This is a genomic window from Micrococcus antarcticus, from assembly GCF_044872765.1.
In the GTDB taxonomy this organism is placed as follows: domain Bacteria; phylum Actinomycetota; class Actinomycetes; order Actinomycetales; family Micrococcaceae; genus Micrococcus.
Genome location: NZ_CP085253.1, coordinates 398,790 through 628,666 on the forward strand (window position 1 = coordinate 398,790; position 229,877 = coordinate 628,666).

Consider the following 229,877-nt stretch of genomic DNA (forward strand, 5'->3'; position numbering starts at 1 on the left):
CCGCGCCGACTTCCGTTCCGGCCTCGTCCGCCCGACGTCGGGCCTGGCCCCGGGCCGCACGCAGGCCAATCTCGTGGTCCTGCCGCGGGACTGGGCCTTCGACATGCTGCTGTTCGCCCAGCGCAACCCCGGCCCCATGCCCCTGCTGGACGTCACCGAGCCGGGAGAGCCGACGACGTCGTGGGCACCCGGCGCGGACCTGCGCACCGACCTGCCGCTCTACCGCGTGTGGCGCGGCGGCGAGCTGGTCGAGGAGGTCTCGGACGCGACCGACCACTGGGGCGAGGACGCCGTCGCCTTCCTCATCGGCTGCAGCTTCGGCTTCGAGGCCGCGCTGCAGCGGGCCGGGGTGCCCGTGCGCAACCTGGACCAGGGGCGCAACGTGGCGATGTACCGCACGGACCGTCCGCTGCGCCCCGCGGGACGGATGCGCGGCGAGCTCGTGGTCTCGATGCGTCCCGTGCCGCCCGAGCTCGTGGCGACGGCCGTCACCGTCAGCGCCGCCGTGCCGTTCGCCCACGGCGCCCCCGTGCACGTCGGCGACCCCTCCCGCCTCGGCGTCGCCGACCTCGCCGCGCCGGACTACGGCGAGGCCACGGACCTCGAGCCGGGCGACGTCCCCGTCTTCTGGCCGTGCGGCGTCACCCCGCAGCGGGCGCTCGAGGTCTCCCGGCCGCCGTGGGCCATCACGCATGCGCCGGGGCACATGTTCATCACCGACGCCGTGGAGGGGGCGGCGCGGGTCTAGACTGACGGCCGCCCCGCCGACGAAAGGACCCCCGTCCATGGACGTTCTCAGCCCCGCCTTCGAGGTCGGCACCCTCGTGGTGCTCGGCCTCATCCTGCTGCTGGACCTGCTCTACGTCGCGCGGCGGCCCCATGAGCCCTCCATGAAGGAGGCGGGCCTGTGGATCGGCTTCTACGTGACGCTCGCCCTCGTCTTCGCGGGCCTGCTCTTCGTCCTGGGCGACGCCCAGCACGGCACGGAGTTCCTTGCCGGCTGGGTCACCGAGTACAGCCTGAGCGTGGACAACCTGTTCGTCTTCCTCATCATCATGGCCAAGTTCCAGGTGCCGCGCCGGTACCAGCAGGAGGTCCTGATGGTGGGCATCATCATCGCCCTCATCGCGCGGGCCGTCTTCATCGCGATCGGCGCGGTGGCCATCGAGCACCTCACGTGGGTGTTCTACATCTTCGGCGCCTTCCTGCTCTGGACCGCATGGCACCAGCTCAAGGACGACGACGACGGCGAGGAGTCCGAGCCCGGGATCGTCGCCCGGCTCACGCGCCGGCTCAACGTGGCCCCGGACTACGACGGGAACAGGCTGCGCACCACCGTGGACGGCAAGCGCATGTTCACCCCCATGGTGGTCGTGTTCATCACCATCGGCCTGACGGACGTCATGTTCGCGGTGGACTCGATCCCGGCGATCTTCGGCCTCACCCAGAACTGGTTCATCGTGCTGACGGCCAACATCTTCGCCCTCATGGGCCTGCGCCAGCTCTACTTCCTGCTCGGCGGGCTCATGGACCGCCTGGTGTTCCTCAAGCACGGACTCGCGTTCATCCTCGCCTTCATCGGCGTGAAGCTCATCCTCCACGCCCTGCACGAGAACGAGCTGCCCTTCCTCAACGGCGGCCAGCCCGTCACCTGGGTGCCGGAGATCTCCACGTTCGTCTCGCTGGCCATCATCCTGGGCACCCTCGTGGTCGCCACCCTCGCCTCCCTGCTGTGGGGCAAGGCGCCCGAGGACGGGGCGGAGCCGGTCTTCCACGGCGCGCACCGCATGCAGGACATCGCGGAGCGGGCGGAGTCGGACGACCGTTGAGCGGGCGGGCGCGCCCTCCGGTAGAGTGGGCCCGTCGTGGGGGAGTATCCACAACGCTGTGAACGTCAGTACGCGCGCCGATCGGTCGAGAATCCCGATGCGGCCCGCCGGGCACAGCGGCCTGGGCGCCGGGAGGAACCGGAGGCGAGGCGGAGAGACTTGCGAGCACTCATCGAGACCCCCTCACGAAAGGTGCTCCCATGGAGATCACCGGTCTGACCTGGGGGCTGACGATCGCACTGATCGTGGGCCTCCTCGCCTTCGACTACTTCGCCCACGTGCGCAAGGCGCACACGCCCACCATCCGCGAGGCCGCGGTCTGGTCCGGCGTCTACATCGGCATCGCCCTGCTCTTCGGCCTCGTCTTCTTCGCGTTCGGGGACACCCAGCACGCGGTGGAGTACTACACCGGCTACATCCTGGAGAAGGCGCTCAGCGTCGACAACCTCTTCGTGTTCCTGGTCATCATGGCCTCGTTCCGGGTCCCGCGCGACTACCAGCAGAAGGTGCTGCTGTTCGGCATCACCTTCGCGCTCATCTCCCGCACGGTCTTCATCCTGTTGGGCGCGGCCGTGATCTCGGTGTGGTCCGACGTGTTCTACCTCTTCGGCATCGTGCTCCTGATCGTGGCCGGCAACCAGCTCAAGGGGGAGCTCGCGGGCGACTCCGCCGAGGACGAGGCGGACAACGTGATGGTCCGCCTGGCCAAGCGCTTCCTCCCCGCCTCGGACTCGTTCGACGGCGACCGGCTGTTCACGGTGGAGAACGGCAAGAAGGTCATGACGCCGATGCTGCTGGTCATGGTGGCCATCGGCGCGACGGACATCCTCTTCGCCTTCGACTCCATCCCCGCCATCTTCGGCGTGACCCAGGAGGCGTACATCGTCTTCACGGCCACCGCGTTCTCCCTCATGGGCCTGCGCCAGCTGTACTTCCTCATCGACGGCCTCCTGGACCGCCTCGTGTACCTCTCGTACGGCCTGTCCGCGATCCTCGCCTTCATCGGCGTGAAGCTGATCCTCCACGCGCTGCACGAGAACAACCTCTCGTTCATCAACGACGGCCAGAACGTGTCGGTCGTGGAGATCCCCACGGTGCTCTCGCTGATCGTCGTCGTCGGCATCCTGGTGCTGACCGTGCTGGTCTCCCTGGCCTCGCCCAAGGGCCAGGCCCTGCGGACGCTGCAGAACGCGGAGAAGTTCTCCCACCGCTTCACCCAGCTCGACCCGCAGGCGCCCCTCGAGGAGCGCCGCGCGGCCGCCGAGAGGATGGACACCTGGACGGCCAAGGCCGAGCAGGTCGACCAGAAGTGGCGGGACAAGCTCCTGGACCACAAGGACCGCTACTCCCAGATCATCCGCACGGCGCACGAGACGCGCCTCTCCGACCCGGACTCGGCGGATCCGCGCGGCGTGTCCGAGGCGATCGTCCGCCAGGCCGGACCCCGCGTCTGAGGCACGCGGCGTCGCCGCACGGGCAGGCCCCCGCCCCGATCACCCGATCGGACCGGGGGCCTCCGTCATCTCCAGGAGACGGGCGAGGACGGCCGCGCCGTCGTCGGCGAGCCCGTCGTGGTGGAACGCGTCGGTCTCCCACACGCGCAGCCCGCGCACCCGTGCGGCCGTCTCGAGGGAGAGGTCGCGGTCCACGTAGACGTCGTGCGTGTAGACGGCCGCGGCCACGGGCACGCGGTTGGCCGCCAGCGCGCCGAGGTCGTAGAGCGCGCCCCAGTCCTCGCGGGCGGCAATGAGCTGCGCGGCCTCGGCCAGCGGGTGCAGGGGCGCCCCGGCCTCGAGCTGCCACGCGAACACGTGCTCGCCCGTGAGCAGGGGGGTGCCCTCCGGGGCGGCGGCGTCCCCGCCGCACGCGCCCGGGTCGAAGTCCGGGTGCTCCTGGAGGACGCGCGCGGCCGACCAGTCCGTCGGCGCGGCGCCCGGCTGGGCGTAGATCGCTTCGTGGAGCAGCGTGTACAGCGGCGTCTGGGCGCGGTCGGCCTGGGCGGCGACGGCGGCCCGGAAGCCCTCGCTCAGCCGCGCCTGGCGAGCACCCTCGTCGAACGCTTCGGTCAGCACGTAGAGCAGGGAGTCGACGCGGGTGTTGCCGCCCAGCAGCATGCCGAGCATCTGGGCTCGGGCCACCGTGAGCGCGGTGCCGTCCGGCAGGCGCTCGGGCGTGCCGGCCGCCTCGCGGGCCCGAAGATGGGCGACGACGCGCTCCCAGGCCACCCACGCGTGCGGGTGGCGGTCGAAGAACTCGCGGTTCCGCTCCCGCATGCGCGCGTAGGTGGCCCGGTACACGCGGTCCGCGGGCCCCGTGAGCGGGGCGAGGCCGCCCGTGACGTGGCAGCGCGCGAGGCCCTCGGGGAACCAGGAGAGGTAGCTCAGCGTGCAGAAGCCCCCGAAGCTCTGGCCGAGCGTGGCCCACGCGTTCGCGCCGAGGGCGAGGCGGACCATCTCGGCGTCCGCGACGATGGAGGGCGCCCGCAGGTGCCCCAGGTACGCGGCCTGGGCCTCGGGGGACATTCCCGCGAGGGAAGCGACGGTGGCCGGGGTGGCGGCCCCCGTCCCGCGCTGGTCCAGCAGGAGCACCCGGAACCGCCCCGCGGCCTCCTTGAGCCAGCCGCCCAGGCGTGGGGGGCGGGCGGCGCCGCTGCCCGGACCGCCCTGCAGGTACAGGAGCCAGGGCAGGTCCGCCGACCCTGCCGCCGGTCCGCGCACCTCGCGCGCGACCACGCGGAGCGTGCCCGCGCCCCCGGGCCCGAGCCCCGTGGCGGACGCGTCCTTCGCCCGCGCCTGCTCGAGGGTGTCGGCGTGGTCGACGGGGACGGTGAACCGGTGGTCCACGATCACCGTGCCGTCGAAGAGCGTCGTCTGCGCGCCGCGCACGTGCTCCGCGGCCTCCCGGGGCGCGAAGCCGCGCGGGTCGCCGGGCGGGAGCCCCGAGGCGGCCCCGCCCCCGGAGACGGGGGAGCCGCCGTCGTGCGTCACAGCCCCCACCCGGACTCGGGCGCGCCCACCGAGACGACGCGGATGACGGGGTGACCGGCCTCGTCCGAGGCGTCGAGGTCGACGACCGCGTTGATGCCGTGGTCGAGGTCGCCGTCGTGGTCCTTGAGGACCTGGCGGACGGCCCACCAGCGGGCGCCGGTGAGCTCGAGCGGTGCGGGCACGGGGGGCGCTGTGGCCACGCGGAACAGCTCGGGGCCGCGCGCGGCGGCCGAGTCGTCGATGTCCTCGTGGTCGTCGAAGTACGCGTCGAGCGCGTCGGCCCAGTCGTCCGCAGAGAGGTCGCCGGAGAGCTCGGCCAGCCGCGCGTCCTGCTCGTCCCCGAACAGGCGCACCCGCTGGAACAGCGCGTTGCGCACCATCACGCGGAACACCGGCATGTTGTCCGTGAGGCGCGGGGGAGCGGGCGGGGCGATGGACTCCATGTCCTTGCGGAGCTCCTCGATGTCCCCGGCCACGAGGTCCTCCCACTCCTCGAGGAGGGAGGAGTCGGTCTGCTTGACCATCTCGTCGAGCCAGTCCAGCAGCACCTGCAGCTCGTCCGTGCGCGACTCCTGCGGCACCGTGTGGCGCAGCGCCTTCACGGCGTCCGTGAGGTAGCGCAGCAGCACGCCCTCGGAGCGGGCGATCCCGTAGAAGCGCACGTAGTCGCCGAAGCCCATGGCGCGCTCGAACATGTCCCGCACCACGGACTTCGGGGCGAGCTCGAACTCGGCGAGCCACGGGGCGTCCTTGCGGTACACCTCGAACTGCTGCTCGAGCAGCTCGGCGAGCGGCTGCGGGTACGTGACCTCCTCGAGGGCGGCCATGCGGTCGTTGTAGTCCATGCCCTCGGCCTTCATGGCGGCCACGGCCTCGCCCTTGGCCTTCTTCGCCTGGGCGGAGAGCACCTGGCGCGGCGGGTCGAGGGTCGCCTCGATCACGGAGACGACGTCGAGCGCGTGGTCCGGCTCGGCCGGGTCCAGGAGCTCGAGGGCGGCCAGGGCGAAGGGGGAGAGCGGCTGGTTGAGGGCGAAGTCCGCCTGCAGGTCCACCGTGAGGTCCACCGTGCGGCCCTCGGCGTCCGGCTCCGGGAGCTTCTCCACGATCCCCGCGGCGAGCAGCTCGCGGAAGATGCCGAGCGCCTGCCGCATCAGCGCCGCCTGGCGGGCCGGCGTCTCGTGCGTGCCGCGCAGCAGGCGCCGCACCGCGATCACGGGGTCCCCGGGCCGGTCCAGGATGTTCAGGAGCATGGAGTGGGTGAGCCGCATGCGGGAGGACAGCGGCTCCGGCTCGGCCGCCACGAGGCGCTCGAAGCTGGCCCGGCCCCACGAGACGAACCCCTGCGGCGGCGACTTCTTCTTCGCGCCCTTGAGGGACTGCTTCATGCGCTTCTCGCGCTCGGCCTCGTCCTTGACGGACGCGAACTTCGCGGCGGCCCTGCGCGCGGACGCGGCGTTCTCGATCACGTGCTCGGGGGCCTGGACCACCACGGTGCCCGAGGTGTCGTAGCCCGCGCGCCCGGCCCGTCCGGCGATCTGGTGGAACTCGCGGGCCTGGAGGAGGCGGGTCCGCTCGCCGTCGAACTTGGACAGCGCGGTGAGGAGCACGGTGCGGATCGGCACGTTGATCCCGACGCCGAGCGTGTCCGTGCCGCAGATGACCTTGAGCAGGCCGTCCTGCGCGAGCTTCTCCACGAGGCGCCGGTACTTCGGGAGCATGCCCGCGTGGTGCACGCCGATGCCCGCCCGCACGAGGCGGTTCAGGGTGTGGCCGAAGCCCGCGGAGAACCGGAAGCCGGCGATCCGCGCCGCGATGGCCTCCTTCTCCTCCTTCGTGGTCACGGAGATCGAGGTCAGCCCCTGGGCCGTCTCCACGGCGTCCAGCTGGGAGAAGTGCACCACGTACACGGGGGCCTGGCGGGTGGAGACGAGCTCCTCCACCTTCTCCTGCAGCGGGACCTCGGACCACTCGAAGCTCAGGGGGATCGGGCGCTCGGCGTGGGCGACGACGGCGGTCTCGCGGCCCGTGCGCTCGGTCAGGTCCGCGGTGAGGCGGCTCGTGTCGCCCAGGGTGGCGGACATGAGGAGGAACCGCGCCTGGGGGAGCTCCAGGAGCGGCAGCTGCCACGCCCAGCCGCGGGAGGGGTCCGCGTAGTAGTGGAACTCGTCCATGACCACGGTGCCGATGTCCATCCCCGAGCCCTCCCGCAGTGCGCGGTTGGCCAGGATCTCGGCGGTGCAGCAGATGATGGGGGCGTCACCGTTCACGGTGGAGTCGCCCGTGACCATGCCGACGTTCTCCGCGCCGAACACGTCCACGAGGGCGAAGAACTTCTCGGAGACGAGCGCCTTGATCGGCGCCGTGTAGTAGGAGACGCGCTCGTGCGCGAGGGCGTCGGCGTGGGCCCCGATGGCCACGAGTGACTTCCCGGAGCCCGTGGGGGTGGCGAGCACCACGTTGTGGCCCTGCACGAGCTCGAGGACGGCCTCCTCCTGCGCCGGGTACAGGGAGATCCCGCGCTCGTCCGTCCACGCGGTGAACGCCTCGAACACCGCGTCGGCGTCCGGGGACGCGTCCAGGGCGTCGAGGCGGGCGAGGAGGGCGGGCGGAGTCGTGGCGGAGGCGGGAGCGGGGGCAGAGGAAGTCATCCCGCCCAGGGTATCGGCGCCGGCCGGGGTCACCAGCCGCGCTCGGCCCACTCCGGCAGGTGCGGCCGCTCGTCGCCGAGCGTGGTCGAGTCGCCGTGGCCGGGGTGGACGTGCGTGTCGTCGTCGTAGACGTCGAAGAGGCGCGCGGTGACGTCGGCGAGCAGGGAGGCGAACCGCTCCGGATCCTTCTCCGTGCTGCCCACGCCGCCGGGGAAGAGGGAGTCTCCGGTGAAGAGCAGGGTCGCCTCGTCGGGGCCGGGCTCGTAGGCCAGGGCGATCGAGCCCGGGGTGTGGCCGCGCAGGGCGATCACGTCGAGCACGAGGCCGTCCACGGCGATCCGGTCGCCCTGGCCGACGGCCCGGTCGATCTGCACGCCGGACTCCTCGGCGATGGCGGCGGCGTCGTCGGCCCCGGCGTAGAGGACCGCCTCCTCGTGGGCCCCGGCGACCTCGGCGAGCGCCCGGACGTGGTCCCAGTGGCGGTGCGTCGTGACGATCGCCGCGAGCCAGGTCTCGCACGGGGTGTCGACGTCGGCCGAGGCCAGCAGCGCCTCGATCGCGTCCGCGTCGTCTGCGGCGTCGATCAGCACCTGTGCTCCCGTCGTCTTGGAGGTCAGGAGGTACACGTCGTTGTCCATCGCGGAGACGGGGCGGACGCGCACGGAGATTCCCGGCAGGTCGTGCAGGACGCGGTTCTTCGAGGTCGCGGGCATGCGGACCAGTGTGGCCGAAAGGCCCCGGAGGCGCCAGGGGCGGACCGGCTCCGCCGCGCGGGGAGTCCCCCTGCCGTGTCCGGTGCCCCGCCTACACTGGCCGGGTGCCGAAGAACACCGCCCCCACCCCGTCCACCGCCGCCCCCGAGTCCGCTTCCGGGCCCGCCGTCGAGCCGGAGCGTGCCGGGCTCGCGTCCGGCCACGGCCGCCTCGCGCAGGCCGGCGCCGAGCGGGACCGCATCGTCGTGAAGGGCGCGCGCGAGCACAACCTGAAGAACGTGGACGTGTCCATCCCGCGGGACGCCATGGTGGTCTTCACGGGCCTGTCCGGCTCGGGCAAGTCCTCCCTCGCGTTCGACACGATCTTCGCCGAGGGCCAGCGGCGCTACGTGGAGTCGCTCTCCTCGTACGCGCGCATGTTCCTGGGCCGCGTGGACAAGCCGGACGTGGACTTCATCGAGGGCCTGTCCCCGGCGGTCTCCATCGACCAGAAGTCCACCAACCGCAACCCGCGCTCCACGGTGGGCACCATCACCGAGATCTACGACTACATGCGTCTGCTCTGGGCCCGCGTCGGCGTGGCCCACTGCCCCGTGTGCGGGGAGCCCGTGAGCCGCCAGACCCCGCAGCAGATCGTGGACCAGCTCGAGGAGCTGCCCGAGCGCACCCGCTTCCAGGTGCTGGCCCCCGTGGTCCGCGGCCGCAAGGGCGAGTTCGTGGACCTCTTCGCCCAGCTGACCACGCAGGGCTTCGCCCGCGCGGTGGTGGACGGGGAGACGGTCCAGCTCTCCGACCCGCCCACGCTGAAGAAGCAGAACAAGCACACCATCGCCGTCGTGGTGGACCGCCTGGCCATGAAGGAGGGCATCCGCCAGCGCCTCACGGACTCCGTGGAGACCGCGCTGAAGATCGCGGACGGCCTCGTGGCGGTCGAGTTCGTGGACGTGGAGGTCGAGGAGCAGAAGGGCAAGAAGAACACGGGGGAGTGGGGCGGCAAGGACGCCGAGGGCAACCCGCGCTTCCGCACGTTCTCGGAGAAGCTCAGCTGCCCCAACGGGCACGAGCAGACCGTGGACGAGATCGAGCCGCGCTCCTTCTCCTTCAACAACCCCTTCGGCGCGTGCCCCGAGTGCACCGGCATCGGCTCGCGCCTGCAGGTGGACCCGGACCTCGTGGTCCCCAACGACGAGCTGTCCATCCGCGAGGGCGCGATCGTCCCGTGGTCGCTCGGCAAGTCCACCTCGGACTACTGGCTGCGCGTGCTCGGCGGGCTGGCCACGGAGATGCGGTTCTCGCTCGACGCCCCGTGGCACGCGCTCACGGCGGAGCAGCAGGACGCGGTGCTCCACGGCAAGGACTTCAAGGTCGAGGTGTCCTTCCGCAACCGCTTCGGCCGCGAGCGCCGCTACACCACGGGCTTCGAGGGCGTCCTCCCGTACGTGATGCGCAAGCACGGGGAGACCGAGTCGGACGGAGCGCGGGAGCGCTACGAGTCCTTCATGCGCGAGATCCCCTGCCCCGTGTGCAAGGGCGCGCGCCTGAACCCCACCGTGCTCAACGTGCTCGTGGGCGGCAAGTCCATCGCCGAGGCGACCGCCCTGCCCATGCGGGACGCCCTCGAGTTCCTCGAGGGGCTCACCCTCACGGACCGCGAGCGGCAGATCGCGGACCAGGTGCTCAAGGAGATCCTCGCCCGCCTCGCGTTCCTCCTCGACGTGGGCCTGGAGTACCTGAACCTCGAGCGCCCCGCGGGCACGCTCTCCGGCGGCGAGGCGCAGCGCATCCGCCTGGCCACCCAGATCGGCTCGGGGCTCGTGGGCGTGCTCTACGTCCTGGACGAGCCCTCCATCGGCCTGCACCAGCGGGACAACCGCCGGCTGATCGACACGCTGCTGCGCCTGCGCGACCTCGGCAACACGCTGATCGTGGTGGAGCACGACGAGGACACGATCGCCGAGGCCGACTGGATCGTGGACATCGGCCCCCGCGCCGGCGAGCGGGGCGGCGAGGTCGTGCACTCCGGCTCCCTCGAGGAGCTCAAAGCGAACACGCACTCCGTGACCGGCGACTACCTCGCGGGCCGGCGCTCGATCGCGGTCCCCGAGCGGCGCCGGCCCCTGGACAGGAACCGCAAGCTGACCGTCAAGGGCGCCCAGGAGAACAACCTGCAGAACGTGTCCGTGGACATCCCGCTGGGCGTGCTCACCGCCGTCACCGGCGTCTCCGGCTCGGGCAAGTCCACGCTCATCAACGAGATCCTCTACAAGGTGCTGGCCAACCGGCTCAACGGCGCCAAGATGGTGCCCGGCCGGCATCGCACGGTGGCGGGCCTCGAGCACCTGGACAAGGTGGTGCACGTGGACCAGAGCCCCATCGGCCGCACGCCGCGCTCCAACCCGGCCACCTACACCGGCGTGTTCGACGCGATCCGCAAGCTCTTCGCGGAGACCCCGGAGGCGAAGGTGCGCGGCTACCAGCAGGGCCGGTTCTCCTTCAACATCAAGGGCGGGCGCTGCGAGGCGTGCGCGGGCGACGGCACGCTGAAGATCGAGATGAACTTCCTGCCGGACGTCTACGTCCCGTGCGAGGTGTGCCACGGCGCCCGGTACAACCGCGAGACCCTCGAGGTGCTCTACAAGGGCAAGAACATCGCCGAGGTCCTGGACATGCCGATCGAGGAGGCCGCGCAGTTCTTCAGCGCGTACACCCGCATCTCGCGCTACCTGGACACCCTCGTGGACGTCGGCCTGGGCTACGTGCGCCTCGGGCAGCCGGCCACCACGCTCTCCGGCGGCGAGGCCCAGCGGGTCAAGCTCGCCGCGGAGCTGCAGAAGCGCTCCAACGGCCGCTCCATCTACGTGCTGGACGAGCCCACCACGGGCCTGCACTTCGAGGACATCCGCAAGCTGCTGCAGGTGCTGCAGTCGCTCGTGGACAAGGGCAACACCGTGCTCACCATCGAGCACAACCTGGACGTCATCAAGTGCGCGGACCACGTGATCGACCTCGGACCCGAGGGCGGGTCCGGGGGCGGCACGATCGTCGCCACGGGCACCCCGGAGGACGTCGCGAAGGTCGCGGAGAGCCACACCGGCCGGTTCCTCGCCGAGCTCCTGGCGTAGCATGACCCGATTCCCGACCACACGCTGAAGGGCGGAGACACCATGGCCACCTCGGAGCCCATCCGCCGGTCCGCGGCGGCGTTCCTGCGTCTGTCGTGCCGGCCGGAGGTGACCGGCCTCGAGAACGTTCCCGCGTCCGGGCCGTTCATCCTCGCCTCCAACCACCTCTCCTTCTTCGACTCCGTGATCCTCCAGGCGCTCGCCCCGCGCCCGGTCGCGTTCTTCGCCAAGGCGGAGTACTTCACGGGCGCCGGGCCCCGAGGCCGCGCCCAGAGGTGGTTCTTCGACGCCGTCGGATCGATCCCCGTGGAGCGCGGGGAGCAGGCGGCCTCCGTCGCGGCCCTGGACCAGCTGGTGGGCCTGATCGAGGCCGGCCAGGGCGTGGGCATCTACCCCGAGGGCACCCGCAGCCGCGACGGGCGCCTCTACCGCGGACGCACGGGCGCGGCATGGCTCGCGCTCACCACGGGCGCCCCCGTGGTCCCGGTCGGCCTGCGCGGCACCGAGGGCCTCCAGCCCCCCGGCACCAACGGGTTCCGCCCGCACCGCTTCACCCTCGCGGCAGGCGAGCCGCTCGACTTCGGGCACCCCGGCCGCCGGCACGCCCTGCCGCAGCGGCGCGAGGCCACCGAGGCGATCATGGCCGCGATCGCCGCGCTCTCCGGCCAGGAGCGCGTGGACACGTACAACGCCGCGCCGTCGTCGGACCAGGGCGCCCGTGGCTGATCCGTCCACCTACCGCCCCGCGCCGGGCGAGATCTCCACGTCCCCGGGCGTGTACCGCTTCCGGGACGCGGACGGCCGCGTCGTCTACGTGGGCAAGGCGAAGAACCTCCGGTCGCGCCTGAGCTCCTACTTCCAGGACCCGGCCCGGCTGGCCACCAAGACCCGCACCATGGTCTTCACCGCGGCCGCCGTGGAGTGGACCGTGGTGGGCTCGGAGCTCGAGGCGCTGCAGCTCGAGTACACCTGGATCAAGCAGTACCGGCCCCGCTTCAACATCATGTACCGGGACGACAAGTCCTACCCCTACCTCGCCGTGACCATGAACGAGCAGTTCCCGCGCGTGCAGGTGATGCGTGGGGACAAGCGGCCCGGCGTGAAGTACTTCGGGCCCTTCCACCCCGCCAAGGCCATCCGCGAGACCGTGGACCTCATGCTGCGCGTCTTTCCCGTGCGCACGTGCTCCGCGGGGGTGTTCCGGCGCGCGCAGGCCCAGGACCGCCCGTGCCTGCTCGGCTACATCGGCAAGTGCTCCGCCCCGTGCGTGGGGCGGATCAGCCCGGCCGAGCACCGCGAGCTCGCACAGGACTTCTGCGACTTCATGGCCGGGGACGCGACCCGCTTCATCCGCGAGCTCGAGGCGGCCATGGGGGACGCCGTCGCGGACCTGCGCTACGAGGACGCCGCCCGCCTGCGCGACGACGTCGCCGCCCTGCGCCGCGTGTTCGAGCGCAACGCCGTGGTGCTCCCGGAGAACACCGAGGCGGACATCTTCGCCCTCCACTCGGACGAGCTGGAGACCGCCGTGCAGGTGTTCCACATCCGCCAGGGCCGCATCCGCGGCCAGCGGGGCTGGGTCATGGACCGCGTGGAGGACGTGGGGGAGGACGTCATGGTGGAGGAGCTGCTCAAGCAGGTCTACGGCGACGCCGCGGACACCGAGCGGATCCCCGCCGAGGTCCTCGTGCCCGTGATGCCGAGCGAGGCGGAGCAGCTGACCGAGTGGCTCTCCGGGCTGCGCGGGGCCCGGGTCTCCATCCGCGTCCCGCAGCGCGGCGCCAAGCAGGACCTCCTGGGCACGGTGCGCCAGAATGCGGAGATGGCCCTCGGCCTCCATAAGTCGCGCCGCACGGGGGACCTCACCGCGCGCTCGGCCGCCCTGACCGAGCTGCAGGAGGCCCTGGAGATCGCCGAACCCCTGCTGCGCATCGAGTGCTACGACATCTCGCACTCGCAGGGCACCGACGTGGTCGGCTCGATGGTGGTCATGGAGGACGGCCTGGCCAAGAAGAAGGACTACCGCCGCTTCAACGTCACCGGTGAGGCAGCGCGGGACGACACCGCGTCCCTGCGGGACGTGCTGCGCCGCCGGTTCTCCCGGCTCGCCGCCGAACGCCGCGAGGGCGTGCCCCTGACGGGGCAGATCGCCGAGGACGGCGAGACCGGGTCGGAGGAGCGCCGGTTCGCGTACCCGCCCTCGCTCGTCGTCGTCGACGGCGGCGCTCCCCAGGTGGCGGCCGCGGCCGAGGTGCTCGCCGAGCTCGGCCTCGAGGACCTCCCCGTGGTCGGCCTCGCCAAACGGCTCGAGGAGGTGTGGCTGCCCGGGGACGAGTTCCCCCTGGTCCTGCCGCGCAGCTCCGAGGGGCTGTTCCTGCTGCAGCGCATCCGCGACGAGTCCCACCGGTTCGCCATCGCCGGCCACCGCTCCCGGCGGACGAAGGGCATGACCGCCTCCGTCCTGGACGAGGTGCCCGGCCTGGGCCCCGCCAAGCGCCAGGCGCTGCTCACCCACTTCGGCTCGACGGAGCGCATGCGGGCGGCCGGCATCGAGGGGCTCACGGAGGTGGCCGGCATCGGACCCCGCCTCGCCGAGGCCGTGCACACGGCGCTGACGGCGTCGGCACCGGCGCCCGCAGACCCCTCTGTCGCGTCCGCCCCGGCGGATACAGTGACCCCATGACCGCTCCGAGTCTGCAGCCCGAGAAGCCCCCGTCCCCCGAGGTCGTCGTCATCACGGGCATGGCCGGCGCCGGCCGCACGACCGCGGCCCACGCCCTCGAGGACCACGGCTGGTACGTGGTCGAGAACATGCCCCCGCAGCTCTTCGTCACCCTCGCGGACCTTGTGGCCCGCTCTCCCGAGGCGTTCGCGCGCGTGGCCATCGTGGTGGACATGCGCTCCCGCACGTACGTGGAGGCGCTGTGGACCGCGCTCCAGCAACTCGAGAACAACGGCGTGGAGTTCCGCATGGTCTACCTCGAGGCGGAGGACGAGGTGCTCGTGCGCCGCTTCGAGGCGGGCCGCCGCCCTCATCCGCTGCAGGGCAACGCCCGGCTCCTCGACGGGATCCAGGCGGAGCGGGAGGTCCTCGCGGACCTGCGCGCCCGCGCCGACGTCGTGGTGGACACCTCGAACCTGAACGTGCACGGGCTGGCCACGGAGATCACCCAGCTCTTCTCCGAGTCCGGCACCATCACCCTACGCCTGAACATCATGAGCTTCGGGTTCAAGTACGGACTCCCCGCGGACGCCAACTTCGTGGCGGACATGCGCTTCATCCCCAACCCGCACTGGGTGCCCGAGCTGCGCCCGTTCACGGGCCGCGAGGAGCAGGTCTCGGACTACGTGCTGCAGCAGCCGGGCGTGCAGGAGTTCCTCTCCGCGTACACGGCGGCCCTCGTCCCCGCCTTCGAGGGGTACCGCCGCGAGAACAAGCACTATGCGACCCTCGCTGTCGGGTGCACCGGCGGCAAGCACCGCTCGGTGGCGGTCGTGGAGGAGCTGGCCCGCCGGCTGGCCCAGCGCCCGCACGTGAGCGTGCACGTGCAGCACCGGGACGTGGGCCGCGAATGACGTCCCCCCTCACGGGCCAGCTGCCCCTGCCCCCCGGATCCGACGGCCGCGGGGGAGTGCGCACCCCGGGCGCCGCCCGCCCCGGCGTGCGGGTCACCGCCCTCGGGGGCGGCCACGGCCTCTACGCCTCCCTCTCCGCGCTGCGGCTCGTGGCCGGCCACCTCACGGCCGTCGTCACGGTGGCCGACGACGGCGGCTCCTCCGGCACGATCCGCAAGGAGATGGCGGTCCTGCCGCCCGGGGACCTCCGCATGGCGCTGGCCGCCCTGTGCGACGACACGGACTGGGGCCGCACGTGGGCGCAGGTGATGCAGCACCGCTTCCGCTCCACCGAGGTGCCCGCCCATGAGGCGACGCTGGACAACCACGCGCTCGGCAACCTGTTGATCGTCGCGCTCTGGGAGCTGCTCGGCGACCCCGTGGACGGGCTGCGCTGGGCCGGCGCGCTCCTGCGCGCCCACGGGGAGGTCCTGCCGATCTCCCGCACGCCCCTGACGATCGAGGGCGACGTGCTCAGCTCCGACGCCGAGGGCCGGCTGCGCACGCGCCGTGTCGAGGGGCAGGTGGCGCTGGCTCGGGCCGCGCTCGAGGGGCGCGTCACGGGCGTACGCCTCAACCCTTCGGACGCCGTGCCCGCCCCCGAGGCGCTGTCCGCCATCGAGCTGGCCGACTGGGTCGTCATCGGCCCCGGATCCCTCTACACGTCCGTCCTGCCGCACCTGCTCATGGCGGACGTGCGGGCGGCCCTGAGCGCCACGCCCGCGCGTCGCCTGTACCTCATGAACCTGCACACCGGGACGCAGGAGACCACGGGCCTCACCCACGCCGACCACCTCGCCGTGCTGCACTCCCACGCCCCCGACCTGCGGCTCGACGTCGTGATCGCGGACGCGGACGCGGTCCAGGACCGCGCCGAGGTCGTGCGGGCCGCCCGCCGCATGGGCGCGCGCGTCGTCTTCAGTAGAGTGGGCAGTGCCCTCGACCCGCAGGTCCACGACCCGCTGCGCCTGGCCGTGGCGATCGACGAGGCCATGACCGACTGATCGCGTCGGCGGCGGCCGCCCATCCGGGCGCAGACCCCAGAAGGAGGCCGAGCGTGGCCCTGACCATGACCCTGAAGGAAGAGCTGGCGCGCGTGCCGGTGGGCTCGACGTCCGAGCGGCGGGCGGAGACCGCCGCCATGCTCCGGTTCGCCGGGGGGCTGCACCTCGTCTCCGGCCGCGTGGTCATCGAGGCCGAGCTGGACCACGGGGCGAGCGCCCGCCGCCTCCGGGCCGCGATCACGGAGCTGTACGGCCACACGACCGAGATCGTGGTGGTCTCGGGCGGGAACCTGCGCCGGGGCCAGCGCTACGTCATCCGCGTGGTGCGGGGCGGCGGGGACCTCGCGCGGCAGTCCGGGCTGCTGGACCTTCGCGGCCGCCCCGTGCGGGGCCTGCCGGCGGTGCTCGTGAACGGCACCCGCGGGGACACCGCCGCCGTGTGGCGCGGCGCCCTGCTCGCCCACGGCTCGCTCACGGAGCCCGGCCGCTCCGCCGCCCTCGAGGTCACCACGCCCGGCCCGGAGGCAGCCCTCGCCCTCGTCGGCGCCGCGCGGCGCCTCGGCGTCGGCGCCAAGGCCCGCGAGGTCCGCCAGGCGGACCGCGTCGTCGTGCGGGACGGCGAGGGGATCGCGACCCTCCTGACGGCGGTGGGCGCGGAGCAGACCGCCACGCTGTGGCAGGAGCGGCGCGAGCGCAAGGAGGTCCGGGCCACGGCCAACCGGCTCGCCAACTTCGACGACGCCAACCTGCGCCGCTCGGCCCAGGCCGCCGTCGCCGCCGGGGCCCGCGTGGAGCGCGCCCTCGAGATCCTCGGCGCAGACGTGCCGGACCACCTGCTCGAGGCCGGACGCCTCCGGATCGCCCACAAGGAGGCCTCCCTCGACGAGCTCGGCCGCCTCGCGGACCCGCCCATGACGAAGGACGCGATCGCCGGTCGCATCCGCCGCCTCCTGGCGATGGCCGACAAGCGGGCCGCGGAGCAGGGACTGCCGGGGGCCTCCCCCACCGGATCCTGAACCCCGGATCCAGCGCACCGATCCCGCGCTCCGGATCCCGAGCGCCGGATCCCGAGTGCCGGGGCGGTGGGCCATGGCGCCGCAGGGCCCCGCGCTACCAGAATGGTGGTGTACGGAATACGCCGCCGAGAGGCGGAGTTCGCACCAGGTGACGGCCACGGGCGCCCCGCCCGCGGTCCCGCCGACGAAGGAGGAAGCATGACGGAGTACGTTCTGCCGGAGCTGGACTACGACTACGCCGCCCTGGAGCCGCACATCTCTGCGCGCATCATGGAGCTGCACCACTCGAAGCACCACGCCACCTACGTGAAGGGCGCCAACACGGCGCTCGAGAAGCTCGCCGCCGCCCGCGACGCCGAGGACTTCTCCGCCGTCAACCAGCTCTCCAAGGACCTGGCGTTCAACCTCGGCGGCCACACGAACCACTCGATCTTCTGGAAGAACCTCTCCCCGGAGGGCGGCGACAAGCCCACGGGCGAGCTCGCCGCCGCGATCGACGATCACTTCGGCTCGTTCGAGAAGTTCCAGGCGCACTTCACCGCCGCCGCCCTCGGCATCCAGGGCTCCGGCTGGGCCGTGCTGGCCTACGAGCCCATCGGCGGCAACCTGGTCATCGAGCAGTTCTACGACCAGCAGAACGGCGTCCCCGTGGCGACCATCCCGCTGTTCCAGCTGGACATGTGGGAGCACGCCTTCTACCTGGACTACCAGAACGTGAAGGCCGACTACGTGAAGGCGGTCTGGAACATCGTGAACTGGGCCGACGTCCAGGACCGCTTCGAGGCGGCCCGCTCCGGCGCCCGCGGCCTCGTCCTCCCGGCCTGACCCGCCCGACCCCGCAGCGCGAAGGGCGGCGCGCATCCTCCTCCACGGAGGCGTGAGCGCCGCCCTTCGGCGTGTGCGGACGCAGGAACCCGAAGATCCCGAACCCCCAGAGCCAGATCGACAAGAGGGAACCCCATGACCAAGATCGCCATCAACGGATACGGCCGCATCGGACGCAACGCTGTCCGCGTGCTCCTCGAACAGGGCCACGACGACCTCGAGCTGGTCGCGGTGAACGACCTCGCGAGCACGGAGGACCTCTTCTGGCTCACCAAGTACGACACCATCCTCGGCCGATTCCCGGGCGAGCTGGAGCTCACCGACAAGGGCTTCCGCATCAACGGCAAGGAGGTGGCCTTCTTCTCCGAGAAGGACCCCTCCGCGCTGCCGTGGGGCGAGCTCGGCGTGGACGTCGTGGTGGAGTGCACGGGCATCTTCACCACGGGCCCGAAGGCCAAGGCCCACCTGGACGCGGGCGCCAAGAAGGTCCTGCTCTCCGCACCCGGCAAGGAGGTCGACGGCACCTTCGTGATGGGCGTCAACGAGGAGGACTACGACTCGGCGTCCATGGACATCGTCTCCAACGCGTCCTGCACCACCAACTGCCTGGCCCCCATGGTCAAGGTGCTCAACGACGAGTTCGGCATCGTCGACGGCATCATGACCACGATCCACGCGTACACGGGCGACCAGAACCTGCACGACAACGTGCACAAGAAGGACCGCCGCCGTGCCCGCGCCGCCGCGCAGAACATGGTCCCCACCTCGACCGGCGCCGCCAAGGCGATCGGCGAGGTCATCCCGGAGCTCAAGGGCAAGCTGGACGGATTCGCGATGCGCGTGCCGACCATCACCGGCTCCGCCACCGACCTCACCGTCGAGCTGACCCGCCACGTGGAGGTCGAGGAGGTCAACGAGGCCTTCCGCAGGGCGGCCGAGTCCGAGCGCCTCAAGGGCCGCCTCGTGTACTCCGAGGACCCGATCGTCTCCTCGGACATCGTGACCTCCCCGGCCGCGTGCACCTTCGACGCTCCCCTGACGAAGTCCATCGGCCAGACCGTGAAGATCATCGGCTGGTACGACAACGAGTACGGCTACACGTGCCAGCTCATGGACATGGCGTCCCACATGGGCCGCCAGCTCTGACCTGCTGAGCACCCCCGACGGCCCGGCCCGGTGGCATACCACCGGGCCGGGCCGTCTGCCTAGATGTGATGTCCAGGGAGGTTGTTGAGCCTGGTGGCAGGCACGGCGCCGATCGCGGAGTGGACGCGATGATGATTGTAGAAGTGCAGCCATCCAGGCAACGCGGCCCTGCGCTCCGTCTCTGAGCTGTAGAACCGGGCGTAGGCCCACCCGTCAGCGAGCGTGCGATGGAACCGCTCAATCTTCCCGTTCGTCTGCGGCCGGTAGGGCCGAGTCCGCTTGGGCTTGATCCCGAGCTCGGTGCAGGCATCACGCCAGGCATGCGAGCGGTAGGCCGAGCCGTTGTCCGAGAGCACCCGCTCCACCTCCACGCCCAGGCGCGCGAAGTGGGCGACCGCGCGGCGCAACACCGCGATGGCCGTCTGGCTGCGTTCATCGGAGTGCATCTCGACATAGGCGAAGCGGGAGTGATCATCGATCACGGTGTGCAGAAAGCCCACCCCGAGCCGGGGCTGGTATCGGGCATCACGGGTTCCTTCACGGTCTGCGGTCGCCGCGCGGTGCTTCAGGCCCTGCTGGCGCCCGACGAATCGGTGTCCGCCCCCGTCGGGGATGCGCCCGAACTTGGTGACGTCGACGTGGATCAGCGAGCCGGGGTGGGGGTGCTCGTAGCGGCGGATCGGCTCGCCGGTGACCCGGTCCAGACGGGCGAGGCGGTTGATCCGGCAGCGCACGAGCACGGCATGGACGGTGGAGGCCGGCATCCTGAGTTCTCCGGCGATCTGTGCCGGCCCCAGGCGTCGGCGCCATCGGGCGGCCACGATCTGTTTCACCACCGCCTGCGGTGTTCTGGTCGGCATCGTGGACGGCCGGCTGGACCGGTCTGCCATCCCTGCAGGTCCCTCGGCCCGGAAGCGTGTGGCCCATTTGCGTGCGGTGGGTGGGGAGACCATGAACATCTTGGCCGCGGTGGCGACCGGCCAGTGTTCCTCGACGATGAGCTTGGCCAGGCGTAGGCGGGCGCGAGGGGTCAGGGCGGCGTTAGCGTGGGACATGAAGGCCTTCTGTTCGCGTGAGCGGTTTCTCGACAACTCCACTCTCGCAACAGGAGGCCTTCGCCTGTCAGCTGTTCACGCAACAACGTCCCTGGACATCACACCTAGACTGACCACGTACGCGCACGACGCACCCCAGGAGGCCCGCATGACCGCCCAGACCCTGACCGACCTGCTCGAGGCCGGCGTCGCCGGACGCACCGTGCTCATCCGCTCGGACCTCAACGTCCCGCTGGACGGACAGACCGTCACCGACGACGGCCGCATCCGCGCCTCCCTCCCGGCCGTCAAGGCCCTCGCCGACGCCGGCGCCCGCGTCGTCGTGATGGCGCACCTCGGCCGCCCCCAGGGGGAGCCGGACCCGAAGTACTCCCTGAAGCCCGTCGCCGCCCGCATGGGCGAGCTGCTCGGCGTCCCCGTCGCGCTGGCCGAGGACGTCACCGGCCCCTCCGCGCGTCAGAAGGCCGCGGGCCTGGAGGACGGCCAGGTCCTCCTGCTCGAGAACGTCCGCTTCGACGCCCGGGAGACCTCCAAGGACGACGCCGAGCGCGCCGAGCTGGCCTCCGAGATGGCGGCCCTCGCGGGCGAGGACGGCGCGTACGTGGGCGACGCCTTCGGCGCGGTGCACCGCAAGCACGCCTCCGTCTTCGACATCGCCTCCCAGCTGCCCGCCCACCAGGGCCCGCTCGTGGCCGCGGAGCTCGAGGTCCTGACGCGCCTCACCGCCGACCCGGAGCGCCCCTACGTCGTGGCGCTCGGCGGCTCCAAGGTCTCGGACAAGCTCGCCGTGATCGAGAACCTGCTGGACACCGCGGACGTCCTGCTCATCGGCGGCGGCATGCTCTTCACCTTCCTCAGGGCCCAGGGCCACGAGGTCGGCGCCTCCCTCCTCGAGGAGGACCAGCTGGAGACCGTCCGCGGATACCTCGAACGCTCGGGCAAGGACGCCGCCGAGATCGTCCTGCCCACCGACATCGTCATGGCCTCCGGCTTCGCGGCCGACGCCGAGCACGAGGTGCTGCCCGCCGACGCCCTCACCACGGGGGCGCACGGCGCCTCCGCCCTGGGGCTGGACATCGGCCCCGCCACCGCGGAGGCGTTCGCGGAGCAGGTCCGCGAGGCGAAGACCGTGTTCTGGAACGGCCCCATGGGCGTGTTCGAGTTCCCCGCCTTCGCCGAGGGCACCCGCGCCGTGGCGCAGGCGCTCACGGACGTGACGCGCGACGGCGGCCTCTCCGTGGTGGGCGGCGGCGACTCCGCCGCGGCCGTGCGTTCCCTCGGCTTCGAGGACGAGGCCTTCGGCCACATCTCCACCGGAGGCGGCGCCTCCCTCGAGTACCTCGAGGGCAAGGAGCTGCCCGGCGTCAGCGCCCTGCAGGGCGGGACGGAGGCCTGAGCATGGCCCCGGCGCGCACCCCGCTGATCGCGGGCAACTGGAAGATGAACATGGACCACCGCGAGGCGGTCACCCTGGTGCAGCGTCTCGCCTGGCTGCTGCAGGACGCCGGCCACGAGCAGGAGCACGTGGAGGCCGCGGTGTTCCCGCCCTTCACCGACCTGCGCGCGGTCCAGACCCTCGTCACGGGGGACCGCATCGAGCTCGCCTATGGCGCGCAGGACCTCTCCCCGGAGGACTCCGGCGCGTACACCGGCGACGTCTCGGGCGCGTTTCTGAACTCGCTCGGCTGCGCCTACGCGATCGTCGGGCACTCCGAGCGCCGCACGATCCACGGCGAGGACGACGCCCTCGTGGCGCGCAAGGCCGCCGCCGCGCTGCGCCACGGGCTCGCCCCCGTGGTCTGCGTGGGCGAGGGCCTCGAGGTCCGGCAGGCCGGCCGTCACGTCGAGCACACCGTGGAGCAGCTGCGCGGCTCCCTCGCGGGGCTCTCCGCCGAGGACGCCGCGCGCATCGTCGTCGCCTACGAGCCCGTGTGGGCCATCGGCACCGGCGAGGTCGCGAGCGCCGGGGACGCCCAGGAGATGTGCGCGGCGCTGCGCGCGGAGGTCGCCCGCATCCACGGCGACGACGTCGCCGCCGGGATGCGCCTGCTCTACGGCGGCTCGGTGAAGTCCTCGAGCGCCCCCGAGCTGCTCGCCCAGCCGGACGTGGACGGCGCCCTCGTGGGCGGCGCCAGCCTCGACGCGGACGAGTTTGCTAGGATCGTCCGGTTCGACGCGGCCGCCTGAGCGGGCGCGCGGACGAGATGACCTTCGGAGCCGGTCCCGGTGCGTGACGCCCGGGGCCGGGCCGTGACCCTAAGGAGCGGACCGTGGACGTCCTGACCCCCATCCTGCAGATCCTCGTCGTGGTGCTCAGCGTGGTGATCGTCCTCCTGGTGCTCCTGCACAAGGGGCGCGGCGGCGGCGTGTCGGACATGTTCGGCGGTGGCGTGACCACGTCGATGAGCTCCTCGGGCTCTGCGCAGCGCCTCCTGACCCGAGTGACGGTGGCATCCGTGATCCTGTGGGGCGCGTCGATCATCGCCATCGGTCTCATCGGCCGCCTCAGCATCGACTCCTGAACCCCGGCCCGGCCACGCCCCGCCGAGACGAGGACCCCGCGATCCGCCATGGATCGCGGGGTCCTGTCGCGTCGGGAGCCTCGCGTGTCCGGGGCCGCCGAGCTCCCCGTCAGCGCTCGCTCGCCTGCACCGCGGAGAGGTCGGCGAGGGGCAGGCCCTCGTGGAGCACGGCGCCGAACACCTCGTCCGGGTCGAGGCGGCGCAGCTCCTCGGCCAGGCAGTCCTGGTCGGAGCGGCGGGGCAGCGCGATGCGCTGCACGGGGCGGCCCTGCTGGTAGAGCCGGGCCACCTGGGACTGCGAGCGTGAGAGGACGACGTCGCCCTCGGGGCGGCGCAGCCGCACGGACCGGATCCCGCGCCCGACCTTGGAGTGTGCGATGGTCACGGGGATCCGCAGGCCCAGCGTGAGCCATGAGGCCAGCAGGAGCGTGCTGGGGGAGTCCGGGGCGCCGTCCACGCTCACGGAGGTCAGGCTCCGCGCGTCGAGGTTGTCCAGGATCCCGGCCACCTGGATGCGCCACAGCGTCAGGCGGGTCCAGGCCAGGTCCGTGTCCCCGTCGCGGTGGCCGGCGCGCAGGTCCCACAGCGCGGACTCGGCGTGGGCGGAGGCGCCCGAGTCGGTGATGCGCCGGTGGGCGAGGCGGCCCAGCGGCGTGGCGGAGGGCACCGCGGGCGGCAGGCCCGGCCACCACGCCACGATCGGGGCGTCGGGCAGCAGGAGCGCCCCCACGAGGGACTCGTCGGCCTGCGCGTTGTCCCCGGTGCACCACAGGATCACGACGTCGGACGCGCCGGCGTCCCCGCCCACGCGGATCTCCGCGTCGAGGCGGGTCGGCGCAGCGGGGTCGCCGAGCGCGAGCACGATGATCCGGCAGGGATGCTCCAGCGAGGCCGCGTTGGCGGCCTCGAGGGCGGACTCGATGCCGGCGTCGTCGGTGCTGATCACGAGGGTGAGCACGCGGCCGAGGGCCACGACTCCGCCCTTCTCCCGCAGGCGGGTGAGGCGCTTGGCCACGTGGGAGGTGGTGGTGTCCTGCATGCTGATCCTCACGGCCGCCTCCATGCTCGTCCGTCGCGGGCCATGAGGGCGTCCGCCGAGGGCGGACCCCACGTCCCGGGCGCGTAGGGCTCGGGCTGCGCGTCGAGGGAGGCCCAGTGCTCCTCGAACGGGTCCACGATGCGCCAGGACTGCTCCACCTCCGCCTGCCGCGGGAACAGCGGAGGCTCGCCCAGCAGGACGTCCAGGATGAGGCGCTCGTAGGCCTCGGGGGAGTCCTCGGTGAACGCGTGGCCGTAGCCGAAGTCCATGGTCACGTCGCGGACCTCGGACTGGGTGCCGGGCACCTTGGAGCCGAAGCGGATGGTCACGCCCTCGTCCGGCTGCACGCGGATGACGATCACGTTCTGCCCGTACTCGTCCCCGGCGTGCACCGGGAACAGCAGGTGCGGGGGCTTCTTGAACACGACGGCGATCTCCGTGACCCGCCGGCCGAGGCGCTTGCCCGCCCGCAGGTAGAACGGCACGCCCTGCCAGCGGCGCGTGTGGATGCCCACCTTGAGGGCCGCGAAGGTCTCCGTGGTCGAGGCCGGGTTGAACCCCTCCTCGTCGAGGAAGCCCGTGACCTTCTCCCCGCCCTGCCAGCCGCTCGTGTACTGGCCGCGGGCGGAGGCCGCCTCGAGCCCGGTGGGCGTGTCCGGCACCTGCACGGCGGCGAGGACCTTCTCCTTCTCCGCGCGCAGGTGGTCGGCGACGAAGGAGATGGGCTCCTCCATCGCGGTGAAGGCGAGCAGCTGGAGCAGGTGGTTCTGGATGACGTCGCGGGCCGCGCCCACGCCGTCGTAATAGCCCGCGCGGCCTCCGATGCCGATGTCCTCGGCCATGGTGATCTGCACGTGGTCCACGTGGTCTGCGTTCCACAGCGGCTCGAAGATCCGGTTGGCGAACCGGAAGGCCAGGATGTTCTGGACCGTCTCCTTGCCGAGGTAGTGGTCGATCCGGAACACGGCGTCGGAGGGGAAGACGCGCTCGATCACGGCGTTGAGCTCCTGCGCGCTGGCCAGGTCATGACCGAACGGCTTCTCGATCACCACACGCCGCCACGGGCCGTCGGCCGGCTGAGAGCGGTCCGCGAGGCCCTGGTCCGCGAGGTGGCGGGAGACGGCCTCGAACCAGTCCGGCGGGATCGAGAGGTAGAACACCGCGTTGCCGGCGGTCCCGCGGGTGGTCTCGAGCTCCGCGAGGATGTCCCGCAGGCGTGCGTAGGCCTCGGCGTCGTCGAACGCGCCCGAGACGAACCGCAGCCCCCCGCGGAACTGGTCCCACACCGTCTCGTCGAACGGGGTGCGGGAGGCCGCCTCGACGGAGGCCCGCACGTAGTCCGCGAACTCGTCGTCGGACCAGTCACGGCGTCCGAACCCCACGAGGGAGAACGAGGGCGGCAGGAGGCCGCGATGGGCGAGGTCGTACATGGCGGGCAGCAGCTTCTTTCGCGCGAGGTCACCCGTCACCCCGAACAGCACGAGCGAGGACGGCCCGGCGATGCGGGTCAGGCGGCGGTCGCGCGGGTCGCGCAGGGGGTTGGACGGGCGGCCGGCGCGCACGGGGAGCTCAGCGGCCACGCGCGGCGTCCCGCAGGGCGGCGATCCCGGCGGCGCGCCGGGGCAGGTGCACCGTGATCACGGGGCGCCCCAGCGCGCGCAGCACGTCGGCGTCGCCGGAGGCCTGCGCGGCGATCAGGCGGCCGAGGGAGAACGCGCGGTCCGGGACCTCCACGTCCGTCCCGGCCGCGCCGGTGACCTGCAGGAACACTCCCGTGGCGGGGCCGCCCTTGTGGTACTGGCCGGTGGAGTGCAGGAACCGCGGGCCCCAGCCGAAGGTCACCGGACGCCCGGCGAGCTCGGCGAGCTCCGAGCGGATCCCGGCGAGCTCGGCGTCCGCGTGGCGCGAGAGGTAGGCCTGCACGGCCAGGTAGCCGCCCGGCGGGATGAGCCCGACGACGGCGCCCAGGGCCGAGCGCAGGTCCGCGGACTCCGTGACGGCGGCGGGGCCCGAGACCTCGACGCCCTGGAGCACGGCACCGGACTCCGCGGGGCCGGTTGGTGCGTCGAGCAGCGCGCGGGCGGCGGCCTTGGCGGCCTCCACGTCCGGCTGGTCGAACGGGTTGATCCCCAGCAGGCGGCCGGCCACGGCGGTGGCCACCTCCCAGGTGAGCATCTGGGCGCCGAGGGAGCCCGAGACGCGCAGGCCGTGGGCCGGGGCGTCGTCCTCGGGGACGTCGGCGCCGGCGATCTGGACCTGGAGGAGGTCACCCGCGGCGGAGACGGTCTCCGGGTCGCCGGGGGCCACGACGACGGGCAGCAGGCCCGTCCCGTCCTTGCCCGTGGACTCGGCGAGGAGCTGCTCGGCCCAGTCCCCGAAGCCGGGGAGGCCGGAGCCGAGGTCGGAGATCACCAGCTTGTCGCGCAGCGGGCTCGTGCCGCCGATCGCGGCGCCGAGCCGCAGCCCGGGGTTCTCGACGTCGTCCGCGGTGAGCAGGCCTGCGACGGACTCCGCCTCGTCGACGAGGGCGGCGACGTCCGCGCCGGCCAGGCCCGCGGGCACGAGGCCGAACGCGGTGAGGGCGGAATAGCGCCCGCCCACGGTCGGGTCGGCCGTGAAGACGGCGCGGTAGTGGGCGGCCTCGGCAGCCTCGTGCAGGGGCGAGCCCGGATCCGTCACCACCACGATCCGCTCGGCGGGGTCGACGCCGGCCTCGCGCAGCGCGCGCTCCACGATGCGCCGCTGGGAGTCGGTCTCGACGGTGGAGCCCGACTTGGAGGAGACCACGAGCACGGTCCGGTCCAGGTCACGGCCGATCACGTCGGCCACCTCGAGGGGGTCGGTGGAGTCCAGCACCTCGAGGGGGACGCCGGCGGCGGCCGCGATGACCTCGGGGGCGAGGGAGGAGCCGCCCATGCCGGCGAGGACCACGCGGGTCAGGCCCGCGCGGCGCAGCTCCGCGGCCAGGGCCTCGACGTCCGCCACCACGGCCCGCGCGTCGGCGAACGGCGAGATCCAGCCCAGGCGGCGCGCGGCCTCGTCCCGGGCCTGCTCGCCCCACAGGGTGGCGTCCTGGGCGCCGAGGCGGGAGGCGACGCGGTCCTCCAGGAGGGCGGGCAGGTGGCGGTCGATCGCCTCGAGGGCGGATCCGGTGGCGGTCAGGCCGAGCGTGCTCATGGTGGTCCTTCCGGGTGCGGTGGAGGTCGGTCGGGCTGTGCTCAGCGGTGGGCGTCGAGGCCGGCGCGCACGGAGTCGAGCAGCTCGGCCCACGCGGACTCGAACTTCTGCAGGCCCTCGGCCTCCAGCTGCTCGACGACCTCGGTGTAGGAGACGCCCGCGGCGCCGATCGCGTCGAGGTCGGCCTCGGCCTGGGCGTCGGCGCGGGTGACGGTGTCACCCGTGACCTCGCCGTGGTCCGCGAAGGCCTCGAGGGTCTTCTCCGGCATGGTGTTCACGGTGCGGGGGGCCACGAGGCCGGCGACGTACAGGGTGTCCGGCAGGGCGGGGTCCTTCATGCCGGTGGACGCCCACAGGGGGCGCTGCACGGGGGCGCCGGCGGCCTCGAGGAGACGCCACCGCTCGGTGTCGAGGGCCTGCGTGAAGGCCCGGTACGCGAGGCGCGCGTTGGCGAGGCCGGCCTTGCCGGTCAGGCCGTCGGCGTCGTCACGGCCGCCCGCGCGCAGGCGCGCGTCCACCTCGGTGTCCACGCGGGAGACGAAGAAGGAGGCCACGGAGTGGATGCGGGAGAGGTCGTGGCCGTTCTCCCGGGCCTGCTCGAGGCCCGACTGCCACGCGTTGAGCACCTCGCGGTAGCGGGGCAGGGAGAAGATGAGCGTCACGTTCACGCTGATGCCCTCGGCGAGCACCGCGGAGATGGCCGGCAGGCCCTCCACCGTGGCGGGGATCTTCACCATGAGGTTCGGGCGGTCCACGACGGCGGCCAGATCGCGGGCCTGCGTGATCGTCCCGTCGGTGTCCCGCGCGAGGCGGGGGTCCACCTCGATGGACACGAAGCCGTCCGCTCCACCCGTCGCCTCGTGCACGGGCGCAAGGACGTCTGCCGCGCGGCGCACGTCCGTCGTCGTCAGCGCCGTGACGGCGTCGTCGACGGTGGCACCGGCCGCGGCGAGCTCGGCCAGCTGCGCCTCGTAGGCGTCCGCGTCCTTCAGGGCAAGGGCGAAGATGGAGGGGTTCGTCGTCACGCCGGTCACGGAGCGGGTCGCGATCAGCTCCTCGAGCGTGCCCGAGTCCAGGCGCGTGCGGGAGAGGTCGTCCAGCCACAGGGACACGCCGGCCTCGGCGAGGGCGGCGGTGCGGGGGTTCTTCTCGGTCATGGGAGGCGCCCTTCGTTCGGTTCAGAGCAGGCCGCGGGCCGTGGCCGCGACGTTCTCGGGGGTGAAGCCGTACTCGGCGAGGAGGAGGGGCCCGTCGGCCGACTCGCCGTAGTGCTCGAGGCTCACGCGGGCCCCGCGGGATCCGGCGGTGACGGTGTGCTCGAACCACGGCTGGGCGATCCCGGCCTCCACGGAGACGCGGACGGGGGCATCCGGGCCGTCGGGGAGGACCTCGGCCCGGTAGTTCTCGTCCTGCTCTGCGAACCACTCGAGGCACGGGGCGGACACCACGCGGGTGGGCACGCCGTCGGCCTGCAGCAGGCCCCGCGCGCCCAGCGCCACCGACACCTCGGAGCCGGTGGCGATCAGCAGGACGCGCGGCGCGGCGGGGGAGCCGTCCGGGCCGGCCGCCTCCGCGAGCACATAGGCCCCGCGGGCGGTGCCGGAGGCCGCGGCGAGCGCGCCCTCCCCACGGTCGAGCACGGGGACGTTCTGCCGGGTGAGCACGAGGCCCGTGGGGCGCGTGCGGCGCTCGAGCACGGTGCGCCACGCCCACGCGGTCTCGTTCGCGTCGGCGGGGCGCACGACGTCGAGGCCCGGGATCGCGCGCAGCGCGGCGAGGTGCTCCACGGGCTGGTGGGTCGGCCCGTCCTCGCCGAGACCGACCGAGTCGTGCGTCCACACGTAGATGCTCGGCACGCCCATGAGGGCCGCGAGGCGGACGGCGGCGCGCTGGTAGTCGGCGAACTGGAGGAACGTGCCGGCGTACGCACGGGTCAGCCCGCCGATCGTGATGCCGTTGACGATCGCGCCCGCCGCGAACTCGCGGATGCCGAAGTGCAGGGTGCGGCCGTACGGGTCGCCCTGCCACGTGCTCGTGGAGCGGCGTGCGGGGACGAAGGAGGGCTCGCCCTTCATGGTGGTGTTGTTCGAGCCGGCGAGGTCGGCGGAGCCGCCCCACAGCTCGGGCATCACGGGGGCGAGGGCGGTCAGGACCTCGCCGGAGGCGGCGCGCGTGGCGATGCCTTTTGCATCGGCGTCCCAGGTGGGGAACGCCTCGGCGAAGCCCTCGGGCAGATCGCCGGCGGTCAGCCGGGCGAAGAGGCGGGCGCGCTCCGGGTTCGCCTCCCGCCACGCGGCGAGGGCCTCCTCCCACTGCGCGCGGTAGGCCTTCGAGCGCTCGCCCACGGCGCGGGCGTGCTCCAGGAGGCCCGGCTCCACCGCGAAGTGCTCCTCGACGTCGAAGCCGAGGTGCGCTTTGAGCTCACGGACCTCGTCCTCGCCGAGCTTCGCGCCGTGGATGCCGCCGGTGTTCTGCTTCGTGGGGGAGGGCCAGCCGATCACGGTGCGCAGCTTGATCAGGGAGGGGCGCCCGGTCTCGGCCTTCGCCGCGGCGAGGGCCTCGTAGAGCCGCTCGACGTCCTCCGTGTACTCGGAGACGTCGTGCCCCTGGGCGCCGTTGGTCCAGTCGACCTCCTGCACGTGCCAGCCGTAGGCCTCGTAGCGGGCGGCGACGTCCTCAGTGAAGGCGATGTCGGTGTCGTCCTCGATGGAGATGCGGTTCGCGTCGTAGACGACCACGAGGTTCCCGAGCTCCTGATGACCGGCGAGCGAGCACGCCTCGGCGGTCACGCCCTCCTGGACGTCGCCGTCCGAGGCGATCACGAAGACGTGGTGGTCGAAGGGCGAGGTCCCGGGGGCGGCGTCGGGGTCCAGCAGGCCGCGCACCCGCCGCTGGTCGTACGCGAAGCCGACCGCGGAGGCCAGGCCCTGGCCGAGCGGGCCCGTCGTCATCTCCACGCCGGGCGTGTGGCGGTACTCCGGGTGGCCGGGGGTCAGGGATCCGCGGGTGCGCAGGGCCTCGAGGTCCTCGACCTCGAGGCCGTACCCGGCGGCGAAGAGCTGCAGGTAGAGGACGAGGGAGGCGTGGCCCGCCGAGAGGATGAACCGGTCTCGGCCGGCCCAGCGGTCGTCGGCCGGGTCCAGGTGCATGACGTTCTGGAAGAGCTGCCACGCCACCGGCGCAAGCGAGATCGCAGTGCCGGGGTGGCCGTGGCCCGCACGCTCCACCGCGTCCACGGCGAGGACCTTGAGCGTGTCCACCATGCGGCGGTCGGCGTCGTCGTACACGAACTCCCGCGCGGGCGGCACGCGGTCCAGGGCGGGGATGGGCCCGGCGGCGGGGGACGGGGCGTCGGTCACGGGACTGCTCCTGGCATGTGGGGGACATCGGGGCGCGCCGTCGGGGTCGCTCCCGAAGGGCGGCGTCCCCGCCAGCCTAGCCCGCGGACCCCCGGCCGGTCCCGGAGTGACGCCCGCCTCCCCGGGCGCGCCGCGGGGCCCGCGGGTAGGATGGAGCAGGGCCCCGTGCAGGGCGTGGAGGTTTCCCCGCGCCCCGCCCCCGGCCTGACCCCGTCCCCTCACCGTGAGAAGCAGATGTCATCCTCCGTGGAGTCGCACTCCCCAGCACCCGCCGCCGACGTCCGGTCGGCCCCCGCGCCCGAGCGGCCGCCGGTCCCCCTGGGCCGGAAGCTGCGCGCCTACCTGGAGCTCACCAAGCCCCAGGTGATCGAGCTCCTGCTGGTGACCACGCTCCCCACCATGATCTTCGCCCAGCGCGGATTCCCGGACCTCACCACCATGATCGCCACCCTCGTGGGCGGTGCCATGGCGGCCGGCGCCTCCGGCGCGTTCAACTGCTACATCGACCGGGACATCGACCGGATCATGAAGCGCACCGAGCGCCGGCCCCTCGTCACGGGCGAGCTCACCCCGCGGGAGGCCCTGGTGTTCTCGTGGACCCTCGCTGTCCTCTCCGTGCTGGTCCTCGGCTTCGGCGCCAACTGGCTCGCGGCGGGCCTGGGCGTGGCCGCCATCTTCTTCTACGTGGTGGTCTACACGCTGATCCTCAAGCGCCGCACGGAGCAGAACATCGTGTGGGGCGGGATCGCCGGCTGCTTCCCCGTGCTGATCGGCTGGGCCGCGGTCCGCGGCACGGTCGAGTGGCCCGCCCTCGTGCTCTTCACCGTCATCTTCCTGTGGACCCCGCCGCACTACTGGCCCCTGTCCATGAAGTACAAGCGGGACTACCAGGAGGCGGACGTCCCCATGCTCGGGGCCGTCGCCTCCGCGCGTCTCGTGTCCAACCAGGTGGTGCTCTACGCGTGGGCCACCGTGGTGTGCTCGCTGCTGCTGGTGCCCATGGGCTGGGCCGGCATCGTGTACACGGCCGTGGCGCTCGGCGTCGGCGGCTGGTTCGTGTGGGAGGCCCACGTCCTCCAGCGCCGCGCGCAGCGCGAGGACTTCGACGACCGCAAGGCCATGAAGGTCTTCCACCTCTCCATCACGTACCTGACGCTGCTGTTCGTGGCTCTGGCCATCGACCCGTTCGTGGGCGTGCCGCTCATGCGCTTCGGCGCCTGAACCGGCCCTCGGCCCCGTCACGACGACGGCCCCGCATCCTCCGGCCGGAGGATGCGGGGCCGTTCTGCGTCTCCGGCGCGGGTTTTCAGTGCCCCGGCGTGACGTGTCCGCTGGTCTGGCGCTGCCACGCCAGGGTGCCGGCGACGACGGCGATCGTGGCGCCGGCCAGGTGGGCCGCCACGACCCCGATGGGCAGCCCCGCGACGTGCTGCCAGTAGCCGAGGATCCCCTGGAGGACGACGGCCGCCAGCAGGAACCAGGCCGAGGACCGCTGGCCCGCGCCGGAGCCGAGCGTGCGGTGGATGAGCACCAGCAGCACCACCGTCGCGATGACCGTGAGGTAGACCGGCACGACGTGCAGGCGGGTGATCATGACGGCGTCGAAGCCGTGCCGGGCCGCCGCCGGGTCGCCGGAGTGCGGACCGGTGCCGGTCACGAGGGTGCCCAGGACGAGGGCGGCCCAGAGGGCGGCGTACGCGACCCGGGCGGCCAGGCGCGTGCCGGGGGTGGTGACGCCGTCCACGAGGGGTGCGCCCGCGCCGTGGCGGTGCGCCTCCCGCACCCGCAGCCACAGCATGGCCGCGAGGGCGATGAGCACCCCGGAGATGACGAAGTGGACGCCCACGATCCGGGGGTCCAGGTGCATCCACACGGTGATGCCCCCGATGACGGCCTGGAGCGCGATGCCCGCCAGGAGCAGGCACGCGAGCAGGAACGACGTGCGGTGCGTGCGGCGGAGGGGCCAGAGCTGCACGATCATGAGCAGGGCGATGACCCCCAGGACGCCCGTGAGGGTCCGGTTGCCGAACTCGATGATGCCGTGGATGCCCATCTCCGGCGTGGTGGTGAGGGATTCGGGCGTGCACGTCGGCCACGTGGGGCAGCCCAGTCCGGAGCCGGTGAGCCGGACGGCCCCGCCCGTCACCACGATGACCATCTGGGAGATGAGGGAGGCGAGGGCGAGGGCCACGGTGGTGGCGGTGATGCGGGAGGGGTCCGCCGCGCCGGCGGCGCGGTGGGAGGAGGATGAAGCGGTCACGAGAACCGGTCCTTTGCGGGGTCGAGGGTGGGTCGGGGGAGCAGGGAGGGCGGTGCCGGGCCGTCAGGGGCGCCAGCGGAACCAGCGCAGGGCGGCCAGCACGGCCGCCGCGGTCCACGCCACGAGGACGACGAGGGGCAGCGGCTCCCACGTGCCGTCGAGCAGGGCGCCGCGCAGGGCCGCGCCGAGGGCGCCCGAGGGCAGGAGCTCGAGCCAGCCCCACCGCGGCGGGAACACGGTGCCGCCGACCGCGCCGAACAGCACCCACAGCAGGTTGGCGGCGGCGAGGGTCGCCTCGGGGCGCGCCGTGCCCGCCAGGAGCAGGCCGAGGGCGGTGAACGCCGCCGCGCCCAGCACGAGGGCGACGGCGGCGGGCAGGATCCCCGCCGGGTCCGGCCGCCAGCCCAGCGCGAGGCCGACGCCGCCGATCACCGCGGTCTGGACCACGAGCAGGACGGCGACGGACGCGGCCTTGCCGGCGACCAGCCCGAGCGTGCCGAGCGGCGTCGTGGCGAGCGCGGCGAGCACGTCGTAGCGGCGCTCGAAGCCCGTGGAGATCGCGGTCGCCGTGAAGGCCGAGCTGATGACGGCCAGCGCGAGGACGCCGGGGACGGCCACGTCCAGGCCGGAGCGGGAGGGCGCGTCCAGCAGACCGGTGGCGTGCACGCCGATCAGCGCGAGCAGCGGCAGGATCAGGGTGACCATCAGCTGCTCGCCGTTGCGCAGGGCCGTGCCGGTCTCGTAGGCGGCCTGGCGCGCCACGCGGGAGCCCAGGGGGGCGGCTCCGGCGTGGGGGGCGGCGGTGGGGGTGCTCATGCGGCGCTCTCCTGGAGGATGTGCTCGAGGCGCAGGCTCGCCCGGTCCCAGCGCGTGGGCAGCAGGCCGTGGGCCCGCCACGTGCCGGCGAGGGCCTCGAGGTCGGCGGGGGTGCGCACGCCCGTGACCCGGACGCTGGGGGAGTCGGGCAGCGGGCGGGCGGTGAAGGGGGCGCGCAGGGCCGCGGACCACGCGCGCACGTCGGCGGGCCGCGCCTGCGCGAACTCCACGTCCACGACGTCGCCGGCCTCCACGCGGGTCAGCTCGGCGAGGGAGCCGGCGCGCACCACGCGTCCGGCCCGGAGGATCGCCACGTCGTCGGCGAGGCGCTCGGCGTCGTCGAGTAGGTGGGTGGTCAGCAGCACCGCGGCGCCGCGCGCGGTCTGCTCGCGGATGACCTCGTGGACGACGGGACGGGTCTCCGGGTCCAGCCCGGCCGTCGGCTCGTCCAGGAAGAGCATGTCCGGGCGGCCGACGAGGGCCGCGGCGAGCGCGACGCGCTGGCGCTGGCCGCCGGAGAGGCGGCGCAGGGAGCGGCCGGCGACCTTCGCGATCAGCAGGCGCTCGAGCAGCTCCTCCGGGTCCTCGGGGCAGCGGTAGAGCGAGGCCACGTGCGTGACGAACCGGCGCGCCGTCACCGAGGGCGGCAGCCCGCCCTCCTGCCACATGACGCCGATGCGGGCGCGCAGGTCCGCGGATGCGCGCCAGGGGTCGCGCCCGAAGACGCGGACCGTGCCGGCGTCCGGACGGTCCGTGCCGTGGCACAGGCCCAGCGTCGTGGACTTGCCCGCGCCGTTGGGGCCGAGCAGGACGGTCACGGCCCCGGCGCGGGCGGTGAGGTCTACCCCGCGCAGCACGGGCGTGCGGGCGCGCCCGCGGCCCAGGCTCCGGTGGGCGTCCCGCAGGCTCAGCGCCGGCACGGGTGCGTCGGTGTGGGCGTTGTCGGGGGAGGTGGGGGGCACCGGTCCAGTCTAGTCGGGCGGGCCGGCGGTGCCCGGTGCCGCGGGCGGGGCGTCCCGGGTGACGCGGGACACCGGTGCCGAGAGCGGACGAAGGGCCCCCTCACTTGAACGGTTCCAGATCATTACGTCATCATGGACTGGTGTATTCCGAACGGCCCGTCCCCGCGCATGACGCCGCGCCCGCCCCGGCACCCGCCGAGGGCACGCGCGAGCGCGTCCTGCAGCTGGTCCTCACGCGCGGGCCGGTGAGCGCGGCCGAGATCGGCCGGGAGCTGGAGCTCACCGCCGCGGCCGTGCGCCGCCACCTCGACGCCCTCGAGGAGGAGTCCCTCGTGGCCGTGAAGCTCGTCAGCGCCGCCCGCGGAGCGGGCCGCCCCTCCCGCCGGTACGTGGTGACGCAGCACGCCCAGCGCCGTCTCGGCGACGACCACCTCTCGGTCGCCGTCGACGCGATCGACCGCCTCGCGGAGCTCGGCGGCGAGGGCGAGGTCCGCCGCCTCGCGCGCGGGGCCTTCCGCGACGTCGAGCGGAGGTTCGACGCCGCCGTCGCCGGCGTGGACCTGCCGCTGGAGGAGCGGACCGCCGTGCTCGCCAGGGTGCTCGACGCCGCCGGATTCGCCGGCACGCTGCGCCACCTGGGCGAGGGGCTGGCCCCCACCCTGCGGGCCGACCAGGTGTGCCAGGGCCACTGCCCCCTGCAGGGCCTGCCGGCCCGCTACCCGGAGTTCTGCGAGGAGGAGGCCGCCCTGTTCGCGCGCCTGCTCGGCGTCGACGTGCGCCGGCTCTCCACCCTCGCCACCGGCGGGCACGTGTGCACCACGCACGTGCCCCTGGGCCGCACGTGAGGCCGCCCGCCGGCCCCGAGAAGACCACCCGACCGTCCGACCACCCCGAACACCGCAACGAGAGAGGCTGAGATGACAGACCAGATCGTCCAGCGGGAGACCACGGAGACCGCCGATCCCGGCGTGATCGCCGAGATCCTCGAGAAGAACCCCGAGTTGAACGCCATCGGCGCCTACCAGTACGGCTGGGCCGACTCCGACGCGGCCGGCGAGAAGGCCGTGCGCGGCCTGAACGAAGACGTCGTGCGCGACATCTCCGCCAAGAAGTCCGAGCCGCAGTGGATGCTCGACCTGCGCCTCAAGGGCCTGAAGTACTTCGAGCGCAAGCCGATGCCCGCGTGGGGCCCGGACCTCACCGGCATCGACTTCGACAACATCAAGTACTTCGTGCGCTCCACCGAGGGCCAGGCGAAGTCCTGGGAGGACCTGCCCGAGGACATCCGCAACACGTACGAGCGCCTCGGCATCCCCGAGGCGGAGCGCGACCGCCTCGTGGCGGGCGTCGCCGCCCAGTACGAGTCCGAGGTCGTCTACCACCAGATCCGCGAGGACCTCGAGGCCCAGGGCGTGCTGTTCCTCGACACCGACACGGCCCTCAAGGAGCACCCGGAGGTGTTCGAGGAGTACTTCGGCACCGTGATCCCGGTGGGCGACAACAAGTTCGCCTCCCTGAACACGTCCGTGTGGTCCGGCGGCTCCTTCGTGTACGTGCCCAAGGGCGTGCACGTGGACATCCCGCTGCAGGCCTACTTCCGCATCAACACGGAGAACATGGGCCAGTTCGAGCGCACGCTGATCATCGCGGACGAGGACTCCTACGTGCACTACATCGAGGGCTGCACCGCCCCGATGTACAAGTCGGACTCCCTGCACTCCGCCGTGGTGGAGATCGTGGTGAAGAAGAACGCCCGCGTGCGCTACACCACCATCCAGAACTGGTCCACCAACGTGTACAACCTGGTGACCAAGCGTGCCGTGGTCGAGGCCGGCGGAACGATGGAGTGGGTCGACGGCAACATCGGCTCGAAGGTCACCATGAAGTACCCCGCGGTGTACCTCACGGGTGAGCACGCCACCGGCGAGACGCTCTCCGTGGCCTTCGCCGGCGCCGACCAGCACCAGGACACGGGCTCGAAGATGGTGCACATGGCCCCCAACACCTCCAGCTCGATCGTCTCGAAGTCGATCGCCCGCAACGGCGGCCGGGCCGCCTACCGCGGGCTCGTGCAGGTGGACGAGGGCGCCAAGGGCGCCGCGAACTCGGTGGTGTGCGACGCGCTGCTCGTGGACACGGTCTCCCGCTCGGACACCTACCCGTACATCGACATCCGCGAGGACGACGTGACCCTCGGCCACGAGGCCACGGTGTCCCGCGTCTCGGAGGAGCAGCTCTTCTACCTCCAGAGCCGCGGCCTCTCCGAGAGCGAGGCCATGGCGATGATCGTGCGCGGCTTCATCGAGCCGATCGCGCGCGAGCTGCCGATGGAGTACGCCCTCGAGCTGAACAAGCTGATCGAACTGCAGATGGAAGGGTCGGTGGGCTGAGTGGCCGAGACCATGGATGTGACCGAGCGCAATCTCATTCCGGGCATGGGGGAGGAGGGCGAGAAGCTCGCCGTCACCCAGGAGGCCCCGAAGGCCGCGGCGCAGCCGCGCCGCACCGGAGGCTCCCGCGCGGACCGCGTGAGCTCGTACGAGCTCGCCGACTTCCCGGTGCTCACCGGGCGCGAGGAGGACTGGCGGTTCACCCCGCTCAAGCGCCTGGGCGGGCTGCACCTGCCCGGCGGCGACGACGCGCGGCTCACCGGCGCGGCACCGACCGTGACCGTGTCCGAGCACGAGGGCGTCTCCGTGGAGACCGTCTCGCGCGAGGACGCGCGCGTCGGCTCCGTGCTGACGCCGGACGACCGCGTCTCCGCCGCGGCGTGGGCCTCGACCTCCGAGGCCGTCGTCGTGACGGTCGCGGCGGGAGCCGAGGTCGCCGAGCCGATCCGGATCGAGGTGACCGGCGCAGGCCCCCAGGCCGCCGCCGCGCACCTGACGGTCATCGTCGAGGAGAACGCCCAGGCCGACGTCGTGATCCGCCACCGCGGCTCCGCCGTGCTGGCCCAGAACGTCGAGTTCGACGTCCGCCGGGACGCCCGCCTCAACGCAGTCTCCCTGCAGGCGTGGGACGAGGGCGCCGTGCACGTGTCGGCGCAGCAGGCCTCCGTGGCCACGGGCGCGCACCTCACGCACGTGACCGTCTCCCACGGCGGCTCGCTGGTGCGCCTCACCCCGACCGCGCGCTTCTCCGCCGAGCGCGGCGAGGCCCGCCTCTACGGCCTCTACTTCGCCGACGCCGGCCAGCACCTCGAGAGCCGCCTGTTCGTGGACCACAACCAGCCGAACTGTGTCTCGGACGTGCTCTACAAGGGCGCGCTGCAGGGCGCCGACGCGCGCACCGTGTGGGTGGGCGACGTGCTGATCCGCAAGGAGGCCGAGGGCACGGACACGTACGAGAAGAACCAGAACCTGCTGCTCACCGACGGCGCCCGCGCCGACTCGGTGCCGAACCTCGAGATCGAGACCGGCGTCATCGAGGGGGCGGGCCATGCGTCCGCCACCGGACGGTTCGACGAGACCCAGCTGTTCTACCTCATGGCCCGCGGCATCCCGGAGTCGGAGGCGCGCCGCCTGATCGTGCGCGGCTTCCTCAACGAGATCATCCAGAAGATCGGCATCGCCGACGTCGAGGACGAGCTCACCACCGTCATGGAGGACGAGCTGCGCATCGCCGCGCTCTGAGCCCACCTCCCGCTCACCCCACCTTTTTCTTCCAAGGAGAACCGCACATGGCAACTCTGCAGATCACCGACCTGCACGTGCAGATCGAGACCGACAACGGCCCCAAGGAGATCCTCAAGGGCCTGAACCTCACCCTGAACACGGGCGAGACGCACGCCATCATGGGCCCCAACGGCTCCGGCAAGTCCACCCTGGCCTCCACCATCGCCGGCCACCCCCGCTACGAGGTGACCTCCGGGTCCATCACCCTGGACGGCGAGGACGTCCTGGAGATGGGCGTGGACGAGCGCGCGCAGGCGGGTCTCTTCCTGGCCATGCAGTACCCCGTGGAGATCCCGGGCGTGACCATGACCAACTTCCTGCGCACCGCCAAGACCGCGCTGGACGGGGAGGCGCCCTCGCTGCGCACGTGGACCAAGGACGTCAAGGGCGCCTTCGAGGCCCTCCAGATGGACCCGGCGTTCATGAACCGCAACGTCAACGAGGGCTTCTCGGGCGGCGAGAAGAAGCGCGCCGAGATCATGCAGCTCGAGCTCTTCAAGCCGAAGTTCGCGATCCTCGACGAGACCGACTCCGGCCTCGACGTGGACGCCCTGCGCATCGTCTCGGAGGGCGTGAACCGCGCCGCCGAGGCGAACGAGATGGGCACGCTGCTCATCACCCACTACACGCGCATCCTGAACTACATCAAGCCCCAGCACGTGCACGTGATGGTGGCCGGCCGCATCGCCGAGTCGGGCGGCCCCGAGCTCGCCGCGCAGCTCGAGGCCGAGGGCTACGCCCGCTTCGAGCAGGCCGCAGAGGTCTCGGCATGACCGAGGCCGCCGCGCAGACGCCCACGGAGGACGTCCGTGAGGCCCTCAAGGACGTCATCGACCCCGAGCTCGGGGTGAACGTGGTGGACCTGGGCCTGCTCTACGGCCTGCACTACGCCGAGGACGGCGCGCTGCTCGTGGACATGACCCTGACCACCGCCGCGTGCCCCCTCACCGAGGAGATCGAGGACCAGGTCTCGCGCGCCATCGGCACCATGGTGGACGAGTGGCGCCTGAACTGGGTCTGGATGCCGCCGTGGGGTCCCGAGCGGATCACCGAGGACGGCAAGGACCAGATGCGGGCCCTCGGCTTCAACATCTGACCCGGCCCCGGTCCCGGAACGACGTCGGGCCCCCACCTCCGCGCGGAGGTGGGGGCCCGACGTCGTTCCGGGGAGACCGCGGGAAGCGCCCTCAGATGTCCAGCGTGCTCGCGGTGAACGTGTTGCACTGCTGGATGTCCGGCTCGGCCTGGCGACCGTTCTGGTAGCCGCGCATGAACCAGCCCATGCGCTGCTCCGAGGTGCCGTGCGTGAAGCTGTGCGGGTCGACGCGGCCGCGGGCCTGCTCCTGGATGTGATCGTCGCCCACGGAGGCCGCGGCGTCGATCGCCTGGCGCAGCTGCGCGTCCGAGATGGGCTGCAGGAACGGCTCCCCGGACTCCGGGTCCGTGGTCACCGTGCCGTGGCCGGCCCACATGCCGGCGAAGCAGTCGGCCTGGAGCTCGGCCTTCACCGAGCCCGAGGTGGCGCCCGTCGTGCCGTCCCGCGAGTACGCCAGGTAGCCGACCACGTTCTGCACGTGGTGGCCGTACTCGTGCGCGACGATGTACTCCTCGGCCAGGGGGCCGCCCTCGGCGCCGAAGTCGCGCTGGAGGGTGCCGAAGAAGGACGTGTCGAAGTACATGGACTCGTCGGAGGGGCAGTAGAACGGGCCGGTGTCCGAGGACGCGGCGCCGCAGCCGGTGTTCACCTGGCCGGAGAACAGGGTGAGCTTCGGCTCGCGCCAGTCGATGTTGGAGTACCGGCCGAGGTACCCGCCCCAGAACTGGTCGGCGGCCTCGGTGGTGGCGATCACGCGGCAGTCCACGTTGCGGTTCGCGTCGTCGCCGGTGCTGCACTCCGACGGGGAGACCGGCTGGTCCGTGCCCCCCGTGGTCTGCTGCTGGTACTGGCCCTGGCCGGAGGTGGCCGAGCCGGTGTCGATGCCGAGCTGGTCGGCCAGCCCGGGCGCGAAGATGGCCAGGAGCAGCGCCAGCAGGCCGCCGCCGCCGCCGATCGCGGCGCCCCGGCCGAGGCCCCCGCCGCCGCCGGAGGCGCGGCCCGCGTCGAGCTGCACGTTGGAGTTGAAGGTCATGAGGCCTGAGTCTAGACGGACTAGACTGGGGCGGCGCGGCCCCGGGCCCCTCGGCCCTTCGCGCGCCCTCGACCGGTCCGCTGCGGCCGCCCCCACACCCCCAGGAGCTCCACCCCCTCATGCTCACCGTCACGGATCTCGAACTGCGCGTCGGCGCCCGCCTGCTCATGGACGAGGTGAACTTCCGCGTGGACAAGGGGGACAAGGTGGGCCTGGTGGGGCGCAACGGCGCCGGCAAGACCACCCTCACGAAGGTGCTCGCCGGCGGCGGACAGCCCGCCGGGGGGACCGTCACCCGCTCGGGTCGGATCGGCTACCTCCCGCAGGACCCCAAGGTGGAGGACATGGACCAGTCCGGCCGCGACCGGATCCTCTCCGCCCGGGACCTGGACCAGACCATCCGCCGCATGCGCGCCGCGGAGGAGGGGATGGCGGCGGACGACGACGCCGAGCGCGAGAGGGCCATGAACCGGTACTCGCGGCTCGAAGCGGAGTTCGCCGCCCGCGGCGGGTACGCGGCCGAGTCCGAGGCCGCCCGGATCACCTCGAATCTGGGCCTGCCGGACCGCGTCCTGGACCAGCCGCTGCACACGCTCTCCGGCGGCCAGCGCCGCCGCGTGGAGCTCGCCCGCATCCTCTTCTCGGACGCGGACATCATGCTCCTCGACGAGCCCACCAACCACCTGGACCATGACTCGATCGTGTGGCTGCGCGAATACCTCAAGACGTACTCCGGCGGCCTGCTGATGATCAGCCATGATGTGGAGCTCATGGAGATGACCGTGAACAAGGTCCTCTACCTCGACGCCAACCGCCAGGTGATCGACGTCTACAACATGTCCTGGAAGAACTACCTGGCCCAGCGCCAGCAGGACGAGTCCCGCCGCCGCCGGGAGTTCGCCAACGCGGAGAAGAAGGCCTCCGCGCTGATCTCCCAGGCGGAGAAGATGCGGGCCAAGGCCACGAAGGCCGTGGCCGCGCAGAACATGATCAAGCGCGCCGAGCGCCTCATGCGGGACGTCGAGGGCGAGCGCGCGCAGGACCGCGTGGCCGCCATCCGCTTCCCCTCGCCGCAGCCCTCGGGCAAGACGCCGCTGCGCGCGGAGAACCTCTCCAAGTCCTACGGATCGCTCGAGATCTTCACGGGCGTGGACCTGGCGATCGACCGCGGCTCCCGCGTGGTGATCCTGGGCTACAACGGCGCGGGCAAGACCACGCTGCTGCGCATGCTGGCCGGTGCCGAGACCCCGGACACGGGCGGCGTGGAGGCCGGGCACGGCCTCAAGCTCGGCTACTTCGCCCAGGAGCACGACACCCTCGACCAGGACGCCTCGGTGCTCGACAACATGCGCCACGCCGCGCCGCAGCTGGGGGACACCCAGGCGCGCACGCTGCTGGGCTCGTTCCTCTTCCAGGGCGACGACGTGGACAAGCCCGCGCGGGTGCTCTCCGGCGGCGAGAAGACCCGCCTGGCCCTGGCCACGCTCGTGGCGTCCTCCGCCAACGTCCTGCTGCTCGACGAGCCCACCAACAACCTCGACCCCGCCAGCCGCGAGGAGATCCTCAACGCGCTGCGCCGGTACGAGGGCGCCGTGGTGCTCGTGACCCACGACGAGGGTGCCGTCCAGGCGCTCGCCCCGGAGCGCGTGGTGCTGCTGCCGGACGGCGTCGAGGACCTCTGGAACGACGACTACCTGGACCTCATCACCCTGGCCTGAGCGGCCGGCCGGGGCCGCTCAGTCGAACAGCGCGTCCTCGGCCTGCTCGTCCGTGAGCCGTCCGTCCCGGCGGCGCCGCACGGGCTGGGGGCGCGGCGGGCGGCGGGCGGCGAACGTGCCGTCGTCGACGGCGTCCTCGAGGGCGTCCGCGCGGTCGTTGCGGGCGCGCATCCACGCCGAGTAGCCCCACACGCCGAAGCCCATGGCCGCGAAGAGGTACCACTGGATGGCGTAGGAGAGGTGCGGGCCCTCGTCGAGCGTGGGCTCCACGAGCCTCTGCGGCGCGGTCTCCGCGGCCGGGTCCTCGCTCACCATGATCCCGTACGCGGTGTCCGCCACGGGCTCGCCGACGACGCGGCCGATCTCCGGCAGGTCGATCGAGGCGACCTGCCCCTCGGGGGCATCGCGGTCCAGGGTGGGCTCGCCGGGCTTGACGCGCACGACGGCGGACACCTCGCCCTCCGGCGGCGCCGGCACCACGTCGGGCCGTCCGGGGGTGTCGCCCACGGGCAGCCAGCCGCGGTCCACCACGACGACGACGCCCTCGTCCGTGCGGAACGGCACCAGCACCTCGTAGCCGGGGCGGCCGGCGCGGGGGCGGTTGCGGGCGATCAGCGTCTCCTCCACCAAGTACTCCCCGCTCAGGGTCACGGGCGTCCACTCGTCCTGGGCGTCGAAGTCCGTGAACATCCGCTCGGCCTCGGCGAACGGCACGGCGTCGTCGTCGTAGTTCTCCAGCACGCGGTTGACCTCGTGCATCTTCTGCACACGCCGGTCCCACTGCCACTGCGCGAGGTAGTGGCACGCGAACGCGAAGAGGACGCACACGAGGAGGCCGAGGATCCAGGGCCCCGTGGCGAGGAAGCCGAAGCGCAGGCGGGGCAGGCGCTCCGTGGCCGTGTCCCCGGGGGGACGGCGGGAGCCGACGCGGGGGCCGGTGGCGGTGCTCATGCGGGGACCTCATCGTCGGGGTGGTCGGGGTGGTCGGGGGCCACGAGGGGCCGGACGCGGCGCAGGAAGCCGCGCGCCTCGAGGAAGTCCCCGAGGTGGGCGCGATGCTCGCGGCAGGCGAGCCACGTCTTGGTCCGCTCGGGAGCGTGCACGCGGGGGTTGTTCCACTCGAGCGCCCACACCGCGTCGGCGCGGCAGCCGCGGCGCGAGCACGGGTGCGGATCGCCGGGCCCGGCGGCCACGCCGGCGGGTCCCCCGACGGGCCCGGGCGTGGCGCCCGGAACGGAGCCCGGCGCGGGGGAGGACCCCGCGGCGAGGGCTCCGAGGAGGTCCATGCCGCCGAGCGGGCCCGCGGTGCTCATGCGCCCGCCTCCTCACCGGTCCGCGGCCCGGGCAGGGCCCGGCGCCGGTCGAGGACGGGGTCCGCCACGACGTCGCCCGTCAGGACCACGGGCTGCGGCGCCGCGGGGCCGGACTCCTCGGGGACGGGGAGGGCGGCGGCGCCCGAGTCCACGCGGCGCAGCGTGCCGGAGCGCTCGGGGCCGGCGTTGTTCACGGAGACCACCGCGATGTAGGGCAGGGCCACGGCGCCCAGGATGAGCGCGAGCTGGAGCCAGCCGTGCGTGAAGAGGGCGGCCACGAAGCACAGCGTGCGGACGCCCATCTGGAGGAGGTAGACGCGCATGCGGTGCGAGCGGTCCTCGCTGCGGGCCGGCGCGGCGGTGGTGACCCCCTGGACCCGGCGGGTGGTCATGGCGTCACCTCCTGCACGGCGTCCGGGGGCGGGTCCCGGCACGACGGCACACGTAGAGTGGTGGTTCACGGCGGCGGGCGGGCGCTTCGCGTCCGCCTCGGACGGCTCTCAGAGCCGACCGCCGGTCGATGTCCTAGGTGAACGATCCTAGTCGCCCCCGCACAGAAGGTGGTCCCCATGGCCGAGCAGTCCCGTCCCTCCGCAGCCGAGCCGGCCGCCCCCGGCGGGCGCAGCGTCCTCGTCACCGGCGGCAACCGCGGGATCGGCCTGGCCATCGCGCAGGCGTTCGCCGCGAACGGCGACCGCGTGGCCATCACGTCCCGCTCGGGCGAGGGCCCCGAGGGCGTCCTGGCGGTGCGGGCCGACGTGACGGACGCCTCGTCCGTGGACGCGGCGTTCCGGCAGGTCGAGGAGGCCCACGGCCCGGTCGAGGTGCTCGTGGCGAACGCCGGCATCACGAACGACCAGCTGCTGCTGCGCATGTCCGAGGAGGACTTCGCCTCGGTGGTGGACACGAACCTCACCGGCTCGTTCCGCGTGGTGCAGCGCGCCACGAAGGGCATGATGCGCCTCAAGCGCGGCCGGATCGTGCTGGTCTCCTCCGTGGTGGGCCTGCTCGGCTCCCCGGGCCAGGTCAACTACGCCGCCTCCAAGTCCGGCCTCGTGGGCATGGCGCGCTCCATCACCCGCGAGCTCGGCGCGCGGGGCGTGACGGCGAACGTGGTGGCCCCCGGCTACATCGACACGGAGATGACGCGTTCGCTGGACGAGGACCTCAAGGCCCAGTACAAGAAGTCCATCCCCGCGGGCCGCTTCGCCGACCCGGACGAGGTCGCCGGCGTCGTCCGGTGGCTCGCCTCGGAGGAGGCCTCCTACATCTCCGGCGCCGTCATCCCCGTGGACGGCGGCCTCGGCATGGGCCACTGACCCGCCCCCTCACCCTTCCCACCCCAGGCAGAAAGGCCCCGAGCATGACTGAGACAGACCTCACCGGACGCGGCGTCGTCGTCACCGGCTCCTCCCGCGGCATCGGCGCGGAGACCGCGCGGCTGCTGGCCGCCCGCGGCGCCGGCGTCGTGGTGAACTACCGCCAGAAGGCCCCGCGCGCGAACAAGGTGGTCGCCGCCATCGAGGAGGCCGGAGGCCGCGCCGTGGCCGTGGGCGGCGACGTCACGAAGGCCGAGGACCGCGCCGCCCTGCTCGACGCCGCCGTCGAGGCGTTCGGCTCGCTGGACGTGCTCGTGCTCAACGCCTCCGGCGGCATGGAGTCCCAGTTCGGCGAGGACTACGCCATGACGCTCAACCGGGACGCGCAGGCCGCCCTCGCGGACGCCGCCCTCGAGCGGATGGGAGAGGGTGGGCAGATCGTGTTCGTCACCTCGCACCAGGCGCACTTCATCGACGAGGTGGACACCATGGAGTCCTACGAGGCCGTGGCCCGCTCCAAGCGCGCCGGAGAGCTCGCGCTGCGCGAGCGCATCCCCGCGTTCGCGGAGAAGGGCGTGGGCTTCGCGGTGGTCTCGGGCGACATGATCGAGGGCACCATCACCGCCACGCTGCTCAACCGCGCGGAGCCGGGCGCCATCGAGTCGCGCCGTGAGGCGGCCGGGAAGCTGTACACGGTGGAGGAGTTCGCGTCCGAGGTGGCCGCCCTGGTGGGGCGCACCGACCTCGAGGTGGGCCACACCGAGCTCGTGGGCGGCGCCCGCGACTTCCTGGCCCGCCACCGGGGCTGAGTCGCCGGCTGCTCGGGCTCAGAGCCCGAGCAGCCAGCGCAGCGGGGTGAACGAGGGCACGTCGAGCACCACGTCGGCGTGCTCGCGCAGCGCCGGCTTGGCGCACAGGGCCACCCCGCACCCCGCGGCCGTCAGCAGGTCGATGTCGTTGGCGCCGTCGCCCACCGCCACGACGGCGGTCTCCGCGACGCCGGCGTCGGCCGCCCACGCGCGCAGCATGGCCGCCTTGGCGGCGCGGTCCACCACAGTCCCGACGACGCGCCCCGTGAGGCGCCCGTCCGCGGCCTCGAGCTCGTTCGCGCAGTAGGCGTGCAGGCCCCACGCGGCCGCGAGCGGGGCGAGCACCGAGGTGAACCCGCCCGAGACGGCGCAGACCCGACCCCCGGCCGCGTGCACGGCGGCGATCAGCTCGAGCGCGCCGTCCGTGGGGCGCACGGCGTCCACGACCTCCTCGACCACGCCCACGGGCAGGCCCGCGAGCGCCTCGACGCGCGCGTGGAGGGACTGGGCGAAGTCGAGCTCGCCGCGCATGGCCCGCTCCGTGACCTCGGCGACCTCCGCCTCGCGCCCGGCGTGCGCCGCGAGCAGCTCGATGACCTCCTGCTGGATCAGCGTGGAGTCGACGTCGGTCACCACGAGCGGGTGCGGGTTCGCCGTCGCGTCCTCGGGCAGCGTCAGCGCGGCCCATCCGGGACCCGGATCGGGAGCCGCGGCCCACGCGTCGCTCAGGAACCGCCAGCCCACGAGGCCGTCCGCGGCGACGCGCTCGGCGCCCTCCGGCACGCCCTCCGGCGTGCCCGCGGGACCAGGGGCGCCGGCGGGCGAGGCGGTCAGGACGAGGCGGCGCACGGAGCTCATGGGCCTCAATCTAGGGGCGCGGACGCAGCGCGCCCCGCGTGTGAACGCCCGGCCCCACTATGGTGGAGGCCATGACCACGCCCCAGCACCTCGAGGACATCTTCACCCCGGACGAGGACGCCGTGCTCCAGCTGCGCGGCGTGCGCGTGCACCGCGGCGGCCGGGACATCGTCGCCGACGTGGACTGGACCGTCCGGGCGGGCGAGCGCTGGGTCGTGATGGGCCCCAACGGCGCGGGCAAGTCGACCCTGCTGCAGATCGCCGCGGCCCGCCTGCACCCCACCGCCGGCGACGTCGCGATCCTCGACGAGGTGCTGGGCGCCGTCGACGTGTTCGAGCTGCGCCCGCGCATCGGGCTCTCCTCCGCCCAGCTGGCGGCCCAGGTGCCGCGCGCGGAGCTCGTGCAGGACGCCGTGGTGACCGCCGCGTACGGCGTGACCGGCACGTGGCGCGAGAGCTACGAGACGCAGGACCGCATGCGGGCCCTCGGGCTCGTGTCCGCGTGGGGGCTCTCCCGCCTGGCGCACCGGCCCTTCGGCTCCCTCTCGGACGGCGAGCGCAAGCGGGTGCTGATCGCCCGCGCGCTCATGACCGACCCCGAGCTGCTGCTCCTGGACGAGCCCGCCGCGGGGCTGGACCTGGCCGGGCGCGAGGAGCTCGTCCGCCAGCTCACCGAGCTCGCGGAGGACGAGGCGGCGCCGGCCACCGTTCTCGTGACACACCATGTGGAGGAGGTCCCTCCGGGCTTCACCCACGCCCTGCTGCTGCGCGAGGGCGGCGTGGTGGCCGCCGGCCCCGTCGCGGAGGTCCTCACGGACGAGCACCTCTCCACCGCGTTCGGCCTCGCGCTCACCGTCACCTCCACGGACGGGCGCTACTCGGCCGTCGGCGCGTGAGCGAGCTGCTCGCCGCCCAGGTCCTCGGGATGGACCTGTGGCAGGTGCTGCTCGTGCTGCTGGCCGGGTTCTGGGCCGGCACCATCAACTCCGTGATCGGCTCGGGCACCCTGGTGACCTTCCCCGTGCTCGTGGCCGTGGGGTACCCGCCCGTCACGGCGCAGATCTCCAACGCCATGGGCCTCGTGGCCGCCGGGTTCTCGGGCGTGTTCGGGTACCGCCGCGAGCTCGCGGAGTCGCGGGCCGTGCTGCCCGTGCTGACCGTGGCCTCCCTGCTGGGCGGCATCCTCGGGGCATCCCTGCTGATCCACCTGCCGCCCGAGGTGTTCGGGTACGCGGCGCCGATCCTCATCGTGGTGGCCCTCGCCTTCGTGATCCTCCAGCCCCGCCTGCAGGCGTGGGTGCGCCGGCGGGCCGCCGCGCGGGCGGGCGGCGAGGTCGCCGAGGCCCCCGCCGTGCCGAGCCGGCCCGTCGGCCCCGCGCTGTGGATCCTCGTCTTCCTGGCCGGTGTGTACGGCGGGTACTTCGTGGCCGCGCAGGGCGTGCTGCTCATGGGCATCCTCGGCGTGTTCCTCTGCGGCGGCACGCTCGTGCACGCGAACGGCATCAAGACGTGGCTCTCCCTCTCCGTGAACCTCATCGCCGCCGTCTCCTACCTGCTGTTCGCCTTCGACCGCATCGACTGGACGGCCGTGCTGCTCATCGCGGCGTCCTCCCTGGTGGGCGGGTCCGTGGGGGCCAGGATCGGGCGGCGCATCTCCCCGACGCTGCTGCGCGGGGTGATCGTGGTGGTGGGCCTGGCCGGACTGACGAGCATGATCCTGCGCCTGGTGAACGGTGGCTGAGCACACCCGGCTTCCGGGCGCGGCCGGCCGGGAGGTGCGGCTGACCCCGGCCGACCTCGCCGACCCCCGCCTGGCCGCGTACACGACCATGACCGACGCCGCCCTGCGCCGCCGCGTGGACGCCGAGCACGGGGTGTTCCTGGCGGAGTCCTCCTCCGTGGTGCGGCGGGCGCTGGCCGCCGGGCACACGCCGCGCTCGTTCCTGCTGGGGGACCGGTACCGCGAGACGTTCGCGGACGCCCTCGCCGCCCACCCGGACGTGCCGGTCTTCACCGGCCCGGACGAGGTCCTCACGGAGCTCACCGGCTTCCACCTGCACCGCGGCGCGCTGGCGGCGATGGACCGGCCGGCCCCGCGCTCCGTGGGCGAGGTGCTCGCGGGCGCGCGGCGCGTCCTCATCGCCGAGGACCTCGTGGACCACACGAACCTGGGCGCGGTGGTGCGCTCGGCGGTGGCCCTGGGGTGGGACGCGCTGCTGCTGACCCCGCAGGCCGCCGACCCGCTCTACCGGCGGGCGATCCGCGTGAGCATGGGGACGGTGTTCCAGCTGCCCTGGGCGCGGCTGGACGGCCCCGTGGCGTCCGCGGTGCCCGTGCTGAAGGAGGCGGGGTTCGCGGTCGCCGCGCTCGAGGTGACCGAGCGGGCTGTGGGCCTGGACAGCCCGGAGCTCGAGGGGACCCGGGGCGCCGAGCGGCTGGCCCTCGTGCTGGGCCAGGAGGGCCCCGGCGTCCGCGAGGAGACGCTCGCCCAGACCGACGCCGACGTCGTGATCCCCATGCCGGCGGGCGTGGACTCGCTGAACGTGGCCGCGGCGGCCGCCGTCGCGCTGTGGGAGCTGCGCCCGCGGTGAGGGCCGGGCGCGACGCGCGGGCCGCGCGATCCACGGTGAGACGCGACGGGGCATGCGGTAGAGTGGGCCGCTGGCCCGCCGACCGGCGGACCCCACCGACCACACCTCTCGCGCCCCTGGTCCCAATCAGGCGGCAGAAACGAAGGATGATCCCCATGAAGACCGCGATCCACCCCGAGTACCGCTACGTCATCTTCAACGACCTCGCCTCCGGTGAGAAGATCCTCACCCGCACCACCGCGAACTCCGAGAAGACCGCGGAGTGGGAGGACGGCAACACCTACCCGGTGATCGACGTCGAGATCTCGGCCGCCTCGCACCCGTTCTACACGGGCAAGCAGCGCATCATGGACACCGCCGGCCGCGTGGAGCGCTTCAACGCCCGCTTCAAGGGCTTCGGCGGCAAGAAGTGATCGCAGCGGCCTGAGCCGCTCTCACCTCGCACCACGACGACGGGCCCCGCGCCTCCGGCACCACGCCGGAGGAGCGGGGCCCCTCGCGTCCCCGGCTCCCGCCCGGCGCGAACGCCCCTGGCCCGTGCCCCGGCGAGATCCTAGGCTGGCGGCATGACCACGAACCAGGACAGCGCCCACCACGGGGAGTACAAGGTGATCGGCGGCAAGCTGGTGGCCGCAGACCTCACCCTCCACGACGGCCGCATCGCCACGGCCAGCATCAACGGCGACTTCTTCCTCGAGCCCGACGAGGCGCTCGAGGACCTCAACGCGGCCGTGGCCGGGCTCTCGGCCGACGTGGAGCACCGCGCCATCCGGGCGGCGGTGGAGCAGGGCCTGCGGCCCGAGGCCGAGCTGTTCGGCGTCGACGCCTTCGCGATCGCCTCCGCGGTGCGCCGCGCCCTCGGCAAGTCGACCACGTGGGAGGACCACCAGTGGGAGATCATCCCGCCGGAGCCGCTGCCGATCGCGCTGACGGTCGCCCTCGACGAGGTCCTCACCCGCCAGGTGGCCGAGGGACGGCGGAACCCGACCATGCGGCTGTGGCAGTGGAATGAGCCCGCCGTCGTGATCGGGGCCTTCCAGTCGCTCGCCAACGAGGTCGACCCGGAGGGCGTGGAGCGGCACGCGATCAACGTGGTGCGGCGGATCTCCGGCGGCGGCGCGATGTTCATGGAGGCGGACAACTGCGTCACGTACTCGCTGCACGTGCCGCAGTCCCTCGTGGACGGCCTCGAGACCGCTGAGACCTACCCGTTCCTCGACGAGTGGACCATGGACGCGCTCGGCCGCCTCGGCGTGGAGGCGTTCTACCAGCCGCTCAACGACATCGCCACGCCCCAGGGAAAGATCGGCGGGGCCGCCCAGAAGCGCGTGGGGGAGTCCGGCCTCCTGCACCACGTCACCATGAGCTACGACATCGACGCGGTCAAGATGCTCGAGGTCCTGCGGATCGGCCGCGAGAAGCTGCGCGGCAAGGGCGTCGCCTCGGCGAAGAAGCGGGTGGACCCGCTGCGCCGTCAGACCGGCGTCCCCCGCGTTGAGATCTGGGAGACCATGATGGCCACCTTCGAGGAGCGGTACGGGGCGCGGCGCGTCGACCTCGACGCCGAGACCCGCGCCGAGGCCGAGGAGCTGGCCCGCACGAAGTTCGCCACGCCGGAGTGGACCGCCCGCGTCCCGTGACCGGGCGGCTCACCCCTGCGCAGCCCGCCTACCCCTCGAGGTCGTGCTGGGCCGCCTGCACCCGCAGGGACCGGCGCAGCGCGTCCGTGTGCTCCACGACGAGGCGGCGCAGGGCGCCCGGGGCGTCCGGGTGGCCGTCGATCCAGCGCTGGGCGGCGGCGAGCGTGGGGTGGCGCTCCTGGTCCTCGGCACCGCCCGGCACCGCGTGCTGGTGCCCCGGGAACAGCCCGCCGATCGCGCGGCTGGCCAGCCCGTTCGACCGGCTCGCCCACACCAGCTCCAGCCGCGGCCAGAACCCGTCCTCGTGGGCGGCGAGCAGCTCCACGGAGCCCGCGGCGAAGCCGGCGGCCGTGGCGGAGAGCAGGTCGTTGGACAGCTCGACGCCGTCGGCGGTGCGCCCGGCCATGACGGCCTCCCACGCCGCGGCCTTCACGCCGGGCTCGGGGCGCGCGGCGAGGGCGAGGCGGTGCCACGTGACCGTCTGCGCGGTGCGCTTCGCCTCGAGCTCGGCGTCCAGGCGGGCCGCATCGGCCTGGCCGGTCGCGGCGAGGGCCTGGAGCACGAGCCAGCGCACCTCGGCGTCCACGGCGAGCCCGGGGGCCGCCGTGCCGGGCGAGACCAGCAGGGCCTCGGCCAGAGAGCCCGCCAGCGCCGCGTCGGCGCGCGCCACAAGCGCCCACGTGCGGGCCGCCGTGCGCTGGCGGTCGGAGCCGGCCTCGAGCGTGCGGGTCTGCTCGGCCAGCTCGGTGCCGAGCCGCGAGCGCAGGGCGGCGCGGTCCTCGGCCCGGGCGAACTGGGACACCGCGGCGGCGGCCTGGGCGAGCACCTGGGTGTGGACGCCGACGGTCTCGATCCCGGCGGAGAGCTGCCCCACCGCGGTCACGAAGCGCTCCACGGGCAGCGCGCCGTCGCGCGTCATCGACCACAGGGCCGCCCACACGGTGGCCTCGGCCAGCGGATCCGCGATCGGGTGAGCGAGCACCGCCTCGAGCGAGGCGTCGTCCACCTCCACGGCCGCGTACGTGAGGTCCTCGTCGTTGGGCAGCACGAGCCGGACGCCCTCCGGCACCTCGAGCCCGGCCAGCGGCACCGCGGCGCCCTCGGCACCGCCCGGCACGTCGACGGTGGCCTGGCCGGTGCGCACGAGCACACCGTCCTCGTCGGGCGTGAACACGCCCACCTTCACCACGTGGGGGCGCAGCACCTGGCGGCCCGTGACGGGATCCCGGCCCTCCTGGTGCAGGAGGACGGCGCCGTCGTCCCCCGCCTCCACCCGCAGGCGCGGCACGCCCGAGGTGTGCAGCCACGCGTCCGCCCACGCGCCCATGTCCCGCCCCGAGGCGGCCTCGAGGGCCGCCATGAAGTCGGCGAGCTCCGCGTTGCCCCACGCGTGGGCGCGGAAGTAGCGGCGTGCGGCGTCGAGGAACGCGTCCCGGCCGACGAACGCCACGAGCTGCTTGAGCACCGAGGCGCCCTTGGCGTACGTGATGCCGTCGAAGTTCTGCCGCGCGGCCTCGAGGTCCACGATGTCCGCGACGATCGGGTGTGTGGTCGGCAGCTGGTCCTGCACGTAGGCCCACGCCTTGCGGCGCGAGGCGAAGGTGACCCACGCGTCGGAGAACTCCGTGGCCTCCGCGGCGCCGAGCGAGCCCATGAAGTCCGCGAACGACTCCTTGAGCCACAGGTCGTCCCACCAGCGCATCGTCACGAGGTCGCCGAACCACATGTGCGCCATCTCGTGGAGGATCACGGTGGCCCTGCCCTCGTACTGCACGGCGGTGGCCCGCGAGGTGAACACGAAGTCCTCCGTGAAGGTCACCAGCCCCGGGTTCTCCATGGCTCCGAGGTTGTACTCGGGCACGAACGCCTGGTCGTACTTGCCCCACTCGTAGGGCACGCCGAAGAGCCCGTGGAAGAAGTCCAGCCCGCGCTTCGTCACCGCGAACACGGCCTCCGGGTCGAACGCGTCGGCCATCGTCTGCCGCGTGAACAGGCGCAGCGGCACGGGCGCGGCACCGGTGGCCGCATCGCCGTCCCAGCGGTCCTCCCAGCTCGCGTAGGGGCCGGCCAGCAGCGTCGTGATGTAGGTGGACTGGGCGAGCGTGGGCTCGAAGTCCACGCGCACGACGCCGTCGCCCGCCTCCGTGCGCGACGCCTCGGGCCGGTTGGAGGCCAGCACCCAGTCGGCCGGGCCGGTGAGGGCGAAGGTGAAGGCGCCCTTGAGGTCCGGCTGCTCGAAGTCCGGGAAGACGCGGCGCGCGTCCGCGGGCTCGTACTGCGTGTAGAGGTACACCTGGCCGTCGGCCGGGTCCGCGAAGCGGTGCAGCCCCTCGCCCGAGCGCGAGTAGCGCGAGGCGCCCTTCAGGACCACGTCGTTCTCGGCCGCCAGGCCGGGCAGCAGGACGCGGGCCTCGCCGACCACCTCGGCGAGGTCCAGGGCTGCGCCGTTGAGCTCCACCGCATCCACCCCGGCGTGGATCCAGTCCAGGTGCGTGCTCGCGCCGGGCTCCGCGCACGCGAAGCGGATCCGCGCCTCCACCGGGTAGGTGTCCTGCTCGAGGTCGCGGGCGGCCGAGAGGTCCACGTGGACGTCGTACGCGCTCACGGTGAGCAGCCGGGAGCGCTCGAAGGCCTCGGCACGGGTCACGTTGGTCTGGTCGAGGTCGGGCGCGGGCACGACGTCGGGCACGGGTGTTCTCCGGTCTGTGGGGTGGGTGCGGGCGGGGGAGCGAGACGGGGGACCGGTGCGGGTCAGCGCGGCGCCGGCACGGACTGGCCCTTCGAGAGCACGGTCAGGCCCGAGTCCGTCACGGTGTAGCCGTTGGCCTCGTCCTCCGCTCGGTCGAAGCCGATGCGCGCGCCGGGCGGGACCACCACGTTCTTGTCGAGGATGGCGTTGCGGACGTGGGCGCCCTCCCCGACGACGACGGAGTCCAGGAGCACGGACTGCTCGACCCACGCCTCGTTCGCGACGCGGACGTCCGTGGACAGCACGGACTGGGCCACCGTGCCGCCCGAGACGACGACGCCCTGCGAGAGGATCGAGTCGTTCGCGCTGCCGGGGCGGCGCGAGGCCGAGCGCACCAGCTTCGCCGGCGGGGAGACGGACTGCCGCGTGTACAGCGGCCACTCGCGGTTGTAGAGGTTGAACTCCGGCCACGGCTGCACGAGGTCCATGTGCGCGTCGTAGTAGGAGTCCAGCGTGCCCACGTCCCGCCAGTAGTGCTTGCCGGGGGTGCCGCCGGGGACCTCGTTGGCGGTGAAGTCGTAGACGCCGGCCTCGCCGCGGTCCACGAAGTAGGGGACGATGTCCCCGCCCATGTCGTTGTTGGAGTGCGGGTTGGCGTCGTCCGCGTTGAGCGCCTCCACGAGGGCGTCCGTGTCGAACACGTAGTTGCCCATGGAGGCCAGGAACTGGGACGGGTCGTCCGGCAGGCCCGGGGTGGTGGCGGGCTTCTCCACGAACGCCTTGATGCGCTCGGGGGAGGACGGGTCGGTCTCGATGACGCCGAACTGGTCCGCGAGGTCCAGCGGCTGGCGCACGGCGGCCACGGTGGCCTTCGCGCCGGAGGCGATGTGCTGGTCCACCATCTGCTGGAAGTCCATGTGGTAGACGTGGTCCGCGCCGATCACCACGACGATGTCCGGGCGCGCGTCCGCGATGAGGTTCATGGACTGGTAGATGGCGTTCGCCGAGCCCGTGAACCAGTCCTTGCCGCGGCGCTGCTGCGCCGGGACGGTGGCCACGTAGTTGTTGAGCATGGTGGACATGCGCCACGTCTCGGAGATGTGCCGGTCCAGCGAGTGCGACTTGTACTGCGTCAGCACCACGATCTCGCGGTAGCGCGAGTTCACCAGGTTGGAGAGCGCGAAGTCGATCAGCCGGTACGTGCCGCCGAAGGGGACGGCCGGCTTGGCCCGGTCGGCGGTGAGGGGCATGAGACGCTTGCCCTCGCCGCCCGCCAGCACCACGGACAGGACCTTCTTCTGCACCATCGGGGACCACTCCTCATTCCGGGGACGCGCCTCGTCGCCGAGCCCGCTCGGGCCCGGCCTCTGTCGGTCCCGTCAGGCTATCCGGCCCGAGGGGCGCTCGACTAGGTTGGAGGCGTGCGCATCGACATCGTGAGCAAAGAGTTCCCCCCGTCCATCTACGGCGGCGCCGGAGTCCACGTCGCGGAGCTGACGCGTGTGCTCGCGTCCCGCGCCGACCTCGTCGTCCACGCCTTCGGGGAGCCCCGCGAGCGGGACTACCACGGCGCCGCCGTGCGCTCCTACCCGAATCCCCAGGGGTTCGAGGCGGAGAACGGCGCCGTCCAGACCCTGGCCACCGACCTCACCATGGTCGGCGCCTTCGAGGGCGCGGACGTGATCCACTCCCACACGTGGTACGCCAACATGGCCGGCCACCTCGGCAAGCTCATGCACGGCGTCCCGCACGTGCTCTCCGCCCACTCCCTCGAGCCCCTGCGCCCGTGGAAGGCCGAGCAGCTCGGCGGCGGCTACGCGATCTCCAGCTGGGCCGAGTCCACCGCGTACCACGGCGCCGACGCCGTCATCGCGGTCTCGGACGGCATGCGCCGGGACATCCTGGCCTGCTACCCGGACGTCGACCCCGCCAAGGTGCACACCGTGCACAACGGGATCGACACCCAGGTGTGGACCCCGCAGACCGGCACCGGCGCCCTCGAGAAGTACGGGATCGACCCGCGCAAGCCCTCGGTCGCGTTCGTCGGGCGCATCACCCGCCAGAAGGGCGTCCCGCACCTGCTGCGCGCGGCTCTGCAGCTGCCCCCGGAGGTCCAGCTCGTGCTGTGCGTCGGCGCCCCGGACACCCCGGAGCTCGCGTCGGAGGTCAACGGCCTCATCGCGCAGCTGCGCGGGCAGCGCGAGGGCGTCGTCGTGATCGAGGGCATGATCCCGCGCCACGAGGTCATGGAGATCCTCACCTCCGCCACCGTGTTCGCCTGCCCCTCCGTCTACGAGCCCCTGGGCATCGTCAACCTGGAGGCCATGGCGTGCGGCACCGCGGTGGTGGCCTCGGCCGTCGGCGGCATCCCGGAGGTCGTGGAGGAGGGCGTCACCGGCTCGCTCGTGTCCTTCGAGCAGGCGGACGATGCCACCGGCGCCCCCGTGGACGAGGAGGGCTTCGCCCGCGACTTCGCCGCCGCCCTCACCCGGGTCCTCGAGGATCCCGAGCAGGCCCGCCGGATGGGCGAGGCCGGGCGGGAGCGCGCCATCGGGCAGTTCTCGTGGGAGACCATCGCGGACCGGACCATGGAGGTCTACCGCTCCGTCCTCGACTGAGGCCGGCCAGCTCCGCGACGGCGCGGACAGGGCTGTGCCGCCCGGCCGAGGCGGAGCGCGCCGCCGTCCCCGAACGCCCGAGGGCCCGGAGACCCCCCTGGGGGATCTCCGGGCCCTCGGTCCGTCCGCGCCGGGCGACCGGCGCGGACGGGTGCGGGTCAGGACCGGCGCAGCCGGGAGGCCTTGGACTTGGCCTCCTTGCGCTGGCGCTCCCGGAGGACCTTCTCGTCCTCGGGGGCGGTGCCGGAGGCGCGCAGCTGCTCGAAGTAGCGGTGGGCCTCCTCCTGGCGCTCGGCCTCGACGTCGGTGGCGACCTCCATGCGCAGGTGCTTCTGCTCGAGGCCGTAGGCCTCCACGAGCTCCAGCGCGAAGGGGCGCAGGCGCTCGGCCAGGCGGTTGACGTAGCCGCGCAGGGCGCGGGCGCGCTGGCTGGAGACGCGGCCATGGGCCACGAACCAGCCCAGGTCGTCCTCGATGAGGCGCAGCGCGAAGAGGTCGCGCAGCCAGGTGAGCACGGTGGCGGTGGCCTCGTCCTCGATCGCGTCCACGGCCCGGGTGAACGCCTCCCACTGGAGGAGCTCGGCGTGGTTGCGCGCCGCCTCGACCAGCTCGTGCTGGCGCGTGTTGAACGCCTCGGCCTGGGCCTGCTGGCCCTTGCCTCGGGCGCCCGAGAGGGTGCCCGCGATGTCCGCCGTCTTGGCGCGCACGCGGTCCTCGAGCAGCTCCCGCTGGACCGCGGGATCCTTGAACCAGTTCGCGGAGCGGCGCTCGGAGCCCGCGTCCGCCACGGTCTGGACCACCTTGGGCAGGCCGGCGCGGTGCAGGGCGTCGGAGGCCTGGAGGACCACGTAGCGGGACACGGCGCCGACCTCGAGGCGGCCGAACTCCTTGGAGTAGTCGGTCAGGAGGCGCTTGCCGACGAGCTGGAGCAGGACGGTGTTGTCGCCCTCGAAGGTGACGTAGACGTCCAGGTCGGCGCGCAGCTGGGTGACGCGGTTCTTGGCCATGAACCCGGTGCCGCCGCAGGCCTCGCGGGCCTCCTGGAGGGTGTCCAGGGCGTTCCAGGTGGTCAGGGGCTTGACGGCGGCCGCGAGGGTCTCCAGCTCCTGGCGGTCCACGTCGGTGTCCGCGCGGCCCGAGAACACGTCGTCGAACTTGACGGCGAGCTCGTTGGAGGAGAACGCGTCCGCGTAGGCGCGGGCCAGGCGGTCGATGAGGCGGCGCTGATGGTTCTGGTAGTCCAGCAGCACCTCCTCGCGCTCCGGGCTGGAGGCGTTGAACTGGCGGCGCTGTTCGCCGTAGGCGATGGCGCCGTGCAGGCCGAGGAAGGAGGCCGTCGTCGCGGCGATGGACAGGGACACGCGGCCCTGCACGAGGGTGCCGAGCATGGTGAAGAAGCGGCGCCCGGGGGAGTCGATCGGCGAGGTGTAGGTGCCGTCCTCGGCGACGTCGCCGTAGCGGTTCAGCAGGTTCGTGCGGGGCACCCGGACGTGGGTGAAGTGCAGGCGGCCGTTGTCGATGCCGTTGAGGCCGCCCTTGAGGCCGTCGTCCTCGCCGCCGACGCCGGGCAGGAACGCCCCGGACTCGTCGCGGATCGGCACGTAGAAGCAGTGCACGCCGTGGTTGATGCCCTGGGTGATGAGCTGGGCGAAGACCGTGGCGGCCTTGCCGTGCAGGGCGGCGTTGCCGAGGTAGTCCTTCCACGCGCCCTTGAACGGCGTGTGGATGACGAACTCCTGGGTGGCCTCGTCGTAGGTGGCCGTGGTGGCGATCGAGGCGACGTCGGAGCCGTGGCCGATCTCCGTCATGGCGAAGGCGCCGGGGATGGACAGGTCCATCGCGCCCGGCAGCCACCGGCGGTGGTGATCGGCGGTGCCGAGGTGGAGGATCGCGGAGCTGAAGAGGCCCCACTGCACGCCGGCCTTGATCTGGAGCGAGGGGTCGGCCACCACGAGGTCGCCGAACGCGGAGATGTTGCCGCCGTGGTTGTCGTTGCCGCCGAACTCGGCCGGGAAGGCGCGGTGGACGGCGCGGCTGTCCACGAGGATGCCGAGCTGGCCGAACACGCGCTGGCGGTGCTCGTCCATGCCCAGCAGCGGGTCGCGGTGCAGGGCCGGGTCCTTGGCGAGTTCGCGGGACTCACGGCGCTCCGCGGCCCAGCGGCCCAGGAGCGCCTCCTGGATCACGGCCGAGTCGAGGGACCCCGGGCGCGGGTGCTCGGGGGCGATCTCGGCGACGTCGTGGGGCAGGTCGGTGGGGGACGGGGGGACGTCGGTGACGGCGTCGAGGCTGTGGTCGCGGGTGGTGGTCATCGGACCGCTCCTTCGTGGGCGTGGATCGGGACGGGGGATGTCGGGGCGCCGAGCAGGCCGTGGAGCAGCCAGCCGGTGATGGAGGCCGCCAGCTCGGCGGCGTCGGGGCGCGCGTCCTCGGGGGAGCGCAGCCAGGTCTCGGCCGTGGCCCGCACCAGTCCGACGGCGGCGCGCGGCCACAGGCCGAGGGGGGTGCCGACGGGCGGGACGCCGTCCGCCCCGAGGTGCTGGGCGAGCCCCTCCGCGAGGAGGGCGTGGACGCGGTCGAAGAAGGCGTCCAGGACGCCCGCCGCGGCGCCGGAGGAGTCCGGGGCGGACACGGCGAAGGCGTAGACGTTCGGGGACGTGGCGGCCACACTGAGGTAGACCTCGACCATCCGATGCAGGGTGGCGGCGGCGTCGGAGTGGTCGACCGCCGCCTCGAGCAGTCGCCGCTCCATGTGGGCGGTCACCCGCTCGGCGACGGCGACGCGCAGGCCGGCGCGGTCGCCGAAGTACCGGTAGTAGACCGACTTGGAGGTGCCGGCGTGCGTGGCGATGTCCTCCATGGAGGCCTCGGGCCCCAGCTCGTGGACCGCGGCCCGCGCGGCGCGGAGCAGCTCGCGGCGGCGGTCCAGCCGGTGCTGGTCCCACCGGGAGCTGCGACCGTCGCGGAGGACGGGGGGAGGCGTGAGTGACTTCACAGGACGGACTGTATCAGGTACCGTTCGTCTCAGTCACCCCGATCCCGGCCGCGCCGCTCCACCATCACCCCAGTTCCATCGACACCACCAGCGCCCGGATCACCCCCCGACCTCTCGCCGCGCACCCCGCGGGTGAGGCCACACCGTCCAGGAGGACCCCGACGTGACCACCCCCCCGAACACCCCCACCGCCCGCCCCGCCGTCGCGGGCGGCACCCTGCGCCCCGCCGTCGTCGTGGGCGGCAACCGCATCCCCTTCGCCCGCGCCAACACGGCCTACGCCACAGCCTCCAACCAGGAGATGCTCACCGCCGCGCTCGACGGCCTCGTGGCCCGCTTCGGCCTGCAGGGCGAGCGCATCGGCCAGGTCTCCGCTGGCGCCGTGCTCAAGCACCCCAAGAACTTCAACCTCACCCGCGAGTCCGTTCTCGGCTCCGCTCTGGCGTCCGACACCCCGGCCGCAGACATCCAGGTCGCCTGCGCCACCGGCATGGAGGCCCTGGGCACCCTCGCCTCCAAGATCCGCCTCGGTCAGATCGAGTCGGCCATCGGCGGCGGCGTGGACTCCATCTCCGACTCGCCCGTGAGCGTCTCCGACGGCGCCCGCCGCGTGCTGATGCAGCTCAACGCCGCGAAGACCCTGAAGGACCGCCTCAAGGCCGTCTCCCAGCTGCGCCCCAACCAGCTCGTCCCCGAGCCGGCCGGCGCCAGCGAGCCCCGCACCGGCATGTCCATGGGCGAGCACCAGGCGCTCACCACCCACCAGTGGGGCATCACCCGCGAGGCGCAGGACGAGCTGGCCGTGGCCAGCCACCGCAACCTCGCCGCCGCGTACGACTCCGGCTTCATGGACGACCTCGTGACCCCGTTCCGCGGCCTGACCCGCGACAACAACCTCCGCCCGGACTCCTCCATGGAGAAGCTGGCCAAGCTCAAGCCCGCCTTCGGCCGCCAGCTCGGCGACGAGGCGACCATGACCGCCGCCAACTCCACGCCCCTCACCGACGGCGCCTCCGCGGTGCTGCTCGCCTCCGAGGACTGGGCCGCCGAGCGCGGCCTGCCCATGCTCGCCGAGTTCGTGGACGCCGAGAACGGTGCCGTGGACTTCGTGGACGGCAAGGAGGGCCTGCTCATGGCCCCCGCGTACGCCGTGCCCCGCCTCCTGGCCCGCCACGGCCTGACCCTGGACGACCTGGACTTCATCGAGATCCACGAGGCCTTCGCCGGCACCGTGCTCGCCACGATGAAGGCCTGGGAGAGCGAGGAGTTCGGGCGCGAGCGCCTCGGCCTCGACGGCGCCTTCGGCACCGTGGACCGCTCCAAGCTCAACGTGCACGGCTCCTCGCTGGCCGCCGGCCACCCGTTCGCCGCCACCGGCGGCCGCATCGTGGCCCTGCTGGCCAAGGCGCTGCACCAGAAGGGCGAGGGCTCCCTCGGCCTCATCTCCGTGTGCGCCGCCGGCGGCCAGGGCATCGTCGCCCTCCTGCGCGGCCGCTGAGCCACCCGGCACCACCCGCAGCACCCGCCCCGCCGTCGGCCCGTCCGACGGCGGGGCGCCGGTCCCCGCCGCACCGACCCCGCCGCACTCCAGCACACCCCTGACCTGAGAGGTCCCCCCGTGAACGACCCGTACGGCTCCTTCGTCTCCTCCGCCCTGGGCAAGCGCGTCACCGGCGCCCTGGGCCTGCCCCAGCCCGTCGAGCTGCGCCGGTACGAGCCCGGCCAGCCGCTGATCACCGGCACCGTCCTGGTGCTCGGCGCCACCCCCGCCGCCGACGCGGCCCGCGGGCTGCTCACCGCCGCCGGCGTCCAGGTCGTCTCCGAGCGCGCCGAGGGCGCCCGCCTGGCCGGTGTCGTCGCGTGCTTCGACGGGGTGCGTGCCCCGTCCGAGCTCTCCGCCGTGGCCCTCGAGCTCGGCCCCGCCCTGCGCCAGCTCGGCTCCAGCGCCCGCGTGGTCACCGTGTTCGAGGATCCGGAGGACCCCTCCGTGGCCGCCGACCCCGCGGCGCGCGCCGCCCGCCAGGGCGTGGTGGGCCTGACCCGCTCGCTCGGCAAGGAGATGCGCCGCGGCGGCACCGCCAACGGCCTCATCCTGGGCTCCGGCGTCCCGCTCACCGCCCCCGGCGCGGCCGGCGCCCTGCGCTTCCTGCTCTCGGGCCGATCCGCGTTCGTCTCCGGCCAGTTCCTGCCCGTCACCACCGCGGACGGCTCGACCCCCGCGGACCTGGCCCGCCCGCTCGAGGGCAAGGTCGCAGTCGTCACCGGTGCCGCCCGCGGCATCGGCGCGGCGATCATCGCCACCCTGGCCCGCGACGGCGCCCGCGTGGTGGGCGTGGACGTGCCCGCCGCCGGGGACGCCCTGGCCGGTGTCGTCAACAAGCTCGGGGGCACCGCCCTCGCGCTGGACATCACCGCCCCCGACGCCGGCGCCCGGATCCTCGAGCACTGCCGCACCCGCCACGGGCGCATGGACATCGTGGTGCACAACGCGGGCATCACGCGGGACAAGCTGCTCGCCAACATGGACGCGGCGCGCTGGGACTCGGTCCTCGCCGTGAACACGTCCTCGCAGCTGGCCATGAACGCGGCCTTCCTCGCCGAGGACGCCCGCGACGTCGTGGGCGAGGGCCTGCGCATCGTCGGCCTGGCTTCCACCTCCGGCATCGCCGGCAACCGCGGCCAGACCAACTACGCGGCGTCCAAGGCGGGCGTCATGGGCCTCACGTCGGCCACCGCGCCGATGCTGGCCGAGCGCGGGGGCACGATCAACGCCGTCGCCCCGGGCTTCATCGAGACCGAGATGACCGCCAAGATCCCGCTCGCGACCCGCGAGCTGGGCCGCCGCCTCAACTCGCTGCAGCAGGGCGGCCGTCCCCAGGACGTCGCCGAGGCCATCGCCTACCTCGTCTCGGACGGGGCCGGCGGCACCAACGGCGCCACCCTGCGGGTGTGCGGCCAGGCGATCATGGGGGCCTGAGCATGGAGACCCGGACGCTCACGCAGGCCCCCGCCCTCGGCTCCCTGTACGCCCGCGCCGCGGCGCAGGCCGCGCAGGACGCCCTCACCCGCCGACGCCGGCCGACGACCCTGCCCGAGCGCCGCATCGAGGTGGAGGGCCTGACGATCGACCCCGCCGTCGTCGGCCGCTGGCGCGAGGTGGTGGGCCCCGCGGACCCGACGCACCTGCCCTCCGTTCTCGTGCACACCCAGGTGTTCGGGACGGCGATGGCGCTCATGGCCGCCCCTGACTTCCCGCTGCCCCTGCCGGGCATGGTCCACCTCTCCAACTCGGTCCAGCACCACCGGCCCGTCCCCGCGGGCGAGCCGCTGACGGTCGCGGCCGAGGCCCTGGGCCTCGTGCCCCACCACGCGGGCACCGCCGTGGACGTCGCGGTGCGCGTGGAGCGCGCGGCGGGCGCCGGCGCGGAGGCCGCGCTGCTGTGGGAGGGCTCCTCCCGGTACCTGGCCAAGGGCGTGTGGCTGACGGGCGAACGCCCCGAGCGGCCCGTGCGCGAGGAGTTCGTCCCCGCGGCCCCCACCGCGCAGTGGACGTTCGGGGCGGGGGCCGGCCGCGCCTACGCGGGCGTCTCGGGGGACTGGAACCCCATCCACCTCTCCGGGCCGAGCGCGACGCTGTTCGGCATGAAGGGTGCGATCGCCCACGGCATGCTCCTCGCCGCGCGCATGCTGGACGGCCGGGAGCCCGCCGAGGCCGGCGTCGGCTGGGACATCGAGTTCGAGGCGCCCGTGGTGCTGCCCGCCCGCGTGGCCGTCCGGTACGAGCGCGACCCCGCGGTCACGCAGGTGACGGGCTGGGACGCCACGCGTGGACGCCGCCACTTCCGGGGCGGGATCCGGCCCCTCACCTGAGGGGAGGACCGACGACGGCGGCCCGGGGGCGTGATGCTCCCGGGCCGCCGTCGTCGTCAAGGCAGCGGGATCAGCCCTCCGCGGCCGCCGCGGCGTCCAGGAGGCCGTCCGCGTACGCGTCCCAGGAGTGGCTCTGCGCGTGGCGCACGGCCGCGGTGGACATCGCGGCCCACGCGCCGCGGTCCCCGAGGATCCCCTCGAGCGCGTCCGCCCACGCCTCCGCGGTGTTCGGGGCCACGAGCCGGCCGGTCCGCCCGTCCTGCACCGCGTGGACGAGCCCGCCCACGCGGTGGGCCAGCACCGGGGTGCCGCACGCCTGCGCCTCGAGGGCCACGAGGCCGTAGGTCTCCGAACGGCTCGGCATCGCGACGACGTCCGCCGCGCGGAGCTGCTCGGCCAGCGCGGGCGCGGGCACCGGATCGGACACGGTGACGAGGTCCGCGACGTCGTGCCGGCGGGCCAGGGCGGCGAGGTCCAGGCCCTCTCCGCCGGAGGCGGCCCCGTTGAGGTGCAGCCGGATCCCGGGATCCGCACCGGCGCCGCCGCGCCGGCCCCGCAGGATGGCGAGGGCCTCGACGAGGATCTGCGGGCCCTTGTGCGCCTGCACGCGCCCCGCGAAGAGCACGCGCAGGGGAGCGGCCGCGTCGGCGCCGGCCGTGGCCCCGGACGACCCGGGCCAGCAGGACGCTCCCTCGGGCGTGAACGTCGCGGTGTCCACGGCGGGGGAGAGGACGCGCGTGCGCCGGCGGTCCACGCCGAGGACCTCACGCAGGTCGGCGGCCTCGGCGGGGGAGTTCACCACGAGGAGGTCGGCCTCCTCCACCACGCGCGCCTCGGCGGCGATCCGTTCGGCGGGCTCCTCGTGGCCCTCGTCCTGCAGCATCTTCACGGCCGCGGTGGTGTGCATGGTCTGCAGGTGAGGGGCATCCATCTCCTGCGCCAGGGCGTGGGCCGTGGGCGCGGAGAGCCAGTAGTGCCCGTGGACGAACCGCACGCGCTCGGCCTCCGCGAGCCCCTCGGCCTCGCGTGCTCCCCGCAGCCAGGCCAGCGCGGCCGCGGTGAACGCGTCCGTGTGCGCGGCGAGCTCTGCCTTGTCCAGGGGTCGGGCGGGGCCGGCGGCCAGCTCGACCACGAGGACGTCCGGTGTCGGTCCGCCCGCGGGCAGACGCGTGATCCGTGCGCCGCCGTCCACCGGCTCCTCCGCGCGGGTGAACAGGAGCATCCGCATCCCCTGCCGCGCGAGCGCGAGGGCGGCCTGCCGCACGTACACGTTCATGCCGCCGGCGTCCCCGCGGCCCGGCTGGGCCAGCGGCGAGGTGTGGTAGGCCACGCCGATCCCCACGGGCACGGAGGCCGTGAGCTCACGGTCCACCGCGTCGAAGAGGCGGGCCACCGACGGCAGGCCGGGCAGGTCCTCCGCGTGGAGCATCGCGCCCTCGGCGTCCCCGAGCGGCACGGTCCAGTTCGGGTACTGGTCCTGCATGGTCCCCGGCTGGTTCTGGATGCGGCGCTCCCCGACGGCGTCCACGAGGGCCACGCTCTGCAGCGCCGACGGCGCCTGGGCGAGCAGCCGGTGCAGGGCGATGACCTGGGCCTGCCGCTCGCCCACGCCCGGGACCTCCTCGAGGAGGCCGCGGTCTCGTGCGGCCCGGAGGAATGCCTCCACCTCGGCGGCCGAGCGCTCCCGCTCCGCGGCCACGTCCCCCGTGAACAGGCCGAGCTCCTCGCGCAGGTCCAGGTGGACGCCCTCGAGGTAGCCGGCGGTCGGGGGGAGGTCGTGGGTGTTCACGGCGGCCAGGCACAGGCGCCGGTAGCGCTCCGGGGGGACCGGCACGCCGTCCTCCTGCTCGAACCAGAGGATGTTCGTGCCGAGCACGCCCGCCTCCGCGAGGCGCTTCTGCACCCACGGCTCGAACGTGCCGAGGTCCTCGCCGATCACCACGGCGCCGGCCCGCTGCGCCTCGAGGGTGAGGACGGCGAGCATGGCCTCGTGGTCGTACTCCACGTACGCGCCCTGCGTGGGGCCGGCGCCCTCCGGCACCCACCACAGGCGGAAGAGGCCGAGCACGTGGTCGATCCGCACGCCGCCGGCGTGGGCCATCACGGTGCGGAGCATGTCCCGGAACGCGGCGTAGCCGGTCTCGGCGAGCCGCCGGGGGTGCCACGGGTGCTGGGACCAGTCCTGGCCCAGCTGGTTGAAGACCTCCGGCGGGGCGCCCACGGACATCCCGGGCACGAGCACGTCCCCGAGCATCCACGCGTCCGCCGAGCCGCGCGTGGCGCCCACGGCCAGGTCCACCATCACGCCCATGCGCATGCCCGCGCCGAGCGCGCGGCGCTGGACGGCGGCCAGCTGCTCGTCCGCGATCCACTGGACCCAGCGGTGCAGGTCCAGCTCGTCCGCGTGCGTGCTGCGGAACGCGGCGGCGCGCTCGCCCTCCGGAGTCCAGTCGGCGTCCTGCGGGTCCGGGCCGGTCACGTCCGAGAGGCGCAGGGCGGACCAGAGGGCGAAGTCGTCCAGCCCCGCCCCCATCCGCGCGCGGAACGCGGCGAACGCCGCCTCCCGCTCGGCGGTGCGGGGCACGGAGTGCACGCGGCGCAGGGCGGGCCACAGGACCTCGGCGACGGCGGAACGATCGATGCGCCCCGTCTCCTCCAGTCGCTCCTGGACCCGACGGCCGGCGGCGCGCAGCTCCTCCTGCTCCGCGGCGGGCAGCCCGGCGAACTCCGGGATGTCCACCACGCGGATCAGCAGCGCGGTGAGGAAGCGGCGGGAGACGGGGGAGTAGGGGGAGTCCGCGGGGGTGGTGCCGGGGTCGACCGCGTGCAGCGGATGCAGGAGCAGGAAGTCGGCGCCGTGCTCGGCGGCCGTCTCCGCCACGGACGCGACGTCCTCGATGTCCCCGATGCCCCACGAGTGCTCCGAGGTCACGGAGTAGCCCTGGGCGGCCACGCCCCAGCCGCGCCGGGCCAGGAAGGGTGCGGCCGTGGTGAGGCGGTCCGGCGCGCAGACGAGGGTGGCCTCGGCGTGGTGGCCGGTGGCGCTGTCGAGCTCGAGGCGATGCCAGCCGAGGGGCAGGTCTGCGGGGACCTCCACGTGGCACCGCACGAGGTCCACGCCGTCCACGCGGCGGGGCTCGCCCAGCGGCCGGGTGACGGCGACGGGCACGGGCGCGCCCGCCTCCGTGACGACTCGGGCGCTCAGCCCCTCGACCACCGAGACGTGGGCGGGCACGGAGAGCCGGTGCCCCGCCCGCGTGACCACGGTGGGAGGCAGGACGTCCCGCCACGGTGCGAGCTCGGCGTCGTCGAGCGCCTCGGTGAGGGCGGCGACGGCGTCCGGGCGGACCGCCACCCCGAGGGCCGCGAGCACCTTCACGAGGGCGTCGTCCGGCACGGTCTGGTCCGAGCCGTCCTGTCCCGTGTATCGCCACTGCACCCCGTGGGCGCGGGCGAGTCGGCGCAGCAGCGTGCGGGCATCGTCGGCCATCGGAACCTCCGTGTCGTCCCTGTCAGGTGAGCGACGACGGCGGCGGGCCGTCGCGCACCTTCACTGTAGGGGGAAGGAGGGACGGGATGGCACGAAGGGCCCCGGTCTGTGACCGGGGCCCTTCGTCCGATGAGCTGTGCGCGAGGGGGGACTTGAACCCCCACGTCCTTTCGAACACAGCGACCTCAACGCTGCGCGTCTACCAATTCCGCCACTCGCGCTCATCCCGATCCGCCGGAGCGGACCGTTTCCTTCGCGTTCGGCCAGTCCCGGTTTTCACCGTTCCTCGCCGAAGCAACCCGAGAAGCGTACCACACCCCCGGAGGTAGGCTCAACTCCATGATCGATTCCCCCGCCGAGAAGCCCACCGCCCCCCGCACCGAGTCCCCCGCGGCCGACGTCGTCGAGATCTGCCGCGGCCTGATCCGCATCGACACCACCAACCGCGGCGGCAACGTGTCCGTGGGCGAGCCGGAGGCCGCCGCCTTCTGCGGGAGGCTCATGGAGCAGGCGGGGATGACCCCGCGGTTCTTCGAGTCCGCACCCGGGCGCGTCTCCGTCGTCGGGCACCTGCCGGGCTGGGACGCAGACGCCCCCGGCCTCGTGCTCCACGGCCACACCGACGTGGTGCCGGCCGAGGCCGCCGAGTGGAGCGTGGATCCCTTCGGCGCGGAGCTGAAGGACGGGATGGTCTGGGGCCGAGGCGCGGTGGACATGAAGGGGATGGACGCGATGATCCTCTCCGTCCTCCTGCACCTCGCCCGCACCGGCCGCCGCCCGCGCCGCCCGCTCACCGTCGCGTTCTTCGCGGACGAGGAGGCCGGCGGCGTGTACGGCGCGACGTGGATGGTGGAGCACCACCCGGAGGTCTTCGCGGGGTGCTCGGACGCGATCAGCGAGGTGGGGGGCTTCTCCACCGAGGTGGCCGGCACCCGCGCCTACCTCGTGCAGACCGCGGAGAAGGGCCTGATGTGGCTCAACCTGCGGTCGGCCGGCGCTCCGGGCCACGGCTCCGCCCCGCACGAGGACAACGCGGTCACCCACCTGGCCGGCGCGCTCGATCGGATCGGCCGCCACGAGTGGCCGCTGACCTACACGAAGACCACCCGTCAGCTGCTGGAGCAGGTGGCCGAGATCATGGGCGTCCCGTTCGACGAGACGGACCCCGCCCCGCAGCTCGAGGCCCTCGGCCAGGCCCGCACGTGGGTCACCGGCACGCTGCGCACCTCGTCCAACCCCACCGGCATGACCGCCGGGTACAAGCACAACGTGATCCCGTCCACGGCGACGGGCACGGTGGACGTGCGCCCCCTGCCGGGGGAGGAGGAGCAGACGCTCACGACCCTCGCCGAGCTCGCCGGACCCCACGTGGAGTTCGAGCCGGAGCACCGGGACATCGGCCTCGAGGTCCCGTTCTCGGGCGACCTCGTGGAGCTCATGGTCGAGGCGCTGCGGCACGAGGACCCCGAGGCCGAGGTGCTGCCCTTCATGCTGGGCGGCGGCACGGACAACAAGTCGCTCTCCCGCCTGGGCATCACCGGCTACGGGTTCTCCCCGCTGCGCCTGCCCCCGGACCTCGCGTTCACCTCGCTCTTCCACGGCATCGACGAGCGCGTGCCGGTGGACGCGCTCGAGTTCGGCTGCCGCGTCCTCGAGCGCATGCTGGAGCCGCGCCCCTGACGGCGCGCCGCCCCGCGGACCGGGCCGCTCAGGCGAGGTCGAGCGTGGAGGCCACCCGGATGACGCGCCGGCGCAGCCAGTAGCGCCGGGCCCCGCCGCGGTAGTGCACCGCTCGCTGCAGCTCCCAGCGGCCGTACTCGGCGTGCTCCACGAGGCGGCGCCGCGCGTCGCCGAGGGACTCCTCGGGGGCCACGGTGAGGACGAGGTACTCCCACTTCTGGCCCTGGGCGACGGAGTCCAGGGTCGAGGACATCAGCTGCTCACGCACCCGGTCATCCTCGCAGACCGCCGCGGCCCCGCCGCGCGGGTGCGCGCACCTCTGGTCGCACCGCCCGTCCTCGGGTTACCGTTCAGCCATGAGCTCTGACGCCCGCCTGGCCCTGGAGGCCCTGACCACCGCCCTGAACGAACACCTCGTGGCCGCCCAGAACAAGCGCGGCGAGGACGACCCCACCGTGGAGGCGGCCTTCTTCGCCGTGGCGGACGCCTTCGAGAACTACGAGGACGCCCTCTACGCGGACACCGAAGAGGTCACCCCGCTGGACCTCTTCGACGACGACGAGGACGACGACCAGGACTGAGTCCTGGCGGCCCCTCACCGCCGCGAACCCCTGCACCGCCCCGGGAGACCTCCCTGGGCGGTGCAGTACAGTGACCCACCGTGACGTGGATCGAAGCAATCATTCTGGGCCTGGTGCAGGGCCTGACGGAGTTCCTGCCCATCTCCTCCTCGGCGCACATCCGCATCGTGGGGGAGTTCCTGCCCTCGGCGTCGGACCCCGGCGCGGCCTTCACCGCCATCACCCAGCTGGGCACCGAGCTGGCCGTGCTGATCTACTTCTGGAAGGACATCGTCCGGATCATCGGACGATGGTCCGGCTCGCTGACCGGCCGCGTGCCCCGCAGCGACCCGGATGCCCGCATGGGCTGGCTCATCATCCTCGGCTCGCTGCCCATCGCGATCCTCGGGCTGCTCCTGGAGAGCTGGATCGACACGGAGTTCCGCTCGCTGTGGATCACCGCCACCATGCTGATCGTGTTCGGCGTGCTGCTGGCGCTGGCCGACCGCCTCGGCCGTCAGTCCACGCCCATCGAGCGGCTCACCGTCAAGGACGGCATCCTCTTCGGCTTCGCCCAGGCGCTCGCCCTCATCCCCGGCGTCTCGCGCTCGGGCGGCACCATCACCGCGGGCCTGGCCATGGGCTACACCCGCGAGGCCGCCACCCGCTACGCGTTCCTGCTGGCCGTCCCGGCCGTGTTCGCCTCCGGCCTCTACAAGCTGTTCTCCGCGCTCACGGAGCCCGGCCAGTCCGGTCCCTACGGCGGCGGGGAGACGCTGGTGGCCACCGTGATCGCGTTCGTGGTGGGCTACTCGGTGATCGCCTGGCTCATGAAGTTCATCTCCACCAACTCGTACATGCCGTTCGTGTGGTACCGCGTGGCCCTCGGCCTCGCCCTCTACGCGATGCTCGGCACCGGGCTGATCTCCGCCTGAGCCGCGCGCCCGCCCCGCGCACCCGCCCGTCATCGCCGTCCCCGAGGAGCACCGTGAAGTCCTGGAGCACCCCCGCGCCGCCCGCCCTGCCCGCCCAGCCGGACCGACTGCGGGTCCTCGACACGGCCACGCAGGGCCTGCGCCACCCCGGCAACGACGCCGGGCACGCCTCCCTGTACGTGTGCGGCATCACCCCCTACGACGCCACGCACCTGGGCCACGCCACCACCTACGTCGCCTTCGACCTGCTGCAGCGGTACTGGCGCGCGTGCGGGATCGAGGTGGCCTACACGCAGAACGTGACCGACGTGGACGATCCGCTCCTCGAGCGCGCCGCCGCCACGGGCGTCGACTGGCGGGACCTCGCCCGTGAGCAGACGGACCTGTTCCGCGCGGACATGGCCGCGCTCAACGTCCTCGCGCCGGACCACTACGTGGGCGCCACCGAGGCGATCGACCTCGTGGTCGACGGCGTGACGGCCCTGCTCGACGCCGGCGTCGCCTACCGCGTTCCCGGGGTCGACGGCGGCCCGGACGGGGACGTGTACTTCGACGTCGAGGCGGCGCAGGCCGCGGGGGGCTGGACGCTGGGCTCCGTGAGCGCGATGACGCGGGCGCAGATGGACGAGGTCTTCCCCGAGCGCGGCGGGGACCCGGCCCGTCCCGGCAAGCGCCATCCCCTCGACCCCCTGCTGTGGCGTGTGCACCGCGCGGGCGAGCCCTCGTGGGAGGCCGGCGCGCTCGGGGCCGGCCGGCCCGGCTGGCACATCGAGTGCTCCGTCATCGCGCGCGCCCACCTGCCCGCCCCGTTCACGGTCCAGGGCGGCGGCTCCGACCTGTGCTTCCCGCACCACGAGTTCTCCGCGGCCCACGCGACGGCGGCGGACGGCCAGCCCCTGGCGCACACCTACGTGCACTCGGGCATGGTGGCCCTCGACGGGCAGAAGATGTCCAAGTCCCTCGGCAACCTCGAGCTCGTCTCTCGACTGCGTGCCAGGGGGGTGGAGCCGGTCGCGATCCGCGCGGCGATCCTCTCGCAGCACTACCGCAGCGACTGGGAGTGGTCCGAGGACCTGCTCTCCGCCGCTCAGGAGCGCGTGGCCGCGTGGCGCGCCGCCCTCGACGGCCCCCACGCCGCGGCCGGGGCGGCGGTGCTGCAGGCCGCCCACGCCGCGCTGTCCGAGGACCTCGACGCGCCCGCCGCGCTCCGCGTGCTCGACGCGTGGGCGGACGGCTCCCTGCCCGGGCTCCGCGACGCCGGCGCCGCAGAGGACGCCCCCGCACCCCTCGACGTCGCCACGGTGGCCGACGCGCTCCTGGGCCTGCGCCTGCGTTGAGCCGCCGCGCTCAGCGGCCGTGCCGGCCGCGCAGGTAGCGCTCGAACTCCCGGGCGATCGCCTCGCCGGAGGCCTCCGGCAGCTCCTGGGCGTCCTGCGCCTGCTCGAGCTGGCGCACGTAGGCGGCGACGTCGGGGTCCTCGGCGGCGAGCTCGTCCACGCCGCGCTGCCACGCGTGGGCGTCGTCCTCCAGCTCGTGGGTGGACACGGTGACGTGGAGCAGGTCCTCGACGGCCTCCACGAGGCCCAGCAGCGTCTTGGGGGAGGGCGCCTGGGCCACGTAGTGCGGCACGGCGCCCCACAGCGCGAGGCTCGGCAACCCGCGGCGGGCCGCCTCGTCGCCGATCACGCCGACGATCCCCGTGGGCCCCTCATAGGTGGGCCGCTCCGCGCCGACGGCCACGCGCACGTCCACGAGCGGAGAGGTCGGGCGCGCCCGGAGCGGGCGCGTGTGGGGCACGTCCGCCAGCAGGGCGCCCAGGGTCACCACGGCGTCCACGCGCTCCCGCGCCGCCCACGCGAACAGCTCGGCCGTGAAGGCCCGCCAGCCCACGTTCGGCTCGACGCCGCTGGCCAGCAGGACGCGCACCCCGTCCGCGGGGGCCTCCTCCTCGGCCACGGGGCGCCCCGCGGCGTCGAGAGCCGCGACGTGCAGCCGGATCGCGGGCCACTCCAGGGTGCCGAGCCCGTCGGCGTCGCGCCGCACGTGGGGACGGGCCACCTGGTAGTCGTAGTACTCGCCCTCGCACACGCGTCCCAGCTCAGCGGCGTCCCACTGCTGCCGCAGCGCCTCCAGCGTGCCCGTCGCCGCCTCCCCGGCGTCGTTCCACCCCTGGAACGCCAGGAGCAGGACGGTGGGGGCGCGGCGCCCGGCCTCGAGCTCCTCCACCGTGGCGGTCAGGTGCGTGCGCAGGGCGCCGAGCGCGTCGTCCGGCTGGTCCTCGGCGGGGGCGGCGGGGGATTCGGTCATGACCGTCACCCTACGCACGGGAGCCGAGGGGGGTCACGGTTCGCCGCGCAGCGGCCCGAGGGGCGGCGCACGGCCCGTGCCCGCGGCCCGTCGACGCCCTCCAATAGGATGGACGCATGCCCGACGCCGCCCCCCTGCCTCCCCGCGAGACGCCCGCCGCCGTGCTGTGGGACATGGACGGCACCCTCGTGGACACCGAGCACCTGTGGAACGCCGCCCAGCGCCGCCTCATGGCGGAGCACGGCGGCACGTGGTCGAACGAGCTCGCCGCCTCCCTCGTGGGCCGGCCCCTGGACGTGGGCGCCCGCCACCTGCAGGAGGCCGGGATCCGCCTCGGGGTCCCCGAGATCATCGAGCGGACCATGGCGGAGGTGGCGCGCGGCGTCGTCGAGCGGGTGCCGTGGCGGCCCGGCGCCCTCGAGCTGCTGCGCGAGCAGGCGGCCGCCGGCGTGCCCGGGGCGCTCGTGACCATGTCCCACGCGCCGCTGGCCCGCGTGCTGGCCGAGCGCGCTCCGGGCGGGGCGCTGGCCGTGGTGGTCGCCGGCGACCAGGTGACGCGGGGCAAGCCCGATCCCGAGGCCTACGCCCTGGCCCTCGCCCGCCTCGGGGAGCTGCGGCCCGGCCTCGTGGCCGCCGACTGCGTGGCGGTGGAGGACTCGCCCGTGGGCGTGGGAGCGGCCATGGCCGCCGGCCTGCCCACGGTGGGCGTGCCCAGCGTGCTCCCGCTGCCCCCCGGCGCCGCGACCGTGCAGTGGGACACCCTGGCCGGGCGGACGCTCGCCGACCTCGCGGCCGTCCGATCCGCGCGTCCAGGCGGAGCCGGATGACCCGCCGGCCCGGCCTGCCCATCGGCCGCGCGGCGGGCGCCCCGGTCTACCTCTCCTGGACGTGGGCCCTCGTGGCCGCGTTCGTGGTCCTCACCTTCGGGCCGCAGATCCAGCGCGCCCTGCCCCACCTCGGGGCGGGCGCCTACGCGGTGGCCCTCGGCTACGCCGTGCTGCTCGCGCTCTCCGTGCTGGCGCACGATATCGCCCACGCCGTCGTCGGGCGGGCCTTCGGGGACCGCGCGGAGGAGATCGTGCTCACGCTGTGGGGCGGGCACACCCAGTTCCGCGGCCCGCAGGCCGGGCCGTGGGGGACGGTGGCCACCGCGATGGCCGGGCCCCTGGCCAACCTGGCGGTGGCCGGCCTTGCGTGGCTCGCCGCACTGACGCTGCCCACGGCCTCCGTGGCCGGGCTCCTCCTGGACATCACCGTGTGGGCCAACCTCTTGCTGGCCGCGTTCAACGCGCTGCCGGGCATGCCCCTGGACGGCGGCCGGCTCGTCGAGTCCGCCGTGTGGGCCTCCACCGGCTCCCGGGACCGCGGCCTCGTGGCGGCGGGCTGGTCCGGGCGCGCGATCGCCGTCCTGCTGGTGGGCGCCGCGCTCGCGGGCCCGCTGCTGCGCGGGCAGCGGTCCGACCTGCTGATGTCCCTCCTGCTCGCGTGGGTGGGCGTGATCCTGTGGCGGGGGGCCGGCGCGTCCGTCGAGCGCGGGCGGTGGGGCGGCCGCCTCGCCGTGCTCACGCTGGCCTCCCTCGAGATCCCCGCGGTGGCCGTCCCCGCCGAGGGCTCGGTGGCGCACGCGCTCCGGCTGGCCGACGGCGGCCGCCGGGCCGCCGTCGCCGTGGACGCCACCGGCACGCCCCGCGGCGTGCTCGACCTGACGGCCGTGGTGCACCGCCCGGCCGACGAGCTCGAGCGCACCCCCGTGAGCGCGGCATGCACCGCGCTCGCACCCGGCGCCGTGGTGCGCCGCGCCGATCTCCCCGCCTCCGGCGCCGACCTCGTGGCCCGCCTCGGCGAGCCCGACCTCCCCGTGCGCGTGCTCACGGACGCCCGCGACGGCGTGGCCTCCGTGCTCCCGCGCGACACCCTCCTGGCCGCCGTCCACGCGACGCGGCACTCCACGGACGACCCCTCTGCGAAGGAGAACCGAGCATGACCGAACCCACCGGCGTGAGCAGTCGACGAGGCCCCCTGCGGGCCGGAGAGCGCGTGCAGATCAAGGACGCCAAGGGCCGCCTGAACACCATCACCCTGCTTCCGGGCGGGGAGTTCCACAGCTACCAGGGCGTGCTGCGGCACGACGAGCTGATCGGCGGCTCCGAGGGCGTGGTGGTGCCGAACTCCGCGGGGCAGGAGTACCAGGTGCTGCGCCCCCTCCTCAACGACTTCGTGCTCTCCATGCCGCGCGGGGCCACCGTGGTCTACCCCAAGGACGCCGGCCAGATCGTGCAGCAGGCGGACATCTTCCCGGGCGCGGTGGTGGTGGAGGCCGGCGTCGGCTCGGGCGCCCTCTCGTGCTCGCTGCTGCGCGCCGTCGGCGACGGCGGCCGGCTCCACTCCTATGAGCGGCGCGAGGAGTTCGCGGACATCGCGCGCGCCAACGTGGAGTCCTTCTTCGGCGCCGAGCATCCCGCGTGGTCGATCCACCTCGGCGACGCCCAGGAGGAGATGCTGCACGTCCACGAGCCCGGCTCGGTGGACCGCGTGGTCCTGGACATGCTCGCCCCGTGGGAGTGCCTCGACGCCGTGGCCACCGTGCTCGCCCCCGGCGGCGTGTGGCTGAACTACGTGGCCACCGCCACCCAGCTCTCCCGCGTGGCCGAGGCCATCCGCGACTCCGGGAAGTTCACCGAGGTGCAGGCCAACGAGACCCTCGTGCGCGGCTGGCACCTGGACGGGCTCGCCGTGCGCCCGGACCACCGCATGGTGGCCCACACGGGCTTCCTCCTCACCGCCCGTCGCCTCGCGACCGGGGAGGAGGCGCTGCTGCTGAAGAAGCGCTCCAAGGTGTCCGAGTTCAAGGCGGTGGACGTCGAGGCGTGGCAGCCCTCGGACGAGTCGCGCTGGACCCCGCAGGCCCTCGGCGAGCGGCCCGTGACGGACAAGAAGGCCCGCAAGGCCGCGAAGGAGGCGCGGCTCATGGCCCGCCGCGCCAAGGAGGCCCAGACCCCGGGCAGCGACCCGGACGCGTTCCCGGACCTGTCCACGGGGCAGGTGGCGCCGCCCGCGTCCACGCCGGCGCCGGACGCGGGAGGGCCGGAGGCGTGAGCGCGCTCTCCGCGGCCGACGACGGCCGCCGCCTCGCGGAGGCCCAGGAGCTGCTGCGCCAGTCCCAGGCCGAGGCGGAGCGCCTGCGGCACCAGCTGGACTCGGCGCAGCGCCACGCCGCGCAGCTGAGCGAGCGCCGCCGCGCCGCCCAGGCGCAGACCGACGCCGCGGCGCGCAACAACCGCCGCATGGTCGAGCTGCTCGAGGCCACGCGTGCGGAGATCACCACGCTCAAGGAGACCCTGGACGCCACGACGCACGCGCCCTTCACGTTCGCGACCCTCGAGGCCGTGCACGCCCCGCGCCCGCCCCACGCCGGCGTGGAGACCGGCGCGATCGTGCGCGGCGGCGCCGACGTGGTGCAGAACGGCCGCCGCCTGCGCGTCGCCGTCTCCCCGCTCCTGGACCCGGAGAGCCTGGCGCCCGGCTCCACCGTGCTGCTCGACGACTCCAGCACCGTGGTGGGCATCGGGCCGACCACGCACGCGGGCCAGCTGCTGCGCGTGAAGGAGGCGCTGCCGGACGGCGGGCTCGTGCTCGCCGGCGCGGCCGACGAGGAGCGCGTCGTCCGGCGCGCCCCCGCGCTCGAGGGCGTCGAGCTGCGCCACGGCGACGCCGTCGCCGTGGACGCCCGCCTCGAGTGGGCCCTGCGCGCGGTGCCGCTCTCCGACGTGGACGAGGTCCTGCTCGAGGAGGTGCCGGACACCTCGTTCGAGGACATCGGCGGCCTGGGCCCGCAGATCGAGCGGATCCGCGAGGCCGTGGAGATCCCGTTCCTGCACCCCGACCTCTACCGCGAGCACGGCCTGCGCGCGCCCAAGGGCATCCTGCTCTACGGCCCGCCCGGCACGGGCAAGACCATGCTGGCCAAGGCGGTCGCGCGCGCCCTCTCGGCACGCTCGGCGGACGGGGAGCGCTCCTACTTCCTCAACATCAAGGGGCCCGAGCTGCTGAACAAGTACGTGGGCGAGACCGAGCGGCAGATCCGCGTGATCTTCGACCGCGCCCGCCAGAAGGCGGCGGCGGGCTTCCCCGTGGTCGTGTTCTTCGACGAGATGGAGTCCCTGTTCCGCACGCGCGGCGCGGGCGTCTCCTCGGACGTGGAGACCACGATCGTCCCCCAGCTGCTCGCCGAGATCGACGGCGTGGAGTCCCTGGACAACGTGATCGTGATCGGCGCGTCCAACCGCGAGGACATGATCGACCCCGCCGTCCTGCGTCCCGGACGCCTCGACGTGAAGATCCGCGTCGACCGCCCGGACGCGCGCGGCGCCGTCGACATCATGGCGCGCCACCTCACGGACGACGTGCCGCTGCACCCGGAGGAGACGGCCGCCGCCGGGGACGCGGAGTCCGCCCGCGAGGAGCTCATCTCCGCCGCCGTCACGGCCCTCTACGAGCGCGGCCCCCGCACCGCGCTGGCCGAGCTCACGGACGCCTCTGGCGCGGTCACCGTGCTGCATCTGGCGGACCTGGTCTCGGGCGCCGTGGTCGCGGACGTGGTGGACCGCGCCAAGCGCCACGCGGTGCGGGACCTGCTGGGCGCGGACCAGGACCCCTCCGCGCGCGGCCTGCGCGCCGCACACCTGCTCGAGGCCGTCGACGGCGTGCTCGAGGACCAGACCGACCTGCTCTCCACGGCCGCGCCCGCCGAGTGGGCGCGCACCTCTGGCTGGCGGGGCCCGGCGCTGACCCGCCTGAGGATGCTGCGGGGGCCCGGGCGTGGGGCCGGCCCGGCGGGGGAGGCCGGGGCGTGAGCGGGCGGCAGGGCCCGGCGGGCCCCTCGACGTCGGCCGCGCCCGCGTTCGCGGGTCAGCGGCGGCTGTTCCCGGCGGACCTGGCGGCGCCCCCGCACCGCCGCGACGCCGCCGGGTGGGGCGTGCACCGCGTGATGGGCACGGAGACCGAGTTCGGCATCCACGCGCCGGCCAACCCCGGTGCGCACCACAGCGTGCTCTCCACCGAGCTGGTCAACGCGTACGCGGACCTGGCGACGCGGACGGGCTCGGCCGTGGCCGGCACAGAGTGGGACTACACGGGCGAATCGCCCCTGGTGGACGCGCGCGGCTGGCGCATGCCCCGCTCCGCCGCCCACCCCTCCCAGCTCACCGACCAGGCGCTCGTGGGCCCGGACGGCGAGCCCGTGCACCTGCTGCTCTCCACCGTGCTCACCAACGGCGCGCGGTGGTACGTGGACCACGCGCACCCCGAGTACTCCTCGCCCGAGACCACCTCGCCGCGCGCCGCCATGGTGTGGGACGCCGCGGGCGACCGGATCGCCCAGGCCGCCGCCGAGCACATCGGCGCCGGGGAGGGCCACCCCGAGGTGCTCGTGTACAAGAACAACGTGGACGGCAAGGGCCGCTCCTACGGCGCCCACGAGAACTACCTCGTGGCCCGGGCCCTGGACTTCGACGAGCTCGCCGCCGTGCTCCTCCCGTTCTTCGCCGCGCGCCAGGTGCTCGTGGGCGCCGGCCGCGTGGGCCTGGGGGAGGCGGGGGAGCAGCCCGGGTTCCAGCTCTCCCAGCGCGCGGACTACTTCGAGGAGCAGGTCGGGCTGGAGACCACCATCCACCGGCCCGTCGTCAACACGCGCGACGAGCCGCACGCCGTCCGAGACGCGTACCGGCGCCTGCACGTGATCATCGGCGACGCGACCCTGAGCCAGCACGCCACGTGGCTGCGGATGGGCATGACCGCCCTCGTGCTCGCGACGGCCGAGGCCGGGACCGCGCCGCGGCTCGTCCTCGACGACCCCGTGGCCGCGCTGCAGACCATCAGCCACGACCCCACGCTGACGGCCACCGTGCCGCTGCGGGAGTGGGCGGGGGACGGGGCCGTCGACGGCGGCGCGTGGGTCCGGCACGCGTGGACCGGCCTGCAGATCCTCGGGGCCTATCACCGCGCCGCGGAGGCGCACTGCGCCCGCTTCGGGGTGGACGACGCCGAGACCGCCGCGGTGCTCACCGCGTGGGGCGAGGACCTGAGCGACGCCGCGGCCGACCCGCTCTCCCTGGCCGACCGTGCCGACTGGGCCGCCAAGCTGCGCCTCCTGGAGGGCATGCGCGCCCGCTCCGGTGCCGACTGGACCGACCCGCGCCTGGCCATGGTGGACCTGCAGTACGCCGACCTGCGCCCCGCCAAGTCCCTGCACCGGCGCCTCGTCGCCGCCGGCGCACTGCGGGAGCTGGCCGACGAGGCCGAGGTGGCGGCCGCCGTCGTCGCCCCGCCGCGGAGCACCCGGGCGTGGACGCGCGGGAACCTGGTGCGCCACCACGCCACGCAGGTGGTCGGGGCGGCATGGGACTCCGTGCTGCTGCGGCCCGCGGAGGAGGGCCGGCTCCACCGCCTGCGCCTCGCGGAGCCGCTCGTGGGCGCCGCGGACGATCTCCCGGGATGGTGGGAGGACGCGGGATCGGGCGCGGCGCGCCTGCCCACCCCGGACGAGCTGGTCACGACGCTGGTGCCGCTCTTCGGGGAGTGAAGGACGCGCGGCCGCCCGTCACCGATTGACCCGACGGGGCGCCGCGAACACGCTGGAGTGCGTCCCGTCCCGTCCCGGGCGGACGGGCGACGGAGGTTCGCCGCCCGCCGCCGCACCGCCCCAGACCACCCGCGCCTCAGGAGGCCCCCATGTTCATCCCCCGCGTCGCCGACGGCGTGCACCTGCTCACCCACGCGAACGTCAACCTCTACCTCCTCGAGGACGAGGACGGGGTCACCGTGGTCGACGCCGGGCTGCCCAGCATGTGGCCCATGCTCCAGGACGCGCTCGAACAGCTCGGGCGCCGACCGGACGAGGTCCGAGCGCTCGTGCTCACCCACGGGCACTTCGACCACGTCGGCTTCGCCCGCCGCGCGCAGCGCGCCTGGGGGCTGCCCGTGCTGGTGCACGAGGGGGACCGGCGCCTGGCCGCCCACCCGTACCGCTACAAGCCCCAGAGCAGCCGCGTCCTCTACCCGCTCCTGCATCCCCGGTCCCTGCCGCTGATCGGCGGCATGGCGCTGGCCGGGGCCCTCCAGGTCCGGGGGGTGAAGGCGACCCGGACCCTCGCGGCCGGCGCCCCGGCCCCCGTGCCCGGGCGGCCGCACGTGATCCACACCCCCGGCCACACGGACGGCCACGTGATCCTGCACCTGCCCGACCGGGACGCCGTCATCAGTGCCGACGCCCTCGTGACACTGGACCCGTACACCGGGCGCACCGGACCGCAGATCGTCGCCTCGGCGGCCACGAAGGACACCGCCCAGGCGATGGCCTCCCTCGACGCGATCGCCTCCACGGGGGCGCACACGGTACTGCCCGGCCACGGCGGCCCGTGGCAGGGCGGGGCGGAGGCGGCCGTCGCCCACGCCCGCCGGGTCGGCGAGCACTGAGCCGCACCCGGCTCAGCCCGCGATCGACTCCCGGACCCGCGCCAGCATCGCGTCGGCGCGCTCGGTGAGCCGGTCCGCCCGGTCGATCTCGGCGCGCAGCTCGTCCGCGAGCGTCTCGTCCTTCAACGGGGACAGGTCCGTCAGCAGGGTGACCACCGCGGCGGTGAGCCCGGCGCGGGCGCACCCCAGCGCGGTGCCGACGTCGGAGAGGACGTGGGGGTTCGCGTCCGCGAGGACGCGCTCGGCGAGGTCGAGCGCGGCCGCGACGGCGTCGACGATGTCCCACGGGGGACGGACGGCCTCGGCGAGCGCGTCCTGGACGGCGGCCGATCGGTGCTCCTTCTGCTCGGGCGTGTCCTGGGGGAGCCCGTAGGCGTCGGCGACGGCCGCGAAGCCGCGCTCGTCCGCGTCCGAGAGGCGCAGGCAGGCGCCGATGACCTTCTCGCCCTCCGCCGCGAGATCCTCCCGCTCGGAGAAGCGGGCGGCCATGCAGATCAGTCCGACGCCCTCGGCGACGGCGAGCGCCCCGGTGGCGCCGCCGCCGGGGGTGGGCTCCCCGGAGGCCAGGCGGGTCAGGTAGTCCTCGATGCTCTCGTGGCGGATCATGCGGACATCCTCCCAGCCCGAGGGCGTTCAGCCCAGGGGTCGCTCCCACCCCTCGAGGGGGCCCGGGCGGACCGTGAAGAGCGGGTGGACGTCGGGGACCGCCACGTCCTCCCAGCGGGCGAGCCACTCGGGGCTGCGGGCGGCGAGCTTGGCCCGCAGGTGCTCCCACTCGTAGTCCCGCTGGCCGGCGGTCACGGGGACGGGCTCCACGGCGTCCGTCCCCGGATGGTCGATCCGGGAGCGGTCGAAGCGGTAGCCGCGCGCGGTGGCCTCGTCCGCGAGGCCGGTGAGATACGCCCCGACGGCGCGGTGCGGGTCGGGATGCGCGCGGAACCGCTCGAGCTGGGGATGGTGCTGGTAGCCCTTCGTCCGTCCGGCCAGCACGGCCTGGGCGAGAAGGGCCTCGCGCCAGCCTCCGGTGAGGCCCTGGCGGTCCAGGTATTTCGGGTGGGGCGTCCACAGTCGCATGGGGACATCCTGGCACCGGCCGCCGTCGCGCCCCACCGCCCCGCGGCGTAGGGTCGAGGGCGACGCCCGATCGCAGGCGCCCCCGCACCGCCGCAGAAGGAGCACCGACCATGGCCCAGGACAAGGCCCAGCACCAGACCGGCCCCCGCCCCGCCGGCGACGACGACGCGGCCGCCTCGGCCGGCCAGGCGCAGGCCCGCCCCGCGTCCCAGGACGCCGGCCTGGACAGCCTCCTCGACGAGATCGACGCCGTCCTCGAGTCCAACGCCGAGGAGTTCGTCAAGGGCTTCGTCCAGAAGGGCGGCCAGTGATCGGCGTCGCTCCCGCGGACGCGGAGCGCTCCCGCCGCATCTTCGGCCTCGAGACCGAGTACGGCGTGCAGCACTGGAACCCCGGCGCCCGGCCCCTGAGCGCGGAGGAGGTGGTCCGCTACCTCTTCCGCCCCGTGGTGGAGTGGGGCCGGTCCTCGAACGTCTTCGTCCGCAACGGCTCCCGCCTCTACCTCGACGTCGGCTCGCACCCCGAGTACGCCACCGCGGAGTGCTCCACGCTCGAGGAGCTGATCGCCTCCGACGCCGCGGGTGACCTGATCCTCCAGGACCTCATCGCCCAGGCTGAAGACCACATGGCCGCGGACGGCATCGGCGGGCGCATCTACCTGTACCGCAACAACGCCGACTCCTCAGGCAGCTCCTACGGCAGCCACGAGAACTACCTGCTCCGCCGGCGCACCGAGTACCGCCGCCTCACCGAGGCGCTCGTGCCCTTCCTCGTCTCCCGCCAGATCCTGGTGGGCGCCGGCCGTGTGGTCCCCGCCGGCACGTGGCCGGAGGGCTCGGGCACGGCGCACTTCGCCTTCTCCCAGCGCGCCGACTTCGTGCAGGACGGGGTCTCCTCCTCCACCACCCGCTCTCGTCCCATCATCAACACCCGGGACGAGCCGCACGCCGACGCCTCCGAGTACCGCCGCCTCCACGTGATCGTGGGGGACACCAGCCTCTCCGAGCACACCCACCTGCTGCGCTTCGGCGCCACGGACCTCCTGCTGCGGATGATCGAGGCCGGCTTCCCGCTGGGGGACAGGGTGGTGGCCCAGCCCACGAGGGCGGTCCGCCAGATCTCACACGACCTCACGGGCACCGCGCGCATCGCTCTGCGCGAGGGCGACGCCTCGGCCCTCGAGCTGCAGGAGCACTACCTCGGGCGCGCCCGGGCGTTCGTGGACCGCGAGGGCGCCCACCACGAGCGGGTGGAGGAGATCCTCGAGCTGTGGGGCGCGGTGCTCGAGGCCGTGCGCAGCCAGGACTTCACCCCCATCGAGGACCGCATCGACTGGGCGATCAAGCGGCGCGTGCTCGAGGACTACCGCGCCCGGCACGACCTCGCGTGGGACTCCCCGCGCGTGGCCCAGCTGGACCTGGCCTTCCACGACATCACGGAGGGCCGCGGCCTGTTCCGCATCCTGCGCGAGCGCGGCACGGTGCGTCGCCTGCTGCCCGAGGACGCCGCGCGCGACGCCGTCGGCGCCGCCCCGCCGACCACGCGTGCCCGCGTGCGCGCGGACTTCATCGCGCGTGCCCGCGAGCGCGGCATGGACTACGCCGTGGACTGGACCACGCTGAAGCTCACCGACCACCCGCTGCACGCCATCTCGGCGAAGGACCCGTTCGAGACCTCCTCGGCCGCGGTCGACCGGCTCTTCGAGCGGGTGGGGGCGGCGGGCTGACCGGATTCCCCAGCCACCGCCGCTAGGGTGGCCCGCATGACCACCCACGAGAACCCCATCCCGGGCGCGTCCCGTCGTCGGCGTCCGCTGACCCTGCTGTCCCTCGGCCTCGCCTCCCTCCTGCTCGCCACAGGGTGTGCCGGCGGGCAGGACGCCGGCGAGGAGCCCGAGCCCTCGGCGCAGTCCTCGCAGAGCACCACGCAGCAGGCAGGCGAGTCCGAGGCGCCGCGCAAGGCCGCCGGCGAGGGCCAGGGCGAGCCCGGCGCGCTCGAGGGCGTGCACGTCACCGAGGCGGAGAACGGCGAGCCCGAGGTGAGGATCGAGACGCCGATCGAGACCGACCAGCCGAGCACGCGGGTCCTCACGGCCGGTGAGGGCGAGCTGGCCCGGTCGGGCGACGTCGTGAAGTTCTCCACGGTGATCGTGGACCCGGCCACGGGCGAGGTGGAGGCCGAGAACTTCTCCTCGGAGCCACAGACCGCGCCGCTGGACGACCGGGTCCAGCAGATGTTCCCCGAGATGTTCGAGCTGTTCGCCACCAACGGCGTGGGCAGCGTCGTCGCGGCCTACTCGCCCGAGCGTCAGGAGCCCACCGGCCCGGCCCCGTCCGCGTCCTCATCCGCGTCTTCCTCCCCGTCCGCCTCGCCCTCCACGACCACGGTGCCCGCCCAGCTGTTCGTCTACAAGATCGACGCGATCGTGCCGCGCACGGCCCAGGGGGCCGAGGTCACGGAGCGCGACGATCGCCTGCCGGAGGTCAGCGTGGGCGAGGACGGCACGCCCACGATCGCCAAGCCCGAGGGCAGCCCTCCGGCGGAGATGGTGGTCCAGCCCCTCATCCAGGGCGAGGGCGCCGAGGTCGGGGAGGACGACACGGTCACCGTGCAGTACAGCGGCGTGACGTGGTCCGACGGGGAGACCTTCGACTCCTCGTGGGAGCGTGGCGAGTCGGCCACGTTCAGCCTCAACGGCGTGATCCCGGGTTGGAAGGAGGGCCTGGCCGGGCAGAAGGTCGGCTCGCGCGTCCTGCTGTCCATCCCTGCGGACAAGGCCTACGGTGAGCAGGGCAGCCCGCCGAAGATCGGCCCGAACGAGCCGCTGCTCTTCGTGGTGGACATCCTCGACGCCCAGGCTCCGGCCGCCCCGCAGAACTGACCCCCCATCCCCGACCCCAAGGAGAACGCCGTGTCCTTCGGCCAGCGTGACTACGACCGCGACCGCCCCGAGATCGAGTTCCCGGGCGACACCCCGCCCACCGAGCTCGTGGTGGAGGACCTCATCCCCGGCTCCGGCCCCGCGGTGGAGCGCGGATCCCGCGTCCAGGTGCACTACGTGGGCGTCTCGTGGTCCACGGGCGAGGAGTTCGACGCCTCGTGGAACCGCGGCACTCCGCTGCCGCTGACCGTGGGCGTCGGCCAGGTCATCGCCGGGTGGGACCAGGGCCTGCTGGGCATGCAGGTGGGCGGTCGCCGTCGCCTCGAGATCCCGCCGCACCTGGCCTACGGGTCCCAGGGGGCCGGGGGCGCCATCGGCCCGGACGAGACCCTCATCTTCGTGTGCGACCTGGTCTCGATCGACTGACCCGACCCTGACGCCGTGGCCGCCTCCCTCGCCCGCCGCTCCACCGCCGAGCCCGCCGAGCGGATCATCTCCCTGCTGTGGCTGCTCCTCCACGAGCCCCGCGGCTACACGCGGGAGCAGATCCGTCGCCTCGTGGTCGGCTACGAGGACCTGGGCGAGGGGGCGTTCGCCAAGCTGTTCCAGCGGGACCGCCGCGTGCTGCGCGCCGTGGGGGTCCCGCTGCTGCGTGCGGCCCGGGCCGACGACGGCGGCGAGGACGCGGAGGAGGGATCGCGGTACCGCGTGGACCGCGAGGCGCTCCTGCTGCGCGACCTCGACCTGACGGTGGACGAGCGCCGGGCGCTCGTGCGGGCCCGCCGGCTGTGGGCGGACTCCCCGCTGCGCGCGGACGTGGTGCGCGCCGTCGGGCTGCTCTTCCATCCGGCCGACCTGGCCGACGACGACGCCCTCGCCGGCTACCACACCGTGATGCCGCGGTCGGATCCGCGGCTCGAGGTGCTCACCGAGGCCGCGGCCGAGCAGAGCACGGTGCGCTTCGCGTACCGCGACGCCGCGGGGGCGCTGCGAGAGCGGACCGTGCGCGTCTGGTTCCTCACCCTCGTGCGGGGGCGCTGGTACGCCACGGGATGGGACCTGGACCGCGGCGCCGAGCGCAGCTTCCGCCTCACCCGCATGGAGACCGATCCGGTGCTCGCCGAGCACGCCCCCGAGGCCCCCGCGCGTCCCGAGGGCTATGACGCCGCCGGCCTGCGCGTGCGCCTGGCCGGGCAGGCCGACGCCGAGCGCGTGCGGGTGTGGCTCGCGCCGGGACGCGGCCAGGCGGTGCGGGCGGCCGGGCGCGCCGTGGACCCGCGGGCGGACGACGGCCCCCCGCCGGCGGAGGGGTGGGAGCTGTGGGAGGCCGCCGGCGGAGCTCGTGAGGACGGGCTCGGTGCCGAGGTGGCCGCCCTCCTGGGGGAGGCTCTCTTCTCCCCGGCCCATGCGGGCCTCGTCCACCGTCTCGCCGAGGACCTCGAGGCCGCCGCCGCCGTGCACGCCCCAGAGCCGGATCCCGCGTGGGAGTCCCTGTCGCTGGCCCCGCCCGTGCGCCGCCGCGCCCGACACTCGAGCGAGGACCTCGTGGGCCGGCTCCTGGACATCGTGGGGCTGGCCAACCGCGCCGGAGGCGTGGAGCGTGCCGAGCTGCTGGACCGCCTCGGCGTCACGTCCCGGGAGCTGGACCGCGACCTCGCGCTCCTCGCGTACTGCGGCATGCCCGAGCGCGAGTTCCCCGGCTTCCAGTTCGACGTGGAGGAGGAGGGCGGCCGGATCCGCGTCCACCAGGCGGCCGAGCTCGCCGCCCCGGTGCGGCTCACCCTGCCGGAGGCGCACACCCTCGTGGCCACCCTCCAGACCGTGGCGGACATGACCGTGCTGCCCGCCGCGGACCGGGAGGCCGCCCGCTCGGCGCAGCGCCGGATCCGCGAACGGCTGATCGCCGCGGGGGAGCCCCTGGCCGAGGACCCGGAGAGCGCCGCCCTCCTCGACGCCCCCATACCGGGCGCGGCGGGCCCGGCCGCCGTCGTCGCGCACTGGGACGTGGCGGTGGACCCGGAGACGGTGCGCACGCTCCTGGACGCGATCGCGGAGCACCGCGTGCTGCGGCTGCGCTACCACGCGGTGCGCTCGGACACCCAGTCCGAGCGGGACGTGGAGCCGCTCGCCGTGGTCCAGGACCGCACCCGGCTCTACCTGCACGCGTGGTGCCGCGAGGCCGGCGACCACCGGGTCTTCCGCGTGGACCGCGTGAGCGAGATCCGGGAGACCGGCGAGAGGTTCCGGCCCCGCCCGCGCCCCGCTGCCTCCCACGCTCCCTCCGACGCCGGCGACGAGGGGCTCGTCGCGGTGGTGCGGTGGTCCCACCGCGTGCGCGACGCCGCGGACGGCTACCACCCCCTCGCGCAGGCCCACCTGCCCGGCGGGGACCGTGTCACCCGGCTCGCGCTGACCGGCGCGGACGTCGCCGCGGCGCTCGTGGCCCGGCACGGCGGCGACGTCGAGGTGCTCGCCCCGGCGGCGCTGCGCGCGGAGGTCGCGGAGCGGGCCGGGAGGGCCGCTCGACGGGCCCGCACCGGGGTAGCCTAGGCGCAGGAACCGATCGAAAGGACCCTCCACCATGGCCGGACTCCAGGGATGGCAGCTCGTCATCATCATCCTGATCGCGCTGCTGCTGTTCGCTGCGCCCAAGCTCCCCACGATGGCCCGCAACCTGGGCCAGTCCATGCGCATCTTCTCCTCCGAGGTGAAGCAGATGCGCACCGAGGGCAAGGAGGAGGAGCCGAGCAACGGCTCCACCGCCGCGGACGCCACGGAGCCGGTCGAGGGCCGCGTCGTGGACCCGGACCCCCGCCCGCGCGACGACCGCTGATCCGCGAGAGGCACCGCATCCATGACCTCCGTCGAGGGTGAGGAACGCGCCGCCGGGCGGCGCCGCACGAAGGCCCGGAAGCAGAAGAACCCCCACGGGGAGATGCCCCTGCGCGAGCACCTCACGGAGCTGCGCAACCGCATCCTGATCTCGGCCGTGGCCATCGCGCTCGGCTCCATCGTGGGATTCCTCCTCTACGAGCCGATCTTCACCGCGCTGGTGGCCCCCGTGGTCGAGGCCGGCAAGGGCCGGCTCTCCGCCGTGACCTTCGACTCCGTGGGTGCGCCGTTCGACATCATGCTCCAGGTGTCGATGTTCATCGGGCTGCTCGTCTCGAGCCCGGTGTGGCTCTACCAGATCTGGGCGTTCGTGATGCCGGGCCTGAAGAAGAACGAGAAGCGCTACGCACTCGGGTTCCTCGGCGCCGCCATCCCGCTGTTCCTCGCCGGCGTCGGCCTGGGCTGGCTCGTGATGCCCCAGGCCGTGCAGTTCTTCATCCAGTTCTCGCCGGCCAACATGCCCAACCTGATCCCCGCCCAGTCGTACATCCCGTTCGTCCTGCGCCTGTTCCTGGCCTTCGGGGCCTCCCTGGTGCTGCCGGTGTTCCTGGTCGGGCTGAACATGATCGGCGTGCTCCCCGGGCGCACCATCGTCCAGCACTGGCGCATCACCGTGTTCGGCGTGGCCCTGGTCGCCGCGCTGGCCGCCCCCGGCAGCGACGCCGTCTCGATGTTCTACCTCGCGGTCCCGCTGGTGCTGCTCTTCGGCGCCTCCATCGTGCTCTGCCTTCTGAACGACCGGCGTCGCGCGCGTCGCGCCGTCCACCGCGAGCAGGACGTCGAGGCGGAGATCGCCGCCGGCCCCCGCTCGCTCGACGAGATCTGACCCCGGCCCCGCAGGGTCGACCGGCGCCCGTCTCCGCCCACGGCGGAGACGGGCGCCGCGCTTCCTCTGCCGCCAGAACCGGCCGCTAGGGTGGCGGTCATGGTCCCCGTCATCCCGAACGAGCCGAGGGGCGATGACGCCCTGCCCCACGACGAGCCGCAGCTCAGCCCGGCCGAGCGCTACGCCCGCGCCCGGGCGTCCCGCACCCACGCCGGATCCCAGCTCGGCCTGTTCGCCGCGGGCCTGGGCTTCCCCCTGGACGACTTCCAGGTGCGTGCGTGCGGCGAGGTGGAGGACGGCCACGGCGTGCTCGTGGCGGCGCCCACCGGAGCGGGCAAGACGGTGGTCGGGGAGTTCGCCGTCCACCTCGCCCTGGCCCGGGGGACCAAGGCGTTCTACACCACGCCCATCAAGGCGCTGAGCAACCAGAAGTACACGGACCTGGTGCGCGCCCACGGCGCCGAGCGAGTGGGCCTGCTCACCGGTGACACCTCCATCAACCCGGACGCGCAGGTCGTGGTGATGACCACGGAGGTGCTGCGCAACATGCTCTACGCGGACTCCGACGCCCTCACCGACCTCGGGTTCGTGGTGATGGACGAGGTGCACTACCTCGCGGACCGCTTCCGCGGCCCCGTGTGGGAGGAGGTGATCATCCACCTGCCCGAGCACGTGCAGCTGATCTCCCTCTCCGCCACCGTGTCCAACGCGGAGGAGTTCGGCGCGTGGCTGGACACCGTGCGCGGCGCCACCACCGTCGTCGTCTCCGAGCACCGCCCCGTGCCCCTGTGGCAGCACGTCATGGCGGGCAGCCACCTCTACGACCTCTTCGCGGAGGACGTCGCGTTCGAGGACACCGCGGACCGGGACGGCGCCGCCCTGCTCAACCCCGAGCTCAAGCGCCTGGCCGTCGAGGCCGAGCGCGGGGCGCAGCGCCCCGACTGGGGCCGGCCCGGCCGCCGCCAGGACAAGGGCGGCCGCGGCGGCGGGCCCAAGGGCCGCACCAGGGGCGGCCGCGGCGGTCGGGACGATCGTCCTGACCGTTCCGGCCGTCCGGCGGCGTCGGGCTGGGACCGGGACCGGGGCGCCGCCGCGCGCACCGGCCACGGCGAGGACGCCCCGCGCCGCCGCAGCATGACCACCTCCCGCCCGGAGATGATCCGCGTGCTGGACCGCGAGGGCCTGCTGCCCTGCATCACCTTCATCTTCTCGCGAGCCGGGTGCGACGGCGCCGTGGAGCAGTGCCTGCGCGCAGGGCTGGACCTCACCACGCCGCGCGAGAAGGCCCTCGTCGCCGAGCGCGTCGAGGAGGTCGCGCGCCTTCTGCCGCCCGAGGACCTCGAGGTGCTCGGCTTCTGGGCGTGGCGCGACAGCCTCTCCCGGGGCTTCGCCGCCCACCACGCCGGCATGCTGCCCCCGTTCAAGGAGGCCGTGGAGGACCTGTTCGCCGGCGGCGCCCTGAAGGCCGTCTTCGCCACGGAGACCCTGGCGCTCGGCATCAACATGCCCGCCCGCTCCGTGGTGATCGAGAAGCTCGTGAAGTTCAACGGCGAGTCCCACGTGGACATCACGGCGGGGGAGTACACCCAGCTCACGGGCCGCGCCGGCCGCCGCGGGATCGACGTGGAGGGCCACGCCGTGGTGATGTGGCGTCCCGGCCTGGACCCGGCCGCCGTCGCCGGCCTGGCCTCGCGCCGCACCTATCCGCTGCGCTCCTCGTTCCGCCCCACCTACAACATGTCGGTGAACCTGCTGTCCCAGGTGGGCGCGGACCGTGCCCGCGGCATCCTCGAGTCCTCGTTCGCACAGTTCCAGGCGGACCGCTCCGTGGTGGGCCTCGCGCGCGAGGTCCGGTCCAAGGAGAGCAGCCTCGAGAAGTACGCCGCGGCCATGGAGTGCCACCTGGGCGACGTCGGCGAGTACCTCGGGCTGCGCAAGGAGCTCGCCTCCGTGCAGAAGTCCGGCTCGCAGGGGCGCCGGCGCGCCCAGATCGCGGCGGTGAAGGAGTCGCTGTCGGACCTCGCGCCGGGCGACGTCATCCAGCTCGACGACGGGCGCCAGCTCGGCCGCGCCGTCGTGGTCCTCCCCGCGGGCAACCCGCAGAACCCGCGCGTGGGCGTCGTGACGGACAAGGCGCAGCTGCGCCGCATCACGGTCGACGACGTCACGGGCCCCGTGGACCCGATCGCGGGAGCCGTCCTGCCGCAGCTGCTGCAGGTGAAGACCCCCGCGCAGCGCAAGGACATCGCCGCCGCGATGCGGGAGGCCGTGCGGATCCACCGCCCGCCCACGGGGGGACGACGCCGCTCCACGGGCTTCCGCCTGCAGGAGGACACCGTGTCCCCCCGCGCCGAGGAGCTGCGCCGCGCCCTCGAGCGCCACCCGTGCCACGGGTGCCAGGACCGGGAGGAGCACCTGCGCTGGGGCGAGCGCTGGTGGGGGATGAAGCGTGAGCTCTCGGTGCTGCGCGAGCGGATCGCGGGTCGCACCAACACGATCGCCCGCACGTTCGATCGCGTGGTGGGCCTGCTGAACTCCTACGGCTACGTCCGCGACAACGTCGCCGACCCGGCCGACGCCCTCACCGACAAGGGCCAGACCCTGCGGCGCATCTACGGCGAGCGCGACCTCTTCGCCTCGCTCGTGCTGCACGACCCGGCCACGGCCTCGCTGACGCCCGAGGAGTGGGCGTGCGTGGCGGCGCTGCTCGTGTACCAGGGCAAGGGCGAGACCCGCGGCGTGGTGCCGATGCCCACGGCGCGGCTGGCCCGCGTGGCGGAGGCCGCGGAGGCGATCGAGGCGGACCTCGCCGCCGCCGAGCAGGCCGCCCGCCTGGACCCGACCCCGCCCACCGATCCCGGGCTCGTGGGGCCGGTGCACCGCTGGGTGCGCGGCAAGTCCCTGCGGGACACCCTGCAGGGCGCGGACCTCGCGGCGGGCGACTTCGTGCGCTGGGCCCGCCAGGTGATCGACGTGCTCGACCAGCTGGCCCAGGTGCCCGGCGACGCGCACCGCTCCCGGGCGTGCCGACGCGCGGCGGGCCTGGTGGCCCGCGGAGTGGTGGCCACCTCCCTTCCCGGCGCCGCCCAGCCCGGGGCGCTAGGGTGAGCCGCGTGAGCGCGCATCTGTTGACGAACGGCATCATCCACTCCGCCTCGGATCCCTACGCCACCGCGGCCCTCGTGGCCGACGGCGTGGTGGCGTGGCTGGGGTCCGACGACTCCGCCGCGCTCGTGGCCGGCCCGGAGGTGCCGCGCCAGGACCTGGACGGGGCGGTCGTGGCCCCCGCCTTCGTGGCCCCGTGGGGCACGGCCGCCGACGCGCGGGACGCCCTGCGCCGCGGCACCGCCGTGGTCACCGTGCTCGAGGGCTGGGACGCGCGGTCGCGGGGCCAGGCCGACGCCGCTCCGCCCGCGCCGTCCTCCCGACCGGCCGCCCGGACCGTGGTCTACCGGGCCCCCGAGACCGTGGACGCCGCGGCCGCGGGCGTGTGGCTGCCCACGGACGACGGGCTCGACGCGTCCTCCCTCGCGGGGCTGGTGGCCGCGTCGACGCAGGCGGGGGAGCAGGCCTACCTCGTGCCGGCCCACCGGGACCACACCGGGGATCCCGACGCCGGCGCCCGCGCCCAGTCCGCCGCCGTCGCCGCCCTGCGCTCCGTCGCGGGGGAGCTCGGCGCCCCGGCGCTGGGGCGCGTCCGCCACCGGCTGGCGGTGACCGGGCCCCTGGACGCCGCGGACCGCGGTTTCCTGGCCGGGATCGGCGTGTCCGTGACGGTCGCCCCGGACGCCGAGGGCGTCCTGCGCGCCCCCGTGGCCTCCCTCCTGGCGGACGCCGTGCCGCTCGCCCTCGCGGCGGGCCCCGACGGCGACCCGTGGGCGGCCGTCCGCGCCGCGCTGACGCACCCGGACGAGGACGAGCGGATCTCCGCACGCTCCGCGTTCACCGCCGCCACCCGCACCGGCCTGCGCGTCCTGCCGGACGTGCCGGCCGCCCGCGTGGAGGCCACCCCGCGCCTCGTGGTCTCCGCCGCGGCCACCTTCGCCGTGTGGGACGCCGACGCCGTGACGGTGCAGTCCCCGGACGGCCGCGTGGCCGCGTGGAGCACCGACACCCGCGCCGGCACGCCCCTGCTGCCCGCCCTGGACGCCGAGACCGCGCTGCCGCGCTGGCGCGCCACGTGGCTGGGCGGCGCGGTGGCCGCCCAGGCGTGAGACCCGCCGCGCGCGCCGCTGGACGGCGCGCGCCCGAGCGGTTCCTATACTCGAACGGATGACCACGGCCCGCCGACCGGCGCACGGCCGAACCGAACGGCCCGAGGAAGGCGTGAGAGACGCATGCGCGTGCTGACCATCATCCCCACCTACAACGAGATCGAGTCGCTGCCGCTGACCCTCGGTCGACTCCGCGAGGCCGTCCCCGAGGTGGACGTGCTCGTGGTGGACGACTCCTCCCCGGACGGCACCGGCGAGTGGGCCGACCGCCGCGCCGCCGAGGACGCGGGGGTCCACGTGCTGCACCGCGCCGAGAAGAACGGCCTGGGCGGGGCGTACATCGCGGGCTTCCGCTGGGGGCTCGAGCGCGGCTACGACGTGCTCGTGGAGATGGACGCCGACGGCTCGCACCAGCCCGAGCAGCTGCCCCGACTCCTGGAGGCCGTCCGCACCGCGGACCTCGTGATCGGCTCCCGCCGCGTGCCCGGCGGCAAGATGGTCAACTGGCCGATGTCCCGCAAGCTCATCTCCTTCGGCGGCTCGCTCTACCCCCGCATCATGCTCGGCCTCAACCTCACGGACATCACCGCGGGCTACCGCGCCTACCGCGCGGACGTGCTGCGCGAGATCGACCTCGACGACGTGCAGTCCAAGGGCTACGGCTTCCAGGTGGACATGACGTTCCGCACCGCCCGCCTGGGCAAGCGGATCGTGGAGGTCCCCATCACCTTCGTCGAGCGCGAGCTCGGCGAGTCCAAGATGAGCGGCGGCATCATCGGCGAGGCCGTGGTCAACGTGACCCGCTGGGGCCTGGCCGCCCGCGCCGAGCAGCTGGGCAAGCTGTTCGGCCGCTGACCGGCGCACCGTCCGCAGACGACGAGGGCCCGACCACGTGGTCGGGCCCTCATGGCGTGCGGGGGAGCGGATCAGGCGTCGACGGCCTCGCCGCGGCTGGCGCGCAGCTTCTTCAGCTGGATCTCGAGGGTCTCCTCGAGCTCAGGGATGGAGCGGCGCTCGAGCAGCATGTCCCAGTGGCTGCGGACCGGCTTGCCCTCGGGCTCCGTCGGCTTCTCGCCGCTGACCAGAACGGCCTCCTTGCCCGTCTTGGACGTCCAGGTGGCAGGCACGTCGGCCTCCACCGCGAAGGTGACGAACACCTGCTCGCCGTCCTCGGTGCGGTACTCCACACGCTGGCGGGCGGCGGGCTCGACGCCGGCCTCCGACTCCAGGGACTGGGCCCCCAGGCGCATGCCGCGCAGGCTGCGATCGCTCACGTTTCCTCCTCGTCAGGCCGCGCGGACTCCGCCCGTCTCGCGGGCGGAGGCGGCTGCGCGCGGCGGTCGTCTCTCCGATGGTGCAACCACCCAGTCTCCCACGGCATTCCCGGGCGGGCGGGCGGGGTCCGCCCGCCCGGGAGGCGGTGGGTGCTCAGCGCGGCGGCTGGGTCGTCCCGGCGGGGGCGGTGCCGGGCACGGGGCCGGGCTCGGTCGGCTCGTCGAGTCCCTGCGGCGTCGCCAGCGCCTCGTCGAGGGAGGTCTGGGGCATGTCGTCGGCCGTGACCGCGCCGCCGGTCATGGCCTCGAGCACGCCGCTCGAGCGCAGTGCCTCCACCGTGGTGGGGCGGGAGCCGCGCAGGGCGCGGCGGGTGCCGAGCGCCGCGTCCTCGCGCCCCGCCGCGGAGTCCGACGCGGGAGAGCCGCCCTCGTCTGCACCGGCCCCGTCCTGCCCGCCGGAGCGCCGCGCGCCGGGGCCGAACGCCTCCCCGAGGCCCTCGAGGGCGCGGGTCAGCTCGGCGGGGACGACGAACATGGTGTTCGCCTGGCCCTCGGCGATCTTCGGCAGCTGCTGGAGGTACTGGTAGGCGAGCACCTCCGAGTCCGCCTGACCGCCGTGGATGGCGTCGAAGACCACCTCGATGGCCTCGGCCTCCGCGTTGGCCCCGAGCACGCGGGCCTGGGCGTCGCCCTCGGCGGCGAGGATCTGCGCCTGGCGCTCGCCCTCGGCCGTGAGGATCTGGGCCTGCTTGGTGCCCTCGGCCGTGAGGATGGCCGCGCGGCGATCCCGTTCGGCGCGCATCTGCTTCTCCATGGAGTCCTGGATGGACAGGGGCGGATCGATCGCCTTGAGCTCCACGCGGGAGACACGCAGACCCCAGCGGGTCGTGGCGTCGTCGAGGACGAGGCGCAGCTGCGAGTTGATCGAGTCGCGCGAGGTGAGCGCCTCCTCGAGGTTCATGCCGCCCACCACGTTGCGCAGCGTCGTGGTGGTCAGCTGCTCGACGGCCTGGATGTAGTTGGCGATCTCGTAGGTGGCGGCCTTCGCGTCGGTGACCTGGAAGTAGACCACCGTGTCGATCGAGACCACGAGGTTGTCCTCGGTGATCACGGGCTGCGGCGGGAAGGAGACCACCTGCTCGCGCATGTCCACCTGGGGGAGCATGCGGTCGATGAACGGGATGATGAGCGTCAGCCCGGCGCCTGCGGTGCGCTGGTACTTGCCGAGCCGCTCGATGTTGGCCGTGCGGGCCTGGGGGATGATCTTGACCGAGCTGGCCAGGATCACCACCACGACGGCCGCAAGCACGACCAGGACGATCAGGATTTCCATGGGGTCTTCCTCTGCGGTGGATGGTCGGGGGTGGTTCGGGAGGGCCGGCCGGGCGGAGCCGTGGCGGTCAGTCTCGGGCGGCGTCCCAGTCGATGCGCGGGACGGGGGCGACGATGAGCGTCGCTCCGTCCACGCGGAGGATCCGCACGTCCGTGCCGGGCTCGGCGTCCGGGGCGCCGGCGTCCACGCGCGCGGACCAGGTGTCGCCGTCCACGCCGATCAGCCCGGACTCGCGCGTGATGGCGGCGTCGGCGGTGAGGCGCCGGCCGGGGAGCGTGTCGAGGTAGGAGGCGGAGGCGGCGTCGTCGCTGTGCAGGCGGCGCAGCGCCGCGGGGCGGACGGCGGTCAGCATCAGGAGGGAGACGACGGCGAACAGCACGATCTGGACCCAGAGATCGGCGCCGGCGAGGGCGGCCACGCCCCCCGCGGCGGCGCCGGCGGCCAGCATGAGGAACAGCAGGTCCAGGGTGAGCACCTCGACGCCCGCCAGGACGAGGGCGAGCACGAGCCACAGCCATCCGGCGTTGGCCTCGATCCACTCCATCCGACACCTCCGTGCTCGGGGGGTGATCGGGCCGTGCCGGCCCGACGCTCTCCGTCGCGCGTGGCCTGCGCCACAGCGTCCCCTGCGCTCCATCCTGCCCGATGGAGGTCCGAATTCCCACCGACGCCGCCGGAGACCGGGGGAGAGTCGCACGGCCGGGCGCGGGAGAGGAGCCCGGGTCGACCGTCCGGTACTGTGACCCGCATGACAGTCGCCGCCCCCGCGCCCCCTCCCTCCCTCCTGCTCGAGCCGCTCACGGTCCGCGGAACGGCGCTGCCGAACCGCGTGGTGATGGGCTCGATGCACCTGGGCCTGGAGGACCGCCACGAGGACCTGCCGCGGCTCGCGGCGTTCTACGCGGAGCGGGCACGCGGCGGCGTCGGGCTCATCGTCACCGGAGGAGTGGCGCCGGTGCCGGAGGGCGCCGTCACGTCCGGAGGCGGGGCCCTCGCCTCCGACGCGGACGCGGCCGCCCACCGCGTCGTCACGGACGCCGTGCACGCCGCGGGCGGGCGGATCCTCGTCCAGCTCCTGCACGCGGGCCGCTACGCCCCGACCTCGGAGCTCGTCTCGGCCTCCGCCACGCGCGCCCCGATCTCCCGGCTGACCGCGCGGGAGATGACCGCGGAGGACATCGCGGAGACGGTCGCCGCGTTCGAGCGCTCCGCCCGCCTGGCGCTGGAGGCCGGCTACGACGGCGTGGAGGTCATGGCCTCCGAGGGCTACCTCCTCAACCAGTTCCTCGCCCCCGCCACGAACCGGCGCGAGGACGAGTACGGGGGATCCGCCCTCAACCGGCGCCGCTTCCCGGCCGCGGTCGTCGCCGCGGTGCGGGCCGGTCTGGGGGAGCGCGGGCTGCTGTCCGTGCGGACTTCGCTCATCGACCTCGTGGCACAGGGCCAGGACCTCGAGGAGGTCCGGGACACCGCTCGCGCATTCGAGGCGGCCGGGGCGGACCTGCTCATGACGGGCATCGGCTGGCACGAGTCGCGCGTGCCCACGATCGTCACCTCCGTGCCGCGCGCCGCGTTCGTCCCGACGACGGCGGCCGTCAGGGACGCCGTCTCCATCCCGGTGATCGCGGCGAACCGGATCACGACGCCGGCCGATGCCGAGCAGATCCTCGCCTCCGGCGCCGCAGACCTCGTCGCCCTCGCCCGCCCGCTGCTGGCCGACCCGGCATGGGTGAGGAGCATCGGCTCGGACGACCCCGCCGACCTCACCCCCTGCATCGCGTGCAACCAGGCGTGCCTGGACCACGTGTTCACGGGGGAGCCCGTCAGCTGCCTCATGAACCCCCGGGCCGGCAGGGAGACCGACCCGCGCTACGCCGTGCCGGTGCCGGTGGAGATCGGGCGGCGCCGCCGCGTCGCCGTGGTCGGCGCGGGGCCGGCGGGGCTGACGGCCGCGCACCGCGCGGCGCAGTTCGGCCATGAGGTCGTCCTTTACGACGCCCATGACGGCGTGGGCGGCCAGTTCCGCCTGGCGCGGCGGATCCCCGGCAAGGAGGAGTTCGCCCCGGCGCTCGAGCACCTCGCGGCACGGGCGCAGCAGGCGGGAGTCGAGATGCGTCTCGGCACACGGGTGAGTGGTACAACGCTCCTGACACCGGAGGGGGCGCCGGCCTTCGACGAGGTCCTGGTGACCACCGGCGTGCGGCCCCGGGAGATCGCTCTCCCGGGAGCGGGGCAGCCCGGTACCCCGTTCGTCCACCGCTACGAGGAGGTCATCGCGGGGCGCGTGGTCTGCGGGCCGCGGGTCGCGGTGATCGGCGCGGGAGGTGTCGGCGTGGACGTGGCCGAGTTCCTCGCCGCCGGGGGAGAACGGGCCGACGGCGAGCCCGAGTCCGTGGACCACTGGCGCGCGCGCTGGGGCGTGGCCGACGCGCCGGGAGTCCGCGGAGGGCTGGTGCGCCCGCGGCCGGAGGCGCCCGCCCGGGAGGTCGTGCTGCTCCAGCGCAGCCCCGGTCCCGTGGGTGCACGGCTGCGGCCGACCACCGGCTGGGTGCATCGCGCGGAGCTGCGCCGCCTCGGCGTCGAGGCGGTCAGCGGGGCGACCTACGAGCGTGTCGACGCGGAGGGGCTGCACGTCACGCTGCCGGCGTCCGAGCCGGGCCCGGGGGCCGAGGGCGTCGGGGGACGCGTGGCCCGCGTCCTGGACGTGACCGACGTCGTGGTGTGCGCGGGGCAGGAGCCCGTGGCCGAGCTGGCCGCCGAGCTCGTCGCCGCCGGCTACCCGGAGGCCGCGGTGCGCGTGGTGGGCGGCGCCCACGACGCGCGGGAGATCGACGCCTACCGCGCGATGGACCACGCCACGCGCGCCGTGCAGGGCTGATGCCGGCGCCTCCCGCGCCTCGACCCTCCGGCCTGGCCTGCCGCGCGGCTCTGAGGTGACGGGCCCGCGGCGGGGGCTCTCGCCTACGATGCCCCTGTGACCACCGCGCCCGCACCCGCCGCCGAGACCCATCCCGCCGACGTCCACAGCACGATCCGCGTGGTCGGCGCGCGGCAGAACAACCTGAAGGACGTCGACGTGGAGATCCCGAAGCGGCGCCTGACCGTGTTCACGGGCGTCTCGGGCTCGGGGAAGTCCTCCCTGGTGTTCGCGACCATCGCGGCCGAGTCCCAGCGCATGATCAACGAGACCTACCCGGCGTTCGTGCAGGGCTTCATGCCCGCACTGCCGCGCCCGGACGTGGACCACATGGAGGGCCTCACCCCGGCGATCATCGTGGACCAGGAGCGCCTGGGCGGGAACGTGCGCTCGACCGTCGGCACCGTGACGGACGCGAACGCCCTGCTGCGCATCCTGTTCTCCAGGATCGCCGAGCCCGCGCTCGACTCGCCCAAGGCCTACTCCTTCAACGTGGCCTCGATCAGCGGCTCCGGCGCCGTCACCCTCACCACGGGCAAGGACAAGGGAAAGAAGGAGCGGCGCTCGTTCCACGTCCAGGGCGGCATGTGTCCCGAGTGCGAGGGCACCGGGGCGAAGCAGGACCTGGACCCGGCCGAGCTGTTCGACGAGGCCAAGTCCCTGAACGAGGGGCCCTTCACCATCCCGGGCTACACGGCGGACGGCTGGGCCGTGAGGAAGTTCCTCGAGTCCGGCTTCTTCGACCCGGACAAGCCGATCAGGGACTACTCCGAGCGGGAGATGCACGACCTCTTGCACAAGGAGCCGGTGAAGATCGACATGTCCGGCATCTCCATGACCTACACGGGCCTCTACGCGAGCATCGAGAGCGCGTTCCTGCAGAAGGACCGCGAGGCCATGCAGCCGCACGTCCGCGCGTTCGTGGACCGCGCGGTGACCACCATTCCCTGCCCGGCCTGTGCGGGCACGCGCCTGAACGAGCAGGCGCGCTCGTCCCGGATCCGCGGCACGTCCATCGCCGACCTCTGCGCGATGCAGATCACCGACCTCGCCGCGTGGTGTGCCGAGCTCGACGACGCGCGGGTGGGCGGCCTGGTCGGGTCGATCCGCCAGCTGCTGGACGGCTTCGTGATGATCGGGCTCGGCTACCTCTCCCTCGACCGCGCCGCCGGCTCGCTGTCCGGGGGAGAGGCGCAGCGGACCAAGATGATCCGCCATCTGGGGTCCTCGCTCACGGACGTCACCTACGTGTTCGACGAGCCCACCACGGGCCTGCACCCGCACGACATCGCCAACATGAACACCCTGCTGCTGCGGCTGCGCGACAAGGGCAACACAGTGCTCGTGGTGGAGCACAAGCCGGAGACCATCGCGATCGCGGACCACGTCGTCGACCTCGGACCCGGCCCGGGCACCGCCGGGGGCGAGGTCACGTTCACCGGGACCGTGGCCGAGCTGACCGCGTCCGACACCCCGACGGGCCGCCACCTCCACGACCGCGCCCGCCTCAAGGAGGAGGCCGAGCTGCGCGCGGGCAACGGCGCGCTGCGGGTGCGCGGGGCCGCGGAGAACAACCTGAGGGACGTCGACGTCGACGTGCCCCTGGGCATGCTCGTGGCCGTCACCGGCGTGGCCGGCTCCGGCAAGTCCTCGCTGATGCGCGAGGCGATGCTCCAGACGCGCCGGGGGAGCGCCGCCGAGGATGTCCACCTTGTGGTCGTCGACCAGGCGCCGATCAAGGGCTCGCGGCGCTCCAATCCCGCGACCTACACGGGCCTGCTCGAGCCGGTGCGCAAGGCGTTCGCCAAGGCCAACGGCGTCAAGCCGGCCCTGTTCAGCCCGAACTCCGCGGGCGCGTGCCCCGAGTGCAAGGGCGCCGGGGTGATCTACGCGGACGCCGCGGCGGCGACGGACACGGCGGCCCCCTGCGACGTGTGCGAGGGGCGGCGATTCATGGACGAGGTGCTGGAGTACATGCTCGGCGGCAGGGACATCGCCGAGGTGCTGCAGATGCCGGTGGAGGAGGCGCGGGAGTTCTTCTCCGCGGGCGAGTCGCGCGTGCCGGCGGCGGCCGCCGCCCTCGAGCGGCTCGTGGACGTCGGCCTGGGCTACGTCCGGCTCGGTCAGCCGCTGACCACCCTGTCCGGGGGCGAGCGTCAGCGTCTCAAGCTGGCCACCCACCTGGGGGAGCGGGCGAAGGCCAAGGACGGCGCGCGGACCGTCGTCGTCCTGGACGAGCCGACCACGGGCCTGCACCTGCAGGACGTCGGGCGGATGCTGGCCATGCTGGACGGGCTGGTGGACGCCGGGGTCTCGGTGATCGCCGTCGAGCATCATCAGGCCGTCATGGCACACGCAGACTGGATCCTGGACGTCGGCCCGGGCGCCGGCGCCGAGGGCGGCACGGTGGTGTTCGAGGGGCGCCCGCACGACCTCGTGGCGGCCGCGCACAGCGGCGAGGGCACGACGACGGGCGAGCACTTGGCCGCATACGTGGCGGACTCCGCATGATGGGCGTGCGCGTTATGTCAACCACACGGGTCGGGAGTCCGACGCAGGGCCGAGGCGAGGTGAGCCCAGGCGTCAGCGCATGCCTGGGTACACGCTCACCCGGTGGCTCGTGAGCGAGAGGTAGAGGGCCCAGGCCCAGCCGATGACGGTCCAGCCCAGCAGCAGGTTCACCCAGAACACGAGCCAGTGGTTGGCACGTCCGCGAGCAGCGGCCACGGCCCACGGGGCCAGGTAGCCGGCGGTGAGGATGGCCAGCACGATGGCCACGGTGGCGACGAACGGGCGGTCACGCTGATCGGTCACGAGAGTCATGCGGGCAGTCTACGGACGCTCCGCGTCCTGGCGAGCGGCGACGCCGGGCGGATGCCACGAATGGCATACGCGGGCGGAGCCCCCGAAGAGCCGATAATGGACATTATGTCATGTAACGCTCCTGGCGGGGTCCCCGGCGTCCATCGCCGCTGTCGGGTTCACGGAGGTCTACCGCATCTTCGCCGAGCGCGGCCTGACCGACCGCGTGACGTGGATCGCCTCGGGCAAGGTCGGCCTCCCCGACAACGCGATCGTGGCGTTCGCCCTCGGCGCGGACATGGTGCACGTCGCCCGCGAGGCGATGCTCGCCGTCGGCTGCATCCAGGCGCAGAAGTGCCACACGGACACGTGCCCCACCGGCGTCGCGACGCAGAACCCGTGGCTCGCCCGCGGCGTGGTGCCCGAGGAGAAGTCCGAGCGCCCGGCTCGCTCCGTGCAGACCCTGCGCCGCAACCTGCTCAAGGCCTCCGAGGCCGCCGGCGTCCCCCACCCGGGCCTCCTCTCCCCCGACGACGTGGTGCAGCACGCACCCCTGCCCGTCACGGACGAGGACGACACGGTCAGCCAGTGAACGCAGGGCGGACATCCTCCTGACACCGCTCGGCGCCGCCCCTGATCCTGTGGCGTCTCGCCGGCAGGGTCCCGACGCGGTGTGAGTTGTCCGCCCCGGATCACGGGTCGGTGGTCCTCGAGGAGGGGGCCACGAGAGCGGCGACGGCGGCGGCCAGCGACCGCGTCTCGTGCCAGAGCCCGTTCCTGAGCCGGGCGTGCACCGCCTGCTGGGTGACCTCCAGTGCGGCGGCCGCCTCCCGCTGGCTCGCGCCGGACTCGACCAGACGCCCGGCCTCCTGTTGGGGCTCGGATCGCCGCTGCTCCAGGACGCCGAGCAGCTGGAGCGCGGCCTCGGCGGCGTCCTGCCGGCGCCGCGCCGAGGCGTCGCCGGCAGCCCCGTCCAGCTCCAGCGCGCACCGGCCCGTCGAGGCCGCCGCGCGGTGCAGGACCCGCTCGAGGACAGCCGCCTCCACCTCCCCGGCGCCCACGCCGCGATCCGGGTCGGGAGCTCCCGTGGAGGCGACGAGCCCGGCGACCCACGCGCCCGTCCGGATCACGGCGAGAACGAGCCCGACGGCCTCCACGGGATCCTCGAGGAGGCCCTCGACGACGCAGGGCAGCACGTCGTCCCGGACGGTGAACCGCGCCGGGCCGCGCTCCCCCGCGTGGTCGAGATTGTCGGCAGCGGCCAGGACGGCACACAGGCGCGACACGTCTCCGCGGTCGCGCGCGGGGTCTGCGGTGCGGAGCAGAACGTGGATCACGACCCCACAGTATCCCTATGACAATCCTGACTCCTTGTTGCACGGCATCCGAGCCGAGCGTCGCGCGCGAGAATGGGTCCATGAGATCCGACCGGCATGCCCCCGCCCCCGCCCGACCGCTTCCCGCCGTGCTCGCCCTGGCCGCGGATGTCCTGCTGGTGAGCGTGTTCGCCGCGCTGGGTCAGGGTCAGCACGACACGGCGGCTGGACTCCCCCGCCTCCTGCAGACAGCCGGCCCGTTCCTGGTCGGCCTGATCGTGATGACGATCCTCACCGGCGGCCACCGCACGTGGGCCCGCACCTGGCCGCACGGCGTGCTGGTGTGGCTGGGAACGGTCGGCATCGGCATGGCGCTGCGGGTGCTGTGGGGCCTCGGTGGCGCCCCGCTGTCCTTCGTGATTGTCACCCTGCTCGTCCTCGGGGTGTTCCTGCTCGGCCGCCGCGCGCTCGCGCGGGTCCTCACCCGCCGCCGCCCCTGAACTGCAGCCGGGCGCCCAACCGGCCCCCAGGCACAGCTCAGCCGTAGGATCGGGGCACGACCCCGCGCTCTCGGCCCCGTCGGGCCGCCCCAAGGAAGGACGCCCCCATGGTCACCGCCATCGTCATGATCACCACCGACAAGTCCCGCATCCCCGAGACCGCCCAGGCGATCGCCGCCCTGGACGGCGTGAGCTCCGTCTACTCCGTGACCGGCGCGTGGGACCTCGTCGCCATGGTCAAGCTGAAACGCTACGAGGACCTCGCGGACGTCATCGCCGATCAGCTCTCCAAGGTCGAGGGGATCACGGACACCGAGACCATGCTCGCGTTCCGGGCGTACTCCTCTGAGGATCTCGAGGAAGGGTGGGCGCTGGGGTTCGACGCCTGAGCGTCACGCCCATCTTCCTCCCGGCGCCGGTCGACGCCGCGTCCGCTGCCCGCAGGGTGGCCGCCCGCGCGGCGATCGCCGGCATGGTCCTGTTCATCACGGAGGAGGGCGCCGACGTCGGGATGTGCTCCCAGGCGCCCGGCGCCACCCTGGCCCAGGGCGACTGAGGCCGTTCAGGACCGCGAGAACTCGATCCAGCGATCCAGTACGTCGGCCGCGGCGCCGGAGTCGAGGGACTCAGCGGCGCGCCGCATGTTGGCCGCGAGGCGGTCCATCAGGGGAGCATCGGCCTCGGGGTCGGCCGCGGTGAGACCGGCGGCGGCATTGAGGAGCACGGCGTCGCGGATCGGCCCCTTCTCCCCAGCGAGGAGCGCGCGGACGAGCGTGGCGTTGTGGGCCCCGTCCTTGCCCGCCAGAGCCTCGACGGACGTCAGCTCGATGCCGAGCTCGCGCGGATCCAGCTCATGAGCGGTGACCTCCCCGCGCACCTCCATCACGGTGGAGGGCCCGGAGGTGGTGATCTTGTCCCTGCCGTCCGAGCCCCGGAAGACGAAGCCCCGCACGCCGCGGTCCGCGAGCACCTGCGCCAGCAGGGGGACCATGACCTCGCTCGAGCAGCCGAGCGCCTGCGCCGTGACCTGGGCCGGATTGCTGAGGGGGCCCAGGAAGTTGAAGACGGTCGGGACGCCCAGCTGCTTGCGGACCGGCGCCACGTGCTTCATGGAGGGGTGGTAGTGCTGGGCGAAGAGGAACGTGATGCCCACGGCCTCCGCGCACTCCTCCGCCTTGGCGCGCGGCATCGACAGGTCCACGCCGAGGGCCTCGATCACGTCCGCGGCACCCGCCGTGGAGGACGCGCCGCGATTCCCGTGCTTGACGATCCGCACGCCGCAGCCGGCGGCGACGAGCGAGGACATCGTGGAGAGGTTCACCGTGCCGAGGCGGTCACCGCCCGTGCCCACGATGTCCAGGGTCTCCCCCTCCACATGGACGGGGCGGGCATGGCGGACCATCACATCGGTGAGCCCGCGGAGCTCAGGCACGGTGACGCCCTTGGCGGCCAGCGCGAGCAGGAAGGCACCCACCTGCCCCTCGCTGGCGTCGCCGGACATCATCTCGCCCATCGCCCAGCCGGCCGCGTGGTCCTCCAGGTCCTGGCCGAGCATGAGCGCGCGGAACACCTCGGGCCACGTGGTCGTTCCGGTCTCCGGAGAAGTCGTCCCAGTCATCACGCGGACGACTCTAACGCCGGCCCGGCGGAGCCGATGCCGCACGCGACACCCGGAGACGCGCCGACCTGGCCCTCCGCAGGGGGCTCCGAACCTGAACGTTTCCTGGCCGCCACCCGCTGACTGGCCCCGAACCGGCCCGCACCCCGTCCGGCGGCGAGGGCGACACGATAGGTTCGGTTTACCCCCTTCACCGCCTTTGGGGCCATAATGACTGGGTGACCACTGCTACCCCCACTCTCCATCAGCCCACCACGGGCCTCCCGAGCCGGCCGAACATGGTCCAGGTCGGGACCATGGTGTGGCTCGCCAGCGAGCTCATGTTCTTCGGTGGGCTCTTCGCCATGTACTTCACCCTGCGCTCCACCTCCCCGGCGCTGTGGGCGGAGAACACCCAGCTCCTGAACGTCCCGCTCGCCGCGGTGAACACGGTGATCCTGGTGCTCTCCTCCGTCACCGCGCAGTTCGGCGTCCTCGCCGCCGAGCGCCTGCAGCCCCGCCGCACGGGCGGCCCCTTCGCTTTCGCGAAGTGGGGCATGGTGGAGTGGTTCATCCTGACGTTCATCATGGGCGCCGTCTTCGTCTCGGTGCAGGCGTACGAGTACGCCACCCTGGTGTCCCACGGGATCTCCATCGCCTCGAGCGCCTACGGCTCGGCCTTCTACATCACCACGGGCTTCCACGCCCTCCACGTGACCGGTGGCCTCGTCGCATTCCTCCTCATCATCGGCCGCGCCTACCTGGCCCGCCGCTTCGGCCATCACGAGGCCACCTCCGCGATCGTGGTGTCCTACTACTGGCACTTCGTGGACGTCGTCTGGATCGCCCTGTTCTTCATCGTCTACTTCCTCAAGTAAGACGCCCCCGTTCTCAAGCACCTGACAAGAGGTACGGGCCGGGGGGCATGAGACCCGGTCCGGAAGACACACGATAGGAAACCCCGTGAAGGCACTTTCGCAGAATCGACGCCACCCCCTGATGGGGCTGGCGCTCCTCCTGCTGGGACTCCTGGTGACCGGCGGACTGTACTCCGTCGCCAGCACCGTGAATCAGGCGCAGGCGGCCACGCAGGTCACCGCGGCCGCCTCGGCTGACGATCTGTCCGAGGGCGAGAAGCTCTTCAACGCGAACTGTGCCTCCTGCCACGGCACCGGCGCCGCGGGCGGCCCCTCCGGCCCGTCGCTCGTCGGCGTCGGCGCCGCCTCCGTCGACTTCCAGGTGGGCACCGGCCGCATGCCGATGCAGATGAACGGCCCCCAGGCCATGGTGAAGCCGAACCAGTTCAACGAGGAGCAGACCGCGCAGCTCGCCGCGTACGTCGCCTCCCTCGGCACCGGCCCGGCCCTGCCCGAGGAGCAGTACCTCGACAAGGACCACGAGGACGTGAACATCGCCAAGGGCGGCGACCTGTTCCGCATCAACTGCGCCATGTGCCACAACGCGGCAGCCGCCGGCGGTGCCCTGACCCGCGGCAAGTACGCCCCGTCCCTCGAGGGCGTCTCCGAGAAGCACATCTACGAGGCCATGGAGACCGGCCCGCAGAACATGCCCGTGTTCTCCGACTCGAACCTGAAGCCCGAGGACAAGCGCGACATCATCGCCTACCTCAAGACCATCGAGAACAACGGCTCCCCCGGCGGCCTGCAGCTCGGCTCGCTCGGCCCGGTCGCCGAGGGCCTGTTCATCTGGACCGCTGGCCTGGCCCTCATCATCGGCTTCATGGTCTGGCTGACCAGCCGGTCCTCCTGATCCCGCCGGCGCCCTGCGCACCGGTCCTCCGTCATCGTCATTCATCACTCGAGTAAAGGAAACAGGCATATGGGCGAGAAAGGCTACGAAGGGACCGAGCGACACTCGAACTCCCTCGAGCACGCCGGGGCGGACGCGTCCCGGTACGCCATCGAGAACCCGGGCCTTCCCCCGCACCGTCCGCGTCTGGCCGATGAGGATCCGAAGGCCGCCAAGCGCGCTGAGCGCCAGGTCTCGATCATGTTCCTCATCTCCATCGTCGGCACGGTGCTGTTCTTCATCGGCTACTTCGGCGTCGGTCAGATCGGCAACAACGAGGCGTTCTCCACGATCTTCCTGCAGAACCTCCTGCTGGGCCTCGGCACCGCACTGGCGATGCTCGGCATCGGCATCGGCATCGTGCACTGGGCGAAGACGCTCATGCCCGACCACGAGACCGTCGAGGAGCGTCACGAGATCCGCACGGAGGCCGACCGCGTCGCCGCCACCGGCATGATCACGGACATCATCGACGAGTCCCAGATCAAGCGTCGTCCGTTGCTGCGCAACACGCTGATCGGTGCGATCCTCCTGGCCCCGCTGCCCTTCATCGCCGTGTTCCGCGACCTGGACAACACGGACAACTTCGCAGACAACGCGGCGGAGAACTTCGGCCCCGAGCGCCTGCGCCACACCATGTGGGCCGAGGGCGTCCGCCTCGTGCGTGACCCCACCGGCTCGCCGATCAAGGCGTCCGACGTCACCCTGGGCTCCGCCATGCACGTGATCCCCGAGGGCCTCAACGAGGTCGAGCACGGGAAGCTGAACGAGAAGGCCAAGGCCGTGGTGCTCGTCATGCGCCTCGACCCCTCGAAGGTGCAGATCTCCCCCGGTCGTGAGGACTGGAACGTGGACGGCATCTTCGCCTACTCCAAGGTCTGCACGCACGTGGGCTGCCCGATCGCCCTCTACGAGCAGCACACCCACCACCTGCTCTGCCCCTGCCACCAGTCGACCTTCGACCTGGCCCAGGAGTGCAAGCCGATCTTCGGCCCTGCCAGCCACGCGCTGCCGCAGCTGCCGATCTCCGTGGACGACGAGGGCTTCCTCGTCGCTCAGAGTGATTTCCATGAGCCCGTCGGGCCTGTCTACTGGGAGCGTGGCTGACACCTATGAGCACCGCAGTGAAAGAGTTCCAGCCGGCCACCTCGACCGGCCGAGTGGCGAACTTCGTGGACACCCGCATGGGCATGTCCCCCATCGTCAAGTTCTTCGGCCGCAAGATCTTCCCCGACCACTGGACGTTCATGTTCGGCGAAGTGGCGCTGTACAGCTTCGTCATCCTGCTGCTGTCCGGCGCGTTCCTGACGTTCTTCTTCGATCCGTCGATGTCGCATGTCACGTACGACGGCGCCTACGCCCCGATGCGCGGCATCGAGATGTCCGCGGCCTACGCCTCGGCCCTCGACATCTCCTTCGACATCCGCGGCGGCCTCTTCATGCGCCAGCTGCACCACTGGGCGGCCCTGCTGTTCGTGGCCTCCATGTCCGTGCACATGCTCCGCATCTTCTTCACCGGCGCGTTCCGTCGCCCGCGTGAGCTGAACTGGGTCGTCGGCTGCTTCCTGCTGATGGCCGGCTGGGCCGCCGGCTTCACCGGCTACTCCCTCCCCGACGACGTGCTCTCCGGCAACGGCCTGCGCATCATCGACGGCATCCTCAAGGCCCTCCCCCTGGTCGGCTCGTACCTCTCCGCCTTCCTCTTCGGCGGAGAGTTCCCGGGCTACTCGGTCATCGGCCGCCTGTACGCGCTGCACATCATGATCGTGCCGGCCGTCATCCTGCTGCTGATCGCCGTCCACCTGTTCATGGTGGTCGTGCACAAGCACACGCAGTACCCCGGCCCCGGCCGCACCGAGAACAACGTCGTCGGCTACCCCGTCGGCCCCGTGTACGCGGCCAAGGCCGGCGGCTTCTTCTTCATCGTGTTCGGCGTGCTGGCCCTCATCGCCGGCACCGTGACGATCAACGCCATCTGGACCTACGGTCCGTACGATCCCTCCCCCGTGTCCGCGGGCACCCAGCCGGACTGGTACATCGGCCCGTTCGACGGTGCCCTGCGCCTGATGCCCGGCATGCTCGGCGACTACTCGTTCCTCTGGAACGTCCCGATGCCGTGGGGCTCCTCCGTGTCCCTCCCGATGGGCGTCCTGGCGCCGCTGATCCCGGTCGGCGTGATCCTCGTGGGCCTCATTCTGTGGCCCTGGATCGAGCGCTGGATCACCCGTGACGACCGCGAGCACCACATCCTGGACCGCCCGCGCAACGCCCCGGCGCGCACCGCGTTCGGCGTCGCCGTCATGACCATGTGGTGCACGATGTGGGCCGCGGCCTCCTCGGACCTCATCGCGACGCACTTCCACCTGTCGCTGAACGACGTCGCGTACTTCCTGCGCGCGCTGTTCTTCCTCGGCCCGGTGGTCGCCTACCTCATCACGCGCCGCGTCTGCCTGTCCCTGCAGCGCAAGGACCGGGAGACCGTCCTGCACGGCCACGAGGCCGGCGTCATCGAGATGTCCCCCGACGGCGGCTTCCACGAGCGTCACCGCCAGCTGACGGACTACGAGATGTACCGCATGGTCGCGTTCGACGAGCACCGCCCGGTCCCGGCCACCCCGGGCCGCAACGGCAAGGTCTCCGGCATGGAGAAGATGCGCTCCGGCCTGAACCGCGCGTTCTACCAGGACCGCGTCGCTCCCGTCTCCCGCGCGGAGCTTGTCGAGGCCCGCCTGCACGGCGGCCACGGCGATGCGGACCAGATCGAGGGCGCCGGGCACGACGGCGGCGCCAACCCGGAGATCAGCCGCTGAGCAGTCTGAGCTGACCCCCTCAGGAGGGGCCCCGCGCACCGATCGGTGTGCGGGGCCCTTCGTCATGCCTTGCACTGCTCGCTGGCGCCTGGCGGACGACGTCAGGCGGCCTGCCGCCGCGTCTGCCCGGCTCGACGAGGGGCGCCCGTCGTGACGGACGACGCGGGCGCAGGACGGATCACCGAGGGCGCATGGATGGGCGACCGCGCCGACGTCGACCCTCGTGCGCTGCGGACGGGCCTGAGAGGCGGCGACGTGGTCGCTCGTTGTCCTGACCGGGGCCGTTGATCAATTCTGAGAAGGGCGGATGGCTGCCGCAGGCGATGTGAGGGCGGCGGTGGTCGTACTGGCGCAGCCGTTCGGGAAGTGCGTCGCGTCGTTCTTGCACGCTGGTGCAGCAGCGGGCGTAGGCCCATCCGTCGGGCATGGTGCGGTGGAAGCGCACTGCCGTCCCGTTGGTCTGCGGACGGTACGGGCGGGTCCGCTCCGGGGTGATCGACAGGGCCCCGCAGGTGCCACGCCACAGGTGCGAGCGGTAAGCGCCGCCGTAGTACGACAGGACGCGTTGGACGGCGATGTCCTCGGCCGCGACGACCGGTCATGCCGAGACGTCAATGCGGCATTGTCGTGCTGACCCCGTGTCTTGGAGCCAGAGCCACGAGGAGCGCCGCCGCGATGAAGACGCCCAGCATCGCTGTTCGCCGCGGCAGAGGCGCGTCGGGTTAGTGTGCGGACCTGACGACCTCGCCCGCCGCGCTTCGCGCCGACGCTGCGCCTGAGTCCTCGAACAACCTGTCCGGTCAGGACAGCTGGCCGCGTGGCCTCACGGCTGGGGGTGGGAGTGCATCAGGAGGACGAACTGCAGGGGAATGCTCCCTGGTGCGACCAGGACGCGAAAAAGCCGCGGGCCGGACCTCCCTGAGGAGATCCGGCCCGCGGCCAGTGCCGGCGTCGGCGAGCTCAGTGGGCGTACTTGCCCTTGGAGAACTCGTAGACCCAGCCGTAGAGGAAGAAGATCGACAGGCCGGCGCCGATGAAGAACACCCACCAGCCGACCGCGAGGCCGGTCACGACGATCGCGCAGGCGATGCCGAGGCCCAGCGGCCACCAGCTCCAGGGGGCGAAGGTGCCGTAGGTGCCGGCGAAGTCGGCGATCTCGCCGTCCTCGTCATCCGCGGGACCCAGGCCGTACTTCCGGTCGGTGGACCGGAGGTACCAGGCGATCATCCAGCTCATCGCGCCGAGGGCGTAGAAGGCGGGGATGCCTGCCCACTCGGTCCACTCGGTCCAGAAGGCGTAGAGGGTGGCGACGGCGATCAGGAATGCGCCGATGATCCAGAAGATGTTCGCGCTGACCTTCACTGGTGTGCCCTCTCTCCGAATGCCGTGTCCGTGTCGTGCTGCGGCGAGTGCGCCGACAGCTCCGGGTGGTGCAGGTCCAGCGCCGGACGCTCCGAGCGGATGCGCGGCAGCGAGTGGAAGTTGTGGCGCGGCGGGGGGCACGAGGTCGCCCACTCGAGCGAGGCGCCGAAGCCCCACGGATCGTCCACGGTGATCTTCTTGCCGAAGCGCGAGGTGATGTACACGTTCCAGAAGAACGGGATCAGCGACGCGCCGAGGACGAAGGAGAAGACGGTCGAGAAGGCGTTCATCGCCTGGAAGCCGTCCTCCACCATGTAGTCCGCGTAGCGGCGGGGCATGCCGGTGACGCCCAGCCAGTGCTGGATGAGGAAGGTGCCGTGGAAGCCCACGAACAGCATCCAGAACTGGATCTTGCCGAGTCGCTCGTTCAGCATCTTGCCGGTGAACTTGGGCCACCAGAAGAAGAAGCCGGCGAACATCGCGAAGACCACGGTTCCGAAGATCACGTAGTGGAAGTGCGCCACCACGAAGTAGGTGTCGGAGACGTGGAAGTCCATCGGCGGGGACGCCAGGATGACGCCCGTCAGACCGCCGAAGAGGAAGGTCACCATGAAGCCGAGGGTCCACAGCATGGGGTTCTCGAAGGTGATGGAACCGCGCCACATGGTGCCGATCCAGTTCACGAACTTCACGCCGGTGGGGACCGCGATGAGCATGGTCATCACCGAGAAGAACGGGAGCAGCACGGAGCCGGTCACGTACATGTGGTGGGCCCACACGGTCACGGAGAGCGCCGCGATGGCCGTCGTCGCGAAGACGAGCGACTTGTAGCCGAAGATCGGCTTGCGGGAGAACACCGGGACGATCTCGGAGACGATGCCGAAGAACGGCAGCGCGATGATGTACACCTCGGGGTGGCCGAAGAACCAGAACAGGTGCTGCCACAGGATGGCACCGCCGTTCTCCGGGTTGAAGATGTGGCCGCCGAAGCGGCGGTCCATGCCCAGCGCGAAGAGCGCCGAGGCCAGCGGCGGGAACGCCATCAGGATCAGGATGCCCGTGATGAGGGTGTTCCAGGTGAAGATCGGCATGCGCCACATCGTCATGCCCGGGGCACGCATCGTCAGGATCGTGGTGATGAAGTTGACGCCGCCCATGATCGTGCCGAAGCCCTGGAGCGCCAGGCCGAAGACCCAGAGGTCGCCGCCCACGCCGGGCGAGAACGTGGTGTCCGAGAGCGGGGCGTACGCGAACCAGCCGAACGAGGCCGCGCCCTGGGGGGTGAGGAAGCCGGCGGTGGCGATGAGCGAGCCGAACAGGAAGAACCAGAAGGCCAGCGCGTTCAGTCGCGGGAAGGCGACGTCAGGGGCGCCGATCTGCAGCGGCACCAGCACGTTCGCGAAGCCCACGAAGAGCGGCGTGGCGAACATGAGCAGCATCAGGGTGCCGTGCATCGTGAACAGCTGGTTGTACTGCTCCTTCGTCTGCAGGATCTGCATGCCCGGCTCGAAGAGCTCGGCGCGGATCATGAGAGCCATGACGCCGCCCACGCAGAAGAAGACGAAGGACGTGATCAGGTACATGTACCCGAGCGTCTTGTGGTCCGTGGTCGTCAGCCAGCTGACGATGATCTTGCCCAGGGAACGGGGCACCACACGAGGCTGCGCCTGCGTGCGCACCTCATCCGTTGCGTACTCGTAAGTGGTCATCAGTGGTTACCTCCACCGCGGGGGGTCTGGAGGTCGACCTCCATCTCCCGGGCGCCGTCAGGGTTGTTGTTCGGGTTGCGGTTGTACTCGTCGCCCACCAGGCCCGGCTCCATCTCGTCGAGCTTCTGCGTGAACTCCGCCTCGTCGACGACCTCCACGTTGAACATCATCTCGGAGTGGAACTCGCCACAGAGCTCGGCACACTTGCCGTCGAAGCGGCCCAGCTCCTGCGGGGTGAGGTACAGGTGGTTGGTCTTGCCGGGGATCATGTCGCGCTTCTGGAGGAACTGCGGGATCCAGAAGGAGTGCGCCACGTCGCGGGACTTCAGCTCGAAGTGCACCGGCACGTCCTTGGGCAGGTAGAGGGTCGGCAGCGTGTCCCGGACGCCCTCCTCGCCGTTGAGCTGGGCCTGCACGCCGGAGTAGTGGGCCTGCTGGCCCTCGTACTCGTAGTTGAAGTCCCAAGACCACTGCTTGCCGTACACGGTGACGGTCAGCGGCGAGTCGTCGATGGGCTCGTCCACGGAGGCCTGGACGCGGTCGCTGAAGCCCCACAGCGTGAAGACCAGCAGGACCGGGATCAGGGTGAACATGGTCTCGATCGGCACGTTGTAGGCCGTCTGCTTCGGGAACCCCTGATCGTTCTTGCGCCGCCGGTAGGCGATCATGCACCAGATCATCGCGCCCCACGCGAGCAGGCCGATGACCAGGGCGGCGATCCAGGAGTTCACCCAGAGATCGATCAGCTCGGCGTTGTGGTTGGTGGTCTCCCGGGTGCCGGGCATCCAGCCCTGCTGGACCTCGGCGGAGCAGCCGGTCAGCACCACCAGTGCGGCGGCACCGACGGCCCCGCTCTTCAGGCGGCGGCGAGTCCGACGTCCGGCGTCATTGTGTGCTCTCACAGACGGCCTTCCTCTTCATCTCGTGTGCGATGAGCGCCCCGTCCCACGGACTCCCGCGAGATTTCGCAGGTTCCCTTCAGGTGGGCCGGGTATGCCCTGATGATTCAGGAGCCAGTCTAAGCCGACCGGGCCCCAATCGCCGCACCGTGACACGGGCGGATTCCGCCGGTCTCCCCCGCGCATCGCCCCTTGGCCGCCTCATCACGACGACGTCGGGCCAGCTCCCCGGGTGGGGAGCCGGCCCGACGTCGTCCACGGGTCAGCGGGGGCCGCGTGCGCGTCCCTGGAGTCGCCCTCGGATCAGTGGAAGGAGTCTCCGCAGGCGCAGGAGCCGCCGGCGTTGGGGTTGTCGATGGTGAAGCCCTGCTTCGAGATGGTGTCCTCGAAGTCGATCGAGGCGCCCATGAGGTAGGGCACGCTCATCTTGTCCACGATGACCTCGACGCCGTCGTAGTCGCGGACGGTGTCGCCCTCGAGCACGCGCTCGTCGAAGTAGAGCTGGTAGATGAGGCCGGAGCAGCCGCCGGGCTGGACGGCCACGCGCAGGCGCAGGTCGGTGCGCCCCTCCTGCTCGAGCAGCGCGCGGACCTTGTTCGCGGCGACCTCGGTGAGCTCGACCTCGTGCGGGGGAAGGCCCGCGGCGTCCTCGGTGGCGCCGATCTCGACGCCGGTCTCCTCTGCGGACAGTGCCATCCTGACCTCCTGGTTGGGGGTGGGGGCGTCGGAGATGCCGACGCCGGTGGGGTCGTCCGGCTCAACAACGCCGGACGGCGGGGCATTCCCGCTGCGGGTTCTCAGCGGGAGAGGCCGGCGAGCCAGAGGGCCTCGGCCACGATCGCGTTGCGGAAGTCCCCGAGGTGCAGGGACTCGTTGGCGGAGTGTGCACGGGAGTCCGGGTCCTCCACGCCGGTGATGAGGATCGTCGCCTCCGGGAAGACCTCCTTGAGGTCGGCGGTGAACGGGATGGACCCGCCGAGGCCGGTCTCCTTGGGCTCCACGCCCCACGCCGCGCCGAGCGCCTCCAGCATGGCGGCCGCGTGGGGCGCGGAGGTGTCGGTGGAGAAGGGCTGGCCGAACTCGCCCGCCTCCACGGTGATCTCCGCGCCGAGCACCGCGGCGGACTGCGCCTCGAGGTGCTCCTTGAGCGCCGCGAAGGACGCCGCAGGGTCCATCCCGGGGCCGAGGCGCAGGGAGAACTTGGCGCGCGCCTGCGGCTGCATCGTGTTCGAGGACTGGGCCACACTCGGGACGTCGATCCCGATGACGCTCAGGGCCGGGGCGTTCCACAGTCGGTCGGCGAGGGCGCCCGTCCCGGCGAGGGTCACGGAGTCCAGGAGCCCGGAGTCGGCGCGGAACACGTCCTCCGGGTACTCGAGGGAGGCCGTGTGGCGCGGCTCGAGGCCGGGCACCGCCACAGCGCCGTGCTCGTCGTGCAGGGTGGCGACGAGGCGGGAGAGCAGGACGACGGCGTCCAGGACCGGGCCGCCGAACATGCCGGAGTGCACGGCGTGGTCGAGCACGCGCACGGTCACGGTTCCGTCGACGAGCCCCCGCAGCGAGGTGGTCACCGCCGGCTCCCCCACGGCCCAGTTGGAGGAGTCCGCCACCACGATCGCGTCGGCGGCGAGGCGGTCGCGGTGCTTCTCCAGGAAGGGGCGGAAGGTGGGAGAGCCGGCCTCCTCCTCCCCCTCGATGAACACGCGCACGCCGACGCCGGCGTCGGGAAGGGCCTCGTCCAGCGCGGCGAGGGCGGCCATGTGGACCATGATCCCCGCCTTGTCGTCGGCCGCGCCGCGGCCGTAGAGGCGCCCGTCCTTCTCCGTCGCCGTGAGCGGCGGGGTGTCCCAGAGCGACTCGTCACCGAGGGGCTGGACGTCGTGGTGGGCGTACAACAACACGGTGGGCTTGTCAGCGGCGGCGGGGCGCTCGCCCAGCACTGCGGGGCCGCCGGGCCGGCCGTCCTCGCGCGTCTCGGTCACGACCTCGACGCCCTGCAGCCCGGCCCCGCGGAGGAGGTCGGCGACCTCCTGGGCGGAGCGTTCGAGGTTCTCGCGGGGAGCGGAGTCCCAGGCGATGCCCGGGACGGCCACGAGGTCCTTCAGCGTCTGGAGGGTCTGCGGGAAGCGGCGGTCCACGGCGGCGCGGACGGCGGTCACGAGCTCGGCGTCGAGGGACTGCGGCACGGAGCCGGCGGAGGCGGCGGGGATCTGTTCGGTCATGCACCCAGCCTAGCGACGGCCCCGCCGCACTAGGGCATGTCTGACAATCGTTTGGACCACGCGAGCACAGCGTTCAACACCACGGCGGCCCGGTAGACGATCGCGTACTTGTCGTACCGGGTCGCCAGGCCCCGCCATTGCTTCAGGTGCGCGTACTGGCGCTCGATCACGTTCCGGCCCTTGTAAGCCTGCGAGTCCAGGCCCACGGGACGGCCACCGGCCGAGCCGCGGCGCCTGCGGTGGCCCTGCTGATCCGCCGGCTCGGGGATCACGGCTTTGATCCGGCGGGCACGCAGGTGGGTGCGGATCGCCCGGGAGGAGTACGCCTTGTCGCCCAGCACCGCCTCGGGGCGGGTCCGGGGCCGCCCTACCGGCCGTGCCACGCGCAGCCGCCCCAGCAGCGGCAGCAGCATCGGGGAGTCCCCGGCTTGGCCGGGGGTGATCAGGCTGACCAGCGGCAGCCCGGTCCCATCGACGAGCTGATGGATCTTCGTGCTCAGCCCTCCCCGGGAGCGCCCGATGCCGTGATCGGCCGGCTCCTCATGCAGATTCCTGTAGTTCGACCCATCCCCCTGTGAGGCGGGTGATGTTCGTCGCGTGCTGATGCGCGCGGGCGATCGTGGAGTCCACCGAGACCGACCAATCGATCAGGCCTTCGGCGTCCGCGGCGGCGGTCAGCCTCGCCAGCACCGCATCCCAGGTGCCCTCTTCAGCTAAGCGCCGGTGCCAGGTCCACACGGTCTGCCAAGGCCCGTAGACCTCGGGCAGATCCCTCCATGCAATCCCGCACCGATATCGGTAGATGATCGCCTCCACCATCGTGCGGGCGTCCGAGAACGGCCTGCCGGCCCTGCCGGTCCGGGTCGGGAGCATCGGGGCGATCAACTCCCATTGGGCATCGGAGAGCATCTGGAAGCGGGACATGCCTTCCAGGGTGTCAGCTGGCCCCCTGGATCCATTCTCAGACACGCCCTAGGCGTCTTCATCCTGATCAGCGGCGGAGCCTTCGGCCTCTGAGCACACCCGTCACCGACCACTCAGGGCCCTCGTCCCCGTCCCATCGGCCCGGTCACTCCTCAGTAACCGGTCCGGTGGGGCGGGGTTTCTGGTTTTAGACGGGGGTGGTGAAGGTGCCGGCGAGGCTCTGCAGCTGGTACATCCACAGCATCCAGAGCCCGGAGACCATCAGAATCCCGACCCCCACCAGCAGGGATCCGCCGATGATGTTGAATACCCGGATGTTGCGGCGGACGTAGGACAGGGCGTTGGTGACCCAGCTGATCCCCGCCGCGGCCAGCAGGAATGGGATGCCCAGTCCCAGGCAGTAGAGGAAGCCCAGCAGGGCCCCGCGCCAGGGATCGCCGGTGGTGGTGCTCAATGCCAGCACGGCGCCGAGTGTCGGGCCGATGCAGGGAGTCCAGCCCAGCCCAAAGACGACCCCGAGCACCGGGGCCCCGGCCAGGCCCGTCCGGGGGGCCAGGGTGGGTTTGATCGTGCGCTGGAAAAAGGGCAACTTGCCAACCATGGCCAGGCCCATAACGATCACCAGGACGCCCAGGACGCGGATCATCGGGTCCTGCCAGCGCACCAGCCAGTGACCGATCGTGCCGAAGGCGGCCCCGTAGAGGGTGAAGACCGCGGCGAAGCCCAGGATGAACAGCCCGACCCCGGTCAGCACCCGGCGGCGGTTGTCCGGATGTGTGGGGTTGGCCAGCCCGGAGACGTAACCGAGGTAGCCGGGCACCAGCGGCAGGATGCACGGGGACAGAAACGAGACGATCCCTGCGATCATCGCCAGCGGTGCGGCAATGAGCAGAGCCCCGGAGTTGACGGTCTCGGCGAAGTAGTTCCCGATGCTCACACCGAGCCCCTTCTCCTGCCGTCCGACAATGGGACGGGCAGGAGCCGGGATGGTTCGGTCAGCGGGACATCAGAGTGGGGCACGGTTGCGCGGACCTCCTGGGATCGGGCCATGGTGCCGGCCGCTTGCCGGGCGGCACCCCGACAAGGGTACACGTTATGCTGTACCGTTCTAGGCATGAGCACCACGACCCTCACTCATGTCTCGACGTTGTCCCGACTGGGCCATGCCCTCTCTGATGACACCCGGACCCGGATCCTGCTGGCCCTGCGTGATGGGCCGGCCCGCCCGTCGGCGCTGGCCGGGGAGCTGGGGGTGTCCAAGCAGGTGATGTCCAACCAGTTGGCCTGCCTGCGCGGCTGCGGGCTGGTGACCACTACCGCCGAGGGCCGCAACGTCTGGTACGCCCTGGCCGACCCCCGGCTGGGCCAGACCCTTGGGGAGCTGCTGGAGTTGACGCTGACCATCGACCCGGATTGCTGCTCCGCTGCGGGATGCACCTGCGCATGAGCACCCTCACGCTGAGCTCCAAGCCCCTCACGGACGACCGCCGTGCGGTCCTGCACCGCCGGATCCGCTGGATCGTGGCCGGAACCATCACCTACAACGTGATCGAGGCGGCCATCGCCCTGGCCGCCGGCACCGTGGCCTCGTCCTCCGCGTTGATCGGCTTCGGCTTGGACTCCATCGTGGAGGTCCTCTCCGCCGCCGCGGTGGCCTGGCAGTTCGCCACCCCGGACCCGCACCGCCGGGAGAAGGTGGCGCTGCGCCTGATCGCCTTCTCCTTCTTCGGCTTGGCCGCCTTCATCACCGTCGACGCCGTGCGCACCCTGTTCGGGGCCGGGCAACCGGAGCATTCCACGGTGGGGATCGTGCTGGCCGCCGTGAGCTTGGCCATCATGCCGTTCCTGTCCTGGTTCGAGCGGCGCACTGGCCGCGAACTCGGGTCCGCCTCCGCGGTGGCCGACTCCAAACAGACCCTGATCTGCACCTACCTCTCGGCGGTCCTGCTGGTGGGCCTGGTCCTCAACAGCACCCTGGGCTGGACCTGGGCCGACCCAGTCGCGGCCCTGGTGATCGCCGCCGTCGCCCTCAAGGAAGGGGTGGAGGCCTGGCGCGGGGATGCCTGCTGCACCCCCGCCTCCGCGCTGATCGCCGGGGACCAGAACGGAAGGACGGCGATGGCTGCGGGGCGGATTGCGCCTGCTGTGCGCATTGAGCATGCCTTCAGTATCGCCGGACAGGATGGTGACGTTCAGCTGATGATTCATCGAGTGGAAGAGACCCTGGTATGAGCGGACACGATCATTCCCATGCTCTTCCGGCGGCGGGCCGGCGGGGCCGGCTGGCCGTGGTCTTCTCCATCACCGCGACGATCATGGTCGCCGAGGTCATCGGCGCGCTGGCTTCGGGCAGTCTGGCCCTGCTGGCCGACGCCGGGCACATGTTTACTGACTCAGCCGGGTTGCTGATCGCCCTGACCGCCACGACCCTGGCGCTGCGCCCGGCCACGGACAAGCGCACCTGGGGGTACAAGCGCGCCGAGATCATCGCCGCGGCCGCGCAGGCCGCGGTGCTGCTGGCCGTGGGCGGCTTCGTAGCCGTGGAGGGCGTACGCCGGCTCATCGAACCCCCCGAGGTCGAATCCACCGCGATGCTCTGGTTCGGGGTGATCGGTTTGGCTGGCAACCTCATCGGTCTGGCGATCCTGGCCTCTTCCCGAGGTGAGAACCTGAACATGAAGGCCGCGTTCCTGGAGGTACTCAACGACGCTCTGGGATCGGTCGCAGTGATCGTTTCGGCGATCGTGATCGCCACCACCGGCTGGAATCGCGCCGATGCGGTGGTGTCCCTGTTGATCGCCGCACTGATCGTGCCCAGAGCCCTGATCCTGCTTCGCGACACCATCGACGTACTCATGGAGACCACCCCCAAGGGCTTGGACCTGGAGGCGGTCCGCATCCGGCTATCGGAGCTGCCGCACGTGCTGGAGGTCCATGACCTGCACGCTTCACGCATCGACTCCGACACCCCCGTGCTCTCCGCGCACGTCACCGTGCACAACGGCTGCCTGACCGCCGCGCACCTGGGCACTGTGCTGACCGACCTGCAACGGTGCGTGGCCCAGGATTTCCAAGTACCCATCGAACACTCCACCTTCCAAATCGAACCGGCCACCCACCCCCACACTGAGACCCTCCACCCCTGACCCACCCCTGCATCCCAGCCCCAGCTCATTCCCACCCCGACGGCACGGTGCCGTCGCCACCGACCGAAACGGATCCCTTCGTGAGCACACCGACCCGCAATCCGACCCCCTCTGATCCGTCAACACCGGGCACCACATCCCGCAAGGCCAAGACCATCGTCTGGGTCGTACTGGCCGCTGTGGTGCTGGCCGGGCTGATCGTCGGAGTGGTGGCCGCCAGCGGCCCCCGCGACGCCGCCCCCCAGGGCTCCGGGCAAACTGCCTCCTCCGGGACCGGGCAGAGCGCCCCCTCGGAGGCCACGCCGGTGATGCGCCCAGACAGCCGGGTACTGTCCAAGGCCCCGAACGAGCAGGCCGTGCTGGTGGAGTTCCTGGACTTCGAGTGCGAGGGCTGCAAGGCCGCCTACCCGGTCGTGGAAGAACTGCGCGCCGAGTACGCCGACACGGTGACCTTTGTGCACCGCTACTTCCCGCTGCCCGGACATCCCAACTCGATGACCGCCGCCGTAGCCGTGGAAGCCGCCGGCCAGCAGGGACAGTACGAGGCGATGTATCAGCAGATGTTCGACACCCAGGAGCAGTGGAGCCATACCACTGAGGACCGGAGCCCGGTGTTCCGCGGTTACGCCGAGGATCTCGGCCTGGACATGGCCGCCTACGATGCCGCGGTGGCTGACCCGGCCACCCGCGACCGCATCGAGGCCGACGTGGCCGACGGGACCGCGCTGGGCGTGCAGGGCACCCCGACCTTCTTCCTGGACGGACAGATGCTCACTCTGAACACCCTCGAGCAGTTCCGCGCCGAGGTCGACGCCGCCGCCACGACGGACTGACCGGGCCCATGAGTGTCCCCGACACCGACACCAATTCACCCGTGACGATCCCCACGACCACCACCGACCGCCCTGCCGGTACCGGGCAGGCCTCCGACGTAGCGGGGATACCGACTGTCGCCCGGCACCGTCCGTTCGGCCTGGTGCTGTTGATCACCGGGGTGGTCGGCTGGGTGGCCTCGGCGATCCTGGTGCTCGAACGCCTGGAGCTGTACGAGGATGCCGGGTACATCACCAGCTGTGACATCAACCCCTGGGTGTCTTGCGGGAAGGTGATGGGGACCTGGCAGTCCGAGCTGTTCGGCTTCCCCAACCCGTTGATCGGCATCGTGGCGTTCGCCGTGGTCATCACCACCGCCATGGTGACCCTCTCCGGGGCGAGCCCCGGGCGCTGGTACTGGGCCGGCCTGCAGGCCGGGGTCACCGCCGGCACGGTGTTCACCATCTGGCTGTGGTCCCAGGCGTTGTTCGAGATCCACATCCTGTGCCTGTACTGCATGATCGTGTGGGCGGCGATGATCCCGCTGTTCATCCTGCTCACCGTGCGCAACCTCGCCCACGGCGTGATCCCCGCGCACGCCGCGGTGGTGCGGTTTTCCGCCGGCTGGGCCGGAACCCTGGTGGCCATCGCCTATGTGGCCGTGGCCGCCTCGGTGTTCTGGACCTTCTTCCCGGCCCTCACCGGTTACTGACACACCAGCCGCACTACGGCCCGCCCACGCGCCCGCAACGAGGAGAAACCACACCATGGCCGAGACCGACGTGCTAGTGATCGGCGCCCGCCAAGCAGGGCTGGCGCTCGGGCACTACCTGAGGCGTGAGGAGCCGAGCTGTCGGCAAAGCCGGACACAGGTTGGGAAACCGAGAAGGGCAGGCAGTAGGTTCCTTGTCCAACAGGCCCTCTACCGCCACGTCGCGACAACCGGGCAGCTCCGTGAGGATGGAGGCAAGGTCCTCGCCCGGAAAGGAAGTACATGATCGGCTGGCTGGAGCGGTGGCAGATTCCCTTGTACCTGGTTGCCCTGGGAGCCGGTGCCGCTTGCGGAAGCGGCATAACCGAACCGACACCGTGTCCACGATCAAGGGCCAAGGCCCCACTCCTACTCCGGCCTCACCTGACCCCGCTCCGGCACCACCACCGCGGCCGAAGTCGCCGACGTTTGATCGCCTCGATGAAGGGAAATTCGCTATGCCGCCGATCGACCAGTGGGTCACGTTCGAACCCCTCACCGGCTCACCCGTCGGCATCGCCGCTCTGCTGTTCGCGGCACTGTATCTGCGAGGAGCGATCTGGATGTGGCGAAACAGGCGCCGTTGGGCGATCGCCCGCACAGCATCGTTCCTGATCGGGTGCGCCCTGATCTTCGCTATCACGATGTTCGGTGTGAACCGTCTCGCGACGGAATCCATCACAGCGCTGGTGTTCCAGCAGATCACCCTGCTGACCGTCGTTCCGCCGCTCCTCATCGCAGGGTCACCCGGGCTGCTGCTCCTGCGCAGCACACCGCACACCGGCCTCGGGCGTCTCGTGCTCCGTGCCGCGCACGGGGGACTGCGCTCACGATTCTGGAGCGCCGCACTGCACCCTGTGGTCGCCATCGTCATTGCGATACTGCTGTACCCGGTCCTCTACCTGACCGACGCGATCAGCGTCATCATGCGCATCCCCTTCGGCCAGGACGCCTTGCTCTTCGTCATCCTCGTCCTCGGCATCGTCTCGGCAACACCGCTATGGTCCTCCGATCCGCTACCGCGCCAACCCTCCTTCGCCGCACGATTCGTCGATATCGCCGTCGAGATCCAGATCCACGCCATTTTCGGCCTGATCCTGCTCCGTACCGCCACACCGCTGTTCAGCGCATACGCCACCCCCACAGGCAGCCATGACCCCGTCATCGACCAGGCGATCGCCGGCACGCTGGTATGGACCTACGCGGAGCTGCCGATGTTCGTAGTGCTCATCGTCTGCCTGTCCCGCTGGCGAGCCCGCGACGTGCGCACCTCGAGACAGCGACAGAAAGCCGAGGACGCCGAACTCGACTCTTACAACGAGTACCTCGCCAGCCTCTCCCGAAGACGGAACGAGAGCTAGGGCATGTCTGACAATCGTTTGGACCACGCGAGCACAGCGTTCAACACCACGGCGGCCCGGTAGACGATCGCGTACTTGTCGTACCGGGTCGCCAGGCCCCGCCATTGCTTCAGGTGCGCGTACTGGCGCTCGATCACGTTCCGGCCCTTGTAAGCCTGCGAGTCCAGGCCCACGGGACGGCCACCGGCCGAGCCGCGGCGCCTGCGGTGGCCCTGCTGATCCGCCGGCTCGGGGATCACGGCTTTGATCCGGCGGGCACGCAGGTGGGTGCGGATCGCCCGGGAGGAGTACGCCTTGTCGCCCAGCACCGCCTCGGGGCGGGTCCGGGGCCGCCCTACCGGCCGTGCCACGCGCAGCCGCCCCAGCAGCGGCAGCAGCATCGGGGAGTCCCCGGCTTGGCCGGGGGTGATCAGGCTGACCAGCGGCAGCCCGGTCCCATCGACGAGCTGATGGATCTTCGTGCTCAGCCCTCCCCGGGAGCGCCCGATGCCGTGATCGGCCGGCTCCTCATGCAGATTCCTGTAGTTCGACCCATCCCCCTGTGAGGCGGGTGATGTTCGTCGCGTGCTGATGCGCGCGGGCGATCGTGGAGTCCACCGAGACCGACCAATCGATCAGGCCTTCGGCGTCCGCGGCGGCGGTCAGCCTCGCCAGCACCGCATCCCAGGTGCCCTCTTCAGCTAAGCGCCGGTGCCAGGTCCACACGGTCTGCCAAGGCCCGTAGACCTCGGGCAGATCCCTCCATGCAATCCCGCACCGATATCGGTAGATGATCGCCTCCACCATCGTGCGGGCGTCCGAGAACGGCCTGCCGGCCCTGCCGGTCCGGGTCGGGAGCATCGGGGCGATCAACTCCCTTGGGCATCGGAGAGCATCTGGAAGCGGGACATGCCTTCCAGGGTGTCAGCTGGCCCCCTGGATCCATTCTCAGACACGCCCTAGACTGGCTCGGTGTTCACTCGCAGGAAGTCCTCCCCGTCCGCCGAGCCCCCGGCCGCCCCGGCCACCCACGGCTCGACCGCCCACACCGGCGCCGACCGCGCGCAGGGCAAGTCCACGCCCACGCCGCGGCGCCGCGACCAGGAGGCCGCTCGCCGCCGCCCCCTCGTCCCAGCGGACCGACAGGCCGCGAAGAAGGCGCAGCGCGACGCGACCCGCCAGGAGCGCATGCGCCAGCGCGTCGCCCTCGAGACCGGGGATGAGCGCGGACTTCCGGCACGGGACCGGGGCCCTCAGAAGCGCTGGGTCCGCGACCTCGTGGACGCCCGCACCGGGGTGGGCGAGTGGCTCATGCCCATCGTCTTCCTCTACCTGCTGCTCATGCTCGTGCCGGGGCAGCAGTTCCAGATCATCCTCATGCTGAGCCTCTACGCGGTGGTGGCCCTCGTGATCGTGGACAGCGTGATCCTCTCCCGACAGGTGAAGCGGGGCCTCACGGCACGCTTCGGCACGCCCGAGCCCGGCACCCGCATGTACGGCGTCATGCGGGGGCTGCAGTTCCGCCGCCTGCGCCTGCCCAAGCCACAGGTCAAGCGCGGTCAGCACCCCGCCTGAGCCACTCCGTCAGCCACGACGACGGCGCCGCGCCCCGCGAGGGGCGCGGCGCCGTCGTCGTCCGGGTCTCGCACAGGCCGGGGCACCCCCGGGCTGCAGCGGTGCCGGCCTCGAGCCGGAGGGATCAGGCGCGCAGCGACCGGCCGAGACCGGCGGTGATCCGACCGGCCCAGAACGGCCCCTCGTAGAGGAACGCGGTGTAGCCCTGCACGAGCTGCGCCCCGGCGTCCAGGCGTTCGAGGACGTCGTCGGCGTCGGTCACGCCGCCCACGCTGATGACCGCCGTCTCCGCGGGCAGGGCTGCGCGCAGGACCCGCAACACCTCGAGGGAGCGCGCCGTGAGCGGGGCCCCGGAGAGTCCGCCCGCCCCGAGCGACTCCACGTGCGCCGCGTCCGCGGTGAGTCCCTCGCGCGTGATCGTGGTGTTGGTGGCGATCACGCCGTCGAGGCCCAGCCGGGCGGCCATGGCGGCCACCTCGCGCACGTCCTCGTCGGCGAGGTCCGGGGCGATCTTCACGGCGAGCGGCACGCGGCGCCCGGCGACGGCGCGGTCCGCCTCGTCCCGCACGGCGGCCAGCAGCGGCTCGAGCGCCGAGATCTCCTGGAGCTGCCGCAGGCCGGGTGTGTTGGGCGAGGAGACGTTCACCGCGAGGTAGTCCGCATGGGGGGCGAGCAGCCGCGTGGAGGCACGGTAGTCCTCAGCGGCGTCCTCGAGCGGCACCACCTTGGACTTGCCGATGTTCACGCCCAGGACGGGGCGCGCCTGGCCGAAGCGGCGCTCCAGCGTGGCCCGCGTGCGCGCGAGGCGGGGCGCGACGGCGGCCGCGCCGTCGTTGTTGAACCCCATGCGGTTCACGAGCGCCCGGTCCTCGGGCAGGCGGAAGAGGCGGGGACGGGGATTGCCCGGCTGCGGCTGCGCCGTGATGGTGCCGACCTCGACGTGGCCGAAGCCGAGGTCCGCGAGGGCCGCCGTGCCCCGCCCCTCCTTGTCGAACCCGGCGGCGAGGCCGAAGGGCGTGGGGAACCGCAGCCCCATGACGGTGCGGGCGAGCAGCGGATCCGGCCGGAACGCGGAGCGGAGGGCGGCCGAAGCACCGGTCCGCTCGGCGGCGCGGATCGCTTGGAAGCCGCGGTGGTGGGCGTCCTCCGCGTCCATGCCGGCGAACACGGCGCGGAAGAACGGCGGGTAGAGGCGCGGCGCGCGGGAGGTCAGGAGGGCGTCGATTCCGGTCTTCGGGTCGGGCAGCTGCATGCCGCCCATGATCGCACGGGCGGCTCCCCCCGGAGCGGCACCGACATCCCCGCCGGCCCCCCCTGCCTAGAGTGGAGCCATGTCCTCCGGCGACCCCGACTCCGCCCCTCCCACGTCGGACGACGTCGCCCTCCCCGCCGCCGGCCCGGACGCGACCCGCCCGGACGCGGCCCTGCTCGAGGATGCCCCGGGCGGCGGATGGGTGCCGGACCTGATGGAGGGCTTCGAACGCCGGACCCTGGGGCTGGAGGTGGACGAACAAGGCCAGAACCTTGTCACAGTGGTCCGCCCGGGGGGCTCTCGGGGGGACGGGCGCCGCGCCGTCCTCGCCGTGCACGGCTGGAGCGACTACTTCTACAACGCCCCGCTGGCCCACGCGTTCGAGGAGGCCGGGTACGCCTTCCACGCGGTGGACCTGCGCCACTACGGCCGATCCCTGCGACCGGGGCAGACCCCCGGCTGGACGGACGACCTCGCCCGCTATGACGCCGACCTCGACGCCGCTCTCGCGGTGCTCGCCGAGGACCACCCGCTGCCGCCCGTGCTCCTGGCCCACTCCACGGGCGGGCTGATCGCCGCGCTCTGGGCGGACCGGCACCCCGGCCGGGCCGCCGCCCTCGTGCTCAACAGCCCGTGGCTCGAGATGCAGGGCAGCACGGGCGTGCGCCTCATGGCCAGGGCGGTGGTGGACCCCGTCTCGGCCCTGCAGCCGTACGCCATGCTCAAGCTCCCCCGAATAGACCACTACTGGCGCACTCTCTCGGACGCGGCGGACGGCGAGTGGGACCTGCATCCGCTCTGGCGGCCCCGGTGGGCCTTCGACGTGCCGGCCGCCTGGCTGGGCGCCGTCCTCGCCGGCCACCGGACGGTGGCCGCAGGGCTCGACGTCCGGGAGCCGGTCCTCGTGCACGTGGCCGGGCGGGGACATCGCGGCACGCGCTACGGGGAGGCCATGCGCTCGGCGGACATCGTGCTCAATCCGGTGAGCATGGCGCGCCGGGCCCTGCGGCTGGGCGACCGGGTCATGGTGCAGCGCCACCCGGACGCGCTGCACGACGTCTTCGCCTCCCCCGCTCCCGTCCGGCGGGCCGCCGCGGCGGAGACCCTGCGCTGGCTGTCGGCCTACGCGCCGCCGCGCGCGTGAGGCCCCGGGCTCAGCCCGCGCCGGGCGCGTCCACCGCGCCGCCGTACCGCCGGTCGCGTCGGGCGTAGGCCTCGACGGCGTCCCACAGGGTGCGCCGGTCGACGTCGGGCCAGAGCACGTCCAGGAAGAGCAGCTCGGCGTAGGCCGACTGCCACAGGAGGTAGTTGGAGAGCCGCTGCTCCCCGGAGGTGCGCAGGAAGAGGTCCACGTCCGGGGTGACGTCGATCCCCCGCTCCCCCGCGCGGTAGGCCCGGTCGAGCCAGCGCGTGATGGTGTCCTCGCGGATGTCGCCGGGGCGCATCCGGCCAGCGGCGACCTCCTCGGCCAGGGCCTGGACGGCGTCGGTGATCTCCGCGCGTGAGCCGTAGTTGACGCACATGTGCAGCGTGGTGCCCGTGTTGTGCCGCGTGAGCTCCTCGGCCTCGCGCAGCTCCTTGATCACGGAGGTCCACAGCCGTGGCGCACGTCCGTTCCACCGGATCCGCACGTTCCATGAGTGCAGCGTGTCCCGCTGCCGACGCAGCACGTCCCGCGAGAACCCCATGAGGAAGCGCACCTCGTCCGGGGAGCGCTTCCAGTTCTCGGTGGAGAACGCATAGGCGGAGACGTGGCCGATCCCGAGGTTCACAGCCCCGGCGACGACGTCGAGCAACGCCGCCTCGCCGGCGCGGTGGCCATCGGTGCGCGGCAGGCCGCGCTGATTGGCCCAGCGACCGTTGCCGTCCATCACGATCGCCACGTGGCGCGGGATGAAGCGCGGGTCGATCCGCGGGGCCGTGGCGCCCGACGGATGCGGCGGGGGCGTGAGGCAGGGGCTGGGCGGGACGGTCATGCGCTCCTCTCGGCGGGAGGCCGGGCGGGACGGGGCGGCGTCGGGCCCGTGATGCCCTGGTCCAGGACGGACAGGGAGACGAGCCGCCGCTCGGCGTGGTACTGCAGGTAAGCGGACACGATACCGGCCGCCTCCCGCTGCGCGGCCTCCCTCGCGGCGTCCACGACGTCCCAGTCCCCCTGCGCGAGCGCGCCGAGCAGGGCCAGCGTCTCCGGAGCCGGGTGGGAGGAGCCGGGAGGCCGGCAGTGCAGGCACACCGCCCCGCCGAGGCCGACGTTCACCGCGGCGTGGGGGCCGGGCCGGCCGCAGCGCGCGCACGCCGAGAACGACGGCGCCCAGCCGGCTTGGGCGAGGGACCGCAGCACGAACGAGTGGAGGATCATCCGCGGGGCGTGGGCCCGGCGTGCCAGCGCCGCCACGGCCCCGTGGAAGAGGCGGTACTGGGCCGCCCGCCCGACGTCGTCGACCGCGGCGACCCGCTGGACCGTCTCAGCGAGCGCGGCGGCGGCGGTGAAGGCGTCGTAGTCCGCGGCGAGCGCGCTGCCGTAGGGGTGGAGCAGCTGCGCCTGTGTGATCGTCTGCAGCTCGCCCCGGCCGCGCGCCACCTGGAGGGTGGAGTGCATGAAGGGCTCCACCACGGAGCCGAAGCGCGACGACGCCTTCCGCACGCCCTTGGCGACGGCGCGCACGATCCCGTGCTCGGGGGTGAGGGCCTCGACGATCCGGTCGGCCTCCCCCAGGTCCCGGGTGCGCAGCACGATGGCCTCGGTGCGATACGAGTTCGCCGCGAAGCCGCCGTGCCGCGCCCCCGAGGAGCGCCGGGTGGAGCCGGTCACCCGACCATCATGCCCGCATGGCGCGGTTGACCGCCGAGACGAGGGCCTTGAGGGAGGCCGTCGTCGTGTTGTGGTCCAGGCCGACGCCCCACAGGACGCGGTCGCCGACCGCCGCCTCGACGTACGCGGCGGCCATGGCGGAACCGCCTTCGGAGAGGGCGTGCTCGGTGTAGTCGAGCACCCGGACGTCCGTGCCGTCCTGGGCGAGGATGGCGAGGAAGGCGTCGATCGGGCCGTTGCCCGTGGCAGTGCGGGTCTCCACCCGGCCGTCGACGGCGAGCTCGACGGTCATGCGGAAGCCGCCGTCCTCGTCCGAGGCGGACTCCACGGAGCCGATCCGGTAGCGGCCCCAGCGGTCCGCGGCGTCCTCGGCGGGCAGGTACTCGTCCTGGAAGACCTTCCAGAGGTCGGCGCCCGAGACCTCGCCGCCCTGGGCGTCGGCGAGCTCCTGGATGACGTGGGAGAACTCGATCTGCGCCCGGCGCGGCAGGTCCAGCTTGTGCTCGGACTTGAGCAGGTAGGCCACGCCGCCCTTGCCGGACTGCGAGTTCACGCGGATCACGGCCTCGTAGGAGCGGCCGATGTCCCGCGGGTCGATCGGCAGGTACGGGACGCCCCACTCGAGCTCGTCCACGTGGGTCCCGGCCTCGGCGGCGCGGCGCTCCATGTCCTCGAAGCCCTTCTTGATGGCGTCCTGGTGGGAGCCGGAGAAGGCGGTGAACACGAGGTCGCCGCCCCAGGGGGCACGCTCGGGGACGGGGAGCTGGTTGCAGTACTCCACGGTGCGGCGGACGTGGTCCATGTCCGAGAAGTCGATCATCGGGTCGATCCCCTGGGAGAAGAGGTTCATGCCCAGGGTCACGAGGTCCACGTTGCCCGTGCGCTCGCCGTTGCCGAAGAGGCAGCCCTCGATCCGGTCCGCGCCGGCCAGGTAGCCCAGCTCGGCGGCGGCGACGCCGGTTCCGCGGTCGTTGTGGGGGTGCAGGGAGAGGATGACGGCGTCCCGGTGCTCGAGATTCCGGTGCATCCACTCGATGGAGTCCGCGTACACGTTGGGGGTGGCCATCTCCACGGTGGCGGGCAGGTTGAGGATCATCTTGCGATCCGTGGACACCTCGAGGACGGTGGCGACCTCGTCCGAGATGCGCCGGGCGAACTCCAGCTCGGTGCCCGTGTACGACTCCGGCGAGTACTCGTAGGTGATCTCGGTGCCGGAGAGCTGCTCCTCGAACTTCTTCACCAGGCGGGCGCCGGAGGTGGCGATGTCCACGATGCCGTCCTCGTCCTGGCGGAAGACGACGCGCCGCTGCAGCACGGAGGTGGAGTTGTAGAGGTGCACGATGGCCCGGTCGGCACCTTCGAGCGACTCGAAGGTGCGCTCGATCAGGTGCTCGCGGGCCTGCGTGAGGACCTGGATGGTGACGTCATCCGGGATGTGGTCGCCCTCGATCAGGCGGCGCACGAAGTCGTAGTCGGTCTGGGACGCGGAGGGGAAGCCGACCTCGATCTCCTTGTAGCCCATCTGCACGAGAAGCTGGAACATCCGCAGCTTGCGGTCCGGGCCCATGGGGTCGATGAGCGCCTGGTTGCCGTCACGCAGGTCCACGGCGCACCAGCGGGGCGCCTCGGTGATGACCTTGTCCGGCCACGTGCGGTCCGGCAGGTGCACCTGGATCTGCTCGTGGTACGGCACGTACTTGCCGTGCTTCATGCCCGAGGGCTGCTGCAGATTGCGCATGGGCGCGTCACCTCTTCCTGTGCGACGGCGGGGATGGAGCCGCCGACGCGTCGACTGTCCGGGCCGGGGTGTCCAGGATGGACCGGGCTTCTCTCCTATTCCATACCCTCCCGACGCGCGGGGCGGTCAGGTGACCCGATGCGTCTCACCTGGTGGGCGCGGAGGATACGACACCGGTTGCAGACCTCCCGCCATTGATGGCGATGCTTCCCACGGTCATGTTGTAGGACCGCGCGACATCGCTCGGGGCCGAGGGGTTCCCGTAGGTCTGCCCATTCACGACGCCCTGGGTGGTCACCGTGACGGTATAGGTCTGCCCGGTTGACGAGGTGGCGCGGAACGTGGCCTTTGTGCCGGCGGTGGAGATCAGGCTCGTCTGGGTGGGCACCGCGTTCGTGCACGCGGTGCCGGAGATCGCGTACGAAGGCGCCGCGGCAACCATGCCCACCGCTGGCGAGGACCAGGCCAGTCCCTTGGTCACGTTGCGACGGGAGACGGGGGCTGCGGACAGGGTGTGGGTGCTCTCAGCAGAAGCCATGGGGTCCTCTGGTCGACGACGCCATCGGGACTGGGCTGAGAGCTCGATGCCCCACGGACCCACGCCACGCACAGGAGCACGACGATGAGAAGGCGGGACGCCTCGGTGGATTGTTGAACAACCACGGTACTGCCAGCGGGTAACCCACCCCCAACGGCAGTCTGTGACTGTCACATGCCCAGACGATGAAGATGCTTGGGATCCCTCTGCCAGTCCTTCGCGACCTTCACCCTCAGGTCCAGATGCACCGGCGTGCCCAGCATCTTCTCGATCCCCTTGCGGGCGTCGGAGCCGATCTGCCGCAGCCGGGAGCCGCCCTTGCCGATGATGATCCCCTTCTGCGAGTCGCGCTCCACGTACACGTTCGCGTAGACGTCCAACAGTGGCCGGTCCGCCGGCCGCCCCTCGCGGGGGTTCATCTCCTCCACCACCACGGCCACCGAGTGCGGCAGTTCGTCCCGGACGTCCTCCAGGGCCGCCTCGCGGATCAGCTCGGCCACCATGATCACCTCGGGCTCGTCCGTCAGCTCGCCGTCGGGGTACAGCGGCGGCCCCTCGGGCAGCAGCTCCGCCAGGACGGTCTCCACGTCCTCCACCTGGCGGCCCGCCACCGCGGAGACCGGCACCACCGCGGCGAAGCCCTTCCCGCCGTTCTCCGGGCCGAGCACCTCGTCGCCCAGCGCGGTGACGGCCAGCAGCTGCTCGGCCACCTGCGCCGGGTCGGCCTTGTCCGTCTTCGTCACGATCGCCACGACGGGGGTGCGGCGCAGGGCGGCCAGCTGCTGGGCGATGAAGCGGTCCCCCGGGCCGATCTTCTCGTCGGCGGGCAGGCAGAAGCCCACCACGTCCACCTCGGAGAGCGTCTCCTGCACCAGGGCGTTGAGCCGCTCGCCCAGCAGGGTCCGAGGGCGGTGCAGGCCGGGGGTGTCCACCAACACGAGCTGGAAGTCCGGCCGGTGCACGATCCCGCGGATGGTGTGCCGCGTCGTCTGCGGCTTGGAGGAGGTGATGGCCACCTTCTCCCCCACGAGCGCGTTGGTGAGCGTGGACTTGCCGGCGTTCGGCCGCCCCACGAGGCAGGCGAAGCCGGAGCGGTGGCCCTCCGGGACGAGCGGGGGCAGCAGGGAGGTCATGGGGATCCTTCGGGTCGGGCCGCGCGGTCGCCCGGCCATGGCGCTCGGCCCCGTCACGCGAGGCCGAGGGGTTCAGTGGGCGGTAGGGTCCACCGCGGTGGAGCCGTGCGGCTCCTCGTCACGGCGACGTACACGCGGGGGGCGGTCCTCGGTCTCGATCACGCGCAGCCGGTCCACGCGGTTGCGGCGCGGCTCGAGCGCGGCGGCGACGATGACGAGACCCTGGACGGTGACCTGGGAGCCGCGGATCGGCACGCGGCCGAGCTCCTTGGCCAGGAGGCCGCCCACGGTGTCGACGTCGTCGTCCTCGTGATCCTCCGGCTCGGGGAGGTCGAACTCCTCGCGGAAGTCCCCGATGCCCATGCGGGCGTCCACCGAGTACACGCCGGGCTCGATCACCTCGACCTCGGGGCGGTCCGGGAGGTCGTCCTCGTCGTAGATCTCGCCGACGATCTCCTCGATGAGGTCCTCCAGGGTCACGAGCCCGGCGGTGCCGCCGTACTCGTCCACCACGATGGCCACATGTGTCGACTCGCGCTGCAGCTCTTGCAGCAGGCCGGCCACCGACTTGGAGTCCGGGACGAAGCGCACGTCCCGCATCCATCTGGTCACGGGATCGCCCGAGGCCGCGCCCTCGTGGTGGAGGGCCCGGGTGACGTCCTTGAGGTAGAGCATGCCCCGCACGTCGTCGGCGTCCTCGCCGATCACCGGCACGCGGGAGCAGCCCGAGCGCAGGAAGAGGTCCATGGACTGGGCGAGGGTGTGGTCGTCGTCGATCGTGACGACGTCGGTGCGCGGCACCATGACGGAGCGGACGATGGTGTCGTTCATGGAGAACACGGACTGGATGAGCTCGGCCTCGGAGTCGGCCAGCACGTCCGCGTCGTGAGCGCGCGCCACGACTTCCCGGAGGTGACGCTCCTCGAAGTCGTCCTCCTCGTTCACCTCGTCGTCCCCCCGGCGGCGGTCCTGGCCGAGCCGCGTGCCGATCGGACCGAGGGCGCGCCGCAGACCCCACACGAGGCCTGCGGTACGGCGGGCGACGGCGGTCTCGTTGCGGGAGCCGATCGGCCGCGGGCTCCACACGCCCAGCAGGGCGGCCGTCGCCACGAGCACGAGGGCGGCCACCCCGACGGCGGCCCACACGCCCTCCAGCACCCACACGGCAGCGGCCGTCAGGCACACGGCGCCGAGCGCCTCGGTGATGAACCGCCACACGCGCAGGGCGCCGAGGTGCGCGTCCCGTTCCGCCGTCACCTCGAGGATGCGGGACCCGGGATGCTCGCGGAGGACCTCCTCGGCCTCGCGGCGCGAGATGTACGTGAGGGCGGAGTCGGCGAGGGCGAGCACCCACGTGAAGGCGATGAAGACGACGAAGAGCGCGGCGAGTGCGACGGGGGTGAACATGGCGGGCGGGATCAGTCCTCGATGGTGGGGGCCGGGGCGGGGCGGCCGAGGAACTCGCTCACGAGCCGGTCCTGGAGCTCGAACATCTCGACGCGGTCCTCCTCGTCCATGTGGTCGTAGCCCAGCAGGTGGAGCATGCCGTGCGTCAGCAGCAGCATCAGCTCGTCGTCGCGGGTGTGCCCGCCGCGCGCGGCCTGCTCGGCTGCCACCTCGGGGCACAGCACGACGTCGCCGAGCACGCCCTCGCTCGGCGCCTCGGGGGCGCCGGGGGTGATCTCGTCCATCGGCAGGCTCATGACGTCCGTGGGCCCGGGCAGGTCCATCCACTCCTCGTGGAGCTGGGCCATCCGGTCCGCGTCCACCACGGTCACGGCGGTCTCGGCCAGCTCGTGGACGTGCAGCCGGGCGTAGACGTGGCGGGCCATGCCCAGCAGGTCCCGCTCCGGGACGTCGATCCCGGACTCGTTGACGATCTCAATGGCCACGGCCGCGGCGTCCCTTCGTCGTGGTCCGCGCGTCGGCGGCTGCCTGGTGGTCGTAGGCGTCCACGATCGCGCTGACGAGGGCGTGGCGCACGACGTCGGAGGAGTCGAACCGGACCATCTCGATCCCGTCCACCCCCTCGAGCACGTCCACGGCCTCGGCCAGGCCGGAGGTGACACCCCGGGGCAGGTCCACCTGGGAGGTGTCCCCCGTGATCACCATCCGGGCGCCGAAGCCCAGGCGGGTGAGGAACATCTTCATCTGCTCGCCCGTGGTGTTCTGCGCCTCGTCGAGGATCACGAACGCGTCGTTCAGGGTGCGGCCGCGCATGTACGCCAGCGGGGCCACCTCGATCACGCCGGACTCCATGAGCCGCGGAATCGACTCCGGCTCGATCATGTCGTGCAGCGCGTCGTAGAGCGGGCGCAGGTAGGGGTCGATCTTCTCGTTGAGTCCGCCCGGCAGGAAGCCGAGCCGCTCCCCGGCCTCGACGGCCGGGCGGGTCAGGATGATCCGCGTGACCTCCTTGGCCTGGAGGGCCTGCACGGCCTTGGCCATGGCCAGGTAGGTCTTGCCGGTGCCGGCCGGGCCGAGCCCGAACACCACGGTGGAGCGGTCGATCGCCTCGACGTAGTCCTGCTGGTGGAGCGTCTTGGCGCGGATCGTGCGGCCGCGGCCGGAGAGGATCGAGTCCAGGTGCAGGGCGCCGGCGCCCACGCGGCCTCCGCGGACGAGGTTCACCACCTGCTCCATCACCTCGGGGGTGACGGCGGCGTCACGGCGTGCGATGGAGCGCAGGTCCTCCACGACGCGGCGCACCGCGGCGACGTCCGGCGCGGGACCGGAGAGGTCGAGCCGCTGGTCCCGCACGGACAGGCCCACCGCCGGGAACACGCCGCCGAGGATGCGCAGCAGAGCGTCCTGGGGACCGAAGGCGCGGACCATGAGGTCGGCGGTCTCGAACTGGACGGACTCCTCTGCGGAGTCCGGGGGGAGGACGGCGGGAACGGTCACGAGGGGCGGATCACCTGTTCGGTCGGGGGCGGGATGCTCGGGTCCAGTCTAGGCGGACGGCCGGGCGCGGGACGGGCCCCTCACCAGCGGCCGAGCCGGTGCTCGAGCACGGCCAGTGCGGCGGGGCCGGCCGTCGAGGCGCGCAGCACGTGGGGTCCGAGCCGCACCGGGTGCGCCCCGGCGTCCCGGCACGCGTCCAGCTCGGCGGGTGAGATCCCGCCCTCCGGACCGACCAGCACGGCGATCTCCTCGGCCCCGGCCCACGCGGCCTCCGGAAGGGCACCCAGCCCGTCCGCGGCGTCCTCGTGGAGCACGAGGAGCACGCGTCCCTCCCGCGCCAGGGACGCCGCGCCCGTGCCGGAGACGGGCTCGCGCACCTCGGGCACCCGCGCCCGGCGGGCCTGCTTGGCCGCGGCGTGGGCGGTGTCGGCCCACTTCTGCCGGGCCTTGGCGGCCTTGGGACCCTTCCACCGCACGATCGAGCGCTCCGCCTCCCACGGGACCACGGCGTGGACCCCGAGCTCCACGGCCGCCTGGACCGCCATGAGGTCGCGGTCACCCTTGGCCAGGGCCTGGACGAGCACGAGGCGAGGCGCGGGATCGGGCTCCTCGTCCACCTCGTCGAGCCGCACGTCGACGGCGTCGGGGGAGGCGGCCAGCACCGTCCCGTGGCCGCGGCGGCCGGAGCCGTCCGCCACGAGCACGGACTCCCCCGGGGCAAGGCGCATCGCGGCGGCGGCGTGCCGGGCCTCGGAGCCCGTGAGGGTCACGGTGGCCCCGGCGGCCGCTCCCTCGAGCGCCCCCGCCGCCAGGTGGAACAGCGGCGCGGTCACAGGTTCTTCAGGTTCTCCCGCAGGCGGGCGAACACGCCCCGCTGCTGCGGGGCGCCGTGGACCACGTCCTCGCCGCGGATCTCGGCCAGGCGCGTGAGGAGCTCGCGCTCCTCGCCGGTGATGTCCGTGGGGGTGGTGACGACCACGTCCACCTTGAGGTCGCCGCGACCGGAGCCGCGCAGCCGGCCCACGCCGAGGCCGTGCAGCGTCTCCACGTGCCCGGACTGGGTGCCCGGCTCCAGGGTCACGCTCTGCTTGCCGTCCAGGGTGTCGAGGGTGATGCTCGTCCCGAGGGCGGCGGCGGCCATCGGGACCGTCACGGTGGTGGCCAGGTGGTCGCCCTCGCGGCGGAAGACGGGGTCCGGGCGCACGGCGATCTCCACGAAGAGGTCGCCGTTCGGGCCGCCGGCGGGGCCGGCCTCTCCGCGGCCGGCGAGGTGGATGCGGGTGCCGTCGTCCACGCCGGCGGGGATGCGCAGGGTGAGGGGGCGCTCCGTGCGCACTCGTCCCTGGCCCGAGCACTCGGTGCAGGGGGTGGGGATCACGGTGCCGAAGCCGCGGCACGCCGGGCACGCCTCGGTGGCCATCACGGTGCCGAGCATCGAGCGCATCGGCCGCTGCACCATGCCGCGGCCGTGGCAGGTCTCGCAGGTCTCGGGGTCGGTGCCGGGCTCGCAGCACGAGCCCTCGCATCGCTCGCAGCGCACGGCCGTGTCCAGGTGGAGGGTCTGCTCGCTGCCGAACACGGCGTCCTTGAGGTCGATCTGCGCGGTGACGAGCGCGTCCTGTCCCCGGCGCGTCCGGCTCGCGGGGCCCCGGCCGGCGCCGCCCGCCGCGGACATGAAGGTCTCGAAGATGTCGGCGAAGCCGCCACCGCCGAAGCCGCCGAAGCCGCCGCCGAACCCGGCGGAGCCGTTCTCGTTGCCGGTGGTGTCGTAGCTGCGGCGCTTGTCCTCGTCCGAGAGGACCTCGTAGGCGTGGGAGATGCGCTTGAACTGCTCCGCGGCCTCCGGGCTGGGGTTCACGTCCGGGTGGTGGGTGCGCGCCAGCTTGCGGTACGCGCGGCGGATCTCCTCGGTGCTGGCGTCGCGGCTGACGCCGAGGGTCTCGTAGTGGTCGGACACGGTGGGGGCACTTCCTTCGCGGGGGTCGAGGTCAGGGGGTGAGGATGCGGGAGAGGTAGCGGGCGATCGCGCGGACGGAGGCCATGGTGCCGGGGTAGTCCATGCGCGTGGGGCCCACCACGCCCACCTTGGCGACGGCGCCCGGCCCATAGGCGGCGGCCACCACGGAGGTGTCCGCGAGCGAGCCGGCGTTCTCGGAGCCGATCCGCACGGACACCCCGTGCGCGTCCTGCTCCATCTCCGTGAGCAGGCGCAGCAGCACCACCTGCTCCTCGAGGGCCTCCAGGATCGGTCCGATCGAGGCGCCGAAGTCCCCCGTGGAGCGGGCCAGGTTGGCGGTGCCCGCCATGACGATCCGGTCCTGTCGGCCCGCCTCCAGGAGGCTGCGGACCGCGCCGACGAGCGCGTCCGCCGTGGGACGCTGCTCCGGCCGCACACCCGTGACGGCCGCGTCCAGCAGGGCGGCGGCCTGCCCGGCCCCTCGGCCGATCATCGCCTGGAGCAGGAGCAGGCGCAGCGCGGCGAGGTCATCCTCCGCCACGAGACGCTCGAGTGGGACCACCCGCTGGTCCACCCGGCCGGTGGAGAGGATGAGCACGGCGAGCACGCGCGTGGGCGTCAGGGAGACGAGCTCGAGGTGGCGCACGGTCGAGCCGTCCTCGTGCGGGAACTGGGCGACGGCCACCTGGTGGGTCAGCTGGGCGAGGAGGCGCACGGTGGCCTCCATCATGTGCTCCGTGTCCTGCTCCGAGTCCAGCAGTGCCTGCACGGCTCGGCGCTCGGCCGGAGAGAGGGGCTTGACCTCGGAGATGCGGTCCACGAACACGCGGTAGCCCTTGTCCGTGGGCACCCGCCCCGCGGAGGTGTGGGGGGCCACGATCAGACCCTCCTCCTCGAGGGCGGCCATGTCGTTGCGCACCGTGGCCGAGGAGACGCCCAGCGCGTGACGCTCGACGATGGCCTTGGAGCCCACGGGCTCGCTGAGGGCCACGTAGTCCTCCACGATGGCCTGGAGCACCTGCAGTCGGCGCGGCTGCTCCGTCATGACGGTCTCCTTCCCTCCGATGTCTGGCACTCGCCACATCCAAGTGCCAATCCTACCGCCCTTGGTACCGTGCCCGACATGGACTGGAGCACGTGGGGCCCCGCGGGCCACGATTCCCTGACCCGACCGCCGGCGCGGCGCACCCCCGAGGTGCCGGCCTCCCCCGGCGTCGTGGTGGAGGACGTCGGCTCGGGGTTCACCGGCGCCGTCGTGCGCACGGAGCGCTCCGGCGGCGTGCACGTGGTGGTCCTGGAGGACCGCCGCGGCGTCCGCCGCTCCTTCCCCCTGGGCGGCGGATTCTGGATCGACGGCGAGCCCGTCACCCTCACCCCCGCGACGACGACGGCGTCGCGCGCGCCCGCCCGGACGGCGTCGGGATCCCGCCGCGTGGAGGGGGTCCGGGCGCGCACCGCCCGCGCGTCGCGGATCTGGGTGGAGGGCGTGCACGACGCCGAGCTCGTCGAGAAGGTCTGGGGCGAGGACCTGCGCCTCGAGGGGATCGTCGTGGAGCCGCTGCACGGCGTGGACGACCTGGCCGGGGCGATCCGTGAGTTCTCCCCCGGCCCCCGGCGCCGCCTGGGCATCCTCGTGGACCACCTCGTGACGGGCTCGAAGGAGGAGCGGATCGCCGCGGAGGCGATGCGAGTGCCCGGGGCGGCCGGCAACGTGCTCATCCTGGGCCACCCCTACGTGGACGTCTGGCAGGTCGTCAAGCCCGCCGTGCTCGGCATCGAGGCCTGGCCCGTGGTCCCGCGCGGCCAGGACTGGAAGACCGGCGTGCTGAAGGGCCTGGGCTGGCCCCACGGCACGAAGGAGGCCACCGGACTGGGCTGGAAGCGGCTGCTCTCCCACGTCACCACGTACGCGGACCTCGAGCCGTCCCTGCTGGGCCGGGTCGAGGAGCTCATCGACTTCCTCACCGCGGAGGACCGTGGCTGAGCACGCCGGGGCGCCGGCTCCGCCTCCCGTCGCCGCGCTACACTGATCGGGCCCCGCGCCCGCCCCGTGCGGCCGGGACCTTGCCGCCCCTCAGGAGGATCCGCCGTGAACACCACCCCGCCGCAGACCGGCCAGCCCCGTGCCGCGGCCTGGGTGGCCTCCGCCGGCACCGAGGGCGGACCCCTCAGCGCGAAGCAGGACCGAGACCGCGCCGCCTTCGGGCACCTGAGCGTGGCGCTGGGATGTCTCGGACCGCTGCTCGTGTGGCTGCGCTACCGTGACCGCGGACCGTTCACCGCGCAGGAGGCCAAGGAGGCGCTGAACTTCTCCGTGCCGCCCACGCTGCTGGTGGTGCTCTTCCTGCTCCTGGGCGCCCTCCCGGTCATCGGGCCGATTCTCGCGATCCTCGGCGCCCTCACCTGGGTGGCCATGTCCTGCTACGGCGTCATGGGGGCCGCGAACGTGTCGAAGGGCCGCCCCTTCCGCTACCCGTTCAACCTGCGCGTCCTGCGCTGAGCCGCACCGCGCTCGGCGTCAGAAGCCGGCCAGGTCCCGGACGATCCGGTCGTTGCGCAGCCGCCCCTCGAGGGTCGGCACGATCCGCCCGGACAGGGCGGCACGGCCGTCCACGAGCCCGTCCGCGATGAGGGCGGCCACGAGGTCCCGCAGCCGGGCGCCGTCGTCGCCGGCCGCGGCGAACCCCTCCTCCACCTCGGCGAGGCCCAGTCCCGTGGACGTGCGGGCGGCGAGCATCACCCGCTCGAGCCGGCGCGCCGGCGCATCGGGGATCTCCCGGCCCACAGCCGGGGTCACGCCCGTGGCCAGGCGCTGCGCGTACGCGGCGGGGTGCTTCGCGTTCCAGAAGCGCACGCCCGCCAGGTGCGAGTGCGCGCCGGGCCCCACGCCCCACCAGTCCTGGTCCTCCCAGTAGGCCACGTTGTGCCGCGCCCGGTGGACGCCCGTCCCCTCCGGGTCCCGCGCCCAGTTGGAGACCTCGTACCAGCGGTAGCCGGCCGTGGCGAGCATCCGGTCGGCCAGGACGTACTTGTCGGCCTGGTCGTCCGGGTCGACGTCGTCCACCTCGCCGCGGGCCACCCGGGCCCCGAACTTCGTGCCCTCCTCCACGATCAGGGAGTACGCGCTCACATGGTCCGGCGCGAGGGCGACGGCCGTCTCGAGCGTGGCGCGCCAGTCCTCGAGCGACTCCCCCGGCGTGCCGTAGATGAGGTCCAGGGAGACCTCGAGGCCGGCCGCGCGGGCCGCGGCGACGGCGGCGGGCACCGACGCGGGACGGTGCGTGCGGTCCAGTGTGGCCAGCACGTGTGGCACGGCCGACTGCATGCCGACCGAGAGCCGGGTGAATCCGCCCGCGGCGAGCGTGGCGGCGTACTCCGGGGTGATCGTGTCCGGATTCGCCTCGGTGGTGACCTCCGCGCCAGGCACGATCCCGAACCGCTCCCGCGCCGCGGCGAGGATCCGCACGAGGTGGGAGGCCGGCAGCAGCGTGGGCGTGCCGCCGCCGAAGAACACGGTGTGCAGCGGGCGGGCGGGCACGCCGGAGGCCTCGAGGGCGCGCTCGGCGAAGGCGAGCTCCGCGATGGCCGTCTCGGCGTAGTCGCCGCGGGCCGCGCCCGGGCCGAGGTCCACGGCCGTGTACGTGTTGAAGTCGCAGTAGCCGCAACGAACGGTGCAGAACGGCACGTGCACGTACAGGCTGAACGTCCGCGGCGCGCCGGCGGCCGCGGCCGCGCGGACCCGCGCGCCGACGTCGGCGGGCAGGGCGCCGTCGTCGGGCACCGGCATGCCCAGGGGAAGGGCGGGCACTTACTTCTTGGCCTGCTCGGCACCGTCCGAGGACAGTGCGGCGATGAAGGCCTCCTGCGGGACCTCGACTCGGCCCACCATCTTCATGCGCTTCTTGCCCTCCTTCTGCTTCTCCAGCAGCTTGCGCTTGCGGGAGATGTCGCCGCCGTAGCACTTGGAGAGCACGTCCTTGCGGATGGCCCGGATGTTCTCGCGCGCGATGATGCGCGCGCCGATCGCCGCCTGGATCGGCACCTCGAACTGCTGACGCGGGATGAGCTCCTTGAGCTTGCCCGTCATCATCACGCCGTACGCGTAGGCGTTGTCCCGGTGGGTGATCGAGGAGAACGCGTCCACCTGCTCGCCCTGCAGGAGGATGTCCACCTTGACGAGGTCGGCGACCTGGTCGCCGTCGGCCTTCCAGTCCAGGGAGGCGTAGCCCTTGGTGCGGGACTTGAGCTGGTCGAAGAAGTCGAACACGATCTCCGCGAGCGGGATCCAGTAGCGGATCTCCACGCGCTCCTCGGAGAGGTAGTCCATGCCCTTGAGATTGCCGCGCTTGGCCTGGCACAGCTCCATGACGGCGCCGATGAACTCGCTCGGCACGATGACCGTCGCCGAGGCCATCGGCTCCCGCACCGCCAGGACCTTGCCCTCGGGGTACTCGGAGGGGTTGGTCACGGTGATGACCTCCTTGTCCTCCTTCGTGACCTCGTAGACCACGTTGGGCGCGGTGGAGATCAGGTCCAGGTTGAACTCGCGCTCGAGGCGCTCCCGGATGATCTCCAGGTGCAGCAGGCCCAGGAAGCCCACGCGGAAGCCGAAGCCCAGCGCCACGGACGTCTCCGGCTCGTAGACGAGCGCGGCGTCGTTGAGCTTGAGCTTGTCGAGGGCGTCGCGCAGCACCGGGTAGTCGGAGCCGTCGATCGGGTAGAGGCCGGAGAACACCATGGGCTTGGGGTCCTCGTAGCCGCCGATCTCCGCGGCGGCGGGCTTGGCGTGATTCGTCACCGTGTCGCCCACCTTCGACTGGCGCACGTCCTTCACGCCCGTGATGAGGTAGCCCACCTCGCCCACGGACAGGCCCTGGGAGGGGTGGGGCTCCGGCGAGGACACGCCGATCTCCAGAAGCTCGTGGGCCGCGCCCGTGGACATCATCCGGATCTTCTCCCGCGGGGAGAGCCGGCCGTCCATGACGCGCACGTAGGTCACGACGCCGCGGTAGGTGTCGTACACGGAGTCGAAGATCATGGCGCGGGCCGGGGCGTCGGCGTCGCCCGTGGGGGCGGGGATCCGCTCGACGACGCGGTCCAGCAGCGCCTCGACGCCCATGCCCGTCTTGCCGGACACCCGCAGCACGTCCTCCGGCTCGCACCCGATCAGGGTGGCGATCTCGGCGGCGTAGCGGTCCGGATCCGCGGCGGGCAGGTCGATCTTGTTGAGCACGGGGATGATCTCGAGCTCGTTCTCCATGGCCAGGTACAGGTTGGCCAGGGTCTGTGCCTCGATGCCCTGCGCGGCGTCCACCAGCAGGATCGCGCCCTCGCACGCGGCGAGCGAGCGGGAGACCTCGTACGTGAAGTCCACGTGCCCGGGCGTGTCGATCATGTTCAGGGCGTAGTCGGTCCCGTCCAGCGCCCACGGCATGCGCACCGCCTGGGACTTGATGGTGATGCCTCGCTCGCGCTCGATGTCCATGCGGTCCAGGTACTGGGCCTTCATGTCACGCGGCTGCACCACGCCCGTGGACTGCAGCATGCGGTCCGCCAGCGTCGACTTCCCGTGGTCGATGTGGGCGATGATGCAGAAGTTGCGGATCACCGAGGGGTCGGTGGCGGCGGGCGCCGGGGGGTGGGACGCCTGGGGCGACACGGGCACATCCTTGGAAGTCTCGGGGACGGGTGGGGTGGAACACTGACCGCCCATTCTTCCATGCCCGCCCGGCCGGATAGATTCGGGCCCATGGCCTTCGACTTCCAGCGCGCCCTCTCCCTCGGCCGGCAGGCCGCCCGCCTCCTGGAGACGCTCAGCTCCTCCTCCGACGCCGGCCCACGCCGCGGCTCGTCCCGCCGCGCCTCCGGCTCGGGGACGGGCGGCGGCGCCGGGCCCGTCTTCGACCTGGGCGTCCCGCCCCGGGATCCGGGGGCCCCGGCCTTCGACCCGACCCGGCGCACCGACGACTGGCCCACTCCCCCGGCCGGCGGTGCGCGCCGGCCGGACCGGCGCCGTGTGGACGAGGTGCTGCGCCGCGCCCGGGACGCGGACCGTGCCGAGGGACCGGCGGCGTCGGGGCGCGCGGCGGGCCGGCCGGACCGGCGGTCCCCCGCCGAGCTGCTCCCCGACTTCACCGGCCGCGCGCGCGTGGAGTACGACCCCGTGCCCGGCCCCGCGGCGGGCCCGGGCGAGGTGGTGTGGACCTGGGTCCCGTTCGAGGAGATGGACGGCCGGGGCAAGGACCGCCCCGTCCTCCTCGTCGGCCGCGACGGCGCGTGCCTGCTCGGCCTCATGCTCACGAGCCGGGACCGCAACAACGCGGACCTGCGCGACGAGGACTACGTGGACGTCGGCGCCGGGCCGTGGGACCGGCGCGGCCGGGCCTCCGAGGCGAAGGTGGACCGCGTGCTGCGCGTGGACCCGGACGCCGTGCGCCGGGAGGGCGGGGTCCTGGACCCCGCGCGGTTCGAGGCCGTGGGCGACGCGCTGCGCCGCCACCAGGGCTGGGAGCGCTGACGCGCCACGCCGAGGCACCCCCCGGCCATGTCCGGGACACGCAGATGATAGGATTGTGGGCATTGTGTCCGCCGGTCGACGGGCACCCCCGGACCGGGATCGCCACGGTGTCCCCACGCCACTGAAGTCCACGGATCCGGGAACCCTCCACGACCCCCCTGTTCACGCGGCGTGCGGACCACCCGTCCCGCGCCGACGACGTAAGGACCAGAGTTGGCCAACATCAAGTCTCAGAAGAAGCGCATCCTCACCAACGAGAAGGCGCGCCAGCGCAACATCGCCGTGAAGTCCGAGCTGCGCACCGCCATCCGCGCCGTGGACAAGGCCGTGGCCGCCGGCGAGGCCGAGGCCGCCGCCGCCGCGCTGCGCACCGCGAACCGCAAGCTGGACAAGGCAGCCTCCAAGGGCGTCATCCACAAGAACCAGGCCGCGAACCGCAAGTCGGGCATCGCGAACCGCGTGAAGGCCCTCTTCGCCTGATCCGCAGCGCCACACCGCCACGGCCCCCGCTCCGAGACCCTCGGACGGGGGCCGTGGTGCGTCCGGGAAGGGTCCGCGGCGTGGTCAGCGACGCACGGCCGTGGCGATCCGGATGACCGCTCGCTCGACCGCGAAGTCGGGGTTGCGGGAGGCGCCCTTGACCTCGGCGTCGGCCTGGGCGATCCACTCGACGGCCTGCGCGATCCCGGCGGGCGTCCAGTGGCGGGCGGCCTGCTGCACGTAGCGCACCTGGAACGGGGCCACCCCCAGGAGGGAGGCGAGCTCGCCCTGCTCCCGGCCGGCGTCGATGATGCGCGCGACCTGGCGGGCCTTCAGCGTGAGCGCCGAGGTGATCATCACGGGGTGCACGCCGGTGGCCAGCGCGTGGCGGACGAGGGACACGGCGCGGGCGGCCTGGCCCTCGAGGGCGGCGTCCGCGACGGCGAAGCTCGTGGCCTCGACGCGGCCGCCGTGGTAGGTGTCCACCATCTCGGCGGTGACCGTGCCGGTGGTGTCGTCGATCAGCTGACGGCACGCGGCGGCGAGCTCCGTGAGTGAGGCGCCGGTGGCGCGCACGAGGGCGCGGGCGGCGTCCTCGTCCACGCGGCGGCGTGCGTCGCGGAACTCCGCCTGGACGAGCACCAGGCGGTCCTCGTCCCGCTTGAGGGGCGCGCAGTCCACCACGGTGCCGGCCTTCGCGACGGCGTCGAGCAGCCGCTTGCCCCGGCTGCCGCCCGTGTGGCGCAGCACGAGGGTGACCTCGTCCGCGCCGGGGCCCTGCTCGACGAGGCGCAGGGCGTCGGCGAGGAAGGCGTCGTTCATGGACTCGAGCCCGTCCACGCGGATGAGGGTGGGCTCGGCGAAGAGCGAGGGGCTGGCGGCCATGGCCAGCTGCCCCGCCTGGTACTCCCCGGCGCGCAGGTCGTGCACCTCGAGGCTCTCGTGCCGGGCACGCAGCGCGGCCGTCACCCGGTCCCTGACCCAGCGGGCCACGTAGTCCTCGGGGCCCTTGAGCAGCATGAGCGGGCCGGGCTCCGTGCGGCGCCAGGCCAGCGGATCCGTGCGCGGGGCGCGGCCGGAGCGGGGGCTGCGGGCGGCGGACATGGGCACCATCCTAGGGTGTGGAGACGGGGACGGCGGGAGGGCGGACGGTGTGCACGGCGATCCCGGGATCCCCGTCCGAGCCCGACTCCAGGGTGAGCGCGAGGGTGCCGTGCCGGTCAGTGCGGGCCACCGGGCCGAGCCGCTCGAGGGCGGCCACGGTGGCGGGGTGGGGGTGTCCGTACGTGTTCTCTGCGCCCACCGAGACGACCTGGAGCCGGGCGCGGACCGCCGCGGGGACGTCCGTGCCGCCGTTGCGCGCACCGTGGTGGGCCACCTTCAGCACGTCCGCGGAGGGCGGCGGGGGTGCGTCCGAGCGCAGTCCGGCCGCCCAGGCGGCGCTCGCCGCCTGCTCCATGTCCCCCGTGACGAGCACGGTCAGCGGGCCCACGGCGCCGCGCACAGTGAGCAGGAGCTGTGCGGAGGCGTCGTTCTCCTCGGGCGCGGCGCGATCGGCGAGGAGGACGCTCCACCGCACCGATCCGTTCTCCCCCTCCTGGCCCGTGTGGAGCGGCGTCGCTCCGGAGGGCGGCGGCATCGCGGGGTCCTCCCCCGTGCTGGCGCGGCTCCTCCCTCGTTCGAGGGGTGTGCCCGCGGCGGGGTCGCCGAGCGGCGAGCTGCCGGCCGAGCGGGTGGCGTAGTGGACCGCGCCAGGGGCGAGCTGCCCCGTGAGCCCGGCCAGCCCTCCGGCATGATCCGCGTGGAGGTGGGTGAGCAGCACCGCGTCCACCCTCTCCACGCGCAGGTCCGCGAGGCATCGTCGGGCGGCGTCGGGATCCGGTCCGACGTCGACGGCGAGGGCAGAGTCCACGCCCGTGCGGAGGACCGTCATGTCCCCCTGCCCCACGTCGCAGAACGCCGCGACCCAGCCCGCGGGGACGTCGCCGGCCGGTCGGGGGGTCAGCACCGCGCCCACGCCGCCCGTGGCCGCGGCGATCAGCGCGGCCGTCAGGACCGCGGCGGCGGACACCCGCCGGACGCGGTCCGGCGCCGAGCGACCCACGCGCCGCACGCGGGGAGGCGACTCCCGTTCCAGCACCAGGACCGCACGGAAGCCCGCGAGCGTGGCGACCGTGAGGAGGGCGCCGAGGGCGAGCCCGAGGCCGCCGCCCGGCCATGGCCGCAGGGCGCCCGGCAGCGTGGCGGCCGTGGTCGCGGTCCAGCCGATGGCCGCGGCCGGCCACTGCGCGATCCAGACGAGGGCGGCCGCGATCGGCGGGGCGGGCAGGACCAGCGCGGCGGCGAGCGTGCCGAGGACGGTCACCGGTGCGACCGCGGGGGCGGCCGCGATGTTGGCGAGCACGGCGTAGGCACTCACCGTGCCGGTCATGGCCAGGAGGATCGGCTGACACGCGAGGTGCGCAGCCACGGTGACGGACAGGGACGCGGAGAGCCAGCGCGCGGCGGAGTCGGGCAGCACGCGCGCCATCCGCGGATGCAGCCACCGGTCCGCGGGGGCGGCGACGAGCACGATCCCCGCCGTCGCGGCCAGGGAGAGGTGGAACGCGACCTCCGTCGCGAGAGTCGGCGCGACCACGAGCAGCCCGGTGCCGCCCACCGCGAGCAGGGAGAACGCCTGCCGGCCGCGGCCGAGGAAGAGGGCCAGCGCCCCCAGCGCGCCCATCACGGCCGCCCGGAGCACGGAGGGCTCCGGTCCGACGACGACCACGAACACCCCGAGCGTGGCCAGCGCCGAGGCCACCACCGCGTGCCGGTGCACGCGCAGCGAGCGCAGGACCACGGCGACCGTGCCCAGGAGCAGCGCGCAGTTCGCCCCTGACAATGTACGCTGGGGGCATGCGAGCACGTGAGTACCTGAGGGTGAGCCGGGACGCGAGCGGCGAGGGCCGGTCGCCGTCCGAGCAGCACGCCGAGAACGCCGCCGCCGTGGCCGACCAGGGCTGGGACCTGCACCCGGAGCCGTACCGCGAGGACCGGGCCGTGAGCGCGAGCCGCTACGCCCGCGGGAAGGCCCGCCCCGCCTTCGAGCAGCTGCGCGCCGATCTGGCCGCCGGCACGTTCGACGCCGATGTGCTCGTGCTCTGGGAGGCGTCCCGCGGCGGCCGCCGCGTCGGAGAGTGGGCCGACCTGGTCGACGCCCTGGAGGCCGCGCGCGTGCTCGTCTACGTGACGAGCGAGGACGCCGCGCACGACCCCGCCAAGCCCGGCGGCCGCCGGGCGCTGCTGTCCGCCGCCGTGGACTCGGAGCACGAGTCGGGGAAGACGAGCGTGCGCATCCGGCGCACCGTGCGCGCCCGGGCCGAGGCCGGCGGCGTGCACGGCAAGAACCTGTGGGGTTACGTGCGCAGGTACGGCCGCAGCTCCTCCGGGCATCCGGTGCTCGAGGCCGTCGAGCCCGACCCGGCGACCGCGCCGATCGTGCGCGACGTCTTCGAGCGCGTGGCCGCCGGCGACGCATCCTGGGCCGTCGCCCGCGACCTGAACCACGCCGGTGTGCCGACCCGCCGCCCGGCGCGCACCGCGGGCCGAGCCCAGATCGGCTGGACTCAGCGCATGGTGGTCCAGCTCGTGCGGACCGAGGCCTACGCCGGGGTTCGCGTACACCGCGACCCGGAGACCGGTGAGGTGCGGCGGACGCCTGCCGTCTGGCCGGCCCTGGTGGACCGTGCCACCTGGGACCGTGCGCAGGATGTGCTGGCCGCGCGTGGTGCCGCTGGACGCCGGGACGCCGACTGGGCGGCGACGCATCTCCTCACGGGGATCCTGCGGTGCGTGTGCGGCGCGCCGATGCGCACCGGACGGCAGAACTCCGGCGGCGGCGCGCGCTACGTGACCTACGCCTGCCCGGCGACGCCCGGCGGCCAGCCCGGGCCGCACACGTCGATGCGCGAGGTCCACGCCGACGCCCTCGTGGTCGAGGCCGTGCTGAACACACTGGCCGACCCCGCTTTCCTCGCCCGGGTCGGCAGCGAGCAGGGCGAGACCGACACCCGCCGCGAAGAGCTGCGCTCCGAGATCGCCGCCGCCGAGACCTACCTCGCCGAGGCGAAGGCGGCCAGCGCCGCCGCCCTCGACCTCTCGATCCTCCTCGAGGCCCGCGACGCCGTGGCGCCGCGGCTGGAGGCCGCGCGCCGCGAGCTCGAGCTGCTGGCCGGCGTCTCCCCCGAGGTCGCCGCCCTGGCCGGGCGCGAGGACCTGGACGACGTCTGGGAGTCGATGGACGTCGCCGCCCAGCGCCGGGTGCTCCGGGCCGTCGTGCGGCCCGTGGTCCTGCCCGCCGTGCCGGGCCGGCGGGGCCTGGCGGCGGCTCGTGACCGCCTGGAACTGGTGTGGCGCTGATCTTTTTTCTGCCCGCTGATCAGGCATTTCTGCCGCATACTGCCTAGTCAGAGCCATTTGGGCTTGTTCAGTGGCTCCCCGGGCAGGTAGAGTAGACGCACCGGGTCAGGGAGGCCCGGACCACCCCGGCGCAGCCCGACCCCGTCGACGCAACCTCACTCGAAGCCACACTCGCAGCAGCCCTCGAAGCACCCCGAACCAGAGACTCGCGCTTCGCCTCCTGTCAAGGAGGAGAACCCCGTGACTGCTGTCACCCTGCATGCCCCCGCCGCCGAGCCGGCGGACCTGATCGACTACCGCGAGGCCGCCCAGCTGCTGAACAAGGCCCCCTCGACCGTCTACCAGTACGTGGCCGACGGCACCCTGGCCGCCTACGACCGGTGCCGCGAGGGGCGCCAGCGCCCGAGCCTCCACTTCTCCCGCGCCGAGGTCGAGGCCTACGTGGCCCTGCGCCGCGGCGAGACCGCCGTCCCGCGCCACCTGGCCGACCTGAGCGAGGCCGACCGCGAGGTCGCCCGTGGCTTCGGCCGCCGCGCCGCCGCCGCCGCCCCGGCCCTCTCCGAGGCCGCCGCGACCGAGGCCGCCGCCGCGTTCGCCGCCGCCCTGAAGGGTGGTGCCCTGTGAGCGCGAACCTCTCCGTCGTCCCCGACGTTCCGGCCGAGGCCCCCGCCAAGGCCCACACCGCCGCGCGCACCGCCGAGCTCGCCGTGATGACTGCCGAGGTGGCCATGGCGGCCGCGACGATCGGCGACCTTGAGCGCGAGGTCGTGCGCCTCTACCTGGAGCGGGCCGACCGGTCCCTGGAGCCGGAGGACACGGCCGCCGCCCTCCTCCACGCAATCAACATGGGTGTGGCCCAGGCCAACCTGACCGCCAAGGACAAGACCGACAAGCTCCCGAAGCTCAGCGCGCTGTCGGCGGTCGCCGTGGCCGAGATGATGGTCGCACTGGACCACGCGGTGCTGGTGGCCGCCACCGAGGCCGAGTCCCGCCGTGGCCGGATGATGCCCGCCATGTACGACTCGGACCCGGCGTCGCCGACCCACGGCACGTACCAGGCGGACGAGGAGCTGCTGCGCGCTCGGGCGCGCCGTTACAACCGGCACATGACGGTCAACCTCTGGCGCGAGGTGCGCACCGCGCTCGTCGACATGGCCCCTGTGGTCACGCTGACCGACGACCGGGACCTGGTGCCGATGCACAACGGCGTGTTCGACTACCGCACCAAGGCCCTTGGCGAGTTCTCCCCCGAGCTGGTGTTCCTGTCCAAGAGCCCGGTGCGCTACGTCGAGAACGCGCCGAACCCGGTGATCGACACCCCCGACGGTGACCAGTGGGACGTGGAGACCTGGATGACCGCCCTCTCCGACGACGAGGGCGTGGCCGAGCTGCTGTGGCAGTGCACCGGCGCGGTGCTCCGCCCGCACGTGCGCTGGAAGAAGTCGGCCTGGTACTACTCCAAGCGCGGCAACAACGGCAAGGGCACGCTGATGGAGCTTCAGCGCGCACTGGTCGGCGAACACCGCGTGGCCGAGCTGTCCCTCAAGGCGATGTCCGACGGGCACAAGCTGGAGAAGCTGATCGGTGCCGCCGCCGTGATGGGCGACGAGAACAACGTTGGCGACCTCGTCGACGACGCGACGACGTTCAAGCTGCTCGTGACCCACGACCCCGTCGAGATCAACCCGAAGCACCGGCCGCCGTACGACTACAGGGCACACGCGTTCCTGATCCAGTGCCTCAATGAGCTGCCGACGTTCAAGGACAAGTCGGACAGCTTCTACCGCAGGCAGCTGTTCATCCCGTTCAAGAAGTGGTTCGGCGACGTCGGGCCGGACGGTCAGGCGCTGGAGCGGACCTACATCAAGACCGACTACGTCCACCGCCAGGACGTCCTGGAGTACGTGGCCCACCGCGTGCTGCACATGGACTACTACACGTTCTCCGAGCCGGCGGTGTGCCGCGAGGTGCTGGAGACCTACAAGATCACGACCGATCCGGTCAGGGATTTCTGGGAGACCATCTCCGGGTCGATCGTCGGCGACGTATGGACGCAGCCGCTGCTGCACGACCTCTGGACCGCCTGGGCGCGCAAGCGCGCGGCGCGCTCCGAGGGCATGAACGCTGCGAAGCTGATCGCCGCGATCGACCGCATCGTGAGCGAGACCGGCGAGTGGCAGGTCCGTACCGGGACGCAGATGCGCGTGAAGGGCGACTGGCTCGTGGAGCCCGAGCCGCTGATCCGGGAGTACGGCCTGGAGGACTGGGTCCGCCACGACCGCCAGGGGCTGCCGATCTGGGACTCCGCCCCGCGCGAGGGCCGGGCCTGTGGCGGCCGCGTGCAGGGTGTCCTGGAGCGGGTCGGCGCGCCGGAGCTGGATCCGGAGGAGGCCGCCGCGGCCCTGGCCGTCGCCGAGGCACGCGTGGCCGTGACGCGCGCGGCCCTGGGTGGTGTGGGCGCGCACCTGCGCGCCGAGGCCGACGCCTGGCGCGCCGCGCACCCGGAGGCCGCAGGGCACCAGCGCCGGGTCGGCGCAGACGGGTGCTCGCTCGACTGCGAGCTCTGCGCCGAGATCGAGGCGTACCGCGCGGCCGAGGGTCAGCTGCAGCGGGCGCGTGAACCGCTGCAGCTGGCCCTGACGGCCGCCGAGGCCGAGGTCGAGACTCTGCGCAAGGTCGTTACCCAGTCGTGACCTTGGCCTGAGTGCCGCCGGGCGGCGTTTCTCCTCGACCACGAGCAGAAACGCCGCCCCACCCCGGGGCTTGCATTCTGATACAGCTATCAGATAGAGTAGTCATCACAAGGCGAGGGCAGGGAGGCCCGAGCCGCCACCGAAGGGGAACCGAAATGACCGAGACCACCACCCTCAACCTGGTCCGCGCCGAGTCCGTCTACGCCGCCAACCACGAGCTCCACGAGCACGCCTGGGACGACATCGACGACCTGGTCGCCGCCCTGCGCGATTACGCCTCCGGCTACGAGGAGGACTACGACTGGGGCGCGCTGCGCACGCAGGGCGTCGAGTCCGTCTACCTGGAGGGCGAGCGCCCCCGGCGCGAGCGCTTCCACCTGACCGCCCCGATCGACGAGGTGCTGGCCGCGCACGACCGCTCGCAGCGCACCGCCGACGTCGCCGATCGCGTGCGCCTCTCCTCCGCCCTCGCCGAGTACCGGGAGGCCGCCGACGCCGAGCAGGTCGAGGAGGTCGAGGCGGCACTCGCCGAGCTGGGCGCCGAGGTCGCGGAGTTCGAGGCCTGGACGGTCGAGGCCGACGGCCGCCCCCTGACCGCGGAGGTGCGCGAGGCCCTGGCGGAACTCGACCGCGACTTCGCCGAGGAGCTGTTCGACCGCTGGAAGGAGGCGCTGGCCGCCGACGAGTTCGAGGCCCCGGACCTCACCCAGGTCCACGTCGACTGGTGCCCGGGCGCACCCCGCGCCGCAGTCCGCACGATCGAGGAGTTCGAGGCCGGCCAGGCCTGATCCACCACAGCCCCGGCACCGCGTAGGCGGCGACGGCTCACGACCGAGCCGGGGCACGACGGACCGACCAGGGAGGGTCGGTCCGCACCCGAGAGAAGGAGGCCCGCCGTGGCCACGAACGACCAGATCATCAACCGCCAGCGCGTCCGCGAGCTCGGCGAGGTCTTCACCGCCGAGCGCGAGGTGCGCGCCATGCTCGACCTGGTTCCGGAGATGTTCCCGGCCGCCGACCGCCCGCTGGACGTCCGCCGGACCTTCCTCGAGCCGGCCTGCGGCCGCGGCGCGTTCCTTGTCGAGATCCTGGCGCGGAAGCTGCAGCACCTGGACGGGGCCGTCCAGAACCCGTGGCATCTCGAGGCCTACGCGCTCGACGCCCTGGCGTCGATCTACGGGGTGGACATCGACCAGGAGAACGTCGCCGCGTCCCGGCTGGCGCTGCTCCGGGTGTTCGCCCAGTGGCTCGGTGCGAGGGTGTCGGGCGTCGACGAGAGTGTGTGGGACGCGGCCCTGGTGATGACCCGCGAGAACATCAAGCTCGGCAACTTCCTGGGCGACATGGACTGGATCGTCTGGACGACCTGGACGCGCGTGGGGGTCATGCGCTACCTGCGGTCGTGGTCCACGGCGGGCGGCGAGCTCCTGGAGGCCGACGCCGAGCCCGTCTGGCGGCACCAGCTCGGCGGCCCGATGACCACCGCGGCGGACGCCTACGCTGCCGAGTTCACCGAGTGGGAGATCGAGGACATGCACGGCGTCGACCCCGAGGCCGAGGCCTACTGGGCCGAGCCGGCCGTCTGAGCCCGGGCACGACGAGAGGCCCCCTCCGAGGAGGGGGCCTCTTCGCGTCGGCGGTCAGTCCTCGCGGCGGTCCCGGGTCCGCAGCAGCGCCCAGGCCGAGCGCTCGCCGATCGCCAGCGCGCCGGCGATCTCGCGCCAGGGCACCCCGAGGTCGCGGGCGGCGCGGATCGCGGCGACCCGCTCCTCCGTGGCGGCGGCGAGGGCGTCGCGGCTGCGCGCGAGTCGGTCAAGGGCGTGTCGATTCTCCTGGTTCTCCATACGATCAGCATACCAGATAGAGCCGCCTGAAGTCGCCCTCAGATTTCTTCGTCTGCGGCTTGCATCTGATAGGCCTATCCCCTAGACTGGGACCATCGGCAGGGGCAGGGAGGCCCCGGCCACCGAACGAACGAACGAAGGAGAACGCCCATGTTCACGATCCCCGGCACCAACGACATCGACTTCGACGCCCCGGCCGTCGAGACCCACTACGGCCCCCTCTACTACGTCCCCACCGGCCCGATCACCGTCCGCCGCGACGGCGACATCGAGTTCGATGACCCCGAGTTCGACGAGCTGATCGCCGACGAGGCGGAGCGCCGCCTCCGGGAGGACGCCAAGTACGACAGCGCCTTCTGGCGCCTCGAGGAGACCTACCTCGACGACCTCGCCCTCGAGGCGGTGGCCGCGTGAGGGACGACCTCCTGGACGTCGCGGAGGCCGCCGGCGTGACCGGCGGCCCCGCGGGGCCCGAGCACGTGGCCGTGGTCCTCACCTGGGACGAGGCACCGGAGGAGCCGGAGGCGGAGACGATCCACCTCGGCACGCTCGTCCTGCTCATGCTCGCGGTCCTGATCCTGGCGGGGGTGGTGGCGTGAGCGTCAAGGCCTTCATCGCGCAGCTGCGCCGGGGCCGGGCAGCCACGCCCGTGGCCCCCGAGGAGCGCGCCACTGCCCGTCAGGTCGAGTACGCCCGAGACCTCCTGGAGGGGGGCGGCTGGTCGGTCGACGTGCTCTCGCCCGCGCACTGGTGCGCGGGGCTGCGTTTCAGCATCGGGGAGACCGATGCAGACCCGGAGACCGGCGAGGCCGCGATCACGCCGGGCCAGGTGCTGGCCCGCATGTCCCGCTCGCAGGTCTCGGCCGTGATCTCGGCGCTCGAGCGCTTCCGGTGGGGCGGCCACGAGTTCAGGGAGAGCGCCTGGCTGCTGAACGAGACCGCGCCCTGACGTAGGCCCGCGCCGGCGGAGCTGAAGGCCTGATCCAGCCCCCGAGGAGCTCCGCGACGGTGTTCGCGGGGCTCCTTCGTGTGTGGCCTCATTGGTCCCGGCTAGGGACCGGCATTGGCCCATTGGGCATCGCCCGAGCGCAGCGAGGGACCATCATCGGGCACCGTCGGCTATGCCGACCACCACTACTCGGACCCTCGTCGTGGTGCCAGTGCCCCTTATGCCCTTGTTCGGACCCCGCGTCGGAGCGTTAGCGGAGACCGGGGGCCGGGCCGATCTGGTTTCTGATCAGGGGGAAAGGGTCTCGATGGGCCGGGCGTTGCGACCCTCGAAGAGGGCGTTGAGACCCGTCCGGCCCATTGGGACCCCCCGTAGAAATCCCTGATCAGAAACAAAGAGGGTCGCAACGAGCGCCAGCTCTCGCTGGTTCCTCGTTGCGACCCTCTGTTCAGTCAGTGATCGGCGGTGGTCAGGTGGTCATTGGACAGGTGCTGGGCCTTCCAGACGGTCCAGTCGTCGGGGTGTCCTGGTGCGTCCGTGGTGCTGGCCATCCAGCGGACCACGGGGTGGACGTACGGAGACCCGAGCAGGTGCCCGAGCGCGACCCGGCAGGAGGTCCAGTCCCCCGAGGCGAACGCGGCGGCGGCGGCCACGGTGAGCGGTCCGGCGGCGATCGAGGCCGGCACCGCGCGCACCACGGCGGCCCAGTCGGCGAGCACCTGGCCGGCGTTCGTGCGCTCGATCGTGCCGAGCACGTGCTCCAGGACGGTGGGCAGGGCGACCAGCGCAGCACGGGCCCCTGGGCTCGTGGTGTGCGCCAGGGCGTCCACGGGTGCGTGCCCGTCCGTGAGGGACAGCAGCGCGTCCGTGGCGTCCCCGGCGGCGTCCGGGTCGAGCTCGGCACCGGGCTCCAGGTGCGCGGCGTGCTCGGCGCGGGACCGGGACGGGGCGCAGCCGGCCAGGGCCAGGCGCACGGCCTCGGGGTGGTCGCGGACCTCGTCGATCGGGCCGCCGCGGCTCGGCTCGTCCGCGGCGCGCCAGGCGTCCTCGAGCACCAGCAGCACGTCGGCCACGGAGCAGCGCTCGTCCTCCGGGCCGGCGATCGCGCGGGCGAGCATGAGCGCGCGGTACGGGTGCATGCCGTAGCCGACCACCGCGACTCCGGTCACCTCCTCGGGCTCGGCGGCGGCGGTCATGGTCTCCAGCGCCCGGGGGTCGGCGAGATCGGCGAGGGCCACGCGGGCGGCGAGCAGTACGCGGCCACGGTCGCTGAGGTAGCAGGCGACGGCGTCCCCGGGCGACGGGGCGTAGCCGAGGATCGAGGGGACGGCGCAGATGAGGCCAGCGGGATCGGTGAGCATGGGGTCTCCTTCGTTGGTTCAAGCTTTAACCCTCCGCATCGACATCTGCAGCCGCAGCGCGACCACACCGACACACCAGCGAGGGGCGCCCTGGCTCCCGGCGGCGGCTACGCCGCGGCAGAGCGCCGGAGGGCGGCGGCAGAAGTCAGACACGCGTCAGACACGCCGGTTCGGCTGGCCTACGTGTGGAAATGGCGGCGAAGGGCCGATGTCTGTCTTGTCTTACTTTTAGACGGCAAACCTCCTAGAGAGGGTCGTATCTCTACTCTCTATAGAACTTTCCTCTAGAGAGTAAGACAAGTCAGACATCATGCAGTTTCGGCTGAAGTACCAGCAGAAACGGTGTCTAGATCCTTGTCTGACCCGTGTCTGACTGCGCGAATCAGCAGACATCGGGCCTCCGCCGCTCCTGCGCCACGTGGGCTCCCCGCTCGCTCCGCGTGGGCCGCCGCCGGGCCTTTCTGCCCCCTGACCAGGGGAAACGGCATCGGGGATTTCTTCGCCTCTGGACTTGCTTTAGGTCCTCGCCCTTGGTATGCTTATAGCAGCGGCCCGGAAGGACGAAGGGCCGCCCCGGCGGGAGGCCGGGAGCACGCCGAAGATCGGGAAGCCTGACGGCCGCCCGGCGCGTGGAGTCGCCGACACCACGCCCCGAAGGAGCGCTCCCCATGTCTGCCCTCTCCAACGCCCTCCGTGCGCCGGCCCCGCGGCCCGCGCGCGTGACCTGCCCGGCCGGGCTGGTCCAGATTCGCCTGGCGGTCGAGGACCCCGAGGCCTACGAGGCCCTGGAGGCCTTCTACGCCGCCCCCGCCCGCGTCGGCCGGGTCGGCGACCAGCTCACCCCGCCGCGCGTGCGTCAGGCGCTGATCGACACCCTCGGCGTCGACGTGCCGTCTCAGACGATCGGGAAGCACCGCGGCTTCGGCTGCAGCTGCTCCCGCGAGAAGCTGGACGCGGCCATCGCCGCCGCCCGTGAGGAGGCCGGCGAATGAGCGCCCTGGCCGACGCCCTGCGCGCCCCGGCGTCCACCGCCCCGGCCCCGCGCCCCCGCCCTGACGCCCCCGCACTCGTGGACTGGGACGGAGTCACCGGCACGGCCGTCCTGACCACCGCGCCGCAGCCCGCCGCGTACGACTCGATCGTCGAGGCCCTGGGCTTCGACCCCGAGGACGTGCAGGTCGAGGGCACGCCCAAGGCCTGGACGATGGCCGCCAAGGACGGCGAGCGCCAGGTCCAGTACTGGGCCAAGCTCCGCCACCGCAGTACCATCGTCGCCACGCCGGTCCTCGACGGTCTGCTGGCCGCCAGCCGTGCCCGTCGTTCGCTGGTGCCCCGTGACGGCTCCACCGCCGTCGTCGTGTGCCTGGCCGACCTGCAGATCGGCAAGCAGGACTGGCGCGGCGGGACGCCCGAGCTGATCGAGCGCATCGCCACGACCATGGACGAGCTGGAGGCGCACCTGCGCCGCACCAACCCGGCGCACGTGGTGCTGGCCGACCTGGGCGACATCGTCGAGGGCATGGAGTCCGGCGGCGGCCTGGAGTCGGCGCTGTCCAGCAACGACCTGAGCCTGCCGTCGCAGATCGAGGTCGCGGCCCAGATCGTGCACTGCTTCGTCGAGCTGTGCGCGCGCTACGCCGACGAGGTCACCGTCGCCGGCGTCGGCTCGAACCACTGCCGCCTGCGCCGCGGCAAGGTCGACATCGGCACGCCCGCGGACGACTTCGGCCTCATGCTGATGCGGATCCTGCGCCAGCAGTACCGTAATCACCCGGCGTTCGAGCACGTGCGCTTCGTCCTGCCGGCCGAGTACGAGGAGCACGTCCTTCTCGACGTCCTCGGGACCCGGATCGGCATCGTCCACGGACACCAGGCCCGGTCTGTGCAGAAGATCGGCGACTGGTGGGCCAAGCAGTCCCACGGCGGATCGACCCTCGGCGACGCTGACCTGCTGCTCGTCGGGCATTACCACCACTGGGCGACCGCCCCGTCCGGCAGGAGCATCCACACCGGGCGCGAGAAGCGCTTCCATGTCGCCCCGACGCTGGACAACGGCTCGAGCTGGTTCCGCAACGCCGGCGGCGGCGCGGACTCCGACACCGGTCTGTTGACGCTGACCGTCACCGAGGGCGTCGGCGTGGTCGACACCCGTGTGCTCCGCGAAGGGGGCTGGCTCTGATGCTGATGATCGAGAACGCCGAGACCGGCCAGATGGAGCTGCACCCGGACGCCGAGCTGACCGAGAACCAGATGCACGAGGGCGTCGCCGCCCTCGTGTGGCACGAGACCGGCGACGGTCACGGCGAGTGGCGCACGCCCGAGGGTGCGCTGGTGCTCTCCTGGGACGAGGACGAGCGCTGCTGGGTCGACGTGCCGGACTGTGCCGAGTACGACACCGTCGCCCTCTGGTGCTCCGCCTACCCGTGGGCGCGGCTGGAGGTGACCCCGTGAGCCGCGAGGAGCGCACCTGCGCCGCGTGCAAGACGCACCCGGCCCACCTGTCCTGGCTGTGCGTCGGCTGCCGCGGGGACTTCGAGTCCCAGGTCCAGCGCCTGCCGCGTCTGCGCGACGAGCTGGAGGCGGCCCTCGTGAAGAGCGGGGGCCGCCCCTCCGGCGGGGGCGGCTCCGCCATCGCCGCGCCGCTGCCGATCAACCTGAACGCGTCCGACCTGCTCGCCGACCTGGCCGCCTGGCAGCGCCGCGCATGGTCGCTGCTGCCCGCCGGCGCACGCCGCCCGGGCGTGACCCTGGCCGGCGTGGTCCCGACCCTGGTCCTCCTGCCGCTGGTCGGCGACGTGGCCGGCGAGCTCTGGTGGCTCTACGAACGCACCCGCCGGCTGGCTGAGCCGCCCGCCGAGCGCGTCGGGCTGGGCCGGTGCACGTGCGGTGCCGACCTGCTGGCACCGTTGGACGCTCACCGCGAGCGCTGCTCGAGCTGCGGCACCGTGCACGACGTGCAGGCGCTGCTGGCCGAGCGCACCGCCCGCGCCCGCGCCGTGGCCGAGGCCGACTACGCCGACCAGCTCCTGTCGCCCGCGGCGATCGAGGCGCTGACCGGTGGCCGGGTCCGCGCCGAGCGGATCCGCCAGTGGAAGCGCCGGGGGAAGCTGGAGAGCCACCCCGGCACCGCCGGCCGCCCGGTCTACCGGCTCGGCGACGTGCTCGAGGTCGAGGGGCCGCGCGGTGGCCGGGCCTGAGGCACGCATCGAGGCCTACCTCCGGAAGGAGGTGGAGGCGGCCGGGGGCCTGTGCTGGAAGTGGGTGTCCCCGGCCAACGCCGGGGTTCCCGACCGGATCGTCATGCTCGCCGGCCGCGTGGTCTTCGTCGAGCTGAAGGCCGCGGGCGAGCGCCCCCGGCCCCTCCAGCTGGTCAAGCACCGGCAGCTGCGCGCCGTCGGCATGGACGTCCGTGTGATCGACTCCCGCGACGGGTGCCGCGCCCTTGTCAGGGAACTCACAGCCTGAGGGCTGGAGCGGCGGGACATTGTAGTCTATGCTGGTGAGTGCAAGGTGGTTGGAGCCTTCCTTGCGCTTGTGGATGTGTTGGGGGTCACGCTCGTACAGCGGCGTGACCCCCTCCATGTTTCCCAGGGAACCCACAGCTACGAACCCTTGACGCCCGCCCCGTCTGTCACGTAGTCTGTAACTATGATCGCCACTGGTGGCGGTCGCGGCCCCCGCACCTCCCACTTCGGCGGGCAATGGCCGCTTGAACACCACGGCCCCCAGGCTCCCTCCGCGTGTCCCTCCTTCCACGCGGAAGGTCGAGCCGGGGGCCGTGGTGTCTCTCCAACCGCTTATATCCGCCGAATATCACCGATTCTGAGGGGGCACCGTGACGACTGACGTCTCCCCCTTCGGTGTCGAGATCGAACCGGTCGAGGGCTTCGAGCCCGAGGACGTCCCCAAGCACGACGTGACGCCGAAGCGCGTCCCCCAGTGCTCGGCCACGGCCAAGCGCTCCGGCCAGCGCTGCATGCGCCCGGTGGTGCCGGGCGCGAGCGTCTGCAAGTTCCACGGAGGCAACGCGCCCGCTGTCCAGAAGGCCGCCCGCCGCCGGGTGCTGGAAGCATCCGCCGCCAAGGACGTGGCTCTCTTTGGTGGCCGGCGCGAACTGCATCCGGCGCAGGCGCTGCTCGAGCTCGTGCAGTCCAAGGCCGCCGAGGTCGCGTACTGGGAGGGCCGGGTCGCCGAGATCGACGACCACGACGCCCTGGTCTGGGACGAAGCAGAGGCCGAGCGCACCGAGTCGACCCAGTTCGGCTCGGTAACCCGCACCATCGAACGCGCCGGTGCCGCCGTCGAGCTGCAGCTGCTGCACGACGCCCAGGACGCCCTGGCCCGCTATGCCGCCGCGTCCCTCCGCGCCGGCGTCGACGCGGCCATGGTCGAGCTCGCCAAGGCCCAGGCCACCCAGATCGTCGCCGTCCTCCAGTCCGCCCTGTCCGACCCGCGCATCGCTGCCGCGCCCGACGTGGCGCGCGCCGTGATCCTCGATGCTGTGAAGGTGGTGTCCTCCGGGTGATCGACGTGTGGCAGGCGGTGCTCGACCAGCTCGACCCCGCCCGCCGCGTCCAGCTCGCCACCCCCGGCGAGCTGGCCCGCTACCTGAACCCGAAGACGCGGCAGACCCCGGCGCTCGACCTGATCGACGAGGCGCTGGTCGAAGCGCTGAACACCCCCGACGGCCGGCTGATCATCAGCATGCCGCCTCAGGAGGGCAAGAGCGTCCGGGCCGCCGGCGACTTCCCCGTCTTCGCCCTGCTGCACGACCCGGACACCCGCATCGTCTGCGCCTCCTACGGCGCCGACCTCGCGGTGCGCAACGGGCGGGCCATCCGCCGCCGCATCACGTCGAACCCCGAGCTGGGGCTGGAGGTTGCCGCGGACAACGGCTCCGTGGCCGACTGGGCAATCGCCGGGCACACCGGCGGCGTCTTCTCCGTCGGCATCGGCGGCGGCGTCACCGGTCGTCCCGCGGACCTGCTCATCATCGACGACCCGATCAAGTCCCGCGCCGACGCCGAGTCGACCGCCTACCGCGAGCGCGTCTGGGACTGGTGGACCGACGAGGCCTCCGCCCGTCTGGCGCCTGGTGCGACGGTCGTCGTGATCATGACGCGGTGGCACGAGGACGACCTCGCCGGCCGCCTGCTCGAGCGCAACGCCGACGCCGGGTGGAAGTTCCTGAACATCCCCGCCCAATGCGAGGACCCGACCGAGGATCCCCTGCAGCGCGAGCACGGCGAGTTCATGCTCTCCGCCCGTGGCCGCACCAGCGAGCAGTGGGAGGCGCGCAAGGCCACCGCCGGCGCGCGCACCTGGGCCGCCCTGTACCAGGGGCGCCCCTCCCCCGCCGACGGCGACGTATTCCAGCGCGAGCACTGGCGGCACTGGGCGCGGCTGCCCGACCTCGACCGCTGCAAGCTGTACCAGTCCTGGGACCTGGCCTTCACCGGCTCTGCCTCTTCCGACTACGTCGTCGGCCAGGTCTGGGCGCACGAGCCTGCAACGGGTCGGCACTACCTGCTGGACCAGGTCCGCGGGCGCTGGTCCTTCACCGAGACCATCGAGCAGATGCTCCGCCTCACCTACACGTGGCCGGCGGCGCTGACCAAGCTCGTCGAGTCCAAGGCCAACGGTGCCGCGGCGATCGACACCCTCACTCAGCGCGGCATCGTCGGCATCGTGCCGGTGGTCCCGCGCGAGGGCAAGGTCTTCCGCGCCGAGGTGGTCGCCCCGGTGCTCGAGTCCCACCACGTGATCCTGCCGCTGCCGTCCTACGCACCGTGGGTCGGCGAGCTGATCGAGGAGGCCGCGGCCTTCCCCAACGCCAAGCACGACGACCAGGTCGACGCGCTGACCCAGTACCTCTCCCACGCCGCCCTGCCACAGAGCAACAAGGGCTGGTCCTCCGGCTTCGTCGACATGGGCTGATCGCCCCGAAAGGAGCGCCGTGCCTGTCTCTGACGTGACGGCTGCCGTCCCCGCCTGGGACGCAGAGCGCAAGCGGTGCGCCCCGCTCTATGACTACTACCGCGGCAAGCAGCGACTGCGCTTCGCCACCGACGACTTCCGCCGCAAGTACGGCTCGATGGTCGCCGACCTCCGCGAGAACATCTGCGTGCCGGCCGTCACCGGCTTCGTCGACGAGATCCAGATCGAGTCCTGGTCCGGCGGCGCCGTCGACCGGAGCCTGGCCGACGAGATGGACCGCCTGTCGGACCTCGTCTTCACCGAGCTGTTCCGCACGGGCAACGCGTACGTCATCGTCTCCGAGCGGGCGGACGGCTCGCGGCTGGCGGTGTACCAGCCCAGCGACTCCGTCGTCCCCGTGGTCGACGCCGAGGACCCGACGGTCCTGGCGCACGCCGTCAAAGTCTGGGTCGACGCCCGGCGCTTCGGCCGTGCGCTCGTGCTCTACACCGACCGCGTCGAGCGCTACGTGACCTCCTCCGAGGTTGTGGCCGCCCGCGGCTCCGTGGTGCGGATGCCGACCGACGAGTCCGGCTGGTTCGCCGACGGCGACGAGGCCGACCCGCACGTTGAGGCGCACGACTTCGGCGCTGTGCCGGTCGTGTGGTTCAAGCGCGACCCGGACGACATGTGGGGCGCCGGCCACTCGATCCTGTCCGATGTGCTGCCGCTGCAGGACCTGCTCAACAAGTCCCTGGCCGACGCCGCGATCCTCGCCGAGGCGTACAGCCGCCCGCTGTACTACATCCTCAAGATGGCGGCTCAGGCCGCGGTGCCGACCCTGCCCGGCCAGACGAACCCGCTCGCCGGGGCCGTGACCAACGGCCCGGACCTGCCGGTCAGCCGCCGGCCCCCGTTCGACGCCACGCGCCAGCAGATTCTGGCCGTCGACGGCGAGGGTCCGGTCGGGAAGTTCGAGCCGTCCGACCTCTCCAAGCTGGTCGAGATGCGCGCCGACGTGCGCCAGTCCGTCAGCAACGTGACCGGCCTTCCCAGCTTCCACTTCATCCCCACCGGCGGCGACGTCCCCTCGGGCGAGTCCCTGAAGGTCATCAGCCGCCGCCAGGCCGCGGTAGTCCGCCGAGCGACCCTGCCGTCCGTGCCCGTGTGGCGCGGCCTCATGCAGCTGCTCGGCTTCGACGCCACCCCCGTCTTCCGCGACGTCAACGCCGCGGTCACCCCCGCCGCACCCGCGGCACCCACCACCGCTGACCGTGAGGGTCAGCTCCCGCCGGCGTGACGCCGGCCCACACAGGAAGGATCGACGCCGAGATGGCCGAGACCGAGAACACCACCAGCTCCGACTCTCTGGCTGGCCTGCTTCAGGCCTTCCAGGCGCGCGCCGCAGACACCGCGGCCGTCAAGGAGCCGGACACCGACGAGACCCCCGAGGTCGAAGAGACCGAGGACGAGGGCAAGGGCGGCAAGGCCGCTGTCCTCGCCGACCTGGCCAAGGAGCGCGACGCTCGCCAGGCCCTCTCCGCCGAGCTCGACGAGCTGAAGACCCTTCTGGGCCAGAAGCTCGGCCTCACCACCCCGGACGCCACCGTGGACCCCGCCACCCAGGCCCGCATCGACGCCGCCGAGGCGTCGGCCCGCGATGCCCGGACGCAGGTCGCCGTGGTGCGCAACGCGCCCGAGGACGCCGACGTGGCCGCGCTGCTCGACTCCTCGAGCTTCACCCGCCACATGGCCGACGTCGACCCCGACGACGCCAAGGCCGTCCGGTCCGCGGTCAAGTCCTTCCTGTCCGACCACCCGCGCTTCTCGACCGAGCAGCGCACCACCGCGAGCGCCCCGCGGCGCGGCACCGTGCGCGACGCCGGCGCCCGCACCACCCAGCGCTCGGCCCCCTCCATGGACGACCTCATCCGCGGTCGCGCCTGATCCTCTGACCCTCAAGGAGCACCATGCCCACGTACAACGCCCAGGTCACCCGCGCCAACGTCCCCGTCCCCGAGGACGTCTCCCGCGACATCATCGCCGCGGCCCCGGCCTCCTCGCTCGCCCTGTCCACCTTCCGCCACGTGCCGATGTCCACCAAGACGTCGAAGCAGCCGGTGCTCTCCGCGCTGCCGTCGGCGTTCTGGGTCAACGGCGACACCGGTCTGAAGCAGACCACCGAGGCCGCGTGGTCCAACGTCATCATGACCGCCGAGGAGGTCGCCGCCCTCGTGCCGATCCCCGACGCGCTCGTGGACGACACCGACATCCCGCTCTGGGACTCCATCAAGCCGTACCTGGTGGAGGCCGTGGGCCGCACCGTCGACGACGCCGCCGTCTGGGGCGTCAACAAGCCCGCCTCCTGGACCTCCCCGGCCCTGGTGCCCGGCGCGATCGCCGCGGGCAACACCGTGGCCGCCGGCTCCGGCAAGGACCTCGGCGCGGACATCGCCGCCCTGGCCGGCAAGGTCGCCGCCGACGGCTACGCCGTGGACACCTTCGCCGGTGGCGCGGGCTACGACTGGAAGCTGGCCGGTCTGCGGACCACCTCCGGCAACCCGCTGTTCATCGGCCCGACCGACCCGAACCTGCCGGGCACCATCTACGGTCGCCCGCTGCGCGAGGTGCGCAACGGCACCTTCAACGCCACCGCCGCCGAGCTGCTGGCCTACGAGTCCGACAAGTTCGTCGTGGGCGTCCGCCAGGACATCACGTTCGACCTGTTCGACCAGATGGTGATCAGCGACGACACCGGCAAGGTCATCTTCAACGCCCCGCAGCAGGACTCCAAGGTGCTGCGCGTCGTGTTCCGCGTCGGCTACGCCGTGGCGAACCCGGTCTCCCGCACCTCCGGCGACGCGGCCACCCGCTTCCCGGCGGGCGTGCTGACCCCGGCCGCGGCCTGATCCACCCCTGAGTGAGCGCGAGGGCGCAGCCGCACTGGCTGCGCCCTCGCTGCGCCCTCTCCCTGACCTGCAAGGAGACCCCATGTCCAAGCACGTGAAGATGCACCTCGGCAACGAGACCCTGGAGGTCGTCGCCGAGAACGTCGACCTGATGCGCGCCCTCGGCTGGAAGACCGCCCGCGGCGAGCGCAAGCCCGACCCCGAGGTCGACGCCCTCAGCGCCGCCGAGCGCGAGGCCGCCGCGGCTGCCTCCGCCGCCGAGCTGGACGCCGTCATCGACGAGGCCGCCGACGACGAGGCCGCCGACGACATCCTGACCCCGGAGCAGGCCGCCGCGGCGGCCAAGCCGGCCCGCACCACCCGCAAGCGCTGAGAGGAGCGCGCATGGCCGACATCCTGTCCTTCGACGACCTGGCCGCGGCCATGCCGCAGGGCCTGGACCCGACCGTGGTCCAGGACGTCAACGCCCTCCTCACCGTCCAGGTGCCCGGGCTCGCGGACGCCTCCCCCGACGTGCGCGCCGCGGCCCGTGCCCTGGTGCGCCAGCGGCTGCGCGCCCTGGCCGCGAGCGAGGGCGCGCGCCGCGTGTCCCGCACCCGTGGCCCGTTCAGCTACACCCTGGACTTCGGCGACGGCGGCGGCGACCTGTTCGGGGCCGACCTGCTCGGCCAGCTGCGCCAGCTCGTCGACCCGGCCGCCGGCTCGCGCCTGGTCATGCTCGACCTGGACTACGTCCCCCACGTGCCGCCGGTGCGGGCCTACGACGCCGCCGACGAGTACTCAACCCCGCGGCTGAGGTGGTGACGTGCTGACCTTCCCCACCGAGCGCATCGTGCGCCGCCGGCCGACGATCGTCCCGGATCCGTACCAGCCCCGCCGCCCCGGCTCGCCCGACTGGTCGAAGCCCCAGGACACCCCGCTCGGCTGCCTGTCCTTCGCCCCGGTGACCTCGCGCAACGTCAACGACCCGGACCGCTCGGCCACCTCCGACGAGGTCGCGTTCTACGGCTCCGACCCCTCGCTCGACGTGCGCCCCGGCGACCGCCTGGTCCGCCCCGACGCCACCGTCTACGAGGTCGCCGGCCACCCGGAGACCTGGCCCCGCGAGCCCGGCTGGCCCGGCGGCATCGTGATCAACGCCAAGCGCGTGACCGAGGGCACCGGGTGAAGGTCCGCGTCGACAACGCGGGCATCGCCGCGCTGCTGGCCCGCGCCGACGTGCGCGAGGCCGCCACCCGGCCCGTCGCCGAGCGCGTGCTCGCCGCGGCCCAGTCCATCGCTCCGGTGGACACCGGGGCCTACCGCGACAGTCTCCGCGTCGAGACCACCGACCGCGGCTCTGCCGTCGTGGCCGGCACCGACCACGCCGTCTACGTCGAGGCCGACCACGGCACCCTGGCTCGAGCGCTGGGCCTGACCACGAAGGGGTGAGCCGTGGACCGTCTCCTCGACACCGACCCCCTCGGCTTCCTGATCGACTGGCTCGACCAGTCCCTGCCCGCCGGCGTGCACGTCGGCGACGACCGCGCGGACCAGCTGCCCTCCGTGGTGGTGCGCGCTGACGGCGGCGCTGAGCGCCGCATCTGGACCGGGTCAGCCCAGCTGGGCGTGAACGTCTGGGCCGCGACCGACCGCGAGGCCCAGGCGCTCGCCCTCGAGGTCCGCTCCTGGATCGAGCACGCCACACAGTGCGTGGAGTGCGTCGAGGCCTCCTGCTCGCTGCCCATCGAGCTGGTCGACAACAGCGGCCACCCCCGGCGGTACCTCGCCGCCACTCTCACCCTCACCCAGCGCGTGGCCTGAGCCCGCACAGCAGATAGGAAGCACATATCATGGCATACGTCAAGCACGACGTGATGAAGGTCTCGACCGCGTACTTTTTCTTCAAGGAGGGTGCCGGCGACGCCGCCGCTCCCCCCGTTGCCAAGCTCGGCGACATCGCCGCGATCGAGGCGCTGGACTACCGTCACATCGGCCACACCTCCATCGAGCAGGCTGTCGAGGTGGAGACCGAAGGCGGCGAGATCGAGACCTCGGGCACCCTCCAGGTGCCCGACATGTTCTCGGACCAGACCCCGACCACGAAGCACTACATCGTGAAGGTCGTCCAGTGGGACACGGCCAACCTCAAGCTGGCCTATGGCGCGAACGCCGTGACCCGTGCGGACGGCTCCATCGGCCAGAACATCTTCCCGACGGCGGTGACCGGTGCGTTCCTCATGGTCGTCGTGACCCCCTCGGCGCCCGTGTACCTGCACGCGCCCCTGGCCGAGGTCCGCGCGACCAAAGATCTGGGCTCGCTCGGCGGACGCGGCTCCTTCGGTGAGCTGCCGCTGCGCATCACCCCGAAGCTCATGGCTGGCCAGTCGGCTAAGACCTTCACGCTGCCGCTGGACAAGGCCACCGGCGCCTGATCCCCGGCCTTCCCTAGACCCCCTGGCGGCGAGAAGCGGACGCTCGCCGCCAGGGCTCACCCCCGTCCGCGCCCCTCCCTACGCATAGGAGTCCGCACCATGCCCGAGCTCACCATCGCTGAACTGCGCGCCCGGTCCAAGGGCCGCCCGGAGTCGCTGGTCGTCACCGTCGAAGACGGCACCCGCGTCACCCTGACTCACCTCCTCCTCCTGCCCACCGAGCGCAAGGACCAGTACCTCGACGCGCTGGAGAAGTTCATGAAGGTCGCCACCGTGGACGGCACCGCCTCCCGCGCCGAGCGCCGCGCCGCCGACAAGGCCGCCGGCCGCAAGGTCGGCACCACCAAGGCGGCCGAGGCCGCCGAGGACGCCCCGGAGTTCACCTCCGAGGACGTGGCGGACACCATCGCCGCAATGCGTCAGGGCCTCCTGGACGCCGAGCGCGTCGGCGAGACCGCCGGCGACGTGATCACCGCCGCCATCCTCGATGAGAAGGTCGCCAAGCGCGCCCTCACCCAGCTCGACGCGATCGACCGCGCCGAGCTGATCGCCCTCCACCTGGGGGCTGACCAGCAGGGGGAAGCGTCGGCCTCTGCCTGATGCTCCGGCGCGCCGGCATGGCGCTGTGGGCTGACCTGCACGCCGCGGGCATCGACCTCTGGTCCGTGCTCGACGGCGAGGGTCCCCACAGCGCCGCCGAGGCGCTGGCCGTGGCGGAGGCCCTGCCTGACACCACCCGTACCGCCGCAGCGCTCGCCGGCGACGTCTCCGCCTTCGGCTGGGGCGTGGACCGCGAGCTGATGGTCGCCCTCTTGAACGGGCTGCGCGGCGAGAAGGGCGAGGCGTTCAAGTCCCCGCTGGCCCTGGCCCACGAGGCCCGCCAGCGCGAAGAGCGCATCGACGAACTCTCCACCCCCGAGGCGGTCCTGGCCCTCCTCGGCTGACACCCGAGGAGCGCACATGGCCTTCACCGTCGTCGCCGAAGCCGGCGTCGAGATCGTCCCCGTCAAGGACCGCGACTTCAACGCCCGGCTCAAGGCCGCGGTCGGCTCCGTGCGCAAGTCGCTGACCCAGCTCAAGGCCGGCATCGACGGTCGCTCGCTGGTTCACGACCTGACCAAGGCCTCCCGCTCGGCGGCCCGACAGGTCCCGGCGCTGAAGCTGGAGGCTGAGCTGTCCAAGGCGTCCGTGGCGCGGATTCGTGCCCAGATGGCCGGGCTTGCCCGCGACACCGCGCGCGTGCGGATCGAGATCGACGCGCCGCGGGCCGTGGTGCACGCGTCGACAGACGCCTCAGCCGCACGGCGCGAGCTGGACCGCGTCGCCCGAGTGCGCCGTGCGCGGATCAAGGTCGACGTCGACGGCGCCGGCCTGCGCGCAGCACGCGGCGCACTCGACGGGCTCTCCCGCCCGGTGCGCCGTGCAACGGGCATCGACGGGCTCCGGAAGCAGCTGGACGGGCTGTTCAGCACCCTCGAGCCGGGCAAGATCGCCCGCATCGGCCTCCTCTCCGCCGCGCTCTCCGTGACCGGCTCCGGTGGTGCCGTGCTCGCTGGCAACGTGCTGACCGTGGCCGCGTCGCTCGGCCAGCTGGGCGGGCTCGCCGGTCCCGTACCGGGTCTTCTCGCCGCTGTCAAGGTGGGCGCGCAGACCCTGGCGTGGGCCTTCCAGGACGTGGCCGTCCAGGCCCCCGAGCTGGTGGAGGCGTGGAAGGGCCTGAAGGTCGCCGTCTCCGACGGCTTCTGGTCCACGGCGCGCGGGCCGATCCTGGAGATGGCCGACGAGCTCATGCCGCGCCTGACCCGGGCGTGGTCGGACACCGCCGGTGCGATGGGCACCGAGGCCGGGCACCTGGCCGACGCACTGCGCGGGGCGCTCTCCGGTGACTGGATCGAGCGCTTCTTCGGCTACATCACCGACGGGGCGCGTGCCCTGCGCCCGGCTTTCGAGCCGGTCACGCAGGCGCTCGCCGACCTCGTGGACTTCGGCGCGTCGCAGCTGCCGAAGCTGGCCGGCTGGGCCGCGGACGTGGCCTCTCGGGCCAGCGGGGCGCTCTCCGGCGCCGTCGACGACGGCACCCTGCAGCGGATGCTCGACACCGGGCTCGTCGCGCTGCAGGACCTGTGGCGCGCCGCTGACGGCCTGTTCGGCGCCATCGGCGGCATCGCCAAGGCAGCCGCCGATGCCGGCAGCTCCACGCTCTCCGTGCTCGCCGACGGGCTGCAGCAGCTCGACGCGACGATCAACTCCCCCGCCTTCCAGGAGGGACTGAGCGGCGCGTTCGTCGCCGCCCGCGAGACCTGGGGGGCGTTCATTGCAGAGGCCGGCCCGGGCCTCCAGGACCTGGTCCTGGGTCTGCTCGACACGTTCCGCGAGGTCGGCCCGCTGCTGGGCGAGGGCCTGGGGACCGTGGTCGGTGCCCTGGGCTCGATGCTCGGCTCCGGCGACGTCCAGGCCGGCCTGCAGTCCCTGCTCGGCTCCGTGGCCGACGTGGCCACGCAGGTGGGTCCGGTGCTCGCCCAGATGGCGCCCTCGCTCGGCGACATCCTCACCCTCATGGGCGGGCTGGCCACGGGCGTGCTCCCGGTGCTGGCGCAAGGCTTCGCCGACATCCTGCCACTCCTGCTGCCGGTGCTCGAACAGTTCGCCGGGCTGGCGCTTCAGCTGGCACCCGTGCTGGTGGACGGCCTCACCCTGATCGCCGGCGCGCTCGGCGAGGTGTTCGCCGACCCGGCCGTGGCCCAGGCCCTGTCCGACGCCGTGGCGGCGCTCGGCCAGGCCGTCATCGAACTCGCCCCGCACCTGCCGGGGCTGGTCTCGGCCTTCATCGAGCTGCTGCCGGCGGCGGTCGAGTTTGGGCGGTTCGCCCTCGACGTGATCGTGCCCGCGCTGGGTTTCCTCATGGACAACATCGAGATCATCCTGCCGCTCATCGCGGGCATCGGCACCGCGTTCGAGCTGGCTGGCGTGGCCGCCGGGCTGGGCCTGGCCTTGTCCGGCCCGGTCGGCTGGGCGATCGGCGCGATCGGTCTCCTCGTGGCGGCAATCGTCGGCATCGGCACGCACTGGGACGAGGTCAAGGCCACCGTTTCGGCGGTGCTCGACTGGTTCCGGGACGTGTTCTCGGCGCTCGGCGACTGGTTCGGCGGGCTCTGGGCCGGCATCACCGAGGGCATCAAGACCGCCTTCAGCTCCGTCGGTGAATGGCTCGCGAACCTGTGGGGCTCGATCCAGCAGGGCCTGGGCGACCTGGTCAAGAACGTCCCGCTGCTGGGCAAGCTCATCGACCTGGTCGACGGCGACGACTCCGGCGGAGGGTTCTCCGGCGGCGGCGGCGGCTTCGGCGACGGCTTCGGCGGCGCCCCCGGCGGAGCCTGGGGCGGCGGGGGCACCGTCAACCAGAACATCACCATCCACAACCCGCAGGTGCAGTCCGCGAGCCAGGACATGGCTCGCGGCGCCCGTGAGGCCGCCGTCTATGGCGGGTCGTTCTGAGAGGAGTCTGCCCATGCGCACCACGAACGGGGCCGCCGACTACATCGAGCTCGGCGGCGTCCGGCTCGACGGCTACGGCTGGAACTATGACAAGGCGGTGGGGGCTTCGGCCCCCGCCGTCCGCTCGGCAGCGGTCTCCATGCCGGGCCGCCCGGGGCGTGTGTACGTCGCCGGCACCGACGTCCACGACCCCGCCGAGGTCGTGCTCCAGCTCCACGTGCAGCCCCGCAACCCGATCACCGGCGCGAAGCCGGGCACCTGGGGGGCGGCGCGTGCTCAGCTCGAGGACAACCTCCAGACCCTCCTGGGCCTGGTCGGCAGTCCCGGGCGGGCCACGTCGTACGTGTACGTCGACGCCGACGGCGAGCGCTGGACGGCTCAGGCGGTCGTGGTCACGCCGGCCAAGGTCAAGGTGCGCGACTCGAACCTGACGGCCGAGATCACCGTCACCGTCGAGCTCCCGGGCGTCTACCTGCGGAGCGAGGAGATCAACGCCGCGACAGTCCAGCCAGGCGCGTCCCAGTCCATCTTCGGGCTGGGCGGCGGCACCGCACCGATCTACGACGCGCTGCTGACCTTGCCGTCGGGTGTGCGCGTCGAGTCCGGCGGCCAGTGGATCGTGTACCGCGGGGCGGGCGCGGCGCAGGTGGACTGCGGCAACATGACCGCCGTCAACACCGTCACCGGCGCGTCCGTGATGAAGGACATGGGCTGGAGCGGGTCAGCGATGCTGCCACTGATCCCCTCCATCGACCCTGACGGCGGTCACCAGTACAAGGTCACGACGGACAACGTCATCAGCATCGTCGCAAGGAAGGCGCGCTTCGCATGAGCCTGTTCATGGTCAGCGTCTGGGCACAGGAGCCGTCCGGCGAATGGCGGCTGCTCCCCGACGCGTCGAAGATCAGCCCTGACACGACGCCCGACGAGGTCTCCTCCCTGGTGTTCGAGTACCCGGTGGACGGCAGGGGCTCCGAGCTGCTGGTCGAGGACGCCGTCGTCGCCGTGCACTACCGCGACGCAGACGGCTTCTGGGAGGAGCCGCGCGGCGGCCGGTTCCGCCTGACGCACGTCGGCTGGGACCGGCTGAACCGGCGCACCGTGACGTGGACGGCGCGCAGCCTCTACGGTGACCTCGATCGTGCTGTGCTGCTGCAGGCGCCGGACTTCGTCGCGCCGGTCCGCGAGCTGGGCGAGACGGAGCAGCACTACCCCCGCTCCTGGCCCGCCGGGTCCACCGTCGGCCAGGTGCTGTGCCGGGCGATCAGGGAGTCCCAGGCGCGCGGCGAGCTGCCCGACGTGGACGTCTCCGCGATCAGCGAGGACGCCGACTCGCTGGGCAACCCGTGGACCAAGACGCTGGCCGTCGAGGAACACGCAACGTTCTCGCCGCTCGTCGACCTGGCGCGCTCGCTGTCCGAGCGCGGCTTGTGCTCGGTGCAGTTCTACGAGAACCGGATCACGGTCCTCGACCCGTCCTCTGTGGGGCGCGACCTGTCGGCCACCGTCGAGATCATGCCCACCCGCGACATCACCGAGGCACCCGGCAAGGCCGAGGTGGAGTCCACCGCGAACCGCGCCTACGTCAAGGGCGACGACGGCGCAGCCGCTATCGTCGAGGCACCGGACATCGACCCGAGCCGCGTTCGAGCGGTGGCGCTCGACGCGTCAGGCGTGAAGGACGTGTCGACGCTGCGCGCGATCGGCGCGCTGCACCTGACGACGAAGGGCACGAGGAAGGCCGAACTCACGCTCGGCCTGGACTGTTGGGCCGCGCGCTGGCTGCCGTGGCGTGATTTCGACGTCGACGACCTGATCACCGTCGCCTATGGCAACGGGGCGGTCGAGACGCACCGTGTGCGTCAGATCACCGTGGACCAGGACGACAAGGGCTGTCGCGCGGCGGTCGTCGTCGGCGACCGGATGCCCGACCCGCGCGTCGAGGCGATGCGCCGGCTGCGCTCGATGCAGGAGGGCGTGCGTGCCCGCGGGGCCCGCGGCCTGGGCGCGAAGACGCCCACGACCGGCGGCGGCACGAGCACCGACCCTGGCACCGACCCGGGCACCGGCACCGGCACGAGCACGCCGGAGACCTACGCGGCCGTGAGGCACAACGCCAACGCGAACATGCCGCGGCCGGTGGGTGCGGTGGCCGTCTACTGGTACGGCTCCGTACTCCCGAACAACATGGAACCCGGCGACTCCTGGAGGCCCCAGAATGGTAGCTTCGCGTGACAGCGAGTCCACCTGGCACTTGGTGGACATCCCGACGCCGTGGTGGCAGGAGGAGCTCGACCGGGTGGCCGAGTTCCTGATCCCGTACCCGCCGCTGCCGGACCGGCCCGAGCTGGGCGTGGTGCCGTGCCACGGGTTCCACCCGTTCGGCTGGGACCCGGAGCCTGTGGGCCGGCGCAAGGACATCGGCTTCGTGCACGAGATCCCGGTCATGCGCTCGAGCTCGTACGGCGCGAAGATGATGGCCTGGCTGGACCACTACGACCCGGCCGGCAACCCGGTGTGGGGGCTGCGCTTCACGCAGACCTCCTCGTACCTGCCCAACCCCGGGCGCGAGGCGTACATCCTGGGCGAGGCGTCCACGGTCATGCCCAGCCACGAGCTCGTGCCGCAGGGCGCCGGCCGGCCGCCGTACATCCGCTACCTGGACGACGCCGGCGAGTGGGCGATGACACAGCGCTCGCTCGACGCGCCGATCGGCCCGCAGTGGACGCACCGGTTCTGGCTGGGCAACGGCACCGTGGGGACGACCACGCCCGCGATCATGGAGCCGCCGGCCGCGCACCTGGGCGGAGACAACCGCCACCGGCTGATCAAGTACAGCTTCGACCCCGCGTGGATCCAGGCCTACCCGACGCTGAACAGCACCACGCAGTTCAGGCTCTACGGCTACGCGGCGCTGGGCGGCTACACGCTGCCCGGGCCCGAGGGGCTGCTCGGCCAGTTCGGCTCCAACGTCTCGACGTCGTACGAGCCCAAGATCGGTGTGCGCGACCGGGACTTCCACACCCCGAACTACCCCGTGGCCCTGGCCCGCGGCCCGTGGCCGCAGTGAGAGGAGGCACCGCGTGCCCGTGAACCTGCCTGACCCCGACGTGCAGTGGCACCGCCACCCTGACGGGCGCGTGGTGCCCTGCCACCTCTACCGCAGCTACGGCTGGGACCCGCTCAGCGTCGCGCGCCGCAAGCGCATCGGCATGCTGCACCAGCCGTTCGTGACGCGCGCCACCGGGCACGCAGAGCTGGACATGTGGCTCGACCAGTACACCGCCGTCGGCGACGTGCCGACCTGGGGGCTGCGGTTCCGGCAGCTGAGCCAGGAGGCTGTGGTGCGTGGCGGCGTGGCCTACGCCGTCGGCGGGTACGACGCACGCGGCGTCTCGCACTCGGACCCGTCCGGGTACCTCTACGACGACAGCGCCGCGTCCGACGCCAACAGCATCCCCACCGGCGGGCAGACGTACAAGTCGGTGATGTTCACCGACGGCGCGTTCACCAAGGACCCGGCGGCCCTGACCGCGGCGGACCGCACCACCGTGTCGTCGACCCAGCTGCGCTCGCCGCTGAACAACACGAACGACCACTACTTCTGGGCGCCGAACGGCACCCTGTTCAAGATGGACCGCCGCGCGCTGACCGGCGGCACCGGCCTGTTCTTCGTGTCAGGCACCTACCGCCTGGAGTACCGCTGGCCGCAGGCGGCCGTGGACGCCTTCGCCGGCGTGACCGGCACCATCGAGCTGACCGGCTTCGCCTACGGAAACGGCGTGCTGACCAGCCCGGACGACCTGCGCGGCGGACTCGTGGGCTACGGCGCGGACACGCGCTACGTGCCCAAGCCCGGCGCACAGGACGACACCTTCAACGAGGGCGGCGAGGCGCTGACCTATGCCAAGCCGTACCGCTCCAACGTGATTCTCTGAGGAGACACCATGCTCACCCACGAACACCGGGACCGCATCTGGGCGTCCCTGCACGAGCCCCGGGCGCTGACCGTCGTGGCCGTGCTCTCGTACCTGTTCGCGGCGGTGACCGGCGCTGCCGTGATCGCCGTGACCTTCCACATCCCGGGCGACCAGGCCCGCGACATCACCCTCGTCGCCCTCGGTGTCGTCGGCGTCCTCGCCGGCCTGGTCGGCGTGCCGGCGGCCTGGCGCGGGTACCACCACCGCGAGGTGCTGGCCGCGCTCCTGCTGCCGCTGATGGGCGCGCTGGTGATGACCGACGCCGCAATGTTGCTCACCGACCCCGACCCCCTGCGCGTGCGTGTGGTCTTGCTCGCCGCGTACGGCGGCGTCGCCGTGGCCTGCCTGGGCGCCAGCCGTTACATGTATCTGCGGCACGCCGGGCCGTACGCGCCCGGCAAGGGGCCACAGACCGCGGAGCACCGCATCGTCGCCGCACAGATGGTCATGGAGAGCCAGGACCGGGAGGTGGAGGCTCGCGCGGCTGCCGCCGCAACCACGAAGGGGGCCTGAGCCGGTGTGGACTCCTGAAGCAATCGTCGCCATCATCTCCGCCCTCGGCGTCGGCGGCCTGCTGTCCAAGATCGTCGACGCGTGGGTGAAGGCCCGTGCCGATGCCGCGCGCGCCCGGGGCGAGACCCCGGACGCCCGTGCCGAGGCCGCGTTCTACGCCGAGCAGCTGGCGACCCTGCGCGAGCGCTGCCTCGCCGCCGGAATGAGCCCCGAGGACGTCGGACCGCGCCCGGTCTGGACGCCGCCCGAGAACAACTGACCCGACCCGACCCCACAGCCCCCGCGCCGCCCGGTGCGGGGGCTTCGTCACACCTGAGGAGACATCATGGCCTACGAGTACATCACCAAGCACGACAGCCCGGCCTTCACCCCCGCCGCCGAGTGCCGCAAGGTGTTCGGGCACGACCGCAAGATCACGTCCATCACGATCCACCACTGGGGGAAGGACGGGCAGAGCTTCGACGGCCCGATCTCGTGGCTGACCCGCAAGGACGCGAACACCAGCGCCCACTACATCGTCGAGGCCGGCAAGGTGGCGTGCATCGTCGACCCCGACGACGCCGCCTGGCACGCCGGCTCGGCCAAGGGCAACGCCACCTCGATCGGCATCGAGTGCCGGCCCGAGGCGCGCGACGGCGACTACGAGACCGTGGCCGAGCTCGTGCGCACCCTGCGTGCGACCTACGGCGACCTGCCCCTGATCCCGCACAAGGCGTGGAAGGCCACCACCTGCCCCGGCCGCTGGGATCTGGCCCGCCTGGACCGTCTCGCGCGCGGCACCGCCGCGCCGGCCAAGCCCGCGGCTGCGCCGGCGAAGCCCGCTGCTGCTCCGGCGAAGGCGGCTGCGTTCACGCACGTGATCGTCGACGGCCCGCTGATTGGTCACGTCTCCAGCGACACCACGAAGCCCGTCTTCACCGGGCAGCGCGAGTCGTTCGCCGTGGGACTGCAGCTCGCCGCGACGGGTCGGACGTACAAGGACTCCAAGGGCGCCACCTGGATCCAGGCGCGCACCCCGTGGCAGGTGAGCACCGGCCGCGGTGGCGCGGGCCTCTGGTTCGCCGCCCGGTACGTGCGCCCGCTCGCCAAGGTGCGCGCGGGCATCGCCGGCATCCTCGACGCGTACGTGGCCTCGACCGTGGGCAAGCGCGTCGACGTCGACGGGTTCCCCGCCCGCCAGCCGTACCAGTGCGTGGACATCTCCAAGGACTGGGCGATCTCGCGCTTCGGCGCACGGGCGCAGGCCTACGGCAACGGCAAGGACGTCGCCCGCGGGCTCGTGGACTCCGGCCAGGGCTGGACCTGGGTGGCCCCGACCGAGAAGGGCCAGCCCGGCGACGTCGTCTCCTGGGGCGCGCCCTACGGCGTGGCGACCGAGACCCGCGGCGGCAAGAAGGTCCAGGTCGAGTACGGCCACACGGCGCTGCTGATCGAGGACCTGGGCAGCAAGCTCAAGGTCCTCCAGCAGAACGGCTTCTCCGCCGGTCCCGCGCACGTGGCCACCCTCGACAAGCGGGGCCTGCGCGGCTACGCCCGCCCGCCGCGCCCGGCCACCGTGGGCGCCACGCAGGGCACGGTGCACACCGTGGTCGCCGGCGACACCCTCTGGGGCATCGCCCGCCGCTACGGCGTCTCCGTGGCCGTGATCCAGTCGCTGAACCCCGCGGCCGCCAAGGACCCGCACAACCTCAAGGTCGGCGCGAGGCTGACCGTCTCGAAGGGAGCCTGATCATGGACGCAACCTCGCTGATCACCAGCGGCGCGATCGTCGTTTTCCTCGTGCAGCAGGCGAAGCGCTGGATGCCCGGCGCGTGGCTGCCGCTGCTCGCCGTGGTGCTGGGCGTGCTCGTCCAGATCGCTGACCACCTCGCCACCGGCGGTGCCGCCACCACGGCTGCACTGTGGACTGCCGGCGTCACGGGCGCGGGCGTGGGAATGGCCGCGGCCGGCGCGTACGACCTGGCCGTGGCCGGGCGTGCGCCGGCTGAGGTCGTGGAAGGTCCTCCCGGGCCTCCCGGGCCCGTAGGACCCATGGGCCCGACGGGCCTGCCGTACGCCGAGGAGGACGCATGAGCTGCACCGACGGTGCCGGAGTGGCGCTGAACTCGGCGCCGCGCCTGGTGGCCGCGACGCTGTCGGCGGGCTCGGCGGCGACGCTCGAGCTGCGCGACGCCCCCGAGGGCCCCGTGCTCCTGCGGGTCCGCGGCGAGGGCGGCGCAGTCGTCCTCGCCGTGGCTGCCGAGACCGTGCAGGGCACTGCGCGCTGGACCCTGGACGCGGCCACCGTGGCCATGCTCCTGGACGCCGACGCCGACGCCCTGCACGTGCTGGACGGTGGCGGCCACATCGTCTACGCCGGACCCATCGTGCGCGGCTCCGGGTGGGCGGGCGAGGGCTCTGTGCCCCACACGGCCACCGTGGGCGTGAGCCTGGCCGACGGGCCGTCCTACGCCACGGCGACGCTGACGGCCGGCTCCGCCGCCGTCCTCGTCGTGGAGGGCGTGACCGGGGCGCAGCTGGAGGTCCGCGCCGCGGACCGCACCGTGGCCCTGCCCACCCCGGCCGTGAGCGGGGGCGTGAGCACCTGGGTGCTCGACGCCGCCGCCGTGGACGCTCTGCTGGACGCGGAGGCGGAGTCGGTGCGCGTGCGCGACGCCGACGGCCGGATCGTCTACGCCGGGCCCGTGGTGCGCGGCTCGGGCTGGGCCGGCTCGGGTGCCACGCAGGTGCTGGCCTCCTACGTGGCCGGCCCGCGCGGCGAGCGTGGACCTGCGGGCGAGGACGGGCGTGACGGCATCGACGGCAAGGACGGCCGTGATGGTCTGGACGGTGCGCCCGGCAAGGACGGCGTCGACGGCAAGGACGGACGCGACGGGCTGGACTACGTCCCGAGCGACACCGACTGGCCCACCGTGCGCGTCCGCGCCGGCGACCCGGTGGACGACCTGGACACCCTGACCCCCGGTGAGACCCGCGTGTATGAGTCGGAGGCGAACGCCCCGCTGGCCTACATGCTGGACATCGGGAGCATGTCTGGTGCCTCGAAGACCGGCAACAAGGCCGCCACGGTGACTACGCTGACCGGCCCGGCCACCGCGCCGGCCACGCTGAGCTACGTTCTCACGGACTCCGCAGGGGGCACGTCCACGTGGACCGCCACCATCGACGTCCCGACCACTGGTTCCATCGAGCAGATCGCCGAGCTGCGTGACGGGTCCACCGTGCGCCGTGTGCTCTTCGACAAGGCGGCTGCGATTGCTGCTGAGGCCGCGAACCCGGTGGCGAATCCCGTCGGGTCCGTTGTCTACAGCATGACCGTGACCTCCCGCACCGTGACCTTCTCCGATGCGGCCACCGACTGGAACAGCCGCATCCGACCGGGGTCGTTCATCGCTGCGTACGACCACAACAGCCTGCAGGGCGAACGGAACACCTCCGCGGTGGTCGGTGAATTCGGGGCGACCCGCGTCGATGGTGCCATGCTGCACCTGGGCGGGGTGCACCGTCTCGGTAGTCAGATGGCCACGTACCAGGCATATGACGCCTCCACGGGGGCTAAGCGCGCCAGCGGCGGGACCACCTTCCCCACATTTGGCCTCAGTGGCCGACTCACTGTGTCCAACCCGTTCAACAACCTGTCCGCGGGCTCCGCGATCGACCCTCGACGCGAACAGGTCGGATACACCAACACCCCCGGCAGCAAGGCGGCGACGCGGCACATCGTGGCCGTCGCTGACCAGCGCAACTACAGTATCTTCGTGTACGTGTCTGGCCGGTGTGACCTCATCACCTGGAAGGCGCTCCACGTCGCCAAGGACGGCACCACCACGCCCAACCAGCCGGTCAGCGTGACCGGCGTGCCCGCCGCCGGACCCGGGTGGGCTCAGGTGCTGTGCTTCAACCACAACGTGCAGGTGGTGTGGCTCACCCAGGCCGACTGGGCCGCAGCCGGTGGTCAGCAGGACTCCGGCTGGCGGAACCTGACCTTCACGAAGAAGAGTGACTCTGACGTGAACGTCTCAGCCATGACCGGCCGGATCCGCATCACGTCGTCGGCGATCTTCCTCGAGATGACCGTGACCGCCACCGCCGCCGTCGGTTGGCAGCTGTGGGCCTGCGACGACCAGTGGGTGCAGAACAACGTCCTCACCCCCGGCGTGTCCGGCACGAGCTCGAGGAAGGACTCCTTCGCCACGGACGCGACCACCTGGAGCATCCGCCCGGAGGAGGTCGCACCCCGCAAGGTCACGCACATGCCCATGAACAAGATGGTTGCCGGCACCTGGGTTCTGCGCGGGACCTTCCCGCCGCCGGACGTCATGCCGGCCACGTGGCCCGGTACAGCTGCCAACTGAGCACAGCCCCGCCTAACCCGCACCACCGAGGGGGAGCACACCCGCCACACCCCCTTCCCGACCGTGTTCCCGGGCACCGCAGTCAGCGGCGTCTGAGACCCACCCCGCCAACGAAAGGCAACCCCCATGGCCAACGCCACCTCCACTCAGATCATCGCTGCCGCCGGCGACCACGACCTGCTCCGCCGGCTGCGTGCCATCGCGGCCGCTGAGGGGATCCCGTCCCCGCAGCAGTGGGTCGAGGGTCGCATGGATCAGCTCGCTGCAGCCCCGGCCACCGATGCCGGGGACACCATCGGGTCCGTCTACGAGTACGCCGTGGGCAAGTACACCCCGGTGCCGCGCCCGGGCGAGGACCCCACGGCGGTCACCGATGAGCACCTGCACCACGCCGTGGCTCACGTGCTCGGCCCGGTGTTTGAGCCTGAGCCGGCCGTCGACACGTCGGTCGTTTCCTGACCTCACGGTGCAGCACTCCCGCACGACGCGCCGTTGCCGGCTGACCGCTGGCGGCGGCGCGTCGCGCACCCGCGCGGTCGGCGGCTGGAAGTGGTACGACTCCCACGCGGCGTTCCTCGCCGGGCCCGAGGCCGCGGCCACCGCCGGCCTGCAGCGGACACGGATCGAGCAGGCCGGGCTGGACCCGGCCGTCGTGGCCGACGTGCTGGACCTCACGTTCGGCCTCCCGGTGCCGAAGAACGGCTGCCCCCTGGGCGCAGCCCGTCGGTGCCGTGGACGCCTCAAGAAGGGCGACCGCGTCTACGGCTGGACGAAGACCGCCTGACCACGAAGCAGAAGGCCCCCCGCCTGGGAAATCCCAGGTGGGGGGCCTTTTCTGCGTCCTCAGACCTCGGTCCAGGTGAGGGGCCAGCCGGTCTCGCGGCTGGCGCGGAACTCGAACCGCCCGGTGCCGTCGTCCACGGCACGTAGCGTCAGTGGGGCGATATCGGGGTGGTTCGCGTCCACCACAACGAAGCGGCCGTCCTGCGTCCAGGAGAGGCCCACGACCTGCCGCCCACCCAGGCCGAGCGCGAGCGCGCCGGTGCCGTCGGCGTCCAGGCGGGCGCGGCCCTCGACGGCGCCGCCGGTGCACGTGAAGCTGCGCGCCGTGGTCACTGCTTCGTCCACGTGTTGGCGCGCCAGCCGTGGCCCGGGTCGGCCTCGAAGAACAGAGACTTCGGGTCCTCGGCCTTGGCGCGGATGTCGTACGGGATGGCCGGGTTGGCCTTCACCGTGATGACGTCGTCCTCCAGCGTCCAGGTCGTGTCAGCCTCGGACGTGGGGCCGGCGGCGTTCGACTGCGAGTAGTGCGCCTTGCCGTCCTTGTCCAGGCGGATGTAGGCGTCGACGCCCTGCATGGTGGACTTGTAGCGCCCGACGTAGTCGGACTCCGACGTCCCACACGCGGTGAGCCCGAGGGCAAGGACGGCCGCACCGGCGGCGAGGGTAGATCTGCGGGTGAGCAATGGGTCTCCTTCGAGCAGTAGTGGGCCACGCACAGCGTAGCGGGCGGCGGGCCACGTGGTGCAGGGCGGCGCAGGGCGGATGTCTGCTGATTCGCTCAGTCAGACACGGGTCAGACACGAAATCAGACACGAAGAACCCCTGATCGGGGCGGCATTACTCACTCGATGTCTGTCTTGTCTACCTTTTTAGGGGAAAGTTCTACACACATGAGTAGAGGTCTCTCTAGATACTTTGCTCCGAATCGAGCAGACAAGACAGACAACCAGCCTTCGGCACCCTTTCCACACGTAGGCCAGCCGAACCGGCGTGTCTGACCGATGTCTGACTACGGTTCAGCCGTTGCGGAACACGTGCACGTCGCCTCCAGCGGCGTCCTCGACGACGTAGTCGAAGGCCAGGTCGCGCACCCAGCGCTCCCAGCTGAAGTAGGTGCGTGCCTCTTCCGACCAGCCGTGCTGAAGCCCGACGTCGTCCGCGAGCCGGTAGGCGTAGTCCTCGAAGGACGGCCAGCAGCCCTCGTAGGCGTCCTCGAACGCGCCCGCCGCCGGCAGCCCGTCCCCGTCCTCCTCGTAGGCACCAGAGCGCACCCAGGCGCAGAACCCGTCCCAGCGGTCCTCTCCGACCTCCTCGTGGAGCGCGCCCCAGCGCGCCGCCGTGGTCGGGTCCATCTCCTCGCGCACGGGGAGGCGCTCGTGGTCCATGACCCAGAGCTCTTCGCAGTCCCGGCGGGCACCGCCGGCGCTGCGGTGCACGTCGGCCAGGGTGACCGCGTCGGCGCCGGCAGCGTCGCACCAGTGCCCCACGAGCCGCCCAGCGTTGTAGCAGGCCAGGCAGCCGATCCACACCCGCGGCGCCGTCATCGGGCCAGCTCCGGGTCGAGCACCAGGCAAAGGTACGCCCGGCTGGCGAACGGTCCGACATAGGCGCGGTCGATGGTCATCACCAGTCCGGCGTCCACGAGGGCGCCCGCCAGACCGGCGTGCTCCGCCCAGTCCTTGATCCAGACCTCACCGGGGAGTACGGCCACGAGGCCGTACTCCCCGAGGTCGACGGAGAGGCGTTCGCGCTCGCCGTGCTCGTCCTCGAGCCAGAGGGCCGAGCGGCGGCGGTCGTAGTGGACGGTGCCGGTGAGTGTGACGCCCGGCAGGTGCAGGGCGACGCTACGCGCCGTGAGGGTGGGGGTGGGCATGGGGGGGTCTCCTTCCGTGGACACCCCGCATCCCGGCGACGGCTGCTGCCGGCGCCCAGGTCAGAACAGGTCCATCTGGCCCGACTTCTTCCGCTGGCGCTTGGCCTCGATGTACGGGCGGTGCATAGGCGGGCGCAACGGCTCCTTGCCCTGGAGCAGCTCGCGCACCGTGATGTGCTGCAGGCGCGGGAACACCTGACCGTTGGCCGGTAGGGTCCACGTGCCCCCGTGGTCGATGACCTCCTGCACCCCGCGGGTGGCCGGCACCAGCGTGATCAGGATGCCCATCTCGGCTCCGTGCTGGGTCACCGTGCCGTCCAGGTCGCGCGCCATGGCCGGGTTGATCGTCTTCCCGCCCTTCACGCTGACGAGGATGCGGCCGATCCCGCCCTTGCCATCCAGCGCGAACCTTCCGACACCGTCGATGCCCTTGTCCCCGACCTGCTTCTCGTTCGGCTGCGCACCGATCAGCGAGACGGCCCAGCGCTCGAACTCAAAGGCGTTCTTGTCGAACATGGCCTGGGCCGCGGCCAGGTCATACGGGATGCCCGAGACGGAGAACGTGTCCCGGATGTCGTCGCCGTAGGTGTGCTGGAGGCGCTTCACGATCAGGTCGATGGCGATGTACGTGATGTCGATGCCGACCCAGCGCCGCCCCAGCTTCTGCGCCGCGTCCACGGTCGTGCCACAGCCGCAGAACGGGTCGAGAACCACGTCACCAGGCTTGGACGCCATGGTGATGATGCGCTCGAGCAGGCGCAGGGGCTTCTGCGTGGGGTAGCCCAGGCGCTCCGCGTCCTGGGACGAGATCGGCGGGAGGTCCGTCCACACGTCGTCGATCGGCACACCCGGCTGCTCGTTCTGGAAGAGCTTGCGTCGGATGCGGCCCGCCTGGCTCTTGGGGAAGATCAGTCGCCCATCCGCGTCCAGGCGCGCCATCTCATCTGGGTCCACCCGCCAGCCGTTGGAAGGCGGCTGGTACCCCTTGTACTCAAAGGTGAGGTTCGGGCGGGGGCTCGGCGAGTCCAGCGGGGCTGAGGCATAGGGGCCTCGGCCGTCACCGTCGTCGTACTTGAACGTGGTCTTGTACGAGTCGGAGTGCTCCGTGAACTGCATGGCGAAATGCGCAGACGGCGACTTGGTGTAGTACAGCACGATGTCGTGGTTGCGCCCGAGCTTGCGGCGGGCGTCACCCTTGGTGGCCGAGCGCTTCCAGACGATCTCGTTGCGAAAGTTCTTGGGCCCGAAGATCGCGTCCAGCAGGATCTTCAGGTAGTGGCTCATCGTGGGGTCGCAGTGGAGGAACAACGAGCCGGTCGACTTCAGCACGCGGTGGAGCTCGACGAGGCGGGGCGCCATGTTCACGAGGTAGGCCATGGCGTCGTTCTTGCCCAAGAGCGTGTGGAACGAAGTGAGAGCCTGGGCCGCATTCGAGCTGGCCGTCGTCACGAAGTCCATGTACTGCTGTTCGGTGACGTGGGTCCAGCGCCACGTGTCCTCGAAGGCCTCGATCTGGGCGGCGGCCGCATCATCCACCGCGTCGTTCTTGGAGAAGATGACGGAGTAGTTCCGGTTGGAGTTGAACGGCGGGTCCAGGTACACGAGGTCCACGGACTCACTTGGGACATACTCTCGCAGGACCTCGAGGTTGTCTCCGAAGTACAGCCGATTCTTCTCCGTCGTCATGGGTACAGGGTACCTGTGTGGATTCTGCACGTTCACCAGGCGAATATGTCGCACACCTCTTGAGACCCTTCTCCCCGGAGACGGCGCTGAGGTGGCTCAGCCCGGCATCCTTCATGGCGTCCCCGAGCTCCGGGCTCTGGGCCGTGCGGTCCCCCAGCACGAGCCCGGGGATCAGCTGGGGCGCCGTGCCGATCAGGGGAGAGGCCGCGGCCCGGAACGCCGAGCGCAGCACCTCACGCCCGGAGGGTCCCGCCACGTCCGGCGGGAGTGCTGCTCCTTCCTGTGCCGGACAGGGCCCCGGGATCGGTGCCGCGCGTGCGGTGAGGAACACCGTGTCCCCCTCGCGCCGGGGAGCGGCCACGACACAGGCCTTCCCGCCCGCCGCGACACCGCCGTCCGCCGTGCCGAGCCCGAGGGGCGGCTCCCCCTCCCCCGTGAGGCGGACCGCCTCGGGCCGCTCGAACGCTCGAGAGGGGTGGCCGAATCGCGTGGCCGTGGCCGGGGCGCCCCACCGCGGTCCGAAGGGCGACCCGGTGGCCTGGGGTGGGGCGTCCAGCACCACCTCGACCCGCACGGCCTCTTCCGCGGTCACGGCGTCATCCCAGCCGACGCGCTCCCGCGCGGACTGGTGGAGGGCCACGTGCTGGGCCATCAGCGCTCCCGCCACGCCGGCCAGCACGACGGCGGTGGCCACGCCTCGCCGAGGGCGGTCGGTGCGTCGTGCTCCGGCGGATCGGCCGCCCACGATCAGCGCGGCGGCCCCGCACAGGGCGAGGAGCCCACACGCCCCGGACGCGAGGACGGACTCGTGCGCGGGCCGGCTCGGGAGCACGTTCCCGAGGGCCAGGCACAGCAGCAGCGCCGGAACCCATCGGACGTCCAGCGGTCCGGGGACGGCGCCGGCGCTCACGGGGTCACCAGCTCACGTGGTCACGCAGCCGCGCGAGGGCGGCCGGGCCGATCCCGGGCACCGCGTCCAGGTCCTGCAGCCCGCCGAACGGGCCCACCGTGTCCCGGTGCGCGATGATCTTCTCCGCCGTCGCCGGACCCACGCCCGGGAGCGTCTCGAGGGCGGCCACGTCGGCCGTGTTCAGGTCCACCGGCACCGCGCCCGCACCGTCGGGAGACTGCGCCCCCGAGCTGCCGGGCCCCGCCACCGCGGCCCCCGCTCGCCCGCTGGGAGCCGCCGACCCCGCTGGCGGCGCCCCACCCCCGGCCGCCGCGGCCAGCTCTGCGTCCGGCGTGCGAGCGGACGGGACCAGGACCTGCTGGCCGTCCGAGAGCGTCGCAGCGAGGTTGATCCGCTCGGTGCGCGCCTGGGACGCGGCCCCGCCGGCGGCCCGGATCGCGTCCGTGACCCGGGACCCGGCCGCCAGGGTCACGACGCCGGGCCGACGGACCTCGCCCACCACGTGCACGCGCACCTCCGCCGGTGCGGAGCCTTCGCCCGCGCCCCCGGAGTCCCCGGAAGAACCGCCGGACGGTGTCCCCGAGGACGCGCCGGGGGCCTCTCCGGCAGGCCTCACGGTCGCCCCGGGGCCAGGATCCGGGACGCTCGCGCCCGGGGCCGCGCCGGCGGCATCGCCCGAGGGCGGCGCCGGGACACCCGACACGGACCCGACCGATGCGGCCGGGGCGGGCGGAGTCGGGGCGGTCAGCCAGGTCACGGCCCACCACGCGATGGCCGCCACCAGCAGCACGAGCGCGGCCGTGCCGGCGGCGCGCCACCGGACGATCGGGGGGCGCGGCGGGACGGCCTCCCAGTCCTCACCGGGGCCGCAACCGCGGGGGTCCTGACCGTGGACGGGGCCGGGCTGCTCGGAGGGGACGTCCGGGGCTCGCGTGTGCATGGAGCCACTGTGGCCGGGCCGGCGGGTCAGGAGAGGCGCCCGCCGCGGCCTCGGGGATGGCGAGGAGCGACCCGACGCCTGTGCAGGAGCGGACTGCCCGGTCCACACACGCCCGGTCCGCCCCGGCTCGACTCGGCCTCAGTCGACCTCCACCTCGAGCGGGGTCACCACCACGCCCAGCGCGCCGAGTCCCAGGTGCGCGGCGAGGACCGCCGGCAGCTCGACGACGGGAACGGGCGTGGCCGAGTGCGGCTGCAGGCGCGCCACCAGCTCCTCGCTCCCCGCCGGGTCGCCGAAGCCGTGCACCACGATCCGGCTCGGCGTCCCGGCGGCACGCTCCAGGGCGAGCTCGACGATCCGGTCCATCGCGCGGGCCGCCGAGCGCGGGCGGTCCACCAGGGTGACCGCGCCGTCGTCGAGGGCCAGCACGGGGCGCACGTGGAGCAGGGTGCCCAGCAGGGAGGCCACGGCGCCGATCCGGCCGCCGCGGCGCAGCTGTTCGAGGCTCGGCACGGAGAACAGCACGGCGCCCGCCTGTGCGGTGGCCTCCGCCCGCGCGGTGATCTGCTCCACCGGCAGCCCCACGCCGGCGTCGATCGCCGCGTCCAGCACCGTGAGGCCGAGCGCGAAGCCGGCCGTGCCCGAGTCGAGGACCGTGACGGGGCGCGGGGCGTCCGCCGCGGCGAGCCGCGCCGCCTCCACGGTGCCGGAGAGCCGGCTCGAGAGGTGCAGGGAGAGCACCCGCGCGTACCCGGCCTGCGCGAGGTCGGCGTAGACGGCCCGGAACGCCCCCGGAGACGGCCGGGAGGTCTTCACAGGGGTGCCGGAGGCGAGGGCGACGGGCAGCTCGAACCGCAGGTCCTCCGTCCCCTCCGTGTGGATCTGCTCCCCCACCATCACGGGGAGGGTGACCTGGCGGATGCCCGCCGCCAGGGGGTGGGCGAGCAGGGCCGGCGGCAGGGCCGCGGCGGAGTCGGTCACGATCGCGGTCCGGTCCCGCCGGGGCGGCTTCAGCCCGTAGCGGGCCCGGCCCACCAGGTGGGGTCGGCGGGCGCGCAGGCGCTCCAGGACGTCGTCGCGCCACTGGTCCAGCGTCGCCATGCTCCCCTCCTCCTCCGGGCCGACGGGGCGGCCCGGCTCAGTCCGGCTCGCCGATCAGCGGATGACGAGGTTCACGAGCTTGGGCTCGCGGACGATCGCCTTGACGATCTGGGCGTCCCCGATGAACGCCATGACCTTCTCGGACGTCCGGGCGCGCGCCTCGAGCTCCTCGGCGGTGATGTCCGCGGGCACCTCGAAGCTGTCGCGCACCTTGCCCTTGACCTGCACGACGGCGGTGACCGCGTCCTCCACGAGGAGGGACTCGTCGACCTCGGGCCAGCCGGAGCGCACCACCGAGGGCTCGTGGCCCAGCAGCACCCACATGTCCTCGGCCGCGTAGGGCGCGACGAGCGAGAGCAGCTTGGCGACGACCTCGGCGGCCTCGCGCACCGCGGGATCCGCGGCGCCGGCCCCGTTGTCGATCACCTTGCGGGTGGCGTTCACGAGCTCCATGGTCCTGGCGATCACCACGTTGAACTTGCCGTCGTCCAGCAGCTGGGCGGCCTCGTGCACCGTCCGGTGGGTCACGCGGCGCAGGGCCGCGGAGCCGCCCTCGGCGGCGCCCGTCGCCGGGCCCGCCTCGCGGACGTCCCGGGCCAGGCGCCAGGCACGGGCGAGGAACTTGCCCGCGGCGCCGGGGGCGACGTCGGCCCAGTCCACGTCGTCCTCCGGCGGAGACGCGAAGACCATGGTGAGGCGGACGGCGTCCACGCCGAACTCGTCGAGCTGCTGTCCCAGGTCCACGCCGTTGCCGAGGGACTTGGACATCGCCTTGCCGCCGTTGAGCACCTGGCCCTGGTTGAGCAGGGCGCGGAAGGGCTCCGTGAACGGCACGAGGCCCATGCCGTGCAGCGCCTTCGTGAAGAAGCGCGCGTAGAGCAGGTGCAGGATCGCGTGCTCGACGCCGCCCACGTACTGGTCCACGGGCAGCCAGTCGCGCACCGCCTGGGGGTCGAACACCTGCGTCTCGTCCCACGGGGAGGCGTAGCGCAGGAAGTACCAGGACGAGTCCACGAAGGTGTCCATGGTGTCCGTGTCGCGCTTCGCCGGGCCGCCGCATCGCGGGCAGTGCACGTTGACCCAGTCTTCGGCGGAGGCGAGCGGGGACTGGCCCTTGGGCGCGAGCTGCTCGCCCTTGAGGTCGGTCGGCAGGGTGACGGGCAGCTGGTCCTCGGGGACGAGGACCTCGCCGCAGTCGGCGCAGTGGATCACGGGGATCGGGGTGCCCCAGAAGCGCTGGCGGGAGAGCAGCCAGTCGCGCAGGCGGTAGGTGGTGGTGCCGCGCCCGGTGCCCTTGGCCTCGACGACCTCGATCGCGCGGGCGATGGCCGCCGTCTTGTCCAGGCCGTCGAGCTCGCCGGAGTTGACCAGGACGCCCTCACCGGTGGTGGCCACCCCGGACACGGCCGGGTCCTCCTCGCCCGTGTCCACGACGGCGCGCACCGGCAGGCCCATGGCGCGGGCGAAGTCGAGGTCGCGCTGGTCGTGGGCGGGCACGGCCATGATCGCTCCGGTGCCGTAGTCGGCGAGCACGTAGTCCGAGGCCCACACGGGCAGGCGCTCCCCCGTCAGCGGGTTGACCGCGTGGCGGCCGAGGAACACGCCGGTCTTGGGGCGGTCCGTCGCCTGGCGATCGATGTCGGAGACCTTCTTGAGGTCCTCGCGGTAGGCCTCGAGGTCGGCCCGGGCGTCGTCGGAGACGAGCTCGAGGGCCAGCGGGGCGTCTGCGGCCACCACCATGAAGGTGGCCCCGAACAGGGTGTCCGGGCGGGTGGTGAACACGGTGACGGAGGGGCCGTCCTCCACCTGGAAGTCCACGTGCGCGCCCTCGGAGCGGCCGATCCAGTTGCGCTGCATCGCGAGGACCCGCTCGGGCCAGTGACCGGTGAGCTGGTCCATGTCGTCCAGGAGCGCGTCCGCGAACCGCGTGATGCGGAAGTACCACTGGTTCAGCGTGCGCTTGGTGACCTCGGTGCCGCAGCGCTCGCACGTGCCGTCCACGACCTGCTCGTTGGCGAGCACGGTCTGGTCCTTCGGGCACCAGTTGACGGGCGAGTCCTTGCGATAGGCGAGGCCCTCCTTGTGGAGCTGCTGGAAGAGCCACTGCGTCCAGCGGTAGTACTGGGGGTCGGAGGTGTGCAGCTCGCGGGTCCAGTCCACGGCGATCCCATAGCGCTGGAACGAACGCTTCTGGGTCTCGATGTTGGCATAGGTCCACGCGGCCGGGTGCGCGTCGCGCTTGATGGCCGCGTTCTCGGCCGGGAGACCGAACGAGTCCCAGCCGATGGGGTGCAGCACGTCGTAGCCGCGCTGCAGCCAGTAGCGGGCCACGACGTCGCCCATCGCGAACGCCTCCGCGTGGCCCATGTGCAGATCGCCCGAGGGGTAGGGGAACATGTCCACCACGGTGCGCCGCTCGGCGCCGTCCTCCCGCGGGGTGAACGTGCCCGCCTGCTCCCAGTACCCGGCCCAGCGCGCCTCCACCTCTCGGAACGAGTACTCCGCGTCCGCGGGGACCTCGGGAGTGGCGGGGGCGGGGGTCTCGGAGGTCTGGCTCACGGCGGTTCGTGTCCTAACGCGGTCGGGGTGGAGGAGCGGTGGCGGCGGGGGCGGGACGTTCGCGCGACGGCATGACGGCGGACCCGCCCGCGCGTGTGCGGGGCGGGTCCATCCTACGGCGTCGGCTCAGGCGCGGTGGGATCCCTCGGCCCGGCCCGGGTCGTCCTCGAGCTCCGCGTCCAGGTCCCGGGCGACCTGGCGCTCGATCGCGCCCGTCACCGCCGCGGGCTCGGCGACGGAGTGGGCGGCCGCCTCCTCGAGGGCGTCCGCGTGCGCGGTCGTGAAGCGCTTCTCCGGGTGCCGCTGCAGGCGGATGAGGGAGGACAGGCGCATGCGCAGGGTCCGCTCGGCGGAGAGCTCCCCGCGGTGGGTCAGCCACCAGGCCACCAGGACCACGGCCAGGAGCAGACCGAGGTAGCCCAGGAACGGGTAGACCACGTTCATCAGGGTGCCGAAGCCGAGGAAGCTCACCGCGAAGCCCACCAGGGTGACGGCGATGAACGCGGGGCGGTAGCGGTCGGGGCGGTCCGCCGAGATGCGCCGGCCCAGGGCGTAGAACATGCCGATGGCCGAGTTGTAGATCATGGCGTAGATGACCGCCAGCATGGCCCACCCCAGCACGGGGTGGAACGCGCCGAAGAGCTCGAGCATGGGCACGGAGGCGTGCCCGATCCGGTCGAAGTTCAGGTAGAGCAGCACGCCCGCCATGACCATGAGGACCGTGTAGAGCAGTCCGCCGGCGAGCCCGCCCAAGAACGCCTCGCGCGGATTGGTGATGGAGCCGCCGATGACGAGGCACATGGACACGGCCATCACGAGGACGAGTCCGGTGTAGTTCAGGGCCGAGAGCCACCACGGGTTGATGGGGGTGGCGGTCTGGGCCGCCATCGCCTCGTTGGCGGTGAAGGAGCCGTCCAGGGTGAGCACCGTGGCGAGGAACGCCCCCACGACGGCGACCACGACGAACGGCGTGAGCCCGGAGATGATGGAGGAGACCTTCTCCACGTCCAGCAGGCCGGTGACGATCACGAGCGCCGTCATGATGGCGGCACCCGCCCAGGTCGGCCACCCGAGCTGCTGGTGCATGGTCGCGCCGGCACCGGCCAGCATCACGAAGCCGATCGCGAAGAGCGTGATGGAGACGCTGACGTCCAGGATGCGGGCGATCACCGGGTGGGTCACGCTGCGGAACACGGCCTTGTGCTCGTTGGCCAGGAAGGCGCTGCCGAGCTGAAGGATCACCGCGCCGCCCACGGCCACGAGGACGCCGGCGAGGATTGCCCCCCAGATGCCGATCTCGCCGAACCCGACGAAGTACTGGATCACCTCGGCGCCGGTGGCGAAGCCCGCCCCGACGACGAGGCCGACGAAGGCGAGTGCGATCTTGGCCGATCTGAACACGGCGGAGTTCTGCATGGGGTTCCTTATCCTCGGGGGCAGGGCGCGGCACACCGAGGTCGATTCCCCGGTGCGGCCTCCGCAAGGGTAGTGGCGGGCCCGGGGGTCCGCCCAGGAAGCACGGGCGCTGGGCGCCGCCCTGTGCACGGTCTCACGCCCAGCCGAGGAGGCCTCCACCGCCCGGCGCCACCGATCCAGCAGGCGCTCGCGCACGCTCGCCGCCATGGCCGGCTCCCACCGGCGGTCTTCGCGCCACAGGGAGCACAGGGCGGCCTCGTCCGGCCAGACGCCGACGGCGAGTCCGGCCGCCCACGCCGCCCCCATGACGGTGGTCTCGGCCACCGCGGGGCGCACGACCGGCAGGTCCAGGATGTCCGCCTGGAACTGGAGGAGGCCCGCGTCGGCGGTCATCCCGCCGTCCACGCGCAGCTCCCGGATGCGCGTCCCCGTGTCCGCCGTCAGGGCCTCGAGCAGGTCCCGGCTCTGGTAGGCCGTCGCCTCCACCGCGGCCCGGGCGAGGTGGCCGCGATGGGCGAATCCGGTCAGGCCGGCGATGAGCCCGCGGGCGTCGGCCCGCCAGTGCGGCGCGAAGAGGCCCGCGAAGGCGGGGACGATCACCACGCCGCCGTTGTCCGGCACCGTGGCCGCGGCCGCCTCGACCTCCTCGGACGTGGAGATGATCCCGAGGCCGTCGCGAAGCCACTGCACGAGCGCCCCGGCCACGGCCACGGACCCCTCGAGGACGTAGCGCATCGGCTCCCCCGCCCGCTGGTAGGCGACCGTGGAGACGAGGCCGTGCGCCGACGTCGGCCGCTGCGTCCCCGTGTGCTGGAGCAGGAAGCAGCCGGTCCCGTAGGTGTTCTTCGTGTCCCCGGGGCGGAAGAGCGCCTGGCCGAAGCACGCGGCCTGCTGGTCCCCCAGCACCCCCGCCACGGGGACGCCCGCCAGCGTCTCGTGGCCGGTGACCTCGCCGAGCACGCCCACCGAGGGCACGATGCGCGGCGCCATCGCCTCCCACTCCTCGGGGTCGAGCCCGAAGAGCTCGAGCATGGGGGCGCTCCATCGCCCCGTCTCGAGGTCCATCAGCAGGGTGCGCGAGGCGTTCGTCACGTCGGTGACGTGGACCCCGCCGTGGACGCCGCCCGTGAGGTTCCACACGAGCCACGAGTCCACGGTTCCGACCCGCAGCCGCCCCGCGGCCGGTGCGGGCGCGGGCCGCGTCCTCGTGGCCGTCGGCGCGCAGGCGGGCGACGGCGTCGGCGGTGCGCGTGTCCTGCCACACGATGGCCCGGTGCACGGGCCGGCCGGTGGCCGCGTCCCACGCCACGGTGGTCTCGCGCTGATTCGTGATCCCCACTGCGGCGATGTCACGCGGGCCCCGGTGCGCGCGCGCCAGGGCGAGCGCGGTGAGCTCCCGGACGGCCTCCCACAGCTCCGTCGGATCGTGCTCGACCCACCCCGCGTGCGGGAAGTGCTGGACGTGCTCGCGCTGCGCACTCGCCACCACGTGCCCGTCGGCGCCCACCACCGCCACCCGGGTCGAGGTGGTCCCCTGGTCGATCGCGACGACGGCGGTGCGGCTCATGGGAGTGCCCCTAACGGGCGGCGCCCCCGCCTCATCGAGGCGGGGGGCGCCGTCGCGCGGGCCGGTCAGCGGTGGAGCTGCTTGGCCATCGGGCCGGTGATCATGTGGGTGCAGTCGCTCTGGATGTTCGCGAACAGGGCGCGACCGCCGCCGAAGCAGGGACCGGCCCACTCGCCGCGCTCGGCGATGTCCTTGGCCAGGGCCGAGGAGCCGGCACGCTCGGTGAACGCGGCGAGGTGGTTCGGGTCCGAGCCGTCCTCGGCGATCACGACGCCGCCCCACGGGGAGACGGTGATGTTGTCCGGGGCGTCGAAGTCACTGCCCACGGCCCAGGACTCCTTGAGGGTCATGGTCTGCTCCGCGAAGGAGTAGTCCATGATCATGCCCTGGTTGGCGACGGCCTCGGGGTGCTCGCTGTCCTTGACGGTGGAGTGGGTGAACCACAGGCCCTCGCCGGCGTCGTCGCTCCAGACGCCCTCGATCTTGCGGTGGGTGGTCGCGCCCGGGAACTGCTGGCGCAGGTCGGTGGTCTGCGCCTGGCGGTCGGCGCCGCCCTCGCCCAGCTGGGTGGCGATGCCCGGACGCAGGGTGACGCCCTGCGGTGCGGTCCAGCGGTAGAACAGGCCGCCCTTGGTGTCCTCGGTGAGGTAGGCGCTCGAGAGGTCGGCGCCGATCTCGGCGCCCTCCCACACGGCGCGGCCCCAGGCTTTGATGGGCAGCGGGATCCGCTGGGCCACCGGCTCGGGGGAACACCTCGAAGACGTAGCCGTGGTCCTTCTGCAGGGTGTGGGCCTGGCCGTCCACGGAGCTGGTGACGGTCTGCCCGGCGCGCTCGGTGGTCTCCTCACAGGCCAGCCAGGAGCCCCACGGGGTGGTGCCGCCGGCGCAGTTGCGGATGGTGCCGGAGAGGCCGACCCGCTGCTGGGCGAGCTCGCCCGAGCGGGAGACCTCGACGACGGTGTTGCCGCCCATGCCGGTGGGGCAGCCCGCGTCGTAGACGGTGCCGGGGACCAGTGGCACCGGGACCTTGGCGTTCGCGCGGCACTCGTGGTTGCGCACGAGGCGGGTCACGCCGGCGCGGTCGAAGGCGCCCATGCCGTCCAGGTTGGAGGGAGTGACCCCGACGACGCGGCCGCCGCGGTCGGACAGCAGGGGCTCGACGCCGATGGTGCCGATGCGGTGGGCCTTGAAGCCGCGGGGCATCGCGACCATGCCGTCCTCGGAGAGGGCGGACAGCTGGGCGCCGGCGGCGACGGGATCAGTGCAGGTCAGCGAGGTGGCGATCCCGCGTCCACGTGCCGAACCCCGCCACACGCACCGGTGAAGACGTGCGGGCGCCCCCCTGCGGAGCGTGCTCACTAGGCTGGGGGCGTGAAGCCGAACGACGACGCCGGCAGCGGCGCCCCCGTGCCGCCCGGGCACCGGGTGAGACTCTGGGACCGGGTCCGGATCCCGCGCCCGGACGACGGGCCTGGCTCGCTGACCGGATGCCCCGCGCGGATCCCCCGACGGCGCGAGGTGACCGTCCCCGACCCCGTGGCCGGGTCCGGCGTCGACGTGGCGGTGTGGGAGTACGCACCGGTGGGCCCGGCGGACGGGTCCAGGGGCGTCGATCCCGATGCCGCCCCCCGCCTGGTCTTCGTGCACGGATTCCGCGGTGACCACCACGGGCTCGCGCTCATCGCCGACGCGCTGCCCGAGTTCGCGATCTCCTCGATCGATCTGCCCGGCTTCGGCGCGTCCGAGGCCTTCCCCGCGGCCGAGCACTCGGTGGCGCACCACGCGGATGCGGTGGCCGCCGTCGTCCACGCGCTGGCGCTCGCGGAGCCTCCCCTGCTCGTCGCCCACTCGTACGGGTCGATCGTCGCGTCCCACCTCGTGGCCCGGGACCCCTCTGCGTGGCACCGGCTCGTGCTGCTCAACCCGATCGCCGAGCCCGCCCTGGACGCGTCGGGGTCGTGGACGGCGGCGGCGGCGGCCACCGTCGCGCAGGGGTACTACGAGGTCGCGGCGCGTCTGCCCGAGCGCGCCGGGCGCGCCCTGCTGGGCGCGGCGCCCGTGGTGTGGGCCACCACCGTCGTCATGAGTCGAACCACGGACAGGCGCGTCCTGGCCTACACCCATGATCAGCACCGCCGGTACTTCTCCCTCTTCGCCTCGCGGCGCATGCTCGCCGAGTCCTACCGGGCCTCCACGACATCCACGGCCCTCGACGCCGCCGCGGGGCTCGCGCTGCCCGTGGTCCTCGTGGCGGGTGCCGAGGATCCGCTGGGATCCGTGGCCGCACAGGAGCGCCTCGCCGCCGCGATCGCCGCGGCGGGAGGGACGGCCGACCTGCAGGTGCTGCCCGGCGTGGGCCACCTGCTGCACTACGAGCGGCCGCTCGCGTGCGCGAGGCTCATCCGGGAGGCCGCGCACCCGAGGTGACCGGCCGTGGCGGGTCCTGGACGGAGGCCGTGCGGGGCCGCCCGGCTAGAGCACCCCCGGCGGGTCCAGCCGCACGCGCACGGCCTTCTGCTCGCGGCGCGCGCTCGCCGCGGAGCGGGCCGTGCGCAGCACCGCGACCGTCTCGTCCGCGGCGGCGTAGGGGAAGAGGAGCAGCGCGCGGTGCTGGGTCTCGTCCACAGGGTCCGGCACAGGGCCGATCCACGGCAGCGGGGCCGCGTCGCCGGGACGGGCGCCCGGCTCGAGGTCGAGGGAGGGCTCGGCGTCGGGCCCCACCCGCCGCCTCTCGCGTCGCGCGGCCTCGACCAGGCCCAGGTACTCCTTCACGGCGGCGGCGTCCCCCGTCACCTCGGCGAGCCGCCCGGCGGGCGGCAGGCGCAGCTCCCGACGCTCCGCGACCTGGTGGCTCGCGAAGCCCGCGGGATCGCGCCGCACGAGGGCGCCGACGACCCCGTCGTGCTCGGCGGTCACCACCACGGTGCCCCCTTCGGACGCCGGGCGGACCAGGCACGCCGCTGCCAGCCAGCGGGCGAGCACCCGAGAGGGCACGTCGAGCCCCTCGCGCTGGAGCTGGGCGTCGCCGTCGAGGAGCAGCGCCGCCGCGTAGCCGCCGGGAGCGGTGGGCTCGGCACCCACGGTGGCCACGACGACGGCCGGCGCGTCCGCCACGGAGCCGAGGCGGTGCTGGCCGGAGGAGGCGTGGACGGGGACTCCGGGGAAGGAGCGGCCGAGCTCGTCGGCGGTCCGGTCCACACCGCGCGCGCCGGCGCGGACGTGCGTGCCCCCGCACTCGGTGCAGCGGAACGCCCGCTCGCGGGTGCCGCACCAGCGGCACGCGAGCTCACCGCGTTCGGCGGCGTGCCGGTCGCGGAACGCGAGCGGGCCGGAGCACTCCCGGCACCGGGCGGGGGTGCGGCACCGCTCGCAGACGAGCGCGGGGATGAACCCGGCGCGGGCCACCTGGACGAGCACCGGCCCGGGACGGGCACCGGTCAGGGCCTCGCGCGCGGCGGCCCACGCGGCGTGCGGAAGGCGGGCGCGCCGGGCGAACGGGTCGCGCGCCCTCTCCCACGCGTCCGCGGTGGCGACCACGCGCGGGCCGATCGCCCGCTGGAGCTCGCGGCCGGGGCCGAGGTGCAGCAGCCAGCCGGCCTCCACGAGGCGCTGGACCGGCACAGAGCGGGAGGGGCCGGCGAAGAGGAGCGCGCAGCCTGAGGCCCGGGCGCGCTCGAGCACGACCTCACGCACGTGGAAGTAGGGGCTGCGCGGCTCGGCGTAGGCGTCGTCGCCGTCGTCCCACATCACCACCAGTCGGAGATCCTTCAGCGGCGCCCAGGCGGCGGCGCGTGTGCCCGCGACGATCCGCACGGTGCCCTCGAGGGAGTGCAGGTGCGCACGGTACCGCGGGGTGTTCCCGTCCTCGGAGCCGATGCGGGCGTAGGCCTCCCCGCCCACGGCGCGGTCGAGGGCGGCACACAGCCGGTCGAGGTCGCGGTGGTCGGGCACCAGCAGCAGGACGCTCCCGCCGGAGGCCGCCACGGTGCGGGCCAGCGCGGCGAGGGCCTCGGCCTCGTCCCACTCCCCCACGCGGCTCGGGACGGCGGCGGCGGCCCGGACCCCGTCCCCCGCGCACGCGGCGGCGACGAAGGCGGCGCCGCCCTGGAGCGACTCCCAGACGGTGGGCTCGGCCGCCGCCGGGGCGCCGTCACCGCCCGGGGCGTCGTCGTCAGGGGTCTCGACCCGGGCGACCGGGTGGTCCGCCGTCGGCTCCGCCGTGCGTCCCGCGAGGATCTCCTTCTCGACCTGCACGACCCGCGGGGGCACCGCCGCGCGCAGCACGTCCGTGACGATGCCCGCCTGCCGGGCGGCCACGGCCCGCGCCACCGCGAGGACCTCCTCTGTCAACGGCGGGACCGCCGTGAGCACGGAGGTGAGCGCCGTCAGTTGGGCCCCCGTGACCGGCTCGGCCTCCCGGGAGACGAGCCAGCCGGTCATCTCCCGGCCGCCGAAGCGCACGCCGACCCGGGAGCCGGGCACGGCCCGCGCGTCGAGCTCGGCCGGGACGAGGTAGTCGAACTCTCGGTCCAGGTGCGGGACGGGCGTGTCCAGCAGGACGCGGGCCACCGGGTCCTCCGGCCAGCCCTCCGCGCTCTCGGGCAGGCGGGGCCGCGCCTCAGAGGCGGGAAGGGCGAACAGCGCGTCCGTGATGGCTCACACCCCGCTCAGACGCCGGCGGCGCGGCGCAGCTCTTCCACCCGGTCCGTGCGCTCCCACGTGAAGTCCGCCTCTTCGCGGCCGAAGTGGCCGTGCGCCGCCGTGCGACGGTAGATGGGGCGCAGCAGGTTGAGCTGCTTCACGATGGCCGAGGGTCGCAGGTCGAAGACCGCGTTCACGGCGTCGATGATCGTCTCCTGGGAGACGGCGCCCGTGCCGAAGGTCTCCACGTAGAGCCCCACGGGACGGGCGGAGCCGATGGCATAGGCCACCTGGAACTCGGCGCGCTTCGCGAGCCCTGCGGCCACCACGTTCTTGGCCACCCAGCGCAGCGCGTAGGCCGCGGAGCGGTCCACCTTCGACGGGTCCTTGCCCGAGAAGGCCCCGCCGCCGTGGCGGGCCATGCCGCCGTAGGTGTCGACGATGATCTTGCGGCCGGTCAGGCCGGCGTCGCCCACGGGCCCGCCGATGACGAACTTGCCGCCGGGGTTCACGATGACGCGCGTGTCCGAGGCGTCGAGGCCGGAGAGGTCGATGATCGGACGGATCACGTGCTCCTCGACGTCGCGGCGCAGCTGCTCCTGGGAGACGACGTCGTGGTGCTGGGTGGAGACCACCACGGTCTCGACCGTGCGGGGCACGTGCTGCGCGTCGTACCCCACGGTGACCTGCGTCTTCCCGTCGGGCAGCAGGTACGGCATGGGCGAATGCTCCTGCTGGCGCACCTTCGTCAGCCGCTCGGAGAGGCGGTGCGCGAGGTGGATGGGCATCGGCATGAGCGTGGGGGTCTCGTCCGTGGCGTAGCCGAACATGATGCCCTGGTCTCCCGCGCCCTGCTCGTCGTCGACGTCCGCGGAGCCGTACTCGCGCGCCTCGAGCGAGCGGGAGACCCCGGCGAAGATGTCCGAGGACTGCTGGCCGATGGAGATGCTGACGCCGCACTGGGCGCCGTCGAAGCCGTTGGCCGAGGAGTCGTAGCCGATGTCCAGGATGGTCTCGCGCACGAGCTTCGGGATCTCCACGTACGCGGACGTGTTGACCTCGCCGGCCACCTGGACGAGCCCCGTGGTGGTGAGCGTCTCGACGGCCACCTTCGCGGACGGGTCCGCGGCGAGGATGGCGTCCAGGATGGCGTCCGAGATCTGGTCGCAGATCTTGTCCGGGTGCCCGGCCGTGACGGACTCGGAGGTGAAGAGGCGGAGCTCACCGCCGCTCACCCCGCGGTACGGCTCGGTGGGTCGGGAGGGGCTCTTCTGGGCGGCGTCGGTCATGCGTCCCACTCTAGAACAGCGGGCGGGCGGGGCACGGCGTCGTCCACCGCCGCGCGGCGCGCGGGCCGCGGCCGTCGCCGCGTCACGGCCGACGTCGAGGGAGCGGGTCAGGGGCCCGCGGCCACCTCGGCTGCCACGGCCTCGATGACGACTCCGGCCGCCTCCGCCTTGGTCCCCGCGCGGTGCAGCGGCGCGCGCCCGTCCGCGAAGAGCACCGTGACCTCCGTGAGGTCCTGGCCGAACACCTTGTCCGTCCCGACCTCGTTGACCACGAGCATCTCGCAGCCCTTGCGGGCCAGCTTCGCGCGGCCGTAGTCGAGCACGGACGACGTGGCGTCCCCGGTCTCCGCGGCGAAGCCCACGATCACGGGGGCCATGGACTCCCCTGCGGCGCGCGTGCGGACGGCCGTGGCGAGCACGTCCGGGGTGCGCTCCAGGACGATGGTCGGAGCGCCGCCGTCGTCCGTCTTCTTGATCTTGGCCTCGGCCACCTGCGCCGGCCGGAAGTCCGCGACGGCGGCGGCCATGATGAGCACGTCGGTGTCCGCGGCCTGGGACAGGACGGCGTCGAGCAGCTCCTGCGTGGACTCGACCCGGGTGACGTCGGCGCCCGCAGGCGGCGCGACGGACATGGCGGCGCCGATGAAGCGCACGCACGCCCCTGCGGCCAGGGCGGCCTCGGCGAGGGCCACGCCCTGCTTGCCGGAGGAGCGGTTCCCGAGATAGCGCACGGGATCGAGCGGCTCGCGGGTGCCGCCGGCCGTGATCACGACGGTGCGCCCGGCCAGGGGGCCGTGCGGGACTGACTCGCCCGACGCGGCGGACGCCGACGGGGCGGTCACGGCCGCCTCACGGTCCCTGGCGGGCGCGGCGATGGCCGCGGCCTGGGCGGCGGCCCAGATGTCCTCGGGCTCGGGCAGGCGGCCGGGGCCGGAGTCCCGGCCGGTGAGCCGGCCGGACGCCGGCTCCACCACGGTCACGCCGCGCTCGCGCAGCAGGGCCGTGTTGGCCCGCGTGGCGGGGTGGTGCCACATCTCCGTGTGCATGGCCGGGGCCAGCACCACAGGGCAGGTGGCCGTGAGCAGCACATTCCCCAGCAGGTCCGGCGCGAGCCCGGCCGCGGTGCGCGCGAGCAGGTCGGCCGTGGCCGGGGCCACCACCACCAGGTCGGCCGAACGGCCCACCCGGACGTGGTTGACCACGTCCACGGCCTCGAACGTGTCTGTCCGCACGGGTCGCCCCGAGAGGGCCTCCCACGTGGGGGCGCCCACGAACTTCAGTGCGCTCGGCGTGGGGACCACGGTGACGCCGTGGCCCGCCTCCGTCATGAGACGCAGCAGGAGGGCGGACTTGTACGCGGCGATGCCGCCGCCGACCCCCAGCACGATCTCCATGGCGGGATCAGGACTCCTGCGCGTCCTCGTCGGCCGGCGCGCCGGCCTCGGGCTCCGCCTGCTCGCCCTCCTCGGCGCGCACGGCCTCGCCCGCCTCGGCGATCTCGGCGGGGTCGCCCACGGGCTGGCCGGCGTCCGAGTGCTCGAGGAGCGAGAAGGGGTCGTCGTCGCCCGGGAGGGAGAAGTCTCCGAAGTCCTCGGCGGCGAGGTCGGCCGCGGGGGTGGGCTCCTGCTCCTCGCGGGAGACCAGCAGGTCCGACTCGATCTCGCGCAGCGAGATGGAGAGGGACTTCTCGTTCAGGGAGGTGTCCACAAGGGGGCCCACGTACTCGAAGAGGCCCTCGTGGAGCTGCGAGTAGTAGGCGTTGATCTGGCGAGCGCGCTTGGCGGCGAAGAGCACCAGGGCGTACTTCGAGTCCACCCGCTCCAGGAGGGAGTCGATGGGCGGGTTGACGATGCCGTCGTACTGTTCGGTCACGAGTTCTCCAGAGTCTGTCGCTGTCTTGACTGGCCCGGTTCCCGCCGGGCGGCGGCCAGGTTCTAGGCCTGGGGCGAACGGCGCTCGGGGTCCAGCCCCATGAGTCTCACCAGTTCATCGGCGGCCCGCTCGACGGTGTCGTTCACGACGACGGCGTCGAACTCGGGTTCCGCGGCGAGCTCCAGTCTAGCCGTATCCAGACGGCGCCGCTGTTCCTCGGGCCCCTCGGTGCCGCGCCCGACGAGCCGGGACACCAGCTCGTCCCAGCTCGGCGGGGCGAGGAACACGAAGGTGGCGTCCGGCATCGACCGCCGCACCTGGCGGGCACCTTGGAGGTCGATCTCGAGGAGCACGTGGCGTCCGGCCGCCACGGCCTCCTCGACGCGGTCCCGCCGCGTGCCGTAGCGGTTGAGCCCGTGCACCACGGCCCACTCGAGCATCTGGTCCCGCTCCACCAGCTCGTCGAACTCCTCGGGCGAGGTGAAGAAGTAGTGCACCCCCTCCTGCTCGCCCGGCCGGGCCGGGCGGGTGGTGGCGGAGACCGAGAGCCAGGCCTGCGGGAAGTGGTCCCGGACGTAGGCGGAGACGGTGCCCTTGCCCACGGCGGTGGGCCCGGCCAGCACGGTCACGCCGGGGCCGGGGGCGACGACGGCGGTCCGCGCGGCGGGGATGGCGGGCACCGGGCCCTGGTCGTTCAGCTCGGTCACTCGCGCTCCTGGGACGGCGGCCGGGCTCACCGCGATACGGCGCTCACCGGTCCGCGACGGGGGTGGGGGTCACCGGCCAATATAGGCGATCAGCGCCTCGCGCTGGCGCCGGCCCAGTCCCCTGAGGCGCCGCGGCGCGGAGATCTCGCACGCCTCCATGACGGTCTGGGCGCGGACCTCCCCCACGCCGGGGAGCGCCTGGAGCAGGTCCACGGTGCGCAGCCGGGCGATCGCCGGATCGGCGTCCGCGCGCTTGAAGACATCATGGAGGGTGACCTCGCCCTCCGCGAACGAGGCCTTCAGCGCGGCACGCGCCTGCCGCGCCTCGAGTGCCTTCGAGCGCGCCTCGGCCCGCTCGGCCGTGCTGAGTTCCCGCAGTGCCATGGGCCGCCCCCTTCTCTGTCGCGCGATGCGCGGCGTCACCGAACCGTTCGAGGTTCAACGGATCGGAGAATCACCGATCTGAGAGGGGAAGATACCACTTCGTGTGGCGTCGGTCACTTGGCGTGCAGGGGTCATCTCATCCACCCAGGTCAGCGCGACTCTGCTCGAGGGAGGCGATCAGGCCCGCCAGGGTCGGCCCCGCCGCGAGGATGCCGCGGGAGGACGTCGCCAGCACCTGCGGCCACGCCGGGCCGAAGCCCGCGCGCATGCCCGCGGCCGTGGCGCCCTGGGCGCCGAAGCCGGGCGCCAGCAACGGGCCGCCCACGTCCTCGAGCCGCATGCCCAGTCGCGCGGCCTCCTCGGCGACGGTCGCCCCGACGACGAGCCCCACGGGCCCCCACTCGCCGGGTGCGGCCAGCCGGGCGTTGAGCTCGGCGGCGGCCTCCGTGATCCGTCGCGCGACGGCGCCGCCCTCCTCCCCCGCGCCCACATGCTGCACGTCGCGACCCTCGGGGTTCGAGGTGAGCGCGAGCACGAACACGCCGCGTCCGGCGGCGTGCGCGGTCTCCGCGGCGGCGGTCAGCGTCCCGAAGCCCAGATACGGGCTCAGGGTCACCGCGTCGGCGGCCAGCGGGGAGGCGTCCTCGAGCCACGCGGCGGCGTAGCCCGCCATCGTGGAGCCGATGTCCCCCCGCTTGGCGTCCGCGATGGTGAGCACGCCCGCGGCCCGGGCCTCGGAGAGGAGCCGCTCGAGGGCCGCGAAGCCGGCCGATCCGTGGCGCTCGTACAGGGCCACCTGGGGCTTCAGGGCCGCGACGCGCGGGCACTCGCCGCCCGCGGCGGCCTCGAGGGCGGTGAGGGAGAAGGACTCCAGGCCCGCGGCCGTGTCCGGCAGCCCCCACGCACGCAGCAGGACGGGATGCGGGTCCACGCCCAGGCACAGCGGCCCGGCCGCCGCCATGGCGTCGGCGAGGCGCCGCCCGAACGGCGTGCGCGAGGCCCGTGCGGCGCACTCCTCGCTCACGCGGACGCCCCGGCGCGCACGGCCTGCTGGAGGCGCTCGTCGTGCTCCTGGAGGGAGGTCACGCTCCACTCGTAGGTGCGCATCGCCTCGATGGCCTGCAGGCACGCCGCGAACTCGGCGACGGTCGTGATCACCGGCACGCCCAGCGAGGTCGCGGCCGCGCGGATCTCGTAGCCGTCCGTGCGGGCGTCGCCGCCCGAGGGCGTGTTGAGCACCAGGTCCACGGTGCCGGCGTGCAGCTGCTCGAGCACCGTGCCCACGCCGTCCTCGCGTCCGGCCTCCGCGATCTTCGCCACGGTCTCCGCGGGGATCCCGTTGCGGCGCAGCACCTCGGCGGTGCCGCCCGTGGACACGACCTGGAAGCCCAGGTCCACGAGGCGCTTGGCCTGCCCGACGACGGCCCGCTTGTCCCGGTTGGCCACCGAGACGAACACGCGGCCCTGGGTGGGCAGCGGGCCGCCCGCGGCGGCCTGGGACTTGGCGAAGGCCGTGTCGAAGTACTTGTCGATGCCCATGACCTCGCCGGTCGAGCGCATCTCCGGGCCGAGCAGCGAGTCGACGACGCGCCCCTCCCTGGTCCGGAAGCGGGTGAAGGGAAGGACGGCCTCCTTGACCGCGACGGACGCGCCCAGGGGGAGCGAGCCGCCGTCGTAGGCCGTGGGCAGGACGCCCGCGTCCTGGAGGTCCGCGATCGAGCGGCCCACGCCGATGAGCGCGGCGGCCTTGGCCAGCTGCACGCCCGTGGCCTTGGACACGAACGGCACCGTGCGGGACGCGCGGGGGTTCGCCTCGATGACGTAGAGGACGTCCGAGGCCAGCGCGAACTGGATGTTGATGAGGCCGCGCACGCCCACGCCCTCGGCGATCAGCCGGGTGGCGCGGTGCACGCGCTCCACCACGTCCGGGCCGAGGGTCACGGGCGGGAGCACGCACGCCGAGTCGCCGGAGTGGATGCCGGCCTCCTCGATGTGCTCCATGACGCCGCCGAGGTAGAGCTCCGTGCCGTCGAACAGCGCGTCGACGTCGATCTCGATCGCGTCCTCGAGGAAGCGGTCCACGAGCATCGGCTTGTCCGGGGTGATCTCGGTCGCGTGCGTCACGTAGTGCGCCAGCGCCTCCTCCGTGTAGACGATCTCCATGCCGCGGCCGCCGAGCACGTAGGACGGGCGGACCAGCACGGGGTAGCCGATCTCGTCCGCCACGCGCTTGGCGTCCTCGAAGGACACCGCGGTGCCGTTCTTCGGGGAGATCAGCCCGGCCGCGTCGAGCACGCGGGCGAACTCCCCGCGGTGCTCGGCGAGGTCGATCGCCGCCGGGGAGGTGCCGAGGACCGGCACGCCGGCGTCGGCGAGCTGCTGGGCGAGCTTGAGCGGGGTCTGGCCGCCGAGCTGGACGAAGACGCCCAGCACGCCGCCGGAGGCCTCCTCCGCCGCGATGACCTCGAGGACGTCCTCGAGGGTGAGCGGCTCGAAGTACAGGCGGTCCGAGATGTCGTAGTCCGTGGAGACGGTCTCGGGGTTGCAGTTGACCATGACGGTCTCGTACCCGGCCTCACGCAGCGCCATGGTGGCGTGCACGCACGAGTAGTCGAACTCGATGCCCTGGCCGATGCGGTTGGGGCCCGAGCCGAGGATGACCACGGACTTCCCCTCGTGCGGGGTCACCTCGGTCTCGAGGTCGTAGGACGAGTAGCGGTAGGGCGTGAACGCCTCGAACTCGGCGGCGCACGTGTCCACGGTCTTGAACACGGGCCGGACGCCGAGGGCGTGGCGGACGCCGCGGACCACGTCGGGGTCCATGTGGCGCAGGCGGCCGATCTGCTCGTCCGAGAAGCCGTGCCGCTTCGCGCGGCGCAGCAGGTCCTCCGTGAGCTGCTCCGCGGTGCGGACCTCGTCGGCGACCTCGTTGACCAGCATGAACTGGTCCAGGAACCACGGGTCGATCGCGGTGGCCTCGAAGGCCTCCTCGAGCGTGGCGCCGGCGTACAGGGCCTGCTGGGTCTGGGCGAGGCGCTGCGTGGTGGCGGTGCGGGCCCGCTCGAGGAGGGCCTTCGGATCCGCGTCCCGGTCGAAGGCGAGCTCGGAGCCCTTCTGCTCGAGGGAGCGCAGCGCCTTCTGGAGCGCCTCCGTGAAGTTGCGGCCGATGGCCATGGCCTCGCCCACGGACTTCATGGTGGTGGTGAGCGTGGGGTCCGCGGCGGGGAACTTCTCGAACGCGAAGCGCGGGACCTTCACCACCACGTAGTCGAGCACCGGCTCGAAGGAGGCGGGCGTCTTGCGGGTGATGTCGTTGGGGATCTCGTCCATCGTGTAGCCCAGGGCCAGCTTCGTGGCGATCTTGGCGATCGCGAAGCCGGTGGCCTTCGAGGCCAGCGCCGAGGAGCGGGACACGCGGGGGTTCATCTCGATGACGACGACGCGGCCGTCCTCCGGGTTCACGGCGAACTGGATGTTGCAGCCGCCCGTGTCCACGCCGACCTCGCGGATGACGTTGATGGAGATGTCGCGCAGCTTCTGGTACTCGCGGTCCGTGAGCGTCATGGCCGGGGCCACGGTGATCGAGTCGCCGGTGTGCACGCCCACGGGGTCGACGTTCTCGATCGAGCAGACCACCACGACGTTGTCGTTGCGGTCGCGCATCATCTCGAGCTCGTACTCCTTCCAGCCGAGGATCGACTCCTCGAGGAGCACCTCGGAGGTCGGGCTGTACTGCAGGCCCTGCCCGCAGATGCGGTGCAGGTCGGCCTCGTCGTAGGCCATGCCGGAGCCGAGCCCGCCCATCGTGAAGGACGGGCGCACCACCACGGGGTACTTCAGGTCCTCGACGGCGGCGAGGGCCTCCTCCATCGTGTGCACGATGTGCGAGCGCGCGGACTCGCCGCCGGAGCGCTCCACGACGCCCTTGAACTTCTCGCGGTTCTCGCCGAGCTCGATCGCGGCGATGTTGGCGCCGATGAGCTCCACGCCGTACCGCTCCAGCACGCCGTCCCTGTCGAGGGCGATCGCGGTGTTCAGCGCGGTCTGCCCGCCCAGGGTGGGCAGGACGGCGTCCGGACGCTCCTTCTCGATGATCTTGGCGACCACCTCGGGCGTGATGGGCTCGACGTAGGTGGCGTCGGCCAGCTCGGGGTCGGTCATGATCGTGGCCGGGTTGGAGTTGACGAGGACCACGCGGATCCCCTCCTCCTTGAGCACGCGGATGGCCTGCGTGCCGGAGTAGTCGAACTCCGCTGCCTGGCCGATCACGATGGGACCGGAGCCGATGACCAGGACGGACTTCAGGTCGGTGCGCTTGGGCATGGATCAGGCTCCTTCGGGGGTGGCGGACGGGGTGGCCGCGGCCGGCGCGCCGGCGGAGCGGCGCTCGGCGAGCATGGCGGCGAAGCGGTCGAACAGGCCCAGCGAGTCGTGCGGACCCGCGGCGGCCTCGGGGTGGAACTGCACGGAGAACGCGGGCCGGTCGACCAGGCGCAGCCCCTCCACGACGTCGTCGTTGAGGGACCAGTGGGAGACCTCGACGCGGCCGTAGCGGGCCTCGGGGGCCTGAACGACCTCGCCGATGGGCGCGTCGACGGCGAAGCCGTGGTTCTGCGAGGTGATCTCCACGCGGCCGGTGGCCTTGTCCATGACGGGCTGGTTGGGGCCGCGGTGGCCGAACGGCAGCTTGTAGGTGCCGAAGCCCAGGGCGCGGCCGAAGATCTGGTTGCCGAAGCAGATGCCGAAGTAGGGCAGCTCCGCGTCCAGCACCCGGCGCAGGGTCTCCACCTGCGCGTCGGCGGTGGCGGGGTCGCCGGGACCGTTGGAGAGGAACACGCCGTCCGGCTCGACCGCCTGGATCTCGGCGAAGCCGGCGGTGGCGGGCAGCACGTGCACGCGGATGCCGCGAGCGGCCAGGTGGCGAGGGGTGGCGGCCTTGATGCCGAGGTCGAGGGCGGCGACCGTGGCGATCGGCTCCCCCTCCCAGCCGTGGTCGGCGGGCTCGACGACGTAGCCGGACTCCGCCGTGACCGTCTCGGCGAGGCACGCGCCCTCCATGGCCGGGGCAGCGCGGACCTCGGCGAGCAGCTCCGCCTCGGGGCGCTGCGCGTCCGCACCGGAGAAGATGCCGGCGCGCATGGCGCCCGAACTGCGCAGCAGGCGCGTGATCGCCCGGGTGTCCACGCCCTGGATGCCGACGATCCCCTGCGCCGTGAGCTCCTCGTCGAGGGAGCGCTCGGCACGCCAGTTGGAGGGGCGGCGGGCGGCGTCGCGCACCACGTAGCCGGCCACCCACATGGCGCGGGACTCGCGGTCCTCGTCGTTGACGCCGGTGTTGCCGATGTGCGGAGCGGTCTGGACCACGATCTGGCGGGCGTAGGAGGGGTCGGTCAGGGTCTCCTGGTAGCCGGTCATGCCGGTGGTGAAGACGGCCTCGCCGAGGGTGGTGCCGCGCGCGCCGTAGGCCCGGCCCCGGTGCACGGAGCCGTCCTCGAGGACGAGGAGGGCGCGGTCGTCGGTGCCGGCGGCGGTGCCGGGGGTCGGGGTGCTCATCGGGGGTTCTCCTGTCCTGCGGGGTCCGCGGTGGCGGTCCGGGCGCGGTCGATGATGGTCTGGAGCGCGTCGACGACGCGGTGGCGGTCCTCGGGGCGCTGCGGGCGGAAGGCCGAGGTGAGGGCGGCGTCGCCGAGGCGCCAGCCCCACGCGGCGAGCCCGCCCGGCTCGGTGAACTTGCCGGCGATCCCGGCGGAGTGCCCGACGGAGGTGAGATCGGAGGCCGGCACGAACAGGGCGTCCATCCCGGGGCGCAGGACCAGCAGGCCGGGGTGGGCGCCGGCGGCGTGCACCTCGAGGCGGGCCCTCGAGCGCAGGCCGAGGCCGTGCACGGCCACGCGGTCCAGGCGGCTCTCCTCCCGCACCGTGCCCACGTACATCCCCTCGACGGCGAGGGCCGGCTCCTGCTCGTACAGCGCGGCGGGGGCGGCGGCCGGAGCGGGGATGCCGGACTGGGCGCGGCGCCGGGAGCGCCACCCCCATGCCAGCAGCGCGAGGATCACGGCGATCGTCAGGAGCGTCGCCACGACGATGGGCAGCCACACGCCGCTGTAGTCCTTCCCCGGGGCCGCCGGGGGCACGGGACGCGCGGCGAGCACACCCTCCAGGCGCGCGAGGGCGTCGAAGCGCGGCCCGGTCACCGGCTCGCCTCGCCGGTCTCGGCGGCCGCGGGATGGCGGTAGGGCGTGGCGGGGGCGCCGTCGGCGACCACGCGGTGCCCGCGGTAGAGGGTGTGCACGGTGGCGCCCGGCAGCTCCATGCCGCGGTACGGGCTGTTGCGCGAGCGCGTCAGGTGGGCCTCGGGGTCCACGGTGCGGCGCACCGAGGGGTCCCACACCACCAGGTTCGCGACCGCGCCGACGCGCGGGGCGCCGTCGTCCCCCGCCTGGCCCTGGTCGGTGAGGCCCGCGATGCGGGCCGGGTTCACGGAGAGCACGCGGGCCACGCCGGCCCAGTCGAGCAGCCCCGTCTCCACCATGGCCTGCTGCACCACGGGCAGGGCGGTCTCCAGGCCCGTCATGCCCATCGCGGCGACCGTCCACTCGCACTGCTTCGTCTCGGGCGTGTGCGGGGCGTGGTCGGTGCCGACGGTGTCGATCGTGCCGTCGGCCAGGGCCTCGCGCAGCGCCATGACATCGGCCTCGCGGCGCAGCGGCGGGTTCACCTTGTACACCGGGTCGTACGAGCGCACGAGCTCCTCGGTGAGGAGGAGGTGGTGCGGGGTGACCTCCGCGGTGACACGCACGCCCTGCTCCTTGGCCCAGCGGATGAGGCGCACGGAGCCCTCGGTGGAGACGTGGCAGACGTGCAGGCGGGAGTCCACGTGCTGGGCGAGCAGCACGTCGCGGGCGATGATCGCCTCCTCGGCCACGGCGGGCCAGCCGGGCAGGCCGAGGATCCCGGAGAGCTCGGACTCGTTCATCTGGGCGCCGGCGGTGAGCTTGGGCTCCTGGGCGTGCTGGGCCACGAACCCGCCGAAGGACTTCACGTACTCGAGCGCGCGGCGCATGAGCACGGCGTCGTGCACGCACATGCCGTCGTCGGAGAACATCCGCACGCGGGCCTGGGAGTCGGCCATCGCGCCGAGGTCGGCGAGGGCCTCGCCGGCCAGGCCCACGGTCACGGCGCCCACGGGGTGCACGTCGCACCAGCCGGCGTCGCGGCCCAGGCGCCAGACCTGCTCGACGACGCCCGCGGTGTCCGCGGTGGGGGTCGAGTTGGCCATGGCGTGCACGGAGGTGAAGCCGCCCATCGCGGCGGCGCGGGTGCCGGTCTCCACGGTCTCCGCGTCCTCCTTGCCGGGCTGACGCAGGTGGGTGTGGAGGTCCACGAGCCCGGGCAGGACGATCAGGCCGGTGCAGTCGAGCACCTCGGCGGCGCCGGCGGCCGGGTGGGCGGACGCGTCCGGGCCGACGGCGGCGACCAGGCCGTCCGCCACGAGGACGTCGGCGCTCTCCCCGGAGGCGAGGGCGGCGCCGCGCAGCAGCACGGGGGCGGGGCGGGTGACGGGAGCGCTCACGGGCGGACCTCCTGGAGGGGCTGGGCGGGCGCGGCGGAGGGCCGGCCGGGATCGTCGTGGTTGAGGACCAGGTGCAGGACGGCCATGCGCACGGACACGCCGTTGGCCACCTGCTCGAGGGCCGTGTTGCGGGGCGAGTCGGCCGCCGCGGGGCAGATCTCGAGGCCCCGGTTCATCGGCCCCGGGTGCATCACGAGCGGCTGCGCGAGGCGGCCGCCGCGCTGGGCGGAGAGCCGCGCGAACCGGTCCGCGGTCAGGCCCCACGAACGGGTGTACTCCCCCGCGGACGGGAAGAACGCGCCGCCCATGCGCTCGGCCTGCACGCGCAGCATCATGACGGCGTCGGGGGCGGCGGCGAGGGCCTCGTCCAGCGAGTAGGTGACGCGGCACGGCCACGCGTCCACGCCGACGGGCAGGAGGGTGGGCGGCGCGGCGAGGGTGACCTCCGCCCCCAGCGTGGTCAGGAGCCAGACGTTGGAGCGGGCCACGCGGGAGTGCAGGATGTCCCCCACGATCACCACGTGCATGCCGGCCAGGTCGGTGCCCGTGGGCGACGCGCCGGTCTCGGCGGCCAGGTGGCGGCGCAGCGTGAAGGCGTCCAGCAGCGCCTGCGTGGGGTGCTCGTGGGTGCCGTCGCCGGCGTTCACCACGGCCGAGCCGACCCAGCCGGAGTCGGCCAGCTGACGGGCCGCGCCGGAGGACCAGTGGCGCATGACGATCGCGTCCGCGCCGATCGCCTCGAGCGTCTGGACGGTGTCCTTGAGGGACTCGCCCTTGGAGACGGAGGAGCCCTTCGCGGAGAAGTTGATCACGTCCGCCGAGAGGCGCTTGGCGGCCGCCTCGAAGGAGATGCGCGTCCGGGTGGAGTCCTCGAAGAAGAGGTTCACCACGGTGCGGCCGCGCAGGGCGGGCAGCTTCTTGACCTCGCGCTCGTTGACGGCCGCCATCTCCTCGGCGGTGTCCAGCACGGCGAGGGCGTCTGCGCGGCTGAGGTCGGCGGTGGAGAGCAGGTGGCGCACGGCTCAGGCCTCCGTGCCGGCGGGCGCGGACGGGGCGTCGGCGATGCTCACGGTGTCTTCGACGACCTCCCCGGTGCCCGCGGGGCCGTCCACCTCCGTGAGGCGGACCTGCACGCGCTCGGCGGTGGAGGTCGGAAGGTTCTTTCCCACGAAGTCCGCCCGGATCGGCAGCTCGCGGTGCCCGCGGTCCACGAGGACGGCGAGCCGGACGGCGGCGGGGCGGCCCAGGTCGGCGATCGCGTCGAGCGCGGCGCGGACGGTGCGCCCGGAGAAGAGGACGTCGTCCACGAGCACGACGACGGCGTCGTCGAGGGGGTGGGCGGGCAGGCGCGTGGGGGCCGGGGTGCGGGCGGCGCTGCGGCGCAGGTCGTCCCGGTACAGGGTGACGTCCACATCGCCGACGCAGGCCTCGGGGTCGAAGCCCGGGTCGATGCGGTGCAGCACCGCGCCCAGGCGGTGCGCCAGCGGGACGCCGCGGCGCGGGATCCCCATCAGCACGAGGGAGTCCGCGCCCTTGTTGGACTCGAGGATCTCATGGGCGATCCGGGTCAGGGCCCGGTCGATCTCGGCCGCGGTCAGCACGGTCCGGGCAGCACGAGGTGCGGTGGGAGCTCGTCCCATCCGGCGCCTCCTTCCCCGCCTCACAGGACGGTCGTTAAAGGATGCGAAAGGGGTGTGTCCGACGGTCGGGGGCACCGTCCGCGGGCGAGTCCGACTCTACCAGTGGGGCCCGCGCGGGACGCCGGATGACGGCCCGCGCGGGCCTCGCGTCGGGTGTGATCCGCGTCCCGCTCAGGCGAGCAGCGTCGGCTTCACCTGCTGGAGACGGCCGAGGAGGCCGTTGACGAACTCCGGGGAGTCGTCCGTGGAGAGCTGCGCGGCCAGGGCCACCGCCTCGGACACGGCGACGGCGTCCGGCACGTCGTCCTGGAACAGCAGCTCCCACGCGCCCACGCGCAGGATCGCGCGGTCCACGGCGGGCATGCGGTCCAGGCTCCAGCCGCGGGAGTACGAGGTCAGGGCCTCGTCCAGGCGCTCCTGGTCGGCGATGACGCCCTCGACGAGCAGCTGCGTGTAGGCGTTCACCTGCAGGTCGGTCTGGGAGCGCCGGGTCTCGATGCCCTGGAGCACGGTGGTCCCGCGCTGCTCGGCCTCGAAGAGGATCTCCACCGCCCGCTGCCGGGAGCGGCTGCGCGCCGTGGTCCCCCGCTTGGCGCCGGGGGCGGAGGCGGCATCAGTCATTGACGCGGCCCAGGTAGTCGCCGTTGCGGGTGTCCACCTTGACGCGGGTGCCCTGCTCCACGAACAGCGGGACCTGGATCTCGGCACCGGTCTCCACGGTGGCGGGCTTGGTGCCCGCGGAGGAGCGGTCGCCCTGCAGGCCCGGCTCGGTGTAGGTGATCTCCAGGACCACGGACGCCGGCATCTCGAGGTACAGCGGGGTGCCCTCGTTGAGGGCGATGACCACCTGGGTGTTCTCGAGCATGTACTTCGCGGCGTCGCCCACCACGGCGGCCGGGACGGTGATCTGGTCGTAGGTCTTCGTGTCCATGAACACGTAGTCCGCGCCGTCCTGGTACAGGTACTGGTAGTCCGAGCGGTCCACGATGGCGAACTCCACCTTGGTGCCCGCGTTGAAGGTCTTGTCCACGACCTTGCCGCTGGTGATGTTGCGCATCTTGGTGCGCACGAACGCCCCGCCCTTGCCGGGCTTCACGTGCTGGAACTCGATGACGTTCCAGAGCTGGCCCTCCAGCTTCAGGACGGAGCCGTTCTTGATGTCATTGGTCGTTGCCACGAAGGTCTCCCGGTGCCTGGGGCGGGCGCGCAGCGGCCCGCCGGTCTTCTCAGTCGTTGATTGCGCGTGCCAGTCTACGCAGTGCACGCCCCCGGCCCGTCCTGCAGGAGGGACCGGGCCGCCTCACTCCGCGATCTCCTGGTACGCCGCGAAGAGCAGCGAGGCGTCCGGGACGTCCACCGTCACGGGGCTGGCCAGCCCGTCGAGCAGAACGAAGCGCAGCTGGTCCCCGCGGTTCTTCTTGTCCCGGCGGATGCCCTCGAGGAGGGTCTGCCAGCGGTCGCCGCGGTAGGACACCGGCAGGCCCAGGGACTGCAGCACGGCCCAGTGGCGGTCCGCGGTGGCGTCGTCCAGCCGGCCCAGGGAGCGGGCCAGCTCGGCCGCGAACACGAGGCCGACGGACACGGCTGCGCCGTGGCGCCACTGGTAGCGCTCGGCGTGCTCGATCGCGTGGCCCATGGTGTGCCCGTAGTTGAGGGCCTCCCGCGGACCGGACTCGCGCAGGTCCCGGGAGACCACCTCGGCCTTGACCCGGATGGCGCGCTCGATCAGCTCCCGCAGGCGCGGCGAGTGGGGGTTCTGCGCCTGGGCCGGGTCCTCCTCGATCAGCTCGAGGATCGCCGGGTCCGCGATGAACCCGCACTTGACCACCTCGGCCAGGCCCGAGATGAGCTCGTTGGCCGGCAGCGTCAGGAGGGTGTCGAGGTCCGCCAGCACGCCGGCGGGCGAGTGGAACGCGCCCACGAGGTTCTTGCCCTCGGCGGTGTTGATGCCGGTCTTGCCGCCCACGGCGGCGTCCACCATGCCCAGCAGGGTGGTGGGCATGTGCACCACGCGCACGCCGCGCAGCCACGTCGCGGCCACGAAGCCCGCCAGGTCGGAGACGGCGCCGCCGCCCACGGAGACGATCGCGTCCGAGCGGGTGAAGTCGTTCTGGCCCAGGACCTGCCAGCAGAAGCCCGCCACCTGGAGGTGCTTGCCCTCCTCGGCATCCGGGATCTCCGCGGTCAGGGCCGTGAGGCCGCTGGCCTCGAGGTCCGTCTTCACGACGTCGCCCGTCGCCCGCAGGGCGCGGGGGTGGACCACCAGCACCCGCTGCACGCCGGGGCCCAGGATGTCGGGCAGGCGAGCGAGCAGGCCACGGCCCACGACGACGTCGTAGCCGCCCTGGGCGGCGTTCTCGTGGCCGCCGCCCACCGGGATGACGGTGGCGTCCTCGGGGCGGTCGGCGCCGGGGGCGTCGGCCCCCGGCTCACCGGCGGGATCGAGCTCGGACGGGTCCGGATGTCGCTCGGTCATGGGTGGGTCTCATTCCTTCAGCGGGGGCAGATCCCCTCCACGATACGCCAGGCGAGCTCGCGGGCCGGATCTGACGTGGTGTCCACCACGAGGTCGGCGACCTCGTGGTAGAGGGGATCGCGCTCCGCGAGGATCCGGCTCCACGTGCCGGCCGGGTCCCCCGCGAGCACGGGGCGCCCGGCACCGCTGTCGAGCCGGCGCAGCGCCTCGGCCTCCGTCACGCGCAGGTACACGACCGCGACCTCGGGGCGGGAGAGCAGCGACCGCGTCCCGGGCGAGAGCACGGCGCCGCCGCCGCTGGCCAGGACGCACGGCACGGCGCGGCTCAGGACGTGCTCGATCACCCGTGCCTCCTCGGCCCGGAACGCCCGCTCGCCGTGCTCGGCGAAGAAGGCGGGGATGGGTCCGTGGACCTGCACGAGGAGGTCGTCGGAGTCCACGAACGCCAGCCCCGTGGCCTCGGCCAGGGCGCGCCCGACGGTGGTCTTCCCCGCGCCCATGGGCCCCACGAGCACGAGGCCGCGCCGCGTGCCGGCGTCCTCCCCCGCCCTGGCCGACGCGGCAAGCCGCGCCTCGAGGGCGCCGGCCATCGCGTCCCACGGCCGAGCCGTGCAGGGCCCCGGGACGGGGTGGGTCGCCGGGCAGGCGGCCGTCACGGCGCGGGCCTCACGGCAGGGGGTCGCCCATGGGGCCGTCGGCGGGGGCGTCCCCCGCAGGCTCGGGCAGCGCGGGGATCGCGGCCGTGAAGGCCTCCAGGTTGCGCCGGGTCTCCCCGAGCGAGTCGCCGCCGAACTTCTCCATCACGGCATCGGCCAGCACGAGCGCGACCATGGCCTCGGCGACGATGCCCGCGGCGGGCACCGCCGCGACGTCCGAGCGCTGGTGATGCGCCGTGGTCGCGTCGCCGGTGGCCACGTCCACGGTCGGCAGCGCGCGCGGGACGGTGGCGATGGGCTTCATCGCCGCGCTCACGCGCAGCACCTCGCCCGTGGACATGCCGGCCTCGATGCCGCCGGCGCGGTCGCTCGTGCGACGCGGTCGGCCGCCGTCGCCGCGGGCGATCCCGTCATGGGCCGCCGAGCCGCGGCGGGAGGCGGTGGCGAAGCCGTCGCCCACCTGGACGCCCTTGATGGCCTGGATGCCCATGAGGGCGCCGGCCAGACGCGCGTCGAGCCGGCGGTCCCCGTGCACGTGCGAGCCGAGGCCGATCGGCACGCCATAGGCCAGGACCTCCACGACGCCGCCGAGGGTCTCCCCCTCCTTGTGCGCCGCGTCCACCTCGGCCACCATCGCGGCCGAGGTCTCCGGGTCGAGGCAGCGGACGGGGTCGGCGTCGAGCCGGGCCTCGTCCTCGGGCACGGGGAAGGCGTGGTCCGCGGGCAGGGTGGCCGCTCCGAACGCGACGGTGTGCGAGACGATCCGCACGCCGAGCTCGGCGAGGAACGAGCGGGCCACGGTGCCGAGGGCCACGCGCGCGGCGGTCTCGCGGGCCGAGGCGCGCTCCAGCAGGGGGCGGGCGTCGTCGAAGCCGTACTTCTGCATACCGGTGAGGTCGGCGTGGCCGGGACGCGGGCGGGTCAGCTTCGCGTTGCGCGCGAGCCCCGCGAGCTCCTCGGCCGGCACGGGATCGGCCGCCATCACCTTCTCCCACTTGGGCCACTCGGTGTTGGCCACCTGGATCGCCACGGGCGAGCCCAGCGTCAGGCCGTGCCGCACGCCGCCGAGCACGGTGACGGCGTCCTGCTCGAACGACATCCGCGCGCCGCGGCCGTAGCCGAGGCGACGGCGCGCGAGCGCGTCCGCGATCGCCTCCGTCGTCACCGGGATCCCGGCGGGGAGACCTTCGAGGATTCCTGTCAGGGCGGGGCCGTGAGACTCTCCCGCTGTCAACCAGCGCACCATGCCGACGATCCTCTCACGCAGGCGGGGCGCCGCCGCCGGATGTGACCGGCGGCGTCGCCCGCGGGCCGTGCCGGCGGCGGGTCAGGCCCCGGCCACGCCGAGTGCCCGGGCGGCCGCGGCCGTCACCGCGGCCCAGTCCGGCTCCGGCGCACCGGCCTCCCGGCGGGGCCGACCGGTGAAGAGGCGCACCTGCTCCACGCCCTGGTGCAGCAGCATCGCGACGCCGGACACGACCGCCCCTCCGTGGCCGGACCACGCGTGGGCGAGGGCGGAGGGCCACGGGTCGTACGCGGCGTCCAGCAGGGGCGGCAGCGCCCCGCCCTCGGGGAGGCACGGGGCGAGGGGGTCGGCGGCGCGGGGCGGCAGGGTGGCGACGAGCGCGCGCAGGTCCGGGGCCAGGGCCAGGAGCTCGGCCTGTGCCATGACCTCCACCCTGAGTCCGAGCCCGGCCGCGAGGTCTGCGACGTCCGCGGCGCGGGACGGCTCCCGCACGCCGAACGCGACGGCGTCGGCGCCGAGCTGCCACGCGGCCAGCACGGCGGCGGCCGCGGTGCCGCCGTTGCCGAGCACACCCATGGCACCGCCGCGGGCGGCGGGGTCCAGCCCAGCGGTGCGCAGGGCACCGACCACGCCGTCGACGTCCGTGTTGTGGGCCAGCAGGGCGCCCGGATGGTCCGGGTGGTCGCGCACGAGCGTGTTCGCCACGCCCAGCAGGCGCACCCGGTCCGTCAGGACGTCGGCCTCGGAGACCACCGCCGTCTTGAGCGGCATGGTGACGGAGACGCCCAGCCAGTCCTCCCCGGGGTCGGCGACGCCGGATCCCGTCGCCCCGGAGGCCCTCCCGAGGCGGTCCCGCACGAAGGCGGGCAGCCCGTCCGGGCCGAGGTCGTGGCGGTCGTAGACCACGGGCAGGCCGAGGGCCGCGTAGGCGGCCCCGTGCAGCGTCGGGGAGAGCGAGTGCGCGATCGGGCGGCCCAACACGCCGGCGCGCAGGCGGACCCCCGGGGGCGCCGGGGCGGCGCTCACCCGCACACGTCCGGGTTGGAGGCGCAGTACTTCTGGAACTCGCGCTGGTGGGCGCGGTGCTCCTCGTACGTCTTCGAGAACTCGGTGTGCCCCGTGGCGATGTCGGTGGTCACCCAGTAGTAGTCCTCGGACGGCTCGGGGTGCACGGCGGCCTCCACCGCGGCGTCGGAGGGCATGCCGATCGGCCCCGGCGGCAGGCCCCGGTGCTGGTAGGTGTTGTAGGGGTTGGACTCGTCGGCGCGCTGGGCCTTGGTGAACTGGAGGCTGCGCGCCCCAAGCCCGTAGTTGACGGCCGAGTCGATCTGCAGCAGGCCGTGGGTCTCCGTGTTGTCCGGCGCGAGCCGGTTCTCGATGATGCCCGCGACCCGCGCGTAGTCCCGTGGCAGGGCCTCGGCCTCGAGGAGGGAGGCCAGGGTGACCACGCGCATCCGCTCGTCGGCGTCGCTCACCCCCTGCTCGTCGAGGAACTCGAGGCGCGGGCGCACGAGCCTGTCCAGGATCTGCTCCGGCGTCGAGTCCACGGAGATCCGGTACTCCCCCGGGTCGAGCCACCCCTCGAGCGAGTCGGCCCCCTCGGGGACGCCGTACCGCTGCGGATCGCTGGCCGCGGCGTCGAACTCCTCGCGGGAGTGGCCCGTGGACTCCACGAGGGCGTCCAGCGTCTCTGTGAGCCACTGGCCGCGGTTGACGAGCACGTAGTGCACGGCGCCCTGGTCCCGGCCCTGCAGCACGGCGAGGGCGTCGGCGGCGGGCATGCGCTCGCGCAGCACGAAGTCGCCGGCACCGATGGGCCGTTCGCCCGACTCCTCGGCCTCGCGCCGCAGCGCCGAGGCCGAGCCGACGATGCCCTTCTCGTCCAGGCGCTCCGCCACGGACTGCAGGGACTCCCCCGGGCGGACGGTGAACGTGACCTCCTCGCCCGAGGCCTCGGCGTGGTCCGCCCCGGCGAGCATGGAGCGCAGCGCCAGTGCGGCCACGACCACGAGGGCCGCCGCCACGGCGAGCAGGACCACCCGGCCGCGGCGCCGCCGGTCCCCCCGTCCCGTGCCGGCCGCGCGGGCCGAGCCGGTCATGACGGGGCGCCGTGCGGTGCCGCCGACGACGGAGGGGCCCGCGGCGCGCGACCCCCGCCCGCGATCCACGGCTCCAGCCCGGCGCGGGGAGCGTCCGGCGCGCAGCCGTCCCAGCGTGCCCGCGAGGGCGCCCCCGCGGACCGGCGGCGGGGCGGGCGCGGGCTCCGGCTCGCCGGGCTCCTCGGCGTCCGAGAGGTCCGCGGTGAGGTCCTCGTGCTCCACGAAGCCGAACACGTCGAGGTCGTCGTCCTCCGGGTCGTGGTCGTAGCCCCGGCGTGTCTCGTTCACGGCGTCTCCTCCGTCGTGGCCGGCTGCCCGGCCCAGGCGCCCGTGCGGCGCTGCTCGTCGATGGCCGCCTGCAGGATGGCGACGGCCGCCGCCTGGTCGATCACCGACCGGCTGTCCTTCACGGTGCGGCCGGCGCTGCGCAGGCCCGCCTGGGCTGTGACCGTGGAGAGGCGCTCGTCCACGAGGTGGACGGGGACCGGACGGCCCGCGGCGCCGAGGGCGCGCTCGAGGCGCGCCGCGTAGTCGAGGGCGTCCTGCGTGGACGGCGTGTGCTCCCCGCGCAGGTTGACCGGCAGCCCCACATACACCACCACGGCCTCGTGCTCGTCCACGTGGCGCACGAGCTCGCCGAGGTCACGGCCGTGCCTCGCGTCCCGCCGCAGCGTGGCCACGGGGGTGGCGAGGAGGCCGTCCGGGTCGGACGAGGCGACGCCGACGCGCGCGCGGCCGACGTCCACCCCGATCGCGCGCCCGCGGCGCACCTCCCACGAGCTCACGCCGCGGCCACCGCCGCCCGCACGGCGTCGAGGGCCGCGGCCACGGCGGAGGCGTCCTGACCGCCGCCCTGGGCCACGTCGTCCTTGCCGCCGCCCCCGCCGCCGAGCACGCGCGTGGCGGTCTTGACCATGGCGCCGGCCTTGAGGCCCGCCGCGCGGGCGGCCTCGTTGGTGGCGACGACGACGAGCGGGCGTCCCTTCGCCTCACCGGTGAGCGCCACGAGCACGGGGGTGCCGGCCGCGTTGCCGCCGGCGGACTCGATGCGCGAGCGCAGGTCGAGCACGAGGGTGCGCAGCTGGTCGCCCGCCACCTCGCCGGCGTGGTGGGTGAGGACCCGCACCGCCGTGCCGGCCGTCGTCGTGACGTCCTGCGCGCCCGCGGCGAGCTGGCCCGCCTGCGCCTGCAGCTGCTTCGCCTGGAGGTCGGCGATCTGCTTCTCGGCCGCCTTGAGGCGGTCCATCGTGGCGGAGATGCGGTCCTTGAGCTGGTCGGCCGGGGCCTTGAACATCTCCGAGAGGTCCGAGACGAGGGTGCGCTCGGTGGCCAGGTGGCGGAAGGAGTCCAGGCCCACGAGCGCCTCGACGCGGCGGTTGCCCGAGCCGACCGACTGCTCGCCGAGCAGGGTCAGGGAGCCGATCTGCGCGGTGCGGCCCACGTGGGTGCCGCCGCACAGCTCGCGGGACCAGGCGCCGTCGATCTCGACGACGCGCACGCGGTCCCCGTACTTCTCGCCGAAGAGGCTCATGGCGCCGAGCGCGCGGGCCTCCTCGATGCCCATCTCCTGGGTGAGGACCTGGTGGTCGTCCCGGATGGCGATGTTGACGACGTCCTCGATCTCCGAGCGTGCGCCCGCCGAGACGGACTCCCCCCAGCGGAAGTCGAAGCGCAGGTAGCCCTCCTTGTTGAAGGAGCCGGACTGCGTGGCGTCGGGGCCCAGGACCTGGTGCAGGGCGGCGTGCACGAGGTGCGTGCCCGAGTGCGCCTTCTCGCCGTCGAGGCGGCGCTGCAGGTCGATCTGGCCGAGCGCCTCGGCGCCCACGGGCACCTCGCCCTCGAGCACCCTGACCCTGTGCACCGAGAGGCCGTTGACGGGCGCCTGGACGTCGAGGACCTCGAGGCGGAAGCCGTCGCCGGTGATGAGGCCGGTGTCGGCCGCCTGGCCGCCGGACTCGGCGTAGAACGGGGTGGCGTCCAGGACCAGCTCGAGCTCGGTGCCCGCTGCCGCCGAGGGGACCTCGGCCCCGTCGGAGAGCAGCCCGCGGATCACGGACTCGGTGGTGTGCTCGGTGTAGCCGGTGAAGTGGGTCTGGCCCTCGGAGCGCAGGCGCTGGTACACGGCGGTGTCCGTGTGGCCGGACTTCTTGGCCTTGGCGTCCGCGCGGGCGCGGTCGCGCTGCTCGGTCATCAGGGTGCGGAAGCCCGCCTCGTCGACGGCGACGCCGGCCTCCTCGGCGATCTCGAGGGTCAGCTCGATCGGGAAGCCGTAGGTGTCGTGCAGCTCGAAGGCGTCCGCGCCCCCGATGCCCGTCCCGCCCGTCTTCGCGGCGCCGACGGCGGCGTCCAGGCGCGCGGTGCCCGCGGCGATGGTGCGCAGGAACGCCTTCTCCTCGGCGTAGGCGATGCGGGAGATGCGGTCGAACTCGTCCGCCACCACCGGGTAGACGCCCTTCATGGCATCGCGGGAGACGGGCAGCAGCTCGGGGAGCACGGGCTCGGTGACGCCCATCAGGCGCAGGGCGCGGACCACGCGGCGGATGAGGCGGCGCAGCACGTAGCCGCGGCCCTCATTGCCCGGGCCAACGCCGTCGCCGATCAGCATGAGGGAGGAGCGCACGTGGTCGGCCACCATGCGCAGGCGCACGTCGTCCTCGTAGTGCGGGTCCGCGGGATCCTCGGTGGAGGTGTAGTCCCGGCCGGCCAGCTGCGCGGCGCGGTCCAGCACGGGGCGGACCTGGTCCGTCTCGTACATGTTCTCCACGCCCTGGAGGATCATCGCGAGGCGCTCGAGGCCGAGGCCGGTGTCGATGTTCTTGTTCTGCAGCTCGCCGGCCACGTCGAAGTCGTCCTTCGAGCGCACCGCGGAGAGCCGGTACTGCATGAACACGAGGTTCCAGATCTCGATGTAGCGGGTGTCGTCCGCCTCCGGGCCGCCCTCGGCGCCGTACGCGGGGCCGCGGTCGTAGAAGATCTCGGAGCACGGGCCGCCGGGGCCGGGCTGGCCCGTGTTCCAGTAGTTGTCGTCCTTGCCCATGCGCTGGATGCGCTCGACGGGGACACCGACCTCCTCGCGCCAGATGCGGGCGGCCTCGTCGTCCTCCTCGTACACCGTGACCCACAGCCGGTCCGGGTCCAGGCCGAAGCCGCCGTCGTCGACGGAGGAGGTCAGGAGCTCCCAGGCCAGGGGGATGGCCTTCTCCTTGAAGTAGTCGCCGAAGGAGAAGTTGCCGCACATCTGGAAGAACGTGCCGTGGCGGACGGTCTTGCCGACCTCCTCGATGTCCGCGGTGCGGATGCACTTCTGCACGGACACGGCGCGCGGCGCCGGCGGAGTCTGCTCGCCCAGGAAGTAGGGGATGAAGGGCACCATGCCGGCCACGGTGAAGAGCAGCGACGGGTCCGGGGACACCAGCGAGGCCGAGGGCACCGGGCGGTGGCCCTGCTGCTCGAAGTAGGCCGTCCAGCGGCGTGCGATCTCCTGCGACTTCATGCGGTGGGGTCCTTCGAGATGGTGGTGGTGGACGGGGAGGCGGTGGTGCGGGGCGCACGTGCGGGCGGCGCGGACGACGACGGCGTGTCCAGCGTCTCCCCCGCGATGACGGTGGCGCGCGTGGCGAGGGCGGAGACCCACGGCGGGGCGTCCGTCTTGAGGCGCTCGGTGAAGCGGTTCATGCCCTCGGCGAGGGCCGTGGCCGCGGCGTCGCCGGCCGCCTGGCCGAGGTCCTGGGCGATCGTGTCCGGGTCGATCCCGGCGCGCTGGGCGAAGCGGCGCCCCAGGTCGGGGGCGCCGTGCGCGGCGGAGGGGCGGGCGGCGTCGGGCTCGACGAGCGGGCCGAACGCGCGGTGGGCGTACCACCCCGCGGCGGAGCCGGCGGTCAACAGCAGCAGTGAGCGGAGCATGGCTGGCCCTCCTTCGGGAGCGTGCGGATACCGGGTTCACCTTACCGGGACGCGCGGACGGAGCCGGGGACGCCGCAGGCCCGGCACCTCGACGAGGTGACCGGGCCTGCGGGACGCGCGCGGCGTCGTCGTCCGGGACGGGTCCCGGAGGAGAGGGATCAGCGCGCGTAGTACTCGACCACGAGCTGCTCCTCGCAGGTCACGGGGACCTCGGAGCGCTTGGGGCGACGGGAGAGGGTGGCCTGGAGCCTCTCGATCTCCACGGTCAGGTAGCCCGGGGTGGTGGGCAGGACCTGCTGGTGGGCGCCGGCGGCGGCCAGCTGGAAGGGGACCATCTTCTCGGAGCGCTCGTGCACGTGGATCATCTGGCCCGGCTTCACGCGGAAGGAGGGGATGTCGACGCGCTTGCCGTCCACCATGATGTGGCGGTGCACGACGAGCTGGCGGGCGGCCTGGATGGTGCGGGCGAAGCCGGAGCGCAGCACGAGGGCGTCGAGGCGCATCTCGAGGAGCTCGACCAGGTTCTCACCGGTCAGGCCGGCGGTGCGCTTGGCCTCCTCGAAGTAGCGGCGCATCTGGGCCTCGCGGATGTTGTACTGCGCGCGCAGACGCTGCTTCTCCTTCAGGCGCACCGCGTAGTCCGAGTCCTGCTTCTTGCGGGCGCGGCCGTGCTGACCGGGGCCGTACGGACGGCGCTCCATGTACTTCTCGGCCTTGGGGGTCAGGGCGATGCCCAGAGCGCGGGAGTGCCGCACGGTGCGGCGGGTGCGCAGGTTGCCACTCATGGTGGTTCCTTCTTTCCTTGACATGCGACACGGTTCGGGTTTGTCTCCGCGCCCCGTCAAGCACCCGCGCGGGCGCGGGCGACGGTGAGGGCGTGGAACCTGGCCTCCGCGTGATCCTCCGGAGAGCTGAGGGGCGTGCCGCCGCCCGTCATCCACTGATGCGCTGCGCGGTCCGCGCCGGAGCGCAGGCACACGGGGTGCCCGCCGATCGGCGCGGGGGGATCAGTCTGCGGCGCAGCGCCTGCCAGACCGGTCAACCCTACCAGAGCCGCGGGCTCAGTCCTGCCCGCGGACGATGCGCCGCAGGGCCGCCACCTGGTCCACGAGCCGCTTCTCATGGCCGATGGGCTTGGGCCGGTAGTAGTCCTTGCCCACGAGCGGGTCCGGCGGGTACTGCTGGCGGGCGACGGCGTGCGGCTCATCGTGGCTGTACACGTACCCCTTCCCGTGGCCGAGGTCCGCCGCGCCGGCGTAGTGGGCGTCCCGCAGCGGCGGCGGAACGAGCCCGCCGTGGCCCGCGCGCACGTCCGCGATCGCCTCGTTGATCGCCGTGTAGGAGGCGTTCGACTTCGGCGCCGTGGCCAGGTGCGTCACGGCCTGCGCGAGGATGATCCGCCCCTCCGGCATGCCGATCAGCTGCACCGCCTGGGCGGCGGCCACGGCGGTCTGCAGCGCGGTGGGGTCGGCCATCCCGACGTCCTCGGAGGCAGAGATCACGACCCGCCGGGCGATGAACCGCGGGTCCTCCCCCGCCTCGAGCATCCGCGCGAGGTAGTGCAGCGCCGCGTCCACGTCCGAGCCGCGGATCGACTTGATGAACGCGGAGATCACGTCGTAGTGCTGGTCGCCGTCCTTGTCATAGCGCTGGACCGCGTGGTCCATCGCCTGCGCGGCGTCCTCCGCGGTCACGGTCACGGGCGTCCCGGCCTCGGCGCCCTCTCCCCCGGTGGACGGGTCGCCGTCCGCCTCCGCGGGATCCGCCCCCTCGGCCGCGGGGCGGTCGTCGCGCGCCCGGTCCAGTCCGACGCCGGCGGCCGCCTCCAGCACCGTGAGGGCCCGTCGGGCGTCGCCGGCGGCCATGCGCACGATGTACTCCCGGGCCTCGTCCGTGAGGGCGACCGCGCCGTTGAGCCCGCGCTCGTCCGCCACCGCCCGGTCCACGAGCCCCACGATGTCCTCCGCGGTGAGCGGCCGCAGCGTCAGCAGGAGCGACCGCGAGAGCAGCGGCGCGATCACCGAGAAGCTCGGGTTCTCCGTGGTGGCGGCCACGAGCACGACCCAGCGGTTCTCCACACCGGGCAGCAGCGCGTCCTGCTGCGCCTTCGTGAACCGGTGGATCTCGTCCAGGAACAGGACGGTGGTGCGGCCGTAGAGGTCGCGCTCGCGCAGGGCCTGCTCCATCACCTGGCGCACGTCCTTCACGCCCGCGGTGATGGCGGAGAGCTCCGTGAAGGTGCGCCCCTCGCCGCGCGCGATCACGTGCGCGAGCGTCGTCTTCCCGATCCCGGGCGGCCCGTACAGGATCACCGAGCTCGGGCCCGCGGCCTGCGAGGCGGGGTCCGGCTGGGCGAGCTTGCGCAGCGGCGAGCCGGCGTGGAGCAGGTGACGCTGGCCCAGGACCTCGTCGAGGGAGCGCGGCCGCATGCGCACCGCCAGCGGCGCGGACGGGTGCGTCCCGGCGACCGTCCCGGCGGGGCCGGGGTCGTCGTCGGGGGTGAGCGCGGCGGAGAAGAGGTCGTCCATCCCCTCCAGCGTAGGCCTCCCCCGTGCCGGTCACCCCGTGGAGAGGTGGGCGTCAGCGCGGGGTCACCCGCGGTTCACCCGCATGGCATAGATCTCAGGGGTACCCCCGCACCCCAGCACAGGAGCCCCATGCGCACCCTGCACCGCCTCGCCGCGGCGACCTCCGCCGTCGCCCTGTCCGCCGCCGTCGTCGCCCCGATGACCGCCGCCGCCCCGCCCGCCCACGCGAAGGCCCACGGGCGCTCCGCGGCCGTCGCGTCCGGCGACGCGGCCGGCAGATCCGTCGAGCTGACCCCCGCCGGCACGCACGAGACCGGTGTGTTCGGCGAGTCCGCCGCCGAGATCCCGGCCTTCGACCCCACCACCGGCCGCCTGTTCGTGGTCAACGCGGAGAAGGGCGCGATCGACGTGCTGCGCGTCGGCGCCGACGGCGCCCCGACCGCGGAGACCGTCCTCTCCGCCGAGGGCCTGGCCACCGCCGACGGCTCCATCACGGACGAGGGTGCCACGGTGAACTCCGTGGCCGTGTCCGGCGGCGTGATGGCCATGGCCGTGGAGGCCGCGGACAAGACCGGCCTCGGCTGGGTCGTGTTCTTCGACACCGAGACCCTGGAGTACCTCGGCGGCGTCCGCGCGGGCGCCCTGCCGGACTCCATCGCCTTCTCCCCGAACGGCGAGTACGCCGTGGTCGCCAACGAGGGCGAGCCCGCCGACGACTTCTCCGTGGACCCGGAGGGCACGATCTCCGTGATCTCCGTGCCGAAGAACGTCCAGCAGTTCTCCCGCCTGTCCCAGGACGACGTGCGCACCGTGGACTTCCGCGCCTACGACGAGGGCACCGCGCTGCCCGAGGGCGTCCGCGTGTTCGGCCCGGACGTGCAGGTTCCGGAGGGCCAGGAGGAGGCCGGCTACGTGGCCCGCAACCTCGAGCCCGAGTACGTCACCATCGGCGACACCGGCCGCACCGCCTACGTCTCGATCCAGGAGGCCAATGCGATCGTCGCGATCGACCTGAAGTCCGCGTCCATCGAGGACTTCTGGGCCCTCCAGCTCACCGACTGGTCCCAGGACGGCGTCCTCGACGTCTCCAACGAGGACGACGCGATCACCCTGCAGAACTGGCCCGTGATGGGCGTGCCGATGCCCGACGGCATCGACTCCTACCGCTGGCGCGGCCAGGACCTCGTGGTCTCCGCCAACGAGGGCGACTCCCGCGAGTGGGGCGACTTCGTGGACGCCGAGCGGGTGAAGGACCTCGAGCTGTGCAAGGCCGAGTACCCGGACGCGAAGGCCCTGCAGAAGAAGGGCGCCCTGGGCCGCCTCAACGTCATCACGGACCTCGGCTACGACGCCGAGCGCGAGTGCTACTCCCAGCTGCACGCCTTCGGCGGCCGCTCCTTCTCCATCTACACCGCGGACGGCGAGCGGCTCTTCGACTCCGCCGGCATGATCGAGGAGCAGATCGCCGCGCTCATCGAGGCCGGCGAGCTGCCCGAGTGGGCGTTCAACGCGAACAACGACGAGACCCCCTCGTTCGACTCCCGCTCCGACGACAAGGGCGTCGAGCCCGAGTCCGTCGTCGTGGGCCGGATCCAGGGCCGCACCTACGCGTTCGTGGGCCTGGAGCGCATCGGCGGCGTGATGGTCTTCGACATCACGAACCCGACGCAGGCCACCTACGTGGACTACGTCAACGAGCGCAACTGGGACGCCGAGGGCGACGACGCCGAGGCCGGCCTGGGCGACATGGGTGCCGAGGGCCTGACCTTCGTGCCCGCGCACGAGTCCCCCTCGGGCGTGGCGCTGCTGATCGTGGCCAACGAGGTCTCCGGCTCCACCACCGTGTACGAGGTGAACCCCACCCCCGTGAAGTGATGCGCTGACGGGGCATGGCCCCGACGCGACCCGGACGGGCGCGCCGCGGAACGGCACGGGGCACAATGGCCCCATGAGAGCCGTCCTGCAGCGCGCCCGTTCCGCGTCCGTGACCGTGGTCGACGCCGAGGCCGGCACCCGCGAGGTGGTCGGCGAGCTCGCGGCGCCCGGGCTCATGGTCCTGCTGGGAGTGAGCACCGAGGACGGACCCGCCGAGGCGGACGCCCTCGCCGCGAAGGTGGCGCACCTGCGCATGCTCGACGGCGAGGAGTCCCTGGTGTCCGCCGCCGCGCCGGCCCTCGTGGTCAGCCAGTTCACCCTCCACGGGGACGTCCGCAAGGGCCGCCGCCCGTCCTGGACGAGGGCGGCGCGCGGCGATCAGGCGGAGTCGCTGTACGAGCGCTTCCTGGCCGGGCTGGAGGCGGAGGGCGTGCACGTGGAGCGCGGCGTGTTCGGCGCGCAGATGGACGTGGCCCTCGTGAACGACGGGCCCTTCACGCTGATCGTGGACACCGACGACCTGGCGGGGCCGCGGCGAGGCTGACGACGCCCCCGCCGCGGCCCGAGAGTCAGGCCTGGGGCGCCTCGGCCCTCTCGCCCTCGGCCTTCTTCGGCTCCGGCTTCGCGTCCACACCGGCCTCCTTGCGCTGCTGCGGCGTGATCGGCGCCGGGGCGGCGGTCAGCGGGTCGAAGCCGCCACCGGTCTTCGGGAAGGCGATGACCTCGCGGATCGACTCGGTGCCGGCCAGCAGCGCCACCACGCGGTCCCAGCCGAAGGCGATGCCGCCGTGCGGCGGGGCTCCGTACTTGAAGCCCTCGAGCAGGAAGCCGAACTTCTCGTTCGCCTCCTCCTGGGACAGGCCCATGACCTCGAAGACGCGCTCCTGCATCTCCTGGCGGTGGATGCGGATGGAGCCGCCGCCGATCTCGTTGCCGTTGCACACGATGTCGTACGCGTAGGCCAGGGCCGAGCCCGGATCGGTGTCGAAGGTGTCGGCGAACTCGGGCTTGGGCGAGGTGAACGCGTGGTGCACGGCGGTCCACGTGCCGGAGCCCACGGCCACGTCGCCCGAGGCGACCGCGTCGGCGGCGGGCTCGAACATGGGGGCGTCGACGACCCACACGAACGCCCAGTCGGCGTCCTCGGCCTCGACGCCGTTGCCGGCGTCCGTGAAGAGCTCGCAGCGGCGGCCGATCTCCACGCGGGCCGCGCCGAGCAGCGCGCGGGCCTCCTTGGCGGAGCCGGCGGCGAAGAACACGCAGTCGCCGGGCTCGGCCCCGACGGCGGCGGCAAGGCCGGCCTTCTCCTCGTCGGTGATGTTCTTGGAGACCGGGCCGGTCAGCGAGCCGTCCTCCTGGACGAGCACGTAGGCCAGGCCCTTGGCACCGCGCTGCTTGGCCCACTCCTGCCAGGCGTCGAGCGTGCGGCGGGCCTGAGAGGCGCCGCCGGGCATCACGACGGCGCCCACGTACTCGTTCTGGAACACGCGGAAGGGCGTGTCCTTGAAGTACGCGGTGAGGTCGGTCAGCTCGAGGCCGAAGCGCAGGTCCGGCTTGTCCGAGCCGTACTTCTCCATGGCCTCGGCGTACGTCATGCGGCGGATCGGGGTCTGGACCTCGACGCCCACGAGGCCCCACAGGGCCTGCACGATCTTCTCGCCGAGGGCGATGACGTCGTCCTGCTCCACGAACGAGGCCTCGATGTCCAGCTGGGTGAACTCGGGCTGGCGGTCGGCGCGGAAGTCCTCGTCGCGGTAGCAGCGGGCGATCTGGTAGTACTTCTCGATCCCGCCGACCTGCAGCAGCTGCTTGAACAGCTGCGGGGACTGGGGCAGCGCGTACCAGGAGCCGGGCGCGAGGCGGGCGGGGACGAGGAAGTCGCGGGCGCCCTCCGGCGTCGAGCGGGTCAGCGTGGGGGTCTCGACCTCGGTGAAGCCCTCGCCGTGCAGCAGCTCGCGGGCCGTGCGGTTGGCCTCGGAGCGCAGGCGCATGATGCGGCTCGGCTGCGGGCGGCGCAGGTCGAGGTAGCGGTGGCGCAGGCGCGCCTCCTCGCCGACCTCCACGTGCTCGTCCACCTGGAACGGCAGGGCGGCCGCGGTGTTGAGCACGGTGACGTCCTCGGCGATCAGCTCGACCTCGCCCGAGGCGAGGTTCGCGTTCTCGTTGCCCTCGGGGCGGCGCTCCACGGTGCCGGTGACCTGCAGGACCCACTCGTTGCGCAGCGGGTCGAAGTCGGCCTCGTCCCGCACCACGACCTGGGCGCGGCCGGACGCGTCACGCAGGTCCACGAAGGCCACGCCGCCGTGGTCACGCCGCTTCGCCACCCAGCCGGTGACGGTGACGGTCTGGCCGATGAGCGAGGCGTTGAGCTCGCCGAGGTGGTGGGTGCGCAGCACGGGGTGTCCTCTCCGTCCGGTGTCCGCCGGACGAGGTGCGGGGTTCATGTGATGGTCGGTCCGCCGTGGTATCCCTGGGGGACACGCGCGCGGACCGTCGCACGCGAGTCTACTGGCCGCCCGACGGCGCCAGGCCACCACCGTCCCCTCTGACCAGGAGGCCCCGTGCTGCAGCGCCGCCTGACCCTGCCCCATGCCATCGCCATCGGCCTCGGCTCCATGATCGGTGCGGGCGTCTTCACCGCCATCGGCCTCGCGGCCGCCCTCACGGGCGGGCATCCGGGGCTGCTCTTCGCGGCACTCGGCCTGGCCGTGCTCACCGCGCTGTGCAACGCGCTCTCCACCGCCCAGCTGGCCACGGTGCACCCCGAGTCCGGCGGCACCTACGTGTACGGCCGCCGGCAGCTGCACCCCCTCGCCGGCTTCCTCGCCGGCTGGGGCTTCGTCACGGGCAAGACGGCCTCGGTGGCCGCCATGGCGACGACGGTCGGCCTCTACCTCTTCCCGGACCAGCCCCTGGCCGCGCGCCTGGCGGGCGTGGCCGCCGTCGTCGTCCTCACGGGCGTGGCCATGGCGGGCGTGACCCGCACCGCGCAGGCCACCATGGCCATCCTCGTGCCCGTGGTGGCGGTGCTCGCCCTCACGACGGCGGCCGGGCTGGCCCTCGGCGATCGCGGCGCGGGCGACGTGGCGGGCGGCCTCGGGGACGCCCCCATGGCGGGCGTGCTCATGGGCGCGGGCGTGCTGTTCTTCGCGTTCGCCGGCTACGCCCGCGTGGCGACGATGGGAGAGGAGGTCATCGACCCGCGGCGGACCATCCCGCGGGCCATCCTGATCGCCCTGGGCCTGACCGTCGGCCTCTACACGCTCGTGACGCTCGGGCTCCTCGCCGCGCTCGGCCCGAGGGGCCTGGCGCTCTCCCCGGCGCCCGTGCGCGAGGCACTCGAGGTCACCCTGGGCTCCGGATGGGGCTGGCTCGCCCTGGTCGCCGCCGGCCTGGCCAGCGCGGGCGCGATGCTCAACCTGCTCACCGGCATCTCCCGCACGGCCCTGGCGATGGCCCGGGAGTCCGACCTGCCGCGGCCCCTGGCCCGCGTGCACGAGCGCACCGGCACGCCGTGGGTCGGCCAGCTGGCCGTCGCGGTGGCCGTGATCCTGCTGGTGCTCACCACCGACATCCTCACCGTGGTGGGCTTCAGCTCCTTCGGCGTGCTGGCCTACTACGCCGTGGCCAACCTCGCGGCGCTCACCCTGCGCGGCGGCGAGGACGGCAGGGACGCCGCGCTCCCCCGCCCGCTGCGGGTCCCGCGGGCAGTGAACGTGCTGGGCCTCGTGCTGTGCCTGGTCCTGGCGTTCACCCTGCCGCCCCTGTCCGTGGTGGCGATGCTCGCGGTCTTCCTCATCGGCGTGGGCGGGCGCGCCTTCGTGCTGGCCGGGCGGGACCGGCCCCCGCGCTGAGGCCGGAGGCCGTCAGGCCGATGCGGGCCGTCGGCGACGACGCTCCTGGCGAGCCGCGGCGATGCCGTCCACCGGGCCCACCAGCAGCCCGCCGAGCACCAGCACGGTGATCTCGTACGGCTGCGGGACCAGCGGGTTCGGCTCCCCGGCGGTGAGGAGGGTCAGGACGGCGGTGGGCAGCTCCATGGTGGCATCCTCGGCGTCGGCCATGACCCGCCTCACGGACAGGCGGGTCGGACGGGCATCGGTCAGGCGGGGTCGACGTCCTCCGCGCGCGTGATCTGCGGCAGCAGGTCCTCGGCGGACGGGGTCCAGTCGGCCGGGTCGGCCGCGGTCTGCTCGCCGGAGCGGATGTCCTTGACCTCGTGGGTGCGGGTGCCGGCGTCGTCGCGACCCATGAACCACACATAGGGGATGCCGCGGCGGTCGGCGTACTTGATCTGCTTGCCGAACTTCTCCGCGCTCACGGCAACCTCGGCCGGGATGCCCCGCTCGCGCAGCAGCGCGGCCACGTCCTGCGCCTCCGACCAGTCCGCGTCCTGGGTGAGCGCGACGTACACGGCGGTCGGCACGGAGCGTGAGGCCACGGCCATCTCCTGCGAGAGCATGCGCATCACGAGGCGCGTCACGCCGATGGAGAGGCCCACGCCCGGGAAGACGCGGTTCCCCTTCGACGCCAGCGCGTCGTAGCGGCCGCCCGAGCAGATCGAGCCGAGCTGCTCGTGGCCCACGAGCACGGTCTCGTAGACGGTGCCGGTGTAGTAGTCGAGGCCGCGCGCGATCGAGAGGTCCGCGACGGCGCGCCCGGGGGCGCGGCGGTGCAGCGTGCCCACGACGTCGGCCAGCTCGGCCAGGCCCTCCTCGAGCAGCTCGTCCTCCACGCCGAGGGCGCGGACCTGCTCGACGAAGGAGGTGTCCTCGGTGCGGATCGCGGCCAGCTCGAGGGCCTGGCGCGCCTGCTCCTCGGTGGCGCCGAGCTCCTCCTGCAGCAGACGGGCGACCTCGTCGGGGCCGATCTTCTCCAGCTTGTCGATGGAGCGGAGCACGCCCGCGGCGTCGGTGAGCCCGATGCCGCGGTAGAAGCCCTCGGCGAGCTTGCGGTTGTTCACGCGGATCAGGAAGTCGCCGATCGGCAGGGCCCCGAGCGCCTCGGCCATCACGAGCGCGACGTCGGCGTCGTAGCGCGGGGAGAGCTCGCCGTCGCCTACGACGTCGATGTCCGCCTGCGTGAACTCGCGGGCGCGACCCTCCTGGGGGCGCTCGCCGCGCCAGACCTTCTGCATCTGGAAGCGGCGGAACGGGAAGGCCAGGTGGCCGGCGTTCTCCACCACGTAGCGCGCGAACGGAACGGTGAGGTCGAAGTGCAGCGCCAGGCGCTTCGGGTCGTTCGGATCCTTGGCCGAGGTGCCCTCGGCGTCCTCGGCGAGGCGGGAGACGGCGTAGACCTCCTTGTCGATCTCGCCCTTGCGCAGCAGCTGGCCCAGGGTCTCGACGGCGCGGGTCTCGATGCCGGCGAACCCGTGGAGCTCGAAGGTCCGGCGCAGGGTGTCCAGCACGTGCTGCTCCACGAGGCGCTCGGCAGGGAGCCACTCGTGGAAACCGGAGAGGGAGGCCTTGCGGGACATGGGAATCCTTCGCGACGACGGTGAGGGGCGGTGGCGGGAACGGAGCACCGAGCCCGAGCACCGGCCCATTCTAGTCGGGGCCGCCGACGCGGCCGGTACGCTGGGGACGTTCGTGTCCATCCCGACCGGCCCGCGCCCCGCGTGCGCGTCGGCGCATCCAGGGAGAGTTCCAGCGGTGACCCACCAGCAGCAGCCCGACGACCAGCAGTCCCCCGCCCTCGAGGACGAGGCCGAGGCGACCGCCGCCCTGCCCGAGCAGGACGCCCCCCAGACCCCCGAGCAGGACGCCCCGAACCAGGACGCCGTTCCTGCCGAGGAAGCCGGCGCCGAGGAGCCCCCCGTGCCCGCGGAGGCCCAGCCGCTGGCCGTGGTGGTGCCCGACGCCTCCGAGCACGGCACCGCGCCGGCCGAGGACACCGCGGAGGCCCCGGCGGAGTCGTCCGCCGAGCAGGCCGCGCCCGCCGCCCGCCCCGGTCCGGCCTCCCCCGCCGCGATGCGCCCCGCGGCGCCCAAGGCCCCCGCCACTCCCGCCGCCGTGAAGCCGGCGCGCGCCGCCAAGGCCCCGGCCGTCGTCGCGCCCGCCGTGCCCCCCACGCCGATCGCCGAGGCCGCCCGCTTCGCCCGCGTGAGCGAGGACGGCCACGTCACGCTGCTGGACGGCGAGGACGAGGTCGCGGTCGGCCAGGTGCCGGAGGCCTCCACCGAGGACGCGCTCAGCTACTTCGTGCGCAAGTACGACGACGTGCGCGCGCAGATGGCCCTGTTCCAGCAGCGCATCGCTGCCGGGGCCCCCTCGAGCGAGCTGGGCAAGGCCCTGGGCCAGATGACCTCCGCCGTGGACGAACGCCACATGGTGGGCGACATGGCCGCGCTGCGCACCCGCCTCGCCGCCCTCGACACCCTCCTGGGCGACTACCGCGCCGCGGAGCAGGAGGCCCGCCAGGCCGCCCAGGCGGAGCAGCTGGCCGCCCGTGAGGCGATCGTGGCCGAGGCCGAGGGCTACGCCGGCACCGCCGCGGAGCGGATGCCGTGGAAGCAGGCCTCCGCGCGCATGGCCGAGCTGTTCGACGAGTGGAAGGCCGCGCAGAAGGCCGGCCCGCGCCTGTCCAAGTCGGTGGAGGACGGCCTGTGGAAGCGCTTCCGTGCCGCCCGCACCACGTTCGACAAGACCCGCCGCGCCCACTTCTCGCGCCTCGACGCGGCGAGCTCCGAGGCCAAGCAGGTCAAGGAGAAGCTGATCGCCCGCGCGGAGGAGCTCTCCTCCTCCACGGACTGGGGCGTGACGGCCGGCAAGTACCGCGACCTCATGGACGAGTGGAAGAAGGCCCCCCGCGCCTCCCGCAAGGAGGACGACGCCCTGTGGGCCCGCTTCCGCGCCGCACAGGACGTGTTCTTCGCGGCCCGCAAGGCCGTGGACGCCGAGGTCGACCGTGAATACGCCGCCAACCTCAAGGTCAAGGAGCAGATCCTGGCCGACGGCCAGAAGATGCTCCCCGTCACCGACCTCAAGGCGGGCCGCACCGCGCTCAATGCGCTGCGGGGCCGCTGGGAGGAGGCCGGCAAGGTGCCGCGGGGCGACATGCGCCGCATGGAGGAGGGCTTCCGCAAGCTCGAGGACGCCGTCAAGGAGGCCGAGTCCGAGCACTGGCGCCGCACCGATCCGGAGACCAAGGCCCGCACCAGCTCGGCCCTGACCCAGCTCGAGGAGACCATCGCCGGCCTCGAGGCGGACCTGGAGAGGGCCAAGGCCAAGGGCGACCAGCGCGGCATCGCGAAGGCCCAGGAGGCCCTTGACGCCCGCCTGCAGTGGAAGCAGGCCCTCGAGGCCGCGGCCTCCGAGCTGCGCTGACCCCTCCGCGGCGTCCCCCGAACGCCGGCTCCCGCACCCCCGTTCGGCACCTGTCCACAGGTGCCGAACGGGGGCGCGGCGTCTCTGGCACGCTTCGGTGCCATGAGCACCTCCCCCGCCCCTGCGTCCGCCGCGCCGCCGACGGCCACACCGCCGGCCACTGCCCTCCCGACGTCGGCCCGCCGCGGGCTCGCGACGGACCTCGTTGTGGCCGGGGAGCACTTCACCGACGCGGAGCTGCAGGCGCTCGTGCACCGCGGCGCCATCGATCGGGTCCTCCCGGGCGTCTACTGCCGGTCCCGCGCGGCCCGCGACGCGGAGACACGGGCCGCCGCCCTCTGGCTCCTGGCCGGCCCCGTCCTGGCGGCCGGCTGGACGGCGGTGGGCCCGTCAGCGGCGTGGGTGCTCGCGGGCGGGCCGGCGCCCCCGCGGATCCACGCGGCCGTGGCGCACTACCACCGCCTGCCCGCCGGCGGCACGGTCCTGCCGTGGGCGCTCGTGCAGTCGGACGTGGCCGCGGGGCCGCAGGGGCACGCCGAGGCCGAGGCGGACGTGATGCGGGTTGGGCCGGCGCGCGTGACGACGCCGGCCCGCACCGTGGAGGACCTCCTGCTCACCGGGGACCCGGACCACGCGCGGCGCGCCGCGCACGTGATGGCCCGCCACGGGACGGCGGGGCTGACCGAGCGACTGGCTCGGCCCAAGCGGCGGGCGGGCGTCGTCGCCGCCCGGGCCCGCCTCGCGGCGCTGCTCACTGCGCTGGAGGCGCCCGGGTGAGGGGCGCTCAGGTGCGGTGGACGTCGAACACGCCGTCGATCCGGCGCACCGCGTTGACCACGTGGCTCAGGTACATGGGATCGCCCATCTCGAAGACGAACCGGCTCATGGCCACGCGGTCGCGCGTGGTGTTCACGG

Annotated in this window: 213 protein-coding genes, 1 tRNA gene and 4 pseudogenes (2 of these 218 cut by a window edge); 117 read left to right on the top strand and 101 right to left on the bottom strand. The window is 73.1% G+C overall.

Translation table 11 applies throughout. From position 1 onward, the window contains the following. From LG274_RS01915 to LG274_RS01925, 3 genes are all read left to right on the top strand, one after another. A protein-coding gene (locus tag LG274_RS01915) for a putative hydro-lyase (protein WP_404465061.1) crosses the window boundary here: on the top strand, positions 1-748 show its 3' portion. 71 nt of this gene lie to the left of the window's left edge; the window shows 748 of its 819 coding nt (coding positions 72-819); the start codon falls outside the window, past its left edge; the stop codon is at positions 746-748. Between the two features lie 37 nt (positions 749-785). Beyond that, positions 786-1,829, top strand: a complete 1,044-nt coding sequence (locus LG274_RS01920) for a TerC family protein (RefSeq protein WP_404465063.1) — start codon at positions 786-788, stop codon at positions 1,827-1,829. Between the two features lie 200 nt (positions 1,830-2,029). Further along, the gene (locus tag LG274_RS01925) at positions 2,030-3,283 is read left to right on the top strand and encodes a TerC family protein (RefSeq protein ID WP_319074355.1); all 1,254 of its coding nucleotides are present in this window, start codon (positions 2,030-2,032) and stop codon (positions 3,281-3,283) included. A 39-nt stretch (positions 3,284-3,322) separates the two neighbouring features. Here the strand turns inward: LG274_RS01925 and LG274_RS01930 are convergent, their stop codons facing one another. From LG274_RS01930 to LG274_RS01940, 3 genes are read right to left on the bottom strand one after another with little or no spacing between them, the layout of a single operon-like run. Further along, the gene (locus tag LG274_RS01930; RefSeq protein WP_343282410.1) at positions 3,323-4,816 is read right to left on the bottom strand and encodes an alpha/beta fold hydrolase; all 1,494 of its coding nucleotides are present in this window, start codon (positions 4,814-4,816) and stop codon (positions 3,323-3,325) included. Further along, entirely contained in the window at positions 4,813-7,464 is a 2,652-nt protein-coding gene (locus LG274_RS01935) for a DEAD/DEAH box helicase (RefSeq protein WP_404465065.1), read from the bottom strand. Before LG274_RS01935 ends, LG274_RS01930 begins: the two co-directional genes overlap by 4 nt. Before the next feature lie 29 nt (positions 7,465-7,493). Beyond that, positions 7,494-8,177 (bottom strand): MBL fold metallo-hydrolase, encoded by a 684-nt coding sequence (locus LG274_RS01940; protein WP_248116990.1) that lies wholly within the window; start codon positions 8,175-8,177, stop codon positions 7,494-7,496. Between the two features lie 104 nt (positions 8,178-8,281). Here LG274_RS01940 and uvrA point away from each other — a divergent pair, with 104 nt between their 5' ends. From uvrA to gap, 8 genes are all read left to right on the top strand, one after another. Continuing rightward, the gene (gene uvrA, locus LG274_RS01945; RefSeq protein ID WP_404465067.1) at positions 8,282-11,299 is read left to right on the top strand and encodes an excinuclease ABC subunit UvrA; all 3,018 of its coding nucleotides are present in this window, start codon (positions 8,282-8,284) and stop codon (positions 11,297-11,299) included. 42 nt (positions 11,300-11,341) lie between these two features. Continuing rightward, positions 11,342-12,025 carry a 1-acyl-sn-glycerol-3-phosphate acyltransferase gene (locus LG274_RS01950; protein ID WP_298710275.1) on the top strand — a complete coding sequence of 228 codons (684 nt, stop codon included), beginning with the start codon at positions 11,342-11,344 and terminating at the stop codon, positions 12,023-12,025. Beyond that, positions 12,018-13,982, top strand: a complete 1,965-nt coding sequence (gene uvrC / locus LG274_RS01955) for an excinuclease ABC subunit UvrC (RefSeq protein ID WP_248116994.1) — start codon at positions 12,018-12,020, stop codon at positions 13,980-13,982. The genes LG274_RS01950 and uvrC overlap by 8 nt, the downstream gene beginning before the upstream one ends. Further along, on the top strand, positions 13,979-14,875 hold the full coding sequence (gene rapZ, locus LG274_RS01960; RefSeq protein WP_248116996.1) for an RNase adapter RapZ: 897 nt from the start codon (positions 13,979-13,981) through the stop codon (positions 14,873-14,875). Before uvrC ends, rapZ begins: the two co-directional genes overlap by 4 nt. Continuing rightward, complete coding sequence (gene yvcK, locus LG274_RS01965) at positions 14,872-15,918, top strand: uridine diphosphate-N-acetylglucosamine-binding protein YvcK (protein WP_298710270.1); 1,047 nt, start codon at positions 14,872-14,874, stop codon at positions 15,916-15,918. The genes rapZ and yvcK overlap by 4 nt, the downstream gene beginning before the upstream one ends. A 53-nt stretch (positions 15,919-15,971) precedes the next feature. After that, positions 15,972-16,934 (top strand): DNA-binding protein WhiA, encoded by a 963-nt coding sequence (whiA, locus tag LG274_RS01970; protein WP_248117000.1) that lies wholly within the window; start codon positions 15,972-15,974, stop codon positions 16,932-16,934. 198 nt (positions 16,935-17,132) lie between these two features. Continuing rightward, complete coding sequence (locus LG274_RS01975) at positions 17,133-17,759, top strand: superoxide dismutase (protein WP_298710268.1); 627 nt, start codon at positions 17,133-17,135, stop codon at positions 17,757-17,759. A 135-nt stretch (positions 17,760-17,894) separates the two neighbouring features. Next, complete coding sequence (gene gap, locus LG274_RS01980) at positions 17,895-18,905, top strand: type I glyceraldehyde-3-phosphate dehydrogenase (RefSeq protein ID WP_248117004.1); 1,011 nt, start codon at positions 17,895-17,897, stop codon at positions 18,903-18,905. A 59-nt stretch (positions 18,906-18,964) separates the two neighbouring features. On the opposite strand, the gene LG274_RS01985 is transcribed toward gap, so the two are convergent. Then, on the bottom strand, positions 18,965-19,960 hold the full coding sequence (locus LG274_RS01985; protein WP_404463592.1) for an IS481 family transposase: 996 nt from the start codon (positions 19,958-19,960) through the stop codon (positions 18,965-18,967). A gap of 148 nt (positions 19,961-20,108) precedes the next feature. Here LG274_RS01985 and LG274_RS01990 point away from each other — a divergent pair, with 148 nt between their 5' ends. The 3 genes from LG274_RS01990 (at position 20,109) to secG (ending at position 22,482) form a co-directional block, all read left to right on the top strand. Next, positions 20,109-21,356 carry a phosphoglycerate kinase gene (locus LG274_RS01990; protein ID WP_298710263.1) on the top strand — a complete coding sequence of 416 codons (1,248 nt, stop codon included), beginning with the start codon at positions 20,109-20,111 and terminating at the stop codon, positions 21,354-21,356. Positions 21,357-21,358: 2 nt separating this feature from the next. After that, on the top strand, positions 21,359-22,147 hold the full coding sequence (gene tpiA, locus LG274_RS01995; protein ID WP_298710261.1) for a triose-phosphate isomerase: 789 nt from the start codon (positions 21,359-21,361) through the stop codon (positions 22,145-22,147). An 83-nt stretch (positions 22,148-22,230) separates the two neighbouring features. After that, positions 22,231-22,482, top strand: coding sequence for a preprotein translocase subunit SecG (gene secG, locus LG274_RS02000; RefSeq protein ID WP_298710259.1), 252 nt, complete (start codon positions 22,231-22,233; stop codon positions 22,480-22,482). 109 nt (positions 22,483-22,591) lie between these two features. On the opposite strand, the gene LG274_RS02005 is transcribed toward secG, so the two are convergent. The 5 genes from LG274_RS02005 to tkt are packed head-to-tail and all read right to left on the bottom strand — an operon-like array spanning position 22,592 to position 29,961. Beyond that, positions 22,592-23,533, bottom strand: a complete 942-nt coding sequence (locus LG274_RS02005) for a glucose-6-phosphate dehydrogenase assembly protein OpcA (protein WP_404465073.1) — start codon at positions 23,531-23,533, stop codon at positions 22,592-22,594. Then, positions 23,530-25,101, bottom strand: coding sequence for a glucose-6-phosphate dehydrogenase (zwf, locus tag LG274_RS02010; RefSeq protein WP_404465075.1), 1,572 nt, complete (start codon positions 25,099-25,101; stop codon positions 23,530-23,532). Before zwf ends, LG274_RS02005 begins: the two co-directional genes overlap by 4 nt. Next, positions 25,091-26,698 (bottom strand): glucose-6-phosphate isomerase, encoded by a 1,608-nt coding sequence (locus LG274_RS02015; RefSeq protein ID WP_404465078.1) that lies wholly within the window; start codon positions 26,696-26,698, stop codon positions 25,091-25,093. The genes zwf and LG274_RS02015 overlap by 11 nt, the downstream gene beginning before the upstream one ends. Before the next feature lie 41 nt (positions 26,699-26,739). Further along, entirely contained in the window at positions 26,740-27,855 is a 1,116-nt protein-coding gene (gene tal, locus LG274_RS02020; RefSeq protein WP_404465080.1) for a transaldolase, read from the bottom strand. Between the two features lie 21 nt (positions 27,856-27,876). Next, positions 27,877-29,961 (bottom strand): transketolase, encoded by a 2,085-nt coding sequence (tkt, locus tag LG274_RS02025; RefSeq protein ID WP_404465977.1) that lies wholly within the window; start codon positions 29,959-29,961, stop codon positions 27,877-27,879. A gap of 330 nt (positions 29,962-30,291) precedes the next feature. Between tkt and LG274_RS02030 the strand changes: the two genes are divergently transcribed. Next, positions 30,292-31,278: a heme o synthase gene (locus tag LG274_RS02030; protein ID WP_366370573.1), complete on the top strand. Its 987-nt coding sequence runs from the start codon at positions 30,292-30,294 to the stop codon at positions 31,276-31,278. A gap of 85 nt (positions 31,279-31,363) precedes the next feature. Here LG274_RS02030 and LG274_RS02035 read toward each other — a convergent pair whose 3' ends face one another. The 3 genes from LG274_RS02035 to LG274_RS02045 all read right to left on the bottom strand — a co-directional run bounded on the left by LG274_RS02035 (position 31,364) and on the right by LG274_RS02045 (position 34,095). Next, on the bottom strand, positions 31,364-32,317 hold the full coding sequence (locus LG274_RS02035) for a heme A synthase (RefSeq protein ID WP_404465082.1): 954 nt from the start codon (positions 32,315-32,317) through the stop codon (positions 31,364-31,366). A gap of 63 nt (positions 32,318-32,380) precedes the next feature. Beyond that, positions 32,381-33,133 (bottom strand): ABC transporter permease, encoded by a 753-nt coding sequence (locus LG274_RS02040; protein WP_404465084.1) that lies wholly within the window; start codon positions 33,131-33,133, stop codon positions 32,381-32,383. Next, positions 33,130-34,095, bottom strand: coding sequence for an ABC transporter ATP-binding protein (locus LG274_RS02045; protein WP_298986135.1), 966 nt, complete (start codon positions 34,093-34,095; stop codon positions 33,130-33,132). Before LG274_RS02045 ends, LG274_RS02040 begins: the two co-directional genes overlap by 4 nt. Positions 34,096-34,235: 140 nt before the next feature. Between LG274_RS02045 and LG274_RS02050 the strand changes: the two genes are divergently transcribed. From LG274_RS02050 to LG274_RS02070, 5 genes are all read left to right on the top strand, one after another. Then, positions 34,236-34,940 carry a helix-turn-helix domain-containing protein gene (locus tag LG274_RS02050; protein WP_319074328.1) on the top strand — a complete coding sequence of 235 codons (705 nt, stop codon included), beginning with the start codon at positions 34,236-34,238 and terminating at the stop codon, positions 34,938-34,940. A gap of 72 nt (positions 34,941-35,012) precedes the next feature. Then, a complete protein-coding gene (gene sufB / locus LG274_RS02055; protein WP_248117034.1) occupies positions 35,013-36,485 on the top strand; it encodes a Fe-S cluster assembly protein SufB in 1,473 nt (490 codons plus the stop codon). 12 nt (positions 36,486-36,497) lie between these two features. Then, complete coding sequence (gene sufD / locus LG274_RS02060; RefSeq protein WP_404465979.1) at positions 36,498-37,727, top strand: Fe-S cluster assembly protein SufD; 1,230 nt, start codon at positions 36,498-36,500, stop codon at positions 37,725-37,727. A gap of 47 nt (positions 37,728-37,774) precedes the next feature. After that, a complete protein-coding gene (sufC, locus tag LG274_RS02065; RefSeq protein ID WP_248117039.1) occupies positions 37,775-38,542 on the top strand; it encodes a Fe-S cluster assembly ATPase SufC in 768 nt (255 codons plus the stop codon). Further along, positions 38,539-38,865: a metal-sulfur cluster assembly factor gene (locus LG274_RS02070; protein WP_248117041.1), complete on the top strand. Its 327-nt coding sequence runs from the start codon at positions 38,539-38,541 to the stop codon at positions 38,863-38,865. The genes sufC and LG274_RS02070 overlap by 4 nt, the downstream gene beginning before the upstream one ends. A 91-nt stretch (positions 38,866-38,956) precedes the next feature. Here the strand turns inward: LG274_RS02070 and LG274_RS02075 are convergent, their stop codons facing one another. Next, positions 38,957-39,898, bottom strand: coding sequence for a neutral zinc metallopeptidase (locus tag LG274_RS02075; RefSeq protein WP_404465088.1), 942 nt, complete (start codon positions 39,896-39,898; stop codon positions 38,957-38,959). A gap of 119 nt (positions 39,899-40,017) precedes the next feature. Between LG274_RS02075 and LG274_RS02080 the strand changes: the two genes are divergently transcribed. After that, the gene (locus LG274_RS02080) at positions 40,018-41,616 is read left to right on the top strand and encodes an ABC-F family ATP-binding cassette domain-containing protein (protein ID WP_248117045.1); all 1,599 of its coding nucleotides are present in this window, start codon (positions 40,018-40,020) and stop codon (positions 41,614-41,616) included. Positions 41,617-41,634: 18 nt separating this feature from the next. Here LG274_RS02080 and LG274_RS02085 read toward each other — a convergent pair whose 3' ends face one another. The 3 genes from LG274_RS02085 to LG274_RS02095 are packed head-to-tail and all read right to left on the bottom strand — an operon-like array spanning position 41,635 to position 43,321. Next, positions 41,635-42,567, bottom strand: a complete 933-nt coding sequence (locus LG274_RS02085) for an SURF1 family protein (RefSeq protein WP_298710894.1) — start codon at positions 42,565-42,567, stop codon at positions 41,635-41,637. Next, positions 42,564-42,929 (bottom strand): hypothetical protein, encoded by a 366-nt coding sequence (locus LG274_RS02090; RefSeq protein ID WP_366370578.1) that lies wholly within the window; start codon positions 42,927-42,929, stop codon positions 42,564-42,566. The genes LG274_RS02085 and LG274_RS02090 overlap by 4 nt, the downstream gene beginning before the upstream one ends. Then, positions 42,926-43,321 (bottom strand): DUF3099 domain-containing protein, encoded by a 396-nt coding sequence (locus LG274_RS02095; RefSeq protein WP_404465093.1) that lies wholly within the window; start codon positions 43,319-43,321, stop codon positions 42,926-42,928. Before LG274_RS02095 ends, LG274_RS02090 begins: the two co-directional genes overlap by 4 nt. Positions 43,322-43,498: 177 nt before the next feature. On the opposite strand from LG274_RS02095, the gene LG274_RS02100 reads away from it, so the two are divergent. Together LG274_RS02100 and LG274_RS02105 are read left to right on the top strand one after the other, a co-directional pair. Further along, positions 43,499-44,248 carry a beta-ketoacyl-ACP reductase gene (locus tag LG274_RS02100; RefSeq protein WP_248117051.1) on the top strand — a complete coding sequence of 250 codons (750 nt, stop codon included), beginning with the start codon at positions 43,499-43,501 and terminating at the stop codon, positions 44,246-44,248. Between the two features lie 44 nt (positions 44,249-44,292). Next, positions 44,293-45,057, top strand: coding sequence for an SDR family oxidoreductase (locus LG274_RS02105; protein WP_404465095.1), 765 nt, complete (start codon positions 44,293-44,295; stop codon positions 45,055-45,057). An 18-nt stretch (positions 45,058-45,075) separates the two neighbouring features. Here LG274_RS02105 and serB read toward each other — a convergent pair whose 3' ends face one another. Next, positions 45,076-45,915, bottom strand: a complete 840-nt coding sequence (gene serB, locus LG274_RS02110) for a phosphoserine phosphatase SerB (RefSeq protein ID WP_248117055.1) — start codon at positions 45,913-45,915, stop codon at positions 45,076-45,078. 71 nt (positions 45,916-45,986) lie between these two features. Here serB and LG274_RS02115 point away from each other — a divergent pair, with 71 nt between their 5' ends. From LG274_RS02115 to LG274_RS02135, 5 genes are all read left to right on the top strand, one after another. Beyond that, positions 45,987-46,811 carry an ABC transporter ATP-binding protein gene (locus tag LG274_RS02115; protein ID WP_298710911.1) on the top strand — a complete coding sequence of 275 codons (825 nt, stop codon included), beginning with the start codon at positions 45,987-45,989 and terminating at the stop codon, positions 46,809-46,811. Then, a complete protein-coding gene (locus tag LG274_RS02120; protein ID WP_248117061.1) occupies positions 46,808-47,656 on the top strand; it encodes a sulfite exporter TauE/SafE family protein in 849 nt (282 codons plus the stop codon). The genes LG274_RS02115 and LG274_RS02120 overlap by 4 nt, the downstream gene beginning before the upstream one ends. A gap of 88 nt (positions 47,657-47,744) precedes the next feature. Continuing rightward, complete coding sequence (locus LG274_RS02125) at positions 47,745-48,506, top strand: TrmH family RNA methyltransferase (protein WP_404465981.1); 762 nt, start codon at positions 47,745-47,747, stop codon at positions 48,504-48,506. Between the two features lie 155 nt (positions 48,507-48,661). Beyond that, the gene (locus tag LG274_RS02130) at positions 48,662-48,919 is read left to right on the top strand and encodes a type B 50S ribosomal protein L31 (RefSeq protein ID WP_248117064.1); all 258 of its coding nucleotides are present in this window, start codon (positions 48,662-48,664) and stop codon (positions 48,917-48,919) included. Between the two features lie 153 nt (positions 48,920-49,072). Next, the gene (locus LG274_RS02135; RefSeq protein WP_248115515.1) at positions 49,073-50,146 is read left to right on the top strand and encodes a biotin/lipoate A/B protein ligase family protein; all 1,074 of its coding nucleotides are present in this window, start codon (positions 49,073-49,075) and stop codon (positions 50,144-50,146) included. Positions 50,147-50,174: 28 nt separating this feature from the next. Here the strand turns inward: LG274_RS02135 and pepN are convergent, their stop codons facing one another. Then, positions 50,175-52,835 (bottom strand): aminopeptidase N, encoded by a 2,661-nt coding sequence (gene pepN, locus LG274_RS02140; protein ID WP_404465099.1) that lies wholly within the window; start codon positions 52,833-52,835, stop codon positions 50,175-50,177. Between the two features lie 62 nt (positions 52,836-52,897). Beyond that, positions 52,898-54,142, bottom strand: coding sequence for a glucose-1-phosphate adenylyltransferase (gene glgC, locus LG274_RS02145; protein WP_248115517.1), 1,245 nt, complete (start codon positions 54,140-54,142; stop codon positions 52,898-52,900). Positions 54,143-54,256: 114 nt separating this feature from the next. On the opposite strand from glgC, the gene glgA reads away from it, so the two are divergent. After that, a complete protein-coding gene (glgA, locus tag LG274_RS02150; RefSeq protein ID WP_404465101.1) occupies positions 54,257-55,453 on the top strand; it encodes a glycogen synthase in 1,197 nt (398 codons plus the stop codon). 158 nt (positions 55,454-55,611) lie between these two features. On the opposite strand, the gene LG274_RS02155 is transcribed toward glgA, so the two are convergent. Both LG274_RS02155 and LG274_RS02160 read right to left on the bottom strand, forming a co-directional pair. Continuing rightward, on the bottom strand, positions 55,612-57,765 hold the full coding sequence (locus LG274_RS02155) for an acyl-CoA dehydrogenase (protein WP_404465103.1): 2,154 nt from the start codon (positions 57,763-57,765) through the stop codon (positions 55,612-55,614). Continuing rightward, a complete protein-coding gene (locus LG274_RS02160; protein WP_404465105.1) occupies positions 57,762-58,448 on the bottom strand; it encodes a TetR/AcrR family transcriptional regulator in 687 nt (228 codons plus the stop codon). The genes LG274_RS02155 and LG274_RS02160 overlap by 4 nt, the downstream gene beginning before the upstream one ends. 163 nt (positions 58,449-58,611) lie before the next feature. Here LG274_RS02160 and LG274_RS02165 point away from each other — a divergent pair, with 163 nt between their 5' ends. From LG274_RS02165 to LG274_RS02175, 3 genes are all read left to right on the top strand, one after another. Continuing rightward, positions 58,612-59,946, top strand: a complete 1,335-nt coding sequence (locus LG274_RS02165; protein WP_248115521.1) for an acetyl-CoA C-acetyltransferase — start codon at positions 58,612-58,614, stop codon at positions 59,944-59,946. Positions 59,947-60,066: 120 nt separating this feature from the next. Beyond that, a complete protein-coding gene (locus LG274_RS02170; protein ID WP_298710923.1) occupies positions 60,067-61,425 on the top strand; it encodes a 3-oxoacyl-ACP reductase in 1,359 nt (452 codons plus the stop codon). Positions 61,426-61,427: 2 nt separating this feature from the next. Beyond that, the gene (locus LG274_RS02175; protein ID WP_298710926.1) at positions 61,428-62,318 is read left to right on the top strand and encodes a MaoC/PaaZ C-terminal domain-containing protein; all 891 of its coding nucleotides are present in this window, start codon (positions 61,428-61,430) and stop codon (positions 62,316-62,318) included. A gap of 70 nt (positions 62,319-62,388) precedes the next feature. On the opposite strand, the gene malQ is transcribed toward LG274_RS02175, so the two are convergent. Continuing rightward, the gene (gene malQ / locus LG274_RS02180) at positions 62,389-65,808 is read right to left on the bottom strand and encodes a 4-alpha-glucanotransferase (protein ID WP_404465108.1); all 3,420 of its coding nucleotides are present in this window, start codon (positions 65,806-65,808) and stop codon (positions 62,389-62,391) included. A gap of 137 nt (positions 65,809-65,945) precedes the next feature. After that, positions 65,946-66,029: transfer RNA gene (locus LG274_RS02185), tRNA-Leu, on the bottom strand. A gap of 118 nt (positions 66,030-66,147) precedes the next feature. Between LG274_RS02185 and LG274_RS02190 the strand changes: the two genes are divergently transcribed. Then, on the top strand, positions 66,148-67,488 hold the full coding sequence (locus tag LG274_RS02190; protein WP_404465110.1) for a M20/M25/M40 family metallo-hydrolase: 1,341 nt from the start codon (positions 66,148-66,150) through the stop codon (positions 67,486-67,488). A 28-nt stretch (positions 67,489-67,516) separates the two neighbouring features. On the opposite strand, the gene LG274_RS02195 is transcribed toward LG274_RS02190, so the two are convergent. Then, on the bottom strand, positions 67,517-67,756 hold the full coding sequence (locus LG274_RS02195) for a DUF5703 family protein (RefSeq protein WP_298710935.1): 240 nt from the start codon (positions 67,754-67,756) through the stop codon (positions 67,517-67,519). Positions 67,757-67,844: 88 nt separating this feature from the next. On the opposite strand from LG274_RS02195, the gene LG274_RS02200 reads away from it, so the two are divergent. From LG274_RS02200 to mshC, 3 genes are all read left to right on the top strand, one after another. Continuing rightward, positions 67,845-68,069 carry a hypothetical protein gene (locus LG274_RS02200; RefSeq protein ID WP_248115527.1) on the top strand — a complete coding sequence of 75 codons (225 nt, stop codon included), beginning with the start codon at positions 67,845-67,847 and terminating at the stop codon, positions 68,067-68,069. An 80-nt stretch (positions 68,070-68,149) separates the two neighbouring features. Further along, on the top strand, positions 68,150-68,983 hold the full coding sequence (locus LG274_RS02205) for an undecaprenyl-diphosphate phosphatase (protein WP_366370590.1): 834 nt from the start codon (positions 68,150-68,152) through the stop codon (positions 68,981-68,983). 53 nt (positions 68,984-69,036) lie between these two features. Then, positions 69,037-70,320, top strand: coding sequence for a cysteine--1-D-myo-inosityl 2-amino-2-deoxy-alpha-D-glucopyranoside ligase (gene mshC, locus LG274_RS02210; RefSeq protein ID WP_404465113.1), 1,284 nt, complete (start codon positions 69,037-69,039; stop codon positions 70,318-70,320). Positions 70,321-70,330: 10 nt separating this feature from the next. Here the strand turns inward: mshC and LG274_RS02215 are convergent, their stop codons facing one another. Continuing rightward, on the bottom strand, positions 70,331-71,290 hold the full coding sequence (locus tag LG274_RS02215) for a PAC2 family protein (RefSeq protein WP_404465115.1): 960 nt from the start codon (positions 71,288-71,290) through the stop codon (positions 70,331-70,333). A 116-nt stretch (positions 71,291-71,406) separates the two neighbouring features. Here LG274_RS02215 and LG274_RS02220 point away from each other — a divergent pair, with 116 nt between their 5' ends. The 6 genes from LG274_RS02220 (at position 71,407) to LG274_RS02245 (ending at position 78,763) form a co-directional block, all read left to right on the top strand. Beyond that, complete coding sequence (locus LG274_RS02220; RefSeq protein WP_404465117.1) at positions 71,407-72,117, top strand: HAD family hydrolase; 711 nt, start codon at positions 71,407-71,409, stop codon at positions 72,115-72,117. Next, the gene (locus tag LG274_RS02225) at positions 72,114-73,274 is read left to right on the top strand and encodes a site-2 protease family protein (RefSeq protein WP_404465119.1); all 1,161 of its coding nucleotides are present in this window, start codon (positions 72,114-72,116) and stop codon (positions 73,272-73,274) included. Before LG274_RS02220 ends, LG274_RS02225 begins: the two co-directional genes overlap by 4 nt. After that, on the top strand, positions 73,271-74,386 hold the full coding sequence (locus LG274_RS02230) for a tRNA (adenine-N1)-methyltransferase (RefSeq protein ID WP_298710949.1): 1,116 nt from the start codon (positions 73,271-73,273) through the stop codon (positions 74,384-74,386). The genes LG274_RS02225 and LG274_RS02230 overlap by 4 nt, the downstream gene beginning before the upstream one ends. Then, positions 74,383-76,143, top strand: coding sequence for a proteasome ATPase (gene arc, locus LG274_RS02235; protein ID WP_298710952.1), 1,761 nt, complete (start codon positions 74,383-74,385; stop codon positions 76,141-76,143). The genes LG274_RS02230 and arc overlap by 4 nt, the downstream gene beginning before the upstream one ends. Further along, on the top strand, positions 76,140-77,870 hold the full coding sequence (gene dop / locus LG274_RS02240) for a depupylase/deamidase Dop (protein ID WP_404465122.1): 1,731 nt from the start codon (positions 76,140-76,142) through the stop codon (positions 77,868-77,870). The genes arc and dop overlap by 4 nt, the downstream gene beginning before the upstream one ends. A 149-nt stretch (positions 77,871-78,019) precedes the next feature. Then, complete coding sequence (locus LG274_RS02245; protein WP_404465124.1) at positions 78,020-78,763, top strand: MBL fold metallo-hydrolase; 744 nt, start codon at positions 78,020-78,022, stop codon at positions 78,761-78,763. A 12-nt stretch (positions 78,764-78,775) separates the two neighbouring features. On the opposite strand, the gene LG274_RS02250 is transcribed toward LG274_RS02245, so the two are convergent. Both LG274_RS02250 and LG274_RS02255 read right to left on the bottom strand, forming a co-directional pair. Beyond that, a complete protein-coding gene (locus tag LG274_RS02250; RefSeq protein WP_298710960.1) occupies positions 78,776-79,369 on the bottom strand; it encodes a cyclodeaminase/cyclohydrolase family protein in 594 nt (197 codons plus the stop codon). 27 nt (positions 79,370-79,396) lie between these two features. Continuing rightward, a complete protein-coding gene (locus LG274_RS02255) occupies positions 79,397-79,837 on the bottom strand; it encodes a pyrimidine dimer DNA glycosylase/endonuclease V (protein WP_248115538.1) in 441 nt (146 codons plus the stop codon). A 110-nt stretch (positions 79,838-79,947) separates the two neighbouring features. Between LG274_RS02255 and LG274_RS02260 the strand changes: the two genes are divergently transcribed. The 10 genes from LG274_RS02260 (at position 79,948) to LG274_RS02305 (ending at position 91,505) form a co-directional block, all read left to right on the top strand. Then, positions 79,948-80,148, top strand: coding sequence for a ubiquitin-like protein Pup (locus LG274_RS02260; protein ID WP_248115539.1), 201 nt, complete (start codon positions 79,948-79,950; stop codon positions 80,146-80,148). Further along, positions 80,148-81,563, top strand: a complete 1,416-nt coding sequence (gene pafA, locus LG274_RS02265; RefSeq protein WP_248115684.1) for a Pup--protein ligase — start codon at positions 80,148-80,150, stop codon at positions 81,561-81,563. The genes LG274_RS02260 and pafA overlap by 1 nt, the downstream gene beginning before the upstream one ends. 36 nt (positions 81,564-81,599) lie before the next feature. After that, positions 81,600-82,718: an FKBP-type peptidyl-prolyl cis-trans isomerase gene (locus tag LG274_RS02270; protein WP_404465127.1), complete on the top strand. Its 1,119-nt coding sequence runs from the start codon at positions 81,600-81,602 to the stop codon at positions 82,716-82,718. A gap of 30 nt (positions 82,719-82,748) precedes the next feature. Further along, positions 82,749-83,144, top strand: a complete 396-nt coding sequence (locus LG274_RS02275) for an FKBP-type peptidyl-prolyl cis-trans isomerase (protein ID WP_404465129.1) — start codon at positions 82,749-82,751, stop codon at positions 83,142-83,144. Positions 83,145-83,159: 15 nt separating this feature from the next. Next, a complete protein-coding gene (locus tag LG274_RS02280; protein ID WP_404465131.1) occupies positions 83,160-85,268 on the top strand; it encodes a helix-turn-helix transcriptional regulator in 2,109 nt (702 codons plus the stop codon). Positions 85,269-85,299: 31 nt separating this feature from the next. Beyond that, positions 85,300-85,551 carry a twin-arginine translocase TatA/TatE family subunit gene (locus tag LG274_RS02285; RefSeq protein WP_404465133.1) on the top strand — a complete coding sequence of 84 codons (252 nt, stop codon included), beginning with the start codon at positions 85,300-85,302 and terminating at the stop codon, positions 85,549-85,551. Between the two features lie 21 nt (positions 85,552-85,572). Continuing rightward, positions 85,573-86,436 carry a twin-arginine translocase subunit TatC gene (tatC, locus tag LG274_RS02290; RefSeq protein ID WP_248115544.1) on the top strand — a complete coding sequence of 288 codons (864 nt, stop codon included), beginning with the start codon at positions 85,573-85,575 and terminating at the stop codon, positions 86,434-86,436. Between the two features lie 99 nt (positions 86,437-86,535). Beyond that, positions 86,536-89,544 (top strand): DEAD/DEAH box helicase, encoded by a 3,009-nt coding sequence (locus LG274_RS02295; protein WP_404465135.1) that lies wholly within the window; start codon positions 86,536-86,538, stop codon positions 89,542-89,544. Between the two features lie 5 nt (positions 89,545-89,549). Beyond that, positions 89,550-90,650, top strand: coding sequence for a hypothetical protein (locus tag LG274_RS02300; RefSeq protein ID WP_404465137.1), 1,101 nt, complete (start codon positions 89,550-89,552; stop codon positions 90,648-90,650). A 123-nt stretch (positions 90,651-90,773) separates the two neighbouring features. Continuing rightward, the gene (locus LG274_RS02305) at positions 90,774-91,505 is read left to right on the top strand and encodes a polyprenol monophosphomannose synthase (protein WP_248115547.1); all 732 of its coding nucleotides are present in this window, start codon (positions 90,774-90,776) and stop codon (positions 91,503-91,505) included. A 71-nt stretch (positions 91,506-91,576) separates the two neighbouring features. Here LG274_RS02305 and LG274_RS02310 read toward each other — a convergent pair whose 3' ends face one another. From LG274_RS02310 to LG274_RS02320, 3 genes are all read right to left on the bottom strand, one after another. Next, the gene (locus LG274_RS02310; RefSeq protein WP_404465139.1) at positions 91,577-91,924 is read right to left on the bottom strand and encodes an RNA polymerase-binding protein RbpA; all 348 of its coding nucleotides are present in this window, start codon (positions 91,922-91,924) and stop codon (positions 91,577-91,579) included. Positions 91,925-92,078: 154 nt separating this feature from the next. Continuing rightward, a complete protein-coding gene (locus tag LG274_RS02315) occupies positions 92,079-93,257 on the bottom strand; it encodes an SPFH domain-containing protein (RefSeq protein WP_404465141.1) in 1,179 nt (392 codons plus the stop codon). Positions 93,258-93,324: 67 nt separating this feature from the next. Further along, the gene (locus LG274_RS02320) at positions 93,325-93,801 is read right to left on the bottom strand and encodes an NfeD family protein (protein ID WP_404465143.1); all 477 of its coding nucleotides are present in this window, start codon (positions 93,799-93,801) and stop codon (positions 93,325-93,327) included. Positions 93,802-94,005: 204 nt separating this feature from the next. Between LG274_RS02320 and LG274_RS02325 the strand changes: the two genes are divergently transcribed. After that, a complete protein-coding gene (locus LG274_RS02325) occupies positions 94,006-96,135 on the top strand; it encodes an NADPH-dependent 2,4-dienoyl-CoA reductase (protein WP_248115551.1) in 2,130 nt (709 codons plus the stop codon). Positions 96,136-96,231: 96 nt separating this feature from the next. Next, on the top strand, positions 96,232-98,685 hold the full coding sequence (locus tag LG274_RS02330) for an excinuclease ABC subunit UvrA (RefSeq protein ID WP_404465145.1): 2,454 nt from the start codon (positions 96,232-96,234) through the stop codon (positions 98,683-98,685). 72 nt (positions 98,686-98,757) lie between these two features. On the opposite strand, the gene LG274_RS02335 is transcribed toward LG274_RS02330, so the two are convergent. Further along, a complete protein-coding gene (locus LG274_RS02335; protein ID WP_248115553.1) occupies positions 98,758-98,997 on the bottom strand; it encodes a superinfection immunity protein in 240 nt (79 codons plus the stop codon). A gap of 175 nt (positions 98,998-99,172) precedes the next feature. Here LG274_RS02335 and LG274_RS02340 point away from each other — a divergent pair, with 175 nt between their 5' ends. After that, positions 99,173-99,568, top strand: a complete 396-nt coding sequence (locus tag LG274_RS02340; protein ID WP_404465984.1) for a glutamate synthase-related protein — start codon at positions 99,173-99,175, stop codon at positions 99,566-99,568. A gap of 100 nt (positions 99,569-99,668) precedes the next feature. On the opposite strand, the gene LG274_RS02345 is transcribed toward LG274_RS02340, so the two are convergent. Further along, positions 99,669-100,313, bottom strand: a complete 645-nt coding sequence (locus LG274_RS02345) for a hypothetical protein (protein WP_404465147.1) — start codon at positions 100,311-100,313, stop codon at positions 99,669-99,671. 80 nt (positions 100,314-100,393) lie between these two features. On the opposite strand from LG274_RS02345, the gene LG274_RS02350 reads away from it, so the two are divergent. After that, positions 100,394-100,792, top strand: a complete 399-nt coding sequence (locus tag LG274_RS02350) for a DUF3054 domain-containing protein (RefSeq protein WP_248115555.1) — start codon at positions 100,394-100,396, stop codon at positions 100,790-100,792. A gap of 107 nt (positions 100,793-100,899) precedes the next feature. Further along, on the top strand, positions 100,900-101,181 hold the full coding sequence (locus LG274_RS02355; RefSeq protein ID WP_248115556.1) for an Lrp/AsnC family transcriptional regulator: 282 nt from the start codon (positions 100,900-100,902) through the stop codon (positions 101,179-101,181). Between the two features lie 173 nt (positions 101,182-101,354). Here LG274_RS02355 and trpD read toward each other — a convergent pair whose 3' ends face one another. Then, on the bottom strand, positions 101,355-102,410 hold the full coding sequence (trpD, locus tag LG274_RS02360) for an anthranilate phosphoribosyltransferase (protein ID WP_248115557.1): 1,056 nt from the start codon (positions 102,408-102,410) through the stop codon (positions 101,355-101,357). Positions 102,411-102,688: 278 nt separating this feature from the next. Between trpD and LG274_RS02365 the strand changes: the two genes are divergently transcribed. From LG274_RS02365 to LG274_RS02380, 4 genes are all read left to right on the top strand, one after another. Then, positions 102,689-103,267, top strand: coding sequence for a heme-copper oxidase subunit III (locus LG274_RS02365; RefSeq protein WP_248115686.1), 579 nt, complete (start codon positions 102,689-102,691; stop codon positions 103,265-103,267). A gap of 85 nt (positions 103,268-103,352) precedes the next feature. Continuing rightward, complete coding sequence (locus tag LG274_RS02370; RefSeq protein ID WP_298710989.1) at positions 103,353-104,159, top strand: c-type cytochrome; 807 nt, start codon at positions 103,353-103,355, stop codon at positions 104,157-104,159. Between the two features lie 69 nt (positions 104,160-104,228). Beyond that, on the top strand, positions 104,229-105,305 hold the full coding sequence (locus LG274_RS02375) for a Rieske 2Fe-2S domain-containing protein (RefSeq protein WP_404465150.1): 1,077 nt from the start codon (positions 104,229-104,231) through the stop codon (positions 105,303-105,305). Between the two features lie 5 nt (positions 105,306-105,310). Next, entirely contained in the window at positions 105,311-107,008 is a 1,698-nt protein-coding gene (locus LG274_RS02380; protein ID WP_248115560.1) for a cytochrome bc complex cytochrome b subunit, read from the top strand. Between the two features lie 178 nt (positions 107,009-107,186). On the opposite strand, the pseudogene LG274_RS02385 reads toward LG274_RS02380, so the two are convergent. The 8 genes and pseudogenes from LG274_RS02385 to LG274_RS02420 all read right to left on the bottom strand — a co-directional run. Then, positions 107,187-107,597, bottom strand: a pseudogene (locus LG274_RS02385) (integrase core domain-containing protein); the annotation flags it as partial. A gap of 371 nt (positions 107,598-107,968) precedes the next feature. Then, positions 107,969-108,370 carry a cytochrome c oxidase subunit 4 gene (locus tag LG274_RS02390; protein WP_248115561.1) on the bottom strand — a complete coding sequence of 134 codons (402 nt, stop codon included), beginning with the start codon at positions 108,368-108,370 and terminating at the stop codon, positions 107,969-107,971. After that, entirely contained in the window at positions 108,367-110,079 is a 1,713-nt protein-coding gene (gene ctaD, locus LG274_RS02395; RefSeq protein WP_404465153.1) for a cytochrome c oxidase subunit I, read from the bottom strand. The genes LG274_RS02390 and ctaD overlap by 4 nt, the downstream gene beginning before the upstream one ends. Next, on the bottom strand, positions 110,079-110,981 hold the full coding sequence (gene coxB, locus LG274_RS02400; protein WP_248115563.1) for a cytochrome c oxidase subunit II: 903 nt from the start codon (positions 110,979-110,981) through the stop codon (positions 110,079-110,081). The genes ctaD and coxB overlap by 1 nt, the downstream gene beginning before the upstream one ends. Positions 110,982-111,281: 300 nt before the next feature. Continuing rightward, positions 111,282-111,674: an iron-sulfur cluster insertion protein ErpA gene (erpA, locus tag LG274_RS02405; protein WP_248115564.1), complete on the bottom strand. Its 393-nt coding sequence runs from the start codon at positions 111,672-111,674 to the stop codon at positions 111,282-111,284. 101 nt (positions 111,675-111,775) lie between these two features. After that, positions 111,776-113,200, bottom strand: coding sequence for a dipeptidase (locus tag LG274_RS02410; protein WP_248115565.1), 1,425 nt, complete (start codon positions 113,198-113,200; stop codon positions 111,776-111,778). Positions 113,201-113,229: 29 nt separating this feature from the next. Beyond that, positions 113,230-114,124, bottom strand: a protein-coding gene (locus LG274_RS02415; protein ID WP_088478277.1) for an IS5 family transposase whose coding sequence is annotated in 2 segments (ribosomal slippage) — positions 113,230-113,766 and positions 113,768-114,124 — 894 coding nt in all. Because the reading frame shifts where the segments join, the coding sequence is not laid out codon by codon here. Positions 114,125-114,311: 187 nt separating this feature from the next. Further along, entirely contained in the window at positions 114,312-115,061 is a 750-nt protein-coding gene (locus tag LG274_RS02420) for a cytochrome c biogenesis CcdA family protein (protein ID WP_036384828.1), read from the bottom strand. 177 nt (positions 115,062-115,238) lie between these two features. Between LG274_RS02420 and LG274_RS02425 the strand changes: the two genes are divergently transcribed. The 6 genes from LG274_RS02425 (at position 115,239) to LG274_RS02450 (ending at position 120,195) form a co-directional block, all read left to right on the top strand. After that, a complete protein-coding gene (locus LG274_RS02425; protein WP_404465157.1) occupies positions 115,239-115,571 on the top strand; it encodes an ArsR/SmtB family transcription factor in 333 nt (110 codons plus the stop codon). After that, the gene (locus tag LG274_RS02430; RefSeq protein WP_404465159.1) at positions 115,568-116,356 is read left to right on the top strand and encodes a cation transporter; all 789 of its coding nucleotides are present in this window, start codon (positions 115,568-115,570) and stop codon (positions 116,354-116,356) included. The genes LG274_RS02425 and LG274_RS02430 overlap by 4 nt, the downstream gene beginning before the upstream one ends. Continuing rightward, on the top strand, positions 116,353-117,270 hold the full coding sequence (locus LG274_RS02435; protein ID WP_036317488.1) for a cation diffusion facilitator family transporter: 918 nt from the start codon (positions 116,353-116,355) through the stop codon (positions 117,268-117,270). The genes LG274_RS02430 and LG274_RS02435 overlap by 4 nt, the downstream gene beginning before the upstream one ends. A gap of 80 nt (positions 117,271-117,350) precedes the next feature. Beyond that, entirely contained in the window at positions 117,351-118,103 is a 753-nt protein-coding gene (locus LG274_RS02440) for a thioredoxin domain-containing protein (RefSeq protein WP_036317487.1), read from the top strand. A gap of 41 nt (positions 118,104-118,144) precedes the next feature. After that, positions 118,145-118,795, top strand: a complete 651-nt coding sequence (locus LG274_RS02445; RefSeq protein WP_020624358.1) for a vitamin K epoxide reductase family protein — start codon at positions 118,145-118,147, stop codon at positions 118,793-118,795. Positions 118,796-119,292: 497 nt separating this feature from the next. Further along, on the top strand, positions 119,293-120,195 hold the full coding sequence (locus tag LG274_RS02450; protein WP_036317477.1) for a cytochrome c oxidase assembly protein: 903 nt from the start codon (positions 119,293-119,295) through the stop codon (positions 120,193-120,195). On the opposite strand, the pseudogene LG274_RS02455 reads toward LG274_RS02450, so the two are convergent. Continuing rightward, a pseudogene (locus tag LG274_RS02455) lies at positions 120,192-121,085 on the bottom strand (IS5 family transposase). The gene LG274_RS02450 and the pseudogene LG274_RS02455 sit on opposite strands and share 4 nt — an antisense overlap. A gap of 61 nt (positions 121,086-121,146) precedes the next feature. On the opposite strand from LG274_RS02455, the gene LG274_RS02460 reads away from it, so the two are divergent. Next, on the top strand, positions 121,147-121,749 hold the full coding sequence (locus LG274_RS02460) for a DUF3043 domain-containing protein (RefSeq protein ID WP_404465163.1): 603 nt from the start codon (positions 121,147-121,149) through the stop codon (positions 121,747-121,749). A gap of 124 nt (positions 121,750-121,873) precedes the next feature. On the opposite strand, the gene LG274_RS02465 is transcribed toward LG274_RS02460, so the two are convergent. After that, entirely contained in the window at positions 121,874-123,001 is a 1,128-nt protein-coding gene (locus tag LG274_RS02465) for a quinone-dependent dihydroorotate dehydrogenase (protein ID WP_404465166.1), read from the bottom strand. Positions 123,002-123,080: 79 nt separating this feature from the next. Between LG274_RS02465 and LG274_RS02470 the strand changes: the two genes are divergently transcribed. Further along, on the top strand, positions 123,081-124,145 hold the full coding sequence (locus LG274_RS02470) for an alpha/beta hydrolase (RefSeq protein WP_282442532.1): 1,065 nt from the start codon (positions 123,081-123,083) through the stop codon (positions 124,143-124,145). A gap of 10 nt (positions 124,146-124,155) precedes the next feature. On the opposite strand, the gene LG274_RS02475 is transcribed toward LG274_RS02470, so the two are convergent. The 11 genes from LG274_RS02475 to hrcA form a co-directional block, all read right to left on the bottom strand. Beyond that, positions 124,156-124,977, bottom strand: coding sequence for an isoprenyl transferase (locus tag LG274_RS02475; RefSeq protein ID WP_404465169.1), 822 nt, complete (start codon positions 124,975-124,977; stop codon positions 124,156-124,158). Further along, positions 124,974-125,813 carry a DNA repair protein RecO gene (recO, locus tag LG274_RS02480; protein WP_404465171.1) on the bottom strand — a complete coding sequence of 280 codons (840 nt, stop codon included), beginning with the start codon at positions 125,811-125,813 and terminating at the stop codon, positions 124,974-124,976. Before recO ends, LG274_RS02475 begins: the two co-directional genes overlap by 4 nt. Positions 125,814-125,820: 7 nt before the next feature. Then, positions 125,821-127,551 carry a 2-isopropylmalate synthase gene (gene leuA / locus LG274_RS02485; RefSeq protein WP_298711013.1) on the bottom strand — a complete coding sequence of 577 codons (1,731 nt, stop codon included), beginning with the start codon at positions 127,549-127,551 and terminating at the stop codon, positions 125,821-125,823. A 145-nt stretch (positions 127,552-127,696) separates the two neighbouring features. Beyond that, positions 127,697-128,032, bottom strand: a complete 336-nt coding sequence (locus tag LG274_RS02490; protein WP_404465173.1) for a hypothetical protein — start codon at positions 128,030-128,032, stop codon at positions 127,697-127,699. A 227-nt stretch (positions 128,033-128,259) separates the two neighbouring features. Then, positions 128,260-129,222, bottom strand: a complete 963-nt coding sequence (gene era, locus LG274_RS02495; RefSeq protein ID WP_248115572.1) for a GTPase Era — start codon at positions 129,220-129,222, stop codon at positions 128,260-128,262. A 72-nt stretch (positions 129,223-129,294) separates the two neighbouring features. Then, entirely contained in the window at positions 129,295-130,629 is a 1,335-nt protein-coding gene (locus tag LG274_RS02500; protein WP_404465176.1) for a hemolysin family protein, read from the bottom strand. An 11-nt stretch (positions 130,630-130,640) separates the two neighbouring features. Continuing rightward, positions 130,641-131,114, bottom strand: coding sequence for an rRNA maturation RNase YbeY (gene ybeY / locus LG274_RS02505; protein WP_298711020.1), 474 nt, complete (start codon positions 131,112-131,114; stop codon positions 130,641-130,643). After that, positions 131,104-132,126 carry a PhoH family protein gene (locus LG274_RS02510; RefSeq protein ID WP_404465178.1) on the bottom strand — a complete coding sequence of 341 codons (1,023 nt, stop codon included), beginning with the start codon at positions 132,124-132,126 and terminating at the stop codon, positions 131,104-131,106. Before LG274_RS02510 ends, ybeY begins: the two co-directional genes overlap by 11 nt. Before the next feature lie 80 nt (positions 132,127-132,206). Next, positions 132,207-132,959, bottom strand: a complete 753-nt coding sequence (locus tag LG274_RS02515) for a 16S rRNA (uracil(1498)-N(3))-methyltransferase (protein ID WP_248115576.1) — start codon at positions 132,957-132,959, stop codon at positions 132,207-132,209. Further along, on the bottom strand, positions 132,956-134,083 hold the full coding sequence (gene dnaJ / locus LG274_RS02520; protein ID WP_404465180.1) for a molecular chaperone DnaJ: 1,128 nt from the start codon (positions 134,081-134,083) through the stop codon (positions 132,956-132,958). Before dnaJ ends, LG274_RS02515 begins: the two co-directional genes overlap by 4 nt. 31 nt (positions 134,084-134,114) lie before the next feature. After that, positions 134,115-135,128, bottom strand: a complete 1,014-nt coding sequence (gene hrcA / locus LG274_RS02525; RefSeq protein WP_298711027.1) for a heat-inducible transcriptional repressor HrcA — start codon at positions 135,126-135,128, stop codon at positions 134,115-134,117. 78 nt (positions 135,129-135,206) lie between these two features. Between hrcA and LG274_RS02530 the strand changes: the two genes are divergently transcribed. Continuing rightward, positions 135,207-136,067 (top strand): DUF3097 domain-containing protein, encoded by an 861-nt coding sequence (locus LG274_RS02530; protein WP_319074257.1) that lies wholly within the window; start codon positions 135,207-135,209, stop codon positions 136,065-136,067. A gap of 105 nt (positions 136,068-136,172) precedes the next feature. Next, complete coding sequence (locus tag LG274_RS02535) at positions 136,173-136,583, top strand: DUF4870 domain-containing protein (protein WP_298711033.1); 411 nt, start codon at positions 136,173-136,175, stop codon at positions 136,581-136,583. An 18-nt stretch (positions 136,584-136,601) separates the two neighbouring features. Here the strand turns inward: LG274_RS02535 and hemW are convergent, their stop codons facing one another. Together hemW and lepA are read right to left on the bottom strand one after the other, a co-directional pair. Next, complete coding sequence (gene hemW / locus LG274_RS02540) at positions 136,602-137,891, bottom strand: radical SAM family heme chaperone HemW (RefSeq protein ID WP_248115581.1); 1,290 nt, start codon at positions 137,889-137,891, stop codon at positions 136,602-136,604. Further along, complete coding sequence (gene lepA, locus LG274_RS02545) at positions 137,892-139,742, bottom strand: translation elongation factor 4 (protein WP_248115582.1); 1,851 nt, start codon at positions 139,740-139,742, stop codon at positions 137,892-137,894. A gap of 90 nt (positions 139,743-139,832) precedes the next feature. Between lepA and LG274_RS02550 the strand changes: the two genes are divergently transcribed. Then, positions 139,833-140,600, top strand: coding sequence for a type II toxin-antitoxin system PemK/MazF family toxin (locus LG274_RS02550; protein WP_404465184.1), 768 nt, complete (start codon positions 139,833-139,835; stop codon positions 140,598-140,600). Positions 140,601-140,813: 213 nt separating this feature from the next. Then, positions 140,814-141,080 carry a 30S ribosomal protein S20 gene (gene rpsT / locus LG274_RS02555; RefSeq protein ID WP_248115583.1) on the top strand — a complete coding sequence of 89 codons (267 nt, stop codon included), beginning with the start codon at positions 140,814-140,816 and terminating at the stop codon, positions 141,078-141,080. A gap of 84 nt (positions 141,081-141,164) precedes the next feature. On the opposite strand, the gene holA is transcribed toward rpsT, so the two are convergent. Together holA and LG274_RS02565 are read right to left on the bottom strand one after the other, a co-directional pair. Next, positions 141,165-142,184: a DNA polymerase III subunit delta gene (holA, locus tag LG274_RS02560; protein ID WP_404465186.1), complete on the bottom strand. Its 1,020-nt coding sequence runs from the start codon at positions 142,182-142,184 to the stop codon at positions 141,165-141,167. 10 nt (positions 142,185-142,194) lie between these two features. Continuing rightward, positions 142,195-143,988, bottom strand: coding sequence for a ComEC/Rec2 family competence protein (locus LG274_RS02565; RefSeq protein WP_404465188.1), 1,794 nt, complete (start codon positions 143,986-143,988; stop codon positions 142,195-142,197). Here LG274_RS02565 and LG274_RS02570 point away from each other — a divergent pair. The 5 genes from LG274_RS02570 (at position 143,979) to LG274_RS02590 (ending at position 149,760) form a co-directional block, all read left to right on the top strand. Continuing rightward, positions 143,979-145,481 carry a recombinase family protein gene (locus LG274_RS02570; RefSeq protein ID WP_404465190.1) on the top strand — a complete coding sequence of 501 codons (1,503 nt, stop codon included), beginning with the start codon at positions 143,979-143,981 and terminating at the stop codon, positions 145,479-145,481. The two genes, LG274_RS02565 and LG274_RS02570, sit on opposite strands and share 10 nt — an antisense overlap. Positions 145,482-145,721: 240 nt before the next feature. Further along, complete coding sequence (locus LG274_RS02575; protein ID WP_404465192.1) at positions 145,722-146,105, top strand: helix-turn-helix domain-containing protein; 384 nt, start codon at positions 145,722-145,724, stop codon at positions 146,103-146,105. Continuing rightward, positions 146,102-148,174 carry a phage/plasmid primase, P4 family gene (locus LG274_RS02580; protein WP_404465194.1) on the top strand — a complete coding sequence of 691 codons (2,073 nt, stop codon included), beginning with the start codon at positions 146,102-146,104 and terminating at the stop codon, positions 148,172-148,174. Before LG274_RS02575 ends, LG274_RS02580 begins: the two co-directional genes overlap by 4 nt. A 155-nt stretch (positions 148,175-148,329) precedes the next feature. Then, a complete protein-coding gene (locus LG274_RS02585; RefSeq protein ID WP_404465196.1) occupies positions 148,330-148,962 on the top strand; it encodes a hypothetical protein in 633 nt (210 codons plus the stop codon). 108 nt (positions 148,963-149,070) lie between these two features. Beyond that, positions 149,071-149,760: a hypothetical protein gene (locus LG274_RS02590; protein ID WP_404465198.1), complete on the top strand. Its 690-nt coding sequence runs from the start codon at positions 149,071-149,073 to the stop codon at positions 149,758-149,760. 54 nt (positions 149,761-149,814) lie between these two features. Here the strand turns inward: LG274_RS02590 and LG274_RS02595 are convergent, their stop codons facing one another. Next, positions 149,815-150,018, bottom strand: coding sequence for a hypothetical protein (locus LG274_RS02595; protein ID WP_404465200.1), 204 nt, complete (start codon positions 150,016-150,018; stop codon positions 149,815-149,817). Between the two features lie 150 nt (positions 150,019-150,168). Here LG274_RS02595 and LG274_RS02600 point away from each other — a divergent pair, with 150 nt between their 5' ends. Genes LG274_RS02600 through LG274_RS02610 form a run of 3 tightly spaced genes read left to right on the top strand, consistent with a single transcriptional unit; the run spans position 150,169 to position 150,967 of the window. After that, positions 150,169-150,432: a hypothetical protein gene (locus LG274_RS02600; protein WP_404465202.1), complete on the top strand. Its 264-nt coding sequence runs from the start codon at positions 150,169-150,171 to the stop codon at positions 150,430-150,432. After that, on the top strand, positions 150,429-150,617 hold the full coding sequence (locus tag LG274_RS02605) for a hypothetical protein (RefSeq protein WP_404465204.1): 189 nt from the start codon (positions 150,429-150,431) through the stop codon (positions 150,615-150,617). Before LG274_RS02600 ends, LG274_RS02605 begins: the two co-directional genes overlap by 4 nt. Beyond that, a complete protein-coding gene (locus LG274_RS02610; RefSeq protein ID WP_404465206.1) occupies positions 150,614-150,967 on the top strand; it encodes a hypothetical protein in 354 nt (117 codons plus the stop codon). The genes LG274_RS02605 and LG274_RS02610 overlap by 4 nt, the downstream gene beginning before the upstream one ends. A gap of 452 nt (positions 150,968-151,419) precedes the next feature. Here LG274_RS02610 and LG274_RS02615 read toward each other — a convergent pair whose 3' ends face one another. Then, on the bottom strand, positions 151,420-152,328 hold the full coding sequence (locus tag LG274_RS02615) for a DUF4192 family protein (protein WP_404465208.1): 909 nt from the start codon (positions 152,326-152,328) through the stop codon (positions 151,420-151,422). A 668-nt stretch (positions 152,329-152,996) separates the two neighbouring features. Between LG274_RS02615 and LG274_RS02620 the strand changes: the two genes are divergently transcribed. The 30 genes from LG274_RS02620 to LG274_RS02765 all read left to right on the top strand — a co-directional run bounded on the left by LG274_RS02620 (position 152,997) and on the right by LG274_RS02765 (position 176,694). Beyond that, complete coding sequence (locus LG274_RS02620) at positions 152,997-153,320, top strand: hypothetical protein (RefSeq protein WP_404465210.1); 324 nt, start codon at positions 152,997-152,999, stop codon at positions 153,318-153,320. Further along, the gene (locus LG274_RS02625; protein WP_404465212.1) at positions 153,317-154,507 is read left to right on the top strand and encodes a hypothetical protein; all 1,191 of its coding nucleotides are present in this window, start codon (positions 153,317-153,319) and stop codon (positions 154,505-154,507) included. Before LG274_RS02620 ends, LG274_RS02625 begins: the two co-directional genes overlap by 4 nt. Next, the gene (locus LG274_RS02630) at positions 154,507-154,779 is read left to right on the top strand and encodes a hypothetical protein (RefSeq protein ID WP_404465215.1); all 273 of its coding nucleotides are present in this window, start codon (positions 154,507-154,509) and stop codon (positions 154,777-154,779) included. The genes LG274_RS02625 and LG274_RS02630 overlap by 1 nt, the downstream gene beginning before the upstream one ends. Further along, positions 154,776-155,525, top strand: coding sequence for a hypothetical protein (locus LG274_RS02635; RefSeq protein WP_404465217.1), 750 nt, complete (start codon positions 154,776-154,778; stop codon positions 155,523-155,525). The genes LG274_RS02630 and LG274_RS02635 overlap by 4 nt, the downstream gene beginning before the upstream one ends. After that, positions 155,512-155,793, top strand: coding sequence for a VRR-NUC domain-containing protein (locus LG274_RS02640; protein ID WP_404465219.1), 282 nt, complete (start codon positions 155,512-155,514; stop codon positions 155,791-155,793). Before LG274_RS02635 ends, LG274_RS02640 begins: the two co-directional genes overlap by 14 nt. A gap of 370 nt (positions 155,794-156,163) precedes the next feature. Then, entirely contained in the window at positions 156,164-156,853 is a 690-nt protein-coding gene (locus LG274_RS02645) for a hypothetical protein (RefSeq protein ID WP_404465221.1), read from the top strand. Further along, positions 156,850-158,265: a phage terminase large subunit gene (terL, locus tag LG274_RS02650; protein WP_404465223.1), complete on the top strand. Its 1,416-nt coding sequence runs from the start codon at positions 156,850-156,852 to the stop codon at positions 158,263-158,265. Before LG274_RS02645 ends, terL begins: the two co-directional genes overlap by 4 nt. 19 nt (positions 158,266-158,284) lie before the next feature. Next, positions 158,285-159,544, top strand: a complete 1,260-nt coding sequence (locus LG274_RS02655; protein ID WP_404465225.1) for a phage portal protein — start codon at positions 158,285-158,287, stop codon at positions 159,542-159,544. A 32-nt stretch (positions 159,545-159,576) separates the two neighbouring features. After that, positions 159,577-160,191, top strand: a complete 615-nt coding sequence (locus tag LG274_RS02660) for a hypothetical protein (protein ID WP_404465227.1) — start codon at positions 159,577-159,579, stop codon at positions 160,189-160,191. A gap of 23 nt (positions 160,192-160,214) precedes the next feature. Continuing rightward, positions 160,215-161,153: a phage major capsid protein gene (locus LG274_RS02665; RefSeq protein WP_404465229.1), complete on the top strand. Its 939-nt coding sequence runs from the start codon at positions 160,215-160,217 to the stop codon at positions 161,151-161,153. Between the two features lie 82 nt (positions 161,154-161,235). Then, positions 161,236-161,526, top strand: coding sequence for a hypothetical protein (locus LG274_RS02670; protein ID WP_404465231.1), 291 nt, complete (start codon positions 161,236-161,238; stop codon positions 161,524-161,526). A gap of 11 nt (positions 161,527-161,537) precedes the next feature. Beyond that, entirely contained in the window at positions 161,538-161,957 is a 420-nt protein-coding gene (locus LG274_RS02675) for a hypothetical protein (protein ID WP_404465233.1), read from the top strand. 1 nt (position 161,958) lies between these two features. Next, a complete protein-coding gene (locus tag LG274_RS02680) occupies positions 161,959-162,321 on the top strand; it encodes a hypothetical protein (RefSeq protein ID WP_404465235.1) in 363 nt (120 codons plus the stop codon). Next, positions 162,318-162,584 (top strand): HK97 gp10 family phage protein, encoded by a 267-nt coding sequence (locus tag LG274_RS02685; protein WP_404465237.1) that lies wholly within the window; start codon positions 162,318-162,320, stop codon positions 162,582-162,584. Before LG274_RS02680 ends, LG274_RS02685 begins: the two co-directional genes overlap by 4 nt. A 3-nt stretch (positions 162,585-162,587) precedes the next feature. Further along, on the top strand, positions 162,588-162,956 hold the full coding sequence (locus LG274_RS02690; RefSeq protein ID WP_404465239.1) for a hypothetical protein: 369 nt from the start codon (positions 162,588-162,590) through the stop codon (positions 162,954-162,956). Between the two features lie 29 nt (positions 162,957-162,985). Next, complete coding sequence (locus LG274_RS02695; RefSeq protein ID WP_404465241.1) at positions 162,986-163,567, top strand: hypothetical protein; 582 nt, start codon at positions 162,986-162,988, stop codon at positions 163,565-163,567. A gap of 99 nt (positions 163,568-163,666) precedes the next feature. Next, positions 163,667-164,167, top strand: a complete 501-nt coding sequence (locus LG274_RS02700; protein ID WP_404465243.1) for a hypothetical protein — start codon at positions 163,667-163,669, stop codon at positions 164,165-164,167. Beyond that, positions 164,167-164,511 carry a hypothetical protein gene (locus LG274_RS02705; protein WP_404465245.1) on the top strand — a complete coding sequence of 115 codons (345 nt, stop codon included), beginning with the start codon at positions 164,167-164,169 and terminating at the stop codon, positions 164,509-164,511. Before LG274_RS02700 ends, LG274_RS02705 begins: the two co-directional genes overlap by 1 nt. A gap of 16 nt (positions 164,512-164,527) precedes the next feature. Further along, positions 164,528-167,062: a hypothetical protein gene (locus LG274_RS02710; protein ID WP_404465247.1), complete on the top strand. Its 2,535-nt coding sequence runs from the start codon at positions 164,528-164,530 to the stop codon at positions 167,060-167,062. A gap of 13 nt (positions 167,063-167,075) precedes the next feature. Then, positions 167,076-167,894, top strand: a complete 819-nt coding sequence (locus LG274_RS02715) for a hypothetical protein (protein WP_404465249.1) — start codon at positions 167,076-167,078, stop codon at positions 167,892-167,894. Next, positions 167,891-169,297, top strand: coding sequence for a hypothetical protein (locus tag LG274_RS02720; RefSeq protein ID WP_404465251.1), 1,407 nt, complete (start codon positions 167,891-167,893; stop codon positions 169,295-169,297). The genes LG274_RS02715 and LG274_RS02720 overlap by 4 nt, the downstream gene beginning before the upstream one ends. Beyond that, entirely contained in the window at positions 169,281-170,132 is an 852-nt protein-coding gene (locus tag LG274_RS02725) for a hypothetical protein (RefSeq protein ID WP_404465253.1), read from the top strand. The genes LG274_RS02720 and LG274_RS02725 overlap by 17 nt, the downstream gene beginning before the upstream one ends. A 13-nt stretch (positions 170,133-170,145) precedes the next feature. Then, positions 170,146-171,000, top strand: a complete 855-nt coding sequence (locus LG274_RS02730; protein WP_404465255.1) for a hypothetical protein — start codon at positions 170,146-170,148, stop codon at positions 170,998-171,000. 9 nt (positions 171,001-171,009) lie between these two features. Next, entirely contained in the window at positions 171,010-171,555 is a 546-nt protein-coding gene (locus LG274_RS02735; protein WP_404465257.1) for a hypothetical protein, read from the top strand. A gap of 4 nt (positions 171,556-171,559) precedes the next feature. After that, a complete protein-coding gene (locus LG274_RS02740) occupies positions 171,560-171,814 on the top strand; it encodes a hypothetical protein (RefSeq protein WP_404465259.1) in 255 nt (84 codons plus the stop codon). A 66-nt stretch (positions 171,815-171,880) separates the two neighbouring features. Then, positions 171,881-173,284: an N-acetylmuramoyl-L-alanine amidase gene (locus tag LG274_RS02745; RefSeq protein WP_404465261.1), complete on the top strand. Its 1,404-nt coding sequence runs from the start codon at positions 171,881-171,883 to the stop codon at positions 173,282-173,284. A gap of 2 nt (positions 173,285-173,286) precedes the next feature. Continuing rightward, entirely contained in the window at positions 173,287-173,628 is a 342-nt protein-coding gene (locus LG274_RS02750) for a hypothetical protein (RefSeq protein WP_404465263.1), read from the top strand. Beyond that, complete coding sequence (locus tag LG274_RS02755; protein ID WP_404465265.1) at positions 173,625-175,910, top strand: hypothetical protein; 2,286 nt, start codon at positions 173,625-173,627, stop codon at positions 175,908-175,910. The genes LG274_RS02750 and LG274_RS02755 overlap by 4 nt, the downstream gene beginning before the upstream one ends. 126 nt (positions 175,911-176,036) lie before the next feature. Beyond that, complete coding sequence (locus LG274_RS02760; RefSeq protein ID WP_404465267.1) at positions 176,037-176,369, top strand: hypothetical protein; 333 nt, start codon at positions 176,037-176,039, stop codon at positions 176,367-176,369. 7 nt (positions 176,370-176,376) lie between these two features. Next, positions 176,377-176,694: a hypothetical protein gene (locus tag LG274_RS02765; RefSeq protein WP_404465269.1), complete on the top strand. Its 318-nt coding sequence runs from the start codon at positions 176,377-176,379 to the stop codon at positions 176,692-176,694. Between the two features lie 59 nt (positions 176,695-176,753). On the opposite strand, the gene LG274_RS02770 is transcribed toward LG274_RS02765, so the two are convergent. The 12 genes and pseudogenes from LG274_RS02770 to LG274_RS02825 all read right to left on the bottom strand — a co-directional run. Beyond that, positions 176,754-177,026 (bottom strand): hypothetical protein, encoded by a 273-nt coding sequence (locus LG274_RS02770; RefSeq protein ID WP_404465271.1) that lies wholly within the window; start codon positions 177,024-177,026, stop codon positions 176,754-176,756. Further along, positions 177,023-177,376, bottom strand: coding sequence for a hypothetical protein (locus LG274_RS02775; protein WP_404465273.1), 354 nt, complete (start codon positions 177,374-177,376; stop codon positions 177,023-177,025). The genes LG274_RS02770 and LG274_RS02775 overlap by 4 nt, the downstream gene beginning before the upstream one ends. A gap of 333 nt (positions 177,377-177,709) precedes the next feature. Then, positions 177,710-178,237, bottom strand: a complete 528-nt coding sequence (locus LG274_RS02780) for an antirestriction protein ArdA (protein ID WP_404465275.1) — start codon at positions 178,235-178,237, stop codon at positions 177,710-177,712. Then, entirely contained in the window at positions 178,234-178,566 is a 333-nt protein-coding gene (locus tag LG274_RS02785; RefSeq protein WP_404465277.1) for a hypothetical protein, read from the bottom strand. The genes LG274_RS02780 and LG274_RS02785 overlap by 4 nt, the downstream gene beginning before the upstream one ends. Before the next feature lie 60 nt (positions 178,567-178,626). Continuing rightward, the gene (locus LG274_RS02790) at positions 178,627-180,252 is read right to left on the bottom strand and encodes a site-specific DNA-methyltransferase (RefSeq protein WP_404465279.1); all 1,626 of its coding nucleotides are present in this window, start codon (positions 180,250-180,252) and stop codon (positions 178,627-178,629) included. Beyond that, positions 180,182-181,162, bottom strand: a complete 981-nt coding sequence (locus tag LG274_RS02795) for a hypothetical protein (RefSeq protein WP_404465281.1) — start codon at positions 181,160-181,162, stop codon at positions 180,182-180,184. Before LG274_RS02795 ends, LG274_RS02790 begins: the two co-directional genes overlap by 71 nt. A 4-nt stretch (positions 181,163-181,166) precedes the next feature. Continuing rightward, positions 181,167-182,102: a helix-hairpin-helix domain-containing protein gene (locus LG274_RS02800; protein WP_404465283.1), complete on the bottom strand. Its 936-nt coding sequence runs from the start codon at positions 182,100-182,102 to the stop codon at positions 181,167-181,169. Between the two features lie 138 nt (positions 182,103-182,240). Further along, a complete protein-coding gene (locus tag LG274_RS02805) occupies positions 182,241-183,203 on the bottom strand; it encodes a DegV family protein (protein ID WP_343281951.1) in 963 nt (320 codons plus the stop codon). 54 nt (positions 183,204-183,257) lie between these two features. Then, complete coding sequence (gene leuS, locus LG274_RS02810) at positions 183,258-185,762, bottom strand: leucine--tRNA ligase (RefSeq protein WP_404465286.1); 2,505 nt, start codon at positions 185,760-185,762, stop codon at positions 183,258-183,260. Positions 185,763-187,325: 1,563 nt separating this feature from the next. Then, positions 187,326-188,745: pseudogene (locus tag LG274_RS02815) on the bottom strand (FGGY family carbohydrate kinase); the annotation flags it as partial. Between the two features lie 65 nt (positions 188,746-188,810). After that, positions 188,811-189,482, bottom strand: a complete 672-nt coding sequence (locus LG274_RS02820) for an alkaline phosphatase PhoX (RefSeq protein WP_404465288.1) — start codon at positions 189,480-189,482, stop codon at positions 188,811-188,813. Positions 189,483-189,504: 22 nt separating this feature from the next. Continuing rightward, a pseudogene (locus LG274_RS02825) lies at positions 189,505-189,957 on the bottom strand (alkaline phosphatase PhoX); the annotation flags it as partial. A gap of 159 nt (positions 189,958-190,116) precedes the next feature. On the opposite strand from LG274_RS02825, the gene LG274_RS02830 reads away from it, so the two are divergent. Then, a complete protein-coding gene (locus tag LG274_RS02830; RefSeq protein ID WP_404465290.1) occupies positions 190,117-191,172 on the top strand; it encodes an alpha/beta fold hydrolase in 1,056 nt (351 codons plus the stop codon). A gap of 45 nt (positions 191,173-191,217) precedes the next feature. Here LG274_RS02830 and LG274_RS02835 read toward each other — a convergent pair whose 3' ends face one another. The 25 genes from LG274_RS02835 to LG274_RS02955 form a co-directional block, all read right to left on the bottom strand. Continuing rightward, entirely contained in the window at positions 191,218-193,314 is a 2,097-nt protein-coding gene (locus LG274_RS02835) for a primosomal protein N' (protein WP_404465292.1), read from the bottom strand. A gap of 98 nt (positions 193,315-193,412) precedes the next feature. Continuing rightward, on the bottom strand, positions 193,413-194,675 hold the full coding sequence (metK, locus tag LG274_RS02840) for a methionine adenosyltransferase (RefSeq protein WP_404465294.1): 1,263 nt from the start codon (positions 194,673-194,675) through the stop codon (positions 193,413-193,415). 107 nt (positions 194,676-194,782) lie between these two features. Beyond that, positions 194,783-196,069: a bifunctional phosphopantothenoylcysteine decarboxylase/phosphopantothenate synthase gene (locus LG274_RS02845; protein WP_404465296.1), complete on the bottom strand. Its 1,287-nt coding sequence runs from the start codon at positions 196,067-196,069 to the stop codon at positions 194,783-194,785. Positions 196,070-196,076: 7 nt separating this feature from the next. Beyond that, the gene (rpoZ, locus tag LG274_RS02850) at positions 196,077-196,547 is read right to left on the bottom strand and encodes a DNA-directed RNA polymerase subunit omega (RefSeq protein ID WP_366370355.1); all 471 of its coding nucleotides are present in this window, start codon (positions 196,545-196,547) and stop codon (positions 196,077-196,079) included. A gap of 62 nt (positions 196,548-196,609) precedes the next feature. Continuing rightward, positions 196,610-197,227: a guanylate kinase gene (gene gmk / locus LG274_RS02855; protein ID WP_404465986.1), complete on the bottom strand. Its 618-nt coding sequence runs from the start codon at positions 197,225-197,227 to the stop codon at positions 196,610-196,612. Positions 197,228-197,323: 96 nt separating this feature from the next. Beyond that, positions 197,324-197,638, bottom strand: coding sequence for an integration host factor, actinobacterial type (mihF, locus tag LG274_RS02860; RefSeq protein WP_404465299.1), 315 nt, complete (start codon positions 197,636-197,638; stop codon positions 197,324-197,326). Between the two features lie 136 nt (positions 197,639-197,774). Further along, positions 197,775-198,599, bottom strand: coding sequence for an orotidine-5'-phosphate decarboxylase (gene pyrF / locus LG274_RS02865; RefSeq protein WP_404465988.1), 825 nt, complete (start codon positions 198,597-198,599; stop codon positions 197,775-197,777). A 59-nt stretch (positions 198,600-198,658) separates the two neighbouring features. Beyond that, positions 198,659-201,961, bottom strand: a complete 3,303-nt coding sequence (gene carB, locus LG274_RS02870; protein ID WP_248115597.1) for a carbamoyl-phosphate synthase large subunit — start codon at positions 201,959-201,961, stop codon at positions 198,659-198,661. Positions 201,962-201,964: 3 nt separating this feature from the next. Then, on the bottom strand, positions 201,965-203,191 hold the full coding sequence (gene carA, locus LG274_RS02875; RefSeq protein ID WP_404465301.1) for a glutamine-hydrolyzing carbamoyl-phosphate synthase small subunit: 1,227 nt from the start codon (positions 203,189-203,191) through the stop codon (positions 201,965-201,967). Further along, positions 203,188-203,832 carry a hypothetical protein gene (locus LG274_RS02880; protein ID WP_404465303.1) on the bottom strand — a complete coding sequence of 215 codons (645 nt, stop codon included), beginning with the start codon at positions 203,830-203,832 and terminating at the stop codon, positions 203,188-203,190. The genes carA and LG274_RS02880 overlap by 4 nt, the downstream gene beginning before the upstream one ends. After that, positions 203,829-205,211: a dihydroorotase gene (locus tag LG274_RS02885; protein ID WP_404465305.1), complete on the bottom strand. Its 1,383-nt coding sequence runs from the start codon at positions 205,209-205,211 to the stop codon at positions 203,829-203,831. The genes LG274_RS02880 and LG274_RS02885 overlap by 4 nt, the downstream gene beginning before the upstream one ends. Beyond that, positions 205,208-206,230 (bottom strand): aspartate carbamoyltransferase catalytic subunit, encoded by a 1,023-nt coding sequence (locus tag LG274_RS02890; RefSeq protein WP_404465307.1) that lies wholly within the window; start codon positions 206,228-206,230, stop codon positions 205,208-205,210. Before LG274_RS02890 ends, LG274_RS02885 begins: the two co-directional genes overlap by 4 nt. 3 nt (positions 206,231-206,233) lie before the next feature. Continuing rightward, positions 206,234-206,851 carry a bifunctional pyr operon transcriptional regulator/uracil phosphoribosyltransferase PyrR gene (pyrR, locus tag LG274_RS02895; RefSeq protein ID WP_298711097.1) on the bottom strand — a complete coding sequence of 206 codons (618 nt, stop codon included), beginning with the start codon at positions 206,849-206,851 and terminating at the stop codon, positions 206,234-206,236. 171 nt (positions 206,852-207,022) lie between these two features. Then, positions 207,023-207,472 (bottom strand): transcription antitermination factor NusB, encoded by a 450-nt coding sequence (gene nusB / locus LG274_RS02900; RefSeq protein ID WP_248115603.1) that lies wholly within the window; start codon positions 207,470-207,472, stop codon positions 207,023-207,025. Then, on the bottom strand, positions 207,465-208,028 hold the full coding sequence (efp, locus tag LG274_RS02905) for an elongation factor P (protein ID WP_248115604.1): 564 nt from the start codon (positions 208,026-208,028) through the stop codon (positions 207,465-207,467). Before efp ends, nusB begins: the two co-directional genes overlap by 8 nt. A gap of 123 nt (positions 208,029-208,151) precedes the next feature. Then, positions 208,152-209,327, bottom strand: a complete 1,176-nt coding sequence (gene aroB, locus LG274_RS02910; RefSeq protein ID WP_248115605.1) for a 3-dehydroquinate synthase — start codon at positions 209,325-209,327, stop codon at positions 208,152-208,154. Positions 209,328-209,344: 17 nt separating this feature from the next. Next, positions 209,345-209,917, bottom strand: a complete 573-nt coding sequence (locus LG274_RS02915) for a shikimate kinase (RefSeq protein WP_248115606.1) — start codon at positions 209,915-209,917, stop codon at positions 209,345-209,347. A gap of 76 nt (positions 209,918-209,993) precedes the next feature. Continuing rightward, the gene (gene aroC / locus LG274_RS02920; protein ID WP_298711104.1) at positions 209,994-211,229 is read right to left on the bottom strand and encodes a chorismate synthase; all 1,236 of its coding nucleotides are present in this window, start codon (positions 211,227-211,229) and stop codon (positions 209,994-209,996) included. Positions 211,230-211,310: 81 nt separating this feature from the next. Beyond that, positions 211,311-212,255 (bottom strand): shikimate dehydrogenase family protein, encoded by a 945-nt coding sequence (locus tag LG274_RS02925; protein WP_404465311.1) that lies wholly within the window; start codon positions 212,253-212,255, stop codon positions 211,311-211,313. Next, a complete protein-coding gene (mltG, locus tag LG274_RS02930; protein ID WP_298711112.1) occupies positions 212,252-213,616 on the bottom strand; it encodes an endolytic transglycosylase MltG in 1,365 nt (454 codons plus the stop codon). The genes LG274_RS02925 and mltG overlap by 4 nt, the downstream gene beginning before the upstream one ends. Then, positions 213,613-214,113 (bottom strand): Holliday junction resolvase RuvX, encoded by a 501-nt coding sequence (gene ruvX, locus LG274_RS02935; RefSeq protein ID WP_248115610.1) that lies wholly within the window; start codon positions 214,111-214,113, stop codon positions 213,613-213,615. The genes mltG and ruvX overlap by 4 nt, the downstream gene beginning before the upstream one ends. Beyond that, the gene (alaS, locus tag LG274_RS02940) at positions 214,110-216,821 is read right to left on the bottom strand and encodes an alanine--tRNA ligase (RefSeq protein ID WP_404465314.1); all 2,712 of its coding nucleotides are present in this window, start codon (positions 216,819-216,821) and stop codon (positions 214,110-214,112) included. The genes ruvX and alaS overlap by 4 nt, the downstream gene beginning before the upstream one ends. Continuing rightward, positions 216,818-217,231, bottom strand: a complete 414-nt coding sequence (locus LG274_RS02945) for a hypothetical protein (RefSeq protein ID WP_298985535.1) — start codon at positions 217,229-217,231, stop codon at positions 216,818-216,820. The genes alaS and LG274_RS02945 overlap by 4 nt, the downstream gene beginning before the upstream one ends. A gap of 158 nt (positions 217,232-217,389) precedes the next feature. Beyond that, complete coding sequence (rpsD, locus tag LG274_RS02950) at positions 217,390-218,016, bottom strand: 30S ribosomal protein S4 (RefSeq protein ID WP_298985534.1); 627 nt, start codon at positions 218,014-218,016, stop codon at positions 217,390-217,392. 276 nt (positions 218,017-218,292) lie between these two features. Continuing rightward, positions 218,293-219,759 (bottom strand): replication-associated recombination protein A, encoded by a 1,467-nt coding sequence (locus LG274_RS02955; RefSeq protein ID WP_298985533.1) that lies wholly within the window; start codon positions 219,757-219,759, stop codon positions 218,293-218,295. Positions 219,760-219,888: 129 nt separating this feature from the next. On the opposite strand from LG274_RS02955, the gene LG274_RS02960 reads away from it, so the two are divergent. Continuing rightward, on the top strand, positions 219,889-221,634 hold the full coding sequence (locus LG274_RS02960) for a choice-of-anchor I family protein (protein WP_298985532.1): 1,746 nt from the start codon (positions 219,889-219,891) through the stop codon (positions 221,632-221,634). A gap of 73 nt (positions 221,635-221,707) precedes the next feature. Continuing rightward, positions 221,708-222,178 carry a D-aminoacyl-tRNA deacylase gene (dtd, locus tag LG274_RS02965; RefSeq protein WP_298985531.1) on the top strand — a complete coding sequence of 157 codons (471 nt, stop codon included), beginning with the start codon at positions 221,708-221,710 and terminating at the stop codon, positions 222,176-222,178. A gap of 25 nt (positions 222,179-222,203) precedes the next feature. Here the strand turns inward: dtd and aspS are convergent, their stop codons facing one another. Further along, a complete protein-coding gene (aspS, locus tag LG274_RS02970; protein ID WP_298985530.1) occupies positions 222,204-224,030 on the bottom strand; it encodes an aspartate--tRNA ligase in 1,827 nt (608 codons plus the stop codon). Positions 224,031-224,249: 219 nt separating this feature from the next. Here aspS and LG274_RS02975 point away from each other — a divergent pair, with 219 nt between their 5' ends. Next, positions 224,250-225,488 carry an APC family permease gene (locus LG274_RS02975; RefSeq protein WP_404465990.1) on the top strand — a complete coding sequence of 413 codons (1,239 nt, stop codon included), beginning with the start codon at positions 224,250-224,252 and terminating at the stop codon, positions 225,486-225,488. 12 nt (positions 225,489-225,500) lie between these two features. Here LG274_RS02975 and LG274_RS02980 read toward each other — a convergent pair whose 3' ends face one another. Both LG274_RS02980 and hisS read right to left on the bottom strand, forming a co-directional pair. After that, complete coding sequence (locus LG274_RS02980) at positions 225,501-225,674, bottom strand: hypothetical protein (RefSeq protein ID WP_404465318.1); 174 nt, start codon at positions 225,672-225,674, stop codon at positions 225,501-225,503. A gap of 62 nt (positions 225,675-225,736) precedes the next feature. Next, positions 225,737-227,113 (bottom strand): histidine--tRNA ligase, encoded by a 1,377-nt coding sequence (hisS, locus tag LG274_RS02985; RefSeq protein WP_248115619.1) that lies wholly within the window; start codon positions 227,111-227,113, stop codon positions 225,737-225,739. A gap of 175 nt (positions 227,114-227,288) precedes the next feature. On the opposite strand from hisS, the gene LG274_RS02990 reads away from it, so the two are divergent. Continuing rightward, a complete protein-coding gene (locus tag LG274_RS02990) occupies positions 227,289-228,962 on the top strand; it encodes a DUF349 domain-containing protein (protein ID WP_404465320.1) in 1,674 nt (557 codons plus the stop codon). 102 nt (positions 228,963-229,064) lie between these two features. Further along, a complete protein-coding gene (locus tag LG274_RS02995; RefSeq protein ID WP_404465322.1) occupies positions 229,065-229,739 on the top strand; it encodes a hypothetical protein in 675 nt (224 codons plus the stop codon). A gap of 7 nt (positions 229,740-229,746) precedes the next feature. Here LG274_RS02995 and LG274_RS03000 read toward each other — a convergent pair whose 3' ends face one another. Continuing rightward, a protein-coding gene (locus tag LG274_RS03000) for a RelA/SpoT family protein (protein WP_404465324.1) crosses the window boundary here: on the bottom strand, positions 229,747-229,877 show its 3' portion. 2,194 nt of this gene lie beyond the right edge of the window; 131 of the gene's 2,325 nt are visible here — the last part of the coding sequence; its start codon lies beyond the right edge, outside the window — the gene reads right to left on this strand; its stop codon occupies positions 229,747-229,749.

Bases quoted from the DNA above. Each gene is read 5' to 3' on its own strand.
- LG274_RS01920 (WP_404465063.1), top strand. From the start codon at position 786: ATGGACGTTCTCAGCCCCGCCTTCGAGGTCGGCACCCTCGTGGTGCTC.
- LG274_RS01925 (WP_319074355.1), top strand. From the start codon at position 2,030: ATGGAGATCACCGGTCTGACCTGGGGGCTGACGATCGCACTGATCGTG.
- LG274_RS01935 (WP_404465065.1), bottom strand. From the start codon at position 7,464: ATGACTTCCTCTGCCCCCGCTCCCGCCTCCGCCACGACTCCGCCCGCC.
- LG274_RS01940 (WP_248116990.1), bottom strand. From the start codon at position 8,177: ATGCCCGCGACCTCGAAGAACCGCGTCCTGCACGACCTGCCGGGAATC.
- LG274_RS01950 (WP_298710275.1), top strand. From the start codon at position 11,342: ATGGCCACCTCGGAGCCCATCCGCCGGTCCGCGGCGGCGTTCCTGCGT.
- rapZ (WP_248116996.1), top strand. From the start codon at position 13,979: ATGACCGCTCCGAGTCTGCAGCCCGAGAAGCCCCCGTCCCCCGAGGTC.
- yvcK (WP_298710270.1), top strand. From the start codon at position 14,872: ATGACGTCCCCCCTCACGGGCCAGCTGCCCCTGCCCCCCGGATCCGAC.
- LG274_RS01975 (WP_298710268.1), top strand. From the start codon at position 17,133: ATGACGGAGTACGTTCTGCCGGAGCTGGACTACGACTACGCCGCCCTG.
- gap (WP_248117004.1), top strand. From the start codon at position 17,895: ATGACCAAGATCGCCATCAACGGATACGGCCGCATCGGACGCAACGCT.
- LG274_RS01985 (WP_404463592.1), bottom strand. From the start codon at position 19,960: ATGTCCCACGCTAACGCCGCCCTGACCCCTCGCGCCCGCCTACGCCTG.
- LG274_RS01990 (WP_298710263.1), top strand. From the start codon at position 20,109: ATGACCGCCCAGACCCTGACCGACCTGCTCGAGGCCGGCGTCGCCGGA.
- tpiA (WP_298710261.1), top strand. From the start codon at position 21,359: ATGGCCCCGGCGCGCACCCCGCTGATCGCGGGCAACTGGAAGATGAAC.
- LG274_RS02015 (WP_404465078.1), bottom strand. From the start codon at position 26,698: ATGAGCACGCTCGGCCTGACCGCCACCGGATCCGCCCTCGAGGCGATC.
- tal (WP_404465080.1), bottom strand. From the start codon at position 27,855: ATGACCGAGAAGAACCCCCGCACCGCCGCCCTCGCCGAGGCCGGCGTG.
- tkt (WP_404465977.1), bottom strand. From the start codon at position 29,961: ATGGTGGACACGCTCAAGGTCCTCGCCGTGGACGCGGTGGAGCGTGCG.
- LG274_RS02030 (WP_366370573.1), top strand. From the start codon at position 30,292: ATGTCATCCTCCGTGGAGTCGCACTCCCCAGCACCCGCCGCCGACGTC.
- LG274_RS02040 (WP_404465084.1), bottom strand. From the start codon at position 33,133: ATGAGCACCCCCACCGCCGCCCCCCACGCCGGAGCCGCCCCCCTGGGC.
- sufB (WP_248117034.1), top strand. From the start codon at position 35,013: ATGACAGACCAGATCGTCCAGCGGGAGACCACGGAGACCGCCGATCCC.
- sufD (WP_404465979.1), top strand. From the start codon at position 36,498: ATGGATGTGACCGAGCGCAATCTCATTCCGGGCATGGGGGAGGAGGGC.
- sufC (WP_248117039.1), top strand. From the start codon at position 37,775: ATGGCAACTCTGCAGATCACCGACCTGCACGTGCAGATCGAGACCGAC.
- LG274_RS02070 (WP_248117041.1), top strand. From the start codon at position 38,539: ATGACCGAGGCCGCCGCGCAGACGCCCACGGAGGACGTCCGTGAGGCC.
- LG274_RS02075 (WP_404465088.1), bottom strand. From the start codon at position 39,898: ATGACCTTCAACTCCAACGTGCAGCTCGACGCGGGCCGCGCCTCCGGC.
- LG274_RS02080 (WP_248117045.1), top strand. From the start codon at position 40,018: ATGCTCACCGTCACGGATCTCGAACTGCGCGTCGGCGCCCGCCTGCTC.
- LG274_RS02085 (WP_298710894.1), bottom strand. From the start codon at position 42,567: ATGAGCACCGCCACCGGCCCCCGCGTCGGCTCCCGCCGTCCCCCCGGG.
- LG274_RS02090 (WP_366370578.1), bottom strand. From the start codon at position 42,929: ATGAGCACCGCGGGCCCGCTCGGCGGCATGGACCTCCTCGGAGCCCTC.
- LG274_RS02095 (WP_404465093.1), bottom strand. From the start codon at position 43,321: ATGACCACCCGCCGGGTCCAGGGGGTCACCACCGCCGCGCCGGCCCGC.
- LG274_RS02100 (WP_248117051.1), top strand. From the start codon at position 43,499: ATGGCCGAGCAGTCCCGTCCCTCCGCAGCCGAGCCGGCCGCCCCCGGC.
- LG274_RS02105 (WP_404465095.1), top strand. From the start codon at position 44,293: ATGACTGAGACAGACCTCACCGGACGCGGCGTCGTCGTCACCGGCTCC.
- serB (WP_248117055.1), bottom strand. From the start codon at position 45,915: ATGAGCTCCGTGCGCCGCCTCGTCCTGACCGCCTCGCCCGCCGGCGCC.
- LG274_RS02115 (WP_298710911.1), top strand. From the start codon at position 45,987: ATGACCACGCCCCAGCACCTCGAGGACATCTTCACCCCGGACGAGGAC.
- LG274_RS02125 (WP_404465981.1), top strand. From the start codon at position 47,745: ATGACCGACGCCGCCCTGCGCCGCCGCGTGGACGCCGAGCACGGGGTG.
- LG274_RS02130 (WP_248117064.1), top strand. From the start codon at position 48,662: ATGAAGACCGCGATCCACCCCGAGTACCGCTACGTCATCTTCAACGAC.
- LG274_RS02135 (WP_248115515.1), top strand. From the start codon at position 49,073: ATGACCACGAACCAGGACAGCGCCCACCACGGGGAGTACAAGGTGATC.
- glgC (WP_248115517.1), bottom strand. From the start codon at position 54,142: ATGGTGCAGAAGAAGGTCCTGTCCGTGGTGCTGGCGGGCGGCGAGGGC.
- LG274_RS02155 (WP_404465103.1), bottom strand. From the start codon at position 57,765: ATGACCACCACCCGCGACCACAGCCTCGACGCCGTCACCGACGTCCCC.
- LG274_RS02175 (WP_298710926.1), top strand. From the start codon at position 61,428: ATGGAGACCCGGACGCTCACGCAGGCCCCCGCCCTCGGCTCCCTGTAC.
- malQ (WP_404465108.1), bottom strand. From the start codon at position 65,808: ATGGCCGACGATGCCCGCACGCTGCTGCGCCGACTCGCCCGCGCCCAC.
- LG274_RS02190 (WP_404465110.1), top strand. From the start codon at position 66,148: ATGATCGATTCCCCCGCCGAGAAGCCCACCGCCCCCCGCACCGAGTCC.
- LG274_RS02200 (WP_248115527.1), top strand. From the start codon at position 67,845: ATGAGCTCTGACGCCCGCCTGGCCCTGGAGGCCCTGACCACCGCCCTG.
- LG274_RS02215 (WP_404465115.1), bottom strand. From the start codon at position 71,290: ATGACCGAATCCCCCGCCGCCCCCGCCGAGGACCAGCCGGACGACGCG.
- LG274_RS02220 (WP_404465117.1), top strand. From the start codon at position 71,407: ATGCCCGACGCCGCCCCCCTGCCTCCCCGCGAGACGCCCGCCGCCGTG.
- LG274_RS02225 (WP_404465119.1), top strand. From the start codon at position 72,114: ATGACCCGCCGGCCCGGCCTGCCCATCGGCCGCGCGGCGGGCGCCCCG.
- LG274_RS02230 (WP_298710949.1), top strand. From the start codon at position 73,271: ATGACCGAACCCACCGGCGTGAGCAGTCGACGAGGCCCCCTGCGGGCC.
- LG274_RS02245 (WP_404465124.1), top strand. From the start codon at position 78,020: ATGTTCATCCCCCGCGTCGCCGACGGCGTGCACCTGCTCACCCACGCG.
- LG274_RS02250 (WP_298710960.1), bottom strand. From the start codon at position 79,369: ATGATCCGCCACGAGAGCATCGAGGACTACCTGACCCGCCTGGCCTCC.
- LG274_RS02255 (WP_248115538.1), bottom strand. From the start codon at position 79,837: ATGCGACTGTGGACGCCCCACCCGAAATACCTGGACCGCCAGGGCCTC.
- LG274_RS02260 (WP_248115539.1), top strand. From the start codon at position 79,948: ATGGCCCAGGACAAGGCCCAGCACCAGACCGGCCCCCGCCCCGCCGGC.
- LG274_RS02270 (WP_404465127.1), top strand. From the start codon at position 81,600: ATGACCACCCACGAGAACCCCATCCCGGGCGCGTCCCGTCGTCGGCGT.
- LG274_RS02285 (WP_404465133.1), top strand. From the start codon at position 85,300: ATGGCCGGACTCCAGGGATGGCAGCTCGTCATCATCATCCTGATCGCG.
- tatC (WP_248115544.1), top strand. From the start codon at position 85,573: ATGACCTCCGTCGAGGGTGAGGAACGCGCCGCCGGGCGGCGCCGCACG.
- LG274_RS02295 (WP_404465135.1), top strand. From the start codon at position 86,536: ATGGTCCCCGTCATCCCGAACGAGCCGAGGGGCGATGACGCCCTGCCC.
- LG274_RS02305 (WP_248115547.1), top strand. From the start codon at position 90,774: ATGCGCGTGCTGACCATCATCCCCACCTACAACGAGATCGAGTCGCTG.
- LG274_RS02315 (WP_404465141.1), bottom strand. From the start codon at position 93,257: ATGGAAATCCTGATCGTCCTGGTCGTGCTTGCGGCCGTCGTGGTGGTG.
- LG274_RS02320 (WP_404465143.1), bottom strand. From the start codon at position 93,801: ATGGAGTGGATCGAGGCCAACGCCGGATGGCTGTGGCTCGTGCTCGCC.
- LG274_RS02325 (WP_248115551.1), top strand. From the start codon at position 94,006: ATGACAGTCGCCGCCCCCGCGCCCCCTCCCTCCCTCCTGCTCGAGCCG.
- LG274_RS02335 (WP_248115553.1), bottom strand. From the start codon at position 98,997: ATGACTCTCGTGACCGATCAGCGTGACCGCCCGTTCGTCGCCACCGTG.
- LG274_RS02350 (WP_248115555.1), top strand. From the start codon at position 100,394: ATGAGATCCGACCGGCATGCCCCCGCCCCCGCCCGACCGCTTCCCGCC.
- LG274_RS02355 (WP_248115556.1), top strand. From the start codon at position 100,900: ATGGTCACCGCCATCGTCATGATCACCACCGACAAGTCCCGCATCCCC.
- trpD (WP_248115557.1), bottom strand. From the start codon at position 102,410: ATGACTGGGACGACTTCTCCGGAGACCGGAACGACCACGTGGCCCGAG.
- LG274_RS02365 (WP_248115686.1), top strand. From the start codon at position 102,689: ATGGTCCAGGTCGGGACCATGGTGTGGCTCGCCAGCGAGCTCATGTTC.
- LG274_RS02375 (WP_404465150.1), top strand. From the start codon at position 104,229: ATGGGCGAGAAAGGCTACGAAGGGACCGAGCGACACTCGAACTCCCTC.
- LG274_RS02380 (WP_248115560.1), top strand. From the start codon at position 105,311: ATGAGCACCGCAGTGAAAGAGTTCCAGCCGGCCACCTCGACCGGCCGA.
- ctaD (WP_404465153.1), bottom strand. From the start codon at position 110,079: ATGACCACTTACGAGTACGCAACGGATGAGGTGCGCACGCAGGCGCAG.
- erpA (WP_248115564.1), bottom strand. From the start codon at position 111,674: ATGGCACTGTCCGCAGAGGAGACCGGCGTCGAGATCGGCGCCACCGAG.
- LG274_RS02410 (WP_248115565.1), bottom strand. From the start codon at position 113,200: ATGACCGAACAGATCCCCGCCGCCTCCGCCGGCTCCGTGCCGCAGTCC.
- LG274_RS02425 (WP_404465157.1), top strand. From the start codon at position 115,239: ATGAGCACCACGACCCTCACTCATGTCTCGACGTTGTCCCGACTGGGC.
- LG274_RS02430 (WP_404465159.1), top strand. From the start codon at position 115,568: ATGAGCACCCTCACGCTGAGCTCCAAGCCCCTCACGGACGACCGCCGT.
- LG274_RS02435 (WP_036317488.1), top strand. From the start codon at position 116,353: ATGAGCGGACACGATCATTCCCATGCTCTTCCGGCGGCGGGCCGGCGG.
- LG274_RS02450 (WP_036317477.1), top strand. From the start codon at position 119,293: ATGCCGCCGATCGACCAGTGGGTCACGTTCGAACCCCTCACCGGCTCA.
- LG274_RS02465 (WP_404465166.1), bottom strand. From the start codon at position 123,001: ATGCAGCTGCCCGACCCGAAGACCGGAATCGACGCCCTCCTGACCTCC.
- LG274_RS02470 (WP_282442532.1), top strand. From the start codon at position 123,081: ATGTCCTCCGGCGACCCCGACTCCGCCCCTCCCACGTCGGACGACGTC.
- LG274_RS02475 (WP_404465169.1), bottom strand. From the start codon at position 124,977: ATGACCGTCCCGCCCAGCCCCTGCCTCACGCCCCCGCCGCATCCGTCG.
- leuA (WP_298711013.1), bottom strand. From the start codon at position 127,551: ATGCGCAATCTGCAGCAGCCCTCGGGCATGAAGCACGGCAAGTACGTG.
- era (WP_248115572.1), bottom strand. From the start codon at position 129,222: ATGACCTCCCTGCTGCCCCCGCTCGTCCCGGAGGGCCACCGCTCCGGC.
- LG274_RS02500 (WP_404465176.1), bottom strand. From the start codon at position 130,629: ATGTTCACCCCCGTCGCACTCGCCGCGCTCTTCGTCGTCTTCATCGCC.
- hrcA (WP_298711027.1), bottom strand. From the start codon at position 135,128: ATGACGGAGCAGCCGCGCCGACTGCAGGTGCTCCAGGCCATCGTGGAG.
- LG274_RS02530 (WP_319074257.1), top strand. From the start codon at position 135,207: ATGGACTGGAGCACGTGGGGCCCCGCGGGCCACGATTCCCTGACCCGA.
- LG274_RS02550 (WP_404465184.1), top strand. From the start codon at position 139,833: ATGGCCTTCGACTTCCAGCGCGCCCTCTCCCTCGGCCGGCAGGCCGCC.
- holA (WP_404465186.1), bottom strand. From the start codon at position 142,184: ATGTCCGCCGCCCGCAGCCCCCGCTCCGGCCGCGCCCCGCGCACGGAT.
- LG274_RS02570 (WP_404465190.1), top strand. From the start codon at position 143,979: ATGCGAGCACGTGAGTACCTGAGGGTGAGCCGGGACGCGAGCGGCGAG.
- LG274_RS02585 (WP_404465196.1), top strand. From the start codon at position 148,330: ATGACCGAGACCACCACCCTCAACCTGGTCCGCGCCGAGTCCGTCTAC.
- LG274_RS02595 (WP_404465200.1), bottom strand. From the start codon at position 150,018: ATGGAGAACCAGGAGAATCGACACGCCCTTGACCGACTCGCGCGCAGC.
- LG274_RS02600 (WP_404465202.1), top strand. From the start codon at position 150,169: ATGTTCACGATCCCCGGCACCAACGACATCGACTTCGACGCCCCGGCC.
- LG274_RS02615 (WP_404465208.1), bottom strand. From the start codon at position 152,328: ATGCTCACCGATCCCGCTGGCCTCATCTGCGCCGTCCCCTCGATCCTC.
- LG274_RS02620 (WP_404465210.1), top strand. From the start codon at position 152,997: ATGTCTGCCCTCTCCAACGCCCTCCGTGCGCCGGCCCCGCGGCCCGCG.
- LG274_RS02625 (WP_404465212.1), top strand. From the start codon at position 153,317: ATGAGCGCCCTGGCCGACGCCCTGCGCGCCCCGGCGTCCACCGCCCCG.
- LG274_RS02630 (WP_404465215.1), top strand. From the start codon at position 154,507: ATGCTGATGATCGAGAACGCCGAGACCGGCCAGATGGAGCTGCACCCG.
- LG274_RS02660 (WP_404465227.1), top strand. From the start codon at position 159,577: ATGGCCGAGACCGAGAACACCACCAGCTCCGACTCTCTGGCTGGCCTG.
- LG274_RS02665 (WP_404465229.1), top strand. From the start codon at position 160,215: ATGCCCACGTACAACGCCCAGGTCACCCGCGCCAACGTCCCCGTCCCC.
- LG274_RS02670 (WP_404465231.1), top strand. From the start codon at position 161,236: ATGTCCAAGCACGTGAAGATGCACCTCGGCAACGAGACCCTGGAGGTC.
- LG274_RS02675 (WP_404465233.1), top strand. From the start codon at position 161,538: ATGGCCGACATCCTGTCCTTCGACGACCTGGCCGCGGCCATGCCGCAG.
- LG274_RS02695 (WP_404465241.1), top strand. From the start codon at position 162,986: ATGGCATACGTCAAGCACGACGTGATGAAGGTCTCGACCGCGTACTTT.
- LG274_RS02700 (WP_404465243.1), top strand. From the start codon at position 163,667: ATGCCCGAGCTCACCATCGCTGAACTGCGCGCCCGGTCCAAGGGCCGC.
- LG274_RS02705 (WP_404465245.1), top strand. From the start codon at position 164,167: ATGCTCCGGCGCGCCGGCATGGCGCTGTGGGCTGACCTGCACGCCGCG.
- LG274_RS02710 (WP_404465247.1), top strand. From the start codon at position 164,528: ATGGCCTTCACCGTCGTCGCCGAAGCCGGCGTCGAGATCGTCCCCGTC.
- LG274_RS02715 (WP_404465249.1), top strand. From the start codon at position 167,076: ATGCGCACCACGAACGGGGCCGCCGACTACATCGAGCTCGGCGGCGTC.
- LG274_RS02720 (WP_404465251.1), top strand. From the start codon at position 167,891: ATGAGCCTGTTCATGGTCAGCGTCTGGGCACAGGAGCCGTCCGGCGAA.
- LG274_RS02725 (WP_404465253.1), top strand. From the start codon at position 169,281: ATGGTAGCTTCGCGTGACAGCGAGTCCACCTGGCACTTGGTGGACATC.
- LG274_RS02735 (WP_404465257.1), top strand. From the start codon at position 171,010: ATGCTCACCCACGAACACCGGGACCGCATCTGGGCGTCCCTGCACGAG.
- LG274_RS02745 (WP_404465261.1), top strand. From the start codon at position 171,881: ATGGCCTACGAGTACATCACCAAGCACGACAGCCCGGCCTTCACCCCC.
- LG274_RS02750 (WP_404465263.1), top strand. From the start codon at position 173,287: ATGGACGCAACCTCGCTGATCACCAGCGGCGCGATCGTCGTTTTCCTC.
- LG274_RS02755 (WP_404465265.1), top strand. From the start codon at position 173,625: ATGAGCTGCACCGACGGTGCCGGAGTGGCGCTGAACTCGGCGCCGCGC.
- LG274_RS02760 (WP_404465267.1), top strand. From the start codon at position 176,037: ATGGCCAACGCCACCTCCACTCAGATCATCGCTGCCGCCGGCGACCAC.
- LG274_RS02780 (WP_404465275.1), bottom strand. From the start codon at position 178,237: ATGACGGCGCCGCGGGTGTGGATCGGCTGCCTGGCCTGCTACAACGCT.
- LG274_RS02785 (WP_404465277.1), bottom strand. From the start codon at position 178,566: ATGCCCACCCCCACCCTCACGGCGCGTAGCGTCGCCCTGCACCTGCCG.
- LG274_RS02790 (WP_404465279.1), bottom strand. From the start codon at position 180,252: ATGACGACGGAGAAGAATCGGCTGTACTTCGGAGACAACCTCGAGGTC.
- LG274_RS02800 (WP_404465283.1), bottom strand. From the start codon at position 182,102: ATGCACACGCGAGCCCCGGACGTCCCCTCCGAGCAGCCCGGCCCCGTC.
- LG274_RS02805 (WP_343281951.1), bottom strand. From the start codon at position 183,203: ATGGCGACGCTGGACCAGTGGCGCGACGACGTCCTGGAGCGCCTGCGC.
- metK (WP_404465294.1), bottom strand. From the start codon at position 194,675: ATGACCGACGCCGCCCAGAAGAGCCCCTCCCGACCCACCGAGCCGTAC.
- LG274_RS02845 (WP_404465296.1), bottom strand. From the start codon at position 196,069: ATGGAGATCGTGCTGGGGGTCGGCGGCGGCATCGCCGCGTACAAGTCC.
- mihF (WP_404465299.1), bottom strand. From the start codon at position 197,638: ATGGCACTGCGGGAACTCAGCACGGCCGAGCGGGCCGAGGCGCGCTCG.
- pyrF (WP_404465988.1), bottom strand. From the start codon at position 198,599: ATGGCGGCGGCCGGGCCGCTGTGCCTGGGCGTGGACCCGCATCCCGTC.
- carB (WP_248115597.1), bottom strand. From the start codon at position 201,961: ATGCCCAAGCGCACCGACCTGAAGTCCGTCCTGGTCATCGGCTCCGGT.
- carA (WP_404465301.1), bottom strand. From the start codon at position 203,191: ATGAGCACCCCGACCCCCGGCACCGCCGCCGGCACCGACGACCGCGCC.
- pyrR (WP_298711097.1), bottom strand. From the start codon at position 206,851: ATGGGACGAGCTCCCACCGCACCTCGTGCTGCCCGGACCGTGCTGACC.
- nusB (WP_248115603.1), bottom strand. From the start codon at position 207,472: ATGACTGATGCCGCCTCCGCCCCCGGCGCCAAGCGGGGGACCACGGCG.
- aroB (WP_248115605.1), bottom strand. From the start codon at position 209,327: ATGACCGAGCGACATCCGGACCCGTCCGAGCTCGATCCCGCCGGTGAG.
- LG274_RS02915 (WP_248115606.1), bottom strand. From the start codon at position 209,917: ATGGCCGGCGCCCTCGAGGCGCGGCTTGCCGCGTCGGCCAGGGCGGGG.
- aroC (WP_298711104.1), bottom strand. From the start codon at position 211,229: ATGGTGCGCTGGTTGACAGCGGGAGAGTCTCACGGCCCCGCCCTGACA.
- alaS (WP_404465314.1), bottom strand. From the start codon at position 216,821: ATGAAGTCGCAGGAGATCGCACGCCGCTGGACGGCCTACTTCGAGCAG.
- LG274_RS02945 (WP_298985535.1), bottom strand. From the start codon at position 217,231: ATGCTCCGCTCACTGCTGCTGTTGACCGCCGGCTCCGCCGCGGGGTGG.
- rpsD (WP_298985534.1), bottom strand. From the start codon at position 218,016: ATGAGTGGCAACCTGCGCACCCGCCGCACCGTGCGGCACTCCCGCGCT.
- LG274_RS02955 (WP_298985533.1), bottom strand. From the start codon at position 219,759: ATGGACGACCTCTTCTCCGCCGCGCTCACCCCCGACGACGACCCCGGC.
- LG274_RS02960 (WP_298985532.1), top strand. From the start codon at position 219,889: ATGCGCACCCTGCACCGCCTCGCCGCGGCGACCTCCGCCGTCGCCCTG.
- dtd (WP_298985531.1), top strand. From the start codon at position 221,708: ATGAGAGCCGTCCTGCAGCGCGCCCGTTCCGCGTCCGTGACCGTGGTC.
- LG274_RS02975 (WP_404465990.1), top strand. From the start codon at position 224,250: ATGATCGGTGCGGGCGTCTTCACCGCCATCGGCCTCGCGGCCGCCCTC.
- LG274_RS02980 (WP_404465318.1), bottom strand. From the start codon at position 225,674: ATGGAGCTGCCCACCGCCGTCCTGACCCTCCTCACCGCCGGGGAGCCG.
- hisS (WP_248115619.1), bottom strand. From the start codon at position 227,113: ATGTCCCGCAAGGCCTCCCTCTCCGGTTTCCACGAGTGGCTCCCTGCC.
- LG274_RS02995 (WP_404465322.1), top strand. From the start codon at position 229,065: ATGAGCACCTCCCCCGCCCCTGCGTCCGCCGCGCCGCCGACGGCCACA.